The 166,328-nt window shown below is 61.0% G+C and carries 143 protein-coding genes and 1 pseudogene; 81 read left to right on the top strand and 63 right to left on the bottom strand.

Annotated features, from left to right (window positions below; translation table 11 throughout):
* Window positions 1-33 precede the first annotated feature (33 nt).
* Together BN32_RS10300 and BN32_RS10295 are read left to right on the top strand one after the other, a co-directional pair.
* The gene (locus BN32_RS10300) at window positions 34-1,167 is read left to right on the top strand and encodes a ribonucleotide-diphosphate reductase subunit beta (RefSeq protein ID WP_019198105.1); all 1,134 of its coding nucleotides are present in this window, start codon (window positions 34-36) and stop codon (window positions 1,165-1,167) included.
* Window positions 1,168-1,382: 215 nt separating this feature from the next.
* Window positions 1,383-3,431 (top strand): methyl-accepting chemotaxis protein, encoded by a 2,049-nt coding sequence (locus tag BN32_RS10295; RefSeq protein ID WP_040425624.1) that lies wholly within the window; start codon window positions 1,383-1,385, stop codon window positions 3,429-3,431.
* 164 nt (window positions 3,432-3,595) lie between these two features.
* On the opposite strand, the gene BN32_RS10290 is transcribed toward BN32_RS10295, so the two are convergent.
* A complete protein-coding gene (locus tag BN32_RS10290; RefSeq protein WP_152343892.1) occupies window positions 3,596-4,114 on the bottom strand; it encodes a MarR family winged helix-turn-helix transcriptional regulator in 519 nt (172 codons plus the stop codon).
* A 114-nt stretch (window positions 4,115-4,228) separates the two neighbouring features.
* Between BN32_RS10290 and BN32_RS10285 the strand changes: the two genes are divergently transcribed.
* Genes BN32_RS10285 through fahA form a run of 6 tightly spaced genes read left to right on the top strand, consistent with a single transcriptional unit; the run spans window position 4,229 to window position 10,325 of the window.
* Window positions 4,229-5,851, top strand: coding sequence for an FAD-dependent oxidoreductase (locus BN32_RS10285; protein ID WP_019198102.1), 1,623 nt, complete (start codon window positions 4,229-4,231; stop codon window positions 5,849-5,851).
* Complete coding sequence (locus tag BN32_RS10280; protein WP_019198101.1) at window positions 5,848-6,081, top strand: DUF2783 domain-containing protein; 234 nt, start codon at window positions 5,848-5,850, stop codon at window positions 6,079-6,081. Before BN32_RS10285 ends, BN32_RS10280 begins: the two co-directional genes overlap by 4 nt.
* On the top strand, window positions 6,078-7,034 hold the full coding sequence (locus BN32_RS10275) for an MBL fold metallo-hydrolase (RefSeq protein ID WP_019198100.1): 957 nt from the start codon (window positions 6,078-6,080) through the stop codon (window positions 7,032-7,034). The genes BN32_RS10280 and BN32_RS10275 overlap by 4 nt, the downstream gene beginning before the upstream one ends.
* A gap of 4 nt (window positions 7,035-7,038) precedes the next feature.
* On the top strand, window positions 7,039-8,385 hold the full coding sequence (gene hmgA / locus BN32_RS10270) for a homogentisate 1,2-dioxygenase (RefSeq protein WP_019198099.1): 1,347 nt from the start codon (window positions 7,039-7,041) through the stop codon (window positions 8,383-8,385).
* A gap of 12 nt (window positions 8,386-8,397) precedes the next feature.
* Complete coding sequence (gene maiA / locus BN32_RS10265; protein ID WP_082757495.1) at window positions 8,398-9,036, top strand: maleylacetoacetate isomerase; 639 nt, start codon at window positions 8,398-8,400, stop codon at window positions 9,034-9,036.
* Window positions 9,037-9,053: 17 nt separating this feature from the next.
* Window positions 9,054-10,325 carry a fumarylacetoacetase gene (gene fahA / locus BN32_RS10260; protein ID WP_040426240.1) on the top strand — a complete coding sequence of 424 codons (1,272 nt, stop codon included), beginning with the start codon at window positions 9,054-9,056 and terminating at the stop codon, window positions 10,323-10,325.
* 98 nt (window positions 10,326-10,423) lie between these two features.
* On the opposite strand, the gene BN32_RS10255 is transcribed toward fahA, so the two are convergent.
* A complete protein-coding gene (locus tag BN32_RS10255) occupies window positions 10,424-10,900 on the bottom strand; it encodes an Lrp/AsnC family transcriptional regulator (RefSeq protein WP_019198096.1) in 477 nt (158 codons plus the stop codon).
* 145 nt (window positions 10,901-11,045) lie between these two features.
* Here BN32_RS10255 and hppD point away from each other — a divergent pair, with 145 nt between their 5' ends.
* On the top strand, window positions 11,046-12,170 hold the full coding sequence (hppD, locus tag BN32_RS10250) for a 4-hydroxyphenylpyruvate dioxygenase (RefSeq protein WP_040426238.1): 1,125 nt from the start codon (window positions 11,046-11,048) through the stop codon (window positions 12,168-12,170).
* Window positions 12,171-12,354: 184 nt separating this feature from the next.
* Here hppD and BN32_RS10245 read toward each other — a convergent pair whose 3' ends face one another.
* The gene (locus tag BN32_RS10245; RefSeq protein WP_040426236.1) at window positions 12,355-13,221 is read right to left on the bottom strand and encodes a DMT family transporter; all 867 of its coding nucleotides are present in this window, start codon (window positions 13,219-13,221) and stop codon (window positions 12,355-12,357) included.
* A gap of 224 nt (window positions 13,222-13,445) precedes the next feature.
* On the opposite strand from BN32_RS10245, the gene BN32_RS10240 reads away from it, so the two are divergent.
* Together BN32_RS10240 and BN32_RS10235 are read left to right on the top strand one after the other, a co-directional pair.
* Window positions 13,446-14,567, top strand: a complete 1,122-nt coding sequence (locus BN32_RS10240; protein ID WP_040426234.1) for a M20/M25/M40 family metallo-hydrolase — start codon at window positions 13,446-13,448, stop codon at window positions 14,565-14,567.
* A 56-nt stretch (window positions 14,568-14,623) separates the two neighbouring features.
* On the top strand, window positions 14,624-15,790 hold the full coding sequence (locus tag BN32_RS10235) for a M20 aminoacylase family protein (RefSeq protein WP_019198092.1): 1,167 nt from the start codon (window positions 14,624-14,626) through the stop codon (window positions 15,788-15,790).
* Window positions 15,791-15,797: 7 nt separating this feature from the next.
* Here BN32_RS10235 and BN32_RS10230 read toward each other — a convergent pair whose 3' ends face one another.
* From BN32_RS10230 to BN32_RS10220, 3 genes are all read right to left on the bottom strand, one after another.
* A complete protein-coding gene (locus tag BN32_RS10230; RefSeq protein ID WP_019198091.1) occupies window positions 15,798-16,640 on the bottom strand; it encodes an alpha/beta hydrolase in 843 nt (280 codons plus the stop codon).
* 69 nt (window positions 16,641-16,709) lie between these two features.
* Window positions 16,710-17,948, bottom strand: coding sequence for an MFS transporter (locus BN32_RS10225; protein WP_040425622.1), 1,239 nt, complete (start codon window positions 17,946-17,948; stop codon window positions 16,710-16,712).
* Window positions 17,949-18,057: 109 nt separating this feature from the next.
* Entirely contained in the window at window positions 18,058-18,762 is a 705-nt protein-coding gene (locus BN32_RS10220) for a GntR family transcriptional regulator (protein ID WP_019198089.1), read from the bottom strand.
* 191 nt (window positions 18,763-18,953) lie between these two features.
* Here BN32_RS10220 and BN32_RS10215 point away from each other — a divergent pair, with 191 nt between their 5' ends.
* The 3 genes from BN32_RS10215 to BN32_RS10205 all read left to right on the top strand — a co-directional run bounded on the left by BN32_RS10215 (window position 18,954) and on the right by BN32_RS10205 (window position 21,620).
* The gene (locus BN32_RS10215; protein WP_040426232.1) at window positions 18,954-20,036 is read left to right on the top strand and encodes a tartrate dehydrogenase; all 1,083 of its coding nucleotides are present in this window, start codon (window positions 18,954-18,956) and stop codon (window positions 20,034-20,036) included.
* A gap of 83 nt (window positions 20,037-20,119) precedes the next feature.
* The gene (locus BN32_RS10210; RefSeq protein ID WP_019198087.1) at window positions 20,120-21,109 is read left to right on the top strand and encodes a tripartite tricarboxylate transporter substrate-binding protein; all 990 of its coding nucleotides are present in this window, start codon (window positions 20,120-20,122) and stop codon (window positions 21,107-21,109) included.
* 115 nt (window positions 21,110-21,224) lie between these two features.
* The gene (locus BN32_RS10205; RefSeq protein WP_019198086.1) at window positions 21,225-21,620 is read left to right on the top strand and encodes a carboxymuconolactone decarboxylase family protein; all 396 of its coding nucleotides are present in this window, start codon (window positions 21,225-21,227) and stop codon (window positions 21,618-21,620) included.
* A gap of 97 nt (window positions 21,621-21,717) precedes the next feature.
* Here the strand turns inward: BN32_RS10205 and BN32_RS10200 are convergent, their stop codons facing one another.
* The 6 genes from BN32_RS10200 to BN32_RS10175 all read right to left on the bottom strand — a co-directional run bounded on the left by BN32_RS10200 (window position 21,718) and on the right by BN32_RS10175 (window position 27,927).
* Window positions 21,718-22,425: an ABC transporter ATP-binding protein gene (locus BN32_RS10200; RefSeq protein ID WP_019198085.1), complete on the bottom strand. Its 708-nt coding sequence runs from the start codon at window positions 22,423-22,425 to the stop codon at window positions 21,718-21,720.
* Entirely contained in the window at window positions 22,412-23,155 is a 744-nt protein-coding gene (locus tag BN32_RS10195; protein ID WP_019198084.1) for an ABC transporter ATP-binding protein, read from the bottom strand. The genes BN32_RS10200 and BN32_RS10195 overlap by 14 nt, the downstream gene beginning before the upstream one ends.
* Window positions 23,152-24,081 (bottom strand): branched-chain amino acid ABC transporter permease, encoded by a 930-nt coding sequence (locus BN32_RS10190; protein WP_019198083.1) that lies wholly within the window; start codon window positions 24,079-24,081, stop codon window positions 23,152-23,154. Before BN32_RS10190 ends, BN32_RS10195 begins: the two co-directional genes overlap by 4 nt.
* A 1-nt stretch (window position 24,082) precedes the next feature.
* Entirely contained in the window at window positions 24,083-24,937 is an 855-nt protein-coding gene (locus BN32_RS10185; protein WP_019198082.1) for a branched-chain amino acid ABC transporter permease, read from the bottom strand.
* Between the two features lie 105 nt (window positions 24,938-25,042).
* Complete coding sequence (locus tag BN32_RS10180; RefSeq protein WP_019198081.1) at window positions 25,043-26,260, bottom strand: ABC transporter substrate-binding protein; 1,218 nt, start codon at window positions 26,258-26,260, stop codon at window positions 25,043-25,045.
* A 260-nt stretch (window positions 26,261-26,520) separates the two neighbouring features.
* Complete coding sequence (locus tag BN32_RS10175) at window positions 26,521-27,927, bottom strand: aminotransferase-like domain-containing protein (RefSeq protein ID WP_019198080.1); 1,407 nt, start codon at window positions 27,925-27,927, stop codon at window positions 26,521-26,523.
* Between the two features lie 122 nt (window positions 27,928-28,049).
* On the opposite strand from BN32_RS10175, the gene BN32_RS10170 reads away from it, so the two are divergent.
* From BN32_RS10170 to BN32_RS10160, 3 genes are all read left to right on the top strand, one after another.
* The gene (locus BN32_RS10170; protein ID WP_019198079.1) at window positions 28,050-29,333 is read left to right on the top strand and encodes a hydroxymethylglutaryl-CoA reductase, degradative; all 1,284 of its coding nucleotides are present in this window, start codon (window positions 28,050-28,052) and stop codon (window positions 29,331-29,333) included.
* Between the two features lie 52 nt (window positions 29,334-29,385).
* Window positions 29,386-30,606, top strand: a complete 1,221-nt coding sequence (locus BN32_RS10165) for an ABC transporter substrate-binding protein (protein WP_019198078.1) — start codon at window positions 29,386-29,388, stop codon at window positions 30,604-30,606.
* A gap of 346 nt (window positions 30,607-30,952) precedes the next feature.
* Window positions 30,953-31,726, top strand: coding sequence for a ferredoxin--NADP reductase (locus BN32_RS10160; protein ID WP_040426230.1), 774 nt, complete (start codon window positions 30,953-30,955; stop codon window positions 31,724-31,726).
* 158 nt (window positions 31,727-31,884) lie between these two features.
* Here the strand turns inward: BN32_RS10160 and BN32_RS10155 are convergent, their stop codons facing one another.
* From BN32_RS10155 to hemP, 11 genes are all read right to left on the bottom strand, one after another.
* Window positions 31,885-33,477 (bottom strand): class I adenylate-forming enzyme family protein, encoded by a 1,593-nt coding sequence (locus BN32_RS10155; RefSeq protein ID WP_019198076.1) that lies wholly within the window; start codon window positions 33,475-33,477, stop codon window positions 31,885-31,887.
* Window positions 33,478-33,496: 19 nt separating this feature from the next.
* Window positions 33,497-34,159 (bottom strand): ATP-binding cassette domain-containing protein, encoded by a 663-nt coding sequence (locus tag BN32_RS10150; protein WP_019198075.1) that lies wholly within the window; start codon window positions 34,157-34,159, stop codon window positions 33,497-33,499.
* Window positions 34,156-34,908, bottom strand: coding sequence for an ABC transporter ATP-binding protein (locus tag BN32_RS10145; protein ID WP_019198074.1), 753 nt, complete (start codon window positions 34,906-34,908; stop codon window positions 34,156-34,158). The genes BN32_RS10150 and BN32_RS10145 overlap by 4 nt, the downstream gene beginning before the upstream one ends.
* Complete coding sequence (locus BN32_RS10140) at window positions 34,905-35,891, bottom strand: branched-chain amino acid ABC transporter permease (protein WP_019198073.1); 987 nt, start codon at window positions 35,889-35,891, stop codon at window positions 34,905-34,907. The genes BN32_RS10145 and BN32_RS10140 overlap by 4 nt, the downstream gene beginning before the upstream one ends.
* Window positions 35,891-36,787, bottom strand: coding sequence for a branched-chain amino acid ABC transporter permease (locus BN32_RS10135; protein WP_019198072.1), 897 nt, complete (start codon window positions 36,785-36,787; stop codon window positions 35,891-35,893). The genes BN32_RS10140 and BN32_RS10135 overlap by 1 nt, the downstream gene beginning before the upstream one ends.
* A gap of 90 nt (window positions 36,788-36,877) precedes the next feature.
* A complete protein-coding gene (locus tag BN32_RS10130) occupies window positions 36,878-38,179 on the bottom strand; it encodes an ABC transporter substrate-binding protein (protein ID WP_019198071.1) in 1,302 nt (433 codons plus the stop codon).
* Window positions 38,180-38,472: 293 nt separating this feature from the next.
* Complete coding sequence (locus tag BN32_RS10125) at window positions 38,473-39,273, bottom strand: FadR/GntR family transcriptional regulator (protein ID WP_040425620.1); 801 nt, start codon at window positions 39,271-39,273, stop codon at window positions 38,473-38,475.
* A gap of 166 nt (window positions 39,274-39,439) precedes the next feature.
* The gene (locus BN32_RS10120) at window positions 39,440-40,234 is read right to left on the bottom strand and encodes a heme ABC transporter ATP-binding protein (protein ID WP_019198069.1); all 795 of its coding nucleotides are present in this window, start codon (window positions 40,232-40,234) and stop codon (window positions 39,440-39,442) included.
* Window positions 40,231-41,274: a FecCD family ABC transporter permease gene (locus BN32_RS10115; RefSeq protein WP_019198068.1), complete on the bottom strand. Its 1,044-nt coding sequence runs from the start codon at window positions 41,272-41,274 to the stop codon at window positions 40,231-40,233. Before BN32_RS10115 ends, BN32_RS10120 begins: the two co-directional genes overlap by 4 nt.
* 53 nt (window positions 41,275-41,327) lie before the next feature.
* Entirely contained in the window at window positions 41,328-42,317 is a 990-nt protein-coding gene (locus BN32_RS10110) for a heme/hemin ABC transporter substrate-binding protein (protein ID WP_019198067.1), read from the bottom strand.
* Window positions 42,314-42,532: a hemin uptake protein HemP gene (gene hemP, locus BN32_RS10105; protein WP_040425618.1), complete on the bottom strand. Its 219-nt coding sequence runs from the start codon at window positions 42,530-42,532 to the stop codon at window positions 42,314-42,316. Before hemP ends, BN32_RS10110 begins: the two co-directional genes overlap by 4 nt.
* Window positions 42,533-42,775: 243 nt before the next feature.
* On the opposite strand from hemP, the gene BN32_RS10100 reads away from it, so the two are divergent.
* The 3 genes from BN32_RS10100 (at window position 42,776) to hutX (ending at window position 46,160) form a co-directional block, all read left to right on the top strand.
* On the top strand, window positions 42,776-45,154 hold the full coding sequence (locus BN32_RS10100) for a TonB-dependent hemoglobin/transferrin/lactoferrin family receptor (protein WP_019198065.1): 2,379 nt from the start codon (window positions 42,776-42,778) through the stop codon (window positions 45,152-45,154).
* Window positions 45,155-45,312: 158 nt separating this feature from the next.
* Window positions 45,313-45,648: a heme-degrading protein HmuQ gene (gene hmuQ, locus BN32_RS10095; RefSeq protein ID WP_019198063.1), complete on the top strand. Its 336-nt coding sequence runs from the start codon at window positions 45,313-45,315 to the stop codon at window positions 45,646-45,648.
* Window positions 45,649-45,659: 11 nt separating this feature from the next.
* Window positions 45,660-46,160, top strand: a complete 501-nt coding sequence (hutX, locus tag BN32_RS10090; protein ID WP_019198062.1) for a heme utilization cystosolic carrier protein HutX — start codon at window positions 45,660-45,662, stop codon at window positions 46,158-46,160.
* A gap of 179 nt (window positions 46,161-46,339) precedes the next feature.
* Here the strand turns inward: hutX and BN32_RS10085 are convergent, their stop codons facing one another.
* Both BN32_RS10085 and BN32_RS10080 read right to left on the bottom strand, forming a co-directional pair.
* Window positions 46,340-49,561 (bottom strand): efflux RND transporter permease subunit, encoded by a 3,222-nt coding sequence (locus BN32_RS10085; protein ID WP_019198061.1) that lies wholly within the window; start codon window positions 49,559-49,561, stop codon window positions 46,340-46,342.
* A 151-nt stretch (window positions 49,562-49,712) separates the two neighbouring features.
* Entirely contained in the window at window positions 49,713-50,891 is a 1,179-nt protein-coding gene (locus BN32_RS10080; RefSeq protein ID WP_019198060.1) for an efflux RND transporter periplasmic adaptor subunit, read from the bottom strand.
* Between the two features lie 219 nt (window positions 50,892-51,110).
* On the opposite strand from BN32_RS10080, the gene BN32_RS10075 reads away from it, so the two are divergent.
* Together BN32_RS10075 and BN32_RS10070 are read left to right on the top strand one after the other, a co-directional pair.
* Window positions 51,111-51,710: a TetR/AcrR family transcriptional regulator gene (locus BN32_RS10075; RefSeq protein WP_040425617.1), complete on the top strand. Its 600-nt coding sequence runs from the start codon at window positions 51,111-51,113 to the stop codon at window positions 51,708-51,710.
* Between the two features lie 80 nt (window positions 51,711-51,790).
* Window positions 51,791-52,129, top strand: a complete 339-nt coding sequence (locus BN32_RS10070) for a VOC family protein (RefSeq protein ID WP_019198058.1) — start codon at window positions 51,791-51,793, stop codon at window positions 52,127-52,129.
* On the opposite strand, the gene BN32_RS10065 is transcribed toward BN32_RS10070, so the two are convergent.
* On the bottom strand, window positions 52,126-52,938 hold the full coding sequence (locus tag BN32_RS10065; protein ID WP_019198057.1) for an HpcH/HpaI aldolase/citrate lyase family protein: 813 nt from the start codon (window positions 52,936-52,938) through the stop codon (window positions 52,126-52,128). The genes BN32_RS10070 and BN32_RS10065 overlap by 4 nt on opposite strands.
* 196 nt (window positions 52,939-53,134) lie before the next feature.
* Here BN32_RS10065 and hemC point away from each other — a divergent pair, with 196 nt between their 5' ends.
* Window positions 53,135-54,103, top strand: a complete 969-nt coding sequence (gene hemC / locus BN32_RS10060) for a hydroxymethylbilane synthase (protein WP_019198056.1) — start codon at window positions 53,135-53,137, stop codon at window positions 54,101-54,103.
* A 194-nt stretch (window positions 54,104-54,297) separates the two neighbouring features.
* On the opposite strand, the gene hemE is transcribed toward hemC, so the two are convergent.
* Window positions 54,298-55,356, bottom strand: coding sequence for a uroporphyrinogen decarboxylase (gene hemE / locus BN32_RS10055; RefSeq protein WP_430641915.1), 1,059 nt, complete (start codon window positions 55,354-55,356; stop codon window positions 54,298-54,300).
* 190 nt (window positions 55,357-55,546) lie between these two features.
* On the opposite strand from hemE, the gene BN32_RS10050 reads away from it, so the two are divergent.
* Window positions 55,547-56,560, top strand: a complete 1,014-nt coding sequence (locus tag BN32_RS10050) for an NAD(P)H-dependent flavin oxidoreductase (protein WP_019198053.1) — start codon at window positions 55,547-55,549, stop codon at window positions 56,558-56,560.
* Between the two features lie 119 nt (window positions 56,561-56,679).
* Here the strand turns inward: BN32_RS10050 and BN32_RS10045 are convergent, their stop codons facing one another.
* The 4 genes from BN32_RS10045 to BN32_RS10035 all read right to left on the bottom strand — a co-directional run bounded on the left by BN32_RS10045 (window position 56,680) and on the right by BN32_RS10035 (window position 59,818).
* Window positions 56,680-57,384, bottom strand: a complete 705-nt coding sequence (locus BN32_RS10045; protein WP_019198052.1) for an LptA/OstA family protein — start codon at window positions 57,382-57,384, stop codon at window positions 56,680-56,682.
* Window positions 57,385-57,513: 129 nt separating this feature from the next.
* On the bottom strand, window positions 57,514-58,932 hold the full coding sequence (locus tag BN32_RS10040; protein WP_019198051.1) for a protein adenylyltransferase SelO: 1,419 nt from the start codon (window positions 58,930-58,932) through the stop codon (window positions 57,514-57,516).
* Window positions 58,933-58,960: 28 nt separating this feature from the next.
* Complete coding sequence (locus tag BN32_RS27445; RefSeq protein ID WP_156946960.1) at window positions 58,961-59,101, bottom strand: hypothetical protein; 141 nt, start codon at window positions 59,099-59,101, stop codon at window positions 58,961-58,963.
* A 3-nt stretch (window positions 59,102-59,104) separates the two neighbouring features.
* Window positions 59,105-59,818 carry an RraA family protein gene (locus BN32_RS10035; protein ID WP_019198049.1) on the bottom strand — a complete coding sequence of 238 codons (714 nt, stop codon included), beginning with the start codon at window positions 59,816-59,818 and terminating at the stop codon, window positions 59,105-59,107.
* Between the two features lie 190 nt (window positions 59,819-60,008).
* On the opposite strand from BN32_RS10035, the gene BN32_RS10030 reads away from it, so the two are divergent.
* Both BN32_RS10030 and BN32_RS10025 read left to right on the top strand, forming a co-directional pair.
* Entirely contained in the window at window positions 60,009-60,998 is a 990-nt protein-coding gene (locus BN32_RS10030) for a hydroxyacid dehydrogenase (RefSeq protein WP_019198048.1), read from the top strand.
* 3 nt (window positions 60,999-61,001) lie between these two features.
* The gene (locus tag BN32_RS10025; protein ID WP_019198047.1) at window positions 61,002-61,607 is read left to right on the top strand and encodes a hypothetical protein; all 606 of its coding nucleotides are present in this window, start codon (window positions 61,002-61,004) and stop codon (window positions 61,605-61,607) included.
* Here the strand turns inward: BN32_RS10025 and BN32_RS10020 are convergent.
* The 4 genes from BN32_RS10020 to nikR form a co-directional block, all read right to left on the bottom strand.
* A complete protein-coding gene (locus BN32_RS10020; RefSeq protein WP_019198046.1) occupies window positions 61,604-62,899 on the bottom strand; it encodes an MFS transporter in 1,296 nt (431 codons plus the stop codon). The genes BN32_RS10025 and BN32_RS10020 overlap by 4 nt on opposite strands.
* Before the next feature lie 269 nt (window positions 62,900-63,168).
* Window positions 63,169-65,268: a S9 family peptidase gene (locus BN32_RS10015; RefSeq protein ID WP_019198045.1), complete on the bottom strand. Its 2,100-nt coding sequence runs from the start codon at window positions 65,266-65,268 to the stop codon at window positions 63,169-63,171.
* 181 nt (window positions 65,269-65,449) lie between these two features.
* Complete coding sequence (locus BN32_RS10010; RefSeq protein ID WP_019198044.1) at window positions 65,450-66,718, bottom strand: Zn-dependent hydrolase; 1,269 nt, start codon at window positions 66,716-66,718, stop codon at window positions 65,450-65,452.
* A 51-nt stretch (window positions 66,719-66,769) separates the two neighbouring features.
* Window positions 66,770-67,225 (bottom strand): nickel-responsive transcriptional regulator NikR, encoded by a 456-nt coding sequence (gene nikR / locus BN32_RS10005; RefSeq protein ID WP_019198043.1) that lies wholly within the window; start codon window positions 67,223-67,225, stop codon window positions 66,770-66,772.
* Between the two features lie 415 nt (window positions 67,226-67,640).
* Here nikR and BN32_RS10000 point away from each other — a divergent pair, with 415 nt between their 5' ends.
* The 4 genes from BN32_RS10000 (at window position 67,641) to BN32_RS09985 (ending at window position 72,120) form a co-directional block, all read left to right on the top strand.
* Entirely contained in the window at window positions 67,641-68,546 is a 906-nt protein-coding gene (locus tag BN32_RS10000) for a tripartite tricarboxylate transporter substrate binding protein (protein ID WP_430641914.1), read from the top strand.
* A gap of 69 nt (window positions 68,547-68,615) precedes the next feature.
* Window positions 68,616-69,101 (top strand): tripartite tricarboxylate transporter TctB family protein, encoded by a 486-nt coding sequence (locus tag BN32_RS09995; protein ID WP_019198041.1) that lies wholly within the window; start codon window positions 68,616-68,618, stop codon window positions 69,099-69,101.
* Between the two features lie 12 nt (window positions 69,102-69,113).
* Window positions 69,114-70,622: a tripartite tricarboxylate transporter permease gene (locus BN32_RS09990; RefSeq protein ID WP_019198040.1), complete on the top strand. Its 1,509-nt coding sequence runs from the start codon at window positions 69,114-69,116 to the stop codon at window positions 70,620-70,622.
* Between the two features lie 247 nt (window positions 70,623-70,869).
* Complete coding sequence (locus BN32_RS09985) at window positions 70,870-72,120, top strand: NAD(P)/FAD-dependent oxidoreductase (protein WP_019198039.1); 1,251 nt, start codon at window positions 70,870-70,872, stop codon at window positions 72,118-72,120.
* 57 nt (window positions 72,121-72,177) lie between these two features.
* Here BN32_RS09985 and BN32_RS09980 read toward each other — a convergent pair whose 3' ends face one another.
* Together BN32_RS09980 and BN32_RS09975 are read right to left on the bottom strand one after the other, a co-directional pair.
* On the bottom strand, window positions 72,178-73,146 hold the full coding sequence (locus BN32_RS09980) for a TAXI family TRAP transporter solute-binding subunit (RefSeq protein WP_019198038.1): 969 nt from the start codon (window positions 73,144-73,146) through the stop codon (window positions 72,178-72,180).
* 22 nt (window positions 73,147-73,168) lie between these two features.
* A complete protein-coding gene (locus BN32_RS09975; RefSeq protein ID WP_019198037.1) occupies window positions 73,169-75,184 on the bottom strand; it encodes a TRAP transporter permease in 2,016 nt (671 codons plus the stop codon).
* 406 nt (window positions 75,185-75,590) lie between these two features.
* Here BN32_RS09975 and BN32_RS09970 point away from each other — a divergent pair, with 406 nt between their 5' ends.
* Genes BN32_RS09970 through BN32_RS09940 form a run of 7 tightly spaced genes read left to right on the top strand, consistent with a single transcriptional unit; the run spans window position 75,591 to window position 85,704 of the window.
* Window positions 75,591-76,292, top strand: coding sequence for a TetR/AcrR family transcriptional regulator (locus tag BN32_RS09970; protein ID WP_019198036.1), 702 nt, complete (start codon window positions 75,591-75,593; stop codon window positions 76,290-76,292).
* A gap of 2 nt (window positions 76,293-76,294) precedes the next feature.
* On the top strand, window positions 76,295-77,488 hold the full coding sequence (locus tag BN32_RS09965) for an efflux RND transporter periplasmic adaptor subunit (RefSeq protein WP_019198035.1): 1,194 nt from the start codon (window positions 76,295-76,297) through the stop codon (window positions 77,486-77,488).
* Between the two features lie 21 nt (window positions 77,489-77,509).
* Window positions 77,510-80,593 carry a MexW/MexI family multidrug efflux RND transporter permease subunit gene (locus BN32_RS09960; RefSeq protein ID WP_019198034.1) on the top strand — a complete coding sequence of 1,028 codons (3,084 nt, stop codon included), beginning with the start codon at window positions 77,510-77,512 and terminating at the stop codon, window positions 80,591-80,593.
* A 50-nt stretch (window positions 80,594-80,643) separates the two neighbouring features.
* On the top strand, window positions 80,644-81,312 hold the full coding sequence (locus tag BN32_RS09955) for an ABC transporter ATP-binding protein (protein ID WP_019198033.1): 669 nt from the start codon (window positions 80,644-80,646) through the stop codon (window positions 81,310-81,312).
* Complete coding sequence (locus tag BN32_RS09950; RefSeq protein WP_019198032.1) at window positions 81,309-83,774, top strand: ABC transporter permease; 2,466 nt, start codon at window positions 81,309-81,311, stop codon at window positions 83,772-83,774. The genes BN32_RS09955 and BN32_RS09950 overlap by 4 nt, the downstream gene beginning before the upstream one ends.
* Complete coding sequence (locus BN32_RS09945) at window positions 83,764-84,852, top strand: lipocalin-like domain-containing protein (protein ID WP_019198031.1); 1,089 nt, start codon at window positions 83,764-83,766, stop codon at window positions 84,850-84,852. Before BN32_RS09950 ends, BN32_RS09945 begins: the two co-directional genes overlap by 11 nt.
* Before the next feature lie 12 nt (window positions 84,853-84,864).
* Window positions 84,865-85,704 carry an aldo/keto reductase gene (locus BN32_RS09940; protein ID WP_019198030.1) on the top strand — a complete coding sequence of 280 codons (840 nt, stop codon included), beginning with the start codon at window positions 84,865-84,867 and terminating at the stop codon, window positions 85,702-85,704.
* On the opposite strand, the gene BN32_RS09935 is transcribed toward BN32_RS09940, so the two are convergent.
* Window positions 85,701-86,459, bottom strand: coding sequence for a sulfite exporter TauE/SafE family protein (locus BN32_RS09935; RefSeq protein ID WP_040426223.1), 759 nt, complete (start codon window positions 86,457-86,459; stop codon window positions 85,701-85,703). The genes BN32_RS09940 and BN32_RS09935 overlap by 4 nt on opposite strands.
* A gap of 123 nt (window positions 86,460-86,582) precedes the next feature.
* Between BN32_RS09935 and BN32_RS09930 the strand changes: the two genes are divergently transcribed.
* Entirely contained in the window at window positions 86,583-86,837 is a 255-nt protein-coding gene (locus BN32_RS09930; RefSeq protein WP_019198028.1) for a DUF6894 family protein, read from the top strand.
* Here the strand turns inward: BN32_RS09930 and BN32_RS09925 are convergent.
* The gene (locus BN32_RS09925; RefSeq protein WP_019198027.1) at window positions 86,791-87,744 is read right to left on the bottom strand and encodes a LysR family transcriptional regulator; all 954 of its coding nucleotides are present in this window, start codon (window positions 87,742-87,744) and stop codon (window positions 86,791-86,793) included. The two genes, BN32_RS09930 and BN32_RS09925, sit on opposite strands and share 47 nt — an antisense overlap.
* 111 nt (window positions 87,745-87,855) lie before the next feature.
* On the opposite strand from BN32_RS09925, the gene BN32_RS09920 reads away from it, so the two are divergent.
* The 6 genes from BN32_RS09920 (at window position 87,856) to BN32_RS09895 (ending at window position 93,408) form a co-directional block, all read left to right on the top strand.
* Complete coding sequence (locus BN32_RS09920; RefSeq protein WP_019198026.1) at window positions 87,856-88,680, top strand: putative hydro-lyase; 825 nt, start codon at window positions 87,856-87,858, stop codon at window positions 88,678-88,680.
* Between the two features lie 64 nt (window positions 88,681-88,744).
* Complete coding sequence (locus tag BN32_RS09915; RefSeq protein WP_019198025.1) at window positions 88,745-89,995, top strand: ABC transporter substrate-binding protein; 1,251 nt, start codon at window positions 88,745-88,747, stop codon at window positions 89,993-89,995.
* A gap of 99 nt (window positions 89,996-90,094) precedes the next feature.
* The gene (locus tag BN32_RS09910) at window positions 90,095-90,973 is read left to right on the top strand and encodes a branched-chain amino acid ABC transporter permease (RefSeq protein ID WP_019198024.1); all 879 of its coding nucleotides are present in this window, start codon (window positions 90,095-90,097) and stop codon (window positions 90,971-90,973) included.
* A complete protein-coding gene (locus BN32_RS09905) occupies window positions 90,973-91,980 on the top strand; it encodes a branched-chain amino acid ABC transporter permease (protein WP_019198023.1) in 1,008 nt (335 codons plus the stop codon). The genes BN32_RS09910 and BN32_RS09905 overlap by 1 nt, the downstream gene beginning before the upstream one ends.
* A complete protein-coding gene (locus BN32_RS09900; RefSeq protein ID WP_019198022.1) occupies window positions 91,977-92,711 on the top strand; it encodes an ABC transporter ATP-binding protein in 735 nt (244 codons plus the stop codon). The genes BN32_RS09905 and BN32_RS09900 overlap by 4 nt, the downstream gene beginning before the upstream one ends.
* Window positions 92,701-93,408 carry an ABC transporter ATP-binding protein gene (locus tag BN32_RS09895; protein ID WP_019198021.1) on the top strand — a complete coding sequence of 236 codons (708 nt, stop codon included), beginning with the start codon at window positions 92,701-92,703 and terminating at the stop codon, window positions 93,406-93,408. The genes BN32_RS09900 and BN32_RS09895 overlap by 11 nt, the downstream gene beginning before the upstream one ends.
* On the opposite strand, the gene BN32_RS09890 is transcribed toward BN32_RS09895, so the two are convergent.
* The 5 genes from BN32_RS09890 to BN32_RS09870 all read right to left on the bottom strand — a co-directional run bounded on the left by BN32_RS09890 (window position 93,397) and on the right by BN32_RS09870 (window position 99,297).
* A complete protein-coding gene (locus BN32_RS09890; RefSeq protein ID WP_019198020.1) occupies window positions 93,397-94,188 on the bottom strand; it encodes an alpha/beta fold hydrolase in 792 nt (263 codons plus the stop codon). The two genes, BN32_RS09895 and BN32_RS09890, sit on opposite strands and share 12 nt — an antisense overlap.
* A 3-nt stretch (window positions 94,189-94,191) precedes the next feature.
* On the bottom strand, window positions 94,192-95,487 hold the full coding sequence (locus BN32_RS09885) for an O-acetylhomoserine aminocarboxypropyltransferase (protein WP_019198019.1): 1,296 nt from the start codon (window positions 95,485-95,487) through the stop codon (window positions 94,192-94,194).
* 110 nt (window positions 95,488-95,597) lie between these two features.
* The gene (locus BN32_RS09880; RefSeq protein ID WP_019198018.1) at window positions 95,598-97,022 is read right to left on the bottom strand and encodes an amidase; all 1,425 of its coding nucleotides are present in this window, start codon (window positions 97,020-97,022) and stop codon (window positions 95,598-95,600) included.
* 126 nt (window positions 97,023-97,148) lie between these two features.
* Entirely contained in the window at window positions 97,149-98,375 is a 1,227-nt protein-coding gene (locus BN32_RS09875) for an ABC transporter substrate-binding protein (RefSeq protein WP_019198017.1), read from the bottom strand.
* 49 nt (window positions 98,376-98,424) lie between these two features.
* The gene (locus BN32_RS09870) at window positions 98,425-99,297 is read right to left on the bottom strand and encodes an SDR family oxidoreductase (protein ID WP_019198016.1); all 873 of its coding nucleotides are present in this window, start codon (window positions 99,295-99,297) and stop codon (window positions 98,425-98,427) included.
* A 110-nt stretch (window positions 99,298-99,407) separates the two neighbouring features.
* On the opposite strand from BN32_RS09870, the gene BN32_RS09865 reads away from it, so the two are divergent.
* The 4 genes from BN32_RS09865 to BN32_RS09850 all read left to right on the top strand — a co-directional run bounded on the left by BN32_RS09865 (window position 99,408) and on the right by BN32_RS09850 (window position 105,581).
* Entirely contained in the window at window positions 99,408-100,220 is an 813-nt protein-coding gene (locus BN32_RS09865) for a crotonase/enoyl-CoA hydratase family protein (protein WP_019198015.1), read from the top strand.
* A gap of 12 nt (window positions 100,221-100,232) precedes the next feature.
* The gene (locus BN32_RS09860) at window positions 100,233-101,780 is read left to right on the top strand and encodes an acyl-CoA synthetase (protein ID WP_019198014.1); all 1,548 of its coding nucleotides are present in this window, start codon (window positions 100,233-100,235) and stop codon (window positions 101,778-101,780) included.
* A 174-nt stretch (window positions 101,781-101,954) separates the two neighbouring features.
* Window positions 101,955-104,768, top strand: a complete 2,814-nt coding sequence (gene ppc, locus BN32_RS09855) for a phosphoenolpyruvate carboxylase (protein ID WP_019198013.1) — start codon at window positions 101,955-101,957, stop codon at window positions 104,766-104,768.
* A 24-nt stretch (window positions 104,769-104,792) separates the two neighbouring features.
* Window positions 104,793-105,581 carry a crotonase/enoyl-CoA hydratase family protein gene (locus tag BN32_RS09850; RefSeq protein WP_019198012.1) on the top strand — a complete coding sequence of 263 codons (789 nt, stop codon included), beginning with the start codon at window positions 104,793-104,795 and terminating at the stop codon, window positions 105,579-105,581.
* Window positions 105,582-105,687: 106 nt separating this feature from the next.
* On the opposite strand, the gene BN32_RS09845 is transcribed toward BN32_RS09850, so the two are convergent.
* The 4 genes from BN32_RS09845 to BN32_RS09830 form a co-directional block, all read right to left on the bottom strand.
* Window positions 105,688-106,608: an SDR family NAD(P)-dependent oxidoreductase gene (locus BN32_RS09845; protein WP_019198011.1), complete on the bottom strand. Its 921-nt coding sequence runs from the start codon at window positions 106,606-106,608 to the stop codon at window positions 105,688-105,690.
* 23 nt (window positions 106,609-106,631) lie between these two features.
* Window positions 106,632-107,771 carry a thiolase C-terminal domain-containing protein gene (locus BN32_RS09840; protein WP_019198010.1) on the bottom strand — a complete coding sequence of 380 codons (1,140 nt, stop codon included), beginning with the start codon at window positions 107,769-107,771 and terminating at the stop codon, window positions 106,632-106,634.
* Between the two features lie 4 nt (window positions 107,772-107,775).
* Window positions 107,776-108,189, bottom strand: a complete 414-nt coding sequence (locus BN32_RS09835) for a Zn-ribbon domain-containing OB-fold protein (protein ID WP_019198009.1) — start codon at window positions 108,187-108,189, stop codon at window positions 107,776-107,778.
* 136 nt (window positions 108,190-108,325) lie between these two features.
* The gene (locus BN32_RS09830) at window positions 108,326-109,507 is read right to left on the bottom strand and encodes a glycosyltransferase (RefSeq protein ID WP_019198008.1); all 1,182 of its coding nucleotides are present in this window, start codon (window positions 109,505-109,507) and stop codon (window positions 108,326-108,328) included.
* Window positions 109,508-109,595: 88 nt separating this feature from the next.
* Here BN32_RS09830 and BN32_RS09825 point away from each other — a divergent pair, with 88 nt between their 5' ends.
* The 4 genes from BN32_RS09825 to BN32_RS27685 all read left to right on the top strand — a co-directional run bounded on the left by BN32_RS09825 (window position 109,596) and on the right by BN32_RS27685 (window position 113,809).
* Window positions 109,596-111,371, top strand: a complete 1,776-nt coding sequence (locus tag BN32_RS09825; protein WP_019198007.1) for a glycosyltransferase — start codon at window positions 109,596-109,598, stop codon at window positions 111,369-111,371.
* A 127-nt stretch (window positions 111,372-111,498) separates the two neighbouring features.
* Window positions 111,499-112,860: a tetratricopeptide repeat protein gene (locus BN32_RS09820; RefSeq protein WP_051488454.1), complete on the top strand. Its 1,362-nt coding sequence runs from the start codon at window positions 111,499-111,501 to the stop codon at window positions 112,858-112,860.
* 11 nt (window positions 112,861-112,871) lie between these two features.
* Window positions 112,872-113,429: a FecR family protein gene (locus BN32_RS27690; protein ID WP_019198005.1), complete on the top strand. Its 558-nt coding sequence runs from the start codon at window positions 112,872-112,874 to the stop codon at window positions 113,427-113,429.
* A 17-nt stretch (window positions 113,430-113,446) separates the two neighbouring features.
* Window positions 113,447-113,809, top strand: a complete 363-nt coding sequence (locus BN32_RS27685; RefSeq protein WP_019198004.1) for a hypothetical protein — start codon at window positions 113,447-113,449, stop codon at window positions 113,807-113,809.
* Between the two features lie 66 nt (window positions 113,810-113,875).
* Here BN32_RS27685 and BN32_RS09810 read toward each other — a convergent pair whose 3' ends face one another.
* Window positions 113,876-114,784, bottom strand: a complete 909-nt coding sequence (locus BN32_RS09810; protein ID WP_019198003.1) for a LysR family transcriptional regulator — start codon at window positions 114,782-114,784, stop codon at window positions 113,876-113,878.
* Between the two features lie 199 nt (window positions 114,785-114,983).
* Here BN32_RS09810 and BN32_RS09805 point away from each other — a divergent pair, with 199 nt between their 5' ends.
* Window positions 114,984-116,036 carry an alcohol dehydrogenase gene (locus BN32_RS09805; RefSeq protein WP_019198002.1) on the top strand — a complete coding sequence of 351 codons (1,053 nt, stop codon included), beginning with the start codon at window positions 114,984-114,986 and terminating at the stop codon, window positions 116,034-116,036.
* 134 nt (window positions 116,037-116,170) lie between these two features.
* Here the strand turns inward: BN32_RS09805 and BN32_RS09800 are convergent, their stop codons facing one another.
* Complete coding sequence (locus BN32_RS09800; protein ID WP_019198001.1) at window positions 116,171-118,873, bottom strand: bifunctional acetate--CoA ligase family protein/GNAT family N-acetyltransferase; 2,703 nt, start codon at window positions 118,871-118,873, stop codon at window positions 116,171-116,173.
* Between the two features lie 277 nt (window positions 118,874-119,150).
* Here BN32_RS09800 and BN32_RS09790 point away from each other — a divergent pair, with 277 nt between their 5' ends.
* The 4 genes from BN32_RS09790 (at window position 119,151) to BN32_RS09775 (ending at window position 126,001) form a co-directional block, all read left to right on the top strand.
* A complete protein-coding gene (locus BN32_RS09790; protein WP_040425615.1) occupies window positions 119,151-119,951 on the top strand; it encodes an esterase/lipase family protein in 801 nt (266 codons plus the stop codon).
* Window positions 119,952-120,070: 119 nt separating this feature from the next.
* Window positions 120,071-121,612 carry a WS/DGAT/MGAT family O-acyltransferase gene (locus BN32_RS09785; protein WP_040426218.1) on the top strand — a complete coding sequence of 514 codons (1,542 nt, stop codon included), beginning with the start codon at window positions 120,071-120,073 and terminating at the stop codon, window positions 121,610-121,612.
* Window positions 121,613-121,626: 14 nt separating this feature from the next.
* Window positions 121,627-122,628 carry an alpha/beta fold hydrolase gene (locus BN32_RS09780; protein ID WP_040425614.1) on the top strand — a complete coding sequence of 334 codons (1,002 nt, stop codon included), beginning with the start codon at window positions 121,627-121,629 and terminating at the stop codon, window positions 122,626-122,628.
* Between the two features lie 133 nt (window positions 122,629-122,761).
* Window positions 122,762-126,001, top strand: a complete 3,240-nt coding sequence (locus tag BN32_RS09775; RefSeq protein ID WP_019197996.1) for a bifunctional cytochrome P450/NADPH--P450 reductase — start codon at window positions 122,762-122,764, stop codon at window positions 125,999-126,001.
* A 4-nt stretch (window positions 126,002-126,005) separates the two neighbouring features.
* Here the strand turns inward: BN32_RS09775 and BN32_RS09770 are convergent, their stop codons facing one another.
* Window positions 126,006-126,914 (bottom strand): alpha/beta fold hydrolase, encoded by a 909-nt coding sequence (locus BN32_RS09770; RefSeq protein ID WP_173405769.1) that lies wholly within the window; start codon window positions 126,912-126,914, stop codon window positions 126,006-126,008.
* Window positions 126,915-127,088: 174 nt separating this feature from the next.
* Here BN32_RS09770 and BN32_RS09765 point away from each other — a divergent pair, with 174 nt between their 5' ends.
* From BN32_RS09765 to BN32_RS09720, 10 genes are all read left to right on the top strand, one after another.
* Window positions 127,089-127,475: a hypothetical protein gene (locus tag BN32_RS09765; protein WP_019197994.1), complete on the top strand. Its 387-nt coding sequence runs from the start codon at window positions 127,089-127,091 to the stop codon at window positions 127,473-127,475.
* Window positions 127,472-128,566: an alpha/beta fold hydrolase gene (locus BN32_RS09760; protein WP_019197993.1), complete on the top strand. Its 1,095-nt coding sequence runs from the start codon at window positions 127,472-127,474 to the stop codon at window positions 128,564-128,566. Before BN32_RS09765 ends, BN32_RS09760 begins: the two co-directional genes overlap by 4 nt.
* The gene (locus BN32_RS09755) at window positions 128,563-129,159 is read left to right on the top strand and encodes a GNAT family N-acetyltransferase (protein ID WP_019197992.1); all 597 of its coding nucleotides are present in this window, start codon (window positions 128,563-128,565) and stop codon (window positions 129,157-129,159) included. The genes BN32_RS09760 and BN32_RS09755 overlap by 4 nt, the downstream gene beginning before the upstream one ends.
* 159 nt (window positions 129,160-129,318) lie before the next feature.
* Window positions 129,319-129,807 (top strand): phasin family protein, encoded by a 489-nt coding sequence (locus tag BN32_RS09750; protein WP_040426216.1) that lies wholly within the window; start codon window positions 129,319-129,321, stop codon window positions 129,805-129,807.
* Between the two features lie 272 nt (window positions 129,808-130,079).
* Window positions 130,080-131,369, top strand: a complete 1,290-nt coding sequence (locus BN32_RS09745) for a DUF445 domain-containing protein (protein ID WP_019197990.1) — start codon at window positions 130,080-130,082, stop codon at window positions 131,367-131,369.
* Window positions 131,370-131,563: 194 nt separating this feature from the next.
* The gene (locus BN32_RS09740) at window positions 131,564-132,337 is read left to right on the top strand and encodes an esterase/lipase family protein (protein ID WP_040426214.1); all 774 of its coding nucleotides are present in this window, start codon (window positions 131,564-131,566) and stop codon (window positions 132,335-132,337) included.
* 631 nt (window positions 132,338-132,968) lie between these two features.
* Window positions 132,969-135,068 carry an alkyl/aryl-sulfatase gene (locus BN32_RS09735; RefSeq protein WP_019197988.1) on the top strand — a complete coding sequence of 700 codons (2,100 nt, stop codon included), beginning with the start codon at window positions 132,969-132,971 and terminating at the stop codon, window positions 135,066-135,068.
* A 450-nt stretch (window positions 135,069-135,518) separates the two neighbouring features.
* A complete protein-coding gene (locus tag BN32_RS09730; protein WP_040426211.1) occupies window positions 135,519-136,931 on the top strand; it encodes a DUF1254 domain-containing protein in 1,413 nt (470 codons plus the stop codon).
* A gap of 10 nt (window positions 136,932-136,941) precedes the next feature.
* The gene (locus tag BN32_RS09725) at window positions 136,942-137,970 is read left to right on the top strand and encodes a DUF1254 domain-containing protein (protein ID WP_019197986.1); all 1,029 of its coding nucleotides are present in this window, start codon (window positions 136,942-136,944) and stop codon (window positions 137,968-137,970) included.
* A gap of 221 nt (window positions 137,971-138,191) precedes the next feature.
* Window positions 138,192-138,659 (top strand): cupin domain-containing protein, encoded by a 468-nt coding sequence (locus BN32_RS09720; protein WP_019197985.1) that lies wholly within the window; start codon window positions 138,192-138,194, stop codon window positions 138,657-138,659.
* Window positions 138,660-138,804: 145 nt separating this feature from the next.
* Here the strand turns inward: BN32_RS09720 and BN32_RS09715 are convergent, their stop codons facing one another.
* The 7 genes from BN32_RS09715 to BN32_RS09685 form a co-directional block, all read right to left on the bottom strand.
* On the bottom strand, window positions 138,805-139,479 hold the full coding sequence (locus BN32_RS09715; protein WP_019197984.1) for a PilZ domain-containing protein: 675 nt from the start codon (window positions 139,477-139,479) through the stop codon (window positions 138,805-138,807).
* 270 nt (window positions 139,480-139,749) lie between these two features.
* On the bottom strand, window positions 139,750-140,811 hold the full coding sequence (locus BN32_RS09710) for a branched-chain amino acid ABC transporter permease (RefSeq protein ID WP_019197983.1): 1,062 nt from the start codon (window positions 140,809-140,811) through the stop codon (window positions 139,750-139,752).
* Complete coding sequence (locus BN32_RS09705; protein WP_019197982.1) at window positions 140,808-141,830, bottom strand: branched-chain amino acid ABC transporter permease; 1,023 nt, start codon at window positions 141,828-141,830, stop codon at window positions 140,808-140,810. The genes BN32_RS09710 and BN32_RS09705 overlap by 4 nt, the downstream gene beginning before the upstream one ends.
* Window positions 141,827-142,549 (bottom strand): ABC transporter ATP-binding protein, encoded by a 723-nt coding sequence (locus BN32_RS09700; RefSeq protein WP_019197981.1) that lies wholly within the window; start codon window positions 142,547-142,549, stop codon window positions 141,827-141,829. The genes BN32_RS09705 and BN32_RS09700 overlap by 4 nt, the downstream gene beginning before the upstream one ends.
* 127 nt (window positions 142,550-142,676) lie before the next feature.
* Window positions 142,677-143,444, bottom strand: a complete 768-nt coding sequence (locus tag BN32_RS09695) for an ABC transporter ATP-binding protein (protein ID WP_019197979.1) — start codon at window positions 143,442-143,444, stop codon at window positions 142,677-142,679.
* A gap of 197 nt (window positions 143,445-143,641) precedes the next feature.
* A complete protein-coding gene (locus tag BN32_RS09690) occupies window positions 143,642-144,823 on the bottom strand; it encodes a substrate-binding domain-containing protein (protein WP_019197978.1) in 1,182 nt (393 codons plus the stop codon).
* Window positions 144,824-145,153: 330 nt separating this feature from the next.
* Complete coding sequence (locus tag BN32_RS09685) at window positions 145,154-145,417, bottom strand: hypothetical protein (protein ID WP_019197977.1); 264 nt, start codon at window positions 145,415-145,417, stop codon at window positions 145,154-145,156.
* A 452-nt stretch (window positions 145,418-145,869) separates the two neighbouring features.
* Between BN32_RS09685 and BN32_RS09680 the strand changes: the two genes are divergently transcribed.
* On the top strand, window positions 145,870-146,058 hold the full coding sequence (locus BN32_RS09680; protein WP_244438122.1) for a hypothetical protein: 189 nt from the start codon (window positions 145,870-145,872) through the stop codon (window positions 146,056-146,058).
* 32 nt (window positions 146,059-146,090) lie between these two features.
* On the opposite strand, the gene BN32_RS28210 is transcribed toward BN32_RS09680, so the two are convergent.
* Window positions 146,091-146,435 carry a LuxR C-terminal-related transcriptional regulator gene (locus BN32_RS28210; RefSeq protein WP_082773547.1) on the bottom strand — a complete coding sequence of 115 codons (345 nt, stop codon included), beginning with the start codon at window positions 146,433-146,435 and terminating at the stop codon, window positions 146,091-146,093.
* Between the two features lie 127 nt (window positions 146,436-146,562).
* Here BN32_RS28210 and BN32_RS09675 point away from each other — a divergent pair, with 127 nt between their 5' ends.
* A complete protein-coding gene (locus BN32_RS09675; protein ID WP_019197974.1) occupies window positions 146,563-146,991 on the top strand; it encodes a universal stress protein in 429 nt (142 codons plus the stop codon).
* A 100-nt stretch (window positions 146,992-147,091) separates the two neighbouring features.
* Here the strand turns inward: BN32_RS09675 and BN32_RS09670 are convergent, their stop codons facing one another.
* Both BN32_RS09670 and trhO read right to left on the bottom strand, forming a co-directional pair.
* Window positions 147,092-147,310 carry a SlyX family protein gene (locus BN32_RS09670; RefSeq protein WP_019197973.1) on the bottom strand — a complete coding sequence of 73 codons (219 nt, stop codon included), beginning with the start codon at window positions 147,308-147,310 and terminating at the stop codon, window positions 147,092-147,094.
* Window positions 147,303-148,103 carry an oxygen-dependent tRNA uridine(34) hydroxylase TrhO gene (gene trhO, locus BN32_RS09665; protein ID WP_019197972.1) on the bottom strand — a complete coding sequence of 267 codons (801 nt, stop codon included), beginning with the start codon at window positions 148,101-148,103 and terminating at the stop codon, window positions 147,303-147,305. The genes BN32_RS09670 and trhO overlap by 8 nt, the downstream gene beginning before the upstream one ends.
* A 424-nt stretch (window positions 148,104-148,527) precedes the next feature.
* Between trhO and BN32_RS09660 the strand changes: the two genes are divergently transcribed.
* Window positions 148,528-150,882 carry an efflux RND transporter permease subunit gene (locus tag BN32_RS09660; protein ID WP_019197971.1) on the top strand — a complete coding sequence of 785 codons (2,355 nt, stop codon included), beginning with the start codon at window positions 148,528-148,530 and terminating at the stop codon, window positions 150,880-150,882.
* Window positions 150,883-150,956: 74 nt separating this feature from the next.
* Here the strand turns inward: BN32_RS09660 and BN32_RS09655 are convergent, their stop codons facing one another.
* The gene (locus tag BN32_RS09655) at window positions 150,957-151,460 is read right to left on the bottom strand and encodes a hypothetical protein (protein ID WP_019197970.1); all 504 of its coding nucleotides are present in this window, start codon (window positions 151,458-151,460) and stop codon (window positions 150,957-150,959) included.
* 303 nt (window positions 151,461-151,763) lie between these two features.
* Between BN32_RS09655 and BN32_RS09650 the strand changes: the two genes are divergently transcribed.
* The 11 genes and pseudogenes from BN32_RS09650 (at window position 151,764) to BN32_RS09600 (ending at window position 165,321) form a co-directional block, all read left to right on the top strand.
* Window positions 151,764-152,909, top strand: a complete 1,146-nt coding sequence (locus BN32_RS09650; RefSeq protein ID WP_019197969.1) for an ABC transporter substrate-binding protein — start codon at window positions 151,764-151,766, stop codon at window positions 152,907-152,909.
* A gap of 105 nt (window positions 152,910-153,014) precedes the next feature.
* On the top strand, window positions 153,015-153,890 hold the full coding sequence (locus tag BN32_RS09645; RefSeq protein ID WP_019197968.1) for a branched-chain amino acid ABC transporter permease: 876 nt from the start codon (window positions 153,015-153,017) through the stop codon (window positions 153,888-153,890).
* A complete protein-coding gene (locus BN32_RS09640) occupies window positions 153,887-155,665 on the top strand; it encodes a branched-chain amino acid ABC transporter ATP-binding protein/permease (RefSeq protein ID WP_019197967.1) in 1,779 nt (592 codons plus the stop codon). The genes BN32_RS09645 and BN32_RS09640 overlap by 4 nt, the downstream gene beginning before the upstream one ends.
* A gap of 3 nt (window positions 155,666-155,668) precedes the next feature.
* Window positions 155,669-156,397: an ABC transporter ATP-binding protein gene (locus BN32_RS09635; RefSeq protein WP_019197966.1), complete on the top strand. Its 729-nt coding sequence runs from the start codon at window positions 155,669-155,671 to the stop codon at window positions 156,395-156,397.
* A gap of 3 nt (window positions 156,398-156,400) precedes the next feature.
* A complete protein-coding gene (locus tag BN32_RS09630) occupies window positions 156,401-157,486 on the top strand; it encodes a malate/lactate/ureidoglycolate dehydrogenase (protein ID WP_019197965.1) in 1,086 nt (361 codons plus the stop codon).
* Window positions 157,487-157,578: 92 nt separating this feature from the next.
* Window positions 157,579-158,355: an HpcH/HpaI aldolase family protein gene (locus tag BN32_RS09625; protein ID WP_019197964.1), complete on the top strand. Its 777-nt coding sequence runs from the start codon at window positions 157,579-157,581 to the stop codon at window positions 158,353-158,355.
* An 81-nt stretch (window positions 158,356-158,436) separates the two neighbouring features.
* Window positions 158,437-159,960, top strand: a complete 1,524-nt coding sequence (locus tag BN32_RS09620) for a UxaA family hydrolase (RefSeq protein ID WP_019197963.1) — start codon at window positions 158,437-158,439, stop codon at window positions 159,958-159,960.
* Window positions 159,961-160,057: 97 nt separating this feature from the next.
* On the top strand, window positions 160,058-161,776 hold the full coding sequence (locus BN32_RS09615; protein ID WP_040425613.1) for an IlvD/Edd family dehydratase: 1,719 nt from the start codon (window positions 160,058-160,060) through the stop codon (window positions 161,774-161,776).
* A gap of 109 nt (window positions 161,777-161,885) precedes the next feature.
* Complete coding sequence (locus BN32_RS09610; protein ID WP_244438165.1) at window positions 161,886-163,142, top strand: MFS family transporter; 1,257 nt, start codon at window positions 161,886-161,888, stop codon at window positions 163,140-163,142.
* Window positions 163,143-163,341: 199 nt separating this feature from the next.
* Window positions 163,342-164,887, top strand: a pseudogene (locus tag BN32_RS28315) (SUMF1/EgtB/PvdO family nonheme iron enzyme).
* Window positions 164,888-164,895: 8 nt separating this feature from the next.
* Window positions 164,896-165,321, top strand: a complete 426-nt coding sequence (locus BN32_RS09600) for a DUF4399 domain-containing protein (RefSeq protein WP_019197958.1) — start codon at window positions 164,896-164,898, stop codon at window positions 165,319-165,321.
* Between the two features lie 21 nt (window positions 165,322-165,342).
* Here BN32_RS09600 and BN32_RS09595 read toward each other — a convergent pair whose 3' ends face one another.
* Window positions 165,343-166,089 carry an SDR family NAD(P)-dependent oxidoreductase gene (locus tag BN32_RS09595; RefSeq protein ID WP_019197957.1) on the bottom strand — a complete coding sequence of 249 codons (747 nt, stop codon included), beginning with the start codon at window positions 166,087-166,089 and terminating at the stop codon, window positions 165,343-165,345.
* Window positions 166,090-166,328: the final 239 nt, after the last annotated feature.

The following is a 166,328-nucleotide window of genomic DNA, read 5'->3' as shown; positions in this document are numbered from 1 at the left end:
CGCCCAACATCAATGAACATCAGGAATATTTCTATGCTCGACTGGTCCGAAACTTCACCGAACAAAGCCGTCAATACGCTTCCACCGATCCTCACTGGCCAATCCACAGCGATTGATCAGACCGGTCTCGGCACCATCGACCGCAAGGGCGGCCGTGTGTCGGTGGACGACAAGGCGATGATCAACTGCCGCGCCGACGTCAACCAGCTGCTGCCGCTGAAGTACAAATGGGCGTGGGAGAAGTATCTCGCCGGTTGCAACAACCACTGGATGCCGACGGAAGTCTCGATGCAGGCGGACATCGCGCTGTGGAAGTCGCGCGATGGCCTCACCGACGACGAGCGCCGCGCCATCAAGCGCAATCTTGGTTTCTTCGCCGCGTCGGAGAGCCTCGTCGCCAACAACATCGTGCTGGCGATCTACCGCCACCTGACCAATCCCGAATGCCGCCAGTACCTGCTGCGGCAGGCGTTCGAGGAGGCGGTCCACACTCACACCTTCCAGTACATCGTCGAAAGTCTCGGCCTTGACGAGGGCGAGCTGTTCAACATGTACCGCGAGGTGCCGTCGATCACCGACAAGGCGGCATGGGCGCTGAAGCACACGCAGAATCTCGAGAACCCGGATTTCAAGACCGGTACGCCGGAATTGGATCAGGCCTTCCTGCGCGATCTGGTGGCGTTCTATGTGATCTTCGAGGGCATGTGGTTCTACACGGGCTTCGCGCAGATCCTGTCGCTCGGCCGCCGCAACAAGATGGTCGGCATCGCCGAACAGTATCAGTACATCCTGCGGGATGAATCCATTCACCTGAACTTCGGCATCGACGTCATCAACCAGATCAAGATGGAGAACGCGCATCTGTGGACGCACGCGTTTCAGGACGAGGTGCGCGGCATGATCCGCGAGGCTGCCGAACTGGAGGCTGCTTACAGCCGCGATACCATGCCGAGAGGATTTCTGGGGCTCAATGCCGCGCTGTGCGAGCAGTACATGCACTTCATCGCCAACCGCCGCTGCGCCCAGCTTGGACTGACGCGCGTATTCGATGAGACGGATAACCCGTTTCCGTGGATGTCGGAGGCGATGGATCTGAAGAAGGAAAAGAACTTCTTCGAGACTCGTGTGATCGAATACCAGAACGGTGGCGCGCTGAGCTGGGAATGAATTGTTAATTATTCGGCGCCAGGCGGTGCCGGGATATGGCTAAACCTGCTGTATTTGTACGCATCGTCCGCAAGAAACGCCCGCCTGGCGGGCGTTTTTGCTGCGTGAGGCAGTAATTTACGGGGTGTTATTCATTCCTGCTTATTTTGAAGCACTTTCAAACCGGCCGGCTCGCCGGCAGCTTCGTATGCAAAAAGAATTTTTGGGGGTTGGGAATGGGCTGGTTTAGGGGCGCTCCGGCAAAGCAGAGGGCAAACGTCAGCTTCCTTTCAAATCTTAGATTTCGAACCAAGATCATGCTCGGTTTCGTCACCGTGCTGGGTATCTCCGCCATCAACATGGGCGTCGCCTATTTCGGATTCGAGCGGATCGCCGATGGCGTTCAGTCCTATCAGGGGATCGTCGCCGAGAGCGACAGCGCGCGCGAGATCGATCGCGAGCTTGTGGCCTATCAGCTTCTCGCCCGCCAGTACGTGACGACCGGCCTTCCGGCCGACGAGGAGGCCGCGCGTGCCGCCGAGGCCAGCCTCGGCAGTGCGATCGAACGCGCCGCCCGGGTCGCGACCGCCGACAACCGCAAGAGCGTTCTCAATCTTTCCGCCAGCTACGGTGATTTCGCGGCGCTGTTCGCGGACGTCATCAAGCTGAAGACCGAAAACGCGGCGATCGCATCGAACCAGTTGCTCCGCATGGGCAACGTCATTCGCTACAAGTTTGACGATCTGGCCGATACTGCGATCCTGGCCGGCCTGACTTCGATTCAGCAGAATGCCAAGGAACTGGCGATCCACTCGGCATCCATCACTTCCAACATCAGCAATTATGTGCTGCGTCCTGATGCCGCCGTCGCCAACAGCGTCAACGCGCGCATGCAGCTTCTGAAGAACAGCTTTGGGACGTTGTCGGCAGAGGACGCGAAGCTTGCATCAAAGATCACGGAAATCACCCAGGAACTCGATGCCTACAAGGTGGCCTTCACGAAGTTCGTTGAGAACACCGCGAAGATCGTCGCACTGTCGACCAAGATGAACGAGGCGGCGTCGTCCGTGACGAAGGAAGCGAAGACCATCAAGGACGGTCTGGTGATCCGGCAGACGGAGCTCGCCAAGAAATCTGCAACGGCGGCACATTCGACCAGCCAGTTCGTCACAGCGCTCGGCGCCGGGGTCATCATGTTCGGCGCGATCCTCGCATGGATGCTGGGGCGGGGGATTTCCCGGCCGATGATCGGCATGTGTGACGCGATGCGGCAACTTGCCGGCGGCAATTTCGATGTCGTGCTGCCGGGGCTTGGTCGCAAGGATGAAATCGGCGAGATGGCCGGCGCTGTCGAGGAATTCAAGATGCGCGCGGTTGCCAAGGCGCAGAGCGAGGCGGCGGAGCGTGAGGCGCAGGGCAAATCCGCCAGCGCCGCACGCAGCGCGGAGCTTCATCGCTTCGCTGACGATTTCGAAACCGCGGTCGGCGTGATCGTATCGAGCGTCTCGTCCTCGGCGAGCCAGCTTGAGTCCTCAGCGACGACCCTGAGCCGGACCGTTGAGACGGCTCAGGAGCTGTCCGGCAAGGTCGCGGGCGCGTCGGAGGAAGCATCGGCGAACGTACAGTCCGTCGCTGCTGCTACCGAAGAGCTCTCCGCATCGGTCAATGAGATCGGCCGTCAGGTTCAGGAGTCGAGTCGCATTGCCGCCGCCGCAGTATCGCAGGCCGAAGCCACCGACGCGCGCATCGCCAAGCTGTCGCGGGCGGCGCAGGAGATCGGTGACGTGGTCAAGCTGATCACGGCGATCGCCGAGCAGACCAACCTGCTGGCGCTGAACGCCACCATCGAGGCTGCGCGGGCGGGCGAGGCGGGACGCGGCTTTGCCGTCGTCGCGTCTGAAGTGAAATCTCTGGCGAGCCAGACCGCGAAGGCGACCGACGAAATTTCATCGCACATCGCCGGAATGCAGGAAGCCACCCAGGAATCCGTCTTCGCCATCAAGGAAATCGGCGAGACCATCGGCCAGATTTCCAAGATCGCCGGCAACATCGCAGCCGCCATCGAACAGCAGACCACCGCGACGACGGAAATCGCCCGCAACGTCCAGAGTGCCGCCAGCGGCACGCTGGAAATCGCGGAGGGCATTTCCGAGGTCAACCGCGGCGCGAGCGAAACCGGAACTGCGTCAGGTGAAGTGTTGAACTCCGCGCAGACGCTGGCGGTCGAAAGCACGCGGCTGCGTCAGGAGCTGGATCGCTTTATGGCGAATATCCGCGCAGCGTGATGGCTTACTTTGCCTCTCCCCGCAGGCGGGGAGAGGGAGCAGATCCTGCCGACCATGCGGTCTTGGCGAGGAGCGTTAGCGACGAAGCAGTCCAACTCTTCCTTGTCGCTCTGGATTGCTTCGCTTGCGCCTGCAATGACGCCAAGTTGCATTAGCAGGGCCGCCTAATACGCGTCCCTTTTGGCGCGTGCGTCCTTCACGGTCTGAACCAGATCGAGACGCTGCTCGATCTTGCCGAGCGCGTTGGCGAACTCCTTCCGCTCGGCCGCTGTGAGGCATGACAGGATGTCCTGTTCCTTGCGCAGCAGGCGGGGAATGAGCTCCTCATAGAGTGCGTGTCCCTTGCGGGTGAGCTGCAGGGCAAGCTCGCGGCGGTCATCCGCATTCTCGACGCGTTCGATCAATTGCTGTTCCAGCAGGTGGGCGACGGCCCGGCTGATGGTCGATTTATGGGTCCGCGTGCAGTGGGCGATGTATTGCGCCGTGCAGGCGTCATCGCGAAAGCCCAGCGTGGCCAGCACCCGCCATTCCGGAATGTCCAAGCCATGTCGCTCGCGATACTCGCTGGCGAGTTCCGCGCTGACCTCCGCGGCCAGCCGGTTCAGCCGGAACGGCACGAACTTGAAGAGGTCGAGCTTGCTCAAGAAACACGTCCGGTTGGGCCAAGGCAGGGCCTCGGTCAAGTTGGTTGCAGTTGCAACGATAATAGCCTTGGTCTATCTTGCTGGCTAGAGCTTCATTCAAGAGGCACACCAGAGCTTCGTTCAAGGAGCCCGTCAGTCAAGCAGGGTAGAGACGTGCCGGAACCTCGGGTCATTCAGTTCGGCTATCGCCGCCATTCCGATCAGGACCGGACCGCCGCAGATGCGGCGCGCCATCCGGTGGTGGTGGTCGGGGCCGGACCGGTCGGGCTGACGCTGGCGATCGATCTGGCGCAGCGCGGCCATGGCGTGGTTCTGCTGGACGACGCCGACAGGATCGGCGACGGTTCGCGCGCGATCTGTTTTTCGAAACGCTCGCTGGAATTATGGGACCGTCTCGGCGTCGGCGAACGCATGGTGGAGAAGGGCGTTGTCTGGAAGGTCGGCAAGATCTTCCTGAACGACGACATGCTCTACCGCTTCGATCTGCTGCCGGAAGACGGGCACAAGATGCCGGCTTTTATCAATCTTCAGCAGTATTACGCCGAGGCCTTTCTGGTCGATCGGGTGCAGGAATTGCCGCAGATCGATCTGCGATGGCGCAACAAAGTGGTCGGGCTGGACCAGCGCAACGATCATGTCGTGCTGGCTATCGATACGCCGGATGGACGCTATCAGCTAAAGGCGGATTATGTTGTCGCCTGCGACGGTGCGCGGTCGGCCTTGCGCGGTTTCGTCGGCGCGGAGTTTTCCGGCGAGGTGTTCGAGGATCAGTTCCTAATCGCGGACGTCAAGATGACGGCGGAATTCCCGACCGAACGCTGGTTCTGGTTCGATCCGCCGTTTCATTCCGGCCAGTCCGCGCTGCTGCATCGCCAGCCTGACGACGTCTGGCGCATCGATCTGCAGCTGGGGCCGGACGCCGATCCCGCCGTTGAGCGCCTGCCGGAGAATGTACGTCCGCGCATTGAGCGCATGCTGGGTCACGCGAAGTTCGATTTCGAATGGATTTCGATCTACAAGTTCCAGTGCCGCCGCATGCAGCGCTTTGTCCATGAGCGTGTGATCTTCGCCGGCGACTCAGCACATCAGGTCTCGCCGTTCGGCGCGCGCGGTGCAAACTCCGGTCTGGAAGATGCTGAAAACGCCGCGTGGAAGCTGTCGCTGATCCTGCGAGGCAGGGCGCCAGCGTCGCTGCTCGACAGCTACGAGATCGAGCGCAGCGCCGCCGCCGACGAAAACATCCGTGCCTCGACCCGCTCGACCGACTTCATCGCGCCGCATTCGCAGCAGGAACGCCGGATGCGCCAGGCGGTGCTGAGGCTTGCCAGGGAAACCGAATTCGCCAAGCGGATGGTCAACGGCGGACGGCTCTCGACGCCGTCCATCTATCAGTCGCCGTTGTCGACGCCCGACAGCGATTCATGGGACGCGGGGCCTCGCCCCGGCGCGCAGATGATCGACGCGCCACTGGCGACCGCAAGCGGCGAGCCGATCTATCTCACCGAGGTTTTCAGGCAGGGGAGTGGCGACTTCGTCCTGTTGCGATCCGGAGCGGACGGCAACGATCTGCCCGGCTGTCACTCCATCCATATCGGCGAGACGGCTCCGCTGCGCGACGTGTCGGGGCTGTTTGCCAAGCGCTATGATGCCACCGACGGCGCGGCCTATCTGTTGCGTCCGGATGGCTATGTCGCGGCGCGTTTCCGGAAGCCGACGCATGAGGCCGTCGAGGCCGCCATCGCACGCGCCGGCGCGCAACCAGGAGCGTTGCCATGACACTCTCGACGCAATCGAATTTTTCCGATCCTGACACCGCCTACCGGCTGGTGGTGGAAGCGCATCGCGACCTGAGTGACGAGGACAGCGTATCGCTGGATACGGCGCTGGTCTTGATTCTGGCCAATCATATCGGGGATGCCGAGGTGCTGCGCGAAGCGATCGCGCTGGCAAAACGGCAACTTTCAAACGCAACAGACAAAACGGCTTCAACAGGAACTCAAAAATGAGCGCAAAAGGTTTCGCCTCGACGGGAGACATGACGGAGAAGACAATCACTTTCTCCGAAATCGGCCCGGACATCTATGCCTTCACCGCGGAGGGCGATCCCAACACGGCGGTAATCGTCGGCGACGACGGCTGCATCGTGTTCGACGCCCAGGCGACGCCGGCGATGGCCAACAGCGTGATCGAGCGCGTCAAGACCGTGACCGACAAGCCGATCAAGTACGTTGTGCTGTCGCATTATCATGCGGTGCGTGTGCTCGGCGCGTCCGCCTACAAGGCGCAGGGCATTATCGCCTCAACGGAAACCCAGCGGCTGATCGTGGAACGCGGACAGCAGGACTGGGATTCCGAGTATGGCCGGTTTCCAAGGCTGTTTCGCGACGCTGAGAGCATTCCCGGCCTGACCTGGCCGACGCTGACGTTCGACACCGGTATGACGCTCTATCTTGGCAAGCGCGAGGTGCAACTGATCCATCTCGGCGCGGGACACACCTCCGGCGATATCGTCGCCTGGGTGCCCGATGCTCAGGTGATGTGCTCCGGCGATCTGATCGAGTTTCATTCGGCGTGTTACTGCGGCGACGCATTGTTGCGCGAATGGCCGCTGACGCTGAATGAAATTCGCGACTTCAATCCGAAAGCCGTCGCGCCCGGCCGCGGTGATGCACTGAAGGGAACGGCGACCGTGAACGAGGCCATCGCCATGACGCGCGACTTCGTGACGTCGCTTTATGGCGCGGCGGAATTGTCGGTCGCGAAGGGACGTTCGCTGAAGGAAACCATGGCCGCGACGCGCGAGGTGATGGACCCGAAGTTCTCCAGCTTCGCCATCTATGAACATTGCCTGCCGTTCAATGTCTCGCGCGCGTTCGATGAAGCATCCGGGATCGACGATCCCGTGATCTGGACCGACAAGCGCGACCGCGAAATGTGGGCTGCTCTGCAAGGAGGATAATGCGATGAACATCAACACCGCTCCCGGCGCCGTCAATCGCAACGCCGTCAATGTCACGCCGGGCTACATGTCCGGCTTCGGCAACAGCTTCGAGACCGAGGCGCTGGCTGGCGCCTTGCCCATCGGCCGCAACTCGCCGCAGAATTGTGCCTACGGGCTTTATGCCGAACAACTGTCCGGTTCGCCGTTCACCGCGCCGCGCGGCACCAACGAGCGCTCTTGGCTCTATCGCATCCGCCCGTCGGTGAAGCATTCGGGCCGCTTCACCAAGGTTGACGCGAAATACTGGCGCACCGCGCCGTGCACCGAGTACGACATGCCGATCGCGCAGCTGCGCTGGGACCCGGTGCCGATGCCGAAGGAGGATCAGACCTTCCTGCAGGGCGTCACCACCATGACCACGGCGGGTGACGCCAATACGCAGGCGGGCATGGCGGCGCACATCTATCTCATCACCAAATCGATGGTGGATCAGCACTTTTACAATGCTGACGGTGAACTGATGTTCGTGGCGCAGGAGGGCAACCTGCGCCTCGTCACCGAGTTCGGCATCATCGACATCGAGCCCGGCGAGATCGCTGTGATCCCGCGCGGCGTCAAGTTCCGCGTCGAGATTCCCAACGGTCCGGCGCGCGGTTACCTGTGCGAGAACTACGGCGGCGCGTTCACGCTGCCGGAGCGCGGGCCGATCGGAGCGAATTGCCTGGCCAACTCGCGCGACTTCCTGACGCCGGTGGCGGCCTATGAGGACAAGGAAACGCCGACCGAGCTTTACGTGAAGTGGGGCGGATCGCTGTTCGTGACCAAGCTGCCGTATTCACCCATCGATGTGGTGGCATGGCACGGCAACTACGCGCCATATAAGTACGACCTGCGGACATTCTCGCCGGTCGGCGCCATCGGCTTCGATCATCCCGATCCCTCGATCTTCACCGTGCTGACCTCGCCGTCGGAAACGGCGGGCACTGCGAATATCGACTTTGTGATCTTCCCGGAGCGCTGGATGGTGGCGGAAAACACCTTCCGGCCGCCGTGGTATCACATGAACATCATGTCGGAGTTCATGGGGCTGATCTACGGCGTCTACGACGCCAAGCCGCAGGGCTTCGTGCCGGGCGGCATCAGCCTGCACAACATGATGTTGCCGCATGGGCCGGACCGCGAGGCGTTCGATCACGCCAGCAACGGCGAATTGAAGCCGGTGAAACTGACCGGCACCATGGCCTTCATGTTCGAGACGCGTTTTGCGCAGCACGTGACCGAATATGCCGCGACGACCAGCGCGTTGCAGGACGACTATGCCGATTGCTGGCAGGGGCTGGAGCGCCGCTTCGACCCGTCGAAGCCATAAGGCATGACCGGCATGGGTGATGCTGTTCTCTATGGCTACTTCCGCTCCAGCGCGGCCTATCGCGTGCGCATTGCGCTGGGTCTCAAGGGACTGAGCGCGGAGCATCGCTTCGTGCATCTGCGCAAGGGTGAGCAGACACAGCCGGCCTATCGCAAGGTCAATCCAGCGGGGCTGGTGCCGTACTGGATCGACGACGATCTCGAACTGGCGCAGTCGATTGCCATCATCGAATATCTCGACGAGACCCATCCGCAGCCGCCGTTGCTGCCGCCGGACGCGAAGGGGCGGGCGATAGCGCGCGAAATTGCGCTGGCGGTTGCAAGCGACATTCACCCGATCGGCAACCTGCGGGTGCTGAACAGGCTGACCGGCATGGGCGTCGATGAGGCCACGCGCGCGGCATGGTCGAAGCACTGGATCGAGACCGGATTCGAGGCGGTCGAGGCGCGGCTGTCGCATCTGCCCGGACCGTTTGCTCTCGGCGATCAGCCGACACTGGCGGATATCTGCATCGTGCCGCAGGTGTTCAACGCCCGCCGCTTCGGCGTGGACCTCACACCCTACAAGCGTATCGTGGCGATTGATGCCGCCGCCGCGAAACTCGATGCCTTCGCCGCCGCCGAACCCGGCCGCCAGCCCGACGCGGAATAACCATCCGGATGGATAAGATGCACCCGAACGATCCCAAGCTGCGCTCTTTCATCGAGGTTGATCCATCCTCGGATTTTCCGATCCAGAATTTGCCCTATGGGGTGTTCTTCACGCCGGAGCAGCCGGATCTGCGGGTCGGTGTCGCAATCGGTGACTTCGTTCTAGACCTCGCGGCGCTGGAAGCCGCGGGCCTGATCCGTTTTGACAATGCCAACGGTGTTTTCGCGAAGCCGTCGCTGAATGCCTTCATGGCGCTTGGTCCGAAGGTGTGGACCAGGACCCGTGCACGGATCAGCGAATTGTTGCGGCATGATCATCCGGAATTGCGCGACAACATGCCCTTGCGGAGGAGCGCTTTGATTCCGCAGAACTTCGCGCAATTTCATATGCCGATCGCCGTGCAGGGCTTCACCGATTTCTATTCGTCGAAGGAACACGCGACCAATGTCGGCATCATGTTCCGTGGCAAGGACAATGCTTTGATGCCAAACTGGCTGTCGATTCCGATTGGCTACAACGGCCGCGCATCGACCGTCGTGGTCAGCGGCACACCAATCCGCCGTCCGCGCGGGCAGCTGAAGCCGCCGACAGCGGATGCGCCGGTATTCGGTCCCTGCAGGCGGCTCGACTTTGAACTGGAAATGGGTGTTGTGATCGGTCAGGCGTCCGCCATGGGCGAGATGCTGACTGAGCAGCAGGCCGAGGAGATGATCTTCGGCTTCACGCTGCTGAACGATTGGAGCGCGCGCGACATTCAGGCGTGGGAGTATGTGCCGCTGGGTCCGTTTCAGGCGAAGGCGTTCGGCACCTCGATCAGTCCGTGGATCGTGACACGCGAGGCGCTGGAGCCGTTCCGCGTCAAGGGACCGGCGCAGGACCCGGTGCCGCTGTCATATCTGCAGCAGAAAGGCGCGAACAACTACGACCTGCAGCTCGCCGTCGATCTCAAGACGGAGACGTTGCAGAAGCCGGCGGGCATCACCCGAACCAATTTCAAATACATGTACTGGTCATCGGTGCAGCAGCTCGTGCATCACGCTTCATCAGGTTGTGCGATGAATGTCGGCGATCTGCTCGGCTCGGGCACCATCAGCGGCCCCGATAAAAGCGAACGCGGCAGCATGCTTGAGCTGAGCTGGGGCGGCGCCGAGCCGCTTGATCTCGGCAATGGTGTGCAGCGATCGTTTCTCGACGACGGCGACTCGCTCACCATGCGCGGCTGGTGTCAGGGCAACGGCTATCGCGTCGGCTTCGGCGAGGTTGAGGGGACGATCCTGCCGTCCGTTTAGAAGTGGGTTGTATCAATCGTCATAGCGAGCGAAGCGAAGCAATCCAGAGCAACAAGCAAGACCGGATTGCTTCGTCGCTGCGCTCTTCGCAATGACGGTTAGGTCGATAACTTCCGTATCGGCAGCTTGCGCGTGGTCTTCAGCCGGTCGAGCACGATGGACGAGCGCACATGCGCCACGCTCTCGTGCGGCATCAGGACGTTGTTGACGATGTCGGACAGGCTCTTGAGATCGCTCAACACGACCTTCAGCAAATAGTCCGCGTCGCCGGTCAGCGAATAGGCTTCCTGGATCTCATCCACCCTGCGCATCAGGTCGCGAAAGCGCTTGGCGTTGTTGGGAGAGTGTGTCGCCAGCGTGATCTGGATAAAGGCCAGCACGTTGAAACCCAGTGCTTCGCTGGCGAGGTCGGCGTGATAACCGGCGATGACCTTCTCGTCCTCCAGCCGCGTTCGCCGCCGCGAGCATTGCGATGCCGAAAGACCTGCGAGGTCGGCCAGTTGCTGATTGGTCAGGCGCCCATCGTCCTGAAGCGCGGCGAGGATTTTGAGGTCGAAACCGTCCAGCGATGTCATGCGGAAAATCCACTATTTGTGCACGATCCGTGCACGATATTAGCAAAGTATGCCATATTTTGCACGCCTGTTGCATCAAAAGCGGCTCATGATCACCTCCAGATTAGCAGGAATCGCCAGCGAAGACTGGCAAGAGGAGATCGCCATGGGTCCGTTTCCGCACGATGCGCCGGCCGCCGTCATTTCCGAGCACAATCCGATGGGCACCGATGGCTTCGAGTTTGTCGAGTACGCTCATCCCGAGCCGGAAAAGCTGCACGCGCTGTTCCGCCTGATGGGGTTCAAGGCGGTCGCCCGTCACAAGACCAAGGCGATCACGGTCTATCGCCAGGGCGACGTGAACTACCTCGTCAACGAACAGCCCGGTGCGCACGGGTATGACTTTGTCGCCGCGCATGGTCCGTGTGCGCCGTCGATGGCGTTCCGCGTGGTCGATGCAAGGCATGCCTATGAGCGCGCGCTGGTGCTCGGCGCAGAGCCTGCGGACGAGATCTCATCCCGCAAGACGCTGGACGTGCCCGCGATCAAGGGCATCGGCGGCAGCCTGCTGTACTTCGTCGATCGCTACGGCGCGAAGGGCTCGGCTTACGACGCCGAGTTCGAGTGGCTTGGGCTGAAGGACATTCGCCCCGATGGCGCTGGTCTGTTCTATCTCGATCACCTGACCCACAACGTCCATCGCGGCCGCATGGATGTGTGGACCGGATTCTATGAGCGGCTGTTCAATTTCCGCCAGATCCGCTTTTTCGACATCGAGGGCAGGGCCTCTGGCCTGTTTTCACGCGCGCTGACCAGTCCCGACGGCAAGATCCGGATTCCGATCAACGAGGATGCGGGCGATTCCGGCCAGATCGAGGAATATCTCAACACCTATCACGGCGAGGGCATCCAGCACATCGCCTGCGGCGTGAAGGACATCCATCACACCATCGAGAAACTGCGCGCGGACGGGTTGCCGTTCATGCCGCCGCCGCCGGACACCTATTTCGAGAAGATCGATGCGCGGCTGCCGAAACATGGTGAGGATGTCGCGCGGCTGCAGAAGAACGGCATCCTGATCGACGGCGAGGGCGTGGTCGATGGCGGTCACACCAAGGTGTTGCTGCAGATCTTCTCGGCCAACGCGATCGGCCCGATCTTCTTCGAGTTCATCCAGCGCAAGGGCGACGACGGCTTTGGCGAGGGCAACTTCAAGGCGCTGTTCGAGTCGATCGAGGAAGACCAGATCCGGCGCGGCGTGCTGTCGGTGGACAAGACGAGCGCGGCTTGAATTTTCTTCCTCTCCCCGTTTACGGGGAGAGGGTTGGAGTGAGGGGGAATAGCATCCGGTTTGCGCTAGAGCCCCTCACCCGGATTGCCATAGCGCGTCGAAGACGCGCGTGAACGCGCTTATGGCAATCCGACCTCTCCCCGCAGGCGGGGAGAGGTGAAGACTCACTCGCAATGGCCGCCGGCTATGAGCGTTTCAGGTTCAGCAGATTGCCGGTCAGGATCAGCGCAGCGCCCGCGATGGTCGCTGCATCGAGCCGCTCGGAATAGATCAGCCAGCCGACCGCAGCCGACAGCGGCACGCGGAGAAAATCCATCGGCACGACAACCGTGGTGTCGGCATAGCGCATCGCCTGCGTCACGCAGTAGTGCGAATAGGTGCCGCTGAACGCGATCACGATGACCCACGGCCAGGCCTGCGCCGATGGCCAGCGCCAATAGTGATAGGCCGGGAGCAGGCCGATCAGCGACTGGATCACCAGCATCCAGAAGATGATCGCGACGACCGAGTCGGTACGGGTGAGCGATTTCATCATGACGATCGATACGCCGAATCCGACTGCCGCCAGAACCATGATCAACTGGCCCGGGCTGACCGGTGCAGCGCCGGGCTGCACGATGATGACCACGCCCACCAGCCCCAGCACGATGGCCAGAATCTTCCACGCATTCAGGCGCTCGCCGAGAAAACCCACCGCCAGCAGCGCAGTCCAGATCGGCATGGTGAACTCGATGGCGACGACCTGTGCCAGCGGGATCAGCGTCAGGGCCAGAAACCAGCCGTACTGCGCCGCGTAATGGACGATGTTGCGGCCGAGATACTGAAGCGGCCGTGCCGTCTTCAGGCTCGCAAAGCCGCCGTTCATGACAATCAGCGGGGAGAGCATGATCAGGCCGATGGCCGAACGCAATTCCATGATCAGGAACACGTCGAGTTCGCGAGAGAGCTCGCGGCCCGCCACCAGCAGGACCAGCATCAGGGTGAGCCAGCCGACCATCCAGCTGGCGGCCTTCGCGTTGGACGGGGGCACGGCGACGAGCGACTGCGTCACAAACGCACCTGTGTTGCAGCGCAAATCGACATCGCAAGCCCTTCCTGATTGGACGGCCTGCATACGCAATCTGATTTCGGCAGGCAACATCGCCAAACTGGCAGCAGGCCCGGCAAGTTTGCATCTTGCATCGGTTGCCGAACCTGCAACGATCCGGAGCGTGGGACGCAGATTCCGCCATTCAGAAAAGCAAACTCCAGGGGGACAACGCCTTGCTCAATCCCATGTCGCTTCCGTTCGATGTTGAAACCATGCTGGCGGGCCTGCGCCCGTGGGTTGAATGCGAAAGTCCGACTTGGGATGCCGCTGCGGTCAACCGAATGCTCGAGCTCGCCGCCCGCGACATGGCGATTGACGGCGCGTCGATTGAATATGTCGCCGGGCGGCAGGGTTTCGGCGGCTGCATCCGGGCGCGATTTCCGCACCCCAAGCAGGGACAGCCGGGCATTCTGATCGCGGGCCACATGGACACGGTTCATCCGGTCGGCACGCTGCAAAAGCTGACGTGGCGGCGTGAGGGCGGCAAATGTTACGGGCCGGGCATCCTCGACATGAAAGGCGGCAATTACGCCGCGCTCGAAGCTATCCGGCAATTGCAGAGAGCGTCGATTGCAACGCCGCTGCCAGTGACGGTTCTCTTCACGCCGGACGAGGAAGTCGGCACCCCCAGCACGCGTGACATCATCGAGGCGGAAGCCGCGCGCAACAAGTATGTGCTGGTGCCGGAACCGGCGTTCAGGAATGCAGGCGTCACCACGGGTCGCTACGCGATTGCGCGGTTCAATCTGGAAGCTGTCGGCAAGCCGAGCCACGCTGGTGCGACGCTAGCGGCAGGGCGATCCGCAATCCGCGAAATGGCGCGGCAGATCATCGCCATCGACGGCATGACCGGCGACGACTGCACCTTCAGCGTCGGCGTCGTTCACGGCGGGCAGTGGGTCAACTGCGTGGCGTCGAGCTGCCGCGGCGAGGCACTCAGCATGGCGAAACGCCAGGCCGATCTCGATCGCGGGGTCGAGCGGATGCTGGCGCTGAACGGCACGACGAATGACGTGACGTTCACGGTGACGCGCGGCGTGACGCGGCCGGTCTGGGAACCCAATGCCGGAACCATGGCGCTTTATGAACAGGTGCGCGCGGTGGGGAAGACAATCGGCCTCGATCTGATCCACGGCAGTTCGGGCGGCGGCTCAGACGGAAACTTCACCGGCGCGATGGGGCTGTCGACGCTGGACAGCCTTGGCGTGCGCGGCGCGGATTATCATACCCTCAACGAGCATATCGAAGTCGACAGCCTGGTCGAACGCGGACGTTTGATGGCCGGTCTCTTGGCCACCCTGCAATGATTTGCCAAGATGGCGCTGCTTTGCCTGGCTACAATCTTAAAAACGGATGACGCCGCATGCCCAATATTGAACTGATCGACAGCTTTGCCGACGAACTCACCGCGATCCGCCGCGATCTTCATGCGCACCCGGAAATCGGCTTCGAGGAACATCGCACATCTGGCATCGTCGCCGAGAAGCTCGCGGGATGGGGCATCGAGGTGCATCGCGGCCTCGGCGGCACCGGCGTGGTCGGGCTGCTGAAAGGCAAGGGCGGCGGCAACAGGCGGATCGGCCTGCGCGCCGATATGGACGCGTTGCCGATGGAGGAAAAGACCAATCTGAGCTGGCGCTCGACGATTCCCGATCGCTTTCACGGCTGCGGTCATGACGGGCACACCACGATCCTGCTAGGCACGGCGCGCTATCTAGCGCAGACCCGCAACTTCGACGGCACGGTGGCTTTCATTTTTCAGCCCGCCGAAGAAGGGCTCGGCGGCGCGCGCGCCATGATCAAGGACGGGCTGTTCGAGAAATTTCCGCTCGACGAGGTCTATGGGCTGCATAACGCGCCCCAGCTTAATCCGGGTCAGGTCGCGATCTTTCCCGGGCCGAGCATGGCCTGCGCGGATTTCTTCGACATCACCATCACCGGCTATGGCAGCCACGGCGCGATGCCGGAAATGTCACGCGACCCGGTGGTGATCGCGATGACGCTGGGGCAGGCGTTGCAGACCATCGTCAGCCGCAATGTTGATCCGCTGAAATCCGCGGTGCTGTCGATCACGCAGATCCATGCGGGCTCGGCCTACAATGTCATTCCGGGCGAGGCGATGCTGGCAGGCACCGTGCGGACGTTTTCCGAGAAGGTCCGGGAAAAGATCCGCGACCGGATGCGCACCATCGCAGCCGGCATGGCGGCAGCGTTTCAGGTCGAGATCAAGGTGGATATCCGCGATATCTTCTCGGTGCTGGTCAATCACGAAGAGCAGTCGCATTTCGTGGCGGACGTGGCCCGCGAGGTTGTCGGCAGCGAGAACGTGCTGACGACGCCGACACCGAAAATGGGCAGCGAGGATTTCGCCGACATGCTGCTTGCGGTGCCGGGGGCCTATTTCTGGCTGGGTCACGAGGGGAGCGTGCCGCTGCACAATCCCGGCTTCATCCTCGACGACAAGATTTTGCCCGTCGGGGCGAGCCTGTTCTCGCGCATCATCGAGAAACGGTTGCCGCTCGCGGCGTGAGCTGCAACTAGCGCTCGAAAAGCTGACGGACCAGCGTCGTCAGGCGGCCTGAGGGCGATGCCAGTTCATCCATCATGGTGAAGTGGTTCGCACCGGGAATTTCCTCGTAGACGACCGGTAATCCGTGCGTGGCGCGGTGCGCGGCGAAATCGGCGGACTGTTTGCGCAGCAACGGCAATTCTCCGCTGCCTGCGACAACAACGAGGGGTTTGTCCACGCCGCCCGGTTGCAGCACCGGAGAGTTGCGGCGGCTCATGGCCTCATCAAGCCCGAGCTTGGCGTTCAGGTAGCTGTGGCGGATCGGTTCGAGATCGTAGATCCCGCTGATCAGAAGCCCGGCCTTGATGTGCGGATGGCCGAGCGTCATGGACGACAGATGCCCGCCGGCCGACCAGCCGGACACAACCAGTCTGTCCGCGCTGCCGCCGAGCGCCGGAAGTTCGTTGACAAGGGTATCGATGCCGGTGCGGACCTCATCCACGATCTGGTCGAGCGTCGCGTCGGGCGCGAGTGTGTAACCGATAAGGGCGACGTTGATACCATGCGCCATCGGCCCGCTGGCGCTGAACGCAAAGGTTTCCTTCGCGCGCGTCTGCCAGTAGCCGCCATGAATGAAGACCAGCGTCGGGCCGCCGTTACTCGCTTTGAGGAAATCGATCCGGTTGCGCTCGCGCGGACCATAACGAAGATCGAGAGACTGCGGATGCCGCGCGCGCATCTCGGCCGACAATCTGTCCCATTCGCCGACAATGGATGCGGTTTCGGGCACGTGGGTTGTGTTATTGAACCCGAGGTCGAGCTGTTCCTGCGTCAGCTTGCGCCAATCCGGTGCGTCGAGTGGCGCGCTCATGGCAATATCTCCAGCTCCATCATGCAGCGATGATTGCAACTTGCGGACATCGGCGCAACTGGCATGTGGTCACTGCCGCAGCGCGGGGACCACGAGAAACGGGATCATGCCGAGGATCACACTGACGAGGGCAAACAGCAGCAGCGCGTCGTAGCCGCCGGTCATGTCGTGGATCAGCCCGCCGGCCCACGAGCCGAAGGCCGAGCCAAGGCCGCTGCCAATGGAAATCGTTCCAAAGATCGTACCGACCCGCTCGCCGCGGAAAATCTTCATCGCGGTTGCGGTGATCAGCGGGCCGCGCGAGCCGATCATGCTGCCGAATGTCACCACGAACGCGGTCAGCAGCCAGACATTGGGGTACGATTTCAGCAGCCAGAGCAGGCCGATGCCGATGATCGACAGGGCGTAGCTGAACAGCACCGAGCGGCGGCGTCCGATAATTCCGTCGAGCCAGGTGACGCCGAGCATGCCGAACAGCAGCACCACGCCACTGAACCCCCACGCGGTCGCGGCCTGCAGCGGCGGAAACCCGGCATCGATCAGATAGGCGACGATCTGGGCCGAGAGCGCGAACATGCCGACCGCGGTGAAGAAGAATGTGCAGAACAGGGCCCAGAATGCGTGATGACGCATCGCGCTGAGCAACGTCCAGCCCTCGTCGATGACCTCGGCGGCGGCGTTCCTTGCCAGCGTGGCCGAGCCGGACGCGAACAGTTTCCACGGCAAAAACAGTAGCGGAATAAGCATCACCAGCGCCGTCGCGCCGAAGATCTGATACGCGCCGCGCCAGCCGACGCGGTCAATCAGGACCTGCGACAACGGCAACAGGATCAGCACGCCGGCGCCGGTCGCGGAGTAGACCACGGCCATTGCGGTGGGCAGCTTCGGGCCGAACCATCGTCCAAGCAGGATCGAGTTCGGGACGTTGCCGATGCAAGCGATGCCGAGCCCTACGCAGAGGCCGAGGCTGAGCTGGAATTGCCAAAGCTGTTGCGCATAGGCGGCGGCGAGGAACGCGCTACCCAGCAAGGCCAGTCCCAGCGAATAGACGGCGCGGGGGCCAGACCGATCGAACAGTCGTCCGATGAAAGGAGCCGAGAGGCCGCCTGCCAGCGCTGCCAGCGAGTAGATCGAGATGATTTCCGCCCGGTCCCAGCTGAAGCTCTGGGAAATCGGCAACAGGAAAACCGTGAAGCTTTCGCCGAGTCCGCGTCCGAGCACGGACAGCGCGAAGCACACCGCCAGCACGTTGAGCGCGATGTGCACGGGCTTCATGGCCGGTTTCATGTCCGGGGTCATGGGGGTCATCGGGCGCGCCCGGGGAACAAATCGCGACTCATATGTCTATGAACCGCAATTCGCCGGTCAGGAGCAGCTGCAGTTTGCGAATACGCCTATGCAATCGCGCGCGGCGCGGTCAGAGATGCTTCATCCCGAACTGGTCCAGCAGCGGCAGGAGTTCGCTGCGCGCGCGCCGCCGGTGACTTTGGGCTTCGCTGCACGACAGCATCGCATCGCCGCTCTTGATGGCGGCGATAAGCGCCTGATGCTCCTTGAGCGATTTGGTCGGTTTGGCGCGCAGGCGGAGCGTCATCATCCGTGCGCGGTGTGATTGATCCATGATGGTATTAGCAACGCGCGCCAGGCGCATATTCCCGCTGCCGTCGATCAGGGTGCGATGAAAGCGATCATCCGCACGCGCCCACGCGTCGAGCTCATCGCGCTGCAACGCGTTTTTCATCTCGGTGTTGATGCTCTCCAGTGTTGCAACGATGGGACGGCGGTCTTTAGGGCTCATGCCTGCGATTAACTCGGCGGCCATGCCTTCAAGAGCGATGATCACGTCATAGACCTCGCGCATATCGTCCGGCGACAGCGCCAGAACGGTGACACCGCGTTTTGGCAAAACCCGCACCAAGCCTTCTTCCTGAAGCCGGATCAGGGCTTCATGAACCGGGGTCCGGCTCATGCCGAGCCGAAGCGCGATTTCCTGCTCTGAGCCCTGGTAGCCGGGGGCGAAGGCGTTATCGCGTATAGCGTTCTTCAGCGCCTGATAGGCGTCGGCGACAAGCGACGGTGCTCTGGCAAGCGGCTCTGCGGGGGGCGTTTTGAGGCGACTCATGTCCGTTCCTGACTACCGCTTCCTTATAGAGGCAAGCCTGTGTTCCGCGCGAGGTCTCTTGACATCCATACCATCTTCCATGGAAGATGGCATCCCTAAGCGCGCTGCGGATGACGGACGGTTGGAAGGCCTGCCGGCCCGTTCAGCCACGGCGGTTCGCGACCGACGGCTCAACCAAAAACGGATTCAGCGTGAAAACTTATCGAATTGCAGCCATTCCCGGCGACGGCATCGGCTCCGAAGTGATCTCCGCCGGCGTGGAAGCGCTGAATGCCTGCGCCAGGCGTGATGGCCGATTCACCTTCGCATTCGATCATTTCGACTGGGGATCAGAGCGCTACAAGACAACCGGCGCGTTCATGCCGGACAACGGACGCGACCTGATCAGGAAACATGACGCAATCCTGTTCGGCTCCGCCGGCGTGCCGGATGTACCCGATCATGTCACGTTGTGGGGGCTGCGGCTGGCAATTTGCCAGCCGTTCGATCAGTACGCCAACGTCCGGCCGACCCGGATCCTGCCGGGCATCGTCAGCCCACTTCGAAATGTGTCCGGTCCGGAACTGGACTGGGTGATCGTACGCGAGAACTCAGAAGGCGAATATGCCGGCGTCGGCGGGCGTGTGCATCGGGGGTTGCCCGAGGAGGTCGCCACCGACGTGTCGATGTTCACGCGCGCAGGCGTCGCGCGAATCATGCGCTTTGCGTTTGCATTGGCGCGCTCACGGCCGCGCAAATTCCTGACGGTGGTGACGAAATCCAACGCGCAGCGGCATGCGATGGTGATGTGGGACGAGATCGCCGCCGAGGTTGCCCGCGAATTCCCGGATGTCGCATGGGACAAGATGCTGGTCGACGCCATGACCATGCGCATGACGCTCAAGCCCGAAACTCTGGACACCATCGTCGCGACCAACCTCCACGCCGATATTCTGTCGGATCTCGCCGCAGCGCTGGCGGGCTCGCTCGGCATCGCGCCGACCGCCAACCTCAATCCCGAGCGCACGTTCCCGTCGATGTTCGAGCCGATTCATGGCTCGGCCTTCGACATCATCGGCAAGGGGATCGCGAACCCGATCGGCACATTCTGGTCCAGCGTCATGATGCTGGAGCATCTCGGCGAACCGTCCGCCGCAGCGCGGCTGATGCGGGCGATTGAAAAAGTCACGGCGGATAAGTCGCTCCACACACCGGATTTAGGCGGAAAGGCAAGAACCGCTGATGTCACCAAGGCCGTGTGCGACGCATTGGCCGGAGACAACCAGGATAGCTAGACAAGACGACCAGAACCGGCCGCAGAGCCGGGACCACCAAGCCAAAGAAAGAAGGCAAGGAAACACACCAAGGGGAGGACGCCATGCGGAAGCTGTTCGTTGGGTTTGCGGGCTCGGTTGTCGGGACATTGCTGTCGATGTCGGCAATCGGACCCGCCGCAGCACAAAGCTTTCCCTCACGTCCGATCACCTTGATCGTTCCCGCCGCGGCGGGCGGACCGACCGATGCGGTCTCCCGCCTTGTCGCGGAATCGATGGGACGAACGCTGGGTCAACAGATCGTGGTCGAGAATGTCGGCGGTGCTGGCGGCACCATCGGAATGACCCGCGTCGCTAAATCTCCCGCCGACGGCTACATGGTCACGGTCTGGCATATCGCGCAGGCGACCGCGCCCTCGCTCTACGACAACCTCCGCTACAACGTGATCGACGATTTCGATTCCATCGGCCGGATCGCAGACGTGCCGATGACAATCGTTGGCAAGAGCGGCCTTGAGCCGAAGACCGCCAAGGATTTGATCGCCTGGATCAAGCAGAAGAAAGCTGCCGTGACCTATGCCCACGCGGGCATCGGTTCGGCGTCGCATCTGTGCGCGATCATGTTCATGAGCGCGATCGACACCCAAATGACGGCGCTGTCCTATCGCGGTACCGGGCCGGCGATGTCGGACCTGCTCGGTGGCCAGTTCGACATGATGTGCGACCAGACCACGACCACCACGGCGCAGATCAAGGATTCCAAGATCAAGGGCTATGCTGCGACGACAAAGGAGCGGCTGAAAATTCTCCCCGATCTTCCGACGCTCGACGAGGCCGGCCTGAAAAATTTCGAAGTGGCCGCATGGCATGCGATGTGGGCGCCCAAGGGATTGCCGGCTGACGTCCAGAAGAAACTGAACGATGCTTTGCAGACCGCGCTGAAAGATCCGAAGGTCATCGAACGCATGGCCGCGCTCGGCATTGAGCCGGTGAAGCCGGGGCAGGCGACGCCGCAGGCGCTCTCCGCCCACCTCAAGGCTGAAGTCGCAAAATGGTCGCCGGTCATTCAGGCGTCGGGGGCGAAGGGGAATTAGCGACGCCATCGGATGTGTCATACCGGCGCGGCAGAACCGGCGATTGTCGGATCAGCACCCAGCCGCTAAAGCCTGTTGGATTACCCATCATCAGTCGAAGTGTCTGGAGAGCGTCATGAGCGGTGAAAGCGAACAATTCAAAAAAGGTCTGGCCGTCCGTCGCGACGTTCTGGGCAAGGACTACGTCGACGGCAGCATTGCCAAGGCCGACGATTTCATGATGGCGTTCCAGAACATCACCACCGAATGGTGCTGGGGCTACGCCTGGACACGGCCGGGCCTCGACCGCAAGACCCGCAGTATGCTCAACCTCGCCATGCTGACGGCGTTGAGCAAGCCCGCCGAGCTGAAGCTGCACGTCAAGGGCGCATTGACCAATGGCGTGAGCGTCGAGGAGATCAAGGAAATCCTGCTGCACGCGACGGTCTATTGCGGCATTCCGTCAGGACTCGAAGCCTTCAAGGCCGCTCACGAGGTGCTGAAGGCCGAAGGCGCGCTGGACAAGAAATAAGTCGTCCATCCATTGCCAGCGAAGCAATCCAGTCGTTCAGAAAGAGCTGGATTGCTTCGTCGCTCCGCTCCTTGCAATGACGGTTCGGCGGGCGGGCCTACACGCCAAGATAAACCTGCTGAATGTACTTGTCGCCCGCGAGGTCTTTCGGCGTGCCCTCGCGGATGGTGCGGCCATGTTCGAGAACATAGACGCGGTCTGTGATCCGCAAGGTCGAGGTCGCATCCTGCTCGACGATCAGGATGGCGGTGCCGTCTTTTCGAATTTGCTGGATTGCATCGAAGATCAGGCCCTTCAGCCGCGGCGCGATGCCGACTGACGGTTCGTCGAGCAACAGCAGTTCCGGTCGCCCCATCAGGGCGCGGCCGATCGCCACCATCTGCTGTTCGCCGCCGGAGAGGGTGCTCGATTGCTGCCATTGCCGTTCGCGCAGCACCGGAAACAGCGTGAACACACGTTCAAGATCAGCATTGATCTCGGCGTTGTTTTTGCGCAGGTAAGCGCCGAGCTGAAGATTTTTCAGCACCGACAGTTCCGAAAACAACTTGCGGCCCTCCGGACAATGACAGATGCCGCGCGCCACCACATCGTACGGTGCGACACCATCGAGAGACTGGCCCTTGAACGTCAGCGTGCCTTGAGAAGGGATAGAGCGCGAGATCGCTTTCAGCAGCGTGGTCTTGCCCGCGCCGTTGGGGCCGAGCACGCCGATCAGTTCACCCTTGTCGACCCTGATCGAAACGGATTCGATGGCGAGCGCCTTGCCGTAGCTGACGCGCAGATCGGAGACTTCAAGCAGAGGCATGAGCTTCCTCCGTCTTTCCGATATAGGCCTCGATCACTTTCGGATTCTTGACGATCTCGTCGGGCGGACCGACTGCGATGATCTCGCCGAAATTCATCACGATCACCCGGGAGACCAGCGCCATGAACTCGCGCAGCTTGTGCTCGATCAGCAGGATGGTCAGATTTTCCTCGCGATGCAGGCGCTTGATCAGTTGCGCCAGCGGTTCGATTTCGCTGCTGCCGAGACCAGCGAACGGCTCGTCGAGTAGCAGCAGGTCTGGTCGCGTCGCCAGCGCGCGGGCGATCTCGAGCCGCCGCAGGTCGCCGTAGGGAAGCGTTTCCACCGGCTCCGCGCCACGTCCGCCGAGGCCGACCTGTTCGAGCAGGTGCCGCGCGCGCTCTTCCTTGTCATGATCCTGATGCGCACGGGGCGACATGCAGGCGACGAGAACATTCTCCAACAGGTTCATGCCCACAAAAGGACGGCAGAGCTGGAAGGTCCGCGCCATGCCGCGGTTGACGATCTTGTAGGGCGCGAGGCCTTGCAATGTTTCGCCATTGAACTTGACGGTGCCGGATGTCGGCGCCATGAAGCCGGTGAGGAGATTGAACAGCGTTGTCTTGCCGGCGCCGTTGGGACCGAGGATTCCGGTGAATTCGCCTTTTTCCAGTTTGAAGGTTGCGTTCTTCACGGCGGTGAGGCCGCCGAACCGCTTGGTGACGTCATTGACTTCGAGAAGCGCGGTCATCGGAAGCGCTCCGTCATTCTGCGCCAGAGCGGCGCGATCAGGCCGTTCGGCAGGAAAAACAGGATCAGCATCAGGGTGAGGGTGTAGATCCAGAGCCGGTATTCGCCGAAGCCCCGCAGCAACTCTGTGAGCAGCGTAAGCAGGATCGCGGCGATCGCAGCGCCGTAGATCGAACCGATGCCGCCGACGTAGCACATGATGATGATGGTGATCGATACCACGACGGAGAACAGCGGCGGCGAGACCTGAAGCTGATAGTGTGCATAGAGTGCACCACCGAGGCCGGCGAAGGCTGCGCTGATAGCCAGCGATGCGATCTTGTAGAAGGTGACATTGATGCCAGCCGCCTGACAGGTTGCTTCGTCACCGCGAATGGCACGCAGCAACAGGCCCCAGTGCGACTGCGCCAGCAACGTGAGCACGATCACGGTCACGACAAGGATCGCCAGGACGAACCAGTAGTACTGGAGAGGATTGCGGATCAGCGGATCGAGGCCGTAGAGGCCTTCCTCGCCGCCGGTGTATTCCCAGAAGATCAGGCAGAGACGTTGCAGGATTGCGGAGGCCGACAGCATGGCCAGGGCGAAATAGGGGCCGCGCAGGCGCAATGTCGGGAAGCCGACGATCAGGCTGAACGCAACCGCGATGACGACCGCTGCTGGCAGGCTGTACCATGGGTTGGTGAACCAGATCGTCGCCATGAACCCGGCGGTGTAGGCGCCCGCGCCGATGAACAGCGAATGGCCGAAATTCTCGCGGCCTGTCAGGCCCGACATGAAATCCCAGCTCGAGGCCCAGATGCCATAGATGGCGCAGACGGTCAGCACGCCGGTGAGATAGTTGCTGGATATGACGATGGGCGCGAGTGCGAGCACCGCCACCACGGCGATTCCGCCAGCAAGATCGATCGAGGAAATCTGCCGCATGTCAGAACGCCGCCCGCCGGCCGAGAATCCCGGACGGTCTGATCATGAGGGTGATAACGACGGCGACCAGGGACACGAGTTCAGTCCATGACGTCGAGACAAGGTAGGCCACGATGGTCTCGGAATAGCCGAGGATCAGCGAGGCGATGATGCTTCCGGGGATCGATCCCAGTCCGCCGACAATCACGATGGCGAAGGCCTTCACCATCGGCAGCAGGCCCATGGTCGGCTGCACCGTGAGGAAGGGCGACACCAGCACGCCCGCGAGCGCCGCGGTGCCCGCCGAGATCGCCATGACGATGGAGAAGATGCGGTTGGTGGGAATGCCCATGTACTGCGCGGCTTCGGGATCCTGCGACACCGCAAGAATGGCCGCGCCGAGGCGCGTGCGTTGAATGAAGAGCCACAGCAGCAGAAGGACAAGAATGCCGGCGACCAGCGCGAGCAGTCTCTGCCCGCCGATATCGACGCCGCCGATGGAGATCTTGTCGGCAACGAAGGACGGCACGTTCCTGTATTCTGAGCCGAAGGTGATGAACAGCGCCTGCTCGACAGCCAGTGACACAGCGAGCGTGATCATCAGCACCGCCAGTTGCGAGGCCCGCAGCGGCCGCACCAGAAACCGTTCCATCAGCACGCCAAATCCGGCGACCAGCAGGACGGCCAGCGGCGCGGCGAGCAGCAGCGGCAAATTCAGCAGGGAGGTGAAGACGTAAGCCGCATAAGCGCCCAGGGCATAAAATGCGCCGTGCGCGAGATTGAGGATGCGGGCGACACCGAAGATGAGCGTGAAGCCTACCGCGAGCATCGCGTAGATCGCGCTGGACACAGCGCCATAGATCAGGATTTCGAGCATAACCGCCTGCTGTCTGCTGTTCTCGTGCGTAAGGGGAAGGCGTGCCTTCAGGATCGCCGGCCGGTAAGATCGTTACCGGCCAGCGTTCTCACGACGTGAAACTGTTCAGTTCATCCAGGGCGGCGGGATCATCTTTCCCGTTTCTGAAGCCTTCGGCCAGACCACGATCCGGGCACCGTCCTTCTGCCATTGAGCGAACAGCAGGTTCTGCAGGCCGGGTCCCGTCTTCACATCGTGGACTTCGTCGAACTGGATCTTGCCGGCGATGCCGACATAGTCCGTCTTCTCGAGTTCCTTGATCACCGCATTCGGCTCGACCGAGTTGGCGCGCTTCACGGCTTCTGCGTAGACGTAGATCGCATCGTAGGCGCCGACGCCGGTGTAGACCGGTGCCGTGCCGAAGCGTTTGACGAACTCGTCCCAGAACGGGATCGTCTTGGGCGTCAGCGCGGCGCGGGTCGCGAACAGGCCGACGGTCTCGGACAGCGCCTTGCCGCTCACGCGGGTGAAGAAGTCCGCGTCCTGGCTTTTCACATCGATGCCGCCGATCGGAATCGGCACCTGCGCGTCGTGCCACTGCTTGACGAAGATGTCCGACGACGCATGTGACAGGATGACGATCAGATACTGCGCGCCGCTGGCCTTGACCTTGGCAAACAGCGGCGAGAAGTCCGAGGTCGAGGTGTCGAAGAACTCGGCCATCGGCACTTCGGTGCCGCCATCGACCGCACCCTTCTTCAGGATCGGCACAAGATCCTGCACCCACTTGGCGTTCTCGCCGACGATGGCGATCTTCTTCAGGCCCATCTCACCCTTGAGCTTGCCACTGATGAAATCGACCAGCGCGCGGGCCTGATGGCCGGCATGGATCGGAGAAACCCGGAAGATATACTTGTAGTTTTCGTAGTCGGCCTTCACCTTTGCGGTGATCGCGGGAGACGCTGCGCCGACGCCGAGGTAGATCGTTTTTGCATTGGAAATGTGCGGCAACTGGGCCAGCGTCACGCCGCTGGTGTAACCGCCGATCAGCACATCGACTTTATCGTCGGCTGTAAGCTTCTTGATCGCGGCGATACCCTGTTCGGGATTTTCGGTCTCATCCGCGGCCACCATTTCAAGCTTGCGGCCGACGAGGCCTCCTTTGCTATTGATATCTTCGATGGCCATTTTAATGGCGTTCTGCGTATCGCGCCCGACCTGAAGCTGGACCGAAGTCGGGACGCCGATCTTGATGGGCTGCTGGGCGGAAGCCGGAACGGGGCCGAGAAGGGCGCCGGCACCGACGATGCTCGCTGTCGCGAGCAGGCTGAGAAATGACTTCATGACGTTTCTCCCTGATGCATCCGAATTCGTGTTCGGTGCTTTTTATTTGCGCTGACAGACTGCTGGCGGGACAAGTTCAAGTCAAGCAAAGATCGGATGATTGCAGCGAGGAGCTGTTTGAAACGCAATTCCGTTTTGCGCGGCAGAACCATTGGGCCGTGCGTTAATGCTGCGATGCCGAAATTTCGTGATGCCCACGAATTCATCGCGGCCTGTTTGATTTTTCGCACGGTCTTCGGCGAAGCGGCCGGTAGAAGCCGCTACGGCGCGCGATGCTCATCCATGAAGCTTGCGAACCGCGGATCGCCGACATGCGCGATATTGACGCGCATCGCGGGGCGGGCGGGCGTTGCGTCCGGACTGAATGCCGAACCCGGCGCCAGCAGAATGCTGCGCTCGGCGGCGACGCGCGACAACTGTGTGTCGTCGATGTGCCCGGGTAGTTCGCACCACATATAAAATCCGCCGCGCGGCTGGCCGAACACCGGGAGGCCAATGCGTGACAATGTGTCGTTGGCCTGACGGGTTGCCGCTTCGATGCGGCCGGTCAGCCGCTTGAGATGGCCGCGATAACGCCCGCTGGTGATCAGGTCGTAGATGATCTGCTCGATATAGCCCGAGCTGTTGGCGCGCGTGATCATCTTGAGATCGGCCAGCCGCGCGATGGTGTCGGCATCGGCGGCGATATATCCCGAACGGAGACTGGCGGAGAGGGTCTTGGCGAAGGTACCGACATAGATCACACGGTCGAGCTGATCGAGCGCGGCGAGGCGGGGGCTGGTGTTCGACAGCACGTCGGCGAACGGATCCGAATCGACGACGCGCAAGTTGTGCTCGGTCGCGGTACGCAGCAGGCGGTAGGCGATCGGGAGCGTGATCGAGCAGCCGGTCGGATTGTGCGCGAGCGATTGCGTGAAGAACATCCGCGCTCCGGTGCCGGCCGCCTTGGCGGCGAGATCGTCCGGGTCCGGCCCGTCGGCGGTCCGCCGCACGCCGATCAGCCGCGCCTTGGCTAGCCGCAGTTTGCCGAACAGCGGATAGTAGCCGGGACTGTCGACCAGGACGGGATCGCCGGGCTCGACATACTGACGCACGATCATGTCGAGCGCGTCGTTCGCGCCTTGAGTTAAAAGAACCTGCGTCGGCTCCGCGCCGATCGATCGCTCAGCCAGCAGACCCGCGATGCGCTGGCGCAGCGGCAGCAGGCCGTAGGGGCTGCCGTAGCTTTCAGGGAGATTGCGTTGTCCGGGCCGGCTGACCGGCCGCAGATAAGGCCCGACCTCCGAACCTTCCATCCACGCCGCAGGCGGGCGGCCGTCGCCGACACGAACCTCGTAGCGCTTTTCGAGTTGCTCGCGCAGCAGCCAGACGCTGTCGACGGCACCGACCTTGGCGGGCTCGGCGGTCTCCGCGCGTTTGGGCCGATGAAGGGAGACGAAGAAACCCGAGCCCGGCTTGCTCTCGATCTGGCCGGACGCGACCAGCCGCTCGTAGGCATCGACAATGGTATTCTTTGATGCGCCGAATAGTTCCGACGCGCCGCGGATCGACGGCAGGCGTTCGCCGGGCCGGATCGCGCCGTGTTCGATCCGCGCAACGATCGCATCGATGATGGTTTCAACGCGCGATCGCGTGGCCCCGCCGCCGGACTGATGAACTGTACCCATGTGGCGAATGGTACGGACCTTCCTGAAATTGTGCAAAGTGTTCCTTGTGGTGTACCCCCGTCACCATACAGTTTCCGCGGCCGAGAATCCCCTCAAGAGGACCTCGGTTCGGGAGACGCTGAATGACTGTTGCAAGGCACGGGGCAAACCGCAGTTCGCGGATCGCCGGATTTCACCGCAAGTCGCCGCAGGAGCGGCTCGATCTGGTCGCTTCGTTCGCGGGCCTCGATCCTGCCGCCGCTGCTCATCTCGCCGACATGGGCAATCTGTCGCCGCAGCTTGCGGACAAGATGATCGAGAATGTCATCGCCACGATGAATGTGCCGATCGGCATCGCGACCAACGTGAAGGTCGATGGCGAGGATGTATTGATCCCGATGGCGACCGAGGAATCCTCCGTCGTCGCCGCGGTGTGCAACGCGGCGCGCCAGACCTATGATGCAGGTTTTACCACCTCGGTGTCCGGCACGTTGATGATCGCGCAGGTGCAGGCGGTCGAAGTCGCAGACCCTTACGCGGCGCGTCTTCGGCTTCTGGAGAAGCGCGACGAGATCAAGGCGATCTGCGATGCCTGCGATCCGCTGCTGGTGAAACTCGGTGGCGGCTTTCGCGATGTCGAGGTGCGCATTCTCGATACGCTGGGCGGGCCGATGGTCATCACGCATCTGATCGTCGATACGCGCGATGCGATGGGCGCCAACGCCGTCAACACCATGGCGGAGAAAATCGCGCCGCATATCGCGACATGGAGCGGCGGGCGCGTGTTCTTGCGCATCCTGTCGAATCTCGCCGACCGGCGGCTCGCGCGCGCCCATGCAGTGTGGAAACTCGCCGACATCGGCGGTGAAAGCGTGCGCGATGGCATCATCAGCGCCTATCAGTTCGCCGAGGCCGATCCGTATCGCGCGGCCACGCACAACAAAGGCATCATGAACGGCATCAGTGCGGTCATCCTCGCGACCGGCAACGATACGCGCGCAGTGGAAGCCGGTGCGCATGCTTATGCGGCACGCGGCGGACGCTACACCAGCCTGACGCGTTACGAGGTCAACAACGACGGCGATCTCTCGGGCTCCATCGAATTGCCGCTGGCGGTCGGCCTGATCGGCGGCGCAACCAAGATTCATCCGACCGCGCAGGCTTGCCTGAAAATTCTCGGTGTCACCACGGCGGAACGGCTGGCGCGGATCATTGCGGCTGTGGGTCTGGCGCAGAATTTTTCGGCGCTGAAGGCACTCGCCACGGTGGGCATCCAGTCCGGCCACATGGCGCTTCACGCGCAGAACATTGCGATCATGGCCGGCGCCGTCGGCGATGAAGTCGAGGCCGTGGCGAAAGCTCTGGTCGAGCGCGCAACGGTGCGTATCGACGTCGCGCAGGAGGTATTGGAAACCATTCGTCGCTAGACATTCCGGCGAAGCCGGACAACCACACAAGAATTCAAACGGGAGGATAATAATGCTTAAATCGAAATCGGCTTTTCTGGCGGGCGCAGCAATGCTGCTGGCGCTCATGAGCCCGGCAAGTGCGCAGATTGCCAACAACACCATCAAGCTCGGCGTGTTGACCGATCTCACCGGCATCGCGACGGATTCCACGGGTGCAGGTTCGGTCGCCGCCGCGCGCCTCGCGATCGAGGACTTCAAGGCCGAGAAGCCGGATATCAAGGTTGAACTCGTTCAGGCGGACCACCAGAACAAGGCGGATATCGGCGGCGCGCTGGCGCGGCGCTGGATGGATATCGACAAGATCGATGCCATTCTCGACGTGCCATTCTCGTCGGTGGCGCTGGCGGTGCAGGAAGCCACACGCGGTTCGAAGACTGCGTTCATTGCATCGGGCCCCGGCTCGTCGCTGCTGACCGGCGAAAAGTGCTCACCGAACACCGTGCACTGGACCTACGACACCTGGGCGCTGGCGCACGGCACCGCACTGGCCTTGCTGAAGGCGAAGAAAGACACATGGTTTTTCGTCACGGCGGACTATGCGTTCGGCCATTCGCTTGAAAAGGACGCATCAGACGTTGTGAAGGAGCAGAACGGCAAGATTCTCGGTGGCGTGCGGCATCCGCCCGGAGCGTCGGACTTCTCGTCCTTCCTGCTGCAGGCGCAGGCCAGCAAGGCCAAGATCGTCGCGCTCGCCAACGCTGTGAACGACACCGTCAACTCGGTGAAGCAGGCGACAGAATTTGGCATTCAGGCCGGCGGGCAGGAACTGGCGGCATTGCTGATGCAGGTCACCGACGTCAACGCCATTGGTTTGCAGGGTGCGAAGGGCCTTTACCTGACCGAAGGGTTCTATTGGGACACCAACGAAGGCACCCGCAAGTTCGCTGATCGCTTCACTGCGATGGTCGGTGGCGGCAAGCGCCCGACCGCCATTCAGGCCGGCGTCTATGCCGGCACGCTGCACTACCTGCGCGCGGCGGCGGCGGCGAACACGACTGACGGACAAAAGGTCGTCGCCAAGATGAAGGAGATGCCATCGAAGGACCCGCTGTTCGGCGAAGGCACGATCCGCGAGGACGGTCGTCACATCCACAATATGTATCTGTTCCAGGTGAAGACCCCTGCGGAATCCAAGGCGCCGTGGGATTTCTACAAGCTGGTTGAGACCATCCCGGCGAAGGACGCGTTCCGGCCGATGAGCGAGGGCAACTGCCCGATGGTGAAGAAGTAGGACCGGTTTCCACGGCCGCGCGCTGGCCCGGCCGTGGTTATCGGGGGCGTTTAGATTGAGTGTAAATTTCCTCCCGGCGGGCTCCGTGCGGGAGGAAATTTCTCCTGTGGAACATGATCTTAGAATGCAAAGCCGGTCTGCCTCCGAGGCATGACGCAGGCGCGGTATGTAATTGACCAAAAACGGAAATTCGGCTATTTCACCGGCGTCGTGAATGCTGCCGCCGTCTTCGCCTGCGAGGCAGGCCATCCAGCAAAATTCATCGGCGAGAAGTTCTGCGTGAGGCGTGACCGCCCGCAAGTCCGGCGATTATGCGCTCACCGATTGCAAGAGCATGGGTCCGGTTATGAGCAACTTCAATCAGGAAACGGTTCTGAGCGTCCATCACTGGACCGACAACCTTTTCAGCTTCACGACCACGCGTGATTCCTCGTTCCGGTTCCGCAATGGCGAGTTCACCATGATCGGCCTGAAGGTCGGCGAGAAGCCGCTGCTGCGCGCCTACAGCGTCGCGAGCGCGAACTATGAAGAGAACCTCGAATTCTTCTCGATCAAGGTGCCTGACGGCCCGCTGACCTCGCGCCTCCAGCATCTCAAGGAAGGCGATCAGATCATCGTCAGCCGCAAGGCGACCGGCACGCTGGTGATCGACAACCTGACCGATGGCCGCAACCTCTATCTGATCGGCACCGGCACCGGCCTCGCGCCGTTCCTGAGCGTCATCAAGGACCCCGAGACCTACGAGCGTTTCGAGAAGGTCGTGCTGCTGCACGGCTGCCGCCACGTCAGGGAACTGGCTTACGGCGAACTGATCACCGAGAAGCTGCCGCAGGACGAGATGATCGGCGACATGATTCGCAATCAGCTGATCTACTATCCGACCGTGACGCGCGACCCGTTCCGCAATCGCGGCCGTATCACCGACCTGATCACGTCGGGGAAGTTGTTCGAGGATATTTCGCTGCCACAGCTCGACGCTGCGAAGGATCGTGTCATGATGTGCGGAAGCCCGGCGCTTCTGCTCGACACCAAGAAGCTGCTCGAAGATCGCGGCTTCGTTGAAGGCAACCACGGCGAACCGGCTGACTTCGTTGTCGAGAAGGCGTTCGCAGAGCGCTAATTGTGTAGCTCCGGAGCGCACGCAAACTGCGAGTGAAGCGAAGCAATCCAGAAGCAAAATGAGCTGGATTGCTTTTCGCAAGAGCTCCTCGCAATGACGAAATTGCGTCCCTTATTCTCGCTTAGTCCGTCAGGAACACCTGTGGCCCGCAGAGACGCCTAGTCCGCCAGACCTTCACGCAGGTTCTTCTTCATGACCTTGCCGTTGGCATTGCGCGGCAGCGGTTCGGTGCCGATGGCGATGGTTTCGGGGACTTTGTAGTCCGACATGCGCTCGGCGCACCACGCGCGCAGCGTCGGTGAATCGATATCGGAGCGAACCACCACGACAGCGTGGACTCGTTCGCCGAGCACAGGGCAGGGTCGTGCGACGATGGCGCTTTCGACAACGGCCGGGTGACCGGCAAGAACCGACTCGACCTCCGCCGAATAGATCTTGAGGCCCCCGCGATTGATCATGTCCTTCTGCCGGTCGAAGACGCGAACGAATTTCCGGCCGTCGATCGAGCCGAGGTCGCCGGAATGCCAGTAACCGGCGGTAAAGCTCTCTGCTGTCGCGCGCGGATTGTTCCAATAGCCCTTGATGACCGAGCCGCTATGGATCCAGAGTTCGCCGACGTCGCCACGCGGCACTTCGCGGCCGTCGGGGCCCATCACCATGATATGTGCACCGGGACAGGGCAGGCCGACGCTGTCGCCGTGGCTCGCGGTGAATTCTGGCGGCATGATCGTTGAAGGCGATGAGGTCTCGGTCGATCCATAGGCATTGACGAGTTTCAGCCCGGGAAGTTTCTCGGCGAGTTTCTCGATGGTGGCGACCGGCATCGGCGCACCGCCATAGCCGCCGATACGCCAGGCCGACAGGTCGTAAGAGTCGAAATCGGCCTGCAGCAGGCACAGATTGTACATCGCCGGCACCATCACCGTCTGTGTGGCGCGTTCGCGCGAGGCGATCTTGAGATACTCTGCGGCCTTGAACTCCGGGACAATGATGAGTGCACCGGCGCAGCGCGCCATGCTCATGATGTTGGCCGCGATGCCGGTGACATGCGCGAGCGGAACAGCTGCGATCGAGCGGTCCTTGTGGGTCAGTTCGAGGCAGGCTTCATAGACCATCGCCGAATGGATCAGATTGCAATGCGCCAGCATGGCGCCCTTGGGCTTGCCCGTCGTCCCGGACGTATAAAGGATCATCGCGGTATCCTGCTCGTTCACCACCGCCGGTGATTGCGAGGCGTCGGTCGCGACGAGGTCCTGAAACGCCAGTGCACCCTCAGTGGGGCTGACCGACACGCGGTGAAGCAATTCCGGAAGTTCGACCTGGTCGGGCAGACGGTCCGCCATCGCATCTTCATAGATGAGAAGCTTCGCGCCGCAGTCGGTCAGGACATAGGCGATCTCGGGCTTCTGCTGGCGCGTGCTCAGCATCACGCTCACAAGGCCGAGATGGGCTGCGCCATACAACGCGAGTACGAATTCGTTCCGGTTGCTGAGCAGCAGTGCGATGCGGTCGCCGGGCTTCAGCCCGATTTCCTTGAAGCCTGCCGCGATCTGCATGGATTTCTGCGCAACCTCGCGCCAGGTCATCCGCTCAACGCCGCAGATCAGGGCATCGCCGTCAGGATTTCGCGCGGCGGCATCGGCGACCATCGCCCAGATGTCTGCGGGCCGTTTCTCGAAGGCTGGGACGACGCGATCGCCGAAACGGGTTTCCAGTCGCATTGCTGGAATCGGATATTGCGACCAGTTCATCTCGTCGTGTCCTGCAATGTCAGGCTGAAAGGTTGGCTCCGCGCTCGATCACGAATTCAGCATCGAACAAAGTATGCGAGTGGTTCAAATCGGATTGAGACATCAACACTGTTAGACCTTTGCCCTTGAGCGAGGCAAGAACATCGGAGATGCGTTCGGACAGGGCAGGTGCGATTCCTTCGAATGGCTCGTCGAGCAGCAGGCATTTCGTTCCAATGCCGAGCGCACGGCCGAGCGCGACCAGCTTCTGCTGTCCCCCGGAGAGCAGCAAGGCCTTGCGGTCGCGCATGGCCACGAGCTCGCCGATCACCTCGTACACGAAGTCCAGCCGCGCCTTGCGATCTATATCTTTCGCGACCCATAGCGGGAGCAGGATATTTTCCTCCACCGTCAGTTGCGGCACAAGGCCGCGGTCCTCCGGCATGTAACCGATGCCGAGACCGGCGCGGGCGTGTCGTGGCAATGCCGCCAGATCCTCGCCGCCGAAACGAATCGTACCGGCCTTCGGCGCAAGGTGCCCCATGATCGAGCGCATCAGCGTCGTTTTGCCGGCGCCGTTGCGGCCGACGAGACTGACCATCGCGCCCTCAGGGAGTTGCATGGTGAAGCCGCGCAGTGCGGGCATCGACTGGATTTCAACCGCGAGATTGTGGATCTCGAGCAGAGGGCGGGCAGCGGTCATCGTGCGCCTCCCGTCACATAACGGCGCACTTCGTTATCCTTCAGCACGGTTGAGGGTTCGCCGTCGGCCAGGATTCGGCCATTGTAGAAAGCGACCACACGGTCGGCATACTTGCTGACGATGTCCATGTCATGCTCGACGAAGACGATGGTGGCGGCCTCCTCCGAGACGGCGTGAATGACACGGTCCATTGTTGCGAATTTCTCTTCCGCCGAGACGCCGGAGGTTGGCTCATCGAGCAGCAGCAGTTTCGGGCGGCGGGCCAGGGCCATGGCGATGTCGACCAGTTTGCGGACACCGCCGGCCAATTCAGACACCGGCCGGTCCGCGTGGCCGGCCAGACCGAAACGGTCGAGTAACGCGACGGCCTTGGCGCGGCGGTCGCCGCTGTCCGCCGGTGAGGTCGCTGAAAGCCGTCCGCCTTCCGCGCTGGAGACCGCAACGGAGAGATTTTCCGCCGCGGTGAGCTCGATGAAGAGCTGCGGAATCTGGAACGAGCGTGAAATTCCGAGCTTGGCGACATCGCGCGGAGAGCGTCGTCCGATCGGCGAGCCGTCAAGTTCGATCGCGCCGCTATCGGGCTTCATGTAGCCCGTCACCATGTTCACGAACGTGGTCTTGCCTGCGCCGTTCGCGCCGATCAGGCAGAGCTTCTGGCCCGCTGGAATATCGATGCTGACGTTGTCGGCGGCGACCACCGCGCCGAAACGCTTTTGCAGGCCGCGAACGGAAAGAACGGGTTTCGTCATGACGCCGATCCTTTCCCGGCTGTTGCCGATTCCGGAGGCGCTTCCGTCGTGCGTTTCTTCCGGTTCCAGAGCGATCCGATGCCGCGCGGCAGGAACAGGATGACGGCGAGCAGGAAGATGCCAAGCACAAGCTGCCAGGTATTCGGAAGATAGAGATTGGAGAACGAGCGCACCAGTTCGAGCACAAGAGCTGAAATGAATACTGCGGCTACGCTCTGCGTGCCCGCGAGCACCGCGATGAAGACAAATTCGCCGGATGTGGTCCAATAAGCAAATTCCGGATCGATGTGTCGCTGGGCCATCAGGGCAAGCGCGCCGCTTGCGCCGGCGAATGTTGCCGCGATGATGAAGTTGATAGTGACGATGCGGTTTGCGGAGGTGCCGAGATACTCGACACGAAGGTTGTTTTCACGCACTGCGAGGCTTGTCAGTCCAAACTGCGAGCGGAACAGGATCGTCGCGAAAATACCCGCAAGGCCGGTGGCGACCACCGACACCGCGTACAGCATGAAGTCGGCCTCGCGCGGATCGTTGAACACCGCGCCGAACAGGGTGGGGCGGCCAACGTTGAAACCGTCGGAGCCGCCGAGCACGGTGGTCTTGACCAGTGCGCCGTAGAGCACCATCGACAGCGCGAGCGTCAGCATGCCGAAGAAGATACCGGTGTAACGGGCAATGAGCGGGCCGATGATCAGGCCGAGCAGACCGCCGAACATCGCGCCGATCAGAACCTGCGCGACGGCATCCGTCAGGCCCCAGCTGTGGGCGATGAGAGCGACGCCATAGCCGCCTCCGGCATAGAACAGGCCTTGTCCGAACGAGACGTTGCCTGTCCGCGCCAGCACCACGATGCCGAGCGCGACCAGCGCCTTGGAGGCCGCAACGGTAGCGAGTGATAGCGTCCAAGCGGGGATGACGCGGCCGAACAGTACGGCGAGCACGACGAGGCCGAGAAGAACGAAGGGATTTGTGGCGTATTTCATCAGATCCGCCTTGCAGTTTCACGGCGGAACAGACCTTCGGGTCTGAACATCAGCACGGCGGCCATAATGAGATAGATCATGAACAGTTCGGCCTGTGGCAGCAGGTGGACCGACGCAGCACGTGCCATGCCAACAAGGATGGCGCCGACGGCGGCGCCCTCGACGCTGCCAAGCCCGCCGATCACGACGATGGCAAAACTGAGAATGATGATTTCGGAGCTCAGTCCCGGCTGCACCGAAATCTTCGGCGCGGTCAGGCCGCCGGCAAGTGCAGCGAGCATGACGCCGAAGGCAAAGGCCAGCGCGTAGACCCGATTGATCTTCACGCCCATGCTGGCGCTCATTTCGGCGTTGTGGATCACCGCCGTGACGATCTTGCCGGTGGTGGTGCGGTTGAGACCGAACCACACCGCGAACCCGATGGCCGCCGACAGCGGGATCAGCATCAGATCGTAGCCCACGTAGAACAGCCCGGCGAACTCGACATTGCCGAACAGTTCATAAGGCTGGTTGGCATAGATCGGATTGACGCCCCAGATCAGCTTGGTCGCGTCTTCGAAGATAAGAAACACCGCATAGGTTACGAGCAGCAGCACGACTTCATCACGGCCGTAGAACAGCTTGATCAGCCCGCGCTCCATCAGGAGGCCGATTGCCGCCGCGATAGCGGCCACCGACACCAGCATCAGGACGAAGCCAATTCCAGGCGGAACCTGATGTGCAGCCGCCATCGTGACGGCGGTCGCGGCAAGATAGGCGCCGAGCGCGTAGAAGCCGCCGTGGGCGATGTTGAGAATCTTGAGCACTCCGAAAACGAGGGTCAGGCCCAGCGCCACGACGAAGAGCCACGAAGCCTGGATCAGGCCGTCGAGTATGACCGTGAGAAAAGTGTTCATGCAGGTGATCAGGCCGAGATTGCAGCGAAGCGATAAGGCGGCGCGAGATTCAAATCGTCGCGCCGCCCGGTGGCCATCAAGCGCAGGTGATTACTTGCACTTGTCGCTCTTCATTCCGCCCTTGATCCAGTCGATCGCCTTCACGCCCGGAGGCGGGTTGACGCATTCCGCTTCGAAATTGACGATGTCGACCAGATCGACGCGCTTCTTTTCGGCGTTGTACTTGGTGCGGCTGAACGAGATCGGCTGGATGGCCTGATGGCCGTCGCCGTTCTTCATCTGGATCAGTCCGCCGGGACTTTCCCATTCGGAGCCGGTCATCGCAGCGACCAGTTCATCGGCGCTTGGCTTCTTGCCGCCGTTCTTGGCCATTGCCTTCTCGACCGCGTTCTTCACGCCGAGGATGGACTGTGTAACGCGGTAGGCGGCCTGCACCGGATAGGCACCATGGGCCTTCTCATAGCCGTTGAAGAACCACTCGTTGAGCGGGGTCTTCGGCGACATCAGGCCGTAAGAGCCGCGCGCGCCGATGATGACGCCGTCGGGCATCTTGTCGCCGAGCGGCGGCAGAACGTGGTCGGCGGCGCTGAGCACGAGCTGGCTGCGCTTGGCCAAGCCGCGTGGCACGGATTGCAAGATGAAGGCCTGCAGGTCGCCGCCCCAGAGGCTCGAATAGACGACGTCAGATCCTGCGGACACCAGCGCTGAGACCTCGGTGCCGTACTGGCCCGCGCCGAACTTCGGCAGAAGGTCAGCACCCAGTTTGGCGTTGGGATAGAGCTGCCCGGCGGCACCGACGAAGTCGGCGCGGCTGTCCTGGCCCCAAGCGTAATCCTGGTTGATGGCCGAGAACGTGTCCATCTTGATGTTCTTCATCTTCATGTAACGGATCAGCCCGACGTTATCCTGAGTGGCGTGGGCAGCCGTACGGAACACGTAGTTGTATTTGGCTTCCTCGAAGATGCGCGGCGTTCCGCAGTCGAACAGGAACAGTGGCTTCTTCAGCTCTTCCGCGATGGGCGCCACCGCGAGGCAGTCGCCGGAGCCGATATAGCCGATCACGGCATCGACGTTGTCGCGTTGATAGAGGTTGCGCAGTTCCTGCACCTGCTTGGTCGCGCCGCCATTCTCGTCGATGACGACGGGCTCGATCTTCATGCCGCCGAAACCGACTTTATTATAAGGAGCGGGACCGGCGCCCTTGTTCAGTTCGCCAATGACGAACTCCGCAGCTTTGCCAGCGGGGACGCCGAAACTTTCGGCCGCCGGACCCGACAAGAACGTGACAATGCCAACTTTGAAGCTTTCCTGTGCCGATGACGGACCGGCGAGCGCCAGAACAGCGGCGGAGCAGGCCGTCAGTAGCCCAAATGTTCGCGTGAAGCGTTCCATATCATTCCTCCCGAATTGTCCGGTCGCGCCGGCTCTTTATGTCCGCATCCGTTCGCCGGATGTCAGTGGTTCGACGACAGCTTAAGCGGGCTTTTTGCGCGCGTCTATGATCCGGTTCACCAGAGCGTGCGACGAAAGCTTGCACTTCTAACGGGTTTGGGGTGGCCTTGCAGAATTTGCACAAGGTATTTGCAGTAACGCCAATCACGCCCGATGGATTTCGCCGGGTCTTTGTGACGCATCGCGAGTTCGTGTGGCGAACCAGCCGGTGGTTGTCGCGACGGTTTATCGCGTCATGCGACCCGCTTTTTCCCGAGCTTGCCGTTGATCGCCTGCTTGCCGGATGATGCGCGCGCGCGTCCGTATTTTTTCTTCGACAGCTTGAACTGGGTGTAGCCGAGCACTTGCTGCATCGCGGCGCGCGCCTTTTCGGCGTTGCCTTCGCCAATGGCGCGCGCGGCGACGGCGTGGTTCGGCAGGTTTTCGTGAAACCAGCCCGGGCTGCCGGTCGCTACCATAAAGACGGCGCTGAGAATGGTGTCGATGGCGCCGCGGAAACCCTGCAGCACCGGATTATGCGTGGCGTCGATGATGGCGAGATGAAATGCCTTGTCGGCGATGATGGCCGTCGGCACGTCATGCGAGGCTTCCATCGCAGCGAGTGCCGTCATGATGCGCTTGCGGTCCTTCGCGGTCGCACGTTCGGCGGCGAGGGCGGCGGCAGCGGGCTCAATGATCAGGCGGACTTCCTGCAGCGCAAGCAACAGATCGCGATTGGGCTCTTCCTTGCTGACCAGCCAACTCAACACGTCACGATCGAGCAGGCTCCAGTCGCCGCGTGGCCGCACATGGGTGCCGTGGCGGGGCCGGACGCTGACCAGCCCTTTGGCGGCGAGCGTTTTGATCGCTTCGCGCACCACGCCGCGGCCGACGCCAAAACGGCTTTCCAGATCATGCTCCGGCGGCAGCGTCGCGCCGACCGGAATCAGGTCCTGCGCAATCTCGCTGCCGAGCGTACGCAGTACAGCCTGGATGCGGCCCGGTTTGACGAGCTTGCTCACTGGTTTTGGACGGGGTTTGGCGGGCGACTTCATTTGCCGAAGGTAGCATGCGGGCATTCACCGCGACAATCATCCGATGTTTAACATCGGATGGATCTTTGTTGCTGCGATGCAGGGGATTTCATGTGCTCGGGTGCAGAAATAGCGGAAATTGCCTGAAATCGCAAATGCGGCGCGCGTGCGCTGCCGCATTCTGGCGCTATTGCATGCGCTGGTGCAGAACGTAAGGCTGGCCGCCTTCGGACCCGATGCTGGTCTCCACCTCGAAGACATCGCGGATCATGCTGTCGGTGATCGTCTCGGCGGGGCTGCCGTCCGCAGCGACGATTCCCTTCCGCAGAACAATAATGCGATTCGCGAACCGGACCGCGAGGTTGAGATCGTGCAGTACTGCGACCACAGCGGTGCCGGTGCGTGCCCGGCTCTTCGCTGTTTCAACGAGATTGATCTGATGGCGCAGGTCGAGGCTGGAGGTCGGCTCGTCGAGCAGGAGAACGCCGGGGCCATGGTCCGCTTCGCCGCAGGCCAGTTGCACCAGTACACGAGCGAAGTGGGCGCGCTGCTGTTCGCCGCCCGACAGCGTCGGCAATTCGCGATGGCGGAATGGCGCGAGATCGAGTTCGGCAATGGCGGCATCGACCAGCGGTGCCGCAATGGTGCGAGGGCGGTCGCCCGCGCCCATGGCCACGATTTCCTCGACCGTGAAGGGGAAGGAGACATTGACATGCTGGGACAGCATGACGCGGTGGCTCGCCAACTCGCGCGAAGAGAACGAGGCGAGATCGCGGCCCTTGAGCCGGACGCCGCCGCCGGTACAGCGAAGATCGCCAGACAGCAGGCGCAGCAGCGTCGATTTGCCGGCGCCGTTCGGCCCGACGATGGCAACCGTCTCGCCGCCGCGAAGCCGTACGCTTACGTTATCGAGCAGCGTCGCTTGCCGCACCTTCATGCAGATCGCTTCGGCTTCGATCATGGCGGGGGCGTGCGTGGTCATGATCCGATCAGCGCCCGCTGTCGCAGCAGGATGAACAGGAAGAACGGCGCGCCGAGCACCGCGGTGAGAATTCCGATCGGCACCTCGGCGGGCGCGGCCAGTACGCGGGCAACTGTGTCGGCGAGAATGAGCAGAATGGCTCCAAGGAAAACCGAGGCAGGTAGCAGCATCCGGTGGCCGGGGCCGATCACGATCCGCAGCAGATGCGGCACGACGATGCCGACGAAGCCGACCACGCCGCAGATCGACACGGCAACGCCGGTCATCGCGGAGATCAGCACGATCGAGATTTTCTTCAGCCGCTCGACATCGATGCCGGTGTGAAAGGCTTCCGCTTCTCCCAGCACCAGCACATCGAGGCCGCGCGCAATCAGCGGGATCGCGAGCAGTGCAAGCAATGCGACCGGCGCTACCACACCGGCCTTCGGCCAGGTCGCGCCGCTGAGCGAGCCAAGCAGCCAGAACGTAATGTCGCGCAGCTGGCGATCATCGGCTACGAACACCAGGAGCCCGATGCCGGCATTGGCGATGGCGGCGATGGCGAGGCCCGCGAGCAGGAAGATCGCGACGGAGGTGCGGCCTTCACGGCTGGCGATTTTGTAGAGGATCGTCGTGGTGATCAGCGAGCCTGCGAACGCTGCGACCGGCAGCAGCTCGAACTGCAGGAAGCGGAAGCTCGCACCCCATGCGCTGTCGGAAATCACGATAGCCGACGCCGCCGCGAACGCACCGCCGCTCGATACGCCAACCAGCGCCGGATCGGCGAGGGGGTTGCGGAACAGGCCCTGCATGATGGCGCCGGACAGTGCGAGAAGACCGCCGATCATGCCCGCGACAGCGATACGCGGAATCCGGATCGACCACAGCACGAGTTCGTCGCGCGCGAGCAGGGCTGGATCGGCATGGCCGATGTTGAATCCGAGTGCCGCGGCAAGACGGGGCAGAGGAATTCCGGCTGCGCCAACCGTCGTCGCGAGCAGCGCGACGGCGAGAACACCTGCGATCAGAACGGCGTAAACAAGAATGGCCGAAGGCCGCATCGGGACACTTGGGGCGTGAGGGCGTGGCGTCGCAGAGGCGGCTTCAGCCGTCGTCATTTGTGGCAGTCGACCGATAGCGCCGCCGGCTTCCACGTCGCGGCCTTGTCATTGAGGTCGGGATAAAGCGACAGCGCGAGATCGCGGGCGGCAGCTGCGGTGCGCGGTCCGAAGCCCAACAGATAAAGTCCGTCCATCGCGACGAATGATTTCTTGGCGGCGGCCGGTGTCAGTGCAAACGACGGATTGGCGAACACGGTCTGGGCGTCGAGCTGTTCGCGGCCGCGCTGCATGGTCAGGATGACATCCGGCTTGGCGGCGACGATCGCCTCGTCGTTGATCGGCTTGTAACCGTCGAAGCCGTCGACCGCGTTGATGCCGCCGGCGAGCTTGATGATCTCGTTCGCTGCGGTCTTGTGTCCCGCAACCATGGCGCGGCCATTCAGAAATGACATCACGAACATTACGCGTGCGGGCTGCTTGACGTTGTCGCGCAGCCTTTTTAGTTCGGCGAGGTCACCGCTGACCGCTGCCGTGAGGCAAGCGCCGCGCGCGTCCGCATCCATCGCGTGGGCGACCAGCTTGATTTTCTCGATCAGGCCTTGCTCGGTGTAGGTCTCGGGAAACGATACGAACGGAATTTTCGCGGCGTCGAGAACGTCGAGCGTCTCATTCGGGCCGGCGCCTTCAATGGCGAGGATCAGTTGCGGGTTGAGACCGAGCACACCCTCCGCGCTCAGTTGCCGCATGTAGCCGACGTTCGGCTTTTCGCCGAGCGCCTTCGGCGGATAAAGGCTCGTGGTGTCGACTCCGACAATCCGGTCCTGAAGACCGAGCGCGTACAGAATTTCCGTGATCGCGCCGCCGATTGAAACGATGCGTGATGTATTGCCAACAGTAACGTCACGGCCACGGGCATCGTGTATTACGATACCCTCGGCGCGCGCCGCAGCGAACGGCGGGGCGGAGCAAAGGCCAGCGGCGAGAGCGAGCGTGGCGGCAAGCGTTGCGCGAACCGTTCGGGAAGCGGGTATTCTGCAGTTCATTTGGTCAGGATCAGCTTGTTTTGCGAGGTCAGCCGCAAGCGATAGGTTTCCTCGCCGTGGGTGATGATGATCTCGCGCGAGGAAACGAACAGGTCGCGGCTCTGGATACGGTTATCCGTCAAAGGGATCGAACGCTCAATTAGAGTCGTTCTAGATTGATCGCCGGCGTCTTTGCCCGAAGTGCCGTCGGGGTTGTGAGGCGAGCCAGCATTCATTCGTTTTGCGCATCCCGTTTCTGAAAGTCTCGGCTGTTCTTAAGTTTGTCAGCGCGCGAATTCCAACACTCCAGTTTACAATAGGTTTAAACTGACTGTTCTTCGGCTTGACCCCGACAAGGCATTTTACGAAAAGTAGCAACGCGTTGGCGGTAGCCAGCGGATTCTAGGACAGCCAGCCAGCCGCCTTCGGGCGATGCCCGCCAGCCGCATCACAAAGCATCAAGAAGATTTGGGGCTGTCATGTCGGGGCTGAACGCGCGTGCGTGCGCGCTGTTACTATCTGTGTCTGTTGTTACGCTGGGAGCGGTGGTTGCCGCTGGGCCAGTGCATGCGCAATCTGCTGAAACTTCCAGCCGGGCTGTTCAACCCGCCAAGCCGAAGCCGATCAAGCGCAAGCGCGCCGCAGTTCCGATGGCGGAAGTGCCTGTACCGCGGAACCCGATGAATGCAAACGCGCAGATCGGACAGCCGGTTTATCAGTCACTCGATGAGATTACGGTTGCCGCGACCAAAACCCAAGAGCGTGCCATTGATGCACTGGCGCCGGTCAGCGTTGTGACGCTGGAGCAGATTCAGGGGCGTAACGCCACGCGCGTCGGCGACCTCGTCTACAATATTCCCGGTGTCTGGCTGCAGGATCGTGGTGACGATCCGTCGACAGCCATCAACATCCGCGGCTTGCAGGATTTCGGTCGCGTCGCAGTCGTCGTCGATGGCGCGCGTCAGAATTACCAGCGTACCGGCCACAATTCGAATGGCTCGTTCTTCCTCAATCCCGAATTGATCGGCGGCATCGACATCGTGCGCGGCCCGACCGCGAACATCTACGGCTCCGGCGCCATCGGTGGTGTGGCTTCGTTCCGCACCAAGGACATTCAGGATGTCGTGCGTCCCGGGGAGCGCTGGGGCGTCGATACCAACACGGTGTTCGGTACCAACAGCGGCCGCGCACTCGGATCGGTGTTCGGCGGCGTTCACGTTAATCCGAACGTCGATGTGTTCGCAGGCGGTACCTATTCGACGCAGAACAACTACAAGGACGGCCTTGGTGTCACGGTCGAGAACACCGCGCAGCGGCTTTCAAGCGGTATCGCAAAGCTGACAGTGCGCCCTGCGGATGGTCACGAGATCAAACTGGGCGGCATCTTCCAGGAAGACATTTACAACGTCGGCCAGCCTCGCCGTCCGGTCGGGCAGCCGTTCGCGCAGCCAGGAGCGGCAGGCAACGGCACATCGGTCTACGCCACCAATCTGAAGAACTATACCACCACGCTTGGCTGGAAGTACTCCCGGCCCGACGATCAGATTTTCGACTGGGATGCAAAGATCTACTGGAATCGCACCGACAGCCAGCAGGTCAAAACCCTGCACAACTCGACCGCCGCGACCGGTAATTGCGCCGGCGGCCAGCCGGGCAACAGCATTACCGGCTGCGTCGGCGACCAGCGCGGCTATCTGATAGATACCCTCGGCTTCGACGTCCACAACACATCGCGCTTTGAAACCGGCGACTGGCGTCATGCCATCACCTACGGTGGCGACGGCTTCCGCGACGACGTCTCGACATTCGACAAGAGCGGCAATTCCAACAAGACCACCCCCAGCGGCGAACGCACGGTCACTGGCGCGTTCGTTCAGTGGAAGACCAGCTACACCTCGCTGTTGGAGATGGTCAGCGCGATCCGCTATGACAACTATCAACTGAGCTCGTCGGCAGGGTCCGCCAGCGGCGACCGCTTCTCGCCGAAGATCACCATCGGATTGCTGCCTGCGAGCGTGGTGACACCCTACATCAGCTATGCCGAAGGCTATCGTGCACCGTCGATTACCGAAACGCTTGTCAACGGCGCTCACGTTGCGACCGGCGCCGGGCAGGGCGACTTTTCGGTCTGCCCCGACGGCACGCGCGGATTCTTCTGCTTCCTGCCGAACCCCAATCTCCGTCCTGAGGTTGGCAAGACCAAGGAAATCGGCGTCAATATCAAGAAGAATGATCTGTTCAGGGCCGGCGACAGTTTCCGCGGCAAGCTGAATCTCTTCCGCAACGATGTCGACGACTATATCGACAGTGTCCAGTTCACCGGACCTCCGTTCAATTCCTTCCCGCCGATTCCGGGTGTGTTTCCGACGACGTATCTTCAGTACCAGAACATCGCGAACGCCCGGATCCAGGGCTTCGAAGCCGAAACGATGTACGACGCAAACGACTATTTCGTCGGCGTGTCGCTGACGCTGCAGGAAGGCAAGAACACCCAGACCAACATTGGCCTGTACAGCGTGCAGCCGCAGAAGGTGACGACGACCGCGGGCCTGCGCTTCCTGGATAATCAGGTGATACTGTCGGCGATGTGGACATCGGTGAAGAGTAACACCGATATCCCGGTCACCTATCTGCCGGGCACGTCCTACGATCTCGTCAACCTGTATCTGCAGGTAAGGCCGACGAAGGACTTCGCTCTGAACTTCTCGGTCGAGAATCTTCTCAATCAGTACTACCGGCCTTACGCCATTCCGCGCGCCGCCGACTTCACGTCGCCACAGAATGACGTGCTGTGGGCGAGCGCCGGCGCGGGCATCGTCTACAAGGCCGGTCTCAAATATCACTTCGGAGGAAGCTGAACGCAGAACGCTCAATAACTGCTTCCGGAAAGCAAACGGGACAATGCCGCGCAGAGGTTTTCTGCGCGGCTTGCTGCGTTTTCAGCGCAAGGCCTTCAAGATCGACACTTTGATAACCGGCCATCCGGCCTTACAGTAAGACAAACAGGAGAAGACCAATGTTTATTGCGATGAATCGATTCCAGGTGAAAACCGGCTCCGAACAGGCGTTCGAGACCGTATGGGCGACGCGCGAGTCGTATCTCAGCGAACTGGCGGGTTTTATCGAGTTTCACCTGCTGCGCGGTCCTGTAGCTGAGGATCACACGCTCTATTCGACGCACACGTTGTGGGCCGACAAGGCCTCGTTCGAGGCGTGGACCAAGTCCGAGCAGTTCCGCAAGGCGCATGCCCGCGCCGACAATCAGACCGGCCCGAGCCTCTACCTCGGCCATCCGAAGTTTGAAGGCTTCGACATTATCCAGACCGAGCGCAAGACCAGCGCCGCAGCCTGAGAGAGCAACCCATGCTGAGCACCGATTTGGCCGATCTCAAGAAGCATATGGCCGAGAATCCCGGCGGCGTCATCGAGGACGTCGCGCGGGAGAAGAACGTCACGGCACGGGCTGTGATCGAGGCGTTGCCAGAGGAGATGCGCAGCTTCGCGCCGGGCTCTGCGTTCGTGGCTGCGATGCAGGACATTGCGTCATGGGGCGAGGTGACGCTGATCATCCACACCGAGGACGGCATCTTCGAAGTCACCGAGCCGGTTGGCGGCGGCGAAATCGGGCGCGGCTACTACAACATCATGAAGCCGAAGGGCATGCACGGCCATCTGCGCCATGAGCGCTGCGGCGGCATCGCTTTCGTCGAGCGTCCGTTCATGGGCAAGTCGTCGGCCTTCGCGGCATTTCTCAATGTCGATGGCGGCGTGATGTTCAAGGTTTTCGTCGGACGGGACGAAGCGCGTGCGCTGAAGGCGGACCAGCTCGAGAAGTTTCGTGCGCTGGCGAAGACGCTGGGCTGATATCTTTGCAAGTCTCAACAAAAATGGCCGGGGTCATCCCCGGCCATTTCCTTTTGCAAAGTTGCGACCGAAGCAATCCGGCTTGGAGGGCAAGGACCGGATTGCTTCGCGTCGCGGGCGCATCGCTGTCACGGGCAATGCAGCTGTGCGCCATCGTGTGGCCTGCCGGGCATGGCAGGCTATTCAGCAGCGTCCTTTAGCGCGTGGGGCGCAGCGTGAGGCGCGTGCGCAGGGATCGGCTCGATCGAGCTTTGCCCATGCTGGGCCAGCGGTTTGTTGCCGGTCAGGCCGCGCAGCAGCACGTAGAACACAGGCGTGAAGAAGATGCCGAACGCCGTGACGCCGATCATGCCGGAGAAAACCGCGATGCCCATGGCGTGACGCATCTCCGCGCCGGCGCCGACCGATGTCACCAGCGGCACCACGCCCATGATGAAGGCGATCGATGTCATCAGGATCGGCCGCAGCCGCAAGCGGCTGGCCTCGATCGCGGCCGCGATCGGCGTGCGTCCGGCAAACTCAAGTTCGCGTGCGAACTCCACGATCAGAATCGCGTTCTTGGCCGACAACCCCACCAGAACGAACAGGCCGATCTGGGTGAAGATGTTGTTGTCGTTGCCGGTGATCCAGACCCCGAACATCGCAGCCAGCAGCGACATCGGTACGATCATGATGATCGCTATGGGCAGTACCAGGCTTTCATATTGCGCAGCGAGCACCAGGAACACCAGCAGCATCACGATCGGGAAGATGTAGAGCGAGGTGTTACCTGCGATGATCTCCTGATAGGTCAGGTCGGTCCACTCAAAGCCGATGCCCTTGGGCAGCGTCTCTTTGGCGATACGCGCGACCGCGGCTTGCGATTGGCCGGTGGAATAGCCCGGCGCGGTATCGCCGTTGATGTCGGCGGCGAGGAACCCGTTATAACGCATCGCGCTTTCGGGGCCGGCTGTGGATTGCACCCGCAGCAGCACTGACAGCGGAATCATTTCACCGGTCGTCGAGCGCACCTTCAGCAGACCGACGTCTTCCGGCCGTGCGCGAAACTTGCCGTCGGCTTGCACACGCACCGAGTAAACGCGGCCGAATTTGTTGAAGTCGTTGACGTAGTACGAGCCGAGATAAACCTGCAGGGTCTCGAAGATGCTGGTGATCGGCACGTTGAGCTGGCGCGCGCGGGTGCGGTCGATGTCCGCATAAAGCTGCGGCACGTCCACCTTGTAGCTCGAAAACAAGCCGGTGAGTTCGGGGGCCTGCGCCGCCTTGGCGAGGAAGGCTTTCTTGGCGTCGTCCAGCGCCTCATAGCCAAGCCCCGCTTGATCCTCGAGCTGCAGTTTGAAACCGCCGGTGGTGCCGAGGCCGTCGACCGGAGGAGGCGGCAGCATGGCCACGAAGGCATCTTGAATGACCGTATACTTCTTGTTCAACTCAGCAGCGATGGCCGTAGCGCTCAGCGAAGGATCCTTGCGCTCGCCGAATGGCTTGAGCGTCGAGAACACGATGCCGGCGCTCGACGAGTTGGTGAAGCCGTTGATGGACAGGCCCGGAAAGGCCACGGCGCTCTCAACGCCGGGCTGCTGCATAGCGATTGCCGACATCTGCCGCATTATCTCTTCGGTGCGGTCGAGTGTGGCGCCTTCCTGAAGCTGGGCAAACCCGATCAGATATTGCTTGTCCTGCAGCGGCACGAAGCCGCCGGGCACGATCCTGAACAAGACGGCCGTGACGCCGATCAGGACCAGATAGACGCCCATGACGGCGGCCTTGCGCGAGATGACCCGCTTGACGCCGCCGCTATAGGAATTCGAGGCTTTCAGAAAGACGTTGTTGAAACGCCGGAAGAAGCCGCCGAAAATCTTGTCCATGCCGCGGCTGAGCGCATCCTTCGGCTGATCGTGACCCTTCAACAGAAGGGCTGCGAGCGCCGGCGACAGTGTCAGCGAGTTGATCGCGGAAATCACCGTCGAGATCGCGATGGTCATGGCGAACTGCTTGTAGAACTGGCCAGTCAGGCCGCTGATGAAGCCGAGCGGAACGAACACCGCCACCAGCACCAGGGCAATGGCGATAATCGGCCCCGACACCTCGTTCATGGCGCGATAGGTCGCATCGCGCGGCGACAATCCTTCCTCGATGTTGCGCTCGACGTTCTCCACCACGACGATGGCGTCATCGACCACGATGCCGATCGCGAGCACCAGGCCGAACAGGCTCAGCGCATTGATGGAATAGCCGAACAGCAGCAGCACCGCGAAGGTGCCGATGATCGAGACCGGCACCGAGATCAAGGGAATAATCGACGCGCGCCAGGTTTGCAGGAACAGGATGACGACCAGCACCACCAGCGCGATCGCTTCCAGCAAGGTGTGGATCACGGCTTCGATCGAGGCGCGGATGAACCGTGTCGGATCGTAAGCGATGCGGTAATCGACACCCTCAGGCATGTTCTGCTTGATCTGCGTCATCACCGCATGGACTTCGTCTGCGATGGCAAGCGCGTTGGCTCCGGGCGACTGGAAGATGCCGATGCCGACAGCGGATTTATTGTCGATCTGCGAACGCAGCGCATATTCGGAGGCGCCAAGCTCGACCCGGGCGACGTCGCGCAGGCGGGTGATTTCACCATTCTGGCCCGTCTTGATGACAATATCGCCGAATTCCTGCTCGTCCTTCAGGCGGCCCTGCGCATTGAGCGGCATCTGCAGGGTGATATCAGTGGAGTTCGGCGAGCCGCCGACCGTGCCCGCCGCGGCCTCGACGTTCTGGGCCTGGATTTCGCGGGTGATGTCGCCGGGCGACAGACCAAGCTCGGCGACCTTCTGCGGATCGAGCCAGACGCGCATCGCATAATCGCCCGCGCCCCAGATTTGCACCTGGCCGACGCCGCGAATGCGGGCGAGGCGATCCTTGACGTTGATCACGCCGAAGTTGCGCAAATAGGTGGTGTCGTAGCGATCATTCGGCGACAACAGATGCACCACCAGCGTGATGTTCGGCGAGCTCTTCACCGTGGTGATGCCGAGCTGGCGTGTCACCGCCGGCAGCCGCGACTCCGCCTGCGAGACCCGGTTCTGAACCATCTGCTGCGCGAGGTCGGGATTGGTGCCGAGGCGGAAAGTGACGTTGAGGGTCAACACGCCATCAGTCGTCGCCTGACTGTTCATATAGAGCATGTTTTCGACGCCGTTGATCTGCTCCTCGAGCGGCGTCGCGACCGATTCGATGATCACCTTGGGATTGGCGCCGGGATAGAGCGCGCGCACGGTCACGATAGGCGGCGCAACTTCCGGGTATTCGGAGATCGGCAGCGCGGGCAGGGACAGCAGTCCCGCAAGCAGGATCAGCGCCGACAGCACGCCAGCGAAAATGGGCCGGTCGATAAAAAATCTCGAGATATTCATGACGTCATCTCATTATTGGTCTTGTTGTAATCGACTGTCCGATGTCGTCATTGCGAGGAGCGGAGCGACGAAGCAATCCAGCTTTTCTTTTCTCAGCGATGGATTGCTTCGCTTCGCTCGCAATGACCTTGTTGACGACGAGCGCTTTGTGTCAGTTTGCGTCCATCGCCACGACTTCAGGCGCGACAGGTGCGCCGGGGCGAATGCGCTGCAAGCCCTTGACCACAATCTGCTCGCCCGGTTTCAAGCCAGCAGTGACAACGCGCAGGCCGTCAACGGCGACGCCAAGCGAGACTTCGCGATACTCCGCCTTGCTTTCCTTGTTCACGACCATCACGTATTTTTTGTTCTGGTCGGTGCCGACGGCGCGTTCATTGATCATCATGGCGCGTTCGGTTTTGGGCTGGCCCATCTGCAGGCGGACGAACTGCCCGGGGATCAGGCGGCCATTCTTGTTGTCGAAGATGGCGCGGACCCGCACCGTACCGCTGCGCGCATCGACCTGATTGTCGATCAACTGCATGTGGCCTTCGAATGGCAGGCCATTGCTGGTTGCGGTGCCCATCTTGACTGGAATGCGGCCGGTCTTTGATGCCGCATCGTCCTTGCCGAGCGCATCGAGCGCACGCAGGACGACCTGCTCGTCGGCGTTGAAGCTGGCATAGATCGGCGACGTCGAGACGATGCTGGTCAGCAGCGGCGAACCGGGACCGGCGGCAATCAGGTTGCCGACGGTGATCTCGCGCTTGCCGACCCGACCCGTGACGGGCGCGCGTACTTCGGTGTAGCCGAGGTTAAGCTGCGCAGTCTTCAGAGTGGCCTGCGCCGCCTTGAGGTTTGCTTCGGCTTCGCGATAGGCATTGATGCGGTTGTCCTGATCGCGCTGCGAGATGGTTTGCGACCCGGTCAGTTGCTGGCCGCGCTCGTAGTCGCTCTTGGTAAAGACGAGACGCGCCTGCGCAGCGGCGACCTGCGCTTCCGCGCGGGCGACTTCGGCGGCGTAAAGCGCCGGATCGATCACGACGAGAACATCGTCCTTCTGAACCAGCGCGCCTTCGCGAAAACGGATTTCCTGGATCGCTCCGGCGACACGCGAACGGACCTCCACCTGCTCGATGGCTTCAAGGCGCCCGGAGAATTCGTCCCAGATCGCGGTTTCCCGCTCGGAAACATTGGCGACAGAAACCGGCGTCGCGGGTGGTGTGGCCGCGGCGGCGGAATCGGCCTTGGCGCGATTGTTTGAGGTCGCGACCAAGGTTCCCGCAGTTGCCAGAATTGCCAGACCGATCCCGGCGCCAATCAGGCTTGTTCTTTTTGAAAGACTTTTCATCGCAGGTCCCCAATTTTTGCTTCAGCGTCGAACGCGAAACCAAATAATTTCAATACGTTGCTCGGGGCTTGTCTCGGCGAGAGAATAAAAGTTCCGATTTGCCCACGTCGCAGTGGTTATTGCTGCACTGCAACTGTAACGTTCGGTATAAATGGGTCTTGGACTTTCGCCGTCAAGGGACATATCTAACGAAAGGTACAAATTCGAAAGGTTCTTACCGTGGCCATGGGACGCCCCCGTGAATTCGATCTCGACCAGGCTCTGGAAAACGCGTTGCACGTTTTCTGGGAGAAGGGATACGAGGGCGCGTCGATGGCGGACCTGACCGAGGCGATGGGTATTACCAAACCGTCGCTCTATGCTGCGTTCGGTAACAAGGAAGAACTTTTCCGCAAGGCTCTGGATTCTTATGTCGAAGGTCCGGCCGGCTACACCAAGCAAGCGCTCGAGCAGCCGACTGCCCGCGCCGTTGTTGAGCACCTCCTCTACAGCGAAGTCGACGCGGTGACCGATCCCGAATGTCCTGCAGGATGCCTGTCGATCAACGGCGCATTGACGTGCGGAGAGGCCGCTGAATCGATCAAGCAGGAACTGAGAGTTCATCGCGCAAGATTCGAAAGCGATTTGCGCGAGCGGCTTGAGCGCGCGAAATCCGAAGGCGATTTGCCGGGGACAGCCGACCCAGCGGCGCTGGCGCGCTATATCGCGACAATCTCACAGGGACTTGCTGTGCAGGCTGTGGGCGGAACCACGCGGGATGAGCTCAAGAAGACCGTTGAGATGGTTCTGATGACCTGGCCTCCGGTCGCGGCGGGATAAAAATCTGATACAGCTCGGTGAATCGATGCTGCATTGTGAAGATGCGGCATCGACCGTCTTCAGAATGAGATAGGCCAGCCATGACCGACAAGATCGACTACATCGAATTTCCCAGCACCGACCGCGCGCGATCGAGCGCGTTTTTCCAGCAGGCTTTCGGTTGGGGAATCGTCAGCTATGGACCGACTTATGATGCGCTCACGGATGCGGGAATCGATGGCGGTATCGATCAGGCGTCCGAACGAGTCTCGGCGCCATTGGCAGTAGTACGAACCACGAATATCGACGACGCTGAGAGGCGCGTGATTGCCGCAGGCGGCACGATCACCAAGCCGCAGTTCGATTTCCCCGGCGGGCGGCGGTTTCATTTCCGCGAGCCCGGCGGCAATGAACTGGCAGTCTGGATCGCGCGCGACTAGGTTGCCGCCGCATCGCTGGCCTTAGCCGCAGCGAGAATCCGTTGCGCTCGCAGCCGAACCGGCGCATCGACCATCATGCCGTCCACCGACACTGCACCATCTCCTGAATTTGCGATCCTCGTTGCCCATTCGACGTCGGCCTGCGAGGGGCGAAATCCCCTGAGCGTCGGCGCGATCTGCTTCGGATGAATGCAGAGCTTGCCGCCGAAACCCATCGACGCGGCATAGCGTGCGTCGTCCTCAACGAGCGCAGGATCGTCGAACGACGGCGTCACGCCTTCGAGCGGCGATGGCAACTGTGCAAGTTTTGACGCCAGCACGATCTCGGCACGCGCCATCAGCAACGCGTCGCGGTCCATGCTGCAACCGAGATCGGCGCTGAAGTCGATATAGCCGAACGCGAGCCGGTTGGAATGACTGGCGACGTCGCGGACGCCAGCGACGCCTTGCGCCGATTCGATCAGCGAAATGACCGGCAGATCGCCAAGAACGGCACGCACGCTTTCGAGGTGTCCAGCAGTCTCTGCCTTTGGCAGCATGATTCCCGCGATACTGAGACTTTTCATCGCCACCACGTCGGCCTCGTGCCAGCGCGTTCCGAATGCGTTGATGCGGACAATGGAATTGGGGGGCAGGGGGGAAGCAACCAGCGTCGCGCGGGCGGCATCCTTCTCATTCGCCGCAACTGCATCCTCGAGATCGATGATGACGCCATCCGCGCCGGATGCGGCGGCCTTGGCATACCGGTCGGGCCGCGTGGCCGGTACGAACAGGGGCGCGAGGAAACCGATGGATGAGGACGATGTCATTCAGGGGCTCGTTTGATTGCGCCGGGCACGAGGAACTAAGCTGTTTAAGCGCGGACCGGAGGCAGACGCAACCGCGATGCGCCCGTCAATGCGTTTGCATTGGGGGGACTGCTCGCCGTATGTTGCCGCCCGAAAGAGCACGGTTTTCAGAGGAAAATCGCGCCCAGGTGACGGAGCAGACGTGGCAGCAATTTCCATGCGTATCGGGACGCGCAAAAGTACGATGGCGCTCGCGCAGACCGAGGAAATCGCACGCCGTCTCACGGCGGCTGCGCCAGATCTGAATGTCGAGGTCGTCAAGTTCGAGACGCGCGGCGATCAGGACCAGACCGGCTTGCTGCTGCCGCACGGCGGCAAGGGCGGGGCATTCGTCGCCGAAATCCGCGAGGCCGTGATCGCAGGAAAGCTGCATGCGGCGATGCACTCGCTGAAGGACATGCCGGGCAACGAGGACACGCCGGGCCTCGTGATCGGCGCGACGCTGTCGCGCGATCCGCCGACCGATGCGCTGGTGCTGCGCGCGGGCGTTACTTTCGACGATCTGAAGCGCACCAAGGGCAAGGGCTTCAAGATTGGCACCAATGCGGTGCGGCGAGCGGCGTACGCGCGGCGGCTGTTTCCCGAGATTGAAGTGATTCATTTTCGCGGCGCTGCCGACACGCGGGTGCGCAAACTCGACAACGGTGAGATGCAGCGGCTCGCGGAAGGTGGCGAAGTCGGCCCGGCGGATGCGCTGATCATGGCGCGGTCGGGACTCGAGCGCGTCGGGCTTGCAAGCCGTATCGCCCGCGAATTCACCGCGCACGAAATGCTGCCGGCCGCGGGGCAGGGCATCGTAGCGGTGGAATGCGCGGCCAACGATTGGCAGACGCGGCAATATCTCGCGCTGATCGACGATCCGGCCGCGCATTTGTGCGCCGACGCGGAGCGCGAGGTTCTGTGGGTACTCAACGGCCACTGTAATTCGCCGATCGCCGGATTCTCAACGATCGAAGGCCGCGAAATGTCGCTGGCTGCGTCGGTGCTGGATCTTGAAGGCAATCAGCTGCTTGAAACGGCGCGCACCGGACCCGCCGACAAGCCGCGCGAGCTTGGCCGCGCGGTGGCGTTCGATCTGCTGGCCAAGGGCGCCGCGGCGATCATCGAGCGATCGCGGCCAGCGTGAGCCTGCGTTTGTAGTCACCCCACCCGGCTGACCTTCGGTCAGCCACCCTCCCCATCGAGGGGAGGGATGGGTACTTGTCGCGCGTGCGATTTCTTTTCTTCTCCCTCCCCTTGTGGGGAGGGTCGGCGCCATAAGCGCGTTTACGCGCGTCTTCGACGCGCTATGGCGTCGGGGTTATGCTGCGTGAAGGGGTGTTATCCTTTGTATTCCCGCACGCGCTTCAGCATCTGTTCGACATGCGCGATGGGCGTTTCCGGCTGGATGCCGTGGCCGAGATTGAAGATGTATCGGCCGTCTGCGTAATTCGCCAGCGCGTCATCGACAGCGCGATCCAGCGCGGTGCCGCCAGCAATCAAGGCGAGCGGATCGAGATTGCCCTGCACGGCGACGTGGCTTTGCACGCGCTCGCGGATCAGTGATGGCTCCGCCGCCCAGTCGATGCTGACGCCATCGACCCCAGTGCGGCCGACGTAAAGCGGCAGCTGTGCGCCCGCGCCGCGCGGAAAGCCAATGATCTTCGCGTGGGGCGCTTTTGCCCGGACGCCTTCAACGATCCGCCGGGTCGGCTCCACCGACCAGCGCTGGAATTCACGCGGCGGCAGGATGCCTGCCCAGGTGTCGAAGATCTGCAACGCGTCAGCACCGGCCGAGAGTTGCCCCAGCAGATACTCAATGGAGTTTTCCACCAGCACGTCGATGATTTTCGTAAACGCATCGGGCTCGCGGTAGGCGAACATCCGTGCCGGCCCCTGATCCGGCGTGCCTTGTCCGGCGACCATGTAAGTCGCCACCGTCCACGGCGCGCCGCAGAAGCCGATCAGCGCGATTTTCGGATCGAGTTCGGCGCGGACCCGGCGTAGAGCTTCATAGACGGGCTCCAGCTTGGTGAAATTCGCAGCCGTCGCCAGCGTTGCGATCTTCTCCGGCGTATCGAGTGGCTCGAGCCGCGGCCCTTCGCCGACCTCAAAGCGCACCGACCGTCCGAGTGCATGCGGGATCACCAGAATGTCTGAGAAGATGATCGCGGCGTCGAACCCGAACCGCCGGATCGGCTGCAGCGTCACTTCAGCCGCCCATTCGGGATTGAAGCAGAGATCGAGAAAGCTGCCCGCCGTCGCGCGCAGTTCACGGTACTCTGGAAGATAACGCCCAGCCTGTCGCATCATCCACGCCGGCGGCACCGGCTGCCTGCGACCTGAGAGGACTTCCATGAACGGCTTGACTGCGGGGGACTGGCTCAAACGAAATTCCATTGGCTTGGAGATAGGCTTATCTGCGGCCCTGATACACGCTGCCTCCGGTTTTGGCCACCGGTTGACGATCTGGATCATGCTGATACGTTCCTTTTCGGAACGGATGGCATAACAGCCCTGCCGAGCCGAACCATTGTCGCGCCGCGAACACCTGCGGTATCGATGGGGCATAACCGGAGGAGAAAAGTATATGAAAACGGCGATTACGGAACTGTTCGGCATCCAGCACCCGATCATCCAGGGCGGCATGCACTTTGTCGGCTTCGCTGAACTGGCATCTGCTGTGTCGAACGCGGGTGGGCTCGGCATTATCACAGGCCTGACGCAGAAGACGCCCGAGCTGCTGGCGAAGGAAATCAAGAAGTGCCAGGACATGACCGACAAGCCGTTCGGCGTAAATCTTACTTTCCTGCCGACGTTTGCAGCGCCTCCGTATCCCGAATATATCGCGGCCATCAAGGAAGCCGGCATCAAGGCAGTCGAGACCGCAGGCCGCAGTCCCGAGCAGTACATGCCGGCGCTAAAGGCGGCAGGCATCAAGGTTATCCACAAGTGCACCTCGGTTCGTCACTCGCTGAAGGCTGAAGCCATCGGCTGCGATGCGGTCAGCGTCGACGGTTTCGAGTGCGGTGGTCATCCTGGCGAAGACGATATGCCGAACATGATCCTCCTGCCGCGCGCGGAAGAAGAATTGAGAATTCCGTTCGTGGCTTCGGGCGGAATGGCCGATGCGCGCAGCCTCGTTGCCGCGCTCGCGATGGGCGCGCAGGGCATGAACATGGGTACGCGCTTCATCGCCACCAAGGAAGCGCCGGTGCATGAGAACGTGAAGCAGGCGCTGCTCAAGGCGACCGAGCTCGACACCCGACTCGTGATGCGCGCATTGCGCAACACCGAGCGCGTGCTGAACAACAGGAATGTCGAGAAGCTAATCGAGATCGAGCGCGAGAAGGGCAGGGACCTGAAGATTCAGGACATCATGGATCAGGTCGCCGGCGTCTACCCGAAAGTAATGCTGGAAGGCGAGATGGACGCGGGTGCCTGGAGCTGCGGCATGATGGTCGGCCTGATCAACGACATTCCGACCTGCAAGGAACTGATCGACCGCATCATGGCCGATGCCGAGTTCATCATCCGCAAGCGCCTGACCGGCTTCCTCGACGGCACGTTCGCCGTGTCCGAGCCGCGTAAGAAGGTGGCGTAAGCTTCTTTACCTTCTCGCAGCTAGATTGCTGATCTCTCTACGTCATGCCCGGCCTCGCGCCGGGCAACTCGTTTGTACGATGTTTGAAATCCTGACCACCCTCCGATGGAGTAGGGGCATTATTTCCTTGAGCCTGGTATGGGCGGGGCGGGCGAAGTCGCCGGTGCATCGCAACCTGGTCCCGAAGACTGGTTGAACATGCCTTTCACTGGCCCGCTATCGGATTCCACCCGCGACACGCCTGTCGTCATGTTCACCAGAAGGCGGTCACCACGCAGCACGTTCTTGCATTGAGTGAGTATCACTCCGCCGCGCACGGTGATCAGGTTAGCTGCGGTGTCGAACACCGCAGTCTCGCCGCTCACGATCTGATCCTTGCGGGTCACGATGACATGGCCGCGTGCTTCCAGCCGCTTGATCGAAGAATTTCCACCGGGCCCCGGCGTGGCTGATTTTAGCAGCGGCGACGATGGAGAAGGGCCACCTGCTCCAGTTGGAGCCGCCGATGAACCTTGCGAACTGGGCTCATAGAAGACGACCAGACTCTTTGACGTCATGGTCGTGTCGCCTTGCACCACCTTCACATTGCCGGAAAAGGTAGCCTCCTTTTTTCGATCCTGCATCTCTAGCGAAGCCGCCTCGATCTGTATGGGCTGGTTACGGTTCTGCGAAAAACCTTGCATGGCGTTCGGTACACCTTGCGATGCGCTCTGACAGATTGCATCGCTGGCCATGCTGAGCACGAGGGCGAGGGGCATGGCGTACGCGAGGAACCCGCTGCGGTGGCTCCGAATGGGTTTCGTTGTTGCGAGATGCTTGTACATAAACCCGATCCTACGGGAATTCGGTTCGAATGTAATCACGTCGCCCGCTCTGTCGAGGAGGGCTGATATATGGGCTGGATCACTGATATCTCAACGGCGGGTTTTCTGCGCAAGTATGTCAAATCTGCCCTACGCCAACCCATACGCCTCGCGCATCTCATCAATGGCCTTAAGCTTGGCGTAGAACACTGACCAGTCGTCGCTGTCGGCGATTGGTTTCCAGATCGCCTCGACTTCTTCGATCAGCATCGAGCATGCAGCGGGCTTACTGAAATACGCGTGGTTGAGATCGACGCCATCGCGTGGAACGAAATCTTTCAATGCATCGCGGACCCCGCTGAACGCCGGATTCGCGTAGAAATCCTTCGACGGGCTGCTCGCCGCGCGTTCGGAGCTCGCGAGGCCGCCGAACCAGTCAAAGAAGGTTTGCTCGAACGGCGCTTTCGTTTCCGACAGGAATATCCACAACGCGCGCACCAGTTCGTTGTCGCGTACTGCATCGAGTGACTGAACGCCGAGCCGTTTCACCATCGCACTGGTGAATTCCTGACGAATGGTTGGCTCAAAAACGCCAAGCGCCTTCTCAAGGCTCGGTTGATCCGTGATGCCAAGTAGGCACTCCGCCAGCCGTGTGACATTCCAGAACAACGCATCGGGCTGACGTCCGTAGGCGTAAAGTCCTGTTTCGTCGAAATAGGCTGCGGTGAAGGCGGGATCGAGCATAGGCAGAAACCGCCACGGGCCGTAATCGAAACTTTCGCCGGTGACATTGATATTGTCGGTGTTGAGAACGCCATGAACGAATCCGGCGGCCATCCATTGCGCGCCGACACGCGCGACGCGGCGGCAGACCTCCTCAAGAAATGTAACGGCGCGCGCCGGCACGTCGTCGCGCCAGACGTCAGGCATGTAAGTCTTGATGGTGTAGTCGAGCAGCTTGACGATGTTTTCGGTGCTGCGATGAAACGCTTGGCGCTGGAACGTGCCGATCCGGATATGCGAATGGCTCAGCCGCACCATCACGGAGGATCGTGTGGGCGAGGGTTCGTCGCCGCGCTCCAGCGCTTCGCCGGTCTCAACCAGGCTAAAGGTTTTCGAGGTATCGACACCGAGCGCTTCCAGCATCGAGGTCGCCAGCACCTCACGTACACCGCCCTTGAGTGTCAGGCGTCCGTCGGCAGTGCGCGACCACGGCGTCTTGCCGCTGCCTTTAGTGGCAAGATCCAGCAGGCGGCCCTTGTCGTCGTACAATTGCGCGAACAGGAAGCCGCGCCCGTCACCAAGCTCCGGGTTGTAGACGCGAAACTGATGGCCGTGATAGCGCAGCGCCAGCGGCTGTTCGAAATTTGCGCTCAGCGGCACGAAGCGTCCGAAATGCGCGATCCATTCCTCGTCGCTGAGCGTATCGAGCCCGACGGTCTTCGCCGCCCGCTGATTGCGATAGCGCAGGATGTGATCGGGAAACACCGCTGCCGCGACGACGTCGTAAAACTCCGGACCGAGCGCGGCGTGGCTGGTCGAGGCGCGGTAAGAAGGCGAGAGGGGCATCAGAAATCCGGATTGCCTTGTGACGTTTTCAGAACGGCAGATGACCGGTCTTGAAATAGGTCATGGCGAGGAATCCGATCACCAATCCGACGATGACACCGAGCGCGACTTTCATGGAGCAAAACCTTCCGTTGATTGCGTGTTGCGAGAAGGCTTGCGCCATCGTCACGCGTTAGTGAATCTCCGCGGCCTTGGCGAGCGCTTCCTTGAGCTTCTCCACGGTGAAGCCGGGATCGCGGGCGATGCCGAGGATCGGCTCTTCGCGGCGCTCGCATAGTCGCGCGGCATCGGGGAGTTTCTCCGCGATGTTGGCCGGAATCACAACCGCGCCGTGACGGTCGGCGTAAATGAGATCGTTCGAACTGACCGTCATGCCTGCGACGCAAACGGTTTCCCCAAATCCGGCAAGATGAACGAAGGCGTGCGAGGGGCCGATGCTGCCGGCCAGCGCCTGGAATCCCGGCGCCCACGCGGGGATGTCGCGGATCGATCCATCGGTGATAACGCCGAGGCAGCCGAGCGCCTTGTGCACCGAGCTGTTGACCTCACCCCAGAATGCTCCGAAGCCGATGTTCGCGCCATCGAGATCCTGAATCACGCTGATGCGCGGGCCATAACCTGTGCCGCAATATTCGTAATAGGCGACGCGCTGGGCGCGCTGATCCGCCGCCGATAGGCTCGAGGGCGAGGTGGCACGGATTGTTGCGGTGCGGGCGTAGCCGACCATCGGCGGCAGATCCGGAAACGGGCAGACCAGCGGCTTGACGGTAAAACCGGTGAGGCGGCGTTCGGGCGCGACCACTTCCAGCGCGTTGCAGATGGTCGGCGTGTCCCAGCGCGCCAGCGCTTCGAGAAGGGATGCGGGATGGGGCGCGGGCTGGGTCACGGGTTGATCTCCTGTTGTTGTTTCTGCCGATCCGAACGACGCGGCGCGGGGAGTGTGCCTTTGCAAAGTGACGGCTGCAAGGGCGCGGTTCGGCTCCTTTCCCGGCTTGCGGGGAGGCGTGAAACAAGGCGATGATGGGCGGCTTGCGCCTCGCGGCGGAATGAAAACCAACAAACCATCAGGGGATGAAATGGCCACCAACAAGAAGAAACTGCTGATTGTGGAAACCATGTCGCCGGGCGGCTGGGCGCTGTTTCGGGAGCGCAGCGACATCGAGGCCATCGAGTTTCCCAACACGATTTCCGCGCCGGATTTCAATGAAATGCTGAAGCAGCACGCCCCGGTTAACGGCGTAGCGCTCGGCGGCACTGGCTTTGGCGCCAACGAGATCATTTCCTCCGGGGAAATGATGGTGGTTGCACGTATCGGCGTCGGCTACGACGCGGTGGACGTGAAAGCCCTGAGCGGCAAGAAAATTCCACTGATGACGACCGGCATCGCGAACTCGCCGTCGGTCGCCGAATGCGCGCTGTTCATGATGCTGTGGCTGGCGAAGCGTTCGACCGAACTGGATAGCATCGTCAAGAGCGGCAACTGGACCAAGCGTCTCGGTGCGATCCCGTTCGACCTGCTCGGTAAGACGGCGCTGGTGGTCGGCTTTGGTCGCATCGGCACGCGGACGGTGAAGCGGCTGGTTGCGATGGAGATGAACGTTCTGGTCTATGACCCGTTCAAGTCTGCCGCTGCGGTCGAGGCAGCTGGGGCGGAGTACGTGACGGATCTCAACACGGCACTGCCGCGCGCCGATTTCGTCTCGATTCACTGTCCGAAATCGCCGGAAACCGTCAACATGTTCAGCATGGCGCAGTTGCAGTTGATGAAGCCCACGGCCTATCTCATTAACACCGCGCGCGGCGGCATCGTCGATGAGGACGCGCTTCATGCGGCGCTCATTTCGGGTAAGATCGCAGGAGCCGGCGTCGACGTGTTCGCGCAGGAGCCGCCGCGGCCGGATCATCCGCTATTCAAGCTCGACAACGTCATCACGGCGCCGCACCTGGCGGGCGTGACCCGCGAAGCGCTTGACCGCATGAGCCTGCAAACCGCCAAGAACATTCTCAGCGCGCTCGACGGCAAGCCGATCCGCGAGAATGTCATCAATCAGGATGTGCTGAACTAGTTCATGCCTCTCCAGAACCGCGTATCGCCGTTCGGTGAGATCGTAGCGACCGGGCATCGCGGCCGCTTCACCGGCAATCGCGGCATCATCCACGATCCGGCGACGAAGACACTGCTGAACCGGCGCTGGTCGTCGAAGGCATGGATCACCTGCGTCTGCGAATTTCGCGGACGCAGGCGCAAGGTGATGGGCGGACGAAGCTGGACCGAGCTATTCTTCCTCGACGAAGCGACATCTTTCGCGGCGGGACATCGTCCATGCTTCTATTGCCGCCGGGACGATGCGACGACATTTCGTGATGCATGGGCCAAAGGCAACGGCTACGCAAAACCTTACGCGACCGAGATGGACGCCGTGCTTCACGGCGAACGGATCGATCGCCGCGAGAAGCGGCTGCATCCGTTGCACACCGCTGCGCTCAAGCTGCCGAATGGGTCGATGGTGACCAGTGAAGGCGAGAGTTACCTGATCGCGAACAATGAGGCCTGGCGCTGGTCATTCGCTGGTTACAGCCGGACGTTGACGAGTCTCACTGACGCAAAGCTTCTGACACCGCCATCGATCGTCAATGCGCTGCGCGAAGGCTATCCGGTGCAGATCGGGCTTTAGGCTGCCTTCGCGATCCGGTCCATGCGGCCCGCAACGGCGCGGATCTTTCCGGGAGATGCGAGCCAGATTGCGGCGGCGGACAATGCGCTCATCGCAATGCCAATGATGAAAGCCAGCGTATAGTCGCCGTAGATGTCGTGCAGGATGCCGGTCACCCAAGGCCCCGCTGCGCCGCCGGCCAGTGCGGTGAACCCGATGGTGCCGAAGATCGTCCCGAAATGCTTGCCCTGGAAGATTTCGGCGACCACTGCGCCCATGATGGACGTGAAGCCGTAGCCGAGGAATCCCTGCACAATGACCATGACGTATACCAGCAGCAGCGTCGGTGTGAACTGCAAGGCGATCAACGCCGCGAAGCAGATCGCGAAGCCGAGACTCGATACGGTCCAGATCCATTCACGGCCGATGCGGTCCGAGAGATAGCCGAGCGCGATCTGTCCCGGAATGCCGATCAGACTGACCATGCCCAGCGCCCATGCGGCGGAGGTCGAACTGAACCCGATCTCGACGAGATACTTGGTCTGATGCACCTGCACGGCGTACCAGACATAGAGGCCGCAAAAATAGCCCAGCGAAATCCACCAGAACCGCGCGGTGCGCACGGCGAGGCCGAGCGTCCAGTCGGTTGCGGCCCATGCCGGATCGACGATGTTCGACGGAGGTGCAACCGTCGTTGCGGTGGGCGCAGCGTCGCCGTCCGGCTGCAGCCCGATGTCCTCGGGGCGTTTGCGCAGCAGCAGATTGAGCGGGATCAGTGCGACAAGAACGAGAATGCCCATCGCCCAGCTCGCGGCGCGCCAGCCGCTCTTGTCGATCAGGAACTGCACCCACGGCAGGATAATGATGGATCCGATGCCGACACCGGCGAAGGCGAGGCCCACCGCGAGGCCCCGGCGCCGGACGAACCAGTTCGGCAGAAACAGCGACTGGCCAGAGTAACCGAGACAAATGCTGCCCGCACCGACGAGGCATCCAATCGTGACATAGAGATGCCACGGCTGCGTCGTCAGCGGCGCGAGCAACAGGCCCGCGCCCATCAGCACCACGCCAAGCTCCATCACGACGCGTGGACCGCTGCGGTCCATCAGCTTGCCTATCAAGGGACTGAGCAGCGCCGAGACCAGAAAGCCGACGGAGAAGGCGCCTGCGGTAATGCCGCGATCCCAGCCGAACTCGTCAACGATCGGCGAAAAGAACAGCGAGAACGAGGTGCGGGCATTCACGCCGATGCCCATGGTGATGAAGGTTACGGCGACAATGATCCAGCCGTAATAGAAGGGCAGGCGGAGCATGCGGGAATTCCGGACAGCAGGCGAGTCGGAAGCGTAGGAGTATGGGCGGAGAACGGCGACGCGTCATGACGCGCTGCAACGGAAGCGGATTTCATGGTGCGTGATACGGGCGCGATGAAATTACCCGAGAGATAAGAGGAAATGTTTCCACGACCGGTCCCGGCACAGGACGAGACCCGTCGTCGCTGCAGTTGGTTGGAGAAATTTCAACTCCTAACCGAAAGTGCTATCGATGTTGTGACATTGAATGTGCGTCGGAGAAATCGGTTTTATGAGCCTGTGTCCGCCAATCCTACCGCCCATAATGCAAATGCATAGGCGATTGCGATTTCGTCCAGCCGGTTGAAACGCCCGGACGCGCCGCCATGGCCTGCGCCCATGTTGGTGCGCAGCAGGACCGGCCCGCCGCCCGTCATCAGCGGCCGCAACCGTGCGATCCATTTTGCCGGCTCCCAATACGTCACGCGCGGATCGGCGAGCCCGCCCATCGCGAGAATGGCGGGATAATCTTTCGCGGCGACGTTGTCGTATGGCGAATACGACAGAATAGTCTTGAAATCGGCCACGCTTTCGATCGGATTGCCCCATTCGGGCCATTCCGGCGGCGTCAGCGGCAATGACTCGTCGAGCATGGTGTTCAGCACGTCGACGAACGGCACTTCGGCGACGATGCCCGCAAATAGTTCTCCCGAGCGGTTCGCCACCGCACCCATCAGCATCCCGCCGGCGCTGCCGCCGTGACCGACGATCTTCTTCGCCGAGGTGTATTTCGCTTCGATCAGCGCGCGGCCTGCGGCGGCGAAATCGTCGAAGGTGTTGGTCTTCTTCTCGCGCTTGCCGTCGAGATACCAGCCCCAGCCCTTGTCCGCGCCGCCGCGGATATGCGCGATGGCATAAACAAAGCCGCGGTCGACCAATGACAGCCGGTTGGCGGAGAACGACGCCGGCATCGCGCTGCCGTAGGAGCCGTAACCGTAGAGCAGCAGCGGCGCGCTGCCGTCGCGGTTGAGGTCCTTGCGGTGGAGGATCGACACCGGTACCTGCGCGCCGTCGTGGGACGTCGCCATGACGCGCGTTGTCACGTAGTTCGCCGGATCGTGACCGGAGGGGATTTCCTGGCGCTTGCGAAGCACGCGCTCGCGGCTGACCATGTTGTAGTCGAATACTTCCGACGGTGTCGTCATCGACGAATAGGAAAACCGGATCTGCGTCGTATCGAATTCGTAACCGCCGATGGTGCCGAGCGAATAGGCAGCTTCATCGAAGGCGATAGCGTGTTCCTGCAAGGTCGCAAGATCGCGGATGATAATGGAGGGCAGCGCGTTGGTGCGCTCCATCCGCACCAGATGACCGGAGTAAAGCTCGACATCGATGATGTAGGTGCCGGGGCGGTACGGGATCAGGTCGCGCCAGTTCTTGCGCGCGGGCGAAGCCAGCGGTGCAGTGACGATCTTGAAATCGATGGCGTCGTCAGCGTTTGTCAGGATGAAAAGCTGATTGCCGCGGTCGGCAATCGAATACTGCACGCCTTCCTCGCGCGGTGCGATCAGGCGCGGCTGAGCTTCGGGCGCGCTCAGATCGATCAGCCGCTGCTCGGACGTTTCGTGATCGCCACCTGCAATCACGCAGAAGCGCCCGCTCGCGCTTTCATGGATATGCGTGAACCAGCCGGAATCACTTTCCTCGTAGACCAGCGTGTCGTTGGACTGCTGGGTGCCGAGGATGTGGCGATAGACCTGCATCGGGCGGTGGTTGTCGTCAAGCTTCACATAGAAGAATGATTTCGAATCCGCAGCCCAGACGATGCCGCCATCGGTCTCCTCGACGATGTCGGCGGAATCATTGCCGCTCTCCCAGTCGCGCACGCGAATGGTGAAGTATTCGGAGCCGCGAACATCCGCGCTCCAGGCTTCAAGCGTATGGTCAGGTGAGTGTCGCGCTTCACCGAACCTGAAGTATTCGGTCTGCTTGGCCAGTTGATCGCCGTCGATGATGAACTGCGCCTCGCCGCCGTCACGGGGCTGCCGTGCGATCTGCTCGTGCTGACCACCTTCGCGATATTTGTGAAAATAGGCAAACGGCCCGTCGGGCGAGGGGACGCTGGAATCGTCCTCCTTGATGCGCCCGCGCATTTCCGCGACAAGCTTCTGCTGCAACGGAGCCGTATGGCCCAGCACGGTGTCGGCGTAGGCATTCTCGGCTTCGAGGTAGGCGCGGATGTCCGGCTTGAGCACTGATGGTTCGCGCAGCACCTCCTGCCAGTTCTCGTCCTTCAGCCACGCATAATCGTCGGTCACGGTGATGCCGTGGTGCGAGAAGCTGTGAGGACGGCGCGGGGCGACAGGCGGATTGGCAACTTTTGAAGTCATGCGGAACGGAGCTTTCAGTCGATGGAAGAAATTTCGCTGGTCGTCCGGGCGAAGGCCGGGACCTATCCATGTCGCGGAATATTGTGCGGGATGTATGACGTGTCTTGCTGAGAGGCTAGGGGCGATGGGTCCCGGCGTTCGCCGGGACGACGCTGAATGTGCATCTTATCGAGGTCAAATTCTAGCCACCCGCTTTCGGCGCAGATGCAATGCCCGCGAGCGAGAGAACGGTATGCAGCAGTACGTTTGCGCCTGCGGTGCAATCGGCCTGTGTCGCATCTTCCAGTTCATTATGGCTGATGCCGTCCTTGCAGGGCACGAAGATCATTGCCGCCGGAACCACGCCTGCGAGGTTGCAGGCGTCATGTCCCGCGCCGGACGTGATGCGGCGATGGCTGTAGCCGATCTCCTTGGTTGCGGCCTCGACCGCATCGACCAATTTTGTGTCGAACACAGTTGGCTCCTTGCGCCAGATTTGCTCAACCGTGATCTTCACGTTACGACGAACTACAATCTCTGCGACCGCGCTTTGCAGCGCATCGTGCAGTTTGTCCAGCGTGGCTGACTCTGAACTGCGAATGTCCACGGTGAAAGCGAGGTCACCGGGGATGACGTTGCGCGACGGATTGTCGATCTTGATTTCGCCGATGGTGCCGACCGCGTTCGGCCCGAGATCACGCGCGATTCTTTCAACCGCAAGCACAACTTCGGAAAATGCTGCGAGGGCATCCTTGCGCAGCGGCATCGGGGTGGTCCCGGCATGGCTGGCGAAACCGGCAATCGAGCCGTTGTACCACATGATGCCCTGGCCGCGATCGACCACGCCGATGGTCTTGTTTTCTGCCTCTAACAGCGGCCCCTGCTCAATGTGCAGTTCGACGAAGGCGCTGAACTGCTGCTTCCCGACCGCCTCCGCGCCGCGATAGCCGATGGTGTCGAGCGCGTCTGCGACGGTGATGCCGTCGGCATCCTTGCGGCTGAGAATATCGTCAGTAGTGTAGTCGCCAGCATAGGCGGCAGACGCCATCATCGCCGGCGCATAGCGTGAGCCTTCCTCGTTGGTCCAGTTGCAAACGCAGACAGGAATGTCGGTCTCGATCCCGGCGTCGTTCATGGCGCGGACGACTTCCAGCGCGGCGAGGGTGCCGAGAATGCCGTCGTACTTGCCGCCGGTCGGTTGGGTATCGAGGTGGGAGCCAATCCCGATCGGCGGCTTCGACATGTCGCGGCCGGATCGGATCGCGAACATGGTGCCCAGCGCATCGACGCGAACCTCGCACCCCGCCGCTTCGCAGGCGGCGCGGAACCAGTCGCGCACGTGTTTGTCCTCGGCGCCAAGGGTGAGGCGCTTCACACCGCCTTTGGGCGTCGCGCCGAATTTCGCGGTTTCGTGGATGTCACCCCAAAGGCGAGCGGAATCGATCTGAAGATTGGATCTGGCTTTTGTCATGTTGGATCGATACCGCATGTTGAGGTGAGGCGCATCAGCTTGAACGTCTTATCAGGTGTGCCGGTGCGCCTGACGCTTGCGCGCAGCGGACGGTTTTGCGCCGGGGTCGGTGGGGATCATCACCACGCGGCCATAGCGCACCCCGCGCTCTGCAATGACGTGATCGGCCAGGTGCTGCACGTCGGCGGTCCGGCCCTTCAGCGCAGTGATCTCCATGCAGTTGTAGTTGTCTAGATGCACATGCAGCGTCGCCAGCGACAGATCATGGTGGTCGTGGAAGTTGTTGACCAGGCGGCTGGAGAGATCACGCGCGGCGTGATCGTAGACATAAACCAGCGCGGCGACGCATTCGCCGCCGGCCTTCCCGGCGTCCTGTTCGGCCTGCTGCATTCCGGCTCGGGCGAAATCACGGATGGCTTCGGAACGGTTCTGATAGCCGTGCTGCTCGATCATGCGGTCCAGGTCCGCCATGAGATCGTCGTCAAGGGTGATGGTCACGCGGTGCATTGAAGGGCTCCGTTCCGGCCACCGCCGGATGCTGATGGTTCCGTAAGCATATCCGATCCGCAGGTCTCGTTGGGCCCGATTTGATGATGTCAAAAGCGGCAGATTTGCCGAACGTATGCGGTGTGGTGTCTGAATGTGGGGCGGCCTGTTTCGCTAAGCGAACGAGAGGCCGTTCGAGGCAGAACATTCTGGGATCATATGGCGGAGCAGCGTGATGCGTCGCAATAACTGCGCCTTCATGCGTCTCCTTGCTTTTCTTTCGCGCTGATTTCGGGGATCATCACTCCATAAAAATAGAACAAGACAGGTTCGGACACATCACGAGCCGCCAAGGGAGAAATGATCAATGACTTATCGAACCGTACTGAAGACCGGATTGGCCGCGGCTGCGTTCGCAGCGGTTTGCGGTGTCGCAATGGCGCAGGAGTATCCCACCAAGCCGATCACATTGATCGTGCCGTGGCCCGCAGGCGGCTCGACCGACATTTCCATGCGCGCGATCGCCGAAAGCGCGTCAAAGGTCCTTGGCCAGCCGATTGTCGTGGATAACAAGGCCGGGGGCGGTGGCACGGTCGGCCCGGCGACGATGGCTGCGGCGGCGAAGCCGGACGGCTACACCATTTCGCAGATCCCGATCACGGTGTTCCGGCTTCCGTTGATGCAGGACGTGTCGTGGAATCCCGACAAGGATTTTACCTACATCGTGCACCTGACCGGCTACACCTTCGGTGTGACCACCAACGCGGACTCGCAGTTCAAGACCTGGAAGGACGTAGTCGATTTCGCCAAGGCCAATCCCGGCAAGGTGACGTATGCGACGCCGGGAGCCGGAACATCGCTTCATATCGGGATGGAGCAGATCGCCGGAAAAGCCGGAATCAAGCTGACGCAGGTGCCGTTCAAGGGCGGCGCGGAAACCAACGCCGCGGTGCTCGGCAACCACACCATGCTGCAGGCTGATTCCACCGGATGGCGACCGCTGGTCGACGCCGGCAAGCTGCGCCTGCTGATGGTGTGGACATCGAAGCGTTCACCGAACTTTCCCGATGCACCGACGCTCAATGAACTCGGCTATTCGATGGTCTACGATTCGCCGTTCGGTATCGCAGGCCCCAAGGGCATGGACCCGAAGATCGTGGCCAAGCTCCACGACGCCTTCAAGAAAGCGATCGAAGATCCGGCGGTTATCGCGACGCTGGCGAAGTTCGACATGGTCGCGAACTACAAGAACACCGAAGACTACAAGAAGTTCGTCGCCGAGGTCACCGACTCCGAACGCAAGGTGATCGATACGCTCGGGCTCGCCAAAAAGACCAACTAAGGTCTGCGCGCTCAATGCAGGGCTCGCGCTTGCCGCGGGCCCTGACCTGATGTTTGGGGGAGGTGGGCGATGGCAGAGTCGGACCGCGCGAAAGTCGCGCTGAACAATTCCGAATTGTGGGGCGGGCTGGTCGGCCTCGCGCTCGGCATTTTTGTGATCTGGGCGGGCTATAAGCTCAAGATCGGAAGCATCAACGACCCTGGATCAGGTTTTGTATTATTTTACACAGGCATCCTGATGTGCCTGTTCGCGCTGTCGATTATTGTCGCAGCGATAACGGAAGGCGGCCCGACTGTCCGGTCGCTGTGGGCCGGAACCCGCTGGACCAAGCCGCTGGTTGTGATCGGATGTCTCGCGCTGTTCGCATCCCTTCTTCAGCCACTCGGCTTTCTCCTGTCGTCGATCCCGCTGCTGTTGCTGCTGTTGCGGGTGATCGATCCGGTGCGCTGGACGCTGGCGATCCCACTCGCGGTGCTTGCGCCGCTCGGGGTCTGGTGGGTGTTGAAGCATGCGCTGCTCATCCAGTTGCCTTCGGGCATTTTCAACATCGGCTGATCGGGCAAGCTCATGGATGTTCTCGTCAACGTCTCGCACGGTCTCGGCGTCGCGCTTCAGCCGATCAACCTGCTTTACTGCTTCATCGGGGTGTTCATCGGCACGCTGGTCGGGGTGCTGCCAGGCATCGGTCCGATTTCGGCGATGTCGCTGCTGCTTCCGGTGACGCTGTCCGGCACGCCGGAGGCCGGCATCATCATGATGGCCGGCATTTACTACGGCTCGATGTATGGCGGCTCGACCACGTCGATTCTCGTCAACATTCCGGGCGAAGCGGCGTCTGTGGTGACCTGTATCGACGGTCACCAGATGGCGAAGCAGGGTCGGGCCGGGCCGGCGCTCGGCATCTCCGCGCTTGGTTCATTCATCGCGGGCACTTTCTCGCTGATTGCATTGATGCTGATCGCGCCGTCGTTGGCAAACGTCGCGGTAGCCTTCGGACCGGCTGAATACTTCAGCTTGATGGTGCTTGGCCTCGTGGTGCTGACGTTCCTCACCCAGGGATCGATGGCCAAGGCGCTGCTGATGGCGTGCATCGGCGTCGTGCTCGGGCTGATCGGCCTCGACAGCATCACGGCGCAGCCGCGGCTGACATTTGGCCGGATCGAACTGATCGACGGCATCGGCCTGGTGCCGGTGGTGATGGGTCTGTTCGGTGTGGCTGAGGTGCTCATCAATATTGAGCAGGTCATCAAGCGCGATGTGATCGAGACCAAGATCACGCAGCTTCTGCCCAATAAAGAAGAATGGAAGGCGAGCGCCGGGCCTGTCGGACGCGGCACGCTGCTCGGATTCTTTCTAGGCATTCTGCCGGGCGGCGGCGCGGTGGTGGCGTCCTTTGCGTCCTATGCGCTGGAGAAGCGGCTGTCGAAAACGCCGGAGCGATTCGGCAAGGGCGCGATCGAGGGCGTGGCGGGGCCGGAAGCGGCGAACAACGCAGCCGCCGGCGGCGCGTTCATCCCGCTGATGACACTCGGTATCCCGCCGAACGTTGTGATGGCGCTGCTGCTCGGCGCCTTTGTCATCCATGGCCTTCAGCCGGGGCCATTGATGATCACCCAGAACCCCGGCTTGTTCTGGGGCATCATCGCCAGCATGTATATCGGCAACATCATGTTGCTGATCCTCAATCTGCCGCTGATCGGGATGTGGGTGCAGTTGCTGAAATTGCCCTACAATGTGCTGTTTCCGATGATCCTGCTGTTCACCATCGTTGGCGTCTATTGCAGCAGCAATAATGTCTTCGATGTCTACGTCATGGTGGGCTTTGGCGTCATCGGCTATCTGATGCGGAAATTCGGGTACGAGCCGGCCCCATTGGTTCTGGCGTTCGTGTTGGGGCCGCTGCTGGAGAACAATCTGCGCAAGTCCCTGATCCTGTCGCAGGGCGATCTGATGACCTTCGTGCAGCGTCCGATCTCGGCGATCTGCCTGGTGGCGGCTGCGATCCTGCTGATCGGGCCGTTGCTGCCGTCGCTGCGGAAGAAGCGCGAACTGGTCGCGCTGGATGAGGGGGCCTGACGGCTAGTGTGGTGGTCCGCAAGTCCGCATCACCGTTACCGCACCCTCTGTTTGCGGACTTGCGAACCAAAGCCACTAGAATCATATCTGCTAGTGTCCTTTCGAATCTGAAGTTCGCTATGGGAGCTGCTGCAGCATGAAGCGAACTTCGGATTCGGGACACTCGCGAAAGGAACTTTTGCCACGTTCCGGCGTCATCATGGCTGCGGCACAGGGGAGTGCCGTTTCCAGCCCATGATTGAAGCGAATGATGTTCGATCCAGAGAGAGTTCGGCAAAACGACTTGCGCGGTGGCAGGTCGCCCTGGAGCCAGCGGCTCGTGCAGCCCGTCCGTCCCTTCGTCGACCGGGATTTCCGCTGCGAGATTCTGGTTGTCGGCGCGGGCATCACAGGGTCGCTGGCGGCCGAGCATCTCGCCGCGCAGGGCCATGAGGTCTGCATCATCGACCGGCAGCGCCCCGGCCTTGGCAGTACGACCGCCAGCACGGCCATGCTGTTGTGGGAGATCGACAGCTCCCTGAACGATCTTACAGCGATGTATGGATTCGAGCGCGCCGCAGGCATCTATCGCCGGAGCTTTGGCGCGGTTAGCGGGCTGGCCGAACTGGTGAACACGCACAGCCTTGCCTGCGGCATGCGCCACAAGCGCTCGCTTTACCTTGCGGCAGGAAAGGTCGGCGCGCGCGAACTGAAAACCGAACACGAGCTTCGCATGCGCGCCGGGCTGCCCGGGGAGTATCTTGATCACCTGACCCTGCTGGAGAAGTTCGGCCTCTACCGGGAGGCTGCGATCCATTCGATAGGTTCGGCGGATGCGGACCCGTTGTTGCTGTGTCAGGCGTTGCTGAATGTGGCGACGATGCATGGCACCAGGATATTCGATGCCAGTGCCGAAAATTATGACAACAGCGGGCAGGCGGTCATCGTCGAACTCGACAGCGGCCACCTCATTGAGGCGAAGCACGTCGTCCTCGCCACCGGCTACGTGATGCCGGATTTTCTTGACTCCAGTCTTCACAAGATTTCATCGAGTTGGGCGGTCGCAACGCCCCCGCAGCCTGCCAGCGCAATTTGGCGCGACGGCGCGCTGATCTGGGAAGCCTCGGAGAATTACAGTTACGCACGCACGACGAACGACAACCGGATCATCATGGGCGGCGAGGACGACGATCAGGTGATCGAGCCGGAAGCGCGCGACCGGTTGATGCCGGCGAAGGCGGAGGCTCTCCTGCACAGGCTTAACGGGCTGTGGTCGCATGCAGAGCCGGTCGCGGAGTTTGTCTGGTCAGGCGCGTTCGGAACGACAACCGATGGTCTGCCGCTGATCGGGCGCGTTCCCGGTCATCCGCGCATTCACGCAGCTTTCGGTTACGGCGGCAACGGCATCACCTACAGCTATCTCGCGTCGCGGATGATCGCGGCATCGATTGCCGGCAACGATCAGCCGTGGTTCGACGATTTCGCCATCGATCGCGATGCGCCGGAGGCAACTCCATAGCCGCAACGAAAAACCCCGGCGCGAGGTCGGGGTTCATCGAAGCAATTCGGCTTGGGCCTAGCCGCCTTTGCCCTTTTCCTTGAAGTATTTCATCGCGCCGGGATGGAACGGCACCGGGGAGCGGTCCTGCACCTGGTTGTCCAGCGAGAAGCTCTCCGCTTCCTTGTGCACGGCAACGATATCGGCCTTCTTCTCCACCAGCGTCTTGACGATGTTGTAGGCTTCGTCATTGCTCATCTTGTCGCCGGTGACGATGATGTTCCAGACCTCGGCCATCTTGTTGTCGACGTCGTAGCCTGGATACGATCCGGCCTTGATGATGCCCGCGCTGTAGAGCTTGCCGTACTTCGCGTTCATCTTTTCCACGGTGTCGGCGTGATCGATCAGCTTGAGCTTGACGCCCGGTGTGGCTGCGAGGTCCGTCACCGAGGCTGTCGGAATGCCGCCAACCCAGAAGAACGCGTCAATCTTGCCGTCCTTGATGGCGTTGACGGATTCGGCGACGCCGAGACGCTCGCGCTTCATGTCCTTGTCCTTGTCGAGACCGGCAGCCTCGATAACACGGAACGCCATGACTTCGGTCGCGCCGCCGGGTGAGCCGGTGGAGACGCGCTTGCCCTTGAGGTCGGCCATGGTCTTGATGCCGGTGCTCTCGACGGTCACGACATGCATGCGGTTCGGATAGACGACGAGAAGTGCCTGCAGCGGAATCTTTCCGCTCTTGAACTTGTCTTCGCCCTTGTAGGCGTCGAGCGCCGCGTCGGCCATCGTGAAGCCGAGTTCGTTTTTCCCGGTGCCGATGAGCTTGAGGTTGTCGATAGAACCGCCGGTGACTTCGGCTGTAGCCTGCACGTTCGGCAGGTTCTTCGACAGCACGTTGGCGATGGCGCCGCCGAGCGGATAATATACGCCGCCGGTACCGCCTGTTCCGATCGCCATTGTCTTCTGCTGTGCGTGGGCAGTCAGCGCCAGCCCAGCGGACAACGCGACGGCAAGCACCGCAGCGATTTTTGTTGTTCTTTTCATTCCAGTTCTCCCTGTTGAATCTTCAGGCCGGTCGTTGAAGCGCCGGCCCCTTTGCCTGCCATAACAATACCCCCAATCCGATCAGGACGCCGGGTACATAAGTATAAGAGATATCGCGACCAATCGCCGCTTCGATCAGTGCTTCGATCAGGCTCGGAAACACGAGCAGGAGACCGGACAGCACCAACAGTCCGCGCTCGATCAGGGTGGTATGCCGGAGGACCCAGCCTTGCGCTGCGGCCGCTAGCGCCATCAAACCGAGCGTGGTCTTGAGGGTGATTTCGAAGATGTCGACCCACGAACCACCCTTAGGAATGTTGAGCAGCAGTCCAACGCCCTGCGGGTCGAGCACGAACACGAATGGCACCAGGAATGCCGGCAGCGTATATTTCCACGATTGCAGCGTGGTCTTGTAGGGATCGCCGCCGGTGATGGCGGCTGCCGCGAACGGCGAGAGCGCGGTCGGCGGCGAGACCTCCGAGAGCACCGCGTAATAGAAGATGAACATATGCGCGGCGTAGTCCGGCACGCCGAGCTTGATCAGGGCAGGGGCCGCGATCACCGCGCAGATGATGTAGGACGCGGTGACAGGTACGGCGAGGCCGATGATCCAGACGATCAGCGACGTGTAGATCGCCGTCAGCAGCAGACTGCCGCCGGCGTAAGAAATCACGATCGACGAGAACTTCAGGCCAAGGCCGGTCAGAGTGACGATGCCGACGACGATGCCGGCGCACGCGCAAGTGGTTGCGGCATTCAGTGCGCCGATCGAGCCGTCAGCCAGCGCACGCTTCAGCTTCGGCGGCATCAGCGCTGTGTCCTTGCGCAGGAAGCTGAGCAGGAACGTTGTGATGATCGCATAGAACACCGACAATGCCGGCGAGTAGCCGATCACCATGAAGACCACGACGGCGACGAGCGAGATGAAGTGGAAGCCGTAGCGCTTGGTCATTGCGCCGAGCGACATCTCCGGTGTGAAGTTGACGTCACGCGCATGGAAGCGCTTGGCGTCGAGTTCGACCATGATCAGCAGCGAGAGATAATAGAGACAGGTCGGGATGGTGGCCATCCAGATCACGTCGAGATAGCTGATCTTGAGAAACTCCGCGATCAGGAACGCCGCAGCGCCCAGCACTGGCGGCGACAGGATGGCGCCGAGCCCGCCCGCGGCGAGAAGGCCGCCGGCCGCGTTTTTCTCGAAGCCGGCCTTCTTCATCATCGGATACGCGACTGTGCCGATCATCACGGTCGTGGCGACGCCAGATCCCGACGGCCCGCCGAGCAAGAACGACGACAAGACCACGGTGCGTCCGGCGCTGTTCGGCTTGCCGCCCATCATCGCCAGCGAGAAGTCGATGAAGAATTTTCCGGCGCCCGATTGCTGGAGAAACGCCCCGAAGATCGTGAACAGGATAATGAGTGTCGCGGACACATCGACAGCGACGCCAAAGATGCCCTCGAGCGTGATGAAGAGGTGGCCAACAAGCCGCGACAGATCGTAAGCGCGATGTGTCCAGGGCGCGGGGAAATATGGACCGAGCATCGCGTAGGCGATGAACAAGATGGCGACCACGGGCATGATCGCGCCGGTGGTGCGGCGTGTCGCTTCGAGGACGAGGACGATGAAAATCACGCCGACGATCACGTCCCAGCGGTCGGGCGTCGTGGCGCGGTCGGTGAAATCGTCGCCGCCCCACAGAGCGTAAACGATGGTTGCGATGGCGAGAATGCCGGGAAGTACGTCCCACCAGCGCACGCGGTTACGGAAGCGCGCGGCCAGCGGAAACAGCAGGAAGGAGAGCAGCAGCGTGAACGCGACGTGGGTGTAGCGAAGCTCCTGCGTCGGAACGATCGCGTAGGCCGCATAGAGATGAAACAGGCTCATCGCGATGGCGATGTAGGTGACAGCCTGGCCCGCCAGCCCGCCGAGCCTGTTGGTCGCGCCTTCATCCGCTTCGATGAATTCCTCAGCCTTGCGCAAAGCCTCATCGGAAATGACCGTCGGGTCATTGCCCGGCGGTGAATTTACCGTGGTCATAGCATCTCCCCCTCGTGGCCCTGTTTCATTGCGGGCCTTAGCGGCCTTCCCGCTTGGGCGGGGGCCATTCGTTGGTGCGCATTGAGGCGGGTTTGCCCGATTTAGGCAAGACCTCGTTCTGGGAACGATGAGAGATCAACACCCAAAGGGCAAAGCCTGCTTTCGGGCAGGCGCGGAGAGGAGGCGCGGAACAATTCACATGGCAGGAACGTCGCTATGGTCAGCCACTGGCTGCCTGTATCTGCCGTTCTTGAACAATGTGCTGCGCGGTGTGATCCAGACGTGCCAAGAGGCGAAGGCCGGATGCCGCGATTGTGGCTGAAATGCGCACTGCATTGCAGCAAATCCAGTTGACTTTAGGCTAAGTGAGTGCTTACTCACGCCGCATGAGCACCCTCAGACTCACATGAGCACCCTCAGACTCACAGGCGATCTCCGCCGGGAGCAGATCCTGGAGGCGGCCAAAGGTTGTTTCGCCCTGTACGGTTTTGCAGGGACGACGACGCGAAGTGTCGCGCGTGCCGCAGGTATCTCGGAGGGACTGCTGTTCAAGCATTTCCCTACTAAAGCCGCACTCTATGCAGAGATACTTGCGGAGGCCTGCGAGGCTGATCCGGAATTGCTTCGGCTGCGCGAGCTGAAGCCCTCGACGGAGACGCTCGTCATTTTGATCCGCGAGATGGTCGTGCATTTCATGCGCGCTCCGGACGAGCCGGATCAGGAAGATGCGCAGCGAATCAGGCTGTTGATCTCGAGCCAGTTGAACGACGGTGAATTTGCAAGGGTGCTCTATGACAAGATCGGAGATCTGATCGGTCCCATCTTTAATGCCTCGCTTGAAAGCGCCATCGCTACTGGTGACGCGGAGCGAGTGGAGGGTGAACCGCTCAATCTTTTCTGGTTCGCGCATCAAATTGTTCACATGATTGCCCTGACAAGGCTTCCCGCGACTCCCTCGCTGGACTATCCAAGTGCGCCGGACTTCGAACGTTATATTTGCCAGTTCATTCTTCGGGGAATCGGAATGAACAGCCAGGCTATCGCTTCTTATTTGGATACCGTTCCACCGCTCTCGGATGCGGCGGTCCGGATTGCGGAAAGTGCATAAACATGGACGCCAAGAGCTCACCCTCTCATCAAACGCCTTCGTCAGGCGAAAAGATCCCGCATAAGCCGGTGCGCATGCGGCGTTGGATGATCATCATTGGCGGCGCACTCGTGCTGTTGCTGGTGGTTATTGTCGGCTTCAATCATCTGCGCAGCGAAGGCATCAAGAAATTCTTCGCCAGCATGAAGCCGCCACCGACCAATGTCAGTGCTGTCGAAGCCAAGTCGGAAGTGCTGCCGAATCTGCTGACAGGCGTAGGCGATCTCGCCGCGGTTCATCAGGTCAACGTCACGACTGACGTCAGCGGCCGTGTCACCGAGATTTTGTTCACGGCAGGCACGAAAGTGAAGGCGGGCGATCCGCTTATCCAGATTTTCGATGCCCCCGACCAGAGCGATCTTGCCAGCTACAAGGCACAGACGCTTGCGGCCTCGCTGGCGCTCGATCGCGCCAAGGCGCTGGCGGCGAAGAGTTTCGGCCCGCAGGCAACGGTCGATCAGTCGCAGGCGGCTTTCGATCAGGCTCAGGCGGCGGTTGCCAAGACCGAAGCGATCATTTCGCAAAAGCGGATCAAGGCGCCGTTCGACGGCGATCTCGGTGTGCGTATGGTCGAACTCGGTCAGTATCTGAGCGCCGGAACGCAGATCGTCTCGTTGACCGATCTGTCACAGCTGTTCCTGAACTTCACGGCGACTGAAAAGGACCGCGCGGTTCTCAATGTCGGTCAGACCGTTCGCATCGTTGTGGACGCCTATCCGGGCAGGACCTTCGAGGGCAGGATCACAACCATTGAGCCGCAGATCAGCGCCGACACCCGCAACGTAAGGATTCAGGCCACGCTGGCGAACCCGGATCGTATCCTGCAGCCCGGCATGTTCGCGACCACGACGGTTGAACTGCCGCCGAAGCCGGCGGTGGTCACGGTGCCTGAGACCGCCGTCGACTACACCCTCTACGGCGATTCCGTCTGGCTGATCACCGAAACCAAGGATGCGGACGGGAAAGCATCGCTGAAGACGGACCGGACCTTTGTGAAGACCGGTCCTCGTGTTCACGGGCGGGTCGTCATTTTGAGTGGGGTAAAGCCGGGCGACCGTGTTGTCGCTGTTGGACAGCTCAAGCTGCAGTCCGGCTCGGCCGTCGCGATCTCGGCCGATCCGCCGCCACCGATTCCCGCGCAGCCGCCGCGCAATTGATTTTTTAACGGAGCGCCGCTCATGGCCTTCACTGATATCTTCATCAAGCGGCCGGTGCTGTCGCTTGTCGTCAGCCTGCTGATTCTGCTGATCGGTTTCCAGGCGGCGACGCATCTGGGAATTCGTCAGTATCCCAAGCTGTCGAACACCGTCGTCACGATCACGACGTCCTATCCCGGCGCGTCGCCTGACCTGATGCAAGGCTTCATCACGCAGCCGATCGAGCAGGCGGTGGCCTCGGCGGAAGGCGTGGATTACATCACGTCGTCCTCGGTGCAGGGCCTGAGCACGATCACGGTCTACGTCAAGCTTAACGTCGATCCGAATTCGGCGCTGACCGAAGTCAGTTCGAAGGTAAGCTCGGTCAGGTATCTGATCCCGAGAGAATCCAACGATCCCGTCATCACCAAATCGACCGGCCAGACTACGGCGGTGATGTATCTCGGCTTCGCCAGCGATGAACTGAGCGGACCGCAGATTTCCGACTATCTCGCGCGCGTGGTGCAGCCGATTCTGGCGACGGTCGATGGCGTTGCCTCGGCCGATATTCTCGGCGCGCAAACGCTGGCCACCCGTATCTGGCTCGATCCGGCACGTATGGCCGGCCGCAATGTGTCGCCCGACGATGTCCAGGCGGCCATCAGGGCCAACAACTTCCAGGCCGCCGCCGGTCAAACTAAGGGGTACTTCATCGTTTCGAACGTGACGACCAATACCGATCTGACCAGTATCGAGCAGTTCAAGCGGATGACCGTGAAGGCCAAGGATGGCGGCTTCGTCAGGCTTGAGGATATCGCGACCGTTGAACTGGGGGCGCAGAGTACGGATTCCAGCGTGTCGCTCAGCGGCCAGCAGGCCATCTTCATCGGCGTGCAGTCGACCCCGCAGGGCAACCCGCTGAACATCGTGAAGGGCGTGCGCGCGCTTTTCCCGGAAATTGAACGCAATCTGCCGCCGTCGCTGAAAATGCGGGTGGCTTACGATTCGACCAAGTTCATCCAGTCGTCGATCGACGAGGTACGCAACACCCTGCTCGAAGCGGTCGTCATCGTGGTCGTCGTGATCTTCCTGTTTCTGGCCTCGCTGCGCTCAGTCATCATTCCGGTCGTCACCATTCCGCTATCGCTGGTCGGCGCCTGCATCCTGATGTTGGCGATGGGCTTTACGCTCAACTTGCTGACGCTGTTGGCGATGGTGCTTGCCATCGGACTTGTGGTCGACGACGCCATTGTCGTGGTCGAAAACATCCATCGGCATCTGGAGGAGGGCAAATCGCCCGTTGAAGCCTCTCTGATAGGCGCGCGGGAAATCGTCGGCCCGGTCATCTCGATGACCATCACGCTGGCGGCCGTGTACGCGCCGATCGGATTCCTCGGCGGTTTGACCGGTGCATTGTTCCGTGAATTCGCGTTTACGCTCGCGGGGTCTGTGATCATCTCCGGCGTCGTCGCTTTGACGCTATCGCCGATGATGTGCTCGGTGTTGCTCAAGAGCGGCAGCGGCCACGGCCGCTTTGCCAAGATCGTCGATAACGTATTCGGCAAGGTGACTCGCTGGTATGGGCGCAAGCTCGACCGGTCGCTCGACTACCGTCCGATCACCGTTCTTTTCTGCGCGACCATCCTGTTCCTTGTCGGCTTCATGTACATGAACACCAGCAAGGAGCTGGCGCCGGAAGAAGATCAGGGCATCCTCTTCTCGGTGACCAAGGCGCCGCAATACGCCAATATCGACTACAGCAACTATTACGGCACCAAGCTCGACAAGGCGTTCGGGAGCTTCCCCGAAACCGATCTGCGCTTTATCATTAACGGCATCAGCGGACCTGCCAATGGCATCGCCGGCATGATCCTGAAGCCGTGGGATGAGCGGACGCGGTCGTCGCTTGCACTGAAGCCTTTGGTTCAGGCCAAGTTGAGCGAGATCGAGGGCGTCAACGCGTTCGCGTTCAACCTGCCGCCGTTGCCGGGTGGACCGGGCGGCTTGCCGGTCCAAATGGTGATCAGCACCACGAGCGGATTCCAGGCTGTTTTCGAGCAGATGGAAAAGCTAAAGAAGGCGGCGCGCGAGAGCGGTCTCTTCATCGTGGCCGACAGCGATCTGGCGTTCAACCAGCCGGTGGTGCGCGTCAACATCGACCGGTCGAAAGCCAACGATCTCGGTATCAATATGGCGGCGGTCGGTACCACGCTGTCGACACTGCTTGGAGGCAACTACGTCAATCGGTTCAACCTGGAAGGGCGCTCCTATCAGGTGATCCCACAGGTGCCGCGTGATCTTCGACTCTCGCCGGAATCGCTGGAGAAGTATTACGTGGCCACGACGGGCGGCCGGCAGGTTCCGCTCTCGACCATTGTCAGCATCGAAACCATGACCAATCCGAACGCGCTGACGCATTTCAACCAGTTGAACTCGGCGACCTTCCAGGCTGTGCCGATGCCGGGCGTCACGGTCGGCCGGGCCGTTGAATTCCTCGAGGAGCAGGCCAAGCAACTGCCCGCGGGCTTCAGCCGCGACTTTCTCGCGGATTCGCGGCAATACGTGCAGGAAGGAAACCAGCTCGCCGTCACCTTCGTGTTTGCGCTCATCATCATCTTCCTGGTGCTGGCGGCGCAGTTCGAAAGTCTCCGCGACCCGCTGGTCATTCTGATCTCAGTGCCGATGGCGATCTCGGGGGCGTTGATTCCGCTGTACTTCGGACTTGCGACAATCAACATCTACACGCAGGTTGGCCTGGTGACGCTGATCGGACTGATCAGCAAGCACGGCATCCTGATGGTGGAGTTCGCCAACGAGCTTCAGTTGAAGGAGGGGCTGGATCGTAGAACGGCGATTGAACACTCCGCGCGGGTCCGGTTACGGCCGATCCTGATGACAACTGCGGCAATGGTCGCCGGTCTGCTGCCGTTGCTGACGGCCAGCGGTGCCGGCGCGGCGAGCCGCTTCTCCATCGGCCTCGTCGTCGTCGCGGGCATGACGATCGGTACGCTGTTCACGCTGTTCGTGCTGCCCGCGGTGTACACCATGATCGCGACCGATCACCGGGCGGCGGCAGGCTCCGAACGCGCCAAGGACATCGAGAAGTACGAACTCAGTCTGACCTGACACGCTGATATGAATGTCGCGGCGATTGTACGCTCCCTTCGCAGGAGTGTATGATCGCTACGATCATGCTGACGGTTCGCAACCTCACCAAATCCTATCGGACGTCGGAGGAGCAGCTTGCTGTTTTACGCGGCGTCGATCTTGCGCTGGCCGCTGGCGAGAGTGTGGCGCTCACCGGCGAATCCGGCAGTGGCAAGAGCACCCTTCTTCATCTGATTGCGGGCCTCGACAAAGCGGATAGCGGCGAGGTCTGGCTCGACGGTGCGCTGGTTTCCGACCTGTCCGATAGCGACCGTGCAGCCATGCGGCGTGACCGGCTCGGCCTCGTATTCCAGCAGTTCAACCTGATCCCAAGCCTTCAGGTTGGCGACAACCTCGCATTTCAGGCGCGGATTGCGGGACGCCATGATCCCGTGTGGCAGGACGAGTTGGTGCGGCGGCTCGGGTTGAGCGCGCTGCTCGGCCGCTATCCAGAGCAGCTGTCCGGCGGGCAGCAGCAACGGGTGGCGATCGGGCGGGCGCTGGCGATCAAGCCGTTGGTGCTGCTGGCCGACGAACCGACCGGAAATCTCGACGAGCAGACCGCTGACGATGTGCTGGCGCTAGCGCGCGATCTGGTCACGCGCACAGGCTGCGGATTTCTCATGGTGACGCACAGCGAGCGGCTCGCCGCGACACTCGACCGGCGGGTCCATCTCACCGCGGGGCGGATCACATGATGCGTCCGTTGTGGATTCTCGTGGGTCTGTTGAGCTACTGGAAGCGGCACCGGATGCAACTGGCCACCTTGCTGGTCGGATTGATCTCAGCCACCGCGCTGTGGAGCGGGGTGCAGGCGCTTAACCAGCAGGCGCGCAGCAGTTATGACCGCGCCGCGGCGACATTCGGCGGCGGCAACACCGCGATGCTGGTCGGCCGCGATAGTCCATCGTTCCCGCAGCAACTCTTCGTCGATTTGCGCCGCGCCAACTGGCTGGTGTCGCCGGTGGTGGAAGGCCGCATCCTGATCAGTGGACGCGCATTCCGGCTGCTCGGCATTGAACCCGTGTCCCTGCCTGCGGGCGCGGGGCCTGCGCCGGACATTGGCCAGACGAATTTGCAGACGTTCCTCATGCCGCCGGGACAAACGCTGGTTGCGCCGGAGACATTGTCCGACCTGAAGCTGCCTGAGGGGGCATCGCCGGTGATCGGCGGCGCGACATCGCTGCCGCCGCTGGCTGTTCAGGATAATCTCGCGCCGGGTGTTCTCGTGGTCGATATCGGGATTGCGCAGCGCATTCTCAAAATGCCAGATCAGGTGTCGCGGCTTTTGGTCGGCGGGAAGGGCGGTGACAAACGGCCGCCGCTTGAGCAGGTCGTCGGCGACAAGCTGCGATTGACGGAAGCGGGCGCGCCGAGCGACCTTGAGCGACTCACCAGCAGTTTTCACCTGAATCTTACGGCATTCGGCTTACTGTCGTTCGTCGTCGGTCTCTTTATCGTTCATTCCGCGATCGGGCTTGCGTTCGAGCAGCGGCTGCCGATGCTGCGGACGATGCGCGCCTGCGGCGTGTCGGCCCGTGCGCTCACCTTGGTGCTGGTGGTTGAACTCGTATCGCTGGCGATTGTGTCAGGCATTGTCGGGTTGATCTGCGGTTACCTCGTCGCGGCGCTTCTACTGCCCGACGTCGTCGCGAGCCTGCGCGGTCTGTATGGCGCGCAGGTTCCGGGACAGCTCGCGCTGAAAGCAAGCTGGTGGCTGTCCGGTCTTGGCATGAGCATTCTCGGCGCGCTGCTGGCGGCGGGTGCCGGGCTCTATCGCGTCTATCGTCTTCCGGTTCTGGCTGCTGCTCAGCCCTATGCCTGGCAACAGGAGCAGCAGCGATGGCTAAAGCGGCAAGGCGTGCTCGCGTTGGCGGTCGTGCTCGCTGCTGCAGGAGTTTTCTACCTCGGAGATTCCCTCACATCGGGATTTCTGGTGTTGGCGGGATTGCTGCTGGCGGCGGCGTTGGCGTTGCCGGTGCTTCTCGGTGCGGTGCTGAACTTCGGGCAGCGTGGCACGGTCCGTCCGCTGGTCAAATGGTTCTGGGCTGACAGCCGCCAGCAATTGCCCGGATTGTCACTTGCGCTGATGGCGTTGCTGCTTGCGCTCGCGGTGAACGTCGGCGTCGGCACGATGGTGCAGAGTTTCTCGCGGACGTTCACCAACTGGCTTGATGACCGGCTCGCGGCCGAAGTTTACCTGAACGCAAACAGCGACGTGCAGGGTGCCGAGATCGTCGCGTGGCTGCGTCAGCGGTCTGAAGTTGAAGCGATTCTGCCAGCTTGGCGCACCGACGTCACGCTAGACACGCTGCCGGTGGAAGTTCTGGGTTTTGCCGATCACGCGACCTATCGCGAGCGCTGGCCGTTGCTGGAGTCAGTGCCTTACGTCTGGGACAAGGTACGCGCGGGAGAGGGGATGCTGGTCAGTGAGCAATTGGCGCGACGGCTCAAAGTCAATCTCGGCGATCGCCTGGTGCTTCCGGCTGCAACGGGGCCATGGCAGGTCGAGGTGGCGGGAATCTATCCCGACTACGGCAATCCAAAAGGCCAGATCGGGATCGATATCGACGCGCTCGCCAAACGATGGCCGGAGATCGCGCGGACGCGGTTCGGGTTGCGCGTCATGCCGGCGAAGGTGCCTGAACTCGTCGCGGCCATTCGCGAAAAATTCTGGCTCGATTCCAGCCGCCTGCTGGATCAGGCGACGCTCAAGGCCGAGTCCACCCGCATCTTCAATCGCACCTTCTCGGTGACGTCGGCGTTGAACGCCTTCACGCTCGGTGTCGCTGGTGTCGCGTTGCTTACGAGCCTCCTGACGCTCAGCAACAGCAGGTTGCCGCAACTGGCACCGCTTTGGGCGCTCGGATTGACGCGGCGACGGCTTGCGGGGATCGAGTTGCTGAAAACCATGTCGGTCGCGTTCATCACGGCACTGCTGGCGCTGCCGCTCGGAATTCTGGTGGCGTGGTGCTTGGTGGCGGTTGTGAACGTCAAGGCATTTGGTTGGCGCCTGCCACTGCATATCTTCCCAACGCAGTTGCTGGAACTTCTTGCGATTGCCATGCTGGCTGCGTTGCTGGCGACGTGCCTGCCGATTATCCGATTGATCCGGCTGCAACCCGCAGCCCTTGCGAAGATATTCGCCAATGAGCGCTGATATTCCCATCAGTCGCCGTGCATTCGTCGGCGGCGGCCTGTTTGCAACGCTCGGCGGCGGTCTCTCGCGCGCGCAGGGCTTTGCTGGACTGGGCGGCGAGAGCGAGGGATTTGCAGCAGTCGTGCCGGGCAAGGCGTTGGCGTTTCCTCGCGATCATGGTCCGCATCCGGATTACCGCATCGAGTGGTGGTATCTCACTGCGAACTTGAGAGACAGCAGTGGTGCGCAGTGGGGCGCGCAATGGACTCTGTTCAGGCAAGCGATAGCCCCCGGAGCGCAGCAGGACGGTTGGGCCAATCAGCAGATCTGGATGGGACATGCTGCTGTCACCGGCGCAACCACTCATTATTATGCGGAGAAATTTGCGCGCGGCGGTGTCGGTCAGGCGGGCGCGGAGGCGATGCCGTTTCGCGCCTGGATCGACTCATGGGAGATGCACGGACCAGAGGCCTTTAACGCACAGAACGTTGCGCCGCTCGCCGTCTCGGCATCTGGTTCGGATTTCAGTTACGCCTTAAATCTTGCAGCGGATCGCCCGCTGGTATTGCAGGGAGATGAGGGCTTCAGCAGGAAATCGGAGCGCGGGCAGGCGTCGTATTATTTCAGCCAGCCGTACTTCACAGCATCGGGCACGATCGCGCTGGGCGACAAACAGGTCGCCGTCACAGGCCGTGCATGGATGGACCGCGAATGGAGCAGCCAGCCGCTGGCGTCCGATCAGACGGGGTGGGACTGGTTTTCGCTGCATCTCGATTCCGGGGAAAAGGTCATGCTGTTTCGCCTTCGGCAAAGGGACGGCCAGAACTATTTTGCCGGCAACTGGATTGACGGTAGCGGGCGTTCGGTGCGGCTTGCCGCGACGGCCATTACCATGACGCCCACGGGCTCAACCGACATCGACGGCCGCAAACTGCCGACATCGTGGACCGTCGCCATTCCCGAGCGCGGGCTGAAGATCGACAGCGTGCCGCTGAATGCGACAAGCTGGATGGGAACGCGTTTCGCCTATTGGGAAGGTCCAATCAGTTTCAAGGGCAGTCACAGCGGCATCGGCTATCTCGAAATGACGGGTTATTGAGAGTTCATTGGCATGAAACACAAATCATTCGGCGAGACGGATAAGCAGGTTTCGATCATCGGGCAGGGCACCTGGTACATCGATCGGGGGAATCGCACATCGGCTGTCGCAGCACTGCGCAAAGGCCTCGACCTCGGCATGACCCATATCGACACAGCGGAAATGTATGACGATGCGGAGCTTGTTGTCGCCGAGGCGATGGCCGGGCGGCGCGACGAAGTGTTTCTGGTCTCAAAGGTGCTGCCGAGTAACGCATCGCGGAAGGGCGCCGTGCAGGCCTGTGAGCGCTCGCTGAAACGCCTCAAGACCGATCGGCTGGATTGCTACCTGTTGCATTGGCGCGGCTCATATCCGCTGGAGGATACAGTCGCAGCTTTTGAACAACTGGTGAACGATGGAAAGATCCGCTCATGGGGTGTGAGCAATTTCGACGCCGGTGATCTTGCGGAGATCTTCGATGTCGCGGGCGAGGGGAACATCGCCTGCAATCAGGTGCTGTATCATCTGAACGAACGTGCCATCGAGCATTCGGTGATCCCGTGGTGCGAAGCGCATAGCGTCGCGGTCGTTGCTTACTCGCCATTCGGTCACGACGATTTCCCAAGTGCACAGTCGGCAGGCGGCAAGGTGCTGCAGGAGATCGCCGCCCGGTACGGCGCGACGCCACGTCAGGTAGCACTCGCATTTCTGACGCGCTGGCCGTCGGTCTTTGCGATCCCCAAAGCGTCATCGTCGGGTCACGCCGGGGACAATGCCGGTGCGGGGAACCTGACGTTGACGGAAAGCGATATTGCCGCGCTCGACAAGGTGTTTCCGCTTGGCCGCGAGCCGCGCAGCCTGCCGATGATCTAGACCAGCGCCGCGACGCCCTGCCAGAGTAGCAGCAGCGAGATGATGAACAGCAGCACGTAGGCGATGCTGTAGAACAATCCAGTTGGGGTTTTCCGGACCAGCCAGATGCCTGCGAAGTTCGCAAGTACCGCGATTGGTAGCAGGAGTAGTGACGTCGCGAAATTCTTCGTCGTAAACTGTGCCAACGCGAAGTAGGGCCCGATCTTCAGAAGATTGACGACCGCGAAAAAGATGGTCGTGGTGCCGACCAGCGTTAATTTTGGCAGCCGTTGCGGCAGGACATGGACCTGAAATGGTGGTCCGCCACCCTGGGTCATGAATGACGTGAATCCGGAGACGCCACCCCAGAACACACCGCTGATTGCCGTCGCCGGATGCGGTCCGATCCTGTTGCGGCGTAGCCAGGTATTGGCAACGAATGCAAGTCCGATGAGACCGATGATGATGCGGACGAAGGCGTCGGACAGGTGCGAGGCCAGCAGCCAGCCAAGCGCCATACCGGCAATCGCGCCGGGCAGCATGACTTTCAGGTTCCACGGATCCCAGTCGCGCCGGTAGACGTAGATCGAGATCATGTCCTGTGTGATCAGGATTGGCAGGATCAGCGCTGCGGCTTCCAGCGGCGGCAGGTAAAGCGCCAGCAACGGCGTCGATGCGATACCGAGACCTGAAATGCCGCCCTTGGCCAGCCCCAGCAGGATCACCGCGGGAACGGCGACAAAATAGAACAGCGGTTCGGTGATGATGGCGTGCACGTCATGATTCCATTTGATCCTCTTCACTTAGGCCTCAGATGGCTCGCCGAGATCAACTCATATCGCCGCGCCGAAATGCAGGTCGCCCTTGTGGGTTTGCGGTGTCAGCCCTAGATTTCAGGTATGCCCCGCTATTTCTTCAACACCCGAATCGGCGAGACGCTTATTCCGGACCCTGAGGGCGCAGAATTGCGCGATCCCGATCACGCCTGGCGTGTGGCGCGTGCAACCATCCGGCAGATTCTCCAGGAGGAAGGCAAGGAGCCCAGTCTCTTGTCGGCATCTCTCGAGGTTACCGACGCTGCCGGTGAGATCGTGCTCGAATTCCCGTTTACGGAAGCGCTAGAGGTGCCGGACGAGCCGCCGTCGCAGCACTGATGTCATGCGCGATACCCGTATCGTCGTCGCCTTGTGCGAGCTTCACGGCAAGATCTGCAACCAGTTCAGCGGCCAGCGTATCGGGCGATGCAAGCCAGCTCGCGGCAAATGTCAGTGTGGGGACCTGAAGATCGGTGGACAGCAGCTGGAGCTGGCCTTCCGCCAGCTCGCGTTCCACGATCGCGGTCGGGACCACTGCGACTCCGATGCCGTCGGTCGCCATCCGGATCACGGTCGCAAGGGAGGCACTTGCGTGCAGCCGTGTCGAGGGCAGGTCGGGCCGGTTGAACAGCGACCGCACGATTTCATAGGGCTGCGTCTTGCGCGCGAACGTGATGATCGCGAAGCGCGCGAGGTCGTGAACCGTCAATACGCCACTGCCAAGTCCGAGCGAAGGGCTGGCGACAAAGGAAATCGGATAGTCGCATAGCACGCGGTTGCGCACATTCGGGAACGACAGTGGTCCCTGACAAAAGGCGAGGTCGATTTCCTGCGCGAGAAGGCGCGCGCGCAGATTGGGCGTGATGTCGACTTCAACTTCCAGCGAGAGATTGGGATGCGTGCTGGCGACGCGCTCGATCAGTTTCGGCAGCCAGGTGTGCACGATGGTTTCGGAAACACCGAGACGGAGAACGCCACGCATCGCCGTGCGATCCATCACCGCAGCCAGCATTTCCGAACGCAGTCCGATCAGCTTCTCCGCGTATTGCATCATCTGCCGTCCGCTTGGTGTGGGCATGACGGAACGGCTGTCGCGCTGCAGCAGCTTTACGCCCACCTCGGCTTCAAGCTGGGAGATGCGCTGTGAGATGGCAGGCTGGGTCGTGTTAAGTTTGCGCGCCGCGCCGCCAAAGCTACCGAGCGTCACCACCCAGAGAAATGTCTCGATCGATTTGAAGTCCACCATGCCGTAGCCCCACACCTATTAGTCCAGCTTATCGTTTCTTATAAGAAAACGCGACTAGACTTTATCGTGGGGCAATGATCCACTCTTTTTGACGAGAAATGGAGGGGTCCTATGCTCTCGGCGGCCGAACAGTTGTCTCGATCGGTTCATAGTCCCGGCGCGGGTCTGCCAAGCCGGGACGCGCGGCTCGCCTATCGCTCCGGCAGGGTTGATGTCACCGCAGGTGTTGCGCCTGGTTACGTTCAGGGCAACCTCGCCATTGTGCCCGAAGATCTCGCGGCATCGTTTCATCGCTTCTGCCAGCTCAATCCCAAGCCGTGCCCCATTATCGGCATGTCCGATGTCGGCGATCCACGCATTCCTGCGCTCGGCATCGACCTCGATATCCGCACGGATGTACCGCGCTATCGGGTCTGGCGCGATGGGCAATTGAGTGAAGAGCCCACCGACATCATGGCGCACTGGCGGGACGACCTTGTCGCTTTCGTCATCGGCTGTTCGTTTTCGTTCGAGGAAGCGCTGATCGCGGACGGGTTGAAAATTCGCCATATCGAAGAGAAGCGCAACGTCCCGATGTACCGCACGAACATCCCCTGCGCGTCTGCGGGGCCGTTCGAAGGGCCGATGGTGGTGTCGATGCGCCCGTTCAAGCCCAAAGAGGCGATCCGCGCAATCCAGATCACAACACGATTCCCGGCGGTGCACGGCGCGCCGGTGCACATCGATAAGCCAGAACTGATCGGCATCAAGGATATTGCGAAGCCTGACTATGGCGACGCAGTGAGCATTCAGCCTGACGAAATGCCGGTATTTTGGGCGTGCGGAGTCACGCCGCAATCGGTCATCCTGCAATCGCGGCCGGCTTTCGCGATCACCCACGCGCCGGGCTTCATGCTGGTGACGGACGTTCGCAATTCGCAATTTTCAATCCAGTGAGTTTCCAGATCAGCCGCAAAGCCTTGCCAGACAAGAGGCTGCGTCAAACCAGGGAGTATTGTCGATGAATCGCCGTGAAGTACTGTTGTCCGGTGTCGCAATGTCGCTCGCCGGAACTCTCGGAACGCGCGCATTTGCGCAAGCCGGCAAGGAAATCCTGATCGGCTGCATCTGGCCGCTGACGGGACCGACGGCGCAGATCGGCGCGGACGCACGCCATGCGCTGGAAACCGCGGCCGATATCGTCAACAACGCACATGATCTCGATTTGCCGACCGCAAAGAACGCCGGGCTTGCTGGCCTCGGAGGCGCCAAGATCAAGCTGGTCTTTGCCGATCATCAGGGCGATCCGCAGAAGGGCCGTGCGGAAGCCGAGCGCCTGATCACCCAGGACAAGGTGGTCGCCATCTGCGGTGCGTTCCATTCGTCCGTATCGGCGACGGTCAGCGCGTCCTGCGAACGCTACGGCATTCCCTATGTTGCTGCGGACTCTTCGTCGCCGAGCCTGCATCGCCGCGGCCTGAAGTTTTTCTTCCGCCCCGCAGCCCACGACGAGATGTTCTCGCTCGCCATGTTCGAGTTCATGGATGCGCTAAAGAAGAAGGGCAAGAAGATCGATAGCGTCGGGCTGTTCTTCGAGGATACGATTTTTGGAACCGACTCGTCCAACGTTCAGCGCAAGCTGGCGCAGGATCGCGGCTACAAGGTTGCTGTCGACATCAAGTACCGCGCCAGTTCGCCCTCGCTGACCGCTGAAGTGCAGCAGATCAAGAGCGCCAATCCGGACGTGTTGCTGCCGTCGAGTTACACCACCGACACTATTCTTCTGATGAAGACGATGGATGAGCTCGGCTACAAGCCGAATAACATTCTGGCGCAAGCGGCGGGCTTCTCCGACAAGGCGACGTTCGATGCGGTAGGAGACAAGCTCAACGGCATGATTTCGCGTGCCAGCTTCTCGCTAGATCTTGCGGCCAAGCGTCCGTCGGTCGGCAAGGTCAATGACATGTTCAAGGCGCGCGCCAACCGCGACCTGAATGACAACACCTCGCGGCAGCTGACCTCCATTCTGGTTCTCGCCGACGCCATTGACCGGGCGAAATCCAGCGAAGGCGACAAGATCCGCGCGGCACTTGCGGCCACTGATACGCCCGGCGAGAAGACGATCATGCCGTGGAAGCGCATCAAGTTTACCCCAGAGGGGCAGAACGACGATGCCGATCCGGTGCTGTTGCAGTATCTTGGCGGCAAGTTCGTCACCGTCTATCCGGCGCAGGCCGCAATCGCCGAGCCGAAATGGCCGATGAATGGCTGAGACATACGGGCGTTGTCATTACTGGCAGCGCCCTTTTTCTCGAACGTCCACTTAGTGCAGGCGACGGACAGCGCCCCCTTTTTACGGAATGATTGCACAGTGACAACGCAGGCCTTTCTACAGGTGATCGCGAGTGGCCTCTTGCTGGGGCTGATATACGCGTTGATTGCTGTCGGTCTTTCGCTGATCTTCGGCTTGATGGACGTGGTGAATTTCGCCCATGGCGAGTTCCTGATGCTCGCGATGTATGCGACCTTCGGGTTGGTGCTCGCAACGACACTCGACCCGGTCGTGCTCTTGCCGTTAGTGGTGGCGCTGATGTTCGTACTGGGCGTATCGGTCTATGCCGGCATCATTCGTTACGCGATGCGCGCCAAGGCCAATCCCGGCATGGTGCAGATTTTCGCGACCTTCGGTCTCGCGCTGCTGATCCAGGGCCTCGCACAGTACTTTTTCACACCGGATTATCGCAACATCGCCAATACATGGCTTGGCGGCAAGACGCTCAACCTTGGCGGTGTGTTTCTGCCGTGGCCGCAGATTTTCGGAGGAGCCGTCTCACTGGCGGTGTTCGCAGGATTGTATTGGCTGATCACCCGCACCGATTTCGGCAAGGCGCTCGAGGCGACGCGCGAGGATCAGGGCGCGGTGGCGCTGGTAGGCATTGACCGCAACCGCGTGTTCGCACTCGGCTGGGGGCTTGGCGCCGCGCTGGTGGGGATCGCAGGGGCGGTGCTGGCGATTTTCTATTATATCCATCCGCAGGTCGGCGGCACCTTTGCGTTGATCGCTTACGTGACGGTCGCGCTCGGCGGCTTCGGCAGCATTTTCGGCGCGCTGGTCGCAGGCGTGATCGTCGGGCTGGTAGAGGCGCTGACCACGCTGATCCTGCCGGCGTCGCTGAAATCCGTCGGCGTGTACTCACTCTACCTTCTGGTGTTGTTCGTCAGGCCGAGCGGCCTGTTCGGGAGGCTGTGATGACCCAGAGCGCTGCCGCCTCATCGATGTCTGCGTTCGTCGCCAGCCGACGGCGGCAGCTTATCACCGCGTTCGTCGTGTTTGCACTGATTGCGCTGGTGCCGCGGTTTGTCAGTGACGTTTACATGATGAACGTGCTGATCCTGACATTGCTATTCGCGGCTCTTTCTCAGAGCTGGAATCTGCTCGGCGGTTACTGCGGTCAGGTGTCCCTGGGGCACGCGCTGTATTTCGGGATTGGTGCATACGCGACCAGCATTCTGTATGTGAAGTTCGGTATCACGCCCTGGGGCGGACTTCTTGCGGGCGGGATTATTGCCGCCCTGATCGCGCTGGCGCTGGGTTATCCGTGCTTCCGTCTCAAGGGACACTATTTTTCGATCGCAACGATCGTTATCGCCGAAATCGGTTTGTTGCTCTTCCACAACTGGGACTATGCAGGCGCCGCGCTCGGCATTCAGTGGCCGTTTACGCCGGACTCGTGGTGGACGTTGCAGTTTGCGCGCGACAAGGCGCCGTATTTCTACTTCGCGCTCGGCCTGTTCGCCGTCACCTGGCTGGTCACGTTCTCCATTGTCGAATCGAAGTGGGGCTATTGGTGGCGGGCGGTGAAGGACAGCGCGGAGGCAGCGGAGAGCCTCGGCGTCACGATCTTCCATTCCAAGATGGCGGCGGCTGCGATCTCGGCGTTCTTCACGGCCGTCGGTGGCGGGTTCTACGCGGCGTTCGTGTCGTATATCGATCCGGACAGCGTCATGCACTTCCGCTTCTCGCTATTGATGGCGCTGCCAGCGGTGCTAGGCGGCGTCGGCTCGCTGTGGGGGCCGGCGATCGGCGCGTTGATCCTGATTCCGCTGGCCGAACTGACGCGTTCGTATCTCGGAGGCTCGGGCTCCGGCCTCGATCTCGTGATCTACGGCGCCCTTATCATGATCGTGTCGCTAACCCGGCCTGAGGGAATTCTCAGCATCATCAAGCCTGCGATCAAACGCGAGGCGACGGCATGACCGACAAGCCGCTCGTCAGTTGCCGCAGCGTGACGCGCCGTTTCGATGGCCTCGTTGCAAATGATTCCATCGATCTCGATGTCAAGCGCGGCGAAATTCTTGGTCTCATTGGGCCGAACGGCGCGGGCAAGTCGACGCTGTTCAACCTGATCGCAGGCGCGTTTCCGGTGTCCTTCGGCGTTATCGAATTTGACGGACGGGATATCACGCCGCTGCCCGCAGCCGATCGCTGTGATCTCGGTATCGCGCGGACCTATCAGGTGCCTCGCTCGTTCGATTCCATGTCGGTGGTTGAGAACGTCACGGTCGGGGCGTTCGTGCGTCATCCCGGCGTTCTGCAGGCCCGCGCGAAGGCGCTCGATGTTCTTGACTATGTCGGCCTCGCGGCGCATGCCGATGCGTCTGCAGCCGACCTGACACCGCCGCAGAAGCGGCGGCTCGAAGTGGCGCGTGCATTGGCGACCGAGCCGAAGCTGCTGCTGCTCGATGAAGTGCTGACCGGTCTTACGCCGAGCGAAGCGGCGGCGGGCGTCGATCTGATCCGCAAGGTGAGGGAGACCGGCGTCACCGTCGTGATGGTCGAGCATGTGATGGAAGTGGTGATGCCGCTGGTGGACCGGGCCGTGGTGCTGCACCTCGGGAAGGTCTTGGCGGAGGGGTCGCCGAAGGAAGTCGTGCGCGACGAGAAGGTGATCGCGGCCTATCTGGGAGATCGTCACCGTGTTGCTTGATGTCGCGAATCTCACCACGGCCTATCGCGGCCTGATCGCGATCTCGGATATTTCGATCAATGTCGATTCCGGCGAGATCGTCACTGTCGCGGGAGCGAACGGCGCGGGTAAATCTACATTGCTGAAATCGATCGCCGGGATGGAGAAGCCGAAATCCGGTTCAGTGAATTTCGTCGGCGAGCGGATCGATACCATTCCGGCGCATCTTATCACTGCGCGGGGGCTGGCCTTCGTACCGGAAAACAAGCGGCTGTTTCCGCGCCTTAGCGTCGCAGATAATCTGCGGCTCGGTAGTTATCTGCATCGCGGCAGCCCGGATCGCGACAGTTCGCTTGAGTTCGTGTTCAAGTTGTTTCCGCGCCTCGAAGAACGTTTATCGCAGCGTGCGGCCACGCTGTCCGGCGGCGAGCAGCAGATGTTGGCGATTGCCCGCGCGCTCATGACAAGGCCGCGCCTGTTGATGCTGGACGAGCCCTCGCAGGGCATCATGCCAAAGCTGGTCGATGAGATTTTCCGGGCGGTTCAGCAGATCCGCGCCAACGGCGTGACTGTCTTGTTAGTCGAACAGCGCCTGTCCGAAAGTCTGGAGATTTCCGATCGTGCGTATGTACTGCAAACCGGCAAGGTGGTGATGAGCGGCCCGGCGGCCGACATCAAGTCCAATCCGGAAGTGCGGCGGATCTATCTAGGCATGTGAAGCGATCAGTGCTTTCAGGACATCGTCCGGCCGTTCTGCTGTCAGCATGTGGCCTGCGCCCGGTAGCACCACTGGCGTCGATCCCGCAATCGCGGCGGCAAGTTGTTTGCCCGATTTGAGCGGCGTCATCATGTCGCGTTCGCCAAGAATGAGCGTGGTCGGCGCCGTGACCTTTATTGCCGCACCGAGAGCATCCTTGTAGTCGTTGCAGGCAGCGAGATCGTTATGAAGCGCACCGGGCCTTCCGCGTTCGAGCACGCGCTGTCCGCCGCCCATCATCCACAGGCCCGGCGCCTGCGAGCCGCCGAGGCCTGCAGCGAACCCGAAGCCCCAGATCGACACCATGTCGATGGCGTCGTGGTTATTATTCTTCGCGGCGTTGAGCAGGTCAGGGGACACGGGCATCGCCCCGCCGACGCCGATCAATGAGAGTGCGGAAATCCTGTCGGGATAGCGCGCCGCGGCGTCCAGCGCGATCAGTGATCCCATTGAATGGCCGACAAGACCGGCCTTCTTCGCGCCGGCCGCGTCAATCAGCTTGATCGTCCAGTCCGCCATGGCTGCGATGGATGGAATGGGCTGTCCCTTGGACCGGCCGTGCCCCGGAAGATCCGGTGCCAGCACGCTGTAGCCGTGATGGGAAAACCATCGGCTGAACAGCGCCCACATCGAATGATCGAAACCGGCGCCGTGCAGGAAAACAACCAGCGGAAGTTCGGGGGTGAGAGGTTTACCGCCGGTCGTTGCGAAGACCTCGGCACCGTCCACAGTCAGAATCATGTCTCAAGCTTTCTGCGAAAAGCGAAGCGCCTGGCCGAGATCGCCGATGATATCCTCGGCGGCTTCGATGCCGATGGAGAGCCGGATCAGTTCTTCGCCGATGCCCGCGACCTTCAACTGCTCGGCGTTCATCTGTTGATGCGTGGTGCTGGCGGGATGGATGACCAGCGTCTTGGCGTCCCCGACATTGGCAACATGGCTGACCAGTTTGAGCGATTCGATGAACTTGCGTCCGGCATCGCGTCCGCCCTTGATGCCGAAGGTGATGATCGAGCCTGCTCCGCGCGGCAGCAGTTGTTTCGCCAGCGCATGGTCAGGGTGGCTATCGAGCGAAGGATGCAGCACCCACTCGACGGCCTTGTTCGCGGTGAGGAAAGCCAGCACGGCAGTGGCGTTCTCGACGTGACGCTGCATGCGGACATGCAGCGTCTCCGCGCCTTGCAGGATCTGGAATGCATTGGTGGGTGAAATGCAGGCGCCGAAATCGCGCAGGCCTTCGGCGCGGGCGCGCATGATGAAGGCCTGCGGCCCGAATTCTTCACTGAAGACGATGCCGTGATAGCCCGCATAGGGTGTGGTCAGCGTCGGGAACTTGCCGGATTTCTCCCAGTCGAAGTGTCCGCCATCGACGATGACGCCACCAATGGCAATGCCGTGACCGCCGATCCACTTGGTGATCGAGTTCATCACGATATCCGCGCCCATTTCGATCGGGCGGGCGAGGTAGGGGGTTGCGAAGGTGTTGTCGATCAAAAGCGGGATGCCGGCGTCGTGCGCGATCTTCGCAACAGCGGGAATATCGAGCACTTCGAGGCCGGGATTGCCGATGGTCTCGCCGATCACGAGCTTGGTGTTTGGCTTGATCGCCGCGCGGATGCCGTCGAGGTCGCGCGGCTTGACGAAAGTCGTGGTGATGCCGAAGCGAGGAAGCGTGTGGGTCAGGAGGTTGATGGTGCCGCCATAAAGCGAGGCCGAGGCCACGATGTGATCGCCGGCGCCGAGAAGTGTCACGATGGCCAGATGCATCGCCGCCATACCACTCGCGGTGCAGACCGCGCCGACGCCGTTCTCCAGCGCGGCGAGGCGTTCCTCAAGCACCGCAATGGTCGGATTGGAAATGCGGGTGTAGATGTGGCCGGCGCGTTCCAGATTGAACAGCGCGGCCGCATGGTCCGCGTCCTGAAACACGTAAGACGTCGTCTGATGGATCGGAACGGCTCGCGAGCCGGTGACCGGATCGGGATGCTGGCCAGCATGCAGGCTGAGCGTGTCGAACGCGGGTGGTTTTGGCGCTGCCATCTAGTGTCTCTGTTTGTTCACGCGCATTTTGGTCGTAGCGCCGGTGCTTACTCTTACGGAGCACGCGCTGCGGGTGAAGTATGTTTCACGCGGAGCCGTTGATTGCAAGATCACTTCCCCGGCCGCGGATCGATCGGGGTGAGGGCTCCCAGTCCAAGGACGGTTTCAAGCAGTTTTCCGCCCGCCAGCACGCGGGCCTCGCCGCGTGGTGCCGCGACGATTTGCAACCCGACCGGCAGTCCTTCGCGGGTGAATCCACAGGGAATCGACATCGCGGGACAGCAGGCAATCGTGATCGCCGAGACGATGGCGAGCCAGCCGACATAGTTATCGAACTTAACGCCGTTGCATTCGGCGAGATAACGCTGCTCGACCGGAAATGGTGCAACGATGGTGGTCGGGCACAGCAGCAGATCGTAGGTTTCGAAGAAGGCGAGGGCGCGGTTCATCAGTGTGACGCGTTGGGCTTCGGCGCGCTCGATATCGGCCAGCGTCAGCTTGAGGCCTTCCTCGATGTTCCAGATTACTTCCGGCTTCAACTGGTCGCGATGCGATTTAAGCAGCTTGCCCTTGGTCAGCACATAGTCGTAGGCCCGCAGCACATGGGCGCATGCGACCGCCTCGCTGAAATCCGGGTGGGCTTCCTCGACGATGACGTCGGCTTCAGCAAACCGCTGTGCGGCCTTACGTGTGATCTCGGCAACCTCCGGATCTACCGGCGAAATCCCGAGATCGGCGGAGTAGGCGATGCGCTTCGGCTTCGCTCCCGAGCGGGCGGCGGCGAGAAAGGAGGTCGGCAACCGGGGTAGCGACAACGCGTCGCCCGGATGCTCGCCGGACATGGCGTCCAGCATCAGCGCGAGATCTTCCACGTTGCGGGCCATGGGTCCGTCGGCGCTGAGCGTCCGGTCGATCTTCGCAGCTTGGGAATGCGCGACCCGGCCGATGCTAGGCCGCATGCCGACCACGCCGCAGAAGCTGGCCGGATTGCGCAGCGATCCGCCCACATCGGTGCCATGGGCGAGCCACGCCGTGCCGGTTGCGAGCGCGGCCGCAGCGCCACCGGATGATCCCGATGCCGAGCGTGACAGATTCCACGGGTTGAGCGTCGCGCCGAAGACCTCGTTGAAGGTCTGGGCGCCGGCGCCGAATTCCGGCGTATTGGATTTGGCGTAAATCACTGCGCCATTCGCCTCGAGATTTTCGACGACGATGTTGGACTTTGTCGCGATGCTGTCCTTGAAGATCGGCGAGCCCTGCGTGGTGAGCACGCCCGCGACGTCGGTCAGATCCTTGATTGGCACTGGCATACCGGCGAGGAGGCCGCGCTCGCTGGCGGGCTTCTTCATCAGCCTGTCGGCATGGGCGCGGGCCCGGTCGAAGCAGAGCGTGGGCAGGGCGTTGACCTGACCGTCGACTTTCTGAATTCGGGTTTCCAGCGCGTCGAGCAGATCGTGGGGTGTAATGTCGTTTTTGCGCAGCCGTTCGACAATGTCGCAGGCCGTCGCCCGCACGAGTTCTTCACTGGATCCCACGAAATCGCCTCCCGTTTATTGGTTTCTTGGGGCCAATATAACGGGAGGCGTTCGAATGGCGAGGCGAAATTAACCGATATTCGCCCCGCTCAACTCAAGTCACATCAGCGCAAAGCGCATGGTGTCTTAGCGCTCGCCGCCGGCTTCGCCATCAAGGACGCCGCCGAACAGCTCCCAGCGCTCGCCCTTGAATCGCATCAATTGCAACTGCTCGATGGGCGAGAAGTCCGTGGTGCTGGTGCTGATCAAGACGCCGGGCAGCAAGCCACCTTGCTGGAGCGCCTTGATGCTGGCGGCCTGCTTCATGACGTTGGCGCGGGTGAGATCGTCGCCGCATTGTTTCAGCACCGCGGCCATGGTCTGCGCCATGTTGTAGCCGGTGAGGACGGAACTGTCCGCGACATTGGTCTCAGGCACATATTTGGCGTGAAACGCCTTGAATTCTTTCATGCCGGGATCGCTGGTCCACTGCGGATCGGATGCATCCTTGGCGTAGGCGGCGGAAATGACGCCCTGGGCGTTATCGAAACCCGCGGGCTTCATGACCGTCGCCGTCGATGCGCTGACGTTGGCGATGATCATCGTGGGCTTCCAGCCGAGTTCGCCGACCTTCTTGATGGTCTGCGCGCCGAACTTGGGCGTCGTGAAAATGACGAGGACGTCGGGGTTCAGCGACTTCAGCTTGACGATGTGGGAATCGATGGTTGGCTCCGAAAGCTCGTAGCTTTCTTCCGCCACGATCATGGACTTCTTGGCGCCGAGACCGTCCTGAATGCCCTTCAGGTAGTCCTTGCCGAAATCGTCGTTCTGATAGAGCACGGCGATCTTGGCATCGGGTTTCTCCTTGAGGAGATACTTCGCATAGATGCGGCCTTCGCTCTGATAGCTTGGCAGCCAGCCCATGGTCCACGGGAACGCCTTTGGATCGTTCCACTTGGTCGCGCCCGTCGCGAGGAAGAGGTGCGGCGTCTTTTTTGCATTCATGTATTTCTGAATTGCGGAGTTCGAAGGCGTGCCGAGCGCGCCGAACACCAGCAGCACTTCGTCGCTTTCGACCAACTTGCGGGTCTGCTCGACCGCTTTCGGCGGGCTGTAGGCGTCGTCATAGGAAATGAAGTTGACCTTGCGTCCGTTGATGCCGCCTTCATCATTGATCTTCTTGAAGTAGCCTTCCATCGCCTTGCCGACGACGCCATAGGCGGAAGCGGGGCCGCTGTACGGAATGATGTTGCCGATCTTGATTTCGGTATCGGTTGCGCCGGTATCGTATTTTTTCTGGGCCATGGCGCTTCCGATTGCTGCGACCAGTAATCCTGCTGCAACGGCGACGCTTAGCGGTTTCATCAAACGCATTCAGTTTCTCCCTGTTTTGATTTTTTGTGAGAATGGACGCGGCAAGCGCCTAAACGCGCTTCGCCTTGTCCTTCTCGTTTTGCGCCATGATGGCGTCGCGTGCTGCGCTCCAATCGGAATCCTTCCAGTCGCGCAATTGGTAGAAGTTGCCGCCCATGGCCAGCGCCTGCGCACCATCCATCGCGATGGTTTCGCCATTGATCCAGTCGCAGCCGCCGGAAATCAAAAATGTCGCAAGGTTCTCAAGTTCGCTCATGTGACCAACGCGGCCCATCGGATTCATGGCAATCGTGCGGGCGCCGGCTTCGTCGCCAGGCTTGATGCGCTTGCTCATGCCTTCCGTTGGAATTTCGCCAGGGGCAATGGTGTTGAGCCGGATGCCGTAACGGCCCCATTCGGCAGCGAGCGACATAGTCATGGCATGGATCGCTGACTTGCTCATGGCTGAAGGAACCACGTAGGGGCTCCCATTGCGTACCCATGTCACCGTGATGGAGACGACATTGCCGCAGTGACCACCAGCGATCCAGCGCTTGCCGACTGCATGCGTGACATAGAACGTTCCGTGCATCACGATGTTGGCGACTGCATCGAAGCCGCGCGGCGAAAGATCCTGCGTTCGTGAAATGAAATTTCCGGCCGCGTTATTGATGAGGTCGGTGAGGGGCCCGTCCTTGAATACTTCCTCGATCATCGCACCGACGGCGGCGGAATCGCGAATGTCGACGCCATGCGCCGTGACCTTGCCGCCGTGCAATTTCATCAATTCGGCGGCGGTCTCCTCGCAAACGCCTTTGCGGCGGCCGCAGATGTGGATTTCCGCGCCGAGGCTGAGAAACTTCGCCGCCATGGCCTTGCCGAGACCGGTGCCGCCGCCGGTCACGAGGATTTTGCGGCCTGCGAGAAGACGATCTGTGAACATGGTGCAATCCTGCCCTGATGGAATTTGTTGATTAGTTAGTTGATTAATTAAAACAGGGTGGGCTAACTCTGTAAAGAGAAGAGATCAAAAACAATCAGGGAGAGAATGCCATGTCCACCACCAGCGATCGCATTACGGTTTCGATGTCGGAGGGGGTGGCCGACGTTCGCCTGGTCCGCGCTGACAAGATGAACGCGCTGGATGCGGCAATGTTCAATGCGCTGGTCGACACGGCGGCAAGGCTCAAGAATGAAAAGGGGCTGCGCGCGGTTGTGCTGTCCGGCGAAGGCCGCGCGTTTTGCGCAGGTCTCGATATGGGGCGCTTTGCCGCAATGGGTGACGGTGGCAGCGATCTGCGTGATCGCGCCAAGCGTACGCACGGCCTCACCAACCATTCGCAGCAGGCAGTCTGGGGCTGGCGGCAATTGCCTGTGCCCGTAATCGCGGCCGTTCACGGCGTTGCGTTCGGCGGCGGCTTCCAGCTCGCGCTCGGCGCTGACATGCGGTTCCTCGCGCCGGACGCGCGCATGTCGATCATGGAAATCAAATGGGGACTGGTACCCGATATGGCGGGAACACCCATTCTAGCCAGTCTGGTTCGCGACGATATCCTGCGCGATCTGACGTTCACCGGCCGGATTTTCTCCGCGCAGGAGGCCATGAGCTACGGCCTTGCGACGCGGATCTGCGACGATCCCCGTTCGGTTGCGCTGGAAACCGCGCGCGACATCGCCGGCAAGAGCCCGGATGCCATCCGCGCCATCAAGCGGATGCTGAACAGCCTGTCGACCAGCAATCCCGGACCGGCGCTGCTGGCGGAATCGGTCGAGCAAATGAAGCTCATGGGATCGCCCAACCAGACCGAGGCGGTGCGCGCCAACATCGAAAAGCGTGCGCCGAAATTTGCTGATGGCTCGAATTAAGCGGGCCCAGGGATGTCAGCTTCGGTTGAACGTGCGACGGGAATCGTCAGCGGTGACCGCCGCAAAACGCGCGATGAGGTCAACGAGCGGGCGCGCCTGATTGCGGGCGGGCTCGCGGCGCTTGGCGTCAAGCAGGGCGATAGCGCGGGAATCCTGATGCGCAACGACATTGCGTTTCTGGAGTCGGCTTATGCCGTGATGTCGCTCGGAGCCTATGCGGTTCCGATCAACTGGCATTTCAAGTCGGACGAAGTCGCCTATGTCATGGGCGATTCCGGCGCACGCGCGCTGATCGGTCATGCCGGTCTGCTCCACGGGCTCGATGGCGTGGTTTCCGCTGACGTCACCATGCTCAGTCTGCCGGCTCCGCCGGAAATCGTCGCGGCCAACCGGATTGATCCCGCGCTTTCCTTGGCTGCGCGTGGCACCATCGATTTCGACACCTGGCTCGCAGAACAAAGGCCATACGACGGGCCCGCTCTGCCGCAGCCGCAAAACATGATCTATACGTCCGGGACCACCGGACATCCCAAAGGCGTCAAGCGCTATGCGCCCACACCGGAGCAAAGCGCATCAATGGAAGCGATGCGTGCGCTTATTTACGGGCTAAAACCCGGTATTCGCGCGCTGCTCCCGGGTCCGCTGTATCACTCAGCGCCCAATGCGTTCGGCCTGCGCGCCGGACGGCTCTGTGATCTGTTGGTGATCATGCCACGTTTCGACGCCGAAGAGTTCTTGCGGATCATCGATCAGCAGAAGATCGATAACGTCTTTATGGTGCCGACGATGTTCACGCGGCTCCTGAAGCTGCCTGAGCACGTGCGCAAGTCCTACGACGTCTCATCGCTGCGCCACATTATCCATGCTGCCGCGCCGTGCCCGGCCGACGTCAAGCGGGCGATGATCGAGTGGTTCGGTCCGGTGATTTATGAATTTTACGGCAGCACCGAATCCGGAGCGGTCACGTTCGCCAGTTCAGAAGATGCGCTGAAGAAACCCGGCACGGTGGGCAAGATCTCGCCCGGCGCAGAACTGCGGTTCATCGGCGACGACGGACGGATTTTGCCGCAGGGTGAGATCGGCGAAATCTACTCGCGCATCGCGGCCAACCCGGACTTTACCTATCACAACAAGCCCGAGAAGCGCGCCGAGATCGATCGCGATGGTTTCATCACCAGCGGCGATGTCGGTTACATCGATGCCGACGGTTATGTGTTCATCTGTGACCGCAAGCGCGACATGGTGATCTCTGGTGGCGTCAACATTTATCCGGCCGAGATCGAGGCCGTGCTGCATGGGTTTTCCGGCGTGCAGGACTGCGCCGTGTTCGGCATTCCCGACGAAGAGTTCGGCGAGGCGCTGATGGCGGTGGTCGAACCCCAGCCGGGAGCAAGGCTCGATGTCGCCTCGATTCGCGAACAGCTCAAGCTTTCGCTGGCCGGCTACAAGGTGCCCAAGCACATCGACGTTCAGAAAAATCTTCCGCGTGAGGATTCTGGCAAGATTTTCAAGCGGCGGCTGCGCGATCCGTACTGGGAACGAGCCGGACGAAATATCTAGCGTATTTTCAGGCGAAACGGTTGCCGTTTCTTGCGAGAAGCATGCGGCATCACAAGACTCTTGCCGGACCTGTTGACTAAAATTCACCGGACAAGAGCATTCCTGTGCTTGCGCCATTGTGCAAAAATTGCGACTGGAGGAGCACCGGTCATTCTTCGCGCAAATGGATCATCCATGTCGTCCGAGGCATTCTCGTCCAGAACCCGTGACACCCGGCTCCGGGATGGCGATGTTTCGTTATCCGATGACGATGCGCTGCTGCGCGCCGACATCCGGCGGCTTGGGCGTATTCTCGGCGATACGGTGCGCGATCAGGAGGGGGCTGACGTCTTCGATCTGGTCGAGCGCATCCGGCAAACCTCGATCCGTTTCCATCGCGATGACGACAAGCCGGCGCGCCGCGAACTCGAGACCATTCTCGACGGCATGTCGATTGCCGAAACCGTCCGCATCGTGCGTGCGTTCAGTTATTTTTCGCATCTTGCCAATATCGCCGAAGACCAAAACAACATCCGCCAGCGGCGGGCGCAGGATATGGCGGGAACTGCTTCGCGTCCCGGGACGCTGTCGCGTGCATTGACACGTGCAAAGGATGCCGGGATCAACGCCGATGCGCTGCGGGCTTTCTTTGCAAAGGCTCAGGTCAGTCCGGTTCTGACCGCGCATCCGACTGAAGTCCGCCGTAAGAGCACGATCGACCGCGAAATGGAAATTGCGGAGGTGCTCAACATCCGCGAGCGCACCCAGATGACCGCCGACGAAATCGTGGCGAGCGATGAACAGCTGCGCCGCGCCGTGGTCACGCTGTGGCAGACCAATCTGCTGCGCCGGACCAAGCTGACGGTGCTGGACGAGGTCGCCAACGGCCTGTCGTTCTACGACTATACGTTCCTGCGCGAGGTGCCGCGGCTGCATTGTTCACTGGAGGACCGGCTGGCTGAGGAGGGCGGCAGCGCTGCCGATGCACAGGATGCACCAGAGCTTGCGACGTTCCTCAAGATGGGAAGCTGGATCGGCGGGGACCGCGACGGCAATCCCTTTGTCACCGCCGAGGTGATGCGCGGGACACTGCAGATGCAGAGCACGCGCGTGCTTCGTTTCTATCTCGCCGAATTGCACGAGCTTGGCGGTGAGCTGTCGCTGGCTACTCATCTCGCAGACGTGTCGCCTGAGTTGCGCGCGCTGGCGCAGCAGTCGCCTGACCCGTCGCCGCACCGGAGCGGTGAACCTTACCGGCTGGCGGTGTCCGGCATTTACGCGCGCCTGGCGGCGACTGCACTAAAGCTCAAGATCGAGACCAGCCGGCCTCCGGTGGGAAATGCCGAGGCTTATGCCGGTCCGGACGAACTGGCGCGTGACCTCGACGTGCTGCATGCCTCGCTGGTGGCCAATAATTCGCTGGTGATCGCACGGGGACGGCTGCGGCACCTGCGCCGCGCGGTGGATTGTTTCGGATTCCATCTCGCCGCACTCGATATGCGGCAAAATTCTGCCGTGCATGAGCGCACGCTTGCGGAGCTCTTTGAGGCGGTAGCGCCCGGCACGAACTATCGGGAATTGCCGGAGGATGCGCGGATCGCATTGTTGTCCCGCGAACTGACTACTGCGCGTCCATTGGCGTCGCCATTCGTTGCTTATGGTGAGGAGACGATCAAGGAGCTTGCCGTGTTGCGTGCAGCGGCAGAAGCGCATGCGACGTTCGGCGGCGCAGTCATCCCTCAATGCATCATCTCGATGACCGAGGGCGCGTCTGATCTGCTTGAGGTCGCGGTGCTGCTGAAGGAGGCGGGACTGGTCGCTCCGGATGGCACCGGCCGCCTCAACATCGTTCCGCTGTTCGAGACCATCGATGACTTGCGGCAGTGCGCGCAAATCATGGACAGCCTTTTCGCGCTGCCGGAGTACCGCCGCCTCGTTGACAGTCGCGGCAGCGTTCAGGAAGTGATGCTCGGTTATTCGGACAGCAACAAGGATGGCGGTTTCGTCACGTCGGGTTGGGAACTGTATAAGGCCGAGATCAGCCTGATTGAAGTGTTCGAGCGCCATGGCGTGCGTTTGCGCCTGTTCCACGGCCGCGGCGGGTCGGTCGGTCGCGGCGGCGGGCCCAGCTACGATGCGATTCTGGCGCAACCGGGCGGGGCGGTGAACGGACAGATCCGCATCACCGAACAGGGCGAAATCATCTCCAGCAAGTACTCCAACGCCGATGTCGGTCGCCATAATCTTGAAATTCTTGCGGCTGCGACGCTGGAAGCCAGTCTGTTGCAACCGAAGCATTCCGCGCCGCGCGACGAATACATCGCCGCGATGGAGGAGCTCTCCAACCTTGCTTATGCGGCCTATCGCAACCTTGTTTATGAAACGGAGGGTTTCGAGGACTACTTCTGGGCGTCTACCGTCATTTCGGAAATCTCGACGCTCAATATCGGCAGCCGTCCGGCCTCGCGCACCAAGACCCGCAAGATCGAAGACCTGCGTGCGATCCCCTGGGTGTTCAGTTGGGCGCAATGCCGCCTCATGCTCCCAGGATGGTATGGCTTCGGTAGCGCGGTCGATGCGTGGGTCAAACAGCATCCGGACAAGGGCATCGCGTTCCTTCAGGAGCTTTACCGCGAGTGGCCGTTCTTTCAAACGCTGCTGTCGAACATGGACATGGTGCTGTCAAAGAGCAGCATCGCCATCGCGTCGCGTTATGCGGACCTTGTCCCGGATGAGAAGCTGCGCAGCACCATCTTCGGCCGCATTCGCACCGAGTGGCATGACTCCATCGAAACGCTGCTGACGATCATGGGTCACGACCGACTGTTGCAGGGAAATCCTCTCCTCGAACGCTCGATCCGCAACCGCTTTCCCTATCTCGACCCGCTCAATCACGTGCAGGTTGAACTGCTCCAGGCGCATCGGGCGCTAAGCACCGACGAACAGGTGCTGCGCGGCATTCAGCTTACCATCAACGGTATTTCGGCGGGGCTGCGCAACAGCGGCTGACAATCAAAACAACGGGAGGTATCGATGACCGAGACTGACACCATTCTTGTCGAGCACGAAGGTCCCGTTACCATCGTTTCCATCAACCGGCCGGAGCGCAAGAACGCCGTCGATGGCGCAACAGCGCGCCGCCTGTTCGATGCCTTCCGCGCCTTCGATGCCGATCCGAATTCTTCCGTTGCGGTGTTCACCGGGACCGGCGGCGCGTTCTGCGCGGGGGCCGATCTGAAAACCGTTGCGCTCGGCGATCGCGAGAAGAAACGCGAGCTTGGCGGTCACGACAGCATCGCGCCGATGGGGCCGAGCCGTCTGCGCCTCAGCAAACCGGTGATCGCGGCGGTCGAAGGCCATGCTGTGGCCGGCGGGATGGAGCTGGCGCTGTGGGCGGACATGCGCGTAGTGGGTGAAGGCGCGACCTTCGGCATTTTCTGTCGCCGCTTCGGCGTGCCGTTGATCGATCTCGGCACCATTCGCCTGCCGCGGCTGATCGGGCACTCGCGTGCGATGGATCTGATTCTCACGGGACGTCCAGTGGATGCGAGGGAGGCGTTCGATATCGGGATCGCGAACCGCCTTGTGCCGAAGGGCGAGGCGCGGGTGCATGCCATCGCGCTGGCGCGGGAGCTGTCGCGCTTTCCGCAAGGCTGCCTGCGCAACGACAAGCGCTCGGCGCTGCGCCAATGGGATCTCGAAGAAGAGGACGCGATCAACGACGAGATGCAGGGTGGTCTCGGCATCATCGCATCTGGCGAAACGCTTGAAGGAGCCACACGCTTCGCCAGCGGACAGGGGCGGCATGGGTCCTTTAAATAGAGATTAGACTATCGTCATTGCGAGCGAAGCAATCCAGAACGATTAAAGAGGTCTGGATTGCTTCGTCGCAAGCGTTCCTCGCAATGACGATGGATAGAACTGCGCCTTAGATCGCGTCCCACGAGAAGATGTCGGCGGAACGGTCGAGCTTGTAGAATGACGACTTCAGCGCGGGCATGCCGTGTTCGGCAATGGTCTGCGGTGTCCAGCCTTCGGCGCGGTGGATCGAACGCAATGGGCGCGACTGACCCATCAGGAAGATTTCGTTCATGCGGACCGCGAAGATCTGCCCGGTCACGTCCTTGGCGGCGTCGCCCAGCAGGAACGTGGACAGCGGCGCGATCTTCTCCGGTCCCATCTGCTGCATGCGGGCCACGCGGGCCTTCTCTTCCTCGGTCTCGGTTGGAATGGTGCCGATCAGGCGGCTCCACGCGAACGGAGATACGCAGTTGGAGCGCACGTTGAAGCGCTCCATGTCAAGTGCGATCGACTTCGACAGGCCGACGATGCCGAGCTTTGCGGCGGCGTAATTCGCCTGGCCGAAATTTCCGATCAGGCCGGAGGTTGAAGTGAAGTGCACGAACGCGCCGCTCTCCTGCTCACGGAAAATACGGGCGGCGGCGTGCGAGGTGTAGAATGAACCCATCAGGTGGACCTTGATGACCGACTCGAACGCCTCGACGCTCATGCGATGGAAGATCGCGTCGCGCAGGATGCCGGCGTTGTTCACGACGCCGTCCAGCTTGCCGTAGGTGTCGACGGCCTGCTTGATGATCTTGCTGGCGGGGATGGCTTCGGCAACCGTTTCGAAGTTGGCGACGGCCGTGCCGCCGCGCTTCTTGATTTCCTCGACGACCTCCTCGGCGGGTGCAGCATTGGTGCCCGATCCGTCGGCAGCAACGCCGGGATCGTTGACCACGACCTTGGCGCCCTCGGCGGCTGCGAGGAGCGCGATCTCGCGGCCGATGCCGCGGCCCGCGCCGGTGACGATGATGACCTTGCCGTCCAGCGATTTCTTGTTCGACATGATTTAGCTCCTGTTTTTCGCTGTCAGCGTTCGTTGGTGAAAATGATGGTGCCGCTGGCGGCGAACATCCCGCCGACGCCGTGGCAGACCGAGATCTTCGCGCCCGGCACCTGCGCCGGTGCGATGCCGCGCATCTGCCGCACGCTTTCCTGCAGGGCGTACATTCCGTACATGCCGGAATGCATGTAGCTGAGGCCGCCGCCATTGGTGTTCATCGGCAGTTTGCCGCCGATGGCGGTCTTGCGGTCGGCGATGAACTTGCCGGTTTCTTCATGCGGCATGAAGCCGAGATCGCCGAGGCCGAACAGCGGCAGGTGCGCGAAGGCGTCGTAGATCATCAGGTGATCGACATCCTTGTGCGCGATGCCGGCCTCGCGGAACGCGGTCGGGCCCGCCACCTTGAACGCGCGGGATGAGTTGAAGGTCTCCATCTGGCTGACCATCGGCGTTTCGACGCTCTCGCCGGTGCCGAGGATATAGACCGGCTTTTGCGGGAAATCCTTGGCGCGGTCGGCGCTGGTCAGGATCAGTGCGCCGCCACCGTCGGTGACGAGGCAGCATTGCAGGATGCGGAACGGATAGGCGATCATCCGCGAGTTGAGCACATCCTCGACGGTGATCGGATCCTTCATCATGGCGCGCGGGTTCTTCGCGGCCCATTCGCGTTGAACCACCGACACCATCGCGATCTGCTCGTGGGTGATGCCGTAGGTCCTCATGTAACGCAGGACGGGAATCGGAAACATGCTGGGCGGGCCGTAGACGCCGAACGGCGCCTCGAACTGGCCTTGCAGGCTGTCCGCCGGAATCGAGCGCGGCAGCTTACCGATCATCGACTTTCCGCTCTCGGCATGGGTGATGAGCACCGTCTTGCACAGACCTGCCTCGATCGCTGCCGCGGCGTGGCGAACGTGCAGCATGAACGAGCAGCCGCCGACGGACGTTCCGTCAACCCATGTCGGCGTGATGCCGAGGTAATGTGCGAGTTGCTGTGGCGTTTCGACTGCGGTGGCGATGCCGTCGATGTCCGACAGCTTCAGTCCCGCATCCGCCAGCGCGTTCAGCGCGGCGTCCGCGTGCAACTGGATCTGCGACATGTCGGGAATGACGCCAAGCTTGGTGGTTTCTGCCGCACCAACGACGGCAACTTGATTTCTGCGCATGGTTTTAACCCTTCGCCGGGCGGAACTGGGAAAGGGTAATCTTGTCGCTGACCTTCTCGAATGCGACTTCGAGCTTCATATCGAGCACGAGTGCCTCGGGCGTCTGCGGGCAATCGAGGATATTGCTCATCATCCGCGGACCTTCATCGAGTTCGACGACGGCGATGGCATAAGGCGGCGTGAATCCCGGCGCGGCGGGACGGTGATTGATCACATAGCTGTAGAGCTTGCCCTTGCCGCTGGCCTTGAACACGCTGACCTTGCGCGAGGCACAGGACGGGCAGAACGGGCGCGGCGGAAAATAGACGTTCGAGCAATCGTCGCAGCGCTGCAGACGAAGTTCCCCTGACTGTGTGCCATCCCAAAAGTGCTGGGTTTCGGGTGTTGGCACCGGCAAGGCGCGCGAAGGTGCAGCCATCTGCAGTCTCTCCCTGATCATTTTGCTTTTGTTAATTGGTCGATTAACTTTATGCCGGTAATCCCAGCCGCAGGCAAGTGGCGTCCCCAAAGCGAAAAATAGGGGCAGACATGCACGGTTGCCGAACGGCGCTCGGCTATTTCCCGAGAAGTTTCAGGGAGGCGGCTTCGAACGTTTCAAGCGGCTTCATGTTTGTCAGCATTTCGCGATGCTCATGGCCGGCCTGCGCTGCACGGTGTCGCATGCCATCGTCTGCAAGGATTGCATCCAGCGATTTGGCAACATCGACCTGCGGCTCGAAACTATCAATGACCTTTCCGAGACGTGCATTCTCGATTTGGAGGCCGTTCAGAAGCTGCTCGATATGAGTTGCCATAACAAGTTGGGGGATGCCTGCGGCGATTGCGTGAGCTGCCAGTCCGCCGCCGCCAAAGTGAATAACGAGGCGTGCTGATGCCAGCGTCTCGCTTAGCGGCAAATGCTGCGAATGGACTTGTGCTCCGCGGCGCACCAGTTCGTCGGACTGCCCGCTCGCGATGTCTGGAGCAGAGGTGATGAGGCGGCTGGCGAGGGGAAGCAAAGCCGGAACGATGTCGAACGGCAGCGCGGATAATACGCCTCGCGACAGGTAGACGAAGATGTTGTCCGCATCTTTCCGGCCTTCGAGCGGTGGACTGTCAAAAATAGGGCCTGCTAGTGGCGCCGATCTCTGTAGATCATAAGGATCGAGTACCGGAAAGGTGAGAACGATCTGCGCGTCGCCGGAAAATATTTGCGGCAGTCGTTCAAGGGGAGGCCGCCCCAGAGATCGCAGCACGCGATTGACCGTTCCCAGCGTTTCGTCCTCGTTCCAGCGCGGCGGATGGACACGATGAAGCAGCGGAAAGCGCTTCATGTCGCCGGGCGGTGCTGTGTATCCGTTTCCGACGACAATCAGCGGAATTCGCCCAAGCGACATCATGCTTGCTGCGGGCGCAGAATCCGCGACGACAAGGTCCGGGGTAATAGTTTTGAGAAGGTCGTCCCACGATTGGAGCAGCGATCGCAAGTTATGCTCGTCGGCCAGACCCGCTGAAACTAGTTGGTCGTGCATCGTCGCTGTCGAGCGAAGGGAGTGATTTTCGTTAGATGCAGTCGCCAGCCACGGCGGAGCCTGAATGATCTCCGCCTCGGTCTCCAGAAGATGCGCGGCTTCCGGATGCTTCAGCGCAAAGACCGGACGGATATCGTGGTGCTTAAGTAGTGCTGCGAAACGTCCCAGATTTGCGATATGGCCAAACCCACCACCTTGCTCCCAGGCAAAAAGAACCGTCTTCATGGCGAGGTTTGCTTTCCACTTTGCGTTTGACAACGCAGGTCGGAATACTGGCTATAATGATTGATTATCACAAGGCAATCGACATCGCATGCCCACGAAGCATCGCCAGGAAATGCGCACTTTCTGGACGGGGCCAAATCCCAGCTATTATGAAGAGCTGTCGTTGCGGAGCGCGGTCGCGTCAGGCGCGCGTGTTTTGTTGTACACCTACAATAAAAATCTGATCGTGCCCGAAGGTGTTGAACTTGTGGATGCGCGCGAGGTTCTGTCCGGCCCGCTCTACCAATTTCATCATAATGACGGCGACCTTTCGCTTGCGTTGCACTCCGACCTGTTCAGATACCTCGCTATCCAGAAATTTGGCGGCTGGTATATGGACCTCGATATCGTCGTGATGAAAACGGTGTTGCCCGACGACAAGCTCTATCTCGCCTATCAGGAGGAGGGCGTCGTTAATGCTGCCGTCATGAAGTTTCCCGCTCAGGCACCGATCATGACGGCTGCAATCGATGAGGCGATGAGGCTTTTGCCGGCAGCGGGGACCGCCGCGCCGGGAGCCGATCATGGTATTGTTGGACCGAAGCTCATTACACGCCTTTCGTCCGAATATGCGATCGACCATTTGGTTCGCCCGAAAGTCAGCGCTTACGAGATACACCCCAACGAAGTTCTGATGTTCTTCGATCCCCGCCAATGTGAGGCCGTTTTGGAGCGGCTGGCTTCAAGCGATTTCGTGCATCTCTGGAATGATCTGTGGCGTGCTCTGCGCATTCCCAAGAACCTCGGACCACCAGAAGGCAGTTTTCTGGATTCGCTGTTCAAGCGTTTTGGAATCGTTGTTCCGCAGGGAGCGCGTCTGTCCTACGAGGCCGTTGAAGGATGGTTTCGGGAATTCTGGGTGATGAAGGAAATGAAGCAAAAGCTCGCCACCCAGCGCGTGCCGTACGACGCATTGGATCATCTGGCCCGATCAATCCAGATCAACGGCTGGCAGCCGGGCGTGCGTCCTTTCAGTCATGCCGCGGTTCCATCGCATGGAGATCATCCACTCGCCGCCGAGCCCCAAACGCTGAGAACATTCTGGTACGGTGAGACGATCGGCCCCTATCAGTTGATGTGCTTGAAAAGCTTCGCGGCCAGCGGACATCGCGTCGAGGTATTTTCTTACAATCGCGACTTGAACGTCCCGGACTGGATACGTGTCGAGGATGCAGCCGAAGTCCTGCCACGCGAGGTTGTCCTAAAGCCATTGGGCGAAGAGGGCGCTTTCGCCATTCACGCAAATCTGTTCCGGTATGCGCTGCTTCAGAAGGTGGGCGGATGGTGGATCGATCCTGATGTCCTGTTGCTGACGCCTGATCTTCCATCGGGCAATGTCTTCTTCGCCGGTTTGGACGTGTTCGGCCGGGTGCCGACCGGTGTTTTGAAATTTCCGGTGGGGCACGGGTTGCTGACGGAGGCGCTGGCGGAAGTTGAAGGTCTTTCCGGTTCTTTTGAGGACTGGGAGAAATCCGGCTCGGCTTTGCTCACGTCGCTTGTCGAGCGGCACGAGCTGAGTGGTAAAATCCGGAATCAGGTGCCTCTCGGCCCAGTCTCCTGGTTCGATGTGGCGGACCTGTTCAATCCGGACAGCGCCGAGAGATTGAATCGATTGTGCAAGGATTTTCATTTCCTGCACCTTCATGACGATGTTTGGCGCCGTGCCGGGATACCGCACGATCTTGCTCCGCCTGAAGGCTCATTCCTTGATGGTCAAATCCAGAAGTACAGCGTAAATGCTGATTTTCCGGCAAAAATTTCTTTCCGCGAACTGAACCGATGGGTCGCGCACATGTACCAATCCCTAAGCCAGAGGCAGACCTGATCGAGTTCAGCAAGGCCGCGTTTTCCAGCGGCTGTATCAATTCGGCCACGCGATGCAGGCCGTACGGCGTTGATTAGATGCCGCTTTTATGGTTCTTCCGGGGGCATTGGCGACGGGAATTTTTGATATGTGGTTTCGAGTATTGCTCTCTTTGGGAGGGCCGCGGGCGCAGGTTGTGTCGGCCCGTAGCATCTGGGTTGTGTGCGCACTTGTCTTTTTCGCTCATGCGGGAGCAGCGCGCGCGCAGGATGCGGCAGAGCAGCAGCAGCTGTTTCAGCAGATGGTGCGGAATCCCGCAAATCACGAAGTGACGTTTGCTTTCGTCAAGGTTGCGACCGCACGCGGGGATTACGAAGCTGCGATCGGTGCGCTCGAGCGGCTGCTGTTCTACAATTCCAAACTGACGCGCGTGAAATACGAGCTCGGTGCGCTGTATTTCCGGCTCGGCTCCTATGAAATGGCAAAGCGTTACTTCAAGGAAGCACTCGCCAGTCCCGATATCGATGCCATCACCAAGGAGCGCGTCGAAACCTATCTTCCGGATACCGAGAAGCAGCTTCAGCCGAGCCGGTTCTCCGGTTTCGCGCAGACCGGCATCCGCTCGCAGAGCAATGCGAGTTTCGCGCCCGGTGGCGGTGTCCTTCGTCTCGGTGGTCAGGATCTCGCCCTGCTGCCGACCGCACGGCAGAAGAGCGACATCAACTGGTTCGGACTGGTCGGCCTGAGCCACGACTATGATTTGCAGAACCCGCGTGGTGACATTCTCGAAACGCGCGCGGTTGGATACCTCACCGAGCAATCGCGCCTGAAGGATCTCAACGTCGGCTTCGTCGATGTCAGCTTCGGTCCTCGGCTTGCCCTCGCACCTGAACTTCTGCCAGGCGTCACCATCAAGCCCTATGTGGTGGGTGGAAATACCTGGGTCGGGGGCTCATCGTACTTTTCGACAGCAGGCGCCGGCGTCGGCGTGAAGGTCCCGGTGAACGACAAGTTCTCCTTCGGCCCCGATTTCGAATGGCGTCGCTCAGATTTCAGAACAACCGATCCTGTCGCTGGCTTCAACTCCGGCGATTGGTACACGACCAGCCTCGCGGCAAGCTGGAACATCGCACAACAGATCAAGCTGGATGCGCGTGGGCTATATCGGCGGGGCGACTCTGCATTCGCGTTCCAGTCCTTCGACCAGTGGGCTATGGAAGCCGCCCTAACGCTGGAGTTCGCGCCGCCATTCGCCTGGATGTCACGTAACTGGAGTGTGGCGCCGTTCGTCCGGTGGATCGAAACGCGTTTCGATGCGCCGAATCCGTTTATCGATCCGCTGATTGCACGTAGCGACAACCAGTGGTCGGTGGGCGCACTGTTTAACGCGTCTGTGACGAAGAACTTCGGCATTTCGGCTGCGGTCCAGTACGACAAGACCAATTCCTCGCTGCCGAACTATCGCCTGGATAATTTCTCCGTGATGTTCGGCCCGACCGCTCGCTTCTGAGGGTGCAGCAGATGTTATTTTCCAAAGAGACATATTTCACGTCGTTTCTGACGGTGCTGCTTTCCACGACTGCGCTTATTCCTGCGGCCGAGGCGCAAAACTCGGGGCGGGTCGGCGCGGTCAATCTTGACGCAACCGGAACTCCGCCGGGCGCAGGTACCCGCACGCTCACCATCGGCGCCAACGTGATCTACAAGGAGCGGGTGCAGACGTCTGCGCAAGGGTCGACGCAGATCATGTTTCCCGACACATCGACGCTGAATGTCGGCAGCAACAGCAACATCGTGATTGACGAGTACGTCTACGATCCCAATGCCGGGACCGGCAAAATGGTGGCGACCGTCTCCAAGGGCGTGATGCGCTTCGTCGGCGGGCAGATCAGCCACACCGCGGGCGTCACGGTGAAGACACCGGTTGCGACGCTCGGCATTCGCGGTGGCGTTGCTACGGTTGTTATCCGATCCCGCCGGGTTTCACCGGCTCCGATCCGAAACTGTCGCAGGCGAGGGGCGAGATCGTCATCGGCCACGTCGGCTCAGTCATTATCAAGAACAATGTCGGCTCGGTGATTGTTCGGCCGGGCTATATGACCTGGGTGTCTGGTCCGAACGATCCGATACCGGAGCCGTTCCCTATCCCTGATTTCCTGTTGCAGAAGATCATGGCTGCGCTGACCAGCGGCCCGGGGCAGACTGGCGGTATCAACGATTTGCCGACCGACCAGATGGCCGCGCGGCTTGGCTTCGGCAAAACCATCGTCACGGATCCGGCGAAGCCGCCGGGTACGGATCCGCTTGGATATTTCTCGATCTTCGACGGCGGCAATGCGATCGCGAAGAACAAGTCACAATCCAACCAGACCAATCAAGTCAATCAACCCAATCAGGTCCAACAGCCGCCGCCGAATACAAATCCGGGCGGCTGTTATGGGTATTGCTATCCCAACTGATCTGGCGATCACGGGAACGACATCGCCGTTCTGACTCGTATAGCGGCCGCAGCCTCAGGGCCGATTTCACTTCTGGCTTTTAGGCAGGAACAGCGCCTGAGCCTCGCTGACCTGTTCGGCTATGAAGTCCGCAGTGACCCTGACGCGCGCGATGTTGCGCAGGTCGCTGTGCAGCAGCAGCCAGAATGTCCTGATCAAGCGAAAGCTCGGCAGCACTCGCACGAGCTCCGGCTCCGGTTGCGCGATGAAGCATGGCAGGACGCAAAGGCCAGCGCCGGCGATAGTGGAATTCAGTTGTGCAATCAGGTTTGAACTCTTGATCGCGGGTCGCAGATCGGGTGAAACGAAATGCGTATATTCCAGCTCCGGCGAGAAAATCAGATCATCGATGTATGAAATGAACCGATGAGAGGGGACATCGGCAACGGTCTCGATAGCGGGATTATTGGCAAGGTATCCGCGCGACGCGTACAGCCCGAGTTCGTAATCCGTCAGCTTGCGCGAGTGCAGCCGCCCTTCGCTCGGCTGCGTCAGGCTCACGGCGATGTCGGCTTCACGCCGGGAGAGGCTGAACTCGCGCGGCATCGCGACGAGTTCGACGGTGAGATCGGGGTGGCGGTTGCTGAGTTCGCCAAGGCGCTGCGCCAGGAACTTCGTTCCGAAGCCGTCCGGCGTGCCGATGCGGACCGCGCCGTTGGCTTGCAGCTTTGCATCGCCGATCGATTGCGCTGCCGACGTCGCGAGTTGGTCCATCTGTTCGGCCATTTCGAGCAACCGGTCGCCGGCCTCTGTGAGGGATGATCCGCTGGTCCGGCGATCGAACAATTGGGAGCCCAGCGATGCTTCAAGTGCGGCAATCCGCCGGCTGAGCGTCGAATAGTCGATCTTCAGTCGCTTGGCGGCGGCGGTCATGCTGCCGGAGCGTGTAATCGCCAGAAACGATCGGACGAGATTCCAGTCAAACTGGTCGGTCATCGCAGTTGCTCTCGATATTGCCCGGCGAACCCTCTGCCGGTCCGCCTTGCGTAGTCCATCCGGTGCCATTGGCCAAGGTTCATATAGCGACGGCGGGCACGGCGCCGTCTGTATTGACAGCCCAGCCTTCGCTCGCCTCTACTCCCGCTCGAACAAAACCCGCGGGCCAGGCGGCCGGAAAAGAAAGGGGAGAGATGGGATGAAGAGCTTCAAGGTCACTGAATTCAACGCTCCGTTGACGGAAGTCGACATCGCGACCCCAAAGCCGGAGGGCACGCAGGTCCTGCTGAAGGTCAAGGCCGCCGGGGTCTGTCACAGCGACCTCCACATCTGGGAGGGGGGATACGATCTCGGCCATGGCCGCAGGTTGTCGCTGAAGGATCGCGGTGTTTCTCTGCCGCTGACGATGGGACACGAAACGGTCGGCGAGGTCGTGGCGTTCGGGCCCGAGGCCAAGGGCGTTGCAGTCGGCGATGTGCGGCTGGTGTATCCGTGGCTCGGTTGCGGCAAATGCGACACCTGCCTCGCTGGCGACGAGAACATGTGCATCGTTAAGCCGAATTCGATCGGCGTTTATTGTGATGGCGGCTACGCCGATCACATCACGGTTCGCCATCCGCGCTATCTTATCGACCTCAAGGGTCTCGATCCGGTGACGGCTGCACCGTATGCCTGCTCTGGCGTCACGACATACAGCGCGATCAAGAAACTCGAATCTGTTCTGGACCAACCTATCGTGATCTTCGGAGCAGGCGGGCTCGGCTTGATGGCGCTGTCGCTTCTCAAAGCGATGGGCGGCAAGGGCGCTATCGTGGTCGACATTGATGCCAGCAAACGTAAGGCTGCCGAGGAGGCGGGCGCGTTGGCATCGGTCGACGGCGGCGCGCCGGATGCCTTGCAGCAGATCACGTCGAAAGCGGGTGGGCCGATTAGGGGCGTGATCGATCTGGTCGGCAATGCAGCGACGGCGGCACTGGGGTTCGATTGCCTGAGCAAGGGCGGCAAACTCGTCGTCGTTGGCCTGTTCGGCGGCGGAGCCCCGTGGGCATTGCCGCTCATTCCAATCAAGGCGATTACGATTCAGGGGAGCTATGTCGGTAATCTGCGTGAGACGCAGGAGTTGATCGATCTCGTGCGCGAGAAGGGGATCGCGCCGATCCCGGTCACCACCCGGCCGCTCTCTCAAGCCGACGCTTCGCTGAAGGACCTGCAGCAGGGCAAGCTGGTCGGCCGCGCGGTGCTGGTGCCCTGACGATGCGCGTTCAGAGCGGCGCTGCGGCGCCGCTCAATGCGTCAGGATACTGGCGTAAGCCCAGAGGATGATGGCCAGCGCGATCGTTGCGGAAATCACAATTCGTGCCATGATCAATCTCCGGGAAGCGGCATCTATTTCGCGTGCGTACCGAGCGGAAGAACGACGAGTGAAATATCCGAGTTCTGCGGATCGGGACGAACTTCGAATCCGAGCCGCCGACACATGTCCAGCATTCTGTTGTTTCGGCTCAGTACTTGGCCCCGGATAGCGCGAACGCCTTCCGCCTGGCCGTACTCGATAATCATTTTCATGAACAGTAAGCCGAGGCCGACGCCCTTGAGGTCGGATCGCACAAGCACTGCGAATTCCGAACTAGCGAAGTCGGCGTCGGTATGAAGGCGCACCACGCCCAGTATTTTTCCGGTGGTTTCCTCGATGGCGACGAAGGCCATTGCGCGCGCGTAGTCGAGTTGCGTCAGGCGCGCGATGAAGGGATGCGTCAGCTCTTTCATCGCGGAGAAGAACCGCAGCCGGATGTCTTCCTGGCTGACGTGGGAAAAGAACTCGGGATAGAGATGCTCGTCCTCAGGCCGGACCGGGCGCACGAAGATCCGCGTGCCGTCCTTGAGCGTTGTGTGCCGCTCCCATTCCTTCGGATAAGGCCGGATCGCAAATCGGTAGTGACCGGAACCGCGTATCGCATCGCTCAGCGGCGCGATCGACACCTGGGCGTCTGCAGCGATCACGCCATCCTTGTCCGCAAGCAGGGGATTGATGTCGAGTTCGCGAATCTCGGGCAAATCCGCCGCCATTTGGGCGATCTTCACCAGCAGCAGCGCGACCGCGCCTTCATCTGCCGCCGGGACGTCGCGATAACTCTTGAGAATGCGCGAGACGCGGGTACGCGCAATCAGGTCCCTTGCCAGATTGAGATCGAGGGGCGGAAGCGCAAGCGCCTTGTCATTGATGACTTCTACGGCGGTGCCACCGCGCCCGAATACCACGACCGGACCGAAGCTTGGATCGTCGGCAAGGCCAGCGATCAGTTCGCGCGCGCGTGGACGCAGGATCATCGGATGGATGGTCACGCCGTCGATGCGTGCCTTTGGGCGCATCTTGGCGGCACGCTGCAGGATTTCCTCGGTTGCGACATGGACAGCGCGCTCACTGGTCAGGTTCAGACGCACGCCGCCGACGTCGGATTTGTTCAGAATGTCGGCTGAACTGATCTTGACGACGACGGTGTTGCCTGCCGCCAGGATCGCGGTTGCGGCGCGCGCGGCCTGATCCGGATCGCGCGCCAGCGTGGCCGAGGCAATCGGGAGCGCGTAGGCAGCGAACAGTTCGGTGATCTCGATCGGATTAAGCCAGCCGCGCTTGTCTTGCAGGGCGTTCTGGACGATTGCGCGTCCAGCCGCCACATCTGGCGCGAAGTCTTCCGGCAGGCTGGGCGGCGTCTGCATCGCAACGTCCAGCCCTTCGCGATAACGGACGATATGCATGAAGCCACGCACGGCATCTGCCTCGCTGGAAAAATGTGGGATGCCGGCTTCGCCGAAGACGCTGCTGGCGGCTCCGCTATCGCCCACCCAGGCAGCGAACACCGGTTTGCGGGAATAGGTCTCGGCACGGTACTTTTTAACGGCGCCAACCACAGCCTGTGCGGATTCAACCGGGGGGGCCAGCGTGTTCGGTGCGTTCATGATCAGAACCGCATTGTTGGCGGTATCGCCCAACACTTGCTCGCAAGCCTGCGCGTAGCGTTCGCCATCGGCGTCGCCAAGAATGTCGACGGGATTGGCGCCGGACCACCGCTCCGGCAGCACCTTGTTGAGGCTCTTTTTCACGTCTTCGGAAAGCCCAGCGAGTTCTCCGCCGAGATCTATCAGGCGGTCCACTGCGAGGACGCCAAGTCCGCCGCCGTTGGTGATGATTGCAAGCCGGTGTCCATGCGAGGATTGGAGGTGGCCCAGCGTTTCCGCTGCGGAGAATAATTCGTCGAGGTCGAGCACGCGCAGCAGTCCCGCCCGGCGGAACGCGGCATCGTAGACGGCGTCCGATCCTGCCAATGCGCCAGTGTGAGTTGCCGCCGCCCGCGCGCCTTGGGTGTGACGACCGGACTTAATGACAACCACGGGTTTCACGCGCGCGGCGGCCCGTGCCGCCGACATGAACTTTCGCACGTCGCTGATCGACTCGACGTAAAGCAGGATCGCGCGCGTGTCGGTATCGAGCGCAAAATAATCAAGCAGGTCGCCGAAATCGACGTCGAGGTTTTCGCCCATCGAGACGATAGCTGAAAATCCGACGTTGCGGTTCGCGGCCCATTCGACTAGCGCCGTCGAGATCGCGCCGGATTGCGAAATCAGCGCGAGGTCGCCGTCTTGCGGTAGGCGGGATGCGAAACTCGCGTTCAATTTCATACGCGGCACCATAATGCCGAGAGACGGTCCGATCAGGCGCAAGCCTGTCATTCGCGCGGTCTGGGCGATGGCTTCCGTGTACGAGCCGGTGCCGAGGCCCAGACCGGCGGAGAGCACCATCGCAGCCGGGAATCCGCGCGCGCCGGCTCTCTTCACGACCCCCGGAATGGCGGAGGGCGGTGTGGAGATGATCGTGAGGTCGGGCGTCCCCGGAATGTCTTTGATGTCGCGGAGCGTCTTGATGCCTTCGATTTCGGAGTACTTGCGGTTGACGATGTGGATCGGTCCGCTGAAACCGCCGCCGAGTAGATTGCGCAGCGTTGCTCCGCCGACGGAGGCGTGCTTCGGGCTTCCGCCGATGAGCGCAATCGAGCGCGGCGCAAACAGGTGGTCGAGGCGGTACGTACTCATGAAGGGTCTCGGGCCATCGTCGTTACAGGCTATCGCAATTGTGCAGGAAATGCGTCGGGGGCGGTCCAAGGGCATCGGGTCGCATGCGATTTCCCTGGTGCTGGCGTTGTGCACCATGTTCCGGAACATGGTGCAGAGCAATAAAATTCACCACGACGCGGTTTCCGCCGAAAGCCGATTGGCATCAGGCCCGACATGCTTCTAGACTGAGCGGACTGCCTCGATGCGGAGCAGTAAAGCGCGTGTTCAGTGAAGTTGCTTGCCCGGGCAGGTCGCAATGACAGCTAACGAGAGCCACCTCGCCGAAAAGGGCCGATTGCGCCCGCCAAGTCTCGGTTTGTTTCTTGCCGAGGGGCGGGGTGTTTTCGAACTGAACGCAACATTGCTGATGGCGCCCGCGCTTCTGACGGCTCCGCGCGGCGATGGCCATCCGGTTTTGGTCTTGCCGGGTCTGCTGGCGAGCGATGTCTCCACCCTCATCCTGCGGCGCTATCTCGACCTGTTGGGGTTCTCCACCCATCCGTGGGGCTTTGGACGGAACACCGGTGGCGTCTACAGCATGCGCGACAGGCTCGGCAAATTGCTGGCCAGCGTTCACGCTGCGACCGGCCGCAAAGTCAGTCTCGTCGGCTGGAGTCTCGGTGGCGTCTATGCCCGCGATCTGGCGTTGCGAATGCCAGACATGGTTCGCTATGTCGTGACGCTGGGCTGCCCGTTTGCCGGCGACATCACGGCGACGAACGCGAAACGCGTCTACGAAATGGTGTCGGGCGAAACCATTGAAGACGCGGACATCAAGGATATTCAAACGCTGGCCGGCGATCTGCCGGTGCCGACGTCCTCGCTCTATACGCGCTCCGATGGGATCGTGAACTGGCGTACTTGTCTTGTTCGCGAATCCGACACAGCGGAGAACATTGAGATTTCACTCGCGAGCCATATCGGAATTGGCGTCAATGCCGCGGCGCTATGGGCCGTCGCCGATCGTCTTGCGCAGCGGGAAGGTGAATTTCATCCGTTCGATTGCTCGGGGCCGTTTGCACTGGCCTATGCGCGTCCGGACAAAGTTGACGCGTAAAGGAATATTGCCAAACGAGACTCGCCGGAAAGGCGACGGTGGCAATCGGATCATGAAGCCGAAACGCGGACGAGAAACTGTCCGCGGGCGTCATGGTCTCGTTGAAACGGGAGGGTAACATGAGCCACGCCAAGAAGCTGTCCTCAATGGACGCATCGTTTCTGTATCTCGAAACGCCCGAGATGCCGATGCACGTCGGAAGCATGGCGATCTTCAAACTGAAGGACGGTTATCAGGGCGACTTCTACGAAGACTTCAAAAAGATGATCGAAGGGCGGATTCATGTCGCTCCGATCCTGAAGGCGAGGCTGGAGAAGGCGCCGCTCGACATCGATAATCCAAGCTGGGTCGAGGACGACCAGTTCGACATCAACCGTCATATTTTTCGCGGCAGCCTTCCGGCGCCGCACAGCCGCGCCATGCTGGAGCGCACGGTGGGCTGGATTCATGCGAAGCTTCTTAACAGGGCGCGCCCCCTGTGGGAGTTCTACGTTTTCGAGGGAATGGATAACAACGAGGTCGGGCTCTATTCCAAGATGCACCACGCCTGCATCGATGGCGGTGCGGGTGCTGCGCTGACCAACATGATCTACGACATCACGCCGGTGCCGCGTGAATTCCCGAAGGTCGTTCCGAGCAAGCCTGCCAACGAACCGCGAGACATCGCGGCCAACATGCTCGATTCTTACACCCAGCTCTGGCGTCAGCCGCTGGACGCGACCAAGGCGAAAAGCTTCGATCTGCCGCGTACGGGAAAAAGCGATCTCGGCTCTGTGCTGTTCGACAACGCGATGTTCCAGATCGAGAGCGGGATCAGGATGATCGGTGGTGTTCCCGAAACCGTCAAAAGTATCCGCGACATGGTCGCCAAGATATCCGACCCGAAGTCACGCGACAGTCTTGCGAGCATGGTGTCGCCCTCGACAATGCTGAACAAGTCGATCTCGTCGGAGCGGAGCTTCGCGGGCGTCTCGGTCTCGTTACCGGAATCCAAGGCAATTGGAAAGCAGGCCGGCGGAAAACTCAACGACGTCGTGATGGCGTTGTCGAGCGGTGTGTTGCGCCGGTATCTGCTAGAGCACGGCGGGTTACCGAGCCGTTCGCTGACAGCAGCCGTGCCGATCTCGCTGCGCGAAGAGGGCAACACCGACGCCAATAATCAGGTGTTCGGAATGATCTGCTCGCTGGCGACCAATATCGAGGACCCGAAGGAACGGCTGGAGGCCATCATCGCGCAGTCGGCCAAATCAAAGGAGATGTCGCATCCGCTGCGCGCGCTGATGCCCTCGGTATCCAACGTCGCGATGCTCGGTGCGCCGATGCTGATTCAGGTGCTGGCGCTGCTCTACAGCCGCTCGAACCTGTCCGATGTGCTTCCGCCAACGGCGAATGTGACGATCTCCAATGTGCCCGGTCCGCGGCAGACACTCTATGCGGTGGGCGCCGAGCTGTTGCATATCTTCCCGGTGTCGATCTCGACCCATGGGCTTGCTTTGAACATCACGGTGCAAAGCTATCGCGATCAGCTCGATTTCGGCTTCATTGCCGGCGCGAACATCATTCCTCATGTCGAGGTGCTGGCGGACATGCTGCCCAAGGAGTTCGAACTTCTCGCCGCGGCCTTTGCAGCGCCCGGCAACCGCGCAAGTGCTGCAAGCTGAACGTGGCTCCTGCAATGATGGAAATGCCGCCGCTTCAGTATGCCGAAACCAACGGCATACGTATGGGCTTCTATGAGGCCGGTCCTAAAACAGACGCGCCACCACTGGTGTTGTGCCACGGCTGGCCTGAAATCGCCTTCTCATGGCGGCACCAGATCAAGGCGCTAAGCGAAGCGGGCGTCCGGGTCATCGCGCCCGATCAGCGCGGATACGGCGCGACGGATCGTCCGGAGGCGGTCGAGGCCTATGATATAGAAAACCTGACGGGCGATCTCGTCGGCCTGCTTGATCATCTGAAAATCGACAAAGCGATCTTCGTCGGCCATGACTGGGGTGGATTCATTGTCTGGCAGATGCCGCTACGGCATCCGTCGCGCGTCGCAGGCGTGATCGGCGTCAATACACCGCATACGCCACGCACGGGGAGCGATCCGATCGGACTGCTGCGCAAGCGTTATGGCGATCACCTTTACATCGCGCAGTTTCAGGACCCAGAGCGCGGCGCCGACAAGATTTTCGACAGCCGGGTCGAGCAAGCCTTCGACTTCTTCATGCGCAAGCCGATGCCGCAAAGAAAACCGATGGAAGCCGGCGAGGGGCCGCCGGCGGCGGGCCTTGGCGCTTCACCGAAGCTGAACATGGCGTTTCCGCAAATGGTCGCGGGCTACGACGGCAAGCTCGATCCGCGCGAGAAAATCCTGACGCCTGAGGAAATGCAGGTCTTCGTCGATGCATTCAAAGTGTCGGGGTTCACTGGCGGGATCAACTGGTACCGTAACATGACTCGTAACTGGGAACGTTCGGCGCATATCGACCACACCGTGCGCGTGCCCTCACTTATGATCATGGCGGAGAATGACGCGGTGCTTCCGCCGTCGTCATGCGACGGGATGGAGAATATTGTTCCGGATCTTGAAAAGTACATGGTCAAGGACAGCGGGCACTGGACCCAGCAGGAGCAGCCCGACGAGGTCAGCGCCAAAATCCTTGAATGGCGCAGGCGGCGTTTTGGGTAACGCCCCGGGAGGCCGAAGCCAAAAACCCTTGCACTACAAGTCCTTTGCAAAAGAAGCGCCGGAACAGTAGCTTGAGTGAAAAGCTCCGGGCCAACCGGGCATCAAAGTCACGTGGGCAGGAGATACCCGAGCGATGTCGTCCCAGAACAAGCTGAATCCGATTCCGCATCCGCCGAGGAAACCGGTCGTTGGCAATATGCTGTCGCTGGATTCGACCGCGCCGGTGCAGGATCTGGTGCGCAAATCCAAGGAGCTGGGGCCGATCTTCTGGCTCGACATGATGGGGCAGCCGCTGGTGATCGTCTCGGGGTTCGACCTCGTCAACGAACTGAGCGACGAGAAGCGTTTCGACAAGGCGGTGCGGGGAGCACTACGCCGCGTGCGTGCGATCGGTGGCGACGGACTGTTCACTGCCGACACCACCGAGCCGAACTGGAACAAGGCGCACAACATTTTGCTCTCGCCGTTCGGCGGTCGGGCGATGCAGTCCTACCATCCCATGATGGTGGATATCGCCGAGCAGCTCGTCAAGAAATGGGAGCGCCTCAACGCTGACGACGAAATCGATGTCGTCCATGACATGACCGCGCTGACGCTCGATACCATCGGGTTGTGCGGCTTCGACTATCGCTTCAATTCATTTTATCGGGAGGACTATCACCCGTTCGTCGGCGCGCTGGTGCGCTCGCTTGAGACCATCATGATGACGCGCGGCCTTCCGCTCGAAGGGCTGTTCATGCGCGCGCGCCGCACCGACATGGCAGCGGATGTTGCGTTCATGAACAACATGGTCGACGAGATCGTCGCTGAACGGCGCAAGAACGCCGAAGGGGCTGCGAGCACGAAGGACATGCTCAATGCGATGATGACCGGCGTCGACAAGGTGACCGGCGAGCAACTCGACGACGTCAACATCCGCTATCAGATCAACACTTTCCTGATCGCGGGCCACGAGACCACGAGCGGCCTGTTGTCCTGCGCGATCTACGCGATGCTCAAGCACCCGGAGGTGCTCAAGAAGGCTTACGAGGAAGTCGATCGGGTTCTCGGTCCAGATATCGACGCGAAGCCCACCTTCCAGCAGGTGACGCAGCTCACTTACATCTCGCAGATCTTGAAGGAATCCCTGCGGATGTGGCCGCCTGCGCCGGCCTATGGCGTGTCTCCGCTCAAGGATGAGACGATCGGCGGCAAGTACAAATTGCGGAAGGGCACCTTCGTCACGGTTCTGGTGATGGCGTTGCACCGCGATCCCTCGGTGTGGGGCCCGAATCCTGATGTGTTCGATCCGGAAAATTTCAGCCGCGAGGCCGAGACAAAGCGGCCCGCCAATGCATGGAAGCCGTTCGGAAACGGCCAGCGCGCCTGCATCGGCCGCGGTTTTGCGATGCATGAGGCCGCATTGGCAATCGGTATGATTCTTCAGCGCTTCAAGCTGCTCGACCATACGCGCTACCAGATGCATCTGAAGGAAACGCTGACGATCAAGCCCGACGGCTTCAAGATCAAGGTGCGGGCGCGTTCGGACAAGGATCGCACCATTGTCGCCAACCGTCCCGGGACCGCTGTCGCGAACACGTCCGGGACCGCTGCACCGGCGCGGGTCCGTCCCGGTCACAATACGCCGCTACTCATTCTGTACGGTTCGAATCTCGGTACCGCAGAGGACCTCGCGCATCGCGTTGCGGATCTGGCGGAAGTCAACGGCTTTGCGACCAAGCTCGCGCCGCTCGACGACTACGTCGGAAATCTGAGCGACCAGGGCGGCGTTATTATCTTCTGCGCGTCCTACAACGGTGCGCCCCCGGACAACGCCACCCAGTTCGTCAAATGGCTGAGCAGCGATCTGCCCAAGGATGCGTTCAAGGGGGTCCGCTACGCCGTATTCGGCTGCGGCAATAGCGACTGGCTTGCGACCTACCAATCGATCCCGCGCATGATCGATGAGCAGCTTGCGGCGCATGGTGCGACGCCGGCTGTGGCTCGAGGCGAGGGCGACGCCCGCGATGATCTCGATGGACAGTTCGAGAAGTGGTTCAAGTCCGTCCGCGAAATCGCCGTGAAGGAGTTCAGCATCGATACCGGCTTCACACGTGAAGCCAATGACGAGCCGCTCTACAAGATTGAGCCGGTGGCGCACAGCGCGGTCAATACGGTGGCGGTCTCCGGTGGCGTGGTGCCGGTGAAGCTGCTGATCAACGACGAGTTGCAGAACAAGTCCGGCGCCAATCCATCGACCCGTTCGACACGGCATATCGAAGTCGAATTGCCGGAGAGCGTCACGTATCGCGTCGGCGACCATCTCAGTGTCATTCCACGTAACGATCCGGTTCTGGTGGATGCGGTGGCGCGGCGATTTGGTTTCCTTCCCGCCGATCAGGTGAGGCTGCATGTCGCCACCGGCCGCCGGGCACAATTGCCGGTCGACAACGCAGTGTCGGTCGGCCGTTTGCTGACTGAATTCGTGGAGTTGCAGCAGGTCGCGACCCGCAAGCAAATTCAGATCATGTCCGAGCACACCCGCTGCCCGATGACGAAACCGAAGCTGGAAGCGCTGATCGGCGACGATTCCGCCTCAACCGAGCTTTATCGTTCGGAAATTCTGGCCAAGCGGAAGTCGGTTTACAATCTGCTCGAGGAATATCCGGCGTGCGAATTACCGTTCCACACCTATCTGGAAATGTTGTCGCTGCTGTCACCGCGTTATTACTCGATTTCCTCATCGCCTGCGGTGGCGGGGGCTTCCAAATGCAGCGTGACCGTCGGTGTGGTTGATGCGCCGGCGAGTTCGGGGCGTGGTATCTACAAGGGCGTTTGCTCGAATTATCTCTCCAGCCGGCGCGCGGGCGACGTGGTCCATGCCATCGTCCGGGAGACCAAGGCTGGTTTCCGCCTCCCAGAGAATCCCGCAACGCCGATCATCATGGTCGGTCCCGGTACGGGGCTTGCTCCGTTCCGCGGGTTCCTGCAGGAGCGTGCCGCGATGAAGGCCAAGGGCAAGTCGCTCGGCCCGTCGATGCTGTTCTTCGGCTGCCGGCATCCCGAGCAGGATTTCCTGTATGCCGACGAGCTCAAGGGCTTTGCGGATCAGGGCGTTACCGACCTGCACGTTGCCTTCTCACGGGCGGATACGCCGAAGAGTTACGTGCAGGATCTGATCTCGGCCCAAAAGGACAAAGTCTGGAAACTGATCGAAGCGGGCGCGATCATCTATGTCTGCGGTGACGGGGGCAAGATGGAGCCGGACGTCAAGCGCGTGCTGACGACGATCTATCGCGAGCGGGCCGGAGCCGATGAGGTGGCCGCGTTGCGCTGGATCGACAGCATGGGAACGCAGAACCGTTACGTGCTCGACGTCTGGGCGGGGAGTTAGCGCGCTATTTTGCGCGCGCCCCTTGCGCATGCTCGGCGATGGCGCCGATGATGGTCGGCCACATCGGGATCGGCAGCGCGTGTCCCATGCCCTCGATCAGCAGCAGCTTTGCGCCGGATATCGATGCGGCGGTATCCTTGCCGGCTTCCATCTTCACGAGTGGATCAATGGTGCCGTGAATGACCAGCGTCGGCGCTTTCACCGATCTCAGCCGCTCGTTGCGGCTGCCTGAGGCGAGGATGGCACGTAGTTGCCGTCCGACGCCTGCGGGATTGAGGCCGCGAGCGTAGGTTCGCTCGGCGCGCTCAAGGTCCTTCGCTTCGTCGAGCGGAAAGCTTGCGCCGCGCAATACCTTCCAAGTCTGACCGAAGCGCGTGAGATATTCTTCCTTGGTGGTCGGCGGCGGCGCGAGCAGGATGGCGGATGCTTCGCGGGTTGGCTGCGGCAATCTCGGATTGCCGGTTGTTGACATGATCGATGTAAGCGACAGGACCCTGTCCGGATGTTGCATCGCCATTTCTTGCGCGATCATACCGCCCATCGACGCGCCGACGATATGCGCGGCCTTAATGCCAAGCGCATCGAGCAGGCCAACGACATCGTTGGCCATGTCCCACAATTTGTAAGGTGCTTCCGGGGCGATCTTGAAGATCCGGAGTTTCAGCAGCTCCATCGGACGCAGCGGCTTGCCGCCGGACATCCTGGTTGATTTGCCGATATCGCGGTTGTCGAAACGGATGACACGAAAGCCGCGCCCTGCCAGGTCGCGGCAGAACTCGTCGTCCCAATGGATCATCTGTGCGCCGAGGCCCATGATGAGGACCAGCGGTTCCGCATCCGGCGCACCGAAGATTTCGTAGCAAAGCTCAATTCCGTTGGCCTTCGCCATTTGCGGCGGCTGATGTGCGTTCACGGCGGCATCCCTCGAAATGAATGAAGTTAATACCCTATGGCACGGTTTTGGGCCATGCAGAAGGCGGGCGTAACGTCTTGCCCGTTTATGTTGACCCCGGTCCCGCAACGGTATGGAATAGCAAAAAAGGCCGGTGCAACGGCCAGTGTTAATGCTTCCGGAGGGGCGCCAGTTATGTCCGACAAACCGACCGATCCGGTGCAGGTGTGGCACACCATGCTTGCCGAGATGGAGAAGGGTTTCAACGCCATGGCCAATCAGGTCATGGGATCGGAGCAATTCAGCAAGGTCACGCATCAGCTCACTGGCGCTTCGGTGGGCGCGCAGAAGACTGTCGGCGATCTGATGGAGCGCTACCTGGTCAGCATGAATCTGCCCAGCCGCGCGCAGATGGTCAGCATGGGTGAGCGGCTGCAATCGATCGAAGGCCAGTTGAACGAAATCAGGGCGCTGCTGAATCGCGTTCATGCCGACGTCGCGTCACAAGGAAACGGCATCGCTCCGCCACGACCGCCGCGCACCAAGCAGCAGCCGTCCGCGTCTGGAGGGAGTACGCCATGAACGTACAAACACATGCGGGCGCGATGCCGGATGTCGCGCAGGTCGGTGAACGCATCCAGACTGAAGTCCAGCGCGCGATTCAGCGCAGCATCAAGGGCGTGGAGTATTTCGCGTCGTCCGGCCCCGCACTCGGATCGACGCCGAAGGATATCATCCACTCCAAAGGCACGATGAATCTCTACCACTATCGTCCGTTGGCGGATGAAATCTATCGCATCCCTATCCTGATCGTGATGGCGACGACCAACCGCGGTTACATCCTCGACATGGTGCCGGGCCAGAGTTTCATCGAATTCCTGCTCAAGAAAGGATTCGATGTCTACATGCTCGACTGGAGTGCGCCGCGGCCTGAAGAAAAATCGTTGCGGATGGAGGACTATGTCCTCGGTTTCATTCCGGATTGCATCCGTCGCGTTCAGGAAGACTCCGGCGAAACCGACGTCAATGTGATCGGCTATTGCTTCGGCGGCGTGTTGTCGTTGCTTTATGGTTCGATCTTTCACGATGGCCCGATGAAGAATCTGGTCTGCTTCACGACGCCGATCGATTTCCGTCAGATGAAGTTGTTCCAGAATTTTTCTGATCGCCGCTATTTCAACGTGGATCAATTGGTCGACAGCGTCGGCAATGTGCCGCCCGAAATGATCCTGTCATCGTTTGAAATGCTGCGCCCCGCGTCGCGCGCTGTGGGGCAGATCCAGCTCTGGGAAAACATCTGGAACGACGAGTTCGTGAAATCCTACCGGATGTTCGACCGCTGGGCACAGGACACGCTGCCACTGGCCGGCGAATATTTCCGGACCACCACAAAGGACCTGATGTGGGACAACAAGCTCTACAACGGCACCATGACCGTTGGCGGGCGTGCGGCTGATATTTCCAAGATCACGGTGCCGGTGCTGCATGCGGTTGCCGAACACGATCACATCGTACCCTACGACGCTGCGAAGCATCTGATCGCGATGATTGGATCGACTGACAAGACTGAGGTTATCCTCAAGGGCGGCCATGTCAGTCTCGTTGCCGGCGCAAACGCCATCAAGCGCCTCTGGCCCAAACTCGATTCCTGGTTAAGTGAGCGATCAACATGAACAGCACCGAAGTCCGTTCCTATCCGCGTCGCGTCATGACCGCAGGCGGCGAAATCGAATTTCGTCACATGACGGCTGCGGACGAGGCGGCTGTCCTCGCATTCGCGCAAAAGCTGCCGGTCCATGATCTGCTGTTCATTCCGCGCAACATCAGTGAGCCGAAAGTGCTCTCCGCCTGGATCAAGGAGCTCGAACGCGGCGGTCTGGTGAGCCTTCTGGCGGTGAAGGAGAGTGCGGTGGTGGGCTGCGGCACCATCGTGAGGGACCTTTTGTCATGGTCGCCGCATGTCGGCGAAATCCGCATGGTGGTGTCCAAGGATGTCCGTGGTCTTGGCGTAGGCCGTGCGCTGTCGCAGGAAACATTCGCGTTGGCGCTGGGATCGGGGCTGGAGAAGATCGTGGCCCAGATGACCGTGGATCAGACCGGCGCCATCGCTCTCTTCGAGAGCCTCGGTTTCAAAGCGGAGGCCCTGTTGCACGATCAGGTGAGGGATCTGGCCGGAAAGACTCACGATATCGTGGTCCTCGGCCACAATGTCTCCAAGGTTCGTGCCCAGCTCGAAGCTTACGGGATGACCGAGGCTGTTGGTTAAGCTATTCAAATAATTTATTTTTATTCATATCACGGGTTCGTGATGATGCGTTGCAACATTCATGTTGCGATGCGTCATAGACTTTGGCATAACACCTTTGCCCCGGGCCATTCCGGACGGGGTGAGCCCATAGCTCAAAACCTGAGGATGGAGACGAACATGACCAATTCTTTCAACGCCGAGTCCGTGCTGAACACCGTCAAGACCGCTTTCGCGCCTGTCACCGACGCGCTCAAGAACTTCCCGAACGTCGAAGTTCCTGAAGCTGCTCGTGAGTTCGTGAAGAAGGCTGCCGGCACCGCCAAGGACCGCGCCACCGAAATTCACACCGGTTCGGAGAAGGTGACCTCGGCGATCGAGACCGCAGTTGCCGGTTCGGTCAGCGAGACCGCGAAGATCTCCCGCAACATCCAGCAGGCCGTCTACGACGACGCGCAGGCGCTGTTCGCGGGCATCGACAAGCTGGCGTCGGCCAAGTCGCTGAACGAAGCCGTGACGATCCAGGGCGATCTGCTCCGCGCCCAGGGTGAAGTCGTGATGGCCCGCGCCAAGGCGACCACCGAGTACTTCGGCAAGCTGATCGCCGACGGTGCGAAGACCGCGCAGGACAACTTCTCGAAGCTCGCGGCATCCGTCAAAACTGCCTAAGGCCCATCTCACAATTCGACGACCAAAGGCCCGCCTCGAGCGGGCCTTTGTTTGCCGCGAGCTAGTGCCCCGTATCCGGCGTTCGCTTCACTCCGCAGCGCCTTCCGAGTGAACGTCGGATACGAAAGGACACTAGCAAACTATGATTCTAGTGATCCTTTGACATTCGTAAGGGGCGCCGGCCGAGAAGTGATACGAATGTCAGAACCGGATCACTAGCTCCTTTGACGAGAGCGGGTCCGCGATGCAATGTCGGTTGACCGGGATCGATCATGGCTGACACTGAAAAATTCGTGCTGATCGCCGATGCTGGCGACATCGCGCGCGCCGCCGAACTGCGCCGGGTCAAGATGCTGGCGACGCTCGTCCTCGCGGGCTGCGTCGTCGTGCTCGTACTCGCGAAAATGATGGAGCGCGTGCATCCCGGCTTCGGGTTTCTCGCAGCGTTCGCGGAAGCGGCGACGATTGGCGGACTGGCCGACTGGTATGCGGTGGTTGCTTTGTTCCGGCGGCCGCTGGGATTGCCGATACCGCACACTGCGATCATCCAGCAAAATCAGCACCGGATTGCCGAAAAACTCGGTGAATTCATCGAGGTGCATTTTCTCAGTCCCGCGCCGGTCGATGCCAAACTGCGTGAGGTCGATTTCGCGTCGTTTATTTCGGACTGGCTGACCGATCCGAAGAAAAGCTCTGATCTCGCGCGCTTCGTCCTTCGGCTGCTGCCGGAGGCGCTGGCGGCCGCCGAGACATCGGGGCTGAAATCATACTTCACCCGCCGCATCGTCATGCAATTGCAGAGCGTCGATCTCGCGCCGCTGGCGGCGGGAACGCTGCGCGGTTTCATCGCCGAGGGGCGTCACAAGGGGATGCTCGACGATCTGCTGCAGGCGATTCACGACTCGCTCAACAAGCCCGAGACGCTCGCGCTTCTCCGCGAGAAGATCCGCAATGAACTCCCGACGCTGCTGAAACTCTATCGCGCGGACAAATTCCTGCTGAAGAGGATCGCGGCATCGGCCACGTCGTTCTTTGAAGAGGTGCGTGCCGATCCGAACCATCCGTTTCGCGACGAAGTCGATCGCATCCTGCTGACGCTTCCCGACAAGCTGGCGAATGACAAAGCTTACGCGGATCGTATCGACGGACTGAAACGCGATTTGCTGGCGCGTCCGGAACTCGCGGCGCTGACGCGCGACATCTGGGCCAACGTCAAGGCGTTCATCGACAGGAGCGCCAGCGGCGAGAGCAACGTCTTGCAACATCACCTGACCAATGTGTTTGTGGAGGCCGGTACGCAACTCGGCGCCGACAGCGAAATGCGCGCGGAAATCAACAAGGGCATCGTCGCGGTGCTGCGCAGCTTCATCGCTGATCAGAAGAGCGGTGTGTCGCGTTTCATCTCCGATCAGGTCAAATCATGGGACATGAAACAGCTCATCAACCTGATCGAAATCAACATCGGCAAGGACCTGCAATACATCCGCTTCAACGGTGCGCTGATCGGCGGACTTGCAGGACTGGCGCTCCACACCGCCGAAGTGTTCATAAAATCCCTTTGAAATTGCTGATGAATCTAAAGGGAAAACTGGCGGCGAGACGGTGACGAACTGGAGTCCGAAATGGCAAAAATGCGAATCAGTGCTTAGATTGAACAATTGAGCTGCATGGTGCGTTGCAAGATCATCCCCGTGTGACACTTTGCCTTCTGGTGCGCTGGATGAACGACCCGCGCAAATTTGAAAAAGGAATTCGAATGTCCGCATCTGCCCAGACGCTGCGCCCGCCATCGCGATTGCTGATGCTGATGGAAGCGCGCGCCATCAACGAGTTCGGCGCCTTCCTCGGCGCACTGCCGCTATTGAGTCTCGCGCCCAGGGGTGACGGTCATCCGGTGCTTGTTCTGCCTGGACTCATCACCAGCGACACCGCAACGCGTCCATTGCGTTCGTTCCTCAAGAGCCGCGGCTATGCCGTGAGCGGGTGGGGCCTTGGCCGCAACTTCGGGCCGCGCGCCGGCGTTCAGGATGCGATGTTGAATCTGGTGAAGGACCTCAACGAGCAGCACGGCCGCAAGGTCAGTCTGGTGGGATGGAGCCTCGGCGGGATCTATGCGCGTCAGCTTGCGAAGATGATGCCGGATCGCGTGCGCTCGGTGATCACGCTCGGCAGCCCGTTCGGCGGCAGCCCGCGAGCGACCAACGCGTGGCGCACCTATGAAGCCGTCAGCGGACAAAGCGCAGAGAATCATAACCCCGACTTCGGAGGCGAGATGTCGAAGACGCCGCCGGTGCCGACGACGGCGATCTTCAGCCGCACCGACGGAATCTGCGCATGGCAGAACTGCATCGAGAAGCCCGGCGCTTACGCGGAGAATATCGAAGTGCAGGGCGCGAGCCATTGCGGCATGGGTCATCATCCGGCGATTGTCTACGCTGTTGCGGAACGCCTCGCACAGCCGGAGGGCAAGTGGGCGCCGTTCGAACGCAGCGGCTGGCGTGCGTTCGTGTATCCCGATCCGGCGCGGTGATAATTGCAGCGCATGATTGAGGCCCCGGTGTCGGAGCTTGAATCACATTCCTCTCGCGGAATCGCTGTTGCTTTGAATTGACTTCCGCTTTCGGCAGCATAGCTGACGTGGCCGGACCGGCTGCTGGCTCGATCAGGCCGCGAATGACCCCAAGGCCACATTCTAGGACGTGGTCTGCGAACTTTCCGACTGGACGATTTGTGTGGCATTTTCGGTGGTGCCCCCGGCGCAGCGGGCTTGATCGCCAAGGTAACTCACGCAGTGCAGCCTTCCGGTCGGTCCGCGGCGGCGAGTCCTTGGAGGCTTTCAGATGTGGATAGCCCTAATGCGCATTGGAAAGAGAAGCCGATCTGTGGACCAGTTCCAGCACTCATTCTTCCTAAATCGCTCGGCTTTGCACCGGCCCGCTGTCACCCTTGAGTTGCCGGAAAGAATAGCTGGCCAGCCACAACAGCCCAATATTCGCTTGGATTGGCGAGCAATTTGGAATTGACGACCTAAGCTGAGCGAAGGACCTTCGCAGGGAGACGATCAAATAGGGAAGACGCGCTGACCAATCTGACGGCGATCGTTCTTGCCCGAGCTTCGCTTTTGCAAGGAAGAGTCCAGGACAAAAGGCCGGGAGGAAATCATGAAGAACGCAAAGCCCATCTCGCACGCACATGCAATCGGCAGCTTCATACCTTCAGGCGCGACCGACACGACGATCAAAGGAGATGATAGCGGTGTGACTCGGCGAGGCGCATTACTTGCCGGGTCCGCCTTGGCTGCTGCTTCGGTTCTGGCGTCCGGGGAAACCAACGCTCAAGCCGTGAAGACGACCGCAGCAGCAAAGCCTCCGAGCGAATTCACAAAGGCGGCGAACAAGCGCGTCCTTGAAACGCTCCCGTTCCGCGACCGCGCCGATTTTGAATATGCGCAGCGCGGCTTCATCGCCGGACTTCCCGGCAATGCTATCAAGGATGCACAAGGCAAAGTCGTCCTGGACCTGCAGGCCTTGCAGGTTCCAGTCGACGAGCCGGCGCCCGACACCATGAATCCGAGCCTGTGGCGGGTTGCGCAACTCAACAGCTTCTCCGGGCTGTTCAAGATCGTGGACCGCCTCTACCAGGTTCGTAATATCGACATCACGAACATTACGTTCATTGAGGGGGAGACGGGCATCATCGTCGTCGACCCCTGCGTCTCGACGCTCGCCGCCCGTGCTGCGATGGATCTCTACTTCGCGCATCGTCCGCGCAAGCCGGTCACGGCCGTCATCTATACGCACAGCCATATCGACCACTTCGGCGGCGTTGCCGCCGTGACGAATGTCGAAGACGTTGCAGCGGGCAAGACCAAGATCATCGCCCCGGCCGGATTCACCGAAGAAGCTGTCAGTGAGAATATCTACACCGGCAACGCGATGATTCGACGCGTCATGTACATGGCCGGTAATCCACTGAAGACGGGGTACGGCGCGGGGCAGACACTCGGGACGGGGCTTGGGATACCGGGAGCAGATGCCCCGCCGACGCTGATCCCACCTACGGACATCGTGACTCACACCGGCCAGAAAATGACCATCGATGGCCTGGAATTCGAATTCCTGAATGCGCCAGGCAGCGAAGCGCCAAGCGAGATGCATTTCTACATTCCAGCCCTGAAGGCCTTGTGCACGGCGGAGAACGCAACTCATACCCTGCATAATTTCTACACGCTGCGCGGCGCCAAGACTCGGGACATCGCCAAGTGGGTCAAATATCTCAATCAGACGCTCGAGATGTGGGGGGATCAAGCGGAGGTGCTGTATGCGCCTCATCATTGGCCGATGTGGGGCAACGCAGCAATCAGGCGACACATCGAAACCTATCGAGATGTCTTCAAGTTCATCCACGACCGGTCGCTGCATCTTGCCAATGCCGGCCACACGATGCCCGAGATCGGCGATCTGGTGAAGCTCCCACCCGAACTCGACAGCAATTGGGCAACCCGCGGCTATTACGGCACAGTGAGTCACGATGCGCGGGCGGTGTACAACTTCTATCTTGGTTATTACAGCGCCAATCCTGCCGAACTCGATCCACTGCCTCCGGTTCAAGCTGCCCCGCGTTATGTCGAGATGATGGGCGGTGCCAACGCGATTCTGGAAAAAGCCAAAAAGGCATACGATGCCGGCGAATATCGATGGACGGCCCAACTGCTCTGGCACCTGATATTGGCGGAGCCCAACAACCAGTCTGCCAGGCAGTTACAGGCAGATACATTCGAACAATTGGGATATCAGTCGGAAGCAGCGACGTGGCGCAATATCTACTTTGTAGGAGCGCAAGAGCTGCGCGTCGGCGTACCTAAAGATACACCCGAACTCGCTTCATCGCCTGATCTGGTGAAGCACCTGCCGGTGGAAATGGCTTGCGATTTCCTCGCCATCCAGTTGGACACCGCAAAGACCTCAGGGAAAACCATCACGATCAATCTTGAAGTCGATGATGGGCAGAAACTCGCGCTCGTGCTGCGGAACAGCGTTCTGAACTATTCGGCGAGGTTGGCCGCAACGCCTGATCTCACGATCAGGGGGACAAGCGCGGCGATTGTCGCCACGCTCATGGGCGGCAAACCCGAGCAGGCTATCAGTCAAGGCATTGTAAAAGTTGAAGGGCGACAGGCAGCCTTGAGCGAATTGTTGAGCCTGACAACTCCGCCCGAATTCTGGTTCCCGATCATCACGCGCCCCGCATGGAAGACGTGATTAGGGTGTGACCAATGAGTGGACTCAACTCCACGGCATTGGAAGCTCGATTTGTGAGCAGCGTCCTAGCTGTCTTGATGAAGGAGGGATGGCGTTACAGCTAAGCCTTCTCACCGCGCAGCTTGCCGACAACGCGGGTCGGGAAGAAATACACGCCGACGGGGAACCACCTCCGGGCGGTGTCCCGAAGGACATACTTTTAGTTTCGCGGAATCGCTATTGCTCTGAATTGACTTCTGCTTTCGTCCGCATAGCGGACGTGGCCGGATACCCTGCTCGATCAGGTCGCGATTGACCCATAGCGGACCTGCGGTGTCCGCGCGGAATAGATCGTCCGTATCGCATCGTCGTCCCAAATCCTATACAATCGGCCCCTCGCATTCTCGCAGGCGGATGGCCGCGTGCATGGTACCGATACCGCGCGGTCGCGCCTCAGCAGCGGAGGCGGTCATGAGCAGAACTGTAATTGCGGCTCTCGCGTTGATTTGCGCCATAGCATCGCCTCGCGCGCAAGATTTCTCTGCCGAGGACCTCGCAGGCCGCACCATTGAGCGGCGAGCGGTCGAGACCGTCATCTGGGGCATGCCGGCGGTCAACACAGATCTGATGCTTCAGGCGATGATTGGCAGCGCCAAGGGCACGCCCAACCAGATCGTCTATTGGTCGCGCCTGCCGGACTGGAAGAACCAGACGCTCACGCCGAATCCCGATGTGATCTACCTGATGCCGTTCATCAACACGAAGGACGCCGGTCCAATGGTGTTGGAAATCCCGCCGGCCGACGATGGTGTGATCAACGGCACTGTCATGGATGTCTGGCAAGTGCCGCTGGAGGATGTGGGGCCGGCCGGCGTCGACAAGGGAAAAGGCGGCAAATATCTTGTCCTGCCTCCCAGCCATTCGGCCGCCGTTCCGGATGGCTACATCGCTCTGCCCTCAATGAACTATCAGGGCTATGCGCTGCTGCGCTCGATTCTCAAGAGCGGCAGCGATGCCGACGTCGCCAAGGCGGTCGCCTATGCCAAGCGGATCAAGTTGTATCCGCTCTCACAGGCGGCCAACCCGCCGATGACGACATTCGTCGACGCGATCGACGTCGTTTACGACTCCACCATTCCGTATGACTTGCGTTTCTTCCAGTCGCTCGACCGCGTGGTGCAGATAGAGCCGTGGCTCCCGCGCGACAAGCTGATGATCGACATCCTCAAGTCGGTCGGCATCGAGAAGGGCAAGCCGTTTAATCCCAATGCGAAAACACAGGACATCCTGAAGTCAGCCGCGCGCGAAGCCCACGCCCTCCTGGAAAGCCGCTACAATGGCTTGTTCGCGCCCTATTTTGACATCAGTCGATGGGCGGTCCCGGCGTTCCCCGACTATCTCAAGGCGTCGCAAGACGGCTTCTCCGATCCGAATGCATATCCTTTCGACAACCGCGGCCTTGTCTTTACTTTCGCGTTCTTCACGCCCAAGCATCTTGGGGAAGGACAGTTCTATCTGATGACGGTCAAGGACAAGGAGGGGCAGAATTTCGACGGCAGCATGAGCTACCGCCTCTCCGTGCCCGCGAACGCACCGGTGAACCAGTACTGGTCGGCGACGGTCTACAATCGCGCCAGCCACAGTCTCATCCGCGACATGTCCCGGTCCGGGCGCGGCTCACAAAGCCAGGGTCTGCAAAAGAACCCCGACGGCTCCGTGGACATCTATTTCGGACCCAAGGCTCCGGCAGGCAAGGACTCGAACTGGGTGCCGACGAACCCGAGCGGACAGTTTGAAGTTCTCTTCCGCTTCTACGGCCCCGAAAAGTCGCTGTTCGACAAGACGTGGAAGCTGCCGGACATCGAAAAAGTAACGGCGCAGTGAGAGGGAAGCCATGAGCCGTCTCCGCTCACTAATCTTCTCGGGTTTGGCGCTGACGGTGTCTGTTGCGGTCGCGCAGGCACAGCCGCTGGGAAATGCCATCCCTGTCACCGTCGATAACTTCAACCGTGCCGAGACCGATATGAATTTTGCCGGCGGGGGCGGCAGTCAGGTCGGCAGGTTCTTGCACCACCGCGAGCCTATCTCGATCGACTTTCCCATCGTGCGCCCCAACCGCGACACTTTGTATTCGCTATCGGTCTTTGATCTCGATGCGGGACCGGTGACGGTCACGTTGCCCAATGCGGGTCAGCGTTTCATGTCAATGCAGGTGATCAATGAGGACCATTACACTCCAGAAGTTGTCTATGGCGTCGGCACCTACACGTTCAACAGGGAGAAGATCGGCACCCGCTATGTCTCGTTAGGAGTGCGCATTCTGGTCAATCCGGGTGACCCGGAAGACATCAAGCAGGTTCACGCCTTGCAGGATGCCATCACGGTCGCGCAGCCAGGCGGCCCAGGGCGTTTTGAAGTGCCGAACTGGGATCAGGCCAGCCAGAAGAAGGTGCGCGACGCACTTCTGGCGCTGGCTGAAACCCTCCCCGACACAAAACGCACGTTCGGAGCTCGGGATCAGGTCGATCCTGTTCGACACCTGATTGGAACAGCGTTCGCCTTCGGCGGCAATCCCGAGAAAGATGCCCTCTATCTCAATGTCACCCTGAACAGGAACGACGGCACGACGGTGCATCGTCTCACTGTCAAGGACGTGCCGGTTGACGCCTTCTGGTCGATCAGCGTCTACAACGCAGAGGGACACTTCCAGAAGAACGCGTTCAACGCTTACGCGCTCAACAACATCACCGCGAAAAAAGAGATCGACGGCGCCGTCATTGTTCAGTTCGGCGGCTGCGACGGCAAGATTCCCAATTGCCTGCCGACCATGCCGGGTTGGAACTACATGGTGCGGCTCTATCGTCCGCGCGCCGAAATTTTGAACGGCACATGGAAATTCCCTGAGGCGGAGCCGGGGAATTGACGTCGTCCTCTGCCAACCTGAGGTCTGCTTGTGGCACATCGCGTGATCTCGCTGGATAGGCCCGCCCCGGGAACCGCCTCCGGGCGGTGTCCCGAAGGACATACTTTTAGTTTCGCATAATGCTATCGGGTGCTGGCATTCATGCCGGGCACCGATTATGTGCGCGTGGGCTGGAGGGCGCCTGCGCATTTTGATGCGCGGCACACATCAGGAGGAATGCCATGAAGCGCGTCTCTCTGATCGCTGCACTGTCGCTGATCATTCTGCTTCCGTTCCCCGCTACGGCTGCCGACAACCATGCGGTTGTATCCCCTGATCAACTGAAATGGGGGGCGGCACCACCGGCTTTCCCGAAAGGTGCACAGATAGCCGTGCTGAGCGGTGATCCGTCGAAGGAAGGACTTTATGTTGTTCGGGTGAAGGTGCCTGCCGGATACAAGGTGCCGCCGCATACACACCCGAACGACGAAAATATCACCGTCATCTCCGGGACGTTCAACATCGGAATGGGTGGCAAGTTCGATGATAAAAATGGAAGCGCTCTGAAGGCGGGAGGTTTTGCGCTCGCCCCGAAGGGTATGCAGCATTACGCCTGGTTTACCGAGGACAGCATCATCCAGTTGCACGGGATGGGCCCGCAAGACATCACCTACGTCAATCCGGCCGATGATCCGCGCAAGAGCAATTAGGGCTAAATGCTAGCCATTGCGAGGAGCGTAAGCGAAGAAGCAATCCAGTTTCTTGACCGTAGATCTGGATTGCTTCGCACCGCTCGCAAAGACGGACGCGGGATCTGGCGAAGATGTTTCACGCGCGCAGCGGCGCGCAAATCTCTCAGCCTGTGGTTTGCAGCCGCTGAAGTCTCGGCGCGCTCAGTGCGACACGTGTCGGTAATGCCTTTGGTGCATGCGTGACGAGCCTTTCGATCTCGATTCGCCGTTGCTGCTGGACAAACCTGATTGCGAAGCCATCGGGGAAAATCCGAGTGACACGTCCGACGCATGTACCCACGGACAGCGGTGTGCCCAATTCGGGTTGAACGGTGCTGGAGACGGCGACGCCGGACACCGAAATGTCGATGATGAAGCAAGAACATATGCTGCCGTCGGCGAAGAGCAGCGTCGAGTGCGGAACCTCCGGAAAAAACCGTGCGTGATCCCTGCGATCCCGGATCGATGGGTCCCTTTCTCTTTGTTCGAGCCACGTGAGCCGCTGCGCCAGCGATTGGCGCGTGGCGGCTGTCGTATCCAGCTCCATCAGAAAGCCGCCGGGCACGATGTCGGAGACGCGGCCCTCGAACTTGCCGAACTCGCTGAAGAAGGACGAGAGCTTGTCGCCGATACGCCCCGGGATCGGCGCATCAACCAGTGCGCGGAACGGCGACACCCGGCGCGTGCGGCAGGCAAATGCGCGAGGCTGGCCGGATGCGTCGTACCAGTTCGGCAGGGTGTAGCTACCGGACACGGATAGCTTCACCGCGCGTTGCTTCAAGAACTTTTCAATGCTCATCGGACTGTTGCCGTGCTGTCCTGAATTGTCTTGGGAGGCTACAAGATACGACAGCCATGTTAACGACGAGGTGCAGTGGAACCTCAACGGGTTCGTATTTTTCAGGATGAGTTAACGCGGCTTTACGAAATTGCGCGCAAATGCGGGACGCATGCTATGTCTTGCTTTGCCATCGAAGAGCCAAGGCAATGCCGAATAAATCCGGCCAACGAGAATTGCGGTGCAATCAAGCCTGACTCTCGCCGGGACGACGCGGATACATCTCGCCCCTTACGCCTTCTTCCCGCGCAGTTTGCCGACCACGCCGGTGGGGAAGAAATACACGCTGGCGATGAACAGCAGCCCAAGCCACAGCAGCCAGCGGTCGGGATGCAGCAGATCCGGCAGCACGGGGATGCCCGCGCCTGCGGTGGCCTTCGAAGCCATGCCCATCAGTGTTTGCAGATAGTTCTCCGCGAGAATGAACATCGCAGCACCGATCACAGCGCCGTACATCGTGCCCATGCCGCCGATCACCACCATCAGGAGAATATCGACCATGATGATGAAGGAGAGCGACGTCTCCGGGCCGGCATAACGCAGCCACAATGAATTCAGTATGCCCGCGCAGGCGGCGACGAGAGCGGCCAGCACATTGGCCCACGTCAGGTGAAACACGGTGCGATAGCCGAGCGCTTCGGCGCGGAAACGGTTTTCGCGGACTGCCTGCAGCACGCGCCCGAATGGCGAGTTCACGATGCGCAGCAGCGTGAGGATCATCGCCGCAGAGCCAAAGAACACGATGTAGTAAGTCAGCGTGCGGCCGTTGAACTCGAACCCGAACACGCTCTTCGAGATCAGAACAGTGCCGGGGCGCAGCAGTTCGGGAAGCTGAAAGCTGCGGCCATCGTCGCCGCCGGTCAGCCATGACAGTTGTGAGGCAAGCACAAGGAACGCCGATGCCACCGCAAGCGTGATCATCGCGAAGAAGATCGCCTGCACCCGCAGCGAGAACAATCCGATGCCCAGCGCCAGCAGTGCCGCCAGCGGCAGGCCGATGACAATGCCGGTGGCGACGCTGGCCCATGTCGGCCCCATCGCATACAGCGCGATGGCGATGGAGTAGCTGCCGATGCCATAGAACATCGTGTGCGCGAACGACACCGTGCCGGTGTAGCCGAGCAGCAGGTCGTAGGACGCCACCAGTGCGGCGAAGATGCAGATCTTGGTGGCGACGTTCATCGCCTTGGCGCCGGGAAACAGGAACGGCGCCAGCGCCAGCATCGTCACAATGACGATGAGCAGGAGGCCGAGAATGCGGCTGCGCGGCGGATCGCCGGAAAGGATCATCATCGATTTGTCACCGGATAGAGTCCGCGCGGTCGCCACATCAGGATCGCAACCATCAGCAGGATGTTCGAGACCAGCGCCAGCTTCGGCACCAGGAAGCCGCCGTAGTTGGCGATCATCGCGACCAGAATGGCGCCGATGAAACAGCCGCCGATGGAGCCGAGGCCGCCGATGATGATGACGATGAACACCAGCACCATCAGGTCGCCGCCCATCGAGGCGTGTACTTCCTCGCGGTAGAGGCCCCACATGATCCCGCCGAGCCCTGCGAGCGCGGAGCCGACCATGAACACGCCAAGAAACAGCCGCTTGATGCGATAGCCGAGCGCCTCGACCATTTCGCGATTCTCGACGCCGGCGCGGATCAGCAGGCCGATTTTGGTGCGGTTCAGCACCAGCAGCACGAGGCCAAACACCACAAGACCGACGACCATCGCCAGCACGCGATATTTGGCGATGGCGATGTCGCCGAAGATGAAGGAGCCGCGCAGCGATGTCGGCAGCGGCAGCGGAATGCGCTGCGGTCCCCACAGCGCGTAGAGCGTCTGCTCGGCGACGATCAGCCCGCCCATGGTGATCAGGATTTGCTTGAGGTGACTGCCGTAGACCGGAAGGATCAGCACGCGCTCGAATACGAGACCGACCGCCCCGGACACCGCCATCGCCAGCAGGGCCGCGGGGGCCAATGCAAGGAGGTTCAGCCACAGCGAGTCGGCCTGGATGTATCCGGCCATCGGCACCAGCACCAATGTCGCAACATACGCGCCGACCGCAATAAACGCGCCGTGCCCGAAGTTCAGGACATCCATCAGGCCGAACACCAGCGTCAGACCCGAGGCCATGATGAAGATCATCATGCCCATGGCGAGGCTGGCGACCGTCAGAGTGACCCATGTACTCGGCGAGCCGATCAGCGGGATCATCGCCAGCGCAAGTACGACCGGCAGCAGCAGCGGGATAAAATCGCGGCTGGCTTGCGGCAGCGGTTCGGCGGCCGCCAAGGAGGTTGTCGAGTCGGTCATTGGTGCGCCTCGAGGCTGAGACCCAGCAGCTTTTCCTGCAATGATGTGTCTTTCGCGAGTTCGGCCATCGCGCCGCGATGCACGATCTTGCCGTTGTCCATCACCAGCACGTTGTCGCCGACTTCCTGAGCCACGCGGAAATTCTGCTCGACCAGCAGGATGGTCGCGCCGCGCGTCTTCACTTCAGCAAGACATTCGATGAGATTGACGACGATGGCGGGGGCAAGGCCCTTGGTCGGTTCGTCGATCAAGAGCAGCTTGCGCGGCTCGACGATGGCGCGGGCGATCGACAGCATCTGCTTTTGTCCGCCGGACAGCGAACCCGCGCGCGACAGCCAGAAGCGTTTCAGCGCCGGAAAGAATCCGAAGATCCATTGCAGCCGCGTATCGTCCAGCGGACCTGCGCGTGCGGCGAGGATCAGGTTTTCCTTCACGGTCAGATCGGAGAACACCGACATGGACTCCGGCACGTAGCCGACGCCGAGGCTGGCGATGTCCGGCGTGAGTTTCTTCTCGGTGCGCTGGCCTTCGAGCGTGATCGTGCCGGACGAGGGCGGCGAGAGGCCCATGACGGTGCGCAGGGTCGTGGTCTTGCCCGCGCCGTTGCGGCCAAGCAGCATGGTGATCTGGCCTTCCGGCACGACAAAATCGACACCGTGCAGGATGTGATACTGCGCGATATGGGTATGAACGCCGGTGAGGGATAACATGTCGCTCATGCCGAAATCCCTTTCGGCGGGGCGTCATTGCGAGGAACTCTTGCGACGAAGCAATCCAGCTCTTCCTCGCGGCTCTGGATTGCTTCGATTCGCTCGCAATGACGAAGAAACGGGAATTCGACATTCATCATGCGGCGGTCTTTCCGGGCGCGATGCCGAGATAGGCTTCCTGCACGATCGGCGAGGCGATCACCTCGGCGGGCTTGCCGTCCGCCACCAGTTGCCCGTTGTGCAGAACGATGATGCGGTCGGCGAGCGAGCGCACCACGTCCATCTTGTGTTCAACCAGCAGGATGATCTTGCTGGTGTCCTGCTTGAGGCGCGCGATGAGATCGAGCACCACCGGCACTTCGTCGACGCTCATGCCTGCTGTGGGCTCATCGAACATGAAGACCTTCGGCTCCAGCGCCATCATCAACGCGACTTCGAGCTTGCGCTGATCGCCGTGGGACAGGGCTGCGGCAGCGACCGCGCGGCGGTTGCCGAGCGCGATTGAATCGAGAATAGCGTCGGCGCGTTCGATCAGGTCGCGGCGCTTCATCCATGGGCGGAGCATCTCGTAATGCACGCCGCTTGCGGCCTGCACGGCGAGGCGAACGTTTTCCTCGACGCTGAGATTGGGGAACAGGTTGGTCAACTGAAAGGCGCGGCCGAGGCCCTTGCGCGTGCGCAATGGTGCGGTGAGGCCGGTGATGTTCTCGCCCGCGAGCAGGACGTCACCGGCGCTCGGACGGAGTTGTCCGGAGATCAGGTTGAAATAGGTGGTCTTGCCGGCGCCGTTGGGGCCGACAATGGCCGTCAGTTCGCCGGGGCGAAAGGTGCAACTCACCTTGTTGACGGCGACATGGCCGCCGAAACGGATGGTCAGGTCGCGGGTCTCGAGGGTGAGGGGCATGGAATTCGCTGCCAAAGATTTGATGCGAGCGGCTTCTTTTCACCTCTCCCCGTTTACGGGGATAGGTCGCGAGCCTTCAGGCGAGCGGGTGAGGGGCTTCTCTTATCGCAAGTCCCGGCCCCTCACCCGGAGCCTTCGCTGCGCTCAGTCTCCGACCTCTCCCCGCAGGCGGGGAGAGGTGAAGAGTTCAGTTGTTCTTACCGCTTGTTCTTGATCGGGATCTGCATGTCCTCGATCTTGAGTTCGCGCACCAGCTCGTTGTCGGCCCAGGCGAGGTTCGGATCGACCTTGACGCGGAAGTGATACATGCTTTGCAGCGCCTGATGATCCTCCTTGCGGAACATCATCTTGCCCTTCGGCGTATCGAACTCCATGCCTTCCATCGCCGCGATCAGTTTTTCGGTGTCGGTCGACTTGGCCTTCTGCACGGCGGTGACCGCCGCCATCGCCGCAGCAAACCCGCCCGCCGTGAAGAAGTCCGGCGGCGCGTTGAAGCGCTTCTGGTGCTCGGTGACGAGCCACTCGTTGATCGGGTTTTTCGGAATGGCGTAGTAGTAGTAAGTCGCACCTTCCAGGCCGGGCAAACGCTTGTAAGCCGCCAGCGCCGGGAGAATGTTGCCGCCGCTCGACAACTCGATGCTGTAACGCTTCGGGTCCATGTCCTGGATCTTGGTCAGCGGATCGCCGCCGCCGGCCCAGATCACCCAGATGATCTTGCGGCCCGGCTTGTCCTTCAGTGCGTCGAACAGGCGCTGGCCTGCGGCGGTGAAGTCGGTGGTCGCGGGTGGAACGTATTCTTCCGCAGCCAGCGTTGCACCGGTCTTGGAGAGGGCTTCCTTGAACGCGGCGACGCCGTCGCGGCCGAACGCATTGTCCTGGCCGAGGGTCGCGATGGTCACGCCCTGCTTGCCGATGGCGACGGCGTTGGAGATCGCATCCTGCGACGAGTTGCGGCCGGTGCGGAAGATGTAGCGATTCCACTTTTCGCCGGTGATGGCATCCGCCACGGCCGGCTCGACGATCAGCACCTTCTTGTTTTCTTCGGCGACCGGCAGCATGGCCAGCGCCGCGCCTGACGCCGTGGTGCCGATGGCGAGATCGACCTTGTCGTCCTGATAGGCTTCGGCGAGTGCGGCCTTGGCGAGGTCCGGCTTGCCCTGATCGTCCTTGGTGATGAGCACGATCTTGCGGCCATCGACCGTCATGGTGTTCTTGGTGGCGTATTCCAGGCCCATGCGCAGACCGTTTTCCGTCTGCTTGGCATAGGCTTCCAGCGGCCCGGTCTTGCCGTAGATCAGCGCGATCTTGAGATCGTCGGCTGTCGCCGGTGCTGCGGCCAGTGCGGCCGCGACGCCTGCGAGAATTGCAATCTTACGCATTGATGTCCTCCCCATTTCCTTGAGGGACGATACATGCTCGCGTCGGAATTACCAATTTTTTTGCGGCGACCGGTTGGGCAGGGAATAATGGCGTTTTAGGCTGTCTTCAGCCTGCGGCGAGGGGCCAACGGCATATCGAGACGATTAGGGCGTGAACCCATAAATTTGGAGTGGCCGGCGGACGTTCGCTTGGGTGCGTATAACAGACTCAAGTCGTGCATCGCGCCTTGTCCGAAAAGTGCCAAGACCGGATATGAAAACCGCGGTTGTCGAAGACTGGTTTTGCCAGATCATCCAGCGTTTCCGACGATAGGTCGATATGGGCAGCGTTTACTTTGGAAGGCATTCCACATTGTAGGCAATGATAATCTGCGCCGGGTCAGCTTTGCCGATGGTCTTCAAGTCTTCTATGCCACTTCTCAGCTTGGCTCCGGCGTCCCTTAAACTTCCTTCAAGCGCCGACTTGGCGGCCCTGCATCGCTCTTCGTTCGAGAACTCTTGAAATACCACGGTCGGACGGAGCCTCCATTCCGCCCTGTCGTTTGTAGCTGCCGGGCTAACTGAGTAGGAGAAGACGTACATCAGTATCCACATCGGTATGCTCCACTTGTGATGCGACGGCAGTGAGGGGGCCTCCCTCCCGTGTTGGGCGCGGATCGGCTTCGCCTCCGTTATTCCGTTGACTTAAGCGCGGCCGAGCACGCGGGCGACAATTCGGCTACCCGCTCTTTGAGGCAACGTACGATGCGCTGGCCACTGGGCCGAAGCCCTCTGCACAAGCGCTCCACGTCGCTTTTGCATTCGCGTGCAATCTTAACGGGGTCGGTCAAACGGTTCTTGGCGAATGCATCTTGACCAGACAACGCGATTGCAATGCCGAGCAACGGACTGAGCCAGTTCATCTCTGACTCCCTTCTAGAAAGCTGTTCACGTGCCTGAGCCCGAGGGCACGATGTTGACCTAGATCAAACCATTGATGGTGGTGACGTTCTTCTTGACAGGTCAATTCCCTGGATTTGATCTATTTCGCCGCGTGAGGGATGCAGATGTCAGACAATCCCATGGACGTAATCGAAGCAGCCATTCGCTCCGCATTCATCAGTTACCCAAAGGAAGATGACCCGGATTGGAGAAGTCCGCATTGGATTAATCCGGAAGAGTGCACGCACCTGGCGCAGGGCATCCTGCTGGAGTTGCAGGCAAAGGGATTTGAAATCGTGAAGAGGCAGACCTGATAGATCGACGGCGGCCCGCGCAATCGGTCGTTTCAGGGCGGCGGTTTGTCGCTGTCGTCCTGTCTACGCTTCGGCCGAGGAGCCAACTCGTCAGCAGCCGTCGTCAAATTGTAAGATGGCCAGAACGCCCACCGCGAGGCGGCTTCTGCGATCTCGGACTGCGAACTGACTTGAAGTTTCTGCAACAGCCGCTTCCGCTGCTCGCCAATCTGGTCGTCTCGTCCGCCGATGTCATGGGCAATGGCATGGTTAGAGTGGCCGCGGGCGAGACGCCGCAATAGGCGCTTTTCACGCGCGCTCAGTATCGGATCGTTTATCAAGCGAAGATCGCGATTGCAGCTAGCACTATGGGGATAAAACCACCGACAATGACGCATAAGCGATAGGCAAGGTCGTCTGCCATGGCACGCACCCGAGCTGTACTTACATGGTAACCGTACACCCGAGGGCGGCGCGCGACATGTGCAGTTTGTGCCATGTTTTTAATTGAGCGGGAGGCGAAGCATGTACCGGCATATTCTCATTCCGACAGATGGTTCGAAGCTAGCGGAGCATGGGGTGGCGCATGGGTTGGCGCTGGCTAAATCCCTTGGAGCCAAGGTATCAGTAATCTTCGTTGTGGAACCGTTTTCAGAAATGACAGGGCGGTTCCGGGAAGCAGTCAAAAATTATGCTGAGCTGCGCAAGGAACAGGCCGCTAGCGCGCTGGAACACGCGGCAAATGGGGCCCAGGAGGCGGGTGTTTCCTGCGAGACGATTCAAGTCGAGAACGGGCAACCCCATCAAGCCATCATCGCAGCAGCCGAGGACAAAGGCTGCGACCTTATTGTTATGTCATCGCATGGTCGCAGCGGACTTTCCATGCTTCTAATCGGCAGTGTGACAAATAAGGTGCTGGCACAAGCGAAGATCCCCGTACTGGTTTGTCAGTGAATGTGACGACCGCTCGATGAGTCAAATAAACGCGCCGGGCGATGTAGATAACGTCCGGTCGCATCAATCCGAATTTGGCTACGTGCTATGAGTCCACACCCTAGTAATGAGGCGGCGGTTCGTTGGCGGGGCCCGCGCCCGATTTCATCTCGGCGTCTTCAAGCCGTTCGCGCAGACTGAGCATCTCGCGGCTCAGGGCATCGATCTGCTTCCACTGCGCGGTGATGGTGTTGTTCAGGGCCTCGATGGTCTCGTCCAGATACGCGATCCGGATTTCCAGTGCGTCGATCCGCGCGGCGGGCGAGGGGGTCTCAGTCATCGGCCTGCTCGCTCATCTCGATTTCGGTCGCGTCGGTGTGATCCGCACCGTCTCCGCGTGATGTTTGACGTTCGCTGAGCCCGTGACCGAGCGCGATGCGCTGGTCGAACACGAAGCATTCGCCGCGCCACAGGCTTTGCGTCTCCGGGATGTCTTCCAGATATTTCAGGATGCCCCCCTTGAGATGGTAGACCTCCTCGAACCCCTGCGACAGCAAATAGGAACTGGCCTTTTCGCAGCGGATGCCGCCGGTGCAGAACATCGCAATTTTCTTGTGCTTGTTCGGGTCGAGCGCCCGGCCGGCGAAATCCGGGAATTCACCGAAGCGTGTGATTTTCGGATCGACAGCGCCTTCGAATGTGCCCATCTCGACCTCGAAGCCATTGCGGGTGTCCAGCAGCAGCACATCATCCTGCTTGATGAGTGCGTTCCAGTCGGCGGCATCGACGTAAATACCGACCTTGGCGTTGGGGTCGGTCTCCGGATCGCCCAGCCGCACGATCTCCTTTTTCAGCCGGACCTTCATCCGGTTGAACGGCATCTCGCTTGCGCCCGAGAACTTCAGTTCCAGATTGTCGAGGCGGCCATTGAACAGCGCGCCGTTCTGCAACTGGTTCATCAGGGCATCGATTGAGACTTCGCGGCCGGCCACGGTCCCGTTGATGCCTTCGGCTGCGAGCAGGATGATGCCCCGCACGTCCAGCGCCACGCACATGTTGCGCAGCGGCTCACGCAGGGCCTCGAAATCGGGGAGTGCGACAAACTGATAAAAGGCGGCGACTTTGTACGACATGGCCCGGGGTTATATCAGTACCGGGCGGGGCGAAAAGAGCAGGTATTCTGCCTCCGTAGGGCTAATGGCAGGGCTGCCTGTTTGCCGCATTTTGGAGCAAATTTGGCCCCATCGGCGGTGTTGCGTCCAGTCAGATGGCTGCCGAACCGTCGCGGGATGTGTCGCGAAAGCCACTTAAACCTGCTTTATTTGGTAGCATGCCTCGCGTTGCCCAGTGCCCCGAATCCGAAGTTCGCTTGATCCCGCAGCACGTTCCGGGCGAACTTCGAATTCGGAAGGGCACTGGAAAAATACGATTCTAGTGTGGTTTAGGTTCGCAAGTCCGCAAGAGAACGCGCCGTAGAAATAATGCGGACTTGCGAACCACCACACTGGGGAATCTGCTAGATAAAACGTCGGCTTACCTCGAATCGGAACTGTCCCGTTGCATCAGATTTCAAAAGAGCCTGTTCAAGGCGATTCCGGAAAGCATCACTTCAGCATCGCATTCGGGCTCGAACGGATCGGTCTGATCGCGCTGCGCGCGCCGAAGCTGGCGGCCACTGTCCTGCTCGCGCTCTGTGTCGTCGCGGTGTTCGGCATTCAGCGCATCAAGATCGACGATTCGCTCAGCCAGCTATTTCGCTCCGATACGCCCGAATACAAACAATATGAAGAGGTGACCAAGCGTTTCCCCTCCAGCGAGTATGACGTGCTGGTGGTGGTGGAGGGCAAGTCGCTGCTGGAGCGTTCCTCGCTCGAGAAAATACGCGATCTCGTCACGGACCTCCAACTCGTGGACGGCACCCGCGGCATCATCTCGCTGTTCTCCGCACGCCAGCCGCCCGAGGGCGGCAAGTTGCCCGCTGCGCTGTTCCCGGAAACGCTGCCGGAAGGTGCGGCCTACGACGAATTCATCAAGCGCGTCCGGGACAACGAGGTCATCAAGGGCAAGCTGCTGTCGGAGGACGGCACGCTGGCGCTGATCGTGCTCGCACTCGATCCCGCGATTGTCGGCAACAAGGGGCTCAAGACGACCATCGGCGAAGTCCGCAAGATCATGAACGAGGATCTTGAGGGCACCAGCCTCAACAGCCAGCTGTCCGGCGTACCGGTGATGCAGCTCGAAATCCGCAACGCGGTCGAGCGCGACGGCCTGACCTACAACATCGCCGGCATTCTCGCCGGCTGCATCATTGCGATCATCTTCTTCCGTCGCATCTCGTTCATGATTGTCGCGGCCTTTCCGCCGCTTTTGGCGATCCTGCTGTCGATCGGCACGCTGGGCTGGCTCGGGTTCAGCCTCAACATGTTCCTGAACGTGATGACGCCGCTCATCATGGTTATCAGTTTTGCCGACTCGATGCAGTTGACCTTTGCGGCGCGCGACCGGCTGATCGCGGGCGAGGACAAATATACCGCCTTCCGCAATGCCGTGCTGGTGGTGGGGCCGGCTTGCGTGCTGACCCACGGCACCGCTGCGCTGTCGTTTCTCGCCCTGCAGTTTTCCGATTCGGACCTGATCCGCACCTTCGGCGAAGCCGGATTGATGGCGACGGTCATCGCGCTGATCGCCGTGCTGTCGCTGGTGCCGGTGTTCGGCGTGCTGCTGGTGCGCAAGGAGAACCTGCTTGCCACCAAGGTGAAGGGTGCGGACCGTGGCGTCGAAGCTTTGCGCGCGTTCTGCGCGTTTATCGCCAAGCGAATGGTCGGCCGTCCCGGTCTTTTCAGCCTGATTGCGCTGCTCGTGGTGTTCGGTCTCGGCATTATCTATGCGAGCCTTGAGCCGCGTTACCGGCTGGCTGACCAGGTGCCGGACAAGCAGCAGGCCGTCGAAGCTTCCAGCCGCCTCGACGCCAAGCTGACCGGCGCCAATCCGATCGATGTGCTGATCGAGTTCCCCAAGGGCAAGTCGCTGTACGATACCGATACGCTGGACACCATCGCTGCCGTTCACTCGATCATTGAGAAACAGGCGGGGGTCGGCAACGTCTGGTCGATCGAGACGCTGCGGCGCTGGCTGGCCGAAAAGGCCGGGCGCTCCGACGTGGCGATCCTGAAAGAATATGTCGATGTGCTGCCGAAATATCTGTCGCGGCGCTTCATTTCCGAGAACCAGGACGCGGTGGTGGTCTCGGGGCGTGTGCCCGACCTCGATTCGAGTCAGATTCTGCCGACGGTGGAGAAACTCGACGCCGCGATGGGCGCGGTCCGAAGCGCGCATCCCGGTTACAACATCGCCGTGACCGGTCTGTCCGCGATCGCGGCGCGCAACAGCGCCAGCATGATCGGCAAGCTCAACCACGGCCTCACCATCGAATTTCTGCTGGTGGCGGTGTTTATCGGACTGGCATTCCGCTCGGTGGTGGTGATGTTCGCGAGCATCCTGCCGGGCATCTTCCCGGTGGTGCTGTCGGGCACCGTATTGTGGCTACTGGGGGAGGGGTTGCAATTCGCCAGCGTGGTCGCGCTCACCGTATCGTTCGGATTGGGATTGAGCGCCACCATCCACTTCCTCAACCGGCTGCGGCTGGAGGAAAAGCCCGGCGTGGACGAGGCGCAGGCGGTCGAGCGTGCCACCGTGCTGGTCGGGCCGGCCCTGATCCTGACCACGGTGGTGCTGGCGTGCGGCCTCGTGGTCACGGTGTTCTCGGACCTGCCGTCGCTGCGCCTGTTCGGCTGGCTCAGCGCCTTCTCCATGATCGCGGCGCTGATCGCCGACCTCTTCATCCTGCGTCCGACGGCGATGTGGCTCATGAGCACGTCGCATCGCCTCAAGGCGGCGCTGCGCAGCAAATAGGCAGACGTCATCCTAAACAGAAAGAAGCCCGCCGATTTCTTATCGGCGGGCTTTTTGATGATGGATTGCAGAGTTTAGTTGCTGCGCGCCAGGCTGATCGTGACGCCGCGAAGCTCGCCCTTGGAGCTGATATTGACCGATTGCTTGTTGCCGCGGGTCGCGACGTTGAAACTCGCTGCGTAACCGTTGGTCTGGACCAGCGCACTGACTTGCCCGTTTGCGATGCTGCCTTCGACGGTGCCGTTGACACCGCGGCTGGCTTCGCTCCACGAACCGGTGATGTTGCCACCCCTGGCCGCGATGTTGCTGGTCAGCTCGAATTTGTAGCTGTCGCTGGCGCAGCGCAGGACCTGATGCAGGTTGTTACCGCTACCGTCCACGGTGTAGGTGCCCCGGCAGCGGATGCGCTCCGTTCCGCCCTCCGCGATGGTGATCGTGCCGTTCCCGGACCAGTTGCCTGCATAATTGGCAAACGGGGCGGAATCGTCGTGCGCGAATGCCGGGACCATCAGAACGGCTGTAGCCAGGGCCGCACTGCGGAAACGCCGAAAATAAAAGCGCGAAGCGGGAAAAGACATTGCAAAACACCATCGGTTGCGGTCGCGATAAGTATTGGTCGCTCATAGCATGCTTTGGTTCACGCGAAAATGTAGCGCAGTGCACCAAAATTGCAAAATCGCCAGAAGGCGTTTCCTGTCATTCTTGTGACGGATGGGCATCAGGCCGCTTCCGGGCGCTGCCTGGTCATTTCGCGCGTTGCAGCGCAATGATCGGATGTTTGAGATAAATCCTCCTCGGATCGGTAGACAATCTCGTTTTTCGGACATCTAATCCTTCTCAAGGCCGGCGGACAAAAGCACGGTCATTTGGGAGGACGACGAATGAAATTAACGCGACGTGATTTCTCTGTCGGTGTCGGCGCAATACTTGCGGCGCCTGCATTCATCAAAAGCGCCGGAGCTCAGGGCGCCACCATCAAGATCGGCATGGTTCTTCCGGTGACCGGGTCGGCTGCGGAGCAGGGCAAGTTCGCGCTCAACGGCGCAAAGCTGGCATTAGAGGCCGTCAACAAGGCGGGCGGGGTTCTCGGAAAACAGGTCGAACTCATCACTGAGGATGACCAGACTACCAATCCAGGTGTTGTGCTCGCATTCTCAAAGCTCGCCGCCCAGCAGGATATCGTCGCGTTCCTCGGCTCGATCCGCTCCACGCAGGTGCATGCGATGGCGCCGGACGTTCTGAAGCTCGGCAAGCCGATGGCGATCGGAGGGACCGATCCCAACCTGACCCATATGGGCAACAAGTGGCTGTTTCGCTTCCGTCCGAACGACAGCTATTCGGGCAGCGTGATCGCCGACTACGGCACCAACACGCTCGGCAAAAAGAAGTGGGCCGTGCTGCATTCCACCGACGCGTTCGGCACGGCAGGCGGCAAGGCGCTCACCGAAGGACTGAGCAAGCTTGGTGTGACGCCGGTGCTGGTTCAGGGCTATGCCAACCAGAGCCAGGACTTCACCCCGGTGGTGCTGGCCATCAAGCAATCCGGCGCTGACGTTCTCGGCTCGTATTTCACTTTCGAGAACGATCTCGGCATCTTCGCTCGTCAGTTGCGCCAGCTCGGCGTCAACATTCCGTGGGTCGGCTCCCCATCCATCGTCGGTGTGTCATCGACGCGCCTCGCGGGCGCATCGCTCTTTGGAACCTACGGCGTTGCTGACTATGCCGAAGAGTCCAGCCCGACGGCCAAGGCCTACGGCAAGGCCTACCGCGATGCCTACAAGCTCGCGCCGGACAACCAGAGCGCATGGACCTATGACGCCGTCACTGTGCTTGCAAAGGCGATGAACACGGCAAAGTCCACCGAGCCGGAAAAGGTCCGCAGTGCGATCCTGGCGATCAAGGGATTCGAAGGCGCTGAAGGCCAATACAACTTCGATGAAAACGGCGACGGCCTTCACGGCTACAACATCGTGAAGAACGACAAGGGCAGCATCGTCTTCGATAAGCATATCGAAGCGAAGAGATAGGCGTGACGGCGGCTTCCCATTCAGGGAAGCCGCCTCGTGTCTGTCAGTTCGTCTCCATGTGGGTCGGCCGCTTGGCAGGCCGGCAATGCCCGAAAGTCGGATGTTATGGATCAGATCCTTCAGTTGCTCTTTACGGGCATCGGTATCGGCTCGGTCTACGCGCTCGTGGCGCTGGGCTTCGTGCTGATTTTCCGCGCAACCAACGTCGTGAACTTCGCCCAGGGCGAGTTTTCGATGGTGGCGGCATTCCTGATGGTGGTGTTTGCCGTCGACCTGCAGTGGCCGTACTGGCTATCGTTTCTGATCTCGCTGGGAGGGATGGCGCTGTTCGGCGTGATCTTCAATCTCGGCGTCTATTATCCGCTGCGCCATCGCACGTTTCTTCCGGTGATCATCGCCACTATCGGCGCATCGATCTTCCTGGCGAATTCGGTGCTGGCGATCTACGGGCCCGCGCCGCAGGTACTGGAGGGCTGGTTCGAGACGCCGGGCATTCAGCTGGGGCCGGTCTATCTCGACAGCCAGTATCTGCTGATCATCGCCGTGACCATCGCGCTGGTGATTTTGAATTACTGGTTCTTCGAGCACACGATGCTCGGCAAGAAGCTGCAGGCGACCTCGCAGGACAAGGAGATGGCGTCGCTGCTTGGCATCTCGGTGTCCAGCATGATCATGATCACGTTCATCTACTCCGCAGTGCTCGGAGGGCTGGCGGGCATTCTGGTGGCTCCAATCCTCTTCGTCTCGATCCAGATGGGCGCGACCATCGCGCTGAAGGCATTCGCCGCCACCATCATCGGCGGCTTTGGTGACGTCACCGGCGCGATCATTGGCGGGATCGCGCTCGGCATCATCGAGACCTTCGGGGCGGCTTACGTATCAGTGCCGTACAAGGATGCGTTCGCATTTCTCGTGCTGATCGCGTTTCTGGTCTTCCGTCCGCAAGGCATCTTCGGCGAACGCGTGGCGGAAAAAGCATGAGCGTGCCCAGCGAAAACATACCCGTCACCGCCACCATGCATTCCACGCCACTGGTGCTGCGCCACTTGCCGTATTTCCTCGCCGCAGCGGTCGCCGTGTTCGCGGCGGCCACGATGAGTTTCGACGGCTATATCCTCAACATCCTGATGCAGGCCACAACGTTCGCCATCGCCGTGTTCGGGCTGTCGGTCGTGCTCGGACTGTGCGGACAGATCAATCTGGCTCAGGCCGCGTTCTTCGGTCTTGGCGCCTATGCCGTCGGTCTCGGCACCGCCGATTACCAGATCAACTTCTGGATCTGTCTCGTTGCCGGTTCGCTGCTGGCGCTGGCCGCCGGCGCATTTCTGGGCATGAGCACGCTCAAGCTTGGCGGTCACTACCTCGCCATGGTGACGATCTCGTTCCAGCAGATCGTGACGCTGGTCATGATCAACGCGATCTGGCTCACGCGCGGTCCCGACGGCATCTCGAATATCGGACGGCCTGCACTGTTCCAATCACAGCAGTCCTTCCTGGCCTTCTGCGTCGCCGCGCTGGCGCTGATCGGATACATTGTCTGGCATCTGCCCGACACGCGGATCGGCCGCGCGATGCGCGCGGTGCGCGATAATGAACTCGCCGCGGGCGTGGCGGGCATCGATATCTTCCGCACCAAGGTGATGGCGTTCGCACTCTCCGCGTTGCTCGGCGGCATCGGCGGCGGGCTCTACGCTGGCGGCTTCTCCTACGTCAGCCCGGATCAATTCTCGTTTGCTGAGTCGATCGTGTTCCTGACCATGGCGCTGCTCGGCGGCGTGGCATCGCCGATCGGCGCCGCCATCGGCACCGGCTTGCTGATCCTCATTCCGGAATGGCTGCGCTTTCTCAAAACCATACCGGGGCTGTACCTCGCCATTTACGGGCTGTTCGTGATTTTGATCGTGCGCTTCATGCCGGACGGCATCTGGGGCTTCGTTCAGGAGTTGATCACCAAATGGCGGGCGAGGACGCCGCCTCATGTCGCAAGTCCGGCATTGCAACTGGTGCCCGCCAAAACCGGCGGGGAGATGGTCCTCGAGGTCACCGGACTGTCGAAACATTTCGGCGGCCTGAAGGCGGTCGATAAGGTTGATCTGTCGGTTCGCCGCGGCGGCGTGCACGCGCTGATCGGGCCGAACGGGTCCGGCAAGACCACCACGCTCAACATGCTGTCCGGGCTTTACAAGACCACGTCAGGAAAGATCGTTCTCGATGGCACCGACGTGACCGACATGCCGGCACATCAGCGCACGGCGGCGGGGCTCGGCCGCACTTTCCAGAATATCCGGTTGTTCCGTTCCATGACCGCGCTGGAGAACGTGGTGATCGGGGCGGAGCGTCCGGGCAATACGCTGATCGGCGAAGGAGGGCAGGACGCACTGACGCAGCGCGCGATGTCTGCCCTGACCTTCGTTGGACTCGGTGGGCGGGCCAACGAACTGGTGTCGAGCTTCTCCTACGGCCATCAGCGCCTGATCGAGATTGCCCGTGCGCTCGCCGGCAATCCGGTGCTGCTGTTGTTGGACGAGCCCGCGGCCGGACTGAATTCCAGCGAAAAGGTCGAACTGCATGACCTGCTCAAGCGCATCGCGGCGCAGGGGCTCACCATTCTCATCATCGATCACGACATGACGCTGGTACGGGAGGCGGCGCAGCACATCACCGTACTGAACTTCGGACGCCGCATCGCGGATGGTGAATCGCTGGCGGTGCTGCAGCATCCCGACGTGATTTCCGCATATCTCGGGACGGAGTGAGACATGGCGCTGCTCGAGATCAATGACCTCATCGTGCTCTACGGCGAAATCGAAGCGCTGCGCGGAATCTCGCTGAAGGTGGACGCGGGGCAGGTGGTGACGCTGCTCGGCTCCAACGGCGCGGGAAAGTCCACCACGCTTCGTGCCATCTCCGGTCTTGCAAAGCCTGCTGCCGGGGAAATCCTGTTCGATGGCAAGTCCATCGTCGGCCTTGGACCGGAAGCCATCGTGCGCCTCGGCATTTCGCATGTCCCGGAGGGGCGGCGGGTGTTTCCCGGTCTCACGGTGAAAGAGAACATCATGCTCGGCGCATCGAACCGCCGCGTTGCGAAGGCCCAACTGTCGCGCGAAGCCGATGCGATGTTCGATCTGTTTCCGGACATCCGCGCGTTCTCCGACAAGCTCGGCTGGACGCTGTCAGGCGGACAATTGCAGATGGTCGCGGTGGCGCGAGGCTTAATGGCGAAGCCGCGCCTGCTGCTGCTTGATGAGCCCTCGCTCGGCCTTGCGCCCGTGATCGTGCAGGCGGTGTTTCGCATTATCGCCGAAATCCGCCGCGACACGACTGTTTTACTTGTCGAGCAAAATGCGCGAATGGGATTGTCCGTCGCCGATTATGGCTACGTGCTGGAGACTGGCCGCCTCGCCCTCGGCGGCAAGCCTGACGAATTGTGGGGTAACGAAGCAATCAGAGCCGCTTACCTAGGCGGCCATACCAAGGCAAACGTCTAAATCATGGTTACAATCAACTCCCAGAAGCTGATCGGCTTCGTCGCTGACATCTTTTCGCGCGCAGGCTCCTCGAAGGCCGAGGCGGAACGCATCGCCACCTATCTGACCACGGCGAATCTGACCGGACATGACAGCCACGGCGTCATCCGCGTCCCGCAATATGTGAAGTGGGCGAAAGAGGGCGCCATCATCCCTGACCAGACCATCAAGCTGGTGGTCGATACGCCGTCGCTGGCGGTGATTGATGGCGGCTTCGGCTACGGCCAGACGGTGACGCCGCAGGCTGTGAGAGTTGGTATCGACAAGTGCAAGGCCGTTGGGCTTTCGGCCATGACGCTGAAGAATTCCGGTCATCTCGGTCGCGTCGGCGACTGGGCGGAAATGGCGGCGGCGGAAGGTCTGGTTTCGATCTTCTTTGTCAACGCGGCGGGCTCGGTGTTGGTCGCGCCTTATGGCGGTGTCGCGCGCAAGCTCTCCACCGCACCGTATTGCGTCGGCATCCCGCGTCCGGGGCAGGGCCCTGTCGTGCTGGACTTCGCGACCTCGATCGTCGCCGAAGGCAAGGTGATGGTCGCGAGCCGGGGCGGCAAGAAACTGCCGAAGGGGGCGCTGGTCGATCAGGATGGCAGTCTCAGCGAAGACCCGCATGTGCTTTATGGGCCTTACGACACGGATGGCCCCCGCGTGCATGCGCAGGGCAAGGGCGCGATCCGCGCCTTCGGCGAACACAAGGGTTCGGGTCTCGCGCTGATGTGCGAACTGCTCGGCGGCGCGCTGACCGGCAACGGGGCGACCAAGACCGACCGGCGTTTCTCCAATGGCATGCTGGCAATCTTCATCGATCCGAAAGTCGTTGATCCTGCGCATTTCTTCGACGGCGAGGTCGCCCGCTACATCGCCTATTTCAAGGATAGCAAGCTGGCGCAGGGCCACGATGCGGTTCTGATTCCGGGCGAGCCGGAAGCGGCGATGCGCGCGGACCGCACCAAAAACGGGGTGCCGCTCACCGAGGAGACGTGGAATTCCATCACGGCCACCGCCCGGTCGGTCGGGATCGATGACGCAGCCGTTGCCAACGCGGCCGGATAGGCCGAGGATTGCGGTTAGCCGGAGGGCTGCCCATGCATAACCCGCGCCCAAATCAAGCAACAACAATCAGAACAGAAACGGGAAACCAACGAATGGCAAACAAGGTCAAGGAAATCTGGGCTGCCGGCAAGGTGGTGGTCAACGGCTGGCTTGCGATCCCCTCCGGCTTCTCCGCCGAGGTGATGGCGCAATGCGGCTTCGACAGCATCACGGTCGATATGCAGCATGGCGTGCAGGACTATCAGTCGATGATCCAGTGCTTCCAGGCGATGCAGGCGCATCCGGTCACGCCGATGGTGCGCGTGCCGTGGAATGAGCCCGGCATTATCGGCAAGGTGCTCGACGGCGGCGCTTATGGCGTAATCTGCCCGATGATCAACACGAAAGAGGAAGCCGAGCGCTTTGTGCAGTATGCGAAGTATCCGCCGCACGGCACCCGCAGCAACGGCCCGATCCGCGCCATGATGTATGGCTCCGCAGGCACCTATCAGCAGACCGCCAACGACGAGACGCTGTGCATTCCGATGATCGAGACGAAAACAGCGGTCGAGAACCTCGAGTCGATCCTGGACGTGAAGGGCGTCGCAGGCGTCTACATCGGCCCGTCCGATCTCGGTTTCTCCTACGGCCTTCATCCGACACTCGATCGAACCGAGCCGGAGATCATCAAGATCTATGAGCGGATCGTGAAGGAATGCGATAAGCGCGGCATTTTCCCCGGCATCCATTGCAGCGGCGCAGCAGGGGCCGCGCTCGCCATTGAACGCGGCTTCAAGCTGGTGACAATCCTGAACGACAGCGGGTTGCTGGCGATGTCCGCCAAGAGCCACATCACGGAGACGCGGAAGAACTCCGGCGGTAAGGCGTAAGTTCTTAACCTCTCCCCGTAAACGGGGAGAGGTAAGAGAGAAAACGTCAGAGCCGAGCCAAAGCCAACAAGGACGATAGCCATGGCCCCGACACCCGTGATCCGTCTGCATTCCGATGACAGCGTGGTGATCGCGCGGACGGCGCTGTTGCCGGGCGCAGAGGTCGCGCCGGGCGTGGCTGCGGCCGAACGGATTCCTGCAGGACACAAGGTGGCGGTGAAACCCATTGCGATGGGGGAACCCGTCAAGCGTTACGGTCAGATCATCGGCTTTGCCACTGTGCCGATTGGTCCGGGTCAGCATGTCCATGTGCAGAATATCGGCATGGGCGAGTTCTCGAAGGATTATGCGTATGGCGTCGACGTCAAGCCGACGCCGAACTTCGATCTGCCCGCGACGTTTCAGGGCATTCGCCGTCCGGACGGGCGCGTGGCGACGCGAAACTACATCGGCATTCTCACCTCGGTGAACTGCAGCGCGCATGTCGCGGGTCTCGTCGCCGACGTGTTCAAGAAGAATCCGTTCACCGGTCACGATCCGCTGGCGGCGTTTCCCAATGTGGATGGGGTTGTCGCGCTGACCCACAAGACCGGCTGCGGCATGACGCAGCTTGAGCCGCTGACGGTGCTGCGGCGGACGCTCGGTGGCTATGCGCGGCATGTGAACTTCTCGCATGTGATCATTCTCGGTCTCGGCTGCGAGATGAACCAGATCGGCGGTTTTCTCGAAGAACAGAGACTCGCGGGGCGTTTGCGGTCGCTCGACATTCAGGACGTCGGCGGCTCGCGCAAGACGGTTGAGAAGGCGGTCGCGTTCGTGCGCGAAGTGCTGGCGGAATCCAACAACATCAAACGCGAGCCGTGTCCGGCGAGCGAATTGATGGTCGCGCTTCAATGCGGTGGCTCGGATGGTTACTCCGGTGTGTCGGCCAATCCGGCGCTGGGCGCGGCCAGCGATCTGCTGGTGCGGCATGGCGGCTCGGTGATCCTGTCGGAGACGCCCGAGACCTATGGCGCGGAACATCTTCTCACACGCCGCGCGGTCAGCCCGGAAGTCGGGGAGAAGCTGGTCGCGCTGATGCGCTGGTGGGAGGACTACACCCAGCGCAACGGCGCGGAGATGGATTCCAATCCCAGCCCCGGGAATAAGGCTGGCGGGCTCACCACCATTCTGGAAAAGTCCCTTGGTGCGATGGCCAAGGCCGGCAGCACCAACCTTGTGGATGTGGTGGGGTATGCCGAGCCGGTGACCAAGAAGGGTTTCACTTTCATGGACACGCCGGGCTTTGATCCGGTGGCCGCGACCGGGCAGGTGGCGGGCGGCGCGAACCTCGTCTGTTTCACGACGGGACGCGGCAGCGTGTTCGGCTGCAAGCCGTCGCCGTCGATCAAGCTGGCGACCAACACGCCGATGTTCCGCCGCATGGAAGACGATATGGATGTCAATTGCGGAACCATCCTCGACGGCGACGAAACCGTTCAGCAATGCGGCCAGCGCATTTTCGAGCTGATCCTGCGGGTGGCCTCCGGCGAGCAGACCAAGAGCGAGGCTTTTGATTTCGGCGCGGCGGAGTTTGCGCCTTGGGTATTAGGCGCTACGATGTAGCGCGCCGGGTGCTCGGAGCAACGATGTAACGGCTGCTTTGCCAGGCTGTTGAAATGCTTCTAATGTGCCGCCGCAAATCAATGCGACGGGAATCACGATGACCAAGGGTCTCAAGAAGGGGCTGACCAGCTACGGCGATCCGGGATTTTCGCTGTTCCTGCGCAAGGCCTTCATCAAGGCGATGGGCTACTCCGACGACGCGCTGGAGCGTCCCATTGTCGGTATCACCAACACCTACAGCGATTACAACCCCTGCCACGGCAATGTCCCGCAGCTCATCGAAGCCGTGAAGCGTGGCGTCATGCTGGCCGGCGCGATGCCGATGGTGTTTCCGACCATTTCTATCGCCGAGAGTTTTTCTTATCCGACCTCGATGTACCTGCGCAATCTGATGGCGATGGATACCGAGGAGATGATCCGCGCCCAGCCGATGGACGCCGTGGTCGTGATCGGCGGCTGCGACAAGACCTTGCCAGCGCAGATCATGGCCGCCGTGAGCGCTGACTTGCCCACCGTGGTCATCCCGGTGGGGCCGATGGTGGTTGGTCATCATAAGGGCGAGGTGCTGGGCGCCTGCACCGACTGCCGCCGCATGTGGGGAAAATTCCGCGCCGGCGAAATCGATGAGGCGGAGATCGAGGCGGTCAACGGCCGTCTCGCGCCGTCGGTCGGCACCTGCATGGTGATGGGCACCGCCAGCACCATGGCGTGCATCACCGAAACGCTCGGACTGTCGCTGCCGATGAGTGCGACGATACCCGCGCCGCACTCCGAGCGTGTGCGTTCGGCTGAGCTCAGCGGCAAGCGCGCCGCCGAGATGGCGGCGGCCGGCGGGCCGCGCCCGAGCGAACTTTTGACTCCAGCCGCGTTTCGCAACGCGCAGGTGGTGCTGCAAGCCATCGGCGGATCGACCAACGGGCTGATCCATCTGACGGCAATAGCCAATCGGACCGAACACCGGATCGATCTCGCCGCGTTCGATCAGCTGGGCCGCGATGTGCCCGTGCTGATCGATCTCAAGCCCTCGGGCTCGCATTACATGGAGCATTTCCATCATGCGGGCGGCGTGCCGAAGCTGATGAAGCAGCTCGGCGGCCTGATTGATCTCGATCAGAAGACGGTGGCCGGCGGCACGTTGCGTGATGTCGTCGCCAATGCTGAGGAAGTTCCGGGACAGGACGCGATCCGGTCGCGCGATAATCCGATCAACCGCGAGGGCGCAATGGCCGTGCTGCACGGCAATCTCGCGCCGCGCGGCGCGATCATCAAGCAGTCGGCGGCGACGCCCAAGCTGCTGCAGCACACCGGGCGCGCGGTGGTGTTCGAATCCGTCGAAGATATGACGTTACGCGTCGACGATCCGAATCTCGATGTGAAGGCTGACGATGTGCTGGTGTTGCGCAATGCCGGGCCGAAGGGTGCGCCGGGCATGCCGGAGGCCGGCTATCTGCCGATCCCGCAGAAGATCTTGCGCACCGGCGTCAAGGATATGGTGCGTATTTCCGATGCGCGCATGAGCGGAACGGCCTTCGGCACGATCGTGCTGCACATCACGCCGGAATCCGCAGTCGGAGGGCCGCTGGCGCTGGTGCAGACCGGCGATATGATCCGGCTCGATGTCTCAAAACGACGCATCGATCTTCTCGTTGATGAGGTCGAACTGACGCTGCGTCAGCGCGTATTGCCGAAGCCATCGGCCCCGGAATGGGCCGCGCGGGGATACGCACATCTGTTTCACGAAACCATCACGCAGGCCGACGAGGGCTGCGATTTCGATTTCATGCGGCGTGCGGGTCCCGCTGGACCTAAGCGGTAGATCTGGCGAAGATCATTCGTTCCGACCGGTTCTCTAACGGAGAGAATGAATGAGCACCATGACGTTGACGGCGGAAGAACACGCGGATCGCCGCCGCCGGATATAGGCAATCGTCGGAAGTTCCTCCGGAAACCTCGTCGAGTGGTACGATTTCTACGCTTACGCGTTCACGGCGCTTTATTTCGCCCACGCATTCTTTCCTGCAGGCAGCCAGACGACGCAGTTGCTCCAGACGGCGGCGGTGTTTGCCATCGGCTTTCTGATGCGGCCGATCGGCGGCTATATTTTCGGCACGGTCGCCGACAGGTACGACCGCAAGACATCGATGGTCACGTCCATTCTGATGATGTGCGGCGGCTCGCTCGCCATCGGCCTGCTGCCGACCCATGACACCATTGGCGTCGCGGCGCCGATCCTGCTGCTGTTGGCGCGGATGGTGCAGGGGCTTTCGGTCGGTGGCGAATATGGCACGACCGCAACCTACATGAGCGAGGTCTCGCTTCCGGGCAAGCGCGGTTTCTACGCATCGTTCCAGTATGTCACGCTGATCGGCGGACAATTGCTGGCGTCGCTCGTCGTGCTTGTCGTTCAGCTTTCGATGTCGGATGAGGATCTGCGCGCGTGGGGCTGGCGTATTCCGTTCCTGATCGGCGCGCTGTGTGCGGTCGTCGCGCTGTACCTGCGAATGTCGCTGCACGAGACGTCGTCCGAGAAGAGCCGCTCCAAGGAAGGCGCGGATTCGCTGCGCACCATCTTCACCCATCACCTGAAGCCGTTCCTGCTCGTGCTCGGGTATACCGCGGGTGGATCGCTGATCTTCTACACGTTCACCACATATATGCAGAAGTATCTGGTGAATTCGGCGCATATGGACCACCGCACCGTCAATGTTGTCATGAGCGCGGTGCTGTTCACCTACATGATCATGCAGCCGCCATTCGGCGCGCTGTCGGACAGGATCGGGCGCCGGACGCAGATGCGGATGTTCGGCGTACTCGCGACGGTCTGCGTCGTTCCGCTGATGTATGCCATCGGCGGGGTGACCAGTCCTTATATGGCTTACATCCTGATCGTGCTCGCGCTGGCGATTGTCTCGCTCTACACGTCGATCAGCGGTGTTGTGAAAGCGGAGATGTTTCCGCCCGAGGTGAGGGCGCTCAGTGTCGGCTTTGCCTATGCCATCGCAAACGCCTTGTTCGGCGGATCGGCTGAATACGTCGCGCTGTGGTTCAAGGACTATGGCATGGAGTCGAGTTTCTTCTGGTACGTAACCATACTGTGCGCCATCGCGCTGCTCGCGGCGATGTTGATGCCGGACCCCAAGGTCAAAGGGTACCTGCACGGTCACGAGTCCGATCCGGACTGACAGAGGACACCCTCCGGCTTAGCTTTATGGATTAGGTTCCTCACACCATCAGGCAGGTGCGTTGACCCATTGGGAACCGCACGAGTCCGTTCAGGTGATTGTCGGACCGGAGTGTTAGGCGTAGTTTTCGCGCCTGCCGCCGTGGAGCGGCAAGAAGACTGGTTGCTCGCCTTGGTATTTCGATGGTGAGGCGCGGAGCATGCGCGGCGAAATTCGTCACATCCATTCGGGAAACGACAGGGACAGTTCGCACGACGCGACACCGCGCCGCCTCGCGGCTATCATCGCCGGTGACATCTCGGGCTATAGCCGCCTGATGCAGATCGATGAAGACGGGACTTACGCGCGGGTCAAGCGTATCGAGCGCGATCTGATTGAGCCGACCATCGCGGAACATCACGGCAGGCTGATCAAGACAACGGGTGATGGCTTCATTGCGATCTTTGACAGTCCGGTTGAGGCCGTCCGGTGCGGTATTGTCATTCAGCAAAGTATGGTCGGTCGGAATGCGTCGCTGCCGCGCGAGCATTGGATCGTATATCGTATCGGGGTCAATCTCGGCGACGTCATCATTGAAGATGAGGATGTGTACGGCGACGGAGTGAATGTGGCTGCGCGCCTCGAAGGAATTGCCACCCCAGGGCAGATTTTCATTTCCGGCGGCATCTATGAGCAAGTCAAACACAAGCTCGTTTGCGGCTATCAGTCACTCGGTGACCGTCAGGTCAAAAACATCACCGATCCGGTGCGGGTGTACCGGGTGTTGCCAGATCCGTCGGCAATGACAGAGAGCCGCATACGGCCAGTGGTTGCACTGTTGGTCACGGCGACCGTTGTTCTTTTCGCTCTCGCAGGCGGGGCTCTTTGGTATCTCGTGGCTCGACCGGACGGCCAATTGACCAGCCGCCCGCCCGTTGCAATCCAGCCTCCTGCAGATGTCGCGAAGGCGGCGCCGACGCCTGCGGTTCCTCAGATGCCGCCAGCGCCTGCGGTTCCTCAGACGACGCCGAAAACATCCGTCACGACAGCAGCGCCGGCGATGAAGCAGCCCTCATCGCAGCCGGTCAGGGAGCCTGAGATGGTCTCGCTTCCCGGTGGCAGTTTTGCGATGGGCAGCAATGATGACATCACGGAAAAGCCTGTTCACCAGGTTGCGATCAAGCCATTTTCCATCGGCAAGCATCCCGTCGCCGTGCGGGAATGGAACGAGTGTGCGGAAGCAAAAGCCTGCGGCTTCAAGGCACACAGGGAAGGAGGAAGCTCCAGTCACGGACATCAGCTGGGACGACGCAAAACAGTTCGTCACGTGGCTCGCGCAGGCGACGGGGAAGAGCTACCGGCTTCCGAGCGAAGCGGAATGGGAATACGCCGCGCGTGGCGGCACCCAGACAAAATACTGGTGGGGTGATCAGTTCCGGCCCGGCATGGCCAATTGCAAGAACTGTATCGATGGTGTTGCCGGCGAGCAGCCGCTGAAGATCGGTAGCCTCAAGGCCAATCCGTTCGGGCTCCACGACATGGGCGGTGGCGTCGACCAGTGGGCTGAGGATTGCTGGCACAAGAACTATCAGGGCGCGCCCTCCGACGGCTCGCCCTGGATCGCCGACGGTGATTGTTCCTTGCGCGTGATCCGGTCAGGCTCGTGGCGCAACGATATGCGGTCCGCCCGGCCGGCGAATCGGGATCGATATGACGTCGCGGTGCGCTATCCAACCCACGGCTTCCGCGTTGCTCTCTCCCGTTAGGAGGCGTCATGGAGACCATCAGGATCATCATCGTATCGGCGGCGTTGTCGTTGACGTCGTTCGCCGCCTATGCGCAAGGAGTACCGGCGGCGAAGGACGCCTATCTCTATTTCGTCTGGCCGCAGGATGGCACAGTGATCAAGGGCGCGTTCTGGGCGCGCTTCGGGCTGCGCAATATGGGTGTGACTCACGCGGGCGACAATTTCGCCAACAGTGGCCATCATCATCTGCTGGTCGATGTGAACGAGCCGCTCGATCCCAAGGAGCCGATACCGCAAGACAAGGCGCATCTTCACTTTGGTGCGGGGCAGACCGAAGCTCGTATCGAGCTGCCGCCCGGAAAACATACGCTTCAGCTAGTGCTGGGCGACGCCAAGCACTATCCCTTCGATCCGCCAGTCGTGTCGAAGAAGATCACGGTGACGATCAAATAAATCGTGATGCGTCCATTCGGATCAGTATGTCGCGCGGCCGCCCGAGATGTCGAACACCGCGCCCGTGGTGTAGAGGCATTCCTCGGAGGCCATCCACGCCACCAGCGATGCGAGTTCTTCTACCTTGAGGAAACGTCCGCGCGGGATCTTCGACAGCATGAAGTCGATGTGCTGCTGGGTCATCTGGTCGAAGATCGCGGTCTTGGCGGCGGCAGGGGTCACGGCATTGACCGCAATGTCGGTGCCGGCCAGTTCCTTGCCGAGCGATTTGGTCAGCGCGATCACGCCGGCTTTCGACGCAGAGTAGTGCGACGCGTTCGGGTTGCCTTCCTTGCCGGCGATGGAGGCGATATTCACGATGCGCCCGTAGTTCTGTTTCATCATCACGGGCACCACGGCGTGGCAGCAGATGAAGGGGCCGTCGAGGTTGATCTTCATCACCTGCCGCCATTCGTCGTAGGACAGGTCAGCGACCGTCTTGTTGACGCCGGCGATGCCCGCGTTGTTGACGAGAATGTCGATGCGGCCGAACGCCTTCAGTGTTGCGTCCCGCGCCGCCTCGACCGCGGCGGGATCGGTGACGTCGACCTTGAGCACGGTCACAGCCGATCCAATGTCCTTCGCGGTTTTTTCCGCAAGTGCCTGGTCGAAATCCCAGATCGCCACCTTGGCGCCCGAGGCGGCAAAGCGTTCCGTGATCGCGCGGCCGAAACCTTGCGCGCCGCCGGTGACAACGGCGAACCGTCCGCTCAAATCGATCTTGTTCAAGGCGTTTCTCCCGATTGTTGTTTCGTCATCCTTCGAGGCTCGAGCTAAGTGCGCTCGCACCTCAGGATGACGGGGTATGCATCCTTCTCTCCGTCACCCTGAGGTGCCGACGCGGAGCGGCGGCCTCGAAGGGCGATGGCAAACCATTAAAGCGTCCAGCCGCCATCGATGACGTGGGCCACGCCGGTGGTGAAGGCGCTTTCGTCACTGGCCAGATAAGGCGCGAGTGAGGCGATTTC

Origin of the sequence: Afipia birgiae 34632 (genome assembly GCF_000308295.2) — a bacterium.
Taxonomy (GTDB): domain Bacteria; phylum Pseudomonadota; class Alphaproteobacteria; order Rhizobiales; family Xanthobacteraceae; genus Afipia; species Afipia birgiae.
Note: the sequence above shows the minus strand (reverse complement) of the source record. Positions and strands in the feature narration are given on the sequence as shown.

What these genes read in the sequence shown, in the direction of transcription:
- BN32_RS09635 (WP_019197966.1), top strand. Translation starts at nt 155,669, where the DNA reads ATGGCGCTGCTCGAGATCAATGACCTCATCGTGCTCTACGGCGAAATC.
- BN32_RS09845 (WP_019198011.1), bottom strand. Translation starts at nt 106,608, where the DNA reads ATGTCGAACAAGAAATCGCTGGACGGCAAGGTCATCATCGTCACCGGC.
- BN32_RS09740 (WP_040426214.1), top strand. Translation starts at nt 131,564, where the DNA reads ATGTCCGCATCTGCCCAGACGCTGCGCCCGCCATCGCGATTGCTGATG.
- BN32_RS10175 (WP_019198080.1), bottom strand. Translation starts at nt 27,927, where the DNA reads ATGGGTACAGTTCATCAGTCCGGCGGCGGGGCCACGCGATCGCGCGTT.
- BN32_RS10025 (WP_019198047.1), top strand. Translation starts at nt 61,002, where the DNA reads ATGCCTCTCCAGAACCGCGTATCGCCGTTCGGTGAGATCGTAGCGACC.
- BN32_RS09650 (WP_019197969.1), top strand. Translation starts at nt 151,764, where the DNA reads ATGAAATTAACGCGACGTGATTTCTCTGTCGGTGTCGGCGCAATACTT.
- hemE (WP_430641915.1), bottom strand. Translation starts at nt 55,356, where the DNA reads ATGGAATTTCGTTTGAGCCAGTCCCCCGCAGTCAAGCCGTTCATGGAA.
- BN32_RS09860 (WP_019198014.1), top strand. Translation starts at nt 100,233, where the DNA reads ATGTCAGCTTCGGTTGAACGTGCGACGGGAATCGTCAGCGGTGACCGC.
- BN32_RS09970 (WP_019198036.1), top strand. Translation starts at nt 75,591, where the DNA reads ATGAGCACCCTCAGACTCACAGGCGATCTCCGCCGGGAGCAGATCCTG.
- BN32_RS10185 (WP_019198082.1), bottom strand. Translation starts at nt 24,937, where the DNA reads ATGCTCGAAATCCTGATCTATGGCGCTGTGTCCAGCGCGATCTACGCG.
- BN32_RS10020 (WP_019198046.1), bottom strand. Translation starts at nt 62,899, where the DNA reads ATGCTCCGCCTGCCCTTCTATTACGGCTGGATCATTGTCGCCGTAACC.
- BN32_RS09755 (WP_019197992.1), top strand. Translation starts at nt 128,563, where the DNA reads ATGAACAGCACCGAAGTCCGTTCCTATCCGCGTCGCGTCATGACCGCA.
- BN32_RS09765 (WP_019197994.1), top strand. Translation starts at nt 127,089, where the DNA reads ATGTCCGACAAACCGACCGATCCGGTGCAGGTGTGGCACACCATGCTT.
- BN32_RS10030 (WP_019198048.1), top strand. Translation starts at nt 60,009, where the DNA reads ATGGCCACCAACAAGAAGAAACTGCTGATTGTGGAAACCATGTCGCCG.
- BN32_RS09810 (WP_019198003.1), bottom strand. Translation starts at nt 114,784, where the DNA reads ATGACCGACCAGTTTGACTGGAATCTCGTCCGATCGTTTCTGGCGATT.
- BN32_RS10010 (WP_019198044.1), bottom strand. Translation starts at nt 66,718, where the DNA reads ATGACAAAAGCCAGATCCAATCTTCAGATCGATTCCGCTCGCCTTTGG.
- BN32_RS10135 (WP_019198072.1), bottom strand. Translation starts at nt 36,787, where the DNA reads ATGAACACTTTTCTCACGGTCATACTCGACGGCCTGATCCAGGCTTCG.
- BN32_RS10165 (WP_019198078.1), top strand. Translation starts at nt 29,386, where the DNA reads ATGCTTAAATCGAAATCGGCTTTTCTGGCGGGCGCAGCAATGCTGCTG.
- BN32_RS09690 (WP_019197978.1), bottom strand. Translation starts at nt 144,823, where the DNA reads ATGCGTAAGATTGCAATTCTCGCAGGCGTCGCGGCCGCACTGGCCGCA.
- BN32_RS10160 (WP_040426230.1), top strand. Translation starts at nt 30,953, where the DNA reads ATGAGCAACTTCAATCAGGAAACGGTTCTGAGCGTCCATCACTGGACC.
- BN32_RS10235 (WP_019198092.1), top strand. Translation starts at nt 14,624, where the DNA reads ATGCCCAATATTGAACTGATCGACAGCTTTGCCGACGAACTCACCGCG.
- BN32_RS09905 (WP_019198023.1), top strand. Translation starts at nt 90,973, where the DNA reads ATGACCCAGAGCGCTGCCGCCTCATCGATGTCTGCGTTCGTCGCCAGC.
- BN32_RS09630 (WP_019197965.1), top strand. Translation starts at nt 156,401, where the DNA reads ATGGTTACAATCAACTCCCAGAAGCTGATCGGCTTCGTCGCTGACATC.
- BN32_RS09620 (WP_019197963.1), top strand. Translation starts at nt 158,437, where the DNA reads ATGGCCCCGACACCCGTGATCCGTCTGCATTCCGATGACAGCGTGGTG.
- BN32_RS09675 (WP_019197974.1), top strand. Translation starts at nt 146,563, where the DNA reads ATGTACCGGCATATTCTCATTCCGACAGATGGTTCGAAGCTAGCGGAG.
- BN32_RS09825 (WP_019198007.1), top strand. Translation starts at nt 109,596, where the DNA reads ATGCCCACGAAGCATCGCCAGGAAATGCGCACTTTCTGGACGGGGCCA.
- BN32_RS10225 (WP_040425622.1), bottom strand. Translation starts at nt 17,948, where the DNA reads ATGACCCCCATGACCCCGGACATGAAACCGGCCATGAAGCCCGTGCAC.
- BN32_RS09710 (WP_019197983.1), bottom strand. Translation starts at nt 140,811, where the DNA reads ATGATGATCCTTTCCGGCGATCCGCCGCGCAGCCGCATTCTCGGCCTC.
- hmuQ (WP_019198063.1), top strand. Translation starts at nt 45,313, where the DNA reads ATGTTTATTGCGATGAATCGATTCCAGGTGAAAACCGGCTCCGAACAG.
- BN32_RS09950 (WP_019198032.1), top strand. Translation starts at nt 81,309, where the DNA reads ATGATGCGTCCGTTGTGGATTCTCGTGGGTCTGTTGAGCTACTGGAAG.
- BN32_RS10150 (WP_019198075.1), bottom strand. Translation starts at nt 34,159, where the DNA reads ATGACCGCTGCCCGCCCTCTGCTCGAGATCCACAATCTCGCGGTTGAA.
- BN32_RS09890 (WP_019198020.1), bottom strand. Translation starts at nt 94,188, where the DNA reads ATGATTCTGACTGTGGACGGTGCCGAGGTCTTCGCAACGACCGGCGGT.
- hemP (WP_040425618.1), bottom strand. Translation starts at nt 42,532, where the DNA reads ATGAATGCTGGCTCGCCTCACAACCCCGACGGCACTTCGGGCAAAGAC.
- BN32_RS10050 (WP_019198053.1), top strand. Translation starts at nt 55,547, where the DNA reads ATGAAAACGGCGATTACGGAACTGTTCGGCATCCAGCACCCGATCATC.
- BN32_RS10130 (WP_019198071.1), bottom strand. Translation starts at nt 38,179, where the DNA reads ATGGAACGCTTCACGCGAACATTTGGGCTACTGACGGCCTGCTCCGCC.
- trhO (WP_019197972.1), bottom strand. Translation starts at nt 148,103, where the DNA reads ATGTCGTACAAAGTCGCCGCCTTTTATCAGTTTGTCGCACTCCCCGAT.
- BN32_RS09990 (WP_019198040.1), top strand. Translation starts at nt 69,114, where the DNA reads ATGGATGTTCTCGTCAACGTCTCGCACGGTCTCGGCGTCGCGCTTCAG.
- nikR (WP_019198043.1), bottom strand. Translation starts at nt 67,225, where the DNA reads ATGCACCGCGTGACCATCACCCTTGACGACGATCTCATGGCGGACCTG.
- BN32_RS09745 (WP_019197990.1), top strand. Translation starts at nt 130,080, where the DNA reads ATGGCTGACACTGAAAAATTCGTGCTGATCGCCGATGCTGGCGACATC.
- BN32_RS09915 (WP_019198025.1), top strand. Translation starts at nt 88,745, where the DNA reads ATGAATCGCCGTGAAGTACTGTTGTCCGGTGTCGCAATGTCGCTCGCC.
- BN32_RS10100 (WP_019198065.1), top strand. Translation starts at nt 42,776, where the DNA reads ATGTCGGGGCTGAACGCGCGTGCGTGCGCGCTGTTACTATCTGTGTCT.
- BN32_RS09670 (WP_019197973.1), bottom strand. Translation starts at nt 147,310, where the DNA reads ATGACTGAGACCCCCTCGCCCGCCGCGCGGATCGACGCACTGGAAATC.
- BN32_RS10275 (WP_019198100.1), top strand. Translation starts at nt 6,078, where the DNA reads ATGAGCGCAAAAGGTTTCGCCTCGACGGGAGACATGACGGAGAAGACA.
- maiA (WP_082757495.1), top strand. Translation starts at nt 8,398, where the DNA reads ATGGGTGATGCTGTTCTCTATGGCTACTTCCGCTCCAGCGCGGCCTAT.
- BN32_RS10220 (WP_019198089.1), bottom strand. Translation starts at nt 18,762, where the DNA reads ATGAGTCGCCTCAAAACGCCCCCCGCAGAGCCGCTTGCCAGAGCACCG.
- BN32_RS09730 (WP_040426211.1), top strand. Translation starts at nt 135,519, where the DNA reads ATGAGCAGAACTGTAATTGCGGCTCTCGCGTTGATTTGCGCCATAGCA.
- BN32_RS10015 (WP_019198045.1), bottom strand. Translation starts at nt 65,268, where the DNA reads ATGACTTCAAAAGTTGCCAATCCGCCTGTCGCCCCGCGCCGTCCTCAC.
- fahA (WP_040426240.1), top strand. Translation starts at nt 9,054, where the DNA reads ATGCACCCGAACGATCCCAAGCTGCGCTCTTTCATCGAGGTTGATCCA.
- BN32_RS10155 (WP_019198076.1), bottom strand. Translation starts at nt 33,477, where the DNA reads ATGAACTGGTCGCAATATCCGATTCCAGCAATGCGACTGGAAACCCGT.
- BN32_RS09840 (WP_019198010.1), bottom strand. Translation starts at nt 107,771, where the DNA reads ATGCGCAGAAATCAAGTTGCCGTCGTTGGTGCGGCAGAAACCACCAAG.
- BN32_RS10115 (WP_019198068.1), bottom strand. Translation starts at nt 41,274, where the DNA reads ATGCGGCCTTCGGCCATTCTTGTTTACGCCGTTCTGATCGCAGGTGTT.
- BN32_RS09775 (WP_019197996.1), top strand. Translation starts at nt 122,762, where the DNA reads ATGTCGTCCCAGAACAAGCTGAATCCGATTCCGCATCCGCCGAGGAAA.
- BN32_RS09615 (WP_040425613.1), top strand. Translation starts at nt 160,058, where the DNA reads ATGACCAAGGGTCTCAAGAAGGGGCTGACCAGCTACGGCGATCCGGGA.
- BN32_RS10205 (WP_019198086.1), top strand. Translation starts at nt 21,225, where the DNA reads ATGAGCGGTGAAAGCGAACAATTCAAAAAAGGTCTGGCCGTCCGTCGC.
- BN32_RS10000 (WP_430641914.1), top strand. Translation starts at nt 67,641, where the DNA reads ATGGCGCAGGAGTATCCCACCAAGCCGATCACATTGATCGTGCCGTGG.
- BN32_RS10195 (WP_019198084.1), bottom strand. Translation starts at nt 23,155, where the DNA reads ATGACCGCGCTTCTCGAAGTCAATGACGTCACCAAGCGGTTCGGCGGC.
- BN32_RS27685 (WP_019198004.1), top strand. Translation starts at nt 113,447, where the DNA reads ATGACCTGGGTGTCTGGTCCGAACGATCCGATACCGGAGCCGTTCCCT.
- BN32_RS09700 (WP_019197981.1), bottom strand. Translation starts at nt 142,549, where the DNA reads ATGAGCGACATGTTATCCCTCACCGGCGTTCATACCCATATCGCGCAG.
- BN32_RS09900 (WP_019198022.1), top strand. Translation starts at nt 91,977, where the DNA reads ATGACCGACAAGCCGCTCGTCAGTTGCCGCAGCGTGACGCGCCGTTTC.
- BN32_RS09680 (WP_244438122.1), top strand. Translation starts at nt 145,870, where the DNA reads ATGTCAGACAATCCCATGGACGTAATCGAAGCAGCCATTCGCTCCGCA.
- BN32_RS09790 (WP_040425615.1), top strand. Translation starts at nt 119,151, where the DNA reads ATGACAGCTAACGAGAGCCACCTCGCCGAAAAGGGCCGATTGCGCCCG.
- BN32_RS09830 (WP_019198008.1), bottom strand. Translation starts at nt 109,507, where the DNA reads ATGAAGACGGTTCTTTTTGCCTGGGAGCAAGGTGGTGGGTTTGGCCAT.
- BN32_RS09865 (WP_019198015.1), top strand. Translation starts at nt 99,408, where the DNA reads ATGTCCACCACCAGCGATCGCATTACGGTTTCGATGTCGGAGGGGGTG.
- BN32_RS09600 (WP_019197958.1), top strand. Translation starts at nt 164,896, where the DNA reads ATGGAGACCATCAGGATCATCATCGTATCGGCGGCGTTGTCGTTGACG.
- BN32_RS09885 (WP_019198019.1), bottom strand. Translation starts at nt 95,487, where the DNA reads ATGGCAGCGCCAAAACCACCCGCGTTCGACACGCTCAGCCTGCATGCT.
- BN32_RS09835 (WP_019198009.1), bottom strand. Translation starts at nt 108,189, where the DNA reads ATGGCTGCACCTTCGCGCGCCTTGCCGGTGCCAACACCCGAAACCCAG.
- BN32_RS09655 (WP_019197970.1), bottom strand. Translation starts at nt 151,460, where the DNA reads ATGTCTTTTCCCGCTTCGCGCTTTTATTTTCGGCGTTTCCGCAGTGCG.
- BN32_RS10230 (WP_019198091.1), bottom strand. Translation starts at nt 16,640, where the DNA reads ATGAGCGCGCCACTCGACGCACCGGATTGGCGCAAGCTGACGCAGGAA.
- BN32_RS09720 (WP_019197985.1), top strand. Translation starts at nt 138,192, where the DNA reads ATGAAGCGCGTCTCTCTGATCGCTGCACTGTCGCTGATCATTCTGCTT.
- BN32_RS09750 (WP_040426216.1), top strand. Translation starts at nt 129,319, where the DNA reads ATGACCAATTCTTTCAACGCCGAGTCCGTGCTGAACACCGTCAAGACC.
- BN32_RS10170 (WP_019198079.1), top strand. Translation starts at nt 28,050, where the DNA reads ATGACTGTTGCAAGGCACGGGGCAAACCGCAGTTCGCGGATCGCCGGA.
- BN32_RS10120 (WP_019198069.1), bottom strand. Translation starts at nt 40,234, where the DNA reads ATGACCACGCACGCCCCCGCCATGATCGAAGCCGAAGCGATCTGCATG.
- BN32_RS10065 (WP_019198057.1), bottom strand. Translation starts at nt 52,938, where the DNA reads ATGACATCGTCCTCATCCATCGGTTTCCTCGCGCCCCTGTTCGTACCG.
- hppD (WP_040426238.1), top strand. Translation starts at nt 11,046, where the DNA reads ATGGGTCCGTTTCCGCACGATGCGCCGGCCGCCGTCATTTCCGAGCAC.
- BN32_RS09930 (WP_019198028.1), top strand. Translation starts at nt 86,583, where the DNA reads ATGCCCCGCTATTTCTTCAACACCCGAATCGGCGAGACGCTTATTCCG.
- BN32_RS09995 (WP_019198041.1), top strand. Translation starts at nt 68,616, where the DNA reads ATGGCAGAGTCGGACCGCGCGAAAGTCGCGCTGAACAATTCCGAATTG.
- BN32_RS10080 (WP_019198060.1), bottom strand. Translation starts at nt 50,891, where the DNA reads ATGAAAAGTCTTTCAAAAAGAACAAGCCTGATTGGCGCCGGGATCGGT.
- BN32_RS09965 (WP_019198035.1), top strand. Translation starts at nt 76,295, where the DNA reads ATGGACGCCAAGAGCTCACCCTCTCATCAAACGCCTTCGTCAGGCGAA.
- BN32_RS10140 (WP_019198073.1), bottom strand. Translation starts at nt 35,891, where the DNA reads ATGAAATACGCCACAAATCCCTTCGTTCTTCTCGGCCTCGTCGTGCTC.
- BN32_RS09735 (WP_019197988.1), top strand. Translation starts at nt 132,969, where the DNA reads ATGAAGAACGCAAAGCCCATCTCGCACGCACATGCAATCGGCAGCTTC.
- BN32_RS09820 (WP_051488454.1), top strand. Translation starts at nt 111,499, where the DNA reads ATGTGGTTTCGAGTATTGCTCTCTTTGGGAGGGCCGCGGGCGCAGGTT.
- BN32_RS09975 (WP_019198037.1), bottom strand. Translation starts at nt 75,184, where the DNA reads ATGACCACGGTAAATTCACCGCCGGGCAATGACCCGACGGTCATTTCC.
- ppc (WP_019198013.1), top strand. Translation starts at nt 101,955, where the DNA reads ATGTCGTCCGAGGCATTCTCGTCCAGAACCCGTGACACCCGGCTCCGG.
- BN32_RS10300 (WP_019198105.1), top strand. Translation starts at nt 34, where the DNA reads ATGCTCGACTGGTCCGAAACTTCACCGAACAAAGCCGTCAATACGCTT.
- BN32_RS09920 (WP_019198026.1), top strand. Translation starts at nt 87,856, where the DNA reads ATGCTCTCGGCGGCCGAACAGTTGTCTCGATCGGTTCATAGTCCCGGC.
- BN32_RS09725 (WP_019197986.1), top strand. Translation starts at nt 136,942, where the DNA reads ATGAGCCGTCTCCGCTCACTAATCTTCTCGGGTTTGGCGCTGACGGTG.
- BN32_RS09715 (WP_019197984.1), bottom strand. Translation starts at nt 139,479, where the DNA reads ATGAGCATTGAAAAGTTCTTGAAGCAACGCGCGGTGAAGCTATCCGTG.
- BN32_RS10180 (WP_019198081.1), bottom strand. Translation starts at nt 26,260, where the DNA reads ATGAAGTCATTTCTCAGCCTGCTCGCGACAGCGAGCATCGTCGGTGCC.
- BN32_RS27690 (WP_019198005.1), top strand. Translation starts at nt 112,872, where the DNA reads ATGTTATTTTCCAAAGAGACATATTTCACGTCGTTTCTGACGGTGCTG.
- BN32_RS09805 (WP_019198002.1), top strand. Translation starts at nt 114,984, where the DNA reads ATGAAGAGCTTCAAGGTCACTGAATTCAACGCTCCGTTGACGGAAGTC.
- BN32_RS10190 (WP_019198083.1), bottom strand. Translation starts at nt 24,081, where the DNA reads ATGCGGCAGATTTCCTCGATCGATCTTGCTGGCGGAATCGCCGTGGTG.
- BN32_RS09695 (WP_019197979.1), bottom strand. Translation starts at nt 143,444, where the DNA reads ATGCCCCTCACCCTCGAGACCCGCGACCTGACCATCCGTTTCGGCGGC.
- BN32_RS28210 (WP_082773547.1), bottom strand. Translation starts at nt 146,435, where the DNA reads ATGCGTCATTGTCGGTGGTTTTATCCCCATAGTGCTAGCTGCAATCGC.
- BN32_RS09955 (WP_019198033.1), top strand. Translation starts at nt 80,644, where the DNA reads ATGATCGCTACGATCATGCTGACGGTTCGCAACCTCACCAAATCCTAT.
- hutX (WP_019198062.1), top strand. Translation starts at nt 45,660, where the DNA reads ATGCTGAGCACCGATTTGGCCGATCTCAAGAAGCATATGGCCGAGAAT.
- BN32_RS09685 (WP_019197977.1), bottom strand. Translation starts at nt 145,417, where the DNA reads ATGTGGATACTGATGTACGTCTTCTCCTACTCAGTTAGCCCGGCAGCT.
- BN32_RS10280 (WP_019198101.1), top strand. Translation starts at nt 5,848, where the DNA reads ATGACACTCTCGACGCAATCGAATTTTTCCGATCCTGACACCGCCTAC.
- BN32_RS09640 (WP_019197967.1), top strand. Translation starts at nt 153,887, where the DNA reads ATGAGCGTGCCCAGCGAAAACATACCCGTCACCGCCACCATGCATTCC.
- BN32_RS10255 (WP_019198096.1), bottom strand. Translation starts at nt 10,900, where the DNA reads ATGACATCGCTGGACGGTTTCGACCTCAAAATCCTCGCCGCGCTTCAG.
- BN32_RS10200 (WP_019198085.1), bottom strand. Translation starts at nt 22,425, where the DNA reads ATGCCTCTGCTTGAAGTCTCCGATCTGCGCGTCAGCTACGGCAAGGCG.
- hemC (WP_019198056.1), top strand. Translation starts at nt 53,135, where the DNA reads ATGCGTATCGGGACGCGCAAAAGTACGATGGCGCTCGCGCAGACCGAG.
- BN32_RS09985 (WP_019198039.1), top strand. Translation starts at nt 70,870, where the DNA reads ATGATGTTCGATCCAGAGAGAGTTCGGCAAAACGACTTGCGCGGTGGC.
- BN32_RS09940 (WP_019198030.1), top strand. Translation starts at nt 84,865, where the DNA reads ATGAAACACAAATCATTCGGCGAGACGGATAAGCAGGTTTCGATCATC.
- BN32_RS10145 (WP_019198074.1), bottom strand. Translation starts at nt 34,908, where the DNA reads ATGACGAAACCCGTTCTTTCCGTTCGCGGCCTGCAAAAGCGTTTCGGC.
- hmgA (WP_019198099.1), top strand. Translation starts at nt 7,039, where the DNA reads ATGAACATCAACACCGCTCCCGGCGCCGTCAATCGCAACGCCGTCAAT.
- BN32_RS10040 (WP_019198051.1), bottom strand. Translation starts at nt 58,932, where the DNA reads ATGCCCCTCTCGCCTTCTTACCGCGCCTCGACCAGCCACGCCGCGCTC.
- BN32_RS10070 (WP_019198058.1), top strand. Translation starts at nt 51,791, where the DNA reads ATGACCGACAAGATCGACTACATCGAATTTCCCAGCACCGACCGCGCG.
- BN32_RS09800 (WP_019198001.1), bottom strand. Translation starts at nt 118,873, where the DNA reads ATGAGTACGTACCGCCTCGACCACCTGTTTGCGCCGCGCTCGATTGCG.
- BN32_RS10295 (WP_040425624.1), top strand. Translation starts at nt 1,383, where the DNA reads ATGGGCTGGTTTAGGGGCGCTCCGGCAAAGCAGAGGGCAAACGTCAGC.
- BN32_RS09980 (WP_019198038.1), bottom strand. Translation starts at nt 73,146, where the DNA reads ATGAAAAGAACAACAAAAATCGCTGCGGTGCTTGCCGTCGCGTTGTCC.
- BN32_RS09945 (WP_019198031.1), top strand. Translation starts at nt 83,764, where the DNA reads ATGAGCGCTGATATTCCCATCAGTCGCCGTGCATTCGTCGGCGGCGGC.
- BN32_RS10045 (WP_019198052.1), bottom strand. Translation starts at nt 57,384, where the DNA reads ATGTACAAGCATCTCGCAACAACGAAACCCATTCGGAGCCACCGCAGC.
- BN32_RS10110 (WP_019198067.1), bottom strand. Translation starts at nt 42,317, where the DNA reads ATGAACTGCAGAATACCCGCTTCCCGAACGGTTCGCGCAACGCTTGCC.
- BN32_RS09925 (WP_019198027.1), bottom strand. Translation starts at nt 87,744, where the DNA reads ATGGTGGACTTCAAATCGATCGAGACATTTCTCTGGGTGGTGACGCTC.
- BN32_RS09960 (WP_019198034.1), top strand. Translation starts at nt 77,510, where the DNA reads ATGGCCTTCACTGATATCTTCATCAAGCGGCCGGTGCTGTCGCTTGTC.
- BN32_RS10240 (WP_040426234.1), top strand. Translation starts at nt 13,446, where the DNA reads ATGTCGCTTCCGTTCGATGTTGAAACCATGCTGGCGGGCCTGCGCCCG.
- BN32_RS10125 (WP_040425620.1), bottom strand. Translation starts at nt 39,273, where the DNA reads ATGAAGTCGCCCGCCAAACCCCGTCCAAAACCAGTGAGCAAGCTCGTC.
- BN32_RS09760 (WP_019197993.1), top strand. Translation starts at nt 127,472, where the DNA reads ATGAACGTACAAACACATGCGGGCGCGATGCCGGATGTCGCGCAGGTC.
- BN32_RS09870 (WP_019198016.1), bottom strand. Translation starts at nt 99,297, where the DNA reads ATGTTCACAGATCGTCTTCTCGCAGGCCGCAAAATCCTCGTGACCGGC.
- BN32_RS09645 (WP_019197968.1), top strand. Translation starts at nt 153,015, where the DNA reads ATGGATCAGATCCTTCAGTTGCTCTTTACGGGCATCGGTATCGGCTCG.
- BN32_RS09705 (WP_019197982.1), bottom strand. Translation starts at nt 141,830, where the DNA reads ATGACCGACTCGACAACCTCCTTGGCGGCCGCCGAACCGCTGCCGCAA.
- BN32_RS10210 (WP_019198087.1), top strand. Translation starts at nt 20,120, where the DNA reads ATGCGGAAGCTGTTCGTTGGGTTTGCGGGCTCGGTTGTCGGGACATTG.
- BN32_RS09780 (WP_040425614.1), top strand. Translation starts at nt 121,627, where the DNA reads ATGATGGAAATGCCGCCGCTTCAGTATGCCGAAACCAACGGCATACGT.
- BN32_RS09625 (WP_019197964.1), top strand. Translation starts at nt 157,579, where the DNA reads ATGGCAAACAAGGTCAAGGAAATCTGGGCTGCCGGCAAGGTGGTGGTC.
- BN32_RS09785 (WP_040426218.1), top strand. Translation starts at nt 120,071, where the DNA reads ATGAGCCACGCCAAGAAGCTGTCCTCAATGGACGCATCGTTTCTGTAT.
- BN32_RS10085 (WP_019198061.1), bottom strand. Translation starts at nt 49,561, where the DNA reads ATGAATATCTCGAGATTTTTTATCGACCGGCCCATTTTCGCTGGCGTG.
- BN32_RS09850 (WP_019198012.1), top strand. Translation starts at nt 104,793, where the DNA reads ATGACCGAGACTGACACCATTCTTGTCGAGCACGAAGGTCCCGTTACC.
- BN32_RS09875 (WP_019198017.1), bottom strand. Translation starts at nt 98,375, where the DNA reads ATGCGTTTGATGAAACCGCTAAGCGTCGCCGTTGCAGCAGGATTACTG.